Source organism: Streptomyces sp. PKA51, from assembly GCF_057552455.1.
In genome coordinates this window covers 226961-457646 of record NZ_BAAJPZ010000004.1, presented here as the reverse complement: position 1 = coordinate 457646, position 230686 = coordinate 226961, and the positions used below count along the sequence as shown (strand labels likewise).

At 73.2% G+C, this 230686-nt stretch carries 188 protein-coding genes, 6 tRNA genes, 1 other RNA gene and 4 pseudogenes (1 of these 199 only partly in view); 98 read left to right on the top strand and 101 right to left on the bottom strand.

The genetic code is table 11. The features are described from left to right. The 7 genes from AC27L3_RS09275 to AC27L3_RS09245 form a co-directional block, all read right to left on the bottom strand. Nucleotides 1-77, bottom strand: partial view of an SURF1 family protein gene (locus tag AC27L3_RS09275; RefSeq protein ID WP_365965142.1) — the start only. 775 nt of this gene lie to the left of the window's left edge; 77 of the gene's 852 nt are visible here — the first part of the coding sequence; its start codon is at nucleotides 75-77; its stop codon lies off the left edge, out of view. Nucleotides 78-165: 88 nt separating this feature from the next. Next, complete coding sequence (locus AC27L3_RS09270; RefSeq protein WP_487233490.1) at nucleotides 166-1521, bottom strand: hypothetical protein; 1356 nt, start codon at nucleotides 1519-1521, stop codon at nucleotides 166-168. Continuing rightward, entirely contained in the window at nucleotides 1518-2165 is a 648-nt protein-coding gene (locus AC27L3_RS09265) for a SigE family RNA polymerase sigma factor (RefSeq protein ID WP_487233517.1), read from the bottom strand. The genes AC27L3_RS09270 and AC27L3_RS09265 overlap by 4 nt, the downstream gene beginning before the upstream one ends. A gap of 486 nt (nucleotides 2166-2651) precedes the next feature. Further along, on the bottom strand, nucleotides 2652-3770 hold the full coding sequence (locus tag AC27L3_RS09260) for an aspartate-semialdehyde dehydrogenase (RefSeq protein ID WP_487233489.1): 1119 nt from the start codon (nucleotides 3768-3770) through the stop codon (nucleotides 2652-2654). Further along, the gene (locus tag AC27L3_RS09255) at nucleotides 3767-5038 is read right to left on the bottom strand and encodes an aspartate kinase (RefSeq protein ID WP_365965137.1); all 1272 of its coding nucleotides are present in this window, start codon (nucleotides 5036-5038) and stop codon (nucleotides 3767-3769) included. Before AC27L3_RS09255 ends, AC27L3_RS09260 begins: the two co-directional genes overlap by 4 nt. 106 nt (nucleotides 5039-5144) lie before the next feature. Then, entirely contained in the window at nucleotides 5145-5957 is an 813-nt protein-coding gene (locus AC27L3_RS09250) for an alpha/beta fold hydrolase (RefSeq protein ID WP_487233488.1), read from the bottom strand. A 79-nt stretch (nucleotides 5958-6036) separates the two neighbouring features. Continuing rightward, nucleotides 6037-6702 (bottom strand): DUF4097 family beta strand repeat-containing protein, encoded by a 666-nt coding sequence (locus tag AC27L3_RS09245; RefSeq protein ID WP_487233487.1) that lies wholly within the window; start codon nucleotides 6700-6702, stop codon nucleotides 6037-6039. Between the two features lie 239 nt (nucleotides 6703-6941). Between AC27L3_RS09245 and AC27L3_RS09240 the strand changes: the two genes are divergently transcribed. After that, nucleotides 6942-7664, top strand: a complete 723-nt coding sequence (locus AC27L3_RS09240) for a helix-turn-helix domain-containing protein (RefSeq protein WP_487233486.1) — start codon at nucleotides 6942-6944, stop codon at nucleotides 7662-7664. A 3-nt stretch (nucleotides 7665-7667) separates the two neighbouring features. Continuing rightward, entirely contained in the window at nucleotides 7668-8123 is a 456-nt protein-coding gene (locus AC27L3_RS09235) for a hypothetical protein (protein WP_487233485.1), read from the top strand. A 92-nt stretch (nucleotides 8124-8215) separates the two neighbouring features. Here AC27L3_RS09235 and AC27L3_RS09230 read toward each other — a convergent pair whose 3' ends face one another. From AC27L3_RS09230 to AC27L3_RS09215, 4 genes are all read right to left on the bottom strand, one after another. Next, nucleotides 8216-8794, bottom strand: a complete 579-nt coding sequence (locus tag AC27L3_RS09230) for a Uma2 family endonuclease (RefSeq protein WP_487233484.1) — start codon at nucleotides 8792-8794, stop codon at nucleotides 8216-8218. A 47-nt stretch (nucleotides 8795-8841) separates the two neighbouring features. Beyond that, the gene (locus tag AC27L3_RS09225; RefSeq protein ID WP_487233483.1) at nucleotides 8842-9612 is read right to left on the bottom strand and encodes a hypothetical protein; all 771 of its coding nucleotides are present in this window, start codon (nucleotides 9610-9612) and stop codon (nucleotides 8842-8844) included. 377 nt (nucleotides 9613-9989) lie between these two features. Continuing rightward, a complete protein-coding gene (locus tag AC27L3_RS09220; protein ID WP_487233482.1) occupies nucleotides 9990-10259 on the bottom strand; it encodes a DUF397 domain-containing protein in 270 nt (89 codons plus the stop codon). Continuing rightward, nucleotides 10256-11032: a helix-turn-helix domain-containing protein gene (locus AC27L3_RS09215; protein ID WP_487233481.1), complete on the bottom strand. Its 777-nt coding sequence runs from the start codon at nucleotides 11030-11032 to the stop codon at nucleotides 10256-10258. The genes AC27L3_RS09220 and AC27L3_RS09215 overlap by 4 nt, the downstream gene beginning before the upstream one ends. A 183-nt stretch (nucleotides 11033-11215) precedes the next feature. On the opposite strand from AC27L3_RS09215, the gene AC27L3_RS09210 reads away from it, so the two are divergent. Then, nucleotides 11216-11704: a hypothetical protein gene (locus AC27L3_RS09210; protein WP_487233480.1), complete on the top strand. Its 489-nt coding sequence runs from the start codon at nucleotides 11216-11218 to the stop codon at nucleotides 11702-11704. On the opposite strand, the gene AC27L3_RS09205 is transcribed toward AC27L3_RS09210, so the two are convergent. The 5 genes from AC27L3_RS09205 to ffs all read right to left on the bottom strand — a co-directional run bounded on the left by AC27L3_RS09205 (nucleotide 11646) and on the right by ffs (nucleotide 16026). Continuing rightward, the gene (locus AC27L3_RS09205) at nucleotides 11646-12314 is read right to left on the bottom strand and encodes a DUF5063 domain-containing protein (RefSeq protein WP_487233479.1); all 669 of its coding nucleotides are present in this window, start codon (nucleotides 12312-12314) and stop codon (nucleotides 11646-11648) included. The genes AC27L3_RS09210 and AC27L3_RS09205 overlap by 59 nt on opposite strands. Continuing rightward, nucleotides 12307-12906 carry a recombination mediator RecR gene (gene recR, locus AC27L3_RS09200; protein WP_365965126.1) on the bottom strand — a complete coding sequence of 200 codons (600 nt, stop codon included), beginning with the start codon at nucleotides 12904-12906 and terminating at the stop codon, nucleotides 12307-12309. Before recR ends, AC27L3_RS09205 begins: the two co-directional genes overlap by 8 nt. Before the next feature lie 37 nt (nucleotides 12907-12943). Continuing rightward, entirely contained in the window at nucleotides 12944-13279 is a 336-nt protein-coding gene (locus AC27L3_RS09195) for a YbaB/EbfC family nucleoid-associated protein (RefSeq protein WP_344433284.1), read from the bottom strand. 136 nt (nucleotides 13280-13415) lie between these two features. Continuing rightward, a complete protein-coding gene (locus AC27L3_RS09190) occupies nucleotides 13416-15833 on the bottom strand; it encodes a DNA polymerase III subunit gamma and tau (RefSeq protein WP_487233478.1) in 2418 nt (805 codons plus the stop codon). 98 nt (nucleotides 15834-15931) lie between these two features. Next, an RNA gene (ffs, locus tag AC27L3_RS09185) (signal recognition particle sRNA small type) lies at nucleotides 15932-16026 on the bottom strand. 122 nt (nucleotides 16027-16148) lie between these two features. Here ffs and AC27L3_RS09180 point away from each other — a divergent pair. Further along, nucleotides 16149-16236 (top strand) — tRNA-Ser (locus tag AC27L3_RS09180). A 109-nt stretch (nucleotides 16237-16345) separates the two neighbouring features. Then, nucleotides 16346-17215 carry a phosphorothioated DNA-binding restriction endonuclease gene (locus tag AC27L3_RS09175; RefSeq protein ID WP_487233477.1) on the top strand — a complete coding sequence of 290 codons (870 nt, stop codon included), beginning with the start codon at nucleotides 16346-16348 and terminating at the stop codon, nucleotides 17213-17215. 63 nt (nucleotides 17216-17278) lie between these two features. On the opposite strand, the gene AC27L3_RS09170 is transcribed toward AC27L3_RS09175, so the two are convergent. Together AC27L3_RS09170 and AC27L3_RS09165 are read right to left on the bottom strand one after the other, a co-directional pair. Further along, the gene (locus AC27L3_RS09170; RefSeq protein ID WP_487233516.1) at nucleotides 17279-19294 is read right to left on the bottom strand and encodes a M6 family metalloprotease domain-containing protein; all 2016 of its coding nucleotides are present in this window, start codon (nucleotides 19292-19294) and stop codon (nucleotides 17279-17281) included. Between the two features lie 89 nt (nucleotides 19295-19383). Beyond that, nucleotides 19384-20244: a helix-turn-helix transcriptional regulator gene (locus tag AC27L3_RS09165; protein ID WP_487233476.1), complete on the bottom strand. Its 861-nt coding sequence runs from the start codon at nucleotides 20242-20244 to the stop codon at nucleotides 19384-19386. Nucleotides 20245-20396: 152 nt separating this feature from the next. Between AC27L3_RS09165 and AC27L3_RS09160 the strand changes: the two genes are divergently transcribed. The 3 genes from AC27L3_RS09160 (at nucleotide 20397) to AC27L3_RS09150 (ending at nucleotide 22115) form a co-directional block, all read left to right on the top strand. Continuing rightward, nucleotides 20397-21203 carry an alpha/beta fold hydrolase gene (locus AC27L3_RS09160; RefSeq protein ID WP_487233475.1) on the top strand — a complete coding sequence of 269 codons (807 nt, stop codon included), beginning with the start codon at nucleotides 20397-20399 and terminating at the stop codon, nucleotides 21201-21203. Between the two features lie 48 nt (nucleotides 21204-21251). Next, a complete protein-coding gene (locus AC27L3_RS09155) occupies nucleotides 21252-21845 on the top strand; it encodes an HhH-GPD-type base excision DNA repair protein (RefSeq protein WP_487233474.1) in 594 nt (197 codons plus the stop codon). Between the two features lie 66 nt (nucleotides 21846-21911). Beyond that, a complete protein-coding gene (locus AC27L3_RS09150) occupies nucleotides 21912-22115 on the top strand; it encodes a DUF5988 family protein (protein WP_487233473.1) in 204 nt (67 codons plus the stop codon). Nucleotides 22116-22126: 11 nt separating this feature from the next. On the opposite strand, the gene AC27L3_RS09145 is transcribed toward AC27L3_RS09150, so the two are convergent. Further along, a complete protein-coding gene (locus AC27L3_RS09145; protein ID WP_487233472.1) occupies nucleotides 22127-23650 on the bottom strand; it encodes a helicase HerA-like domain-containing protein in 1524 nt (507 codons plus the stop codon). A gap of 88 nt (nucleotides 23651-23738) precedes the next feature. Between AC27L3_RS09145 and AC27L3_RS09140 the strand changes: the two genes are divergently transcribed. After that, the gene (locus AC27L3_RS09140; protein ID WP_004929488.1) at nucleotides 23739-24035 is read left to right on the top strand and encodes a type II toxin-antitoxin system VapB family antitoxin; all 297 of its coding nucleotides are present in this window, start codon (nucleotides 23739-23741) and stop codon (nucleotides 24033-24035) included. Between the two features lie 96 nt (nucleotides 24036-24131). Next, a complete protein-coding gene (locus AC27L3_RS09135; protein WP_487233471.1) occupies nucleotides 24132-24857 on the top strand; it encodes a LytR C-terminal domain-containing protein in 726 nt (241 codons plus the stop codon). Between the two features lie 123 nt (nucleotides 24858-24980). Here AC27L3_RS09135 and upp read toward each other — a convergent pair whose 3' ends face one another. Then, nucleotides 24981-25616, bottom strand: a complete 636-nt coding sequence (gene upp / locus AC27L3_RS09130) for a uracil phosphoribosyltransferase (protein WP_344433161.1) — start codon at nucleotides 25614-25616, stop codon at nucleotides 24981-24983. Between the two features lie 305 nt (nucleotides 25617-25921). Between upp and AC27L3_RS09125 the strand changes: the two genes are divergently transcribed. From AC27L3_RS09125 to AC27L3_RS09105, 5 genes are all read left to right on the top strand, one after another. After that, on the top strand, nucleotides 25922-26173 hold the full coding sequence (locus tag AC27L3_RS09125) for a hypothetical protein (RefSeq protein ID WP_487233515.1): 252 nt from the start codon (nucleotides 25922-25924) through the stop codon (nucleotides 26171-26173). 198 nt (nucleotides 26174-26371) lie between these two features. Next, nucleotides 26372-26899, top strand: coding sequence for a tRNA adenosine deaminase-associated protein (locus tag AC27L3_RS09120; RefSeq protein WP_487233470.1), 528 nt, complete (start codon nucleotides 26372-26374; stop codon nucleotides 26897-26899). A gap of 83 nt (nucleotides 26900-26982) precedes the next feature. Continuing rightward, entirely contained in the window at nucleotides 26983-27567 is a 585-nt protein-coding gene (gene tadA, locus AC27L3_RS09115; RefSeq protein ID WP_487233469.1) for a tRNA adenosine(34) deaminase TadA, read from the top strand. 10 nt (nucleotides 27568-27577) lie between these two features. Next, nucleotides 27578-27667: transfer RNA gene (locus tag AC27L3_RS09110), tRNA-Ser, on the top strand. Between the two features lie 166 nt (nucleotides 27668-27833). After that, on the top strand, nucleotides 27834-30815 hold the full coding sequence (locus AC27L3_RS09105; RefSeq protein WP_487233468.1) for an AfsR/SARP family transcriptional regulator: 2982 nt from the start codon (nucleotides 27834-27836) through the stop codon (nucleotides 30813-30815). Between the two features lie 189 nt (nucleotides 30816-31004). Here the strand turns inward: AC27L3_RS09105 and AC27L3_RS09100 are convergent, their stop codons facing one another. After that, nucleotides 31005-31376 carry an STAS domain-containing protein gene (locus AC27L3_RS09100; protein ID WP_487233467.1) on the bottom strand — a complete coding sequence of 124 codons (372 nt, stop codon included), beginning with the start codon at nucleotides 31374-31376 and terminating at the stop codon, nucleotides 31005-31007. Nucleotides 31377-31887: 511 nt separating this feature from the next. Between AC27L3_RS09100 and AC27L3_RS09095 the strand changes: the two genes are divergently transcribed. The 5 genes from AC27L3_RS09095 to AC27L3_RS09075 all read left to right on the top strand — a co-directional run bounded on the left by AC27L3_RS09095 (nucleotide 31888) and on the right by AC27L3_RS09075 (nucleotide 35272). Then, nucleotides 31888-32049: a hypothetical protein gene (locus tag AC27L3_RS09095; protein WP_365965113.1), complete on the top strand. Its 162-nt coding sequence runs from the start codon at nucleotides 31888-31890 to the stop codon at nucleotides 32047-32049. Nucleotides 32050-32070: 21 nt separating this feature from the next. Further along, nucleotides 32071-32364, top strand: a complete 294-nt coding sequence (locus AC27L3_RS09090) for a Dabb family protein (RefSeq protein WP_344433155.1) — start codon at nucleotides 32071-32073, stop codon at nucleotides 32362-32364. A gap of 209 nt (nucleotides 32365-32573) precedes the next feature. Next, nucleotides 32574-33488, top strand: coding sequence for an RNA polymerase sigma factor SigF (locus AC27L3_RS09085; RefSeq protein WP_487233466.1), 915 nt, complete (start codon nucleotides 32574-32576; stop codon nucleotides 33486-33488). Nucleotides 33489-33676: 188 nt separating this feature from the next. Then, nucleotides 33677-34522, top strand: a complete 846-nt coding sequence (locus AC27L3_RS09080) for an RNA polymerase sigma factor SigF (protein ID WP_365965112.1) — start codon at nucleotides 33677-33679, stop codon at nucleotides 34520-34522. A gap of 39 nt (nucleotides 34523-34561) precedes the next feature. After that, the gene (locus AC27L3_RS09075; RefSeq protein WP_487233465.1) at nucleotides 34562-35272 is read left to right on the top strand and encodes a hypothetical protein; all 711 of its coding nucleotides are present in this window, start codon (nucleotides 34562-34564) and stop codon (nucleotides 35270-35272) included. A 219-nt stretch (nucleotides 35273-35491) separates the two neighbouring features. Here AC27L3_RS09075 and AC27L3_RS09070 read toward each other — a convergent pair whose 3' ends face one another. Continuing rightward, nucleotides 35492-35734: a hypothetical protein gene (locus AC27L3_RS09070; protein ID WP_487233464.1), complete on the bottom strand. Its 243-nt coding sequence runs from the start codon at nucleotides 35732-35734 to the stop codon at nucleotides 35492-35494. A gap of 174 nt (nucleotides 35735-35908) precedes the next feature. On the opposite strand from AC27L3_RS09070, the gene AC27L3_RS09065 reads away from it, so the two are divergent. Continuing rightward, the gene (locus tag AC27L3_RS09065) at nucleotides 35909-36376 is read left to right on the top strand and encodes a MarR family winged helix-turn-helix transcriptional regulator (protein ID WP_487233463.1); all 468 of its coding nucleotides are present in this window, start codon (nucleotides 35909-35911) and stop codon (nucleotides 36374-36376) included. Nucleotides 36377-36472: 96 nt separating this feature from the next. After that, nucleotides 36473-37981: an MDR family MFS transporter gene (locus AC27L3_RS09060; protein WP_487233514.1), complete on the top strand. Its 1509-nt coding sequence runs from the start codon at nucleotides 36473-36475 to the stop codon at nucleotides 37979-37981. A gap of 131 nt (nucleotides 37982-38112) precedes the next feature. Here AC27L3_RS09060 and AC27L3_RS09055 read toward each other — a convergent pair whose 3' ends face one another. From AC27L3_RS09055 to AC27L3_RS09030, 6 genes are all read right to left on the bottom strand, one after another. Further along, nucleotides 38113-38919 (bottom strand): TetR/AcrR family transcriptional regulator, encoded by an 807-nt coding sequence (locus AC27L3_RS09055; protein ID WP_487233462.1) that lies wholly within the window; start codon nucleotides 38917-38919, stop codon nucleotides 38113-38115. A gap of 93 nt (nucleotides 38920-39012) precedes the next feature. Beyond that, nucleotides 39013-40536 (bottom strand): MFS transporter, encoded by a 1524-nt coding sequence (locus tag AC27L3_RS09050; RefSeq protein ID WP_487233461.1) that lies wholly within the window; start codon nucleotides 40534-40536, stop codon nucleotides 39013-39015. Nucleotides 40537-40595: 59 nt separating this feature from the next. After that, the gene (locus tag AC27L3_RS09045; RefSeq protein ID WP_487233460.1) at nucleotides 40596-41435 is read right to left on the bottom strand and encodes a response regulator transcription factor; all 840 of its coding nucleotides are present in this window, start codon (nucleotides 41433-41435) and stop codon (nucleotides 40596-40598) included. 141 nt (nucleotides 41436-41576) lie between these two features. Further along, nucleotides 41577-41650 (bottom strand) — tRNA-Met (locus tag AC27L3_RS09040). 47 nt (nucleotides 41651-41697) lie between these two features. After that, a tRNA-Arg gene (locus AC27L3_RS09035) sits at nucleotides 41698-41770 on the bottom strand. Between the two features lie 173 nt (nucleotides 41771-41943). Further along, a tRNA-Ser gene (locus AC27L3_RS09030) sits at nucleotides 41944-42034 on the bottom strand. A gap of 218 nt (nucleotides 42035-42252) precedes the next feature. Here AC27L3_RS09030 and AC27L3_RS09025 point away from each other — a divergent pair. Together AC27L3_RS09025 and AC27L3_RS09020 are read left to right on the top strand one after the other, a co-directional pair. Continuing rightward, entirely contained in the window at nucleotides 42253-42735 is a 483-nt protein-coding gene (locus AC27L3_RS09025; RefSeq protein WP_487233459.1) for an SSI family serine proteinase inhibitor, read from the top strand. Nucleotides 42736-42970: 235 nt separating this feature from the next. Continuing rightward, on the top strand, nucleotides 42971-47941 hold the full coding sequence (locus tag AC27L3_RS09020) for a PAS domain-containing protein (protein WP_487233458.1): 4971 nt from the start codon (nucleotides 42971-42973) through the stop codon (nucleotides 47939-47941). Between the two features lie 49 nt (nucleotides 47942-47990). Here AC27L3_RS09020 and AC27L3_RS09015 read toward each other — a convergent pair whose 3' ends face one another. Next, nucleotides 47991-48581, bottom strand: coding sequence for a TetR/AcrR family transcriptional regulator (locus AC27L3_RS09015; protein ID WP_487233457.1), 591 nt, complete (start codon nucleotides 48579-48581; stop codon nucleotides 47991-47993). 111 nt (nucleotides 48582-48692) lie between these two features. On the opposite strand from AC27L3_RS09015, the gene AC27L3_RS09010 reads away from it, so the two are divergent. Then, nucleotides 48693-49928, top strand: coding sequence for an MFS transporter (locus AC27L3_RS09010; protein ID WP_487233456.1), 1236 nt, complete (start codon nucleotides 48693-48695; stop codon nucleotides 49926-49928). 74 nt (nucleotides 49929-50002) lie between these two features. Here the strand turns inward: AC27L3_RS09010 and AC27L3_RS09005 are convergent, their stop codons facing one another. The 7 genes from AC27L3_RS09005 to AC27L3_RS08975 all read right to left on the bottom strand — a co-directional run bounded on the left by AC27L3_RS09005 (nucleotide 50003) and on the right by AC27L3_RS08975 (nucleotide 56560). Continuing rightward, nucleotides 50003-51667: a long-chain fatty acid--CoA ligase gene (locus AC27L3_RS09005; RefSeq protein ID WP_487233455.1), complete on the bottom strand. Its 1665-nt coding sequence runs from the start codon at nucleotides 51665-51667 to the stop codon at nucleotides 50003-50005. A gap of 143 nt (nucleotides 51668-51810) precedes the next feature. Beyond that, a complete protein-coding gene (locus AC27L3_RS09000) occupies nucleotides 51811-52353 on the bottom strand; it encodes a SigE family RNA polymerase sigma factor (protein ID WP_344433140.1) in 543 nt (180 codons plus the stop codon). A gap of 231 nt (nucleotides 52354-52584) precedes the next feature. Continuing rightward, on the bottom strand, nucleotides 52585-53409 hold the full coding sequence (locus AC27L3_RS08995) for a DUF1906 domain-containing protein (RefSeq protein WP_487233454.1): 825 nt from the start codon (nucleotides 53407-53409) through the stop codon (nucleotides 52585-52587). Nucleotides 53410-53463: 54 nt separating this feature from the next. Further along, nucleotides 53464-54606, bottom strand: a complete 1143-nt coding sequence (locus tag AC27L3_RS08990; protein WP_487233453.1) for a lipid-transfer protein — start codon at nucleotides 54604-54606, stop codon at nucleotides 53464-53466. After that, entirely contained in the window at nucleotides 54603-55052 is a 450-nt protein-coding gene (locus AC27L3_RS08985) for a hotdog family protein (protein ID WP_487233452.1), read from the bottom strand. Before AC27L3_RS08985 ends, AC27L3_RS08990 begins: the two co-directional genes overlap by 4 nt. Then, nucleotides 55049-56065 carry a bifunctional MaoC family dehydratase N-terminal/OB-fold nucleic acid binding domain-containing protein gene (locus tag AC27L3_RS08980; protein ID WP_487233451.1) on the bottom strand — a complete coding sequence of 339 codons (1017 nt, stop codon included), beginning with the start codon at nucleotides 56063-56065 and terminating at the stop codon, nucleotides 55049-55051. The genes AC27L3_RS08985 and AC27L3_RS08980 overlap by 4 nt, the downstream gene beginning before the upstream one ends. A 174-nt stretch (nucleotides 56066-56239) precedes the next feature. Next, entirely contained in the window at nucleotides 56240-56560 is a 321-nt protein-coding gene (locus tag AC27L3_RS08975) for a hypothetical protein (protein ID WP_365965094.1), read from the bottom strand. 664 nt (nucleotides 56561-57224) lie between these two features. Between AC27L3_RS08975 and AC27L3_RS08970 the strand changes: the two genes are divergently transcribed. Further along, on the top strand, nucleotides 57225-57875 hold the full coding sequence (locus AC27L3_RS08970; protein ID WP_487233450.1) for a GGDEF domain-containing protein: 651 nt from the start codon (nucleotides 57225-57227) through the stop codon (nucleotides 57873-57875). 81 nt (nucleotides 57876-57956) lie between these two features. Here the strand turns inward: AC27L3_RS08970 and AC27L3_RS08965 are convergent, their stop codons facing one another. Continuing rightward, nucleotides 57957-58373, bottom strand: a complete 417-nt coding sequence (locus AC27L3_RS08965) for a peptidoglycan-binding domain-containing protein (protein WP_487233449.1) — start codon at nucleotides 58371-58373, stop codon at nucleotides 57957-57959. A gap of 301 nt (nucleotides 58374-58674) precedes the next feature. Between AC27L3_RS08965 and AC27L3_RS08960 the strand changes: the two genes are divergently transcribed. The 3 genes and pseudogenes from AC27L3_RS08960 to AC27L3_RS08950 all read left to right on the top strand — a co-directional run bounded on the left by AC27L3_RS08960 (nucleotide 58675) and on the right by AC27L3_RS08950 (nucleotide 62792). Next, complete coding sequence (locus AC27L3_RS08960; protein WP_487233448.1) at nucleotides 58675-59586, top strand: SGNH/GDSL hydrolase family protein; 912 nt, start codon at nucleotides 58675-58677, stop codon at nucleotides 59584-59586. Nucleotides 59587-59691: 105 nt separating this feature from the next. Further along, nucleotides 59692-59966, top strand: a pseudogene (locus tag AC27L3_RS08955) (transposase); the annotation flags it as partial. Nucleotides 59967-60803: 837 nt separating this feature from the next. Then, on the top strand, nucleotides 60804-62792 hold the full coding sequence (locus AC27L3_RS08950; protein WP_487233447.1) for a tetratricopeptide repeat protein: 1989 nt from the start codon (nucleotides 60804-60806) through the stop codon (nucleotides 62790-62792). 104 nt (nucleotides 62793-62896) lie between these two features. On the opposite strand, the gene AC27L3_RS08945 is transcribed toward AC27L3_RS08950, so the two are convergent. Together AC27L3_RS08945 and AC27L3_RS08940 are read right to left on the bottom strand one after the other, a co-directional pair. Then, a tRNA-Ser gene (locus AC27L3_RS08945) sits at nucleotides 62897-62983 on the bottom strand. 49 nt (nucleotides 62984-63032) lie between these two features. Continuing rightward, complete coding sequence (locus AC27L3_RS08940; protein WP_487233446.1) at nucleotides 63033-64481, bottom strand: S1C family serine protease; 1449 nt, start codon at nucleotides 64479-64481, stop codon at nucleotides 63033-63035. Between the two features lie 206 nt (nucleotides 64482-64687). Here AC27L3_RS08940 and AC27L3_RS08935 point away from each other — a divergent pair, with 206 nt between their 5' ends. The 3 genes and pseudogenes from AC27L3_RS08935 (at nucleotide 64688) to AC27L3_RS08925 (ending at nucleotide 67495) form a co-directional block, all read left to right on the top strand. Then, nucleotides 64688-65509 carry a glycerophosphodiester phosphodiesterase gene (locus AC27L3_RS08935; RefSeq protein WP_487233445.1) on the top strand — a complete coding sequence of 274 codons (822 nt, stop codon included), beginning with the start codon at nucleotides 64688-64690 and terminating at the stop codon, nucleotides 65507-65509. A gap of 12 nt (nucleotides 65510-65521) precedes the next feature. Beyond that, nucleotides 65522-66079: pseudogene (locus AC27L3_RS08930) on the top strand (ATP-binding protein); the annotation flags it as partial. 447 nt (nucleotides 66080-66526) lie between these two features. Next, on the top strand, nucleotides 66527-67495 hold the full coding sequence (locus tag AC27L3_RS08925) for a DUF5926 family protein (RefSeq protein WP_487233444.1): 969 nt from the start codon (nucleotides 66527-66529) through the stop codon (nucleotides 67493-67495). 1177 nt (nucleotides 67496-68672) lie between these two features. Here AC27L3_RS08925 and AC27L3_RS08920 read toward each other — a convergent pair. Together AC27L3_RS08920 and AC27L3_RS08915 are read right to left on the bottom strand one after the other, a co-directional pair. Continuing rightward, nucleotides 68673-69392, bottom strand: a complete 720-nt coding sequence (locus AC27L3_RS08920) for a hypothetical protein (protein ID WP_487233443.1) — start codon at nucleotides 69390-69392, stop codon at nucleotides 68673-68675. Nucleotides 69393-69679: 287 nt separating this feature from the next. Next, nucleotides 69680-70402, bottom strand: coding sequence for a bifunctional DNA primase/polymerase (locus AC27L3_RS08915; protein WP_487233442.1), 723 nt, complete (start codon nucleotides 70400-70402; stop codon nucleotides 69680-69682). Nucleotides 70403-71298: 896 nt separating this feature from the next. On the opposite strand from AC27L3_RS08915, the gene AC27L3_RS08910 reads away from it, so the two are divergent. From AC27L3_RS08910 to AC27L3_RS08900, 3 genes are all read left to right on the top strand, one after another. After that, nucleotides 71299-72807, top strand: coding sequence for a PP2C family protein-serine/threonine phosphatase (locus AC27L3_RS08910; protein ID WP_487233441.1), 1509 nt, complete (start codon nucleotides 71299-71301; stop codon nucleotides 72805-72807). A gap of 113 nt (nucleotides 72808-72920) precedes the next feature. Next, nucleotides 72921-74384 carry an aminopeptidase P family protein gene (locus tag AC27L3_RS08905; protein WP_487233440.1) on the top strand — a complete coding sequence of 488 codons (1464 nt, stop codon included), beginning with the start codon at nucleotides 72921-72923 and terminating at the stop codon, nucleotides 74382-74384. Between the two features lie 352 nt (nucleotides 74385-74736). Further along, nucleotides 74737-76950, top strand: coding sequence for a BTAD domain-containing putative transcriptional regulator (locus AC27L3_RS08900; protein ID WP_487233439.1), 2214 nt, complete (start codon nucleotides 74737-74739; stop codon nucleotides 76948-76950). Between the two features lie 24 nt (nucleotides 76951-76974). On the opposite strand, the gene AC27L3_RS08895 is transcribed toward AC27L3_RS08900, so the two are convergent. From AC27L3_RS08895 to AC27L3_RS08855, 9 genes are all read right to left on the bottom strand, one after another. Beyond that, nucleotides 76975-77583 carry a LysE family translocator gene (locus AC27L3_RS08895; RefSeq protein WP_487233438.1) on the bottom strand — a complete coding sequence of 203 codons (609 nt, stop codon included), beginning with the start codon at nucleotides 77581-77583 and terminating at the stop codon, nucleotides 76975-76977. Further along, complete coding sequence (locus tag AC27L3_RS08890; protein WP_487233437.1) at nucleotides 77580-78875, bottom strand: ATP-grasp domain-containing protein; 1296 nt, start codon at nucleotides 78873-78875, stop codon at nucleotides 77580-77582. Before AC27L3_RS08890 ends, AC27L3_RS08895 begins: the two co-directional genes overlap by 4 nt. Beyond that, nucleotides 78862-79818 (bottom strand): alpha/beta hydrolase, encoded by a 957-nt coding sequence (locus tag AC27L3_RS08885; protein WP_487233436.1) that lies wholly within the window; start codon nucleotides 79816-79818, stop codon nucleotides 78862-78864. The genes AC27L3_RS08890 and AC27L3_RS08885 overlap by 14 nt, the downstream gene beginning before the upstream one ends. A gap of 4 nt (nucleotides 79819-79822) precedes the next feature. Then, the gene (locus AC27L3_RS08880; RefSeq protein WP_487233435.1) at nucleotides 79823-81106 is read right to left on the bottom strand and encodes an MDR family MFS transporter; all 1284 of its coding nucleotides are present in this window, start codon (nucleotides 81104-81106) and stop codon (nucleotides 79823-79825) included. After that, the gene (locus AC27L3_RS08875; protein WP_487233434.1) at nucleotides 81103-82368 is read right to left on the bottom strand and encodes an ATP-grasp domain-containing protein; all 1266 of its coding nucleotides are present in this window, start codon (nucleotides 82366-82368) and stop codon (nucleotides 81103-81105) included. Before AC27L3_RS08875 ends, AC27L3_RS08880 begins: the two co-directional genes overlap by 4 nt. A 130-nt stretch (nucleotides 82369-82498) precedes the next feature. Next, a complete protein-coding gene (locus AC27L3_RS08870; RefSeq protein WP_487233433.1) occupies nucleotides 82499-82873 on the bottom strand; it encodes a Rieske 2Fe-2S domain-containing protein in 375 nt (124 codons plus the stop codon). Then, nucleotides 82861-84279, bottom strand: a complete 1419-nt coding sequence (locus AC27L3_RS08865) for an iron-containing redox enzyme family protein (protein ID WP_487233432.1) — start codon at nucleotides 84277-84279, stop codon at nucleotides 82861-82863. Before AC27L3_RS08865 ends, AC27L3_RS08870 begins: the two co-directional genes overlap by 13 nt. 17 nt (nucleotides 84280-84296) lie before the next feature. Further along, the gene (locus AC27L3_RS08860) at nucleotides 84297-85400 is read right to left on the bottom strand and encodes a 50S ribosomal protein L11 methyltransferase (protein ID WP_487233431.1); all 1104 of its coding nucleotides are present in this window, start codon (nucleotides 85398-85400) and stop codon (nucleotides 84297-84299) included. Between the two features lie 480 nt (nucleotides 85401-85880). Beyond that, on the bottom strand, nucleotides 85881-86360 hold the full coding sequence (locus AC27L3_RS08855) for an ATP-binding protein (protein ID WP_365965072.1): 480 nt from the start codon (nucleotides 86358-86360) through the stop codon (nucleotides 85881-85883). Nucleotides 86361-86574: 214 nt separating this feature from the next. On the opposite strand from AC27L3_RS08855, the gene AC27L3_RS08850 reads away from it, so the two are divergent. From AC27L3_RS08850 to AC27L3_RS08810, 9 genes are all read left to right on the top strand, one after another. Beyond that, nucleotides 86575-87378 (top strand): hypothetical protein, encoded by an 804-nt coding sequence (locus AC27L3_RS08850; protein ID WP_487233430.1) that lies wholly within the window; start codon nucleotides 86575-86577, stop codon nucleotides 87376-87378. A gap of 105 nt (nucleotides 87379-87483) precedes the next feature. Continuing rightward, nucleotides 87484-88236 carry a YcnI family copper-binding membrane protein gene (locus AC27L3_RS08845; protein WP_487233429.1) on the top strand — a complete coding sequence of 251 codons (753 nt, stop codon included), beginning with the start codon at nucleotides 87484-87486 and terminating at the stop codon, nucleotides 88234-88236. A 32-nt stretch (nucleotides 88237-88268) separates the two neighbouring features. Next, nucleotides 88269-88925, top strand: a complete 657-nt coding sequence (locus AC27L3_RS08840; RefSeq protein ID WP_487233428.1) for an SCO family protein — start codon at nucleotides 88269-88271, stop codon at nucleotides 88923-88925. After that, nucleotides 88925-89401, top strand: coding sequence for a copper chaperone PCu(A)C (locus AC27L3_RS08835; RefSeq protein ID WP_487233427.1), 477 nt, complete (start codon nucleotides 88925-88927; stop codon nucleotides 89399-89401). Before AC27L3_RS08840 ends, AC27L3_RS08835 begins: the two co-directional genes overlap by 1 nt. 7 nt (nucleotides 89402-89408) lie before the next feature. Then, the gene (locus tag AC27L3_RS08830) at nucleotides 89409-91274 is read left to right on the top strand and encodes a copper resistance CopC/CopD family protein (protein ID WP_487233426.1); all 1866 of its coding nucleotides are present in this window, start codon (nucleotides 89409-89411) and stop codon (nucleotides 91272-91274) included. Continuing rightward, the gene (gene efeB, locus AC27L3_RS08825; protein WP_487233425.1) at nucleotides 91274-92587 is read left to right on the top strand and encodes an iron uptake transporter deferrochelatase/peroxidase subunit; all 1314 of its coding nucleotides are present in this window, start codon (nucleotides 91274-91276) and stop codon (nucleotides 92585-92587) included. The genes AC27L3_RS08830 and efeB overlap by 1 nt, the downstream gene beginning before the upstream one ends. Before the next feature lie 357 nt (nucleotides 92588-92944). Then, entirely contained in the window at nucleotides 92945-93892 is a 948-nt protein-coding gene (gene pheA / locus AC27L3_RS08820) for a prephenate dehydratase (protein WP_344433101.1), read from the top strand. Between the two features lie 566 nt (nucleotides 93893-94458). Further along, on the top strand, nucleotides 94459-95736 hold the full coding sequence (serS, locus tag AC27L3_RS08815) for a serine--tRNA ligase (RefSeq protein WP_344433100.1): 1278 nt from the start codon (nucleotides 94459-94461) through the stop codon (nucleotides 95734-95736). Continuing rightward, nucleotides 95733-96539 carry an HAD family hydrolase gene (locus AC27L3_RS08810; protein ID WP_487233424.1) on the top strand — a complete coding sequence of 269 codons (807 nt, stop codon included), beginning with the start codon at nucleotides 95733-95735 and terminating at the stop codon, nucleotides 96537-96539. Before serS ends, AC27L3_RS08810 begins: the two co-directional genes overlap by 4 nt. On the opposite strand, the gene AC27L3_RS08805 is transcribed toward AC27L3_RS08810, so the two are convergent. Then, nucleotides 96481-97206, bottom strand: a complete 726-nt coding sequence (locus tag AC27L3_RS08805) for a rhomboid-like protein (protein ID WP_487233423.1) — start codon at nucleotides 97204-97206, stop codon at nucleotides 96481-96483. The two genes, AC27L3_RS08810 and AC27L3_RS08805, sit on opposite strands and share 59 nt — an antisense overlap. Before the next feature lie 89 nt (nucleotides 97207-97295). Between AC27L3_RS08805 and AC27L3_RS08800 the strand changes: the two genes are divergently transcribed. Continuing rightward, entirely contained in the window at nucleotides 97296-98006 is a 711-nt protein-coding gene (locus AC27L3_RS08800; protein ID WP_487233422.1) for a FadR/GntR family transcriptional regulator, read from the top strand. A gap of 49 nt (nucleotides 98007-98055) precedes the next feature. Continuing rightward, nucleotides 98056-99321: a CynX/NimT family MFS transporter gene (locus AC27L3_RS08795; protein WP_487233421.1), complete on the top strand. Its 1266-nt coding sequence runs from the start codon at nucleotides 98056-98058 to the stop codon at nucleotides 99319-99321. Nucleotides 99322-99328: 7 nt separating this feature from the next. Here AC27L3_RS08795 and AC27L3_RS08790 read toward each other — a convergent pair whose 3' ends face one another. Genes AC27L3_RS08790 through AC27L3_RS08775 form a run of 4 tightly spaced genes read right to left on the bottom strand, consistent with a single transcriptional unit; the run spans nucleotide 99329 to nucleotide 102849 of the window. Then, complete coding sequence (locus tag AC27L3_RS08790; protein ID WP_487233420.1) at nucleotides 99329-100063, bottom strand: ABC transporter permease; 735 nt, start codon at nucleotides 100061-100063, stop codon at nucleotides 99329-99331. Between the two features lie 14 nt (nucleotides 100064-100077). Beyond that, nucleotides 100078-100989: an ABC transporter ATP-binding protein gene (locus tag AC27L3_RS08785; RefSeq protein ID WP_487233419.1), complete on the bottom strand. Its 912-nt coding sequence runs from the start codon at nucleotides 100987-100989 to the stop codon at nucleotides 100078-100080. Next, nucleotides 100986-101903, bottom strand: coding sequence for an ABC transporter permease (locus AC27L3_RS08780; RefSeq protein WP_487233418.1), 918 nt, complete (start codon nucleotides 101901-101903; stop codon nucleotides 100986-100988). The genes AC27L3_RS08785 and AC27L3_RS08780 overlap by 4 nt, the downstream gene beginning before the upstream one ends. Beyond that, nucleotides 101893-102849 carry an ABC transporter ATP-binding protein gene (locus AC27L3_RS08775; RefSeq protein WP_487233513.1) on the bottom strand — a complete coding sequence of 319 codons (957 nt, stop codon included), beginning with the start codon at nucleotides 102847-102849 and terminating at the stop codon, nucleotides 101893-101895. The genes AC27L3_RS08780 and AC27L3_RS08775 overlap by 11 nt, the downstream gene beginning before the upstream one ends. A 240-nt stretch (nucleotides 102850-103089) precedes the next feature. Between AC27L3_RS08775 and AC27L3_RS08770 the strand changes: the two genes are divergently transcribed. The 4 genes from AC27L3_RS08770 to AC27L3_RS08755 are packed head-to-tail and all read left to right on the top strand — an operon-like array spanning nucleotide 103090 to nucleotide 107654. Beyond that, complete coding sequence (locus tag AC27L3_RS08770; protein WP_487233417.1) at nucleotides 103090-103932, top strand: M24 family metallopeptidase; 843 nt, start codon at nucleotides 103090-103092, stop codon at nucleotides 103930-103932. Beyond that, on the top strand, nucleotides 103929-105737 hold the full coding sequence (locus AC27L3_RS08765; RefSeq protein ID WP_487233416.1) for an SDR family oxidoreductase: 1809 nt from the start codon (nucleotides 103929-103931) through the stop codon (nucleotides 105735-105737). The genes AC27L3_RS08770 and AC27L3_RS08765 overlap by 4 nt, the downstream gene beginning before the upstream one ends. Before the next feature lie 33 nt (nucleotides 105738-105770). Further along, nucleotides 105771-106676 carry a metal-dependent hydrolase gene (locus AC27L3_RS08760; protein ID WP_487233415.1) on the top strand — a complete coding sequence of 302 codons (906 nt, stop codon included), beginning with the start codon at nucleotides 105771-105773 and terminating at the stop codon, nucleotides 106674-106676. A 9-nt stretch (nucleotides 106677-106685) separates the two neighbouring features. Beyond that, nucleotides 106686-107654: a MerR family transcriptional regulator gene (locus AC27L3_RS08755; RefSeq protein WP_487233414.1), complete on the top strand. Its 969-nt coding sequence runs from the start codon at nucleotides 106686-106688 to the stop codon at nucleotides 107652-107654. Between the two features lie 215 nt (nucleotides 107655-107869). Here the strand turns inward: AC27L3_RS08755 and AC27L3_RS08750 are convergent, their stop codons facing one another. After that, complete coding sequence (locus AC27L3_RS08750) at nucleotides 107870-108424, bottom strand: hypothetical protein (RefSeq protein ID WP_487233413.1); 555 nt, start codon at nucleotides 108422-108424, stop codon at nucleotides 107870-107872. A gap of 98 nt (nucleotides 108425-108522) precedes the next feature. Between AC27L3_RS08750 and AC27L3_RS08745 the strand changes: the two genes are divergently transcribed. Continuing rightward, a complete protein-coding gene (locus tag AC27L3_RS08745) occupies nucleotides 108523-109086 on the top strand; it encodes a PadR family transcriptional regulator (RefSeq protein WP_487233412.1) in 564 nt (187 codons plus the stop codon). Nucleotides 109087-109101: 15 nt separating this feature from the next. Here the strand turns inward: AC27L3_RS08745 and pspAB are convergent, their stop codons facing one another. The 3 genes from pspAB to AC27L3_RS08730 form a co-directional block, all read right to left on the bottom strand. Next, nucleotides 109102-109686 carry a PspA-associated protein PspAB gene (gene pspAB, locus AC27L3_RS08740; RefSeq protein ID WP_487233411.1) on the bottom strand — a complete coding sequence of 195 codons (585 nt, stop codon included), beginning with the start codon at nucleotides 109684-109686 and terminating at the stop codon, nucleotides 109102-109104. 13 nt (nucleotides 109687-109699) lie between these two features. Beyond that, entirely contained in the window at nucleotides 109700-110602 is a 903-nt protein-coding gene (gene htpX, locus AC27L3_RS08735) for a zinc metalloprotease HtpX (protein ID WP_487233410.1), read from the bottom strand. Nucleotides 110603-110663: 61 nt separating this feature from the next. Further along, complete coding sequence (locus AC27L3_RS08730; protein ID WP_487233409.1) at nucleotides 110664-111563, bottom strand: LLM class flavin-dependent oxidoreductase; 900 nt, start codon at nucleotides 111561-111563, stop codon at nucleotides 110664-110666. Nucleotides 111564-111671: 108 nt separating this feature from the next. Here AC27L3_RS08730 and AC27L3_RS08725 point away from each other — a divergent pair, with 108 nt between their 5' ends. Continuing rightward, entirely contained in the window at nucleotides 111672-112535 is an 864-nt protein-coding gene (locus AC27L3_RS08725; protein ID WP_487233408.1) for a Cof-type HAD-IIB family hydrolase, read from the top strand. A gap of 103 nt (nucleotides 112536-112638) precedes the next feature. Here the strand turns inward: AC27L3_RS08725 and AC27L3_RS08720 are convergent, their stop codons facing one another. The 6 genes from AC27L3_RS08720 to hisC all read right to left on the bottom strand — a co-directional run bounded on the left by AC27L3_RS08720 (nucleotide 112639) and on the right by hisC (nucleotide 123097). Then, nucleotides 112639-113796 carry a M23 family metallopeptidase gene (locus tag AC27L3_RS08720; RefSeq protein WP_487233407.1) on the bottom strand — a complete coding sequence of 386 codons (1158 nt, stop codon included), beginning with the start codon at nucleotides 113794-113796 and terminating at the stop codon, nucleotides 112639-112641. Between the two features lie 112 nt (nucleotides 113797-113908). Beyond that, complete coding sequence (locus AC27L3_RS08715; RefSeq protein ID WP_487233512.1) at nucleotides 113909-115492, bottom strand: GAF domain-containing protein; 1584 nt, start codon at nucleotides 115490-115492, stop codon at nucleotides 113909-113911. Nucleotides 115493-115613: 121 nt separating this feature from the next. Next, entirely contained in the window at nucleotides 115614-119141 is a 3528-nt protein-coding gene (gene cydD, locus AC27L3_RS08710) for a thiol reductant ABC exporter subunit CydD (protein ID WP_487233406.1), read from the bottom strand. A gap of 10 nt (nucleotides 119142-119151) precedes the next feature. Then, complete coding sequence (cydB, locus tag AC27L3_RS08705) at nucleotides 119152-120153, bottom strand: cytochrome d ubiquinol oxidase subunit II (RefSeq protein ID WP_487233405.1); 1002 nt, start codon at nucleotides 120151-120153, stop codon at nucleotides 119152-119154. A 40-nt stretch (nucleotides 120154-120193) separates the two neighbouring features. Next, entirely contained in the window at nucleotides 120194-121777 is a 1584-nt protein-coding gene (locus tag AC27L3_RS08700; RefSeq protein WP_487233404.1) for a cytochrome ubiquinol oxidase subunit I, read from the bottom strand. 240 nt (nucleotides 121778-122017) lie between these two features. Then, on the bottom strand, nucleotides 122018-123097 hold the full coding sequence (gene hisC, locus AC27L3_RS08695; protein ID WP_487233403.1) for a histidinol-phosphate transaminase: 1080 nt from the start codon (nucleotides 123095-123097) through the stop codon (nucleotides 122018-122020). Nucleotides 123098-123430: 333 nt separating this feature from the next. Between hisC and AC27L3_RS08690 the strand changes: the two genes are divergently transcribed. From AC27L3_RS08690 to AC27L3_RS08680, 3 genes are all read left to right on the top strand, one after another. After that, nucleotides 123431-124543 (top strand): LacI family DNA-binding transcriptional regulator, encoded by a 1113-nt coding sequence (locus AC27L3_RS08690; RefSeq protein WP_344433077.1) that lies wholly within the window; start codon nucleotides 123431-123433, stop codon nucleotides 124541-124543. Between the two features lie 431 nt (nucleotides 124544-124974). Then, nucleotides 124975-126132 (top strand): metallophosphoesterase family protein, encoded by a 1158-nt coding sequence (locus AC27L3_RS08685; protein WP_487233402.1) that lies wholly within the window; start codon nucleotides 124975-124977, stop codon nucleotides 126130-126132. A 187-nt stretch (nucleotides 126133-126319) separates the two neighbouring features. After that, nucleotides 126320-127171 carry a hypothetical protein gene (locus AC27L3_RS08680; protein ID WP_487233401.1) on the top strand — a complete coding sequence of 284 codons (852 nt, stop codon included), beginning with the start codon at nucleotides 126320-126322 and terminating at the stop codon, nucleotides 127169-127171. 154 nt (nucleotides 127172-127325) lie between these two features. On the opposite strand, the gene thiC is transcribed toward AC27L3_RS08680, so the two are convergent. Beyond that, the gene (gene thiC, locus AC27L3_RS08675) at nucleotides 127326-129086 is read right to left on the bottom strand and encodes a phosphomethylpyrimidine synthase ThiC (RefSeq protein ID WP_487233400.1); all 1761 of its coding nucleotides are present in this window, start codon (nucleotides 129084-129086) and stop codon (nucleotides 127326-127328) included. Between the two features lie 209 nt (nucleotides 129087-129295). On the opposite strand from thiC, the gene AC27L3_RS08670 reads away from it, so the two are divergent. Beyond that, nucleotides 129296-130729, top strand: coding sequence for a YibE/F family protein (locus AC27L3_RS08670; RefSeq protein ID WP_487233399.1), 1434 nt, complete (start codon nucleotides 129296-129298; stop codon nucleotides 130727-130729). A gap of 8 nt (nucleotides 130730-130737) precedes the next feature. Here the strand turns inward: AC27L3_RS08670 and AC27L3_RS08665 are convergent, their stop codons facing one another. From AC27L3_RS08665 to AC27L3_RS08655, 3 genes are all read right to left on the bottom strand, one after another. Next, nucleotides 130738-131184, bottom strand: a complete 447-nt coding sequence (locus AC27L3_RS08665) for an SsgA family sporulation/cell division regulator (RefSeq protein WP_344433072.1) — start codon at nucleotides 131182-131184, stop codon at nucleotides 130738-130740. A gap of 427 nt (nucleotides 131185-131611) precedes the next feature. Then, nucleotides 131612-131830 carry a DUF5326 family protein gene (locus tag AC27L3_RS08660; protein WP_487233398.1) on the bottom strand — a complete coding sequence of 73 codons (219 nt, stop codon included), beginning with the start codon at nucleotides 131828-131830 and terminating at the stop codon, nucleotides 131612-131614. Between the two features lie 232 nt (nucleotides 131831-132062). After that, the gene (locus tag AC27L3_RS08655) at nucleotides 132063-132380 is read right to left on the bottom strand and encodes a cupin domain-containing protein (RefSeq protein ID WP_365965035.1); all 318 of its coding nucleotides are present in this window, start codon (nucleotides 132378-132380) and stop codon (nucleotides 132063-132065) included. A gap of 81 nt (nucleotides 132381-132461) precedes the next feature. Between AC27L3_RS08655 and AC27L3_RS08650 the strand changes: the two genes are divergently transcribed. Next, nucleotides 132462-132842, top strand: coding sequence for a phage holin family protein (locus AC27L3_RS08650; RefSeq protein WP_487233397.1), 381 nt, complete (start codon nucleotides 132462-132464; stop codon nucleotides 132840-132842). Nucleotides 132843-132922: 80 nt separating this feature from the next. Here the strand turns inward: AC27L3_RS08650 and AC27L3_RS08645 are convergent, their stop codons facing one another. The 3 genes from AC27L3_RS08645 to AC27L3_RS08635 all read right to left on the bottom strand — a co-directional run bounded on the left by AC27L3_RS08645 (nucleotide 132923) and on the right by AC27L3_RS08635 (nucleotide 135718). Further along, a complete protein-coding gene (locus AC27L3_RS08645; protein WP_487233396.1) occupies nucleotides 132923-133498 on the bottom strand; it encodes a hypothetical protein in 576 nt (191 codons plus the stop codon). Between the two features lie 29 nt (nucleotides 133499-133527). Next, a complete protein-coding gene (locus tag AC27L3_RS08640) occupies nucleotides 133528-134865 on the bottom strand; it encodes an amino acid permease (protein WP_487233511.1) in 1338 nt (445 codons plus the stop codon). A 175-nt stretch (nucleotides 134866-135040) separates the two neighbouring features. Beyond that, entirely contained in the window at nucleotides 135041-135718 is a 678-nt protein-coding gene (locus AC27L3_RS08635) for a ScbR family autoregulator-binding transcription factor (protein ID WP_487233395.1), read from the bottom strand. Between the two features lie 283 nt (nucleotides 135719-136001). Here AC27L3_RS08635 and AC27L3_RS08630 point away from each other — a divergent pair, with 283 nt between their 5' ends. After that, nucleotides 136002-138215 carry an AfsR/SARP family transcriptional regulator gene (locus AC27L3_RS08630; RefSeq protein WP_487233394.1) on the top strand — a complete coding sequence of 738 codons (2214 nt, stop codon included), beginning with the start codon at nucleotides 136002-136004 and terminating at the stop codon, nucleotides 138213-138215. A gap of 27 nt (nucleotides 138216-138242) precedes the next feature. After that, nucleotides 138243-138410, top strand: coding sequence for a hypothetical protein (locus AC27L3_RS08625; protein WP_365965030.1), 168 nt, complete (start codon nucleotides 138243-138245; stop codon nucleotides 138408-138410). Between the two features lie 67 nt (nucleotides 138411-138477). On the opposite strand, the gene AC27L3_RS08620 is transcribed toward AC27L3_RS08625, so the two are convergent. From AC27L3_RS08620 to AC27L3_RS08605, 4 genes are read right to left on the bottom strand one after another with little or no spacing between them, the layout of a single operon-like run. Then, a complete protein-coding gene (locus AC27L3_RS08620) occupies nucleotides 138478-139239 on the bottom strand; it encodes a GNAT family N-acetyltransferase (RefSeq protein WP_487233393.1) in 762 nt (253 codons plus the stop codon). After that, the gene (locus tag AC27L3_RS08615; RefSeq protein ID WP_487233392.1) at nucleotides 139233-139991 is read right to left on the bottom strand and encodes a thioesterase II family protein; all 759 of its coding nucleotides are present in this window, start codon (nucleotides 139989-139991) and stop codon (nucleotides 139233-139235) included. The genes AC27L3_RS08620 and AC27L3_RS08615 overlap by 7 nt, the downstream gene beginning before the upstream one ends. Next, nucleotides 139988-140734 (bottom strand): ABC transporter permease, encoded by a 747-nt coding sequence (locus AC27L3_RS08610; RefSeq protein ID WP_365965027.1) that lies wholly within the window; start codon nucleotides 140732-140734, stop codon nucleotides 139988-139990. Before AC27L3_RS08610 ends, AC27L3_RS08615 begins: the two co-directional genes overlap by 4 nt. 47 nt (nucleotides 140735-140781) lie before the next feature. Continuing rightward, complete coding sequence (locus tag AC27L3_RS08605) at nucleotides 140782-141753, bottom strand: ATP-binding cassette domain-containing protein (RefSeq protein WP_487233391.1); 972 nt, start codon at nucleotides 141751-141753, stop codon at nucleotides 140782-140784. 163 nt (nucleotides 141754-141916) lie between these two features. Between AC27L3_RS08605 and AC27L3_RS08600 the strand changes: the two are divergent. The 12 genes and pseudogenes from AC27L3_RS08600 to AC27L3_RS08545 all read left to right on the top strand — a co-directional run. Continuing rightward, nucleotides 141917-149983: pseudogene (locus AC27L3_RS08600) on the top strand (amino acid adenylation domain-containing protein); the annotation flags it as partial. Between the two features lie 83 nt (nucleotides 149984-150066). After that, a complete protein-coding gene (locus AC27L3_RS08595) occupies nucleotides 150067-157791 on the top strand; it encodes an amino acid adenylation domain-containing protein (protein ID WP_487233390.1) in 7725 nt (2574 codons plus the stop codon). Next, the gene (locus AC27L3_RS08590) at nucleotides 157788-163379 is read left to right on the top strand and encodes an amino acid adenylation domain-containing protein (RefSeq protein WP_487233389.1); all 5592 of its coding nucleotides are present in this window, start codon (nucleotides 157788-157790) and stop codon (nucleotides 163377-163379) included. Before AC27L3_RS08595 ends, AC27L3_RS08590 begins: the two co-directional genes overlap by 4 nt. A gap of 224 nt (nucleotides 163380-163603) precedes the next feature. Then, complete coding sequence (locus AC27L3_RS08585) at nucleotides 163604-164662, top strand: alpha/beta hydrolase (RefSeq protein ID WP_487233388.1); 1059 nt, start codon at nucleotides 163604-163606, stop codon at nucleotides 164660-164662. After that, a complete protein-coding gene (locus AC27L3_RS08580) occupies nucleotides 164655-165848 on the top strand; it encodes an acyltransferase family protein (RefSeq protein WP_487233387.1) in 1194 nt (397 codons plus the stop codon). Before AC27L3_RS08585 ends, AC27L3_RS08580 begins: the two co-directional genes overlap by 8 nt. A 67-nt stretch (nucleotides 165849-165915) precedes the next feature. After that, the gene (locus AC27L3_RS08575) at nucleotides 165916-168435 is read left to right on the top strand and encodes a non-ribosomal peptide synthetase (protein WP_487233510.1); all 2520 of its coding nucleotides are present in this window, start codon (nucleotides 165916-165918) and stop codon (nucleotides 168433-168435) included. Nucleotides 168436-168609: 174 nt separating this feature from the next. Beyond that, nucleotides 168610-169572, top strand: a complete 963-nt coding sequence (locus AC27L3_RS08570) for a TauD/TfdA family dioxygenase (protein WP_487233386.1) — start codon at nucleotides 168610-168612, stop codon at nucleotides 169570-169572. 38 nt (nucleotides 169573-169610) lie between these two features. Then, nucleotides 169611-170651: a 2,3-diaminopropionate biosynthesis protein SbnB gene (gene sbnB, locus AC27L3_RS08565; RefSeq protein WP_487233385.1), complete on the top strand. Its 1041-nt coding sequence runs from the start codon at nucleotides 169611-169613 to the stop codon at nucleotides 170649-170651. Nucleotides 170652-170684: 33 nt separating this feature from the next. After that, nucleotides 170685-171692 carry a 2,3-diaminopropionate biosynthesis protein SbnA gene (gene sbnA / locus AC27L3_RS08560; protein WP_487233384.1) on the top strand — a complete coding sequence of 336 codons (1008 nt, stop codon included), beginning with the start codon at nucleotides 170685-170687 and terminating at the stop codon, nucleotides 171690-171692. A gap of 26 nt (nucleotides 171693-171718) precedes the next feature. After that, nucleotides 171719-171928 carry an MbtH family protein gene (locus AC27L3_RS08555; protein WP_487233383.1) on the top strand — a complete coding sequence of 70 codons (210 nt, stop codon included), beginning with the start codon at nucleotides 171719-171721 and terminating at the stop codon, nucleotides 171926-171928. Nucleotides 171929-171977: 49 nt separating this feature from the next. Further along, nucleotides 171978-172958, top strand: coding sequence for a TauD/TfdA family dioxygenase (locus AC27L3_RS08550; RefSeq protein ID WP_487233382.1), 981 nt, complete (start codon nucleotides 171978-171980; stop codon nucleotides 172956-172958). A 107-nt stretch (nucleotides 172959-173065) separates the two neighbouring features. Further along, nucleotides 173066-173845, top strand: a complete 780-nt coding sequence (locus AC27L3_RS08545) for a response regulator transcription factor (protein ID WP_487233381.1) — start codon at nucleotides 173066-173068, stop codon at nucleotides 173843-173845. On the opposite strand, the gene AC27L3_RS08540 is transcribed toward AC27L3_RS08545, so the two are convergent. Next, complete coding sequence (locus AC27L3_RS08540; RefSeq protein ID WP_487233380.1) at nucleotides 173728-174531, bottom strand: 4'-phosphopantetheinyl transferase family protein; 804 nt, start codon at nucleotides 174529-174531, stop codon at nucleotides 173728-173730. The genes AC27L3_RS08545 and AC27L3_RS08540 overlap by 118 nt on opposite strands. A gap of 140 nt (nucleotides 174532-174671) precedes the next feature. Next, nucleotides 174672-175316 carry a ScbR family autoregulator-binding transcription factor gene (locus tag AC27L3_RS08535; protein WP_487233379.1) on the bottom strand — a complete coding sequence of 215 codons (645 nt, stop codon included), beginning with the start codon at nucleotides 175314-175316 and terminating at the stop codon, nucleotides 174672-174674. 255 nt (nucleotides 175317-175571) lie between these two features. On the opposite strand from AC27L3_RS08535, the gene AC27L3_RS08530 reads away from it, so the two are divergent. The 4 genes from AC27L3_RS08530 (at nucleotide 175572) to AC27L3_RS08515 (ending at nucleotide 179164) form a co-directional block, all read left to right on the top strand. Beyond that, nucleotides 175572-176528 (top strand): ScbA/BarX family gamma-butyrolactone biosynthesis protein, encoded by a 957-nt coding sequence (locus tag AC27L3_RS08530; RefSeq protein ID WP_487233378.1) that lies wholly within the window; start codon nucleotides 175572-175574, stop codon nucleotides 176526-176528. Further along, nucleotides 176525-177484, top strand: a complete 960-nt coding sequence (locus AC27L3_RS08525; protein WP_487233377.1) for an NAD-dependent epimerase/dehydratase family protein — start codon at nucleotides 176525-176527, stop codon at nucleotides 177482-177484. Before AC27L3_RS08530 ends, AC27L3_RS08525 begins: the two co-directional genes overlap by 4 nt. A 208-nt stretch (nucleotides 177485-177692) precedes the next feature. Next, on the top strand, nucleotides 177693-178589 hold the full coding sequence (locus AC27L3_RS08520; protein ID WP_487233376.1) for a LysR family transcriptional regulator: 897 nt from the start codon (nucleotides 177693-177695) through the stop codon (nucleotides 178587-178589). 59 nt (nucleotides 178590-178648) lie between these two features. Continuing rightward, nucleotides 178649-179164: an NUDIX domain-containing protein gene (locus tag AC27L3_RS08515; protein ID WP_487233375.1), complete on the top strand. Its 516-nt coding sequence runs from the start codon at nucleotides 178649-178651 to the stop codon at nucleotides 179162-179164. A 115-nt stretch (nucleotides 179165-179279) separates the two neighbouring features. Here AC27L3_RS08515 and AC27L3_RS08510 read toward each other — a convergent pair whose 3' ends face one another. From AC27L3_RS08510 to AC27L3_RS08500, 3 genes are all read right to left on the bottom strand, one after another. Further along, complete coding sequence (locus AC27L3_RS08510) at nucleotides 179280-180554, bottom strand: globin domain-containing protein (RefSeq protein WP_487233374.1); 1275 nt, start codon at nucleotides 180552-180554, stop codon at nucleotides 179280-179282. A gap of 160 nt (nucleotides 180555-180714) precedes the next feature. Next, entirely contained in the window at nucleotides 180715-181344 is a 630-nt protein-coding gene (locus AC27L3_RS08505) for an HAD family hydrolase (protein WP_487233373.1), read from the bottom strand. Between the two features lie 168 nt (nucleotides 181345-181512). Continuing rightward, nucleotides 181513-182727, bottom strand: a complete 1215-nt coding sequence (locus AC27L3_RS08500) for an MFS transporter (protein ID WP_487233372.1) — start codon at nucleotides 182725-182727, stop codon at nucleotides 181513-181515. 139 nt (nucleotides 182728-182866) lie between these two features. On the opposite strand from AC27L3_RS08500, the gene AC27L3_RS08495 reads away from it, so the two are divergent. Together AC27L3_RS08495 and AC27L3_RS08490 are read left to right on the top strand one after the other, a co-directional pair. Continuing rightward, nucleotides 182867-183325 carry a MarR family winged helix-turn-helix transcriptional regulator gene (locus AC27L3_RS08495; RefSeq protein ID WP_487233371.1) on the top strand — a complete coding sequence of 153 codons (459 nt, stop codon included), beginning with the start codon at nucleotides 182867-182869 and terminating at the stop codon, nucleotides 183323-183325. A 56-nt stretch (nucleotides 183326-183381) separates the two neighbouring features. Continuing rightward, entirely contained in the window at nucleotides 183382-183843 is a 462-nt protein-coding gene (locus AC27L3_RS08490) for a GNAT family N-acetyltransferase (protein WP_487233370.1), read from the top strand. Here the strand turns inward: AC27L3_RS08490 and AC27L3_RS08485 are convergent. The 3 genes from AC27L3_RS08485 to AC27L3_RS08475 all read right to left on the bottom strand — a co-directional run bounded on the left by AC27L3_RS08485 (nucleotide 183814) and on the right by AC27L3_RS08475 (nucleotide 187520). Further along, entirely contained in the window at nucleotides 183814-184581 is a 768-nt protein-coding gene (locus tag AC27L3_RS08485; protein ID WP_487233369.1) for a TetR/AcrR family transcriptional regulator, read from the bottom strand. The genes AC27L3_RS08490 and AC27L3_RS08485 overlap by 30 nt on opposite strands. Nucleotides 184582-184911: 330 nt before the next feature. Next, nucleotides 184912-186039, bottom strand: coding sequence for a pyridoxal-phosphate-dependent aminotransferase family protein (locus tag AC27L3_RS08480; protein ID WP_487233368.1), 1128 nt, complete (start codon nucleotides 186037-186039; stop codon nucleotides 184912-184914). A 95-nt stretch (nucleotides 186040-186134) separates the two neighbouring features. After that, on the bottom strand, nucleotides 186135-187520 hold the full coding sequence (locus AC27L3_RS08475) for a serine hydrolase domain-containing protein (protein ID WP_487233367.1): 1386 nt from the start codon (nucleotides 187518-187520) through the stop codon (nucleotides 186135-186137). Nucleotides 187521-187614: 94 nt separating this feature from the next. Between AC27L3_RS08475 and AC27L3_RS08470 the strand changes: the two genes are divergently transcribed. Continuing rightward, the gene (locus tag AC27L3_RS08470) at nucleotides 187615-188853 is read left to right on the top strand and encodes an MFS transporter (protein WP_487233366.1); all 1239 of its coding nucleotides are present in this window, start codon (nucleotides 187615-187617) and stop codon (nucleotides 188851-188853) included. On the opposite strand, the gene dnaB is transcribed toward AC27L3_RS08470, so the two are convergent. Continuing rightward, nucleotides 188820-190298: a replicative DNA helicase gene (gene dnaB / locus AC27L3_RS08465; protein ID WP_487233365.1), complete on the bottom strand. Its 1479-nt coding sequence runs from the start codon at nucleotides 190296-190298 to the stop codon at nucleotides 188820-188822. The two genes, AC27L3_RS08470 and dnaB, sit on opposite strands and share 34 nt — an antisense overlap. 380 nt (nucleotides 190299-190678) lie before the next feature. Between dnaB and AC27L3_RS08460 the strand changes: the two genes are divergently transcribed. Beyond that, nucleotides 190679-192031 carry an MATE family efflux transporter gene (locus tag AC27L3_RS08460; protein ID WP_487233364.1) on the top strand — a complete coding sequence of 451 codons (1353 nt, stop codon included), beginning with the start codon at nucleotides 190679-190681 and terminating at the stop codon, nucleotides 192029-192031. Between the two features lie 253 nt (nucleotides 192032-192284). Here AC27L3_RS08460 and rplI read toward each other — a convergent pair whose 3' ends face one another. The 4 genes from rplI to rpsF all read right to left on the bottom strand — a co-directional run bounded on the left by rplI (nucleotide 192285) and on the right by rpsF (nucleotide 194020). Further along, a complete protein-coding gene (rplI, locus tag AC27L3_RS08455; protein ID WP_344433031.1) occupies nucleotides 192285-192731 on the bottom strand; it encodes a 50S ribosomal protein L9 in 447 nt (148 codons plus the stop codon). An 18-nt stretch (nucleotides 192732-192749) separates the two neighbouring features. Next, a complete protein-coding gene (rpsR, locus tag AC27L3_RS08450) occupies nucleotides 192750-192986 on the bottom strand; it encodes a 30S ribosomal protein S18 (RefSeq protein ID WP_004950692.1) in 237 nt (78 codons plus the stop codon). Nucleotides 192987-193061: 75 nt separating this feature from the next. Beyond that, nucleotides 193062-193646 (bottom strand): single-stranded DNA-binding protein, encoded by a 585-nt coding sequence (locus AC27L3_RS08445; protein ID WP_365964994.1) that lies wholly within the window; start codon nucleotides 193644-193646, stop codon nucleotides 193062-193064. 83 nt (nucleotides 193647-193729) lie between these two features. After that, nucleotides 193730-194020 carry a 30S ribosomal protein S6 gene (gene rpsF / locus AC27L3_RS08440; RefSeq protein WP_049719052.1) on the bottom strand — a complete coding sequence of 97 codons (291 nt, stop codon included), beginning with the start codon at nucleotides 194018-194020 and terminating at the stop codon, nucleotides 193730-193732. 276 nt (nucleotides 194021-194296) lie between these two features. Here rpsF and AC27L3_RS08435 point away from each other — a divergent pair, with 276 nt between their 5' ends. The 3 genes from AC27L3_RS08435 to AC27L3_RS08425 all read left to right on the top strand — a co-directional run bounded on the left by AC27L3_RS08435 (nucleotide 194297) and on the right by AC27L3_RS08425 (nucleotide 196923). Further along, complete coding sequence (locus AC27L3_RS08435; RefSeq protein WP_365964993.1) at nucleotides 194297-194626, top strand: hypothetical protein; 330 nt, start codon at nucleotides 194297-194299, stop codon at nucleotides 194624-194626. A 101-nt stretch (nucleotides 194627-194727) separates the two neighbouring features. Then, nucleotides 194728-195846, top strand: coding sequence for a lipid II:glycine glycyltransferase FemX (locus AC27L3_RS08430; RefSeq protein WP_344433028.1), 1119 nt, complete (start codon nucleotides 194728-194730; stop codon nucleotides 195844-195846). A gap of 45 nt (nucleotides 195847-195891) precedes the next feature. Continuing rightward, the gene (locus AC27L3_RS08425) at nucleotides 195892-196923 is read left to right on the top strand and encodes an alanine racemase (RefSeq protein ID WP_365964992.1); all 1032 of its coding nucleotides are present in this window, start codon (nucleotides 195892-195894) and stop codon (nucleotides 196921-196923) included. A gap of 63 nt (nucleotides 196924-196986) precedes the next feature. On the opposite strand, the gene AC27L3_RS08420 is transcribed toward AC27L3_RS08425, so the two are convergent. Together AC27L3_RS08420 and AC27L3_RS08415 are read right to left on the bottom strand one after the other, a co-directional pair. Then, on the bottom strand, nucleotides 196987-198480 hold the full coding sequence (locus AC27L3_RS08420) for a glycosyltransferase family 87 protein (RefSeq protein WP_487233363.1): 1494 nt from the start codon (nucleotides 198478-198480) through the stop codon (nucleotides 196987-196989). A 130-nt stretch (nucleotides 198481-198610) separates the two neighbouring features. Further along, nucleotides 198611-201241, bottom strand: a complete 2631-nt coding sequence (locus AC27L3_RS08415; protein WP_487233362.1) for a transglycosylase domain-containing protein — start codon at nucleotides 201239-201241, stop codon at nucleotides 198611-198613. 394 nt (nucleotides 201242-201635) lie between these two features. Between AC27L3_RS08415 and AC27L3_RS08410 the strand changes: the two genes are divergently transcribed. From AC27L3_RS08410 to AC27L3_RS08395, 4 genes are all read left to right on the top strand, one after another. After that, nucleotides 201636-202223 (top strand): PadR family transcriptional regulator, encoded by a 588-nt coding sequence (locus AC27L3_RS08410; protein ID WP_365964989.1) that lies wholly within the window; start codon nucleotides 201636-201638, stop codon nucleotides 202221-202223. Between the two features lie 50 nt (nucleotides 202224-202273). Further along, nucleotides 202274-203356 (top strand): inositol-3-phosphate synthase, encoded by a 1083-nt coding sequence (locus tag AC27L3_RS08405; RefSeq protein WP_344433023.1) that lies wholly within the window; start codon nucleotides 202274-202276, stop codon nucleotides 203354-203356. Between the two features lie 81 nt (nucleotides 203357-203437). Then, nucleotides 203438-204706, top strand: a complete 1269-nt coding sequence (locus tag AC27L3_RS08400) for an MFS transporter (RefSeq protein WP_487233361.1) — start codon at nucleotides 203438-203440, stop codon at nucleotides 204704-204706. 106 nt (nucleotides 204707-204812) lie between these two features. Continuing rightward, nucleotides 204813-205349 (top strand): LppU/SCO3897 family protein, encoded by a 537-nt coding sequence (locus AC27L3_RS08395; protein WP_487233360.1) that lies wholly within the window; start codon nucleotides 204813-204815, stop codon nucleotides 205347-205349. Between the two features lie 78 nt (nucleotides 205350-205427). Here the strand turns inward: AC27L3_RS08395 and AC27L3_RS08390 are convergent, their stop codons facing one another. Then, nucleotides 205428-206891, bottom strand: coding sequence for a CCA tRNA nucleotidyltransferase (locus AC27L3_RS08390; protein ID WP_487233359.1), 1464 nt, complete (start codon nucleotides 206889-206891; stop codon nucleotides 205428-205430). 208 nt (nucleotides 206892-207099) lie between these two features. Here AC27L3_RS08390 and AC27L3_RS08385 point away from each other — a divergent pair, with 208 nt between their 5' ends. The 7 genes from AC27L3_RS08385 (at nucleotide 207100) to trxA (ending at nucleotide 216602) form a co-directional block, all read left to right on the top strand. Then, a complete protein-coding gene (locus AC27L3_RS08385; protein WP_487233358.1) occupies nucleotides 207100-209475 on the top strand; it encodes a DUF6049 family protein in 2376 nt (791 codons plus the stop codon). Between the two features lie 46 nt (nucleotides 209476-209521). Further along, entirely contained in the window at nucleotides 209522-211708 is a 2187-nt protein-coding gene (gene murJ, locus AC27L3_RS08380; protein ID WP_487233357.1) for a murein biosynthesis integral membrane protein MurJ, read from the top strand. Nucleotides 211709-211817: 109 nt separating this feature from the next. Beyond that, entirely contained in the window at nucleotides 211818-213500 is a 1683-nt protein-coding gene (locus tag AC27L3_RS08375) for a protein kinase family protein (RefSeq protein ID WP_487233356.1), read from the top strand. A gap of 36 nt (nucleotides 213501-213536) precedes the next feature. Beyond that, the gene (sigM, locus tag AC27L3_RS08370; protein WP_365964981.1) at nucleotides 213537-214226 is read left to right on the top strand and encodes an RNA polymerase sigma factor SigM; all 690 of its coding nucleotides are present in this window, start codon (nucleotides 213537-213539) and stop codon (nucleotides 214224-214226) included. Next, complete coding sequence (locus AC27L3_RS08365; protein WP_487233355.1) at nucleotides 214223-215146, top strand: anti-sigma factor; 924 nt, start codon at nucleotides 214223-214225, stop codon at nucleotides 215144-215146. Before sigM ends, AC27L3_RS08365 begins: the two co-directional genes overlap by 4 nt. A gap of 114 nt (nucleotides 215147-215260) precedes the next feature. Beyond that, a complete protein-coding gene (gene trxB, locus AC27L3_RS08360) occupies nucleotides 215261-216229 on the top strand; it encodes a thioredoxin-disulfide reductase (RefSeq protein WP_344433012.1) in 969 nt (322 codons plus the stop codon). 46 nt (nucleotides 216230-216275) lie between these two features. Then, complete coding sequence (trxA, locus tag AC27L3_RS08355; protein WP_487233354.1) at nucleotides 216276-216602, top strand: thioredoxin; 327 nt, start codon at nucleotides 216276-216278, stop codon at nucleotides 216600-216602. 70 nt (nucleotides 216603-216672) lie between these two features. Here the strand turns inward: trxA and AC27L3_RS08350 are convergent, their stop codons facing one another. The 9 genes and pseudogenes from AC27L3_RS08350 to rpmH form a co-directional block, all read right to left on the bottom strand. Further along, on the bottom strand, nucleotides 216673-217290 hold the full coding sequence (locus AC27L3_RS08350) for a GNAT family N-acetyltransferase (RefSeq protein WP_487233353.1): 618 nt from the start codon (nucleotides 217288-217290) through the stop codon (nucleotides 216673-216675). Between the two features lie 315 nt (nucleotides 217291-217605). After that, complete coding sequence (locus tag AC27L3_RS08345; RefSeq protein ID WP_487233352.1) at nucleotides 217606-218730, bottom strand: ParB/RepB/Spo0J family partition protein; 1125 nt, start codon at nucleotides 218728-218730, stop codon at nucleotides 217606-217608. Beyond that, nucleotides 218727-219779: a ParA family protein gene (locus AC27L3_RS08340; protein WP_487233351.1), complete on the bottom strand. Its 1053-nt coding sequence runs from the start codon at nucleotides 219777-219779 to the stop codon at nucleotides 218727-218729. The genes AC27L3_RS08345 and AC27L3_RS08340 overlap by 4 nt, the downstream gene beginning before the upstream one ends. Before the next feature lie 316 nt (nucleotides 219780-220095). Continuing rightward, a complete protein-coding gene (gene rsmG, locus AC27L3_RS08335; RefSeq protein WP_344433007.1) occupies nucleotides 220096-220836 on the bottom strand; it encodes a 16S rRNA (guanine(527)-N(7))-methyltransferase RsmG in 741 nt (246 codons plus the stop codon). A gap of 86 nt (nucleotides 220837-220922) precedes the next feature. After that, entirely contained in the window at nucleotides 220923-221453 is a 531-nt protein-coding gene (locus tag AC27L3_RS08330; protein WP_487233350.1) for a Jag family protein, read from the bottom strand. Then, nucleotides 221453-222589: a membrane protein insertase YidC gene (yidC, locus tag AC27L3_RS08325; protein ID WP_487233349.1), complete on the bottom strand. Its 1137-nt coding sequence runs from the start codon at nucleotides 222587-222589 to the stop codon at nucleotides 221453-221455. The genes AC27L3_RS08330 and yidC overlap by 1 nt, the downstream gene beginning before the upstream one ends. A 3-nt stretch (nucleotides 222590-222592) precedes the next feature. Beyond that, nucleotides 222593-222910 (bottom strand): membrane protein insertion efficiency factor YidD, encoded by a 318-nt coding sequence (gene yidD / locus AC27L3_RS08320; RefSeq protein ID WP_344433004.1) that lies wholly within the window; start codon nucleotides 222908-222910, stop codon nucleotides 222593-222595. Between the two features lie 89 nt (nucleotides 222911-222999). Beyond that, nucleotides 223000-223362: pseudogene (rnpA, locus tag AC27L3_RS08315) on the bottom strand (ribonuclease P protein component); the annotation flags it as partial. A gap of 26 nt (nucleotides 223363-223388) precedes the next feature. Then, nucleotides 223389-223526 carry a 50S ribosomal protein L34 gene (rpmH, locus tag AC27L3_RS08310; protein WP_003956500.1) on the bottom strand — a complete coding sequence of 46 codons (138 nt, stop codon included), beginning with the start codon at nucleotides 223524-223526 and terminating at the stop codon, nucleotides 223389-223391. A 462-nt stretch (nucleotides 223527-223988) separates the two neighbouring features. Between rpmH and dnaA the strand changes: the two genes are divergently transcribed. The 5 genes from dnaA (at nucleotide 223989) to AC27L3_RS08285 (ending at nucleotide 230680) form a co-directional block, all read left to right on the top strand. Next, the gene (gene dnaA, locus AC27L3_RS08305; protein WP_487233348.1) at nucleotides 223989-225839 is read left to right on the top strand and encodes a chromosomal replication initiator protein DnaA; all 1851 of its coding nucleotides are present in this window, start codon (nucleotides 223989-223991) and stop codon (nucleotides 225837-225839) included. A gap of 907 nt (nucleotides 225840-226746) precedes the next feature. Beyond that, nucleotides 226747-227877, top strand: a complete 1131-nt coding sequence (dnaN, locus tag AC27L3_RS08300; RefSeq protein ID WP_344433002.1) for a DNA polymerase III subunit beta — start codon at nucleotides 226747-226749, stop codon at nucleotides 227875-227877. A 197-nt stretch (nucleotides 227878-228074) separates the two neighbouring features. After that, nucleotides 228075-228950 (top strand): phosphogluconate dehydrogenase (NAD(+)-dependent, decarboxylating), encoded by an 876-nt coding sequence (gene gnd, locus AC27L3_RS08295; RefSeq protein WP_365964969.1) that lies wholly within the window; start codon nucleotides 228075-228077, stop codon nucleotides 228948-228950. A gap of 51 nt (nucleotides 228951-229001) precedes the next feature. After that, entirely contained in the window at nucleotides 229002-230126 is a 1125-nt protein-coding gene (recF, locus tag AC27L3_RS08290) for a DNA replication/repair protein RecF (protein ID WP_487233347.1), read from the top strand. Next, a complete protein-coding gene (locus AC27L3_RS08285; protein WP_487233346.1) occupies nucleotides 230123-230680 on the top strand; it encodes a DciA family protein in 558 nt (185 codons plus the stop codon). The genes recF and AC27L3_RS08285 overlap by 4 nt, the downstream gene beginning before the upstream one ends. The last annotated feature ends 6 nt before the right edge of the window (nucleotides 230681-230686 follow it).

Sequence of the window (230686 nt, the reverse complement as noted above, 5' to 3'; positions counted from 1 at the left end):
AACAGGCACAGCGGGATGGCCAGCACGGTGAAGACGTTGATCGCCCACCAGCGAGGAGTCAGCAGGAACCGATACACACCACCACGGTACGGGCACGGGGGCGGTTGCCGTCCGCCGGGGCGGTCTCCCCGCCCGACCGCCCTGCCTCCCGCGGGCTCCCGTCGATCAGGGCTTCGCCGGAGTCGTCGCCAGGGGGCCCGTCCGGTAGACCGTGCCCGCGCAGGCGTCCGGGATGGTGGCATCGGCCGCCTTCGGCTCACCCGCGTCCGGGACATGGGAGAGGACGACGCTGCCGGGTGCGCCGGCGCTCCGGTCGGCAACCTGCTGGGCGGTCTGCGGTTTCTGTTCCGCCGCGGCCGCCGACGGGGCGGAGGAGGCGCCGGCCGCAGCGGTGGGCGAGGGCTCCGGCCGGTTGCAGCCGTTCTGCCCACCGTCCGCCGCCGGCACCCAGGCGAACCGGATCTCGTACGCCTGGCCCGGCTGGAGGATCACCTGGCTGGGCACGGTGCCGGGGTCCGGCAGCCCGGGGGCCGCGTCGCCGGAGGTGTGGTCGACGACGGAGACCCGCGAACCGTCGGCGCCGCCCTGGGCGTGTGCGGCGACGACGCCGGAGCCGGCGACGGCGCAGACGGTGCGGGAGACATTGACGACGCGGAAGGCGCCGTAGACCTTGCCGTCCTTGTCCGCGTTGTCGACGCTGCTGCTGCCCCGGCCGAGCTGGTCCCGGTCGCAGGTCGGCGAGGACGCGACCAGGGTCGGCCCGGGGGCCGGGGCGGTGGCGCCCGTGCTGCCGCCGGGGCCGGGGGTGGCGGTGCCGTCGCCGTTGCCCGGGCGGTCCGTGCCCTTCTCCTCGCCCTTGCGGGCGGCGTCGGGGCCGGCGGAGGTGCCCTCGTCGGCCCCGTCGTCCGCGTGACCGTCGTCGTGCCGGCCGTCGGCGAGCTGGTGGGTGCGCTGCCGGCTGCTGGCGGCGCTGGCGGCGCGGTCGTCGCCGGTGGCGGCGGTCGTGGCGACGTGGATCAGCGCGGGCAGCGCCGTGGCCGCGAGGATCACGGCGGCCGCGGCGCCGACGACGGCCTGACGGCGCCGGGTACGCCGGGCCGGCACGGCGCTGCGCAGCCGCTCGAGCGCGTCGGAGCGCGGTTCGAGATCACCGACCGCACCCTGCAGCATCCGCCGCAGCGCGTCCTCGTCGAGGGAGCCGGTGCCGAGGGGGCTGTCGCCGAGGGAGCCGCCACCGGGGAGGCCCTTGTCGGGACGGCTGCCGCCGAGAGGTCCGTTGTCGAGACGGCCCGTGTCGAGACGGCCCGTGTCGAGACGGCCTGTGTCGAGACGGCTGCCGTCGCGTCGGTCGTCGCCGGAACGGCCGCCGTCGCGGCCACCGCCGAGGCCGGTGCCGCCGTGACCGCCGTCGTGCGGGCCACCCTCGTGCGCGCCGTCGCGCCCCGCGCCGGCGGGGCCGGTGCTCGGGGTGGTCGGCTCCGGGTCCTTCCCCGGCGGGTTGGGCGGGAAGTGGTGGCTCATACCGGCGCCTCCATCGCGACGCGGAGGGCGGCGATGCCGCGGGAGCCGTACGCCTTGACCGAGCCGAGGGAGAGGCCGAGGGTCTCGGCGACCTGGGCCTCGGTCATGTCGGCGAAGTAGCGCAGGACGAGAACCTCGCGCTGTCGGCGCTGCAGTCCACGCATGGCTTTGATCAATTGGTCCCGCTCCAGCTGTTCGTACGCTCCCTCCTCGGCACTCGCCATGTCGGGCATCGGCTTCGAGAGCAGTTTCAGCCCGAGGATGCGGCGACGGAGCGCGGAGCGGGAAAGATTGACGACAGTCTGCCGCAGATAGGCGAGGGTCTTCTCCGGGTCGCGGACGCGGCCGCGGGCGGAGTGGACCCGGATGAACGCCTCCTGCACCACGTCCTCGCAGGAGGCCGTGTCGTCGAGGAGCAGGGCGGCGAGACCGAGCAGCGACCGGTAGTGGGCGCGGTAGGTCTCGGTGAGGTGGTCGACGGTGGTGCCCGCAGCCATTGCCTCGTCAGCGTCCCCGGTTCGGGGTGTCGCCGACGCGGGCGTCCGTACGGCGGCCGGTGTGGCGGGCCGGTCCTGGGCGGGTACGGGGGCGGGTGCCGGGGACTGTCCGGGGCGGGCGGCCGGCCAGGGCGCGATCACCGGCATACCGCCCGGTGTGCCGGCACGCGGGCGCACCGCGGCGCTGCCGCGCCGTGGGACGGTTGCGATGCTGATGACCTCTGCCACGCCTGTTGGACACGCTTCCCCCCGTCAGGGTTGTACGCGGGGGGCAGCGCCCTCCTGCGCGCGCCGTGCGCCACACCGCATGACGCGGCGTCAGGTGCCCTCATGCGTACCAGCTCTTCCCTCAATGCCCCGGTTCGTCCGCCGTGGCCCCAGCGCCACCGCGATCCCACCCGCCATCCCACCCGCGATCCCCTTCACGACACCGCCCGCGGGTGTCGTGCGTCACCGCCGTGGGAGACGTAGACGCGCCCCGCCGACGTCGCGGTTGCGGCGGTTCCCGGGCTCCGCGCGCGCCGGCCGGCATACCGGAGCGCATGGTCGAACGGATCCGGCCACCGTTCAAGAGGTCTGGACCAACGAGTTGATCACAGCACCTTCACACGTTCGGTGGACGGTCAGCAAGTATTACCGAGCGGTCAGCCCGGCCGCCACGAGTTCCGCGATCTGTGCGGCGTTGAGCGCGGAGCCTTTGCGGAGATTGTCCCCGCAGGCGAAGAGTTCCAGGACGTACGGGTCGTCCAGGGAACGCCGCACCCGCCCGACCCACGTCGGATCGGTGCCCACCGCGTCGACCGGAGTGGGGAACTCCGCCTCCTCCGGGCTGTCGCACAGCACCACGCCCGGCGCGTTGGCCAGGACCTCGTGCGCCCGCTCGACGTCCACCTCGTGCTCGAAGCGCGCGTGCACGCTCACCGAGTGCGTGGCGACCACCGGTACGCGCACGCACGTCGCGCTCACCGGCAGCTCCGGCAGCCCCAGGATCCTGCGGGTCTCCTCGCGGATCGCGAGTTCCCGCGACGACCAGCCGCCCTCGGCCGGCTCCCCGGCCCACGGCACGACGTTCAGCGCCACCGGCGCCTGGAAGGGGCCCATCCGGTCGCCGACCGCGCGTCGTACGTCGCCCGGGTGCGTCCCCAGTTCCCGGCCGCCGCCCGCCACCACGGCGAGCTGCGCGCGCAGCGCGTCGACGCCGGCCCGGCCGGCGCCGGAGACGGCCTCGTAGGAGGAGACGACCAGTTCGCGCAGCCCGAAGGCCGCGTGCAGCGCGCCCACCGCGACGATCATCGACAGCGTGGTGCACCCGGGGCTGGCGATGATGCCGCGGGGACGCAGGCGCGCGGCGCCGGCGTTCACCTCGGGCACCACCAGCGGTACGTCGGGCTGCGCCCGGAAGGCGCCCGAGCCGTCGACGACGACCGCACCCTGGGCGACCGCGACGGGCGCCCAGCGCGCCGCCACCCGCTCGGGTACGGCGAACAGCGCGACGTCGACGCCCTCGAACGCCGCCTCGTCCAGCGCGACGACCTCGGTCTCCGCGCCCCGGACGATCAGCTTCCGCCCGTGCGAGCGGGGCGAGGCGACCAGCCGGATCTCGCCCCAGATGTCCGCGTGCTGGGACAGGATCTCCAGCAGCACCGCTCCCACGCCGCCCGTCGCACCGACGACGGCCAGCGTGGGAGCGGCAGCAACGACCGAGGGACCACCCGTCGGGCCCGGACGGCCCTCCGGGTGGGCGGCGGTCATCGGCCGGTGCCGCCGTAGACGACAGCCTCGTCGTTCTCGCTGTCCAGGCCGAAGGCCGTGTGGACGGCGCGGACGGCCTCGTTCACGTCGTCGGCACGGGTGACCACCGAGATGCGGATCTCGGAGGTCGAGATCAGCTCGATGTTCACGCCGGCGTTGGACAGCGCCTCGAAGAAGGTCGCCGTGACGCCCGGGTTGGTCTTCATCCCCGCGCCGACCAGCGAGATCTTCGCGATCTGGTCGTCGTAGCGCAGCGAGTCGAAGCCCACGCGGGACTTCGTCTTCTCCAGCGCCTCGACCGCCTTGGCGCCCTCGGTCTTGGGGAGGGTGAAGGAGATGTCGGTCAGACCGGTCGACGCCGCGGAGACGTTCTGGACGACCATGTCGATGTTGATGTCGGCGTCCGCGATCGCGCGGAAGATCGTCGCGGCCTCGCCCGGCTTGTCCGGCACCCCGACGACCGTGATCTTCGCCTCGGAGGTGTCGTGCGCGACGCCCGAGATGATCGCCTGCTCCATCGGCTCGTCCCCTTGCGGTTCGTTGCTGACCCAGGTGCCGCGCAGCCCGGAGAAGGACGAGCGGACGTGGATCGGGATGTTGTAACGGCGCGCGTACTCCACGCAGCGGTGCAGCAGCACCTTCGAACCGGAGCTGGCCAGCTCCAGCATGTCCTCGAACGAGATCCAGTCGATCTTCCGGGCCTTCTTCACCACCCGCGGATCGGCGGTGAAGACGCCGTCGACGTCCGTGTAGATCTCGCACACCTCGGCGTCCAGCGCCGCCGCCAGCGCGACGGCGGTGGTGTCGCTGCCGCCACGGCCCAGGGTGGTGATGTCCTTCTTGTCCTGGGACACACCCTGGAAGCCGGCCACGATCGCGATGTTGCCCGCATCGAGCGACTGCTGGATCCGGCCCGGCGTGACGTCGATGATCCGCGCTTTGTTGTGGGCCGAGTCGGTGATGACCCCGGCCTGGCTGCCCGTGAACGACTGCGCCTCGTGACCGAGGTTTTTGATCGCCATCGCCAGCAGCGCCATGGAGATCCGCTCTCCGGCGGTCAGCAGCATGTCGAACTCGCGGCCGGCCGGCATCGGCGAGACCTGCCCGGCGAGATCGATCAACTCGTCCGTCGTGTCACCCATCGCGGAAACCACGACAACGACCTGGTGGCCGTTCTTCTTGGCTTCGACGATTCGCTTGGCAACCCGCTTGATGCCCTCGGCATCGGCAACGGAGGAGCCTCCGTACTTCTGCACGACAAGGCCCACGTGCGCTCCTCGCAGCTATACGTAATGCGGTCCGCCTCAGTCTAACGAGGGGGCGGAATGGGCCCTGCCGGTGTCACATCGTGAGACGTCACGGGAAACATCGCCGTCACTCGCCGCCGAGGCCGCCGACTTCGCGTACGGACTCGGCGACGGCCCGGAAGTCCTTGCGCAGGATCGCGCCGTGGTTGCTCGCGACCTTCGCGCCGATGCGGATGTTCGCGTTGCGGGCGGTCGCCGCGCCGAGGCCGGCGCGGATGCGTTCCTGCTCGTCGCCGCGGCTGCCGAGGGACGTCCCCGACGCCACCACGTAGCGCACCGGCACGGTGATGTCGTCCAGTACGGGCCCCAGCTCGCGCTCGCGCGAGAGCCTGCCGAGCTCGATGTTGCTGTCCGCCTGCTGTGCGGCGGTCATCCGCGGGACCAGGCCCGTCGGGCGCAGCAGCGGCGCGAACCAGGCCAGGCGCCGGAAGAGCGTGCGGATCCGCTCCTCCATCGCCTCGTCCAGCCAGTCGTACGGGAACGCGCCGTCGACCAGGACCGCGCCCACGGTGCGGTCCGGATTCCGGGCGGCCCAGTGGGCCGCGACGACCGCGCCGTAGGACCAGCCCACCAGCACCGCCCGCTCCACGCCCCTGGCCGCGAGAACGGCATCCACATCCCGGACGGCGGCCTCGAAGGAGTAGTCCGCCGAGGTCTTCGACTTCCTTCCGCGGGCCCGCTCGTCGTAGGTGATGTGCCGCCACCCCGGCCCCAGTTCGGCGATGGTCCGCCGCCAGTAGCCCTGCGTGGCGAACTGGCCGTTGAGGTAGACCACGGGGATGCCGGGGCCTCCGGTGTCGGTGACGGCCAGGGCCGTGTCGTCGACCGGCACCATGCCGGTCCAGGGCACGGCGGCCGGGACAGTGCTGTTCTTCGTCATGCGTTCCCCCTGTACGGATGCGGATTCGGCTGCGGGTTCGGGTGCGGATGCGGGCGCGGGTTCGGGTTCGGGCGCGGGCTCAGAGGCTGCGGGCGGTGATGTCGCCGTAGGGGGTGGTGGCGCGAATGGCGAGTTCGGCGGTGCCGTCGCTCTTGAGGGAGTTGCTGATGCGCCCGTAACCGGTTTCGGCGTCCAGGGAGGCGGAGACGCCGGCGGCCGCGGTCACCGCGATGTCGCCGGACTGGGTACGGAGCTCGAGCGCGCCGCGTACGGCCTCGGCGATCCGGATGTCGCCCCGTGCGGTGCCGATCTCCGCGGGGCCGCCCAGCCGGCCGATCTCGACGTCGCCGTCGACCGCGGTGAGGCGCAGGCTCGCGGCCTCGTCGACCTTGATCTGGCGGTACGCGCCGTCGAAGACGACGTCACCGAGGCGGCCGACGCCGCGCAGTTCGCAGGCGGCGGTCTTCGCCTCGACGCGGGAGCCCGCGGGCAACTGGACGGTGATTTCCACGGATCCCGAGGCGCCGAAGAGCTGGTTCCTGGGCTCGGGGGTGCGGATCCGCAGGACGCCGTCGGCGTAGGCAACGGTGGTCCGCTCGGCGGTCTGGACGTCGCGGCTCTTGCCGGGGTCGGCGGGCAGGACCTCGACAGTGGTGTCGGTGCGGTCGGCGGCGATGAGCTGGATGCGTCCGGCGGGGACGTCGAGGATGGCGGAGACGGGGGCGGGGGTGGCGAACTTCTGCATCGTGCGCTCCTTCGAGGCGGGTCGTGGTCGTCGTTTCCGACACCAGAAACGCTACGTTGCGTTCGCAGATCCGGCAATCTATTCATTGCATGTATGCATAGTTTCTGCAGCTCAGCGCCCATAAATCATTGCAATGTGCTGAGCGGCAACGCAACGCCCCGCCCTTCCCGTCGTTGCAATGAAGTGACTGTGAACGCTATCCTGGCCACCCACGACGAGGACGACGAAGGAGAACCGCGATGCCGGGAGGCAGGCTCACCCAGCAGGAACGCCAGAAGATCGCGCTGGGACTGGCCGACGGCCTCGCCTACGCCGAGATCGCCCGCCGCCTCGACCGCCCCACCTCGACCATCACGCGCGAAGTGATGCGCAACGGCGGCCCCACCGCCTACCGCGCCGACATCGCCCACCGCGCGACCGAACGCCGCGCCCAACGGCGCACACAGGCCGCGCCCCGGCCGACGGACGCGCCCCCTCAGGCCCACGGACGCGATGCCGGGGCGGTGCGCGAGTACGAAGAGACGTTCACCACGATGCTCATGCAGTCGGGCACGCCCAAGATGATGGCCCGCGTGCTGGCCTGCCTGTGCATCAGCGACACGGGCAGCCTCACCGCGGCCGAACTCGTACGGCACCTGCAGGTCAGCCCGGCATCCGTGTCCAAGGCGGTCGCGTTCCTCGAAAGCCAGGGCCTCGTCCGCCGGGAACGCGACGAACGCCGCCGCGAGCGCTACATCGTCGACGACGACGTCTGGTACCAGTCGATGATGGCCGCCGCCCGCGGCACCGCCGCCATCGCCGAGACCGCACGCCAGGGCGTCGGCGTCCTCGTCCCCGGCACCCCGGCCGCCGTCCGTATGGAAAACATCGCGCGCTTCCTCGACTTCGTCTCCGAGAGCACCACCCGCGCCGCCAACCAGGCCCGCGAAATCCTCCGCACGCCTCAGCCGGACGGGCGGTAGCCCGTGGCGCACGAGATGGTCACCGTCTGCCTGCCGCCGGACGCGCATCACGACCTGCACTCCGCCGTCGAAGCGGCCCTGGCGCCCTTCGACATGAACGGTGACCACGAGCCGTACCAAGGCGAATGGGACCTGTGGTGGCTCGGCCGGCCGGGGGAGGAGTTCGCCGTACTCCCCGGCCACGAGGACGACCCGCGTCTCGTCCGTGCGCCCCTCGACGCGTACGGCCATCCCCGCCACTGGACGCCCGGGAAGTGCGACGGCGGCCCGCGCGGCCTGCTCGACCTCGACGCCGCCGGGAATCAGCTCGCCACGGAGTACTTGCTCACCCTGGAGGGGGAGTGGGTATACGACAACGCCATGCCCCGGCCCGACATCAGCTACCCCGACTTCGTCGACAAGTACTTGCGCGCCTTGGCGCCGGACGTCATGGTCGTCCGCCTGCGCATCCACTGCTGACGGGGCGGGACGGGACCCGCCGGCCCCGCCGACCGAAGCGGCACACGAGGCACTGCTCGGGGCCGCAGGCTTCGGTCTGCGGCCCCTGCTTGCTAGTCGGCGTACTTCTTGAGCTTCTCGGTCTCCAGGACGATGCCCACCGGATCGGGAAGCTCGATGCGTGCACCGAAGGAGCGGGCAACACTGCTGCGGTACGCGCCTTCTTCGAGATCCGAGTAGACGGTGACCACACAGCTCTCGCGGTCGATCAGGAGGTACACCGGGATTCCCGCCCGGGCGTAGCCTTCGGGCTTCTCGACACGGTCGCGGCTATCGGCATCCGGGTCCCACGAGGTGATCTCCACCGCCATGAGCACGCCATCGGGGTCGGCCCACTCGCCCTGCCCGACGAAGTGGTCCTCCGGCACGAGGCAGCAGTCGGGGCGCGCCCGCCCCTTCCGGTATGCCTCGATCTTGAGCCCCTGCTCGATGTAGAGCGAGAGATCCGGCCGGTGCTGCATGCACTGCTTCATCAGCCATACGGCGATCGCACCGTGACTCCCATCCGGCACCGGCTTGACCTGGACCTTTCCGTTGACGAACTCGAGCCGTACGTTCTCCGGCGCCTGGCGGGCGAGCTCCTCGAACTCTTCCACGAGCATCTGCGGCCGGGGGGTGGTGCTGGGGGTCATGGCGTCGCCTCCTCCCCTCCATGGTGCCCTCGTCAGGACGGGGGCGCTCATGCCGGGCTCTTTCGGGCGTTGCGAGCCGCTACACGACAGATGTCGACCCAGCGCGTGAACTGCTCCGGCGGCACGGCCTCCCCCTTCGACGGCCGGTCCTCGAACGCCGTCGCGTTGAGGAAGGTGTCCGGAACATCGGGGTGCTCCGCGCACTCCTTGCAGAGGCCCTCCCCCAGCACGGTGCTGACATCCACCTCACCGCAGCCGACGCACGCCTGGACGCTTCTCGTCACGGTCTCGCCCGCCGCGACCAGAAACCTTGAGGGAATCGGGGGCATCTTCTTCTCCAATCGGTTGCGTACGAGCCCGGCCGGGTGGTGCACGTGCTGCGGCAGGCCGGCCGTCACCGCCGCCGTCAGCTGGTCGGGGGTCGCGTCGTGGGCCAGCCATTGCGCGGCGAGCGGTTCGAGGGCCTCGCACTCGGCGGCGGAGAGCGTCAGACGGGGGTCGGCGTGACGCAGCCGCGCCAGCACCTGGTACGCGCGCGACGGCAGCGCCTGCTGCTGCGGCGGCTCCGGCCGTACGGGTTCCGGCTCGGCAGCAGGGCGGGCCTTGGGGCCGTCGTCCCCCACCTGCTCCTCCCACCACGCCTGCGAACGCGCCGTCCGCGAGAAGAACGTCAACGTCACCCACCGAACGCCCGCCTCTGTCGTTGCGGCCATCCGGCGAAGGAACACGTGCCCGGCCTCGCGCAGCCGCCGGATCGCCGTCCGGCACGCCTGCTGCCCGTAGTCCGGCAGCACCTTGGCCAGCGTCTTCACGTCCATCGCCGCCCCCTCGGGCAACCGGTCGATGAACGCGGCAATCGCCGCCTCACGCTTGGGCAGATGTACGAAGTCGCGGGCACCCGGCGGCGCTTGGTCCGGTGCGTTGCGCTTCCCGAACCCAGGGTTCGCCATGGGGTGTGCACTAGAGTTGGCAGTAGCCACGGATCGACCTCTATCTCGATCTCGTTGGTCAGACCCCGGTTCGGTGTTGGTAGCACCGGCCGGGGTTGTTTGTTGCTGCGCACGCTAGGGCGTCCGTACGGCGTGTCGCAAGCGGATCACGGAAAGTTACTTGGGCGGGTGGGTGGGAGAGAACTCCCCACCACCCATTCCTTGCAAGCAGCGCTCGGATCTCGGAGCTCGGGTCCCCCCGGAGCTCAAGCGCCGACGACGAAGCGTACGAATGCCGCCCAGGCGGCGGCCGGTACGTCGACCCTCGGCGCTTGAGCCCCGAGCTTCGAGTCCCGGACGTGGACGGTGCGGGGGGAGGCGGCGACTTCGACGCACTCTCCGCCCTCGTCACCGCTGTAGCTGGACTTGCGCCAGGAGCAGGCGACTTCGACACACGCGCCGCCTTCATCGCTGCTGTAGCTGGACTTGAACCACTCCAGCCGATGGCGTCTGGCTATGCCGTACTCGCTGTTCATAGCTCCCCTAGCGTCTTCTCCAGCAGGCCCACCGTGTCCTCGGGGGTGAGGGCCTGCGAGCGCAGGATGGCATAGCGCATGTTCAGCGCAGAGACCTCTCGGACCCCGGAAAGCAGCACGCTGCCCTTCTGGCCTTCGAAATAGGCAAACCGCTGCTGCTGTCGGGTTTCCAGCACGTACATCGGCCCCGCCAGTCCCGCATGCGTCTCGCGCCGTGTCGGCATCACCTGGATGTCGACGTTCCGGAGCGCGGCCACCCGCAGCAAGTGCCTCAACTGACCGCGCATGACCTCCCTACCACCGATCCACCGCTCCAACGTGACCTGCTCGATCACTGCGCTGACGAGCGCAGACGGCGTGCGGCTCAGCAGCTTCTGGCGGTCCAAGCGCGCGGCCACGCGCTCCTCCACTACGTCGTCGTCGAGCAACGGCCGACTGCTGTGGAACACAGCCCGCGCGTACTCCTCCGTCTGAAACAGGCCCGGCAGCACGTGCGTCTCGTAGATCCCCAGCGCCGCGCACTCCGCCTCGTACTCCGCGTACTCCTGAAACCAGTCGGGGAACTTCTGCTGCACAATGTGCTGCGCCGCATCCCGCAGCAACCCGCCCGCATCGAGGAGATCCTCCGCCGCCTCGATGAGCTGGGCCGACGGCCTGCGCCGGCCCTGCTCGACCGAACAGATCAGGTCCACCGAGTACTGCGCCGCCTCCGCCAGCTGCTCGCGGCTGACGCCTGCGCGTCTGCGCAGGCCCTGCAGCAGTACGCCGAACATCCGCATCGTCGCCGACCTGGACTGCGCTTGCCTGTCGCCCGACTTGTCTTCTCCTCCGGCTTTCCCCGGCAGCCGCGGTTCGACACCCGTCCTCGTACCGGTCCGCCGGGCGCGTCGTACACCCCGGATCCGTACGGCGGTTGTCACTGATCAGGCTAGGCGCCATCACCCAAGGTGGCGGGCGTGACAGAAGAAATTCCCCCCACGGGCACCGTGCCCGCGTACCGCCCCGACTGGGTGCCCGTCCGCGGCCACCACCTGTGGCGTTGCGGAGTGCATTTCGACGTCGTCCGCGTGTCCGGCCCGTACGGGCGGGCCGTCGCCGCGCGGTTGCGCGAGCTGGTCGCGCCCGGGGACGCCGGAGCGATCGTGTACGAGGAGAAGGGCGGCGGCTGGACGTACTTCCTCCTGCCGCCCGGCAGCGCCGACGACTACGTGTGGCCCGCGGACGTGGAGCGGCTGAGCGGGCCGCGCACGATCGCGTACATCGGCGTACCGGCCCTGCCGGGCGCGGGCAACACGTGGCCGCTGAGCTGGTGCTCGCCGCCCACGCGGGTGGCACCGTTCGTCGAGCCGGAGGTGCTGCTCGACGTCCTGCTGCTCGGCGAGCCGCTCAGCCCTCCTGAGCCGCCCGCCGGGACAGGTGCGGGCCGCCGATCTCGGCGGCCATGACGCGGCCGGCCTCCTCGGCGAGCTGCTCCTCCGGGTCGATGGCGTCGGTGTCGAGGCCGTCGAGCTCGGCGAGGGGCTGGTCGAGGCGGACGTGGGCGACGAGGGACTGCAGGGCGCGCAGGCAGGCGGAGGCGGTGGGGCCCCAGTTGGAGAGGTAGGAGAACTGCCACCACCACAGGGCCTCGTTGACGCGGCCGTCGCGGTAGTGGGCCATGCCGTGGCGCAGGTCGGTGATGATGTCGGCGAGGTCGTCGGAGATGCGGGAGGCGACGGGCGCGCTGCGCGGCACGTACGGGTCGAAGACCTCGGAGTAGACGTCGATGGGGTCGAGCATGGTCGCGAAGCGCTCGCGCAGCTCGTCGACGTCCGGCTCGGGGCCGACGTCGGGCTCGTAGCGCTCGTCGGGGACGAAGTCCTCGTGGGCGCCGAGCCGGCCGCCGGTCAGCAGGAGCTGGGAGAGCTCCAGGAGGAGGAAGGGCACGGCGCTGTCGGGTTCGTCACCGCGGGAGACCTCGGTGACGGCCACGATGAAGCTCTCGACCGAGTCGGCGATGTGGACGACGAAGTCGTCGGGGTCGCGCTTCGCGTCGTGCAGCGTTGCGTCAGACATCGAGAAGTCTTCTCCCTTCGAAGGCACGCCCCAGCGTGACCTCGTCGGCGTATTCAAGGTCCCCACCCACGGGAAGACCGCTGGCCAGCCGGGTGACCTTCAGTCCCATGGGCTTCACCATGCGCGCGAGGTACGTGGCCGTCGCCTCGCCCTCGAGGTTGGGGTCGGTGGCCAGGATCAGCTCGGTGACCGTGCCGTCCGCGAGCCGTGCGAGCAGCTCGCGGATGCGCAGGTCGTCCGGGCCGACGCCCTCGATGGGGCTGATGGCCCCGCCGAGGACGTGGTACCGGCCGCGGAACTCTCGGGTCCGCTCGATCGCGACGACGTCCTTGGGCTCCTCCACCACACAGATCACCGCCGGGTCGCGGCGCGGGTCCTGGCAGATGCGGCAGCGCTCCTCCTGCGCCACGTTGCCGCACACCGCGCAGAACCGCACCTTCGCCTTGACCTCGGTCAGAGCGTGCGCGAGCCGGCGGACGTCGGCCGGCTCGGCCTGGAGGATGTGGAAGGCGATCCGCTGCGCGCTCTTGGGACCGACGCCGGGCAGCCTGCCCAGCTCGTCGATGAGGTCCTGGACCACGCCTTCGTACACGGATCGGTGCTCCTTCTCGGGATGTGGTGGGGGGTTGTCAGAAGGGGAGGCCGGGGATGCCGCCCAGGCCCTGGGTCAGCGGGCCCAGCTTCTGCTCCTGCATCTCCTGGGCGCTCGCCGTGGCGTCACGCACGGCGGCGAGGACGAGATCGGCGAGGGTCTCGGTGTCCTCCGGGTCCACGGCCTTCGGGTCGATGACCAGGCCCTGGAGCTCACCGGCACCGGTGACGGTGGCCTTGACCAGCCCGCCGCCCGCCGTGCCCTCGACCAGGGTGCGGGCCAGCTCCTCCTGGGCCGCGGCAAGGTTCTGCTGCATCTTCTGGGCCTGCTGGAGCAGCTGCTGCATGTTGGGCTGACCACCACCGGGGAACACGATTGGCTCCTGCACTGTCGACGACTACGGCGTACTGCCACTGCGTAGCCGAGCCTACGTGCTCACCGCGCGGCGCGCCCCACGCCGTGCGAACCGGGTGCCGGGACCGGCCCCGGCACCCCGCTGACCTGCGGCGTCACTCGTGAGGGATTTCCTCGATGACGGTCGCGCCCAGCTCGCGGACGATCAGGTCGTGCCCGGTGAGGGCGGTGTCGTCGAGGTCCGGATCGTCCTCGGCGGGCATGTCCTCCTCGATCGGCACGGGCGGCGGAGCCGCCTCCGCCTCCCGGTACGGCTGCGCGGCCGGGGCCGCAGGCGCCGGGGCGGCCTGCGGCCGCACGGGGGCCGCCGGGGCGGGGGCCGGGGCCGGCTGCTGCGGTGCGGGGGCGGCCGGGGGCCGGGCGTACGACGCCGACGGTACGGGCGCGGGGGCGCCGCCCCCGGCACCGGCTCCGGCGCCGCCGGAGGGGTCGACCAGCAGCTCGGGGCGCCACTGCAGGCCCAGGTCGCCGAGGGCCTGGCGCAGGACGTCCTCGCTGCCGCTGTTGGCGAAGCTGTCCCGGGCACCGGCGGTGGCGAAGCCGACCTGCAGGGTGCTGCCGTCGAAGCCGGAGACGTGGGCGTTCTGGCTCAGCAGGATCCACGTGAAACGGCGACGGTTCTTGACCGCCTCCAGGATGTTCGGCCACAGCTGGCGGGCCTGGGTGGCGTCGCCCTGCACGGGTGCGGCACCGCCTGCGGCGGGTGGGGCGGGCGTCGCGGGCGCGGGCACCGCGGCCGGCGCCCCGCCGCCTGCGGCGGGGCCGGAACCGGGTGCGGCCGCGGTCGGCCACGAGCCCGCGGGGGCCTGAGCAGAGCCCTGGGCAGGGCCCTGGGCAGGGCCCTGGGCAGGGCCCGAACCCGGGGCGGCCGCGGTCGGCCACGCGCCGGGGCGCGAGCCGCCGCCTTCGGCGGGCGGCTGGGCCTGGCCGGCAGGCGCGGAGGCCGCCGTGGGCCAGGCACCGGCGCGGGGACCGCCCTCGGCGGGCGGCTGGGCGGGGGCGCCCGAAGGGGCCGGTGCGGCCCCGGTGGGCCAGGCCCCGGCCGGCTGGCCGCCTCCGGCAGGGGACGGCGCCGGCTGCTGCGGCGCCGCCGCGGCGCCCTGGCCCGAGGCCGCACCGGCCGTCGGCCAGGCGCCGGAGGGCGCGGGCGCAGCGGCCTGGCCCGCAGGGCCACCCGCACCCGCCGCCTGCGGAGCGCTCTGCGCGCTCTGCGCGCCGTTCGCGCCCGCCACGGCCGCGCGGGCCGCTGCCGGGCCCGAGAGGCCGGTGGGGGCGGGGGCGTGGGCCTCCGGGCCGGGGACGTACCCGACCGGCGGCATCGCGGTGGCCGGGCCGGCCGCCGCCACGGCGGAGCCGATGCCCCGCTCCAGGCGGTCGAGCCGCGCCCGTACCGACCGCTCGTCGTCGAAGGCGGCCGGCAGCAGCACGCGGGCGCAGATCAGCTCCAGCTGCAGGCGGGGCGAGGTGGCGCCGCGCATCTCCGTCAGGCCCTGGTTGACGAGGTCGGCGGCGCGGCTGAGCTCGGCGGCGCCGAAGACGGATGCCTGGGCCTGCATGCGCTCGACGACGTCGACGGGGGCGTCGATGAGGCCCTTCTCGACGGCGTCCGGCACGGCGGCGATGATCACGAGGTCGCGCAGGCGCTCCAGCAGGTCGGCGACGAAGCGGCGGGGGTCGTTGCCGCCCTCGACGACGCGGTCGACGACCTCGAAGGCCGCGGCGCCGTCGCCGGCGGCGAAGGCGTCGACGACGGCGTCCAGCAGGGAACCGTCGGTGTAGCCGAGGAGGGAGGTGGCCATGGCGTATGTCACACCGGCCTCGTCGGCTCCGGCGAGCAGCTGGTCCATGACGGACATGGAGTCACGCACGGAACCGGCGCCGGCCCGCACGACCAGCGGCAGCACGCCGTCCTCGACGGGGATCTTCTCCTGCTCGCAGACCTGCCCCAGGTACTCGCGCAGGGTGCCCGGCGGCACCAGCCGGAACGGGTAGTGGTGGGTGCGCGAGCGGATCGTGCCGATGACCTTCTCGGGCTCGGTGGTCGCGAAGATGAACTTCAGGTGCTCCGGCGGCTCCTCGACGACCTTCAGCAGGGCGTTGAAGCCCGCCGAGGTGACCATGTGGGCCTCGTCGATGATGTAGATCTTGTAGCGGCTGGAGGCGGGGCCGAAGAACGCCTTCTCGCGCAGCTCACGGGCGTCGTCGACGCCACCGTGGGAGGCGGCGTCGATCTCGATCACGTCGATGGAGCCCCGGCCGTTGCGCGCCAGGTCACGGCAGGACTGGCACTCGCCGCAGGGCGTGGGCGTCGGGCCGTTCTCGCAGTTCAGGCAGCGGGCGAGGATGCGGGCACTGGTCGTCTTGCCGCAACCGCGCGGCCCACTGAACAGGTACGCGTGGTTGACCCGGTTGTTCCGCAGCGCCTGCTGCAACGGGGTGGTGACATGCTCCTGCCCGATGACCTCTGCGAAGGACTCGGGGCGGTAGCGGCGGTAGAGCGCGAGGGACGACACACCTACGACGATATCGGGCCCCACTGACAAGTGGCTTCCGTCACAGATTTCGCTCACCGGCACACGGGGCGCAGCGGCCCCGGACGACCCCGGGAAACACAAGGGCCCCCCACGCACCCGCCAGAGCCCACTTACCCTTGCTGCCTTCCGGCCCTGGGGGAGTTGGGTGAGATAGCGCCACGTGAGGGGCTTGGCCCCAAGCCTAGCGGATGCCGGGGCATGCTCGGCCACCCCCACCCTCCCGAGGACCCCTCCGGACCCCCTCGCCGGGAACAGGTTCGCGAGCACTGCCCGGAGTCTTGTATTGTTTGCGGCGGAGGATTCGCCTAGAGGCCTAGGGCGCACGCTTGGAAAGCGTGTTGGGGGCAACCCCTCACGAGTTCGAATCTCGTATCCTCCGCCATTGCCTTCACCGGGCAAGAGACGAGGGCCCCGACCGGTTCACCGGTCGGGGCCCTCGTCTTTTCGGCCTCCGGTCCGGCCCCGCCGGGCCGTCGCTACGATCACGCGGCATGGACTGGCTCGAGCGCACCGCCAAGCTGAAGCAGTGGTCCCGGAGTGGGGTGCGGGCGCCGCACAAGCCGTTGCTGTTGCTGTACGCCCTTGGGCGGTATCAGCAGGATGCGGACGGGGAGCTGCGGTACAGCGTCGTCGAGGGGGATCTGAAGCGGCTGCTGGTCGAATACGGGCCGGGCAATCCGACCACGCCCGCGTATCCCTTCCATCACCTGGTCGGCGATGGCGTGTGGGAGGTGCGGACCGATCACGGGCCGGGCAGCCCCGGCAGTGGGGTCGGGGCGTTGCGGGCGGCGGGCGCCGCCGGGCGGTTGGTGCCGGAGTTGCGGGCGGCGTTGCGGCGGGAGCCGGCGTTGCTCGGGCGGATGGTGCGGGTGCTCCTCGACCAGAATTTTCCGCCCTCCCTCCACGAGGAGTTGTGCGAGGCCGTCGGAATCACGCTGGAACCGGCCGTCGCACGGCGGCAGCGTGATCGTCGGATGCGGGAGCTGGTGCTGACCGCCTACGAGTACCGGTGCGCCTTCTGCGGTTACGACGGCAGGATCGGTGCCGTACCCGTCGGGCTGGAGGCCGCGCACGTGCGGTGGTGGGCGTTCGGGGGGCCGGACGACGTCGGCAACGGGGTGTGCCTGTGCTCGCTGCACCACAAGCTCTTCGACAAGGGCGTCCTCGGCATAGGCGACGGCCACCGCATCCTGGTCTCGCAGCGGTTCGTCGGTCACAGCCCCGCCGCTCGCGAGCACGTACTGGCGCTCGCAGGGCGGCCGCTCATCGGGCCGCAGGCGGGGACCCCGCCCGTGGAGGCGGCGCACCGCGACTGGCACATCGGCCAGGTCTTCCACGGTTCCGCGCGGCCCGCCGCCTGATCGGCGGCCGAGGAGGCCGAGCCCGTACACCAGTGGCCGGTGTACGGGCCGTGGGCGCCGTTCCTACTTGCGCACCGCGCACGTGGCGGTGGCCGTGCGGGACGGGTCGCTCTCGGAGCGGGCCGTCAGGGTGATCGTGGCCGCGCGGGCGGCATCGGGGCGGGCCTGGACCGCGACGTCGACGGGGACGGTCGCTCCGGGCCGGGCCGTGGCCAGGCGGTTGGGGAGCCAGGCGGACCAGCCGCGGCCGGCCGTGGTGGCCGACAGGCGGTAGATGTCGTCCGCCGCCGGGCCGCCGGTGTTGGCGAGGGCGAAGGTGCACAGGGCCCGGCCGCCGGCCGGGCGGCCGCGGACGGCGCCCCTGGCCAGGGCGACGCCGCGGGCCTGCGGGCCGGCGCCGTCGAGGGACTTCACGCCGATGTCGTAGGAGAGCACGCCGCTCGCGTCCCGCTGGATGTTCAGCACGTAGAAGTGCAGGCGGTTGGCCGCGTCCACGTACTCGTACGAGCTGCCGGAGTCGGCGCCCGCGTGGAAGAGGGCGTCGCTGAGCTGCCGGTAGTCCCCCATGGTGATCTTCTGGGGGGTGCCGTCGGGGCGGATGAAGTCGAGCATGCCGATGTCCTCCGGGTGGGCGTCGATCACCCAGGCGAAGGGGGCGCGGTCGGCGTTCTTGGTCTTGCTGATCAGCACGCCGTTGTCGGGGGTGAAGGAGTCCATGCCCATGCGGTCGACGACCTCGACGGTGTAGTTGTCGAAGCCGCCGCCGTCGCACAGCGGGTCGGTGGTGCGGTCGCAGGACGGTGAGAGGTCGCGGCCCATGGTGACGTTGATGCCGGTCAGGCCCTTCTCGCCGGGCGGGGCGGAGCGGGCGGTGACGCGGGCGACGACGAGGCCGGAGTCCTTGAGGGCGTCGCGGTCCAGGTGCAGCACGTTCTTCGCGTCGACGATGCCGAGCTTCATCTTGTCCCGCAGCACGTGCTGGGCGCCCATCGAGCCGCCCGCGGTGGCCGGGATCCGCCACCGTGTGTGCGGGCCGCCGGGCCCGTTGAAGGAGCCGCGCGAGAGCATGCCCCAGATGCCGGTGTACGAGCGGCTCAGCGGGGTGCCGTAGGGGTTGTTGTAGTTGTCGCCGATGCCCAGGATGTGGCTGAGCTCGTGGGCGAAGGTGGCCATGCCGGAGCTCTCGGCCTGCGTCGAGGAGCCGTTCGCGGCGTTGGGCCAGATGCGGGCCGCGGCCTGCCAGGACGTCCACGGCACGTACCGGGTGGCGGCCGCGTTGAGGCCGGAGGCGAGCGGCGAGGGCGGTCCCCAGGCGGCCGGCACGCCCTGCGCGCTGCCGAAGCGCATCGGCCCGAACTCCTGCCAGGCGGAGGATTCGTCGACGCCGGCGGTGAGGTAGAAGACGAAGTCGAAGGAGCCGGCCTTCTCCGCGCCCACGTCCGCGACCCAGGCGCGTTTGCCGTCGGCGCGGATGTCCTTGCCGCAGGTGTCGCCGACCGGGCAGGCGCCGGGATTCATGCCGGGCTCGATGCCGTACTGGTACGACTTCCACGGCATGCGGTAGACGCCGAAGGACGTCAGCTGGACGCCGAGGCGCCCGCCGGAATCCTCCATCCAGTACTCGTTGATGGTGTGGCCGTGGTTGAGCGCGCCCGGCTTGTTCAGGAAGTCCTCGTAGAACTTCGGCACTTGTGCGCGCGGAATGCCGGACGCGCTCGGCAGCGGATTGCCGAACTTCGCGGCGCCCGCCGCCTTGGTGACGGAGAAGTCCTCGTCGGGGTAGTCGAGCAGCACGAGCGCGCCCCGGAAGGTGCGCTGCGTGGGCTTGTTGGCGGGGTTCGCCCAGTCGGTGCCGGGCACCGCGCGGTACTCGGACCAGGTCATGGCGTCCGGGTTGCGCCAGTGCTGCGGGTCGACCGGCTGGACGAGCGGCGGCCGGCCGCGCCCCTGGTCGGCGGGCGCGGCCCCGGCGGGCCCGGCGGCGACGGCGGCCGCCAGAAGGCCGAGGAGCGCGGCGAGGAAGGCCGGGCGGCCTAATCGGAGGATGCGGGTGGGGGTGCGTCTGCTTCGGGGGTGCATGGTCACCTCTCGGCTCGTCAACGCGGCTGGTGCACACACCAGTTGCTCGCGCCGACGGTAGAGCCGGGGGTGAAGTGATGCCAGAGCTCCTACGGGACATTCGTGAACTGCGGGGTCCCCACGACCTCCAGCAGCGCCAGGCGGCTCGCCGTGTCGCTGCCCGGCGGCGGCGTGTACAGCACCAGGCGCTGGTCGCCCTCCGGCGCCAGCAGGACCTGGCAGTCCAGCTCGACCGGCCCGATCAGGTCGTGCAGCACCCGGACGCGGCTGTGCCGGCGCACGGCCACCTCGTGCAGCTCCCACAGCTCGCGGAACTCCCCACTCGCCTGCCGCAGCCGTTCCACCAGGCGTACGGCGGCGGGGTCGCCGGCACGGCGGGCGGTGGCCGCGCGCAGGTCGGCGACGTGCATCCGGCTGTAGCGGTCGTGGTCCTCCGCCGGGTACGCGGCGCGTACGGCGGGGTCGGCGAACCAGCGCCAGACCACGTTGCGCCCGTGCTCGGAGACCGTGCACACCCCGCCCAGCAGCGCCTGCGCCACGGCGTTCTGCGCCAGGACGTCGCCGAGGTCGCTCAGCACCTGGGCGGGGGTGGTGGCCAGCCGGTCCAGCAGGTGCAGCAGCCCCGGGGCGACGTGGTCGCCGGCCGCGGCGCCGGCGGGCGGCCGGTGACCGGCCAGCAGGTACAGGTGGTCGCGCTCGTCCGCGGTCAGCCGCAGCGCCCGCGCGAGGGCGTCGAGCATCTGCGGCGACGGCTGCGGGCCGCGGGCCTGCTCCAGCCGCACGTAGTAGTCGGCGGACATCCCGGCGAGCTGGGCGACCTCCTCGCGGCGCAGCCCCGGCGCACGGCGGCGGGGCCCGGCGGCCAGGCCGACGTCCTGCGGGCGGACCCGGTCACGGCAGCGGCGCAGAAAGCCGGAGAGCTGGGGGCGGTCGATCGTCATGGTGATCATCCTGCACGCCGGGCCCGCGGCGAACCAGGGACCGCCGGTCCCAGGTTCCGCAGTGCTCTTACGGCCCCCTTCCGCGGACGGCAGGGTCGGTGGTGCCGCAGCGACCACCGCCCGGCAGCACCACCTCCCGCCACGGCCCTAGGAGCAGCGCCATGCCCGTCGTCCCCGTCGCCGACGCCCTCGTCCACTACGAGCGCACCCCCGCCGCCACCACCGGCGCACACCGCCCCGCCCTCGTCCTCGTCCACGGCACCGGCTCCGCCGGGGCCGCGCTGACCTGGGGGCAGCTCGCCCCGCGCCTCGCCGCCGACCGCACCGTGATCACCCCGGACCTCTCCGGGGCCGGCGCCACGACGGACGAGGGGGCCCCGCTGACCGTCGACGGCCTCGCCCGGCAGGTCCTCGCCGTCATCGAGGACGCCGGCGAGGGCCCGGTGGACCTGCTCGGCTTCTCGATGGGCGCCCCCGTCGTCGCGGCCGCCGCGGCCCTGCGCCCCGACCTCGTGCGCCGGCTGATCCTGGTCGCCGGGTGGGCGCACACCGAGGGCGACGAGTACCTGCGCAACTTCTTCGCGGTGTGGCAGCGCCTGGGCGACGCGGACCCCGAGGCGTTCGGGCGGTACGTGACGATGACCGGGTTCAGCCGCGGATTCCTCAACGCCATGGGCCGCGAGCAGGTCGAGCAGATGGTGCCCAACCTGCCGCCCACCCCCGGCACCCTGCGCCACGTCGACCTCGACACCCGCATCGACGTCCGCGTACACCTGCCCCGCATCCAGGCCCCCACCCTCGTCGTGGCCGGCACCCAGGACGCCACCGTGCCGGCCGAGCACGGCCGCGCGCTGCACGCCGCCATCGCCGGCAGCACGTACGCCGAGATCGACGCCGGGCACGTGATGTTCTTCGAGCAGCCGGACGCGTTCGTCAAGCTCGTGCAGGACTTCACCCTGGGCGAGTGAGCCGCGCGGTGACGTGCGGCCAGGGCCCGCAAGGGCGATCATCGGGGCATGGACCGTGCGCTGCACCTCGCCCAGCAGGACGAGGCCGACGAGCTGCTCTCGCGCAGCCCGCTGGCCGCGCTGGTGGGCATGCTGCTGGACCAGCAGATCCCCATGGAGTGGGCCTTCACCGGGCCGTACACCCTCGCGCAGCGGCTCGGGCGCGACGACCTCGACGCGCACGAGATCGCGGCGTACGACCCCGAGGCCCTCGTCGAGCTGTTCTCGCGCAAGCCCGCCGTGCACCGCTACCCCGGGTCGATGGCCCGGCGCGTGCAGCAGTTGTGCACGTACTTGGTCGAGCATTACGACGGCGAGGCGAGCGCCGTGTGGCAGGACGCGGCGAGCGGGTCGGAGCTGCTGGGACGGCTGGTGGACCTGCCGGGCTTCGGCAAACAGAAGGCACAGATCTTCCTCGCACTGCTGGGCAAGCAGTTCGGGGTACGGCCGCAGGGCTGGCGCGAGGCCGCCGGGGCGTACGGCGAGGAGGGCTCGTACCGGTCGGTCGCCGACATCACCGGACCGGAGACGCTGGAGAAGGTCCGTGCCTACAAGCAGGAAGTGAAAAGAGCCGCCAAGAAGGCAGGGGTCAAGAAGGCGTGAGCGGCCGGCCGCGGCCGACGGCGCGTCGCGCCGCGGTCGGCACCGGCCGCCGGGAGACTGGGCCCCATGAGCAGCCCCAAAGCATTCCTCGAAGGCGGCCCGGACGACCTCCCGTCGCGGACCGTCCCCATCGTTCCCCCGGGCATCGAGCTGAAGATCCCGCACCGCGGGGGGTACGAGCACTTCAAGGTCACGCCCCGGCACACGGACACCGCCGAAGGCCGGCTGCCGGTCTTCGAGTGGTTCGAGCGGACGGAGATCGCCGAGTAGCCGGCGGCCCGTCAGCGACGGCGGCGTGTTGTTCCGAAGACCGATCGGGTGATCTCCCGGCCCAGCTGCGTACCGACGGAGCGCGCGAGGGACTTGAACATGCCGCTGCCGACGACCTGTTCGAGAAGGGAGGGTTCCGCGCGCTGCGCGGGGCCCTCCGAGGGTCGCTCCGGCGCGGGCACCGGCGCCTGCGGCTGCGGTTGCGCGGCGGTGAGCTTCTCGTACGCCGATTCCCTGTCCACAGCCTGTGCGTAACGTTCGTACAGCGGCGACATCCGCACCGCCCCCGCCAGGGCCGTCGCATCCACCGGGCCCATCAGCGAGCAGGGGGCGCGCAGCCGGGTGGCCGCCACCGGCGTGGGGGCGCCCTGCTCGCCCAGCACGGTGACCACGGCCTCGCCCGTACCGAGCCCGGTCAGCACCTCTTCGAGGTCGTACGGGGAGACGGGGAACGTCCGCACCGTCGCCTTCAGGGCCTTCGCGTCGTCCGGGGTGAAGGCGCGCAGCGCGTGCTGCACACGGTTGCCGAGCTGCCCGAGGACGTCACCGGGCACGTCCTTGGGCGACTGCGTCACGAAGAAGACCCCCACGCCCTTGGAACGGATCAGCCGGACGGTCTGCGTGACCGACTCCAGGAACTCCTTCGAGGCGTCGTCGAAGAGCAGATGGGCCTCGTCGAAGAAGAACACCAGCTTCGGCTTGTCGAGGTCGCCGACCTCCGGCAGGCCGTGGAAGAGGTCGGCGAGCAGCCACATCAGGAACGTGGAGAACAGCCGCGGCCGGTCCTGGACGGCGGGCAGTTCCAGTACGGACACCATCCCCCGCCCGTCGGCCGCCGTGCGCAGCAGGCCGGCGCTGTCGAACTCGGGCTCGCCGAAGAACGCGCCCGCGCCCTCCTGTTCGAAGGCCGTGAGCGACCGCAGGATCACCCCCGCGGTCTGCGTGGACAGCCCGCCGATGTCCCGCAGCTCCGGGCGGCCCTCGTCGGAGGTGAGGAAGGCGACGACGGCCCGCAGGTCCTTCAGGTCGACCAGCTCCAGCCCCTTGGCGTCGGCGTAGTGGAAGATCAGGCCGAGGGACTGCTCCTGCGTGCGGTTCAGCCCCAGCACCTTGGCCAGCAGGACGGGCCCGAAGTCGGTGACCGTCGCCCGTACCGGAATCCCCGCGCCGAGGCCGCCGAGCGCGTAGAACTCGGCCGGACAGGCCGCCGGGGCCCACTCCTGGCCCACCTCCGCGGCCCGCTGCCGCACCTTCTCTCCCTCGGCGCCCGGCGCGGAGACGCCGGAGAGGTCGCCCTTCATGTCGGCGAGGAAGACCGGCACCCCGTGGGCGGAGAGCTGCTCGGCCATCAGCTGCAGCGTCTTCGTCTTGCCCGTGCCGGTGGCGCCGGCGACCAGACCGTGCCGGTTGAGCACGGACAGCGGCACCCGGACGGGGGCCTCGGGGTGGCAGACGCCGTCCCAGAGCACGGCGCCCAGCTCCAGGGCCGGGCCGGAGAAGGCGTATCCCGCGGCGATTTCGCTCAGGGGTTCCATCCATCACTCCCGGTATGCGGCTGATTGTCACCATCGCACTCCCGCGCCGTGGCTGCGCTCGGAGCCGCTCGCCCGGTAGGCTTTCCGTGTGATCTTCAAGCGCATCGGAAACGGGCGGCCGTACCCCGACCACGGCCGGGAAAGCACCCGCCAGTGGGCGGATGTTGCCCCTCGCCCGGTACGCCTTGACCAGCTGGTGACCACCAAGCAGCAGCTCGACCTGGAGACGTTGCTCGCCGAGGACTCGACGTTCTACGGGGACCTCTTCGCCCACGTCGTGAAGTGGCGGGGCGACCTCTACCTGGAGGACGGGCTGCACCGCGCCGTGCGCGCCGCGCTCCAGCAGCGCCAGGTGCTGCACGCGCGCGTCCTCGAACTGGACTGACGCACGCGCCGCCCCGTTGGCCCTTTCGGGTAGGGGTCCGCGCAACCCATTGATCATCTAGTAGGCAGCGACCGCACCCCGCACTACGCTGCGTCCATGAGCATGCTCACGCCCCCCGGCATGGGGGGCAAGTACCGCATCACGGGCAACAGGTTTCCCCACATGCGCCGGCCGCCCAACCGCCGCCGGATCGTGCTCGTCAGCGCCGCCGCGGCCGTGGTGCTGGGGCTCACCGGATGGGGAACGCTCCAGCTCGTCGGCGTCTACGGCGGCTTCTCCGGCAGCAGCCAGGACACGGCCGCCGCCCGGACGGCCGCGCAGGAGAAGAAGAGCGGCGACTGCAAACCCGGTGCCGGCGCACCACCGGTCAAACGGGCCGACCCCAGGCCGCTGCCCAAGCCCGGCGACATCACCGTCAACGTCTACAACGCCACTCCGCGCGGCGGCCTCGCCAAAATCACGGCGGACGAACTCGAACGCCGCGGCTTCCGCATCGGCCAGGTGGGCAACGCCCAGGCCGACTACGACAAGAAGGTGCCCGGCACCGGAGTACTGCTGGGCAACCAGGCCGCCGTCGAGGGGGCGCTGAAGGTCCTGGGCACGCAGCTCGCCGGCACCGAGGTGCGCACGGACGAACGCGAGGGCCAGGACGTCGACCTCGTCCTCGGGGCGGGCTACCAGGCGCTGGCGCCGAAGGAGGAGGCGGACAAGGCGCTGACGGCGCTGGAGGAGGGGCAGCCGGTGCCCTCGCCGTCGGCGGCTCCCTCGTCCCCCGCGGCCGGGAAGGCCGAACGCAAGGCGAGCCCCGCCGCGAAGTGCTGACGCGGGGGGCTCGTGCAGTCGCCCGGGTGCGGGCCGGTGGCCGGTTTGTGCCCACCCGTTCCTCCCCCGGCTACCGCCGGGGGGACCCCCAGCGGAACGCCTGCCCACAAACCGGCGGCTCGGTCAGCCTGCCGTGCCGTACATGCGGTCGCCCGCGTCGCCCAGGCCCGGGACGATGTAGCCGTTCTCGTTGAGGCGCTCGTCGACGGAGGCGGTGACCACGGTCACCGGCGCACCGGCGAGCTCGCGCTCCATGACCTCGACGCCCTCCGGGGCGGCCAGCAGGCACAGCGCGGTGACGTCGTCGGCGCCGCGGTCGATCAGCTCGCGGATGGCCGCGACGAGGGTGCCGCCGGTGGCCAGCATCGGGTCCAGGACGTAGACCTGGCGGCCGGAGAGGTCGTCCGGCATGCGGGTGGCGTAGGTCTCCGCCTTGAGGGTCTCCTCGTTGCGGATCATGCCGAGGAAGCCGACCTCGGCCGTCGGCAGCAGCCGGACCATGCCGTCGAGCATGCCCAGGCCGGCCCGCAGGATCGGCACCACCAGCGGCCGCGGGTGCGACAGACGCACACCGGTGGTCGCGGTGACCGGGGACTCGATGTTGACCTGCTCGGTCCGCACGTCGCGCGTGGCCTCGTAGGCGAGCAGGGTGACCAGCTCGTCGGCGAGGCGCCGGAAGGTGGGGGAATCGGTGCGCTTGTCGCGCAGGGTGGTGAGCTTGTGCGCCACCAGGGGGTGGTCGACGACGTGGATCCGCATGACATCGACATTAACCGAGCTTCACGGCCCGGGCGCCCGCCCGGACCCCGTCGGTGCTCTGCCGGCCCGGAGGCATCAAACCACCACTAAGGGGGAAAGTGGGCACGTACGCCCGGTCTGTCGCCGGGCGAGGACCTCGGCACGAGGTGGTGCTGTCCATGGCTGGGCGTGAGAAACGGGAGTCCATAGAGCCCGGGCCCGGGCCGCGACGCGGCGCGGGCGAACGACGGGAACGGCGCGAGAGCGGGGCGCGCGCGGGGCGCGCGGCGCGCGGGGAGGGCGCGGGCGAACCGCGCCGCGAGGAGATCCTCGAGCGGCGGCGGGCGCCGCGCGGGCTGCCGGAGGGGCGAAGAGAGCCCCGGGCGGGCGCCGCGGACGGCGACGACCCGGGCGGGGCGGACGCCGGCCCGGAGAGCGCCGAGGACCGCCGGCGGCGCCGGGCGCAGTTCCTCCGAGAGCTGAACGAGGCCAGGGAGCTGCGCGACCGGGTGCAGCCGCGCCGGGCCCGGGCGGCCCGGATGCGCCAGCAGATGCGGATGCGGACCTTCCGGTGGTGAGCCGGCCGCCGGACCGCCGCGCCCAGGTCACGCCCGTACGGCGCCCTCCCGGGCCCCACGTGAGCGACATCTCTCGGACTGCTGCACGACGCAGCGCGGAAGACCTCTCGCAACGCCCCGGTTTCTGCCACGATTCCGAGTGGGCGGGGTGGTTCCCCGTCCGGCCCGGCACCGCCTATGACCAGTGGGAGAGTCACGGTGTACTTCGCCGCATTGCTCGCGCGCACCGAAGACGGTTGGGAAGCGAGCGACACAGAACTCGACGATGTGGAGACCCTGGCCGACCTCGTCGACCTCGCCCGGGAGAACGCGGTCGAGGACGACACCGTCGTCGCCCTCATCGAGCAGGAGGACGCCTGGTTCGCCGTCGTGCGGGTGGACGGTGAGGACGACCCGCGCGTCTACGTCTCCAACGCCTCCGTCGCCGCCCGCAGCTCGTACGGGGCGATGCTCGTCGACGAGCTGACCGGCCGCGAGGAGGACGGCTCCGACGACCTCGACGCCCTCGACCTGGACGGCACCGAGGAGGGCGAGCCCGAGCCGGAGGAGGACGACGAGGACGGCGAGGCCGCCGGCGAGGTCGTCCCCCACGGGCCGCTGGGCGACGCCGAGCTCCTGGCCGACCTCGGGGTGGGCGCGAAGGAACTGCTGGCCATGGAGGGCGACGCGCTCAACGACATCGCCGCCCTCCTGGGCTGCAGCGAGATCCTGGAGGCCGTGCGCTGACGACCCGGCCCCGCCGGGCCGGTGGACCGCCGCCCCGGCGGCCCCCCGGCCGGGCCCGGGCCGCGTTCGCCCACACTGGTGCCATGAACGAAGCCGCCGACCGGAGTGCCGGCCCGGGTGCGCCCACCGCGCCGGAGCCCGCCCACGACCCCGTACGCGACCCGTGGCTCGCCCCCATGCGGGCCGCGCTCGCCGAGGCCGAGCGGGCCCCGGACACCGGCGACGTGCCGGTCGGCGCGGTCGTGCTCGGCCCCGACGGATCCGTGATCGGCCGGGGTCGCAACGAGCGCGAGGCCACCGGCGACCCCACCGGCCACGCCGAGGTGCTGGCCCTCCGCGAGGCCGCCCGCGCCGTCGGCGAGTGGCGGCTGTCGGGCTGCACGCTGGTCGTCACGCTCGAACCGTGCACGATGTGCGCGGGTGCGATCGTCCTCTCCCGCCTGGACCGCGTCGTCTACGGCGCGGCCGACGAGAAGGCGGGCGCGGCCGGCTCCCTGTGGGACGTCGTCCGCGACCGCCGCCTCAACCACCGCCCCGAAGTGATCTCCGGGGTGCTCGACGAGGAGTGCGCCGGACTCCTCACGCGCTTCTTCCGGGGAGGCGATCGGGGAGGCGATCGGGGAGGCGATCGGGGAACCGATTTCGGAAGACGGCACCCCGTCCGCTAAGCTTCCTCTCGGTAGCGTGTCCGAGCGGCCGAAGGAGCACGCCTCGAAAGCGTGTGAGGGGGCAACTCCTCCGTGGGTTCAAATCCCACCGCTACCGCCAGGGATCACCCCCGGACCGCGCGAGCGGACCGGGGGTGATCTGCGTTTGCGCGGCGTTCACGCGGCTGCGTCGGCGCCTGCGTTTGCCTGACGGCGTGTCGGGTTATGTACGAGTACGTGCATTTCAGATCATTTGCACCACTGCGGGTAGCGAAAGCGGTCGGCTCATGACCCTGCGCTTCCACGTCCTCGGCCACGTACGGGCCGACCGGGACGGCCAGCCCCTGAAGCTGGGCTCCCCCCAGGAGCGGGCCGCCCTCGCCCTCCTGCTGCTGCGCCGCGGGCGCACCATGAGCACCCCCGAGCTGATCGACGCCCTGTGGGGCCAGGACCCGCCGCACCGGGCCACCGACACCCTGCGCACCTACATCACGCGCCTGCGCGCCGTCATCGAACCCGAACGGGCACCACGGGCCCGCGCCAGGATCCTCGTCTCCACCGGCACCGGCTACGCCCTGCACGTCCCCGACGACGCACTCGACGCGGCCCTCTTCGACCGGCGCCTGGCCACCGCCGCCCGGGCCCGCGCCGCCGGCGACCTCACCGCGGCCCACGAACACCTGACCGCCGCGCTGGCCGCCTGGGAGAGCGGCACCGCCCTGACCGGACTGCCCGGACCCGGCATCGACCGCGAACGCGAACGCCTGCGCGCCCTGCACACAGGCGCCCGCGAGGACCTCCACGACTGCGCCATCGCCCTCGGCCGGCACGCCGACGCCATCACCGGGCTGCGCGCCCTCGCCACCGAACACCCCCTGCGCGAACGCACCCGCGCCCTGCTCATGCTCGCCCTGCACCGCGCCGGCCGGCAGGCCGAGGCCCTGGCCGTCTTCACCGAGACCGCCCGCCTGCTCACCGAAGGCGGCGGCCCCGGGCCCGGACCGGAACTCGTCCGCCTCCACGAGCAGGTCCTGGCCGGCGACCCGGCCCTCGCCCCGCCCCGGCCGGGCCCGGTCGGCCGGTCGGCCCCCACGACCCCGCGGCACCGCGCGGACCGGCTGCCGCCCGAGCCGCCCTACGGCTTCACCGGCCGCGACGAACTCGCCGCCACCATCCGCGCCGCCCTCACCGGCGACGGCGCCCACGTCGTCGTCCTCACCGGCCCCGGCGGGGCCGGGAAGAGCGCCCTCGCCGTCCACGTCGCCCGGGCACTGCGCGCCCGCCACCCCGACGGACCGCTGTGGGCCGACCTGCGCGGCACGCGCGCACTGCCGCCGGACGCGGGCACGGTCCTCGCCGGCCTGCTGCACGACCTCGGCACCACCGACGCCGCCCTGCCGCACGGCACCGACCGCAGGGCCGCCCTGCTGCGCTCGCTGCTCGCCGAACGCCGCACCGTGCTCCTGCTCGACGACGCCCACGACGAACAGCAGGTCCTCCCCCTGCTCCCCGGCGCCGCCGGCTGCGCCGTCCTCGTCACGAGCCGGACGCCCCTGCAGCTGCCCGGGGCGCGGACGGTCGAGGTGGGCCCCCTGGAGGAGAAGGACGCACTCCGCCTCCTGGCCGCGGTGAGCGGCAGCGACACGACGGGCCCGACCGCCCCCGCGGCCGCCGTGGTGGCGGCCTGCGAGGCCCTCCCCCTGGCCGTACGCCTCGCCGGCGGACGCCTGGCGGAACGTTCCGCCTGGACGCTGGCCGACGTGGCCGCCCGCCTCCACGAGGAACGGACCCGCCTGGAGCACCACGGTGCGGGCACCGACACGGCGGTCGAGGCGGCACTGCGCGTCGGCTACGAGGCCCTGGACCGGGCGACGGCCGCGGCCCTGCGCCTCCTGTGCCTCCCGGACGCGGACCACGCGGACGCGGCAGCGGCCGCGGCGCTGCTCGGGACGGGGGAGGCGGGGGCGACGGCGGGGGCCGGGGACCTCGGCGGTGAGGACGCGGTCGATGACTCGGTCGAGGACGCCGCCCGGGTGATCGCCTCGCTCGTCGACGCGGGGCTGTTGGAGCCGTTGCCCTCCGGGCGGTACCGGCGGCATGCCCTCGTCGAGGACTTCGTGCGCCGGGAGAGCGACCGCAGTGACAGTGCCGCCGTGCGCGAAGCCGCCCTGATGCGGCTCGCCGCGCATCGGCTCGCCACCGCCGTCGGCGCCCTGCAGCACCTGCGCCCCGGCAACGTCGTACCCCGCCATCTGCTGCACGGCGCCGCCGGAGGCGGGCTGCCGCTGCCGGGGGCCGCGGCCGCGCGGCGGTGGGTGCACGAGGCGCAGCCGCAGGTGCTCGCCACCATGCGGCAGGTGTTGTACGCGGGCGCCGACGCCGCGCTGCCCCTCGCCGTCGACCTGCTGACCGTATGGGGCGAACTCGCTCCCGCCGCGGACCTGACGGCCCTCGCCCGGCAGGCCCTGGACCGGGCCCGCCGCGGCGGCGACGACGCGTGCGCGGCCCGCGCCCTGCGGCTCGTCGCCGCGCCCCGGCCCGGCGCCGACACCTACGAGCGCGCCGAACGCGAACTGCGGGCGGCCCTGCGGTGGGGCGAGGCGGCCGGCGACGCCCTCGCGCCCCTGCTCACGGGCCGCCAACTCGCCCTCGTCCTCCTGGAGCTGGGCCGCCCCGAGGACGCGCTGCCCCTGCTGGTGCGCGCCGAGGAACGCCTGCGGGAGGACGGTGCGCAGGCCGACGCCGCCGAGGCACTGGCCGAGGCGGCCGGGGCGTACGTGGCGGTGGGGCGCACCGAGGAGGCACTGCGCGCCGTCGACCGGGCCACGGCCCTGGCGCGGGAGGCCGGCGGGCCGACCGCCCTGGCGCGGGTGCTCGCCGAGTCGGGCCGCGTCCACCTGCGGGCCGGCCGCTCGGCCGCCGCGGCGGACCGGATGCGCGAAGCGCTGGAGACGGCCGGCCCGGACGGGACCGACCCGCGCTGGGAGGCGCTCGTACGGGCCCGGCTGGCCCAGTGCCGGCTGGCGCAGCTGCGGCACCGGGAGGCGATCGCGGCCGCCGACGCGGCGCTGGCGGCGGAAGCGGTGCTGGGGGACGCGCACATCCGTGCGCTGGCGCTGGCGGCGCGCGGGCGGGCGCAACTTGCCCTGGGCGAGCCGCGGCTGGCGTGGGGAGCGTTGCGGGAGGCGCACGAGTTGCTGACGCGGCGGGGGGCGGCGGAGGCGGCGGAGGTGGCGGTGGTGCTGGCGGAGGAGTTCGCGACGGGGTGACGGCGCGGCTCCTCGCGCAGTTCCCCGCGCCCCCACCGGGCACCACGGCGCCCCGCAGGGGCGCGGGGAACTGCGCGATCGGCCACCGACGGCCCGCAGCCGAGGCACTTCCCGACCTGCGAGCGCATCGTGGCTCGCCGCGCAGTTCCCCGCGCCCCTGCGGGGCGCCGTGGTGCCGGCGGGCAGGGGCTACGCCGGCACGCTGCCGGCTATTGGGGACGGGAAGTCGTCGATCCAGCGGAACGCCGGTTCCGCGCCGGAGATGCGGATCACCTTCGAGACCATCGCCCCGCCCCGCACCACCCGCAGGCACCCTCCGCCCCGCAGCGCCCGTGCCCGGACGCGCAGGAGCAGGCGGACGCCGCTCGCGTCCAGGAACGTCACTGCGCGCAGGTCGACGACCAGGTCGCGGCAGCGTGCCGCGAGTGCTTCCATGCGCGGGCCGAGCACCTGCTCGGCCAGGATGTCGATCTCTCCCACCAGTTCCATGACGACCGCTCCTCCGACCACGCGTTCCCGCATGGTGAAGGCGAGCTCGTGCACGCCCATGGCGAACCTCACCGCCCTCCCTCATCGGGCACATCGTGTGCCCTTGTGGTGCCCCGGGAGTGGGCGGTTTTCACCTGTCCGGCGGCACCGGGAAAAGCGCGGAAGCCCCGGCTCCGGACCCGTGCGCGAAATGGTCCGGAGCCGGGGCTTCCGGCGGTTGGTGCACGGGGGAGGCGGCGCAAGGGGCGAGCCGCCTCCCCCGACGAGGACACGGTCTCCGGCACGGGCCGCGGTCGGGGGGGATTCGCGCGGCCCGGCCCCGCAGTGAGGCCGTATCCCGAGGCCCGGGGGATTCCTGCCAGATCCCCGGACCGGCCTCCATCCTCCGCCTGCGCCCGCGTCGCGGAGCCCGGCGAAGGGCCCGGCCCATAGGGCCGAAGGTCCTTAAATGCCGCGTAAGGGAGTGAAGCGCGACACGACGGTCCGACACGCCGCCAGTTTTCGGCCATCCGTTCCCTCGCACGGATGCACGGATAGACTCACGCGACCGCACAGGGGACGGCAACAGGGGAGGCAGTGCGCGGTGCAGACGAAGAAGGTCGTGCTCTGGGGCCTGGGCATCTTCGTGGCGTACACGATCATCCACTCCCCCGCCCGCTCGGCCGAGCTGGTGCAGATAGGGTTCGAGGGCATTTCGGACGCCGCCAAGAACATCGGCGAGTTCATGACCCAGCTGATCAGCTGAGCCGAGAGGACGAGGACGCCTGTGATCCGCCACCTGGTGCTGTTCAAGCTCGATGAGGGCGTGGAGCGCGACGACCCGCGCGTCGTCGCCGGCGTACGCGCCTTCGAGGGGTTGGGCGAGGCCATCGAGGACCTGCGCTCCTGGGAGTGCGGCTGGAACGTCTCGGACCGGCCGATCGCCTACGACTACGCCATCAACTGCTCCGTCGAGGACACCGACGCGCTGCAGCGCTACCTGGACCACCCGGCCCACCAGGCGGGCGTCGCCCAGTGGCGCGAATTCGCGACCTGGGTGATCGCCGACTACGTGTTCTGACCCGGCCCGGTATCCGGCGCCCGCCCGGTCCCCGCACCGGAGCACGCCGGTCCGCCGCTCTTCGCCGCCCCTCACCGCCTCGGTGGGGGGCGGCTTTTGACGTCAACACGGCTTTATGCGGTGCTTGCACACAACGGACATGTCTTGTGATGCTATGACCGCTTTTGCCGGATGAGTTGATCGAATTTGACCGCGAAGGGGTGGTGACCGTGCCGGCCCGTACAGCGCCTGAAGCCCCCCTCCGGCGCGATGAGCCCACCGGCGAAAGGGACGCCGAGCAGCCGCACGCCGACGGGGTGCCGGACGAGCGCGGGGAGGACTCCGCGCAGCCGGCCCCGCCCGCCGGCCGGACCCGCGAGGGCCGCGGCGCCGACGCGCGCGCCCTGACGCAGGTGCTCTTCAAGGAGTTCGTGAAGCTCCAGCCCGGCACGCCGGAGCACGCCCGCGTGCGCGCCGCCCTGATCGAAGCCAACCTCCCGCTCGTGCGGTACGCCGCGGCGCGCTTTCGCAGCCGCAACGAACCCATGGAGGACGTGGTGCAGGTGGGCACCATCGGGCTCATCAACGCGATCGACCGCTTCGACCCCGACCGGGGCGTGCAGTTCCCGACGTTCGCCATGCCCACCGTGGTCGGGGAGATCAAGCGCTACTTCCGCGACAACGTGCGCACCGTGCACGTGCCGCGGCGCCTGCACGAGCTGTGGGTGCAGGTCAACGGCGCCACCGAGGACCTGACGGTGCTGCACGGCCGCTCACCGACCACCGCCGAGATCGCCGAACGGCTCAACATCGCCGAGGAGGAGGTGCTGGCCTGCATCGAGGCCGGCCGCTCCTATCACGCCACCTCCCTGGAGGCCGCGCAGGAGGGCGACGGCCTGCCCGGACTGCTCGACCGGCTCGGCTACGAGGACCCCGCGCTGGCGGGGGTCGAGCACCGTGATCTGGTGCGCCACCTGCTCGTACAGCTTCCGGAGCGGGAACAGCGCATCCTTCTGCTGCGCTACTACAGCAATTTGACGCAGTCGCAGATCAGCGCGGAGCTGGGGGTGTCGCAGATGCATGTGTCCCGGCTACTCTCACGGAGCTTCGCCCGTCTGCGCTCCGCAAATCGAATCGATGCCTAACCCCTGCGGGTGACAGCCCCCCGGTGACATGGGGAAGATATATCGACTTGGCGCTACAGCGTGTTGCCGACATGTGACATTCTGCAGGAACTGCGTTTGCCACAGCGCAGCCTCCGGTATTCAGGTGGAGGCTGAATCCCTCGTGCGAGGGCGCCGCTGTGACCCGTCCGCGACCTCAAGGGGGTGGCATGTCCGTAGACCTGGGCAGCGCGAAGGTGCTCGCCAACGACGCACCGCAGGCGGCTCCGCAGACCGTGCTCGACAACTGCGAAGCCATCGACACCCGCACCCTCTCCCGCTCGTTGTTCCTGCGGCTGGCCACCCTGGAGCCCGGCAGCGCCGAGCGGGCGTACGTGCGCGACACCCTCATCGAGCTCAACCTCCCCCTCGTGCGCTACGCCGCCGCCCGTTTCCGCAGCCGCAACGAGCCCATGGAGGACATCGTCCAGGTCGGGACGATCGGGCTGATCAAGGCGATCGACCGGTTCGACTGCGAACGCGGGGTCGAATTCCCGACGTTCGCCATGCCCACGGTCGTCGGCGAGATCAAACGCTTCTTCCGCGACACCAGCTGGTCCGTGCGCGTGCCGCGCCGCCTGCAGGAGCTGCGCCTGGCCCTGACCAAGGCCAGCGACGAGCTCGCACAGAAGCTCGACCGCTCCCCCACCGTGCCGGAACTGGCCGTGTGCCTCGGCGTCTCCGAGGAGGACGTCGTCGACGGCCTCGCCGTCGGCAACGCCTACACCGCCAGCTCCCTGGACTCCCCCTCCCCCGAGGACGACGGCGGCGAGGGCTCGCTGGCCGACCGCCTGGGCTACGAGGACACGGCGCTGGAGGGCGTGGAGTACCGCGAGTCGCTCAAGCCGCTGCTGGCCAAGCTGCCCGCGCGCGAACGGCAGATCATCATGCTGCGGTTCTTCGCCAACATGACGCAGTCGCAGATCGGCGAGGAGGTCGGCATCTCCCAGATGCACGTCTCCCGGCTGCTGACCCGCACGCTGGCGCAGCTGCGCGAGGGCCTCATCTCCGACTGAGACATGTACAGCTGACGTACCGTCAGCGAAACTGGGCCGATGCGACGGAAGACGCTCGTCTCCGCTTCGGCCGCCGCGCTCTGGCTGGGTACGGCGGGCGCCCTGGGCGCCCTCGCCGCCGGCTGCGACAGCGCTGCCCGTGACGGCTACGTCGCCGCAGGGGACGCCGGCCCCGGCGGCAACGTGCCGCCGCAGGACGGCGTACGGTACGTGCCGCTGCCGTCGCCTTCGCCGTCACCTTCGCCCTCGCGCGTCACGGCAACGCCGAGGCCCACGCCGACACCGACGCCCGCGGTGCGCCGCCCCGTACCGGCTCCGCGCTCCGCACCGCCCGCGCACCGGCCCGTTCCGGCTCCCGCCACGAGCGGGGGCGCGAGCCCCACGAGGAGCAGCGGCAGCCGCACACCCACGGCTGCGCCGCAGCCCTCGCCGTCCCCCTCCCCGCCTGCATTGCAGGTGAGCGCCCCGCGCCGGGAACCCGCCGACGAGCGCTGGTGCGAGCAGGTCGCGCTGACCTTCACGAACACGGGCGGCGGCCCGATCGCGGAGGGCACGGTCACCCTGGGGACGCACGTCCTGGGCCTGTGGGGCGACACAGACTGGACGACCGTCACCACGACCCGCCCCCTGCCCGCCCCGCTCGCCGCGGGCGAGGCGGCGGAGGCGAAGTGGACGGTGTGCGTGGACGCGTGGCGCGTCCTGCCGGGGATGTGGATCGAGACGCGGGACGTCGCCGTCGACTGGCGGTAGTGCGGGCGCGGCGGATCTTCGTCACGCGCCACCGCGGCGCCCCGTCAGGGGCGCGGGGAACGACGCGATCGGCCGGCGACGCCCGGAACCGACTCGCCACCTCGGGGCCCGACTGCAGGCACGTCGTGGCTTGTCGCGCCCACGCGGCGGCAGCCGCAGATCGACAACGCCCCGCGCCCCTTGGGGGCGCACCCTGCCGCAGGCGCGGCCGGTAAGGGACTACGCCAGTGCGAGCCAGGCCGCGGCCGCCACGAGGGCGATCGCGGCGATCACGCCGAGGAGCACGCCCACGCGCCCCCCTCCGCCGTCGCGGCGGCGTCCGTGGGTCGCGGGCGCCGCGGCGCGCGGCGCGCCCGGCGCCGCCGGTGCGGCCTCGTCGACGAAGGCGCGGAACATCTGCGTGCTGCCCGCCGGGTCGTAGGGGCCGTCCTGGTGGGCTTGGGGATGCTGCGGGTTGGCCATGGGCCAGGACCCTAGCGAAGCCGGGGCGGCGCCGGGCCGCGGGGCTGCTGCTTTACGGCCACTCGGGCAAGCCTTGGGGTTTCTTTTACCCGATTTTCCTACTTTTCGTTTGCCTTCAGCAACCAATCTTTCTTACAGTTGCCTGAAGCAACCTAAAGTCCGAGGAGCAGGCCCATGGCCGCACAGGAGCAGTACGAAGAGCTGGCCCGCCAACTCAGTGCCATCGGTGCCGTCAAGCGCGGCCTGAGCCGGAGCCTGCCCCAGGACTGCCACCCGGCCACCGCGATCATGCTCGCCCTGCTCAAGCAGGACGGCGACATGCGCATGAGCCGCCTCGGCGAGCTGATGGCCATCGACGCGTCGGTGACCAGCCGGCACGTCGCCCACGCCGCCGAGCGCGGCTGGCTCGACCGGCGGGCGGACCCCCTCGACCGGCGGTCCCGGCTGCTGAGCCTCACGCCCAGCGGAGAGGCGTTGCTGGAGGAGGTGAGCCGGCGCTACACGCAGGCGCTGGCCACCGCTCTGGAGGACTGGTCCGACGACGACGTCGGCCACCTCATCGGCCTGATGAAGCGGCTGCGCACCAGCTTCGGGGACTGCCGTCCCCGTACCCCCGCAGCCGCCACCCGTACGCCCGTCTGACACCCCCACCGAGAAAGGAAGTCCATGGCCAAGTCCACACCAGCCGGTGTACGGGACGCCACCGGAGCACCTTCCCCCACCGCCGACGCCGCGCCCATGACGCACCGCCAGATAATGGAGGCGCTGTCCGGACTGCTGCTCGGCATGTTCGTGGCGATCCTCTCCTCGACGATCGTCTCGAACGCGCTGCCGGAGATCATCCACGACCTGCACGGCAGCCAGTCGTCGTACACCTGGGTCGTCACCGCGTCCCTGCTGGCGATGACCGCCTCGACCCCGCTGTGGGGCAAGCTCTCCGACCTGTTCAGCAAGAAGCTGCTGGTGCAGCTGGCGCTGGTCGTCTACGTGGCGGGCTCGGTCGTGGCCGGCCTGTCGCAGAACACCGGCACCCTGATCGCCTGCCGCGTCGTGCAGGGCATCGGCGTCGGCGGTCTGTCCGCCCTGGCGCAGATCGTCATGGCCGCGATGATCTCCCCGCGCGAGCGCGGCCGTTACTCCGGCTACCTCGGCGCGACCTTCGCCGTCGCCACCGTCGGCGGCCCGCTGCTGGGCGGCGTCATCACCGACACCGACTGGCTGGGCTGGCGCTGGTGCTTCTACGTCGGCGTGCCCTTCGCGATCATCGCGCTGATCGTGCTGCAGAAGACCCTCAAGCTGCCCGTGGTCAAGCGCGACGTGAAGGTCGACTGGCTGGGCGCCTTCTTCATCACCGCCTCCGTCACCCTGCTGCTGATCTGGGTCACCCGCGCCGGCAAGGGCAAGGACTACGACTGGATCTCGTGGCAGACCGGCGTCATGGTCGGCGGCTCGCTGCTGCTCGCCCTGCTCTTCCTCCTGGCCGAGACGCGCGCCGCGGAACCGATCATCCCGCTGCGGCTGTTCCGCAACCCGACGATCGCGCTGTCCTCGCTCGCGAGCCTCTTCGTGGGTGTGGCGATGTTCGCCGGCACCGTCTTCTTCTCCCAGTACTTCCAGCTGGCGCGCGGTGAGTCGCCGACGATGTCCGGCGTGCTGACCATCCCGATGATCGGCGGCCTGTTCGTCTCCTCGACCGTCTCCGGCCAGATCATCACCAAGACCGGCCGCTGGAAGGCGTGGCTGCTCAGCGGCGGTGTGCTGCTGACCGCGGGCCTGGGCCTGCTGGGCACGATGCGCTACGACACCCCGTACTGGCACCTGGCGATCTACATGGCGCTCACCGGTCTGGGCATCGGCATGATGATGCAGAACCTGGTCCTCGCCTCGCAGAACCAGGTCGAGCCCAAGGACCTCGGCGCCGCCAGCTCCGTCGTCACCTTCTTCCGCTCCCTCGGCGGTGCGGTGGGCGTCTCCGTGCTGGGCGCGGTGCTCGCCAACCGGGTGCCGGACTACGTCCGCGACGGGCTGGTCAAGCTCGGCCCGAAGGCCACGGCGGCCATGGGCCACGGCGGTACGTCCGGCGGCGGCATCCCCGACCTGAAGGCGCTGCCCGCCCCGCTGCGGACGGTCATGGAGAGCGCGTACGGCCACGGCATCGGCGACGTGTTCCTCTACGCGGCGCCGTGCGCGCTGATCGCGTTCATCGTGACGCTGTTCATCAAGGAGGTCGCGCTCAAGCGCGGCTGACGAGCTCCCGGTGCGGGGGCGGGCACAAGGGCAGGGGACGGCCTGCTCGCACCCGCACCGGGCATGCGAAGTGCCGGGTACGCCACGGACGTACCCGGCACTTCGCGGTTTTCGCGCCAAGCTCTGCGCCCCTACGGGGTGCGGTCGCGCAGGACCTCTATGCCGGCGATCACCGTCTCCAGGCCCATGCCGAAGTCGTGCTCCCACATCTGGGCGACGGTCTGCTCGCCGCGCTTCTCGGCGATCTCGGCGGCCTCCCGGTACTGCTCGGTGAAGTCCGTCCGCTCCGTGACGACCTGCATCACGTGGGCGTAGTACTCGTCCTCGCCGACCCCCGCCGCCCGGCAGCGCTCCATGTACAGCCCCTGCGTGGCGGCGAAGCCGTACGCGAACTGGAACACCGCCGAGATCGCGCCGGTCAGCGCGTGGGGCGCCACCCCGCTGCGCCGGATGACGGCCAGCGAGGTGTTCGCGAAGGTCATGGCCCGCGGCCCGATGTTGAGGTACTGGCCGAGCAGCTGCGGCAGCCAGGTGTGGGCCACCAGGGTGCGGCGGTACTGGCTCACCAGGTCGCGCAGCTGGTCGCGCCAGTCGGCCGTCTCCTCGGCGGGGTCGGGCAGGGCGATCTCGCCCCACACCTCGTCGATCGCGAGCTCGAGCAGGTCGTCCTTGGTGTCGACGTACCAGTAGACCGACATCGCGGTCACGCCGAGCTCCGCCGCCAGGCGGCGCATGGAGAACTTCGCGAGGCCCTCGGCGTCCAGCAGCCGCACCGTGGCGGCCACGATCCGCTCCCGGTCGAGGGCGCCCTCGCCGCTCTGCCCGCCCGACCGGCGCTTGGGGGCACCGTCCTGCTTGTCGGCCAGCCACACACTGGTCCGCATGCTGCCCGCGTCCGCGCGGCTGCCGCCCGCCATGCCGGCCCTCTTCCTCTTCACTGACACGCTCCCCGTACCGAAATGCTACGGCCCGCTCCGGGCGGGCCGAAGGGCCCGCCCGGAGCGGGCGTCGTCATGCCGTGCCCACCGCTGTCACGCTCCGGCCTGCTGCTGCCGCTCGGCCCGGTAGAGCAGGACGGCCGCGAGGGCACCGCCCGCGAGGACGGCGGCGGCCCCCACCAGCTGGCTGGTCTGCACGCCCGTGGCGAAGGCGTCGGCGATCGCGGCGCGATCGGCCGGCGTACGGGCGTGGGAGAGGGCGGCCGGCAGCGAGCCCGCGCCGGCGGCGACGGCCGGGACGAGGGCGGCGAAGCGGGAGTTCAGCACGGCACCCAGCACCGCGACGCCCAGGCCGTTGCCGCATTCCTGCAGCGTGCCGTTGACGCCGGCGCCGACGCCGGCCTTCTCCGGCGGGATCGCCGACATGATGGCGTTGGCCATGGCCGGCATGGACAGCGCGATGCCGCAGCCCATCAGGATCAGGCCCAGCAGCATGCCGCCGTAGCCGTGCGCCCCGAGGGTCGCTATGGCCGCGAGGCCGCCGGCCAGCAGGCCCATGCCGCCGGCGATGGCGAGCGGGGTGCCCACCTTGGGCAGCAGCCGGGCGCCCACGCCGGTGAGGTTGAGGACGACGATGACCAGGGCGAGCGGCGTCATGCGCAGGCCCGTCTGCAGCGGGTCGTAGCCCAGGACGAGCTGCAGGTGCTGGGTGAGCAGGAAGAACGAACCGCCCATGCCGAAGGCGACCAGGATGCCGCCGGAGACCGCGCCGACGAAGCGGCTGTTGCGGAAGAAGTGCATGTCCAGCATCGGGTACGGGCAGCGGCGCTCCCACAGGGCGAACGCGGCGAGCGTGACCAGGCCGATCGCGCCGGAGACCAGCACCCGGCCGGAGGTCCAGCCGTACCCGGGCCCGGAGATGATCGCGAAGACGACACCGGTCATGCCGATGGTGGACAGGATCGCACCGGGCACGTCCGGCCGGTCGCCGGAGGGGTTCTTGGACTCGGGCACCCACTTGAGCACCGCCAGCAGGCCGACGACGGCCACCGGCAGGTTGATCAGGAAGATCGAGCCCCACCAGAAGTGGTTGAGCAGCGCGCCGCCGATGAGCGGGCCGGCCGCGAAGCCGAGCGAGCTGACCGCGCCCCACAGGCCGATGGCCTTGGGCCGCTCCTCGTCGTCGAAGACCTGCACGATCACGGCGAGGGTGGTGGTCATCAGCAGCGCCCCGCCGACGCCCATACCGGCGCGGGCGGCGATCAGCTGCCCCGTGCTCTGCGCGAGGCCGGCGGCCAGCGACCCGAGCCCGAACAGGGCGAGCCCCGTGACCAGCATCTTCTTGCGCCCGTAGCGGTCGGCGGCGTTGCCCGCGGTGAGCAGCAGGCCGGCCTGGACCAGCGAGTAGGCGTTGATCATCCACTGGACGTCGGCCGTCGAGGCCCCCATCTCGCCGGTGAGGGAGGGGATGGCGACGGTGAGCACGGTGTTGTCCAGCAGCACGGTGAGCTGCGCGAGACAGATGACGGCGAGCACGGCCCATCGGGTGGGGTTCCGGTGCGGCGCAGCGGTGGGTTGCGGTGTCCGTTCGGTCTGGCTGGCGGTGTGCGCCGGCATGCGGGGTCCCCCTTGTACGGTGTACGAGCGCGATTGCTCGTACACCGTACAAGACGACGCTATACGCTGTACAGCGCTTTTTTGACGGGTCCCGCCACGGGCCTGGCCATGGGCCTCGTCGGGGCGGCGGACACAGCGGACCCGGCGGGCTCCGCGGGCTCGGCGGGCTCCGCGGGCTTGATGAGGTAGCCCGCGCCGCGGCGGGTGTGGATCATCGGCGGGGCATCGGCCTCGATCTTGCGGCGCAGGTAGGAGATGTAGAGCTCGACGACGTTGGCCCGGCCGCCGAACTCGTACGACCACACCCGGTCGAGGATCTGCGGCTTGCTCAGCACCCGCCGCGGATTGCGCATCAGGAAGCGCAGCAGCTCGAACTCGGTCGCGGTCAGGCGGATCTCCCGGCCGCCGCGGAAGACCTCGCGACTGTCCTCGTCCAGCACCAGATCCCCCACCACCAGCACCGCCCGGCCACGGGGGGCCGGCGAGGGCGAACGGCGCAGCAGCCCGCGCAGCCGGGCCATGACCTCCTCCATGCCGAACGGCTTGGCCACCCGGTCGTCGCCGCCCGCGGTCAACCCGGCGAAGCGCTCGCCACCCGGATCCTTCGGCGTCAGGAACAGCACCGGCAGACCGGGCCGTTCACGGCGCAGCCGGGCCGGCAGCTCCTGCGCGTCCGCGCCGGCGAGGGCCACGTCCAGGACGACGGCGTCCGGCCGGAACTCCGCCGCCGCCCCGGCCGCCGCGCCGGCAGGGGCCGACCGCACGCGCCAGCCCTCGTAGCGCAGGGCGAGGCAGAGCAGTTCGGTGAGCGCCGGCTCGTCGACGACGACCAGGACGCGCACGGGGGATCCGTCGTGGTGCAGCAACTGGGTGCGCCCGGTGGGCGAGGCGGTGGTCATACCGCCGATGGTCGGAGCGCCGGGTGAGAGGGGCCTTGCGGCACTCTGTGAATCTTCTGAGAATCGGCCGGCGCGGCAGCCGTGGCTCCTGTGAAAACGCCACAGGGCCGGTACGAGAACGTACCGGCCCTGTGGTCACAGTAGCGGGGACAGGATTTGAACCTGCGACCTCTGGGTTATGAGCCCAGCGAGCTACCGAGCTGCTCCACCCCGCGACGGTCGAGAAGACGGACCCGGAAACCGGGGACCGACTACTCGGCTGTGCGCTCGGCAGGATTCGAACCTGCAACCTCTTGATCCGTAGTCAAGTGCTCTATCCGTTAAGCTACGAGCGCTTGGCTTCCCGGCGGTTTTCCCGGCCGGTCGGCGTTGCGGGAACAACATTACATGAACCTCGCCGCCAGACGAAATCCATTGCCCGCACCCCACCTGACCTGCGAAAACACGCCCCAGGTGATCGAAAAAGCCCCGGCCGTCGAATCGACGACCGGGGCTTTCCCGTGTGCTGCGGAGGCGGAGGGATTTGAACCCTCGATGGGCTTTAAGGCCCAAACCGCATTAGCAGTGCGGCGCCATAGACCGGACTAGGCGACGCCTCCAGCTCACCCGCGCGTACACGGATGTCGCGTGCAGATGATGACACAGCCTTGCGGCCCGCCACCAATCGCACCCCTACGGTACCGGGCGACGGGTGTCCTGGGCAAAGGCGTTCGCGGCGCGCAACGCGGGGCGCTCCGGGGCGTTAGTGCGGGTGAGGGGTCCGACCGGGGTTCCGGCCGCCCGGCCCCGCCGTCGCCCGCACCCCAGGAGTACGCCCATGTCGCTCCGCCCCCTCCGCCGCCTGGTCCGCACCGCCGCGCTCCTCCCGGCCCTGGCCCCCGCCCTCCTCGCCGCCCCCGGCGCCACCGCCGCCCCGCTCCCGCCGGCCGGACTCGACCGCGAGGACCACCTGACGATCACCGTCGCCGACGGCGTCCGGCACGGCGCGCGCTACGAGCTGTACTGCCACCCCGCCGGCGGCACCCACCCGCACGCCCGCGAGGCCTGCGACCAGCTCGACGGCCAGACGACCTGGGGCAAGGACCCCTTCGCCCCCGTACCCGCGGGCGAGATGTGCACGATGATGTACGGCGGCACGGAGCACGCCCGCGTCACCGGCACCTGGGCCGGGCGGCCGGTCGACACCGAGTTCAAGCGCACCAACGGCTGCGAGATCGCCCGCTGGAACCGGTTCTCCCTTCTGTTCGGGGACTCGAAGGGCTTGCCGAAGAAAACCTCCGCGCAAACATTCCGGAAGTGACCCCGACGTCCCCCCGAAGGCGGACACGAGGGGCATGTCCGGCCTGCCCGCAACGCTCCTGAGGGGTCCCCCGGACCCCCTCGGCACACCCGTCATCACACCCGTCATCCGCAGTAGCGCCCGCCACGGCAGCCCGTAGACTTCCCCTCGATGACATGCCCGGGCGCGGTACGAAGCGGTACGAACCCGCCCCGAGCGGTCGGCAAGCAGCGGTAACCAGGGAGGAAGCGTCGTCGTGAGCAGCAGGCCATCCCGAGGCGCTGCTCGCCTCGCAGCCATACTCGACGCGCTGCCGGACGCCCTGCTGCTCGTCAACTGCAACGGCACGGTCGTCAACGCCAACCACATCGCCCTCGAGACCTTCGAGGTGCCCGGCACCGGACTCGTCGGACGCGGCCTGCTCGACCTCCTCCCCGAGTTCGACTCCCGGCGCATCCCCGGCGGCCTGCGCCCCCCGCGCGCCGAAGCCGACGGCGGACGCACCAAGCCCACCCGCATGATCGCCCGGCGCACCGACGGCACCCAGTTCCCCGTCGAGGTCACCAGCGCCAACCTCGAGGACGGCCGCACCCCCTACGCCGAACCCAACGGCTCCTACGACGACGAACTCCTCATGCTCGTCGTCCGCGACCTCACCGGCACCCTCGACACCGAAGCCGAACTCGCCCGCCAGCAGCGCCAGACCGAGATGATCCTGCGCGCCGCCGCCGAAGGCGTCGTCGGCGTCGACACCGCCGGCAAGGTCGTCCTCGTCAACCCCTCCGCCGCCCAGATCCTCGGCTACCGCGCCAGCGACCTCGGCGGCCGCGAACTGCACCCCCTCATCCACCACTCCCGCCCCGACGGCACGCCCTTCCCCTACGAGGAATCGCCCATCGCCGACACCCTGCGCTCCGGGCGCAAGCACCGGGTGCGCGGCCAGGTCCTGTGGGCCAAGGACGGCCGGGCCGTCCCCGTCGACCTCACCACCGCACCCGTGCGCGACGGCGAACAGCTCGTCGGCGCCGTCATGACCTTCACCGACCGGCGCCCCTACGACGCCCTCGCCGCCCGCCACCAGCAGCTGCTCGGCCTCGTCGAATCCTCCCTGCGCGGCCCCCTCGACCAACTCCGCGCCGAACTCGGCACCCTCGCCGACGACCCCGCCGGCCAGCTGTGGCCCGAGGCCAACCAGATCCTCCACCACCTCGCCGCCGGCTACGGCCGCATGGCCACCCTCGTCGACAACGTCCTCGCCTACCAGCGACTCGACGCCGGTCAGGACGACCTCGACCGCGAAAAGGTCTCCCTCGACGACGTCGTCTCCGCCGGCGTCGAAGGCGCCGTCGACCTCATCGGCCCCGGCCGCGCACAGTTCGCGGTGCACGCGCCCGCCATCGAGGCCGAGATCGACCCCACGCGGTTCGCCCAGGCACTCGCCCACCTCATCGCCGACGTCGCCGGCGTCGACGCCACCGGCGCGGCCGCACCCGGCGCCGTCCGCACCGGCGACTCCACGATCGTCGTCGCCGCCGCCCAGCGCGGCGACGTCGTCCGCATCGAGGTCCGCGGCCCGCACCCCGGCGGCGACCCCGTCCACGGCCCCCTCGTCCGCGGCATCGTCCGCCGGCACGGCGGCGTCCTGCAGACCCACGACGTACCGGGCGCGGCGGGCGGCCGCGCCTACGTCCTCGAAGTACCGCTGTCCGCCGAGGCGGGCCCCGTCCCGCCCCCGGCGGACCGGCGCGGCCCCGACACGGAGAATCTGACGACGGTCATGCCGCTGCCGACGCAGCGGGGCCGCGGCACGGCGCCGTCGGCGCCGGAGGCGCCGGACCCGGCGCCCGGGGGCACCGCGAAGGGGGCGGCGCCGGAGGCGCCGAGTGCGGGTGGCTTCCCGAGCCCGGCGGGCGGCGACGGCACGGCGCCGGGTGCCGGCGCGGCCGGCGGCACGGCGCCCCGCCCGGCGGGCGGCGGTGCGGCCCACGGCCGCGGCGCGGCGGGGGGGCCGGGCGGCTTCCCCGTGCCGGCGGGACCGGCGGGCGATGGCACGGCGGGCACGAACGGTTTCCCGGCTCCGGCGGGACCGGCGGGCGGCGGTGCGGGCCATGGCCGGGGGGAAGCGGGGGGCCCGGGCGGCTTCCCGGCCCCGGCGGGCGACAGCGCGGGCCACGGCCGTGGTGCGGCGGGTGACCCGAACGGTTTCCCCGTTCCCGCGGGCGACGGCGCACGGTCGGGTGCCGGCGCGGCCGGTGGGCCCAACGGCTTCCCCGTTCCGGCGGGCGACGGCGCTTCGGGCGCGAACGGTTTCCCGGCTCCCGCAGGGCCTGCGGGTAGCGACGCGGGCCAAGGCCGCGGGGCGACGGGGGGCCCGGACGGCTTCCCGGCCCCGGCAGGCGACGGCGCAGGGCCGGGTGCCGGCGCGGCCGGCGGCGGGAACGGCTTCCCCATGCCGGCGGGGCCGGTGGGCGATGGCGCGGGCCAGGGCCGCGGGGCGGCGGGGGGCCCGGACGGCTTCCCGGCCCCGGCAGGCGACGGCACGGGGCCGGGTGCCGGCGCGGCCGGCGGCGGGAACGGCTTCCCCATGCCGGCGGGGCCGGCGGGTGACGGCAAGGGCCAGGGCCGCGGTGCGGCCGGTGGCCCCAACGGCTTCCCCGTTCCGGCGGGCAACGACGCGGCGGGCACGAACGGTTTCCCCGTTCCCGCAGGGCCTGCGGGTAGCGACGCGGGCCAAGGCCGCGGGGCGACGGGGGGCCCGGACGGCTTCCCGGTTCCGGCGGGCGACGGCGCGGGGCCGGGTGCCGGTGTGGCCGGCGGACCCAACGGCTTCCCCGTGCCGGCGAGTGACGACGCAGGCCCGAGCCGCCGCGCGGCGGGAAACCCGAACGGCTTCCCCATGCCCGGCCCCACCCCCGGCGAGGGCGCGGGCGCACCGAACGGCGGCCCGGCCCCGGGCGCCGGCCGGCACGGCAACGGCTTCCCCGTTCCCGCGGACCCCGCGGGTGGCAACGCCGGCCCGGCGGGTCCCACGGCCGGCGGTCCGAACGGCTTCCCCGTTCCCGCGGGTAATGACGCGGGCCAGGGCCGCGGTGCGGCGGGCAACCCGAACGGCTTCCCCATGCCGGCGGGCGACAGCGCGCGGCCGGGTGCCGGCGCGGTCGGCGGCCCCCATGGCTTCCCCGTGCCGGCCGGTGACGGCGCAGGCCCGGCATCCCGCGCGGCGGGCAACCCGAACGGCTTCCCCGTGCCGGCGGACGACGGCGCGGGCCAGGGTCCCGGCGCGGCCGGTGGACCGAACGGCTTCCCGGTCCCGGCCGGTGACGGCGCAGGCCCGGCACCCCGCGCGGCGGGCAACCCCAACGGCTTCCCCGTGCCCGGCCCCACCCCCGGCGAGGGCGCGGGCGCGCCGGGCGGCGGCCCGGCCCCGGGTGCCGGCCGGCACGGCAACGGCCCCGCGGACGGCGGCCCGGTGGGCAACCCCAACGGCTTCCCCGTTCCCGGGAACCCCGCGGGCGACGGCATCGGTCCGGCCGGCGAGGCGACCGCGCCCGCGCCCGGTCGCGGTCGGCGGCGCAGCGGGGGCGACGCCCCGGGCGGGGACGACCGGCACGGCGGCTTCGAGGGCCCCATTGCGCTGCCCGGCGCCGCGGCGGGCGACCCGCCCGCCGCCGACGACACGGCCGCGCCGGCCGATCAGGGCAACGGCCCTGCCGACCAGGGCGCCTTCGGCGCCGACGGCGCGCCCGGCCCGGAGAGCGGTCCCACGGACCACGAGGCATTCGGCGCCACCGGCGCACGGCCCACGGGGCGGCGGCGGGGGCCGGCGCGGGCCGAGGTGGAGGACGAGCAGGGCGGCAGCGGTCTCGTGCCGGCGCAGTCCGCGCCCACCGGGCGGCGGGCGCGGCGGGATGCGGCGCCGGAGGCCGTGGAGGCGGCGGAGGCGCCGACGGGTCGGCGGGCGCGGCGGGCGCTGGCCGAGGCCGTGCCGGAGGCGCAGATTCCCGGGCAGGCGACGGCCGAAACCGCGGTGGAGCGCACCGCGTTCGCCATGCCGCCGGCCGACGGCGACCCGGCGGAGTTGTACGACCTCGCGGGGGCGTCCGTGCCGCCGGCGCAGCCCACGGGGCGGCGCCGGGCGCGGCGGGCGCTCGCGGAGGAGCCCGGTGCGCCGGCACCGGCGGCGGCGCCCGCGGCGCGGCCGATCAGTGTGCGGACGCTGGGTCAGGGCCCGGGTGCGGGTGACACGCCGGCGGCGGGGACGCCCACGGCCGGTTCGGGCCGGCGTCGCCGGCTGGCGAACCCGGCCGAGGGCGACCGTGAGGCGCAGGCCCAGGCGGCTGTCGCGGCGGCGCCGGTGCGGCCGCAGCCGCTGGGTTCGCCGGAGGGCAAGGCGTTCGCGGTCGGGGCGCCGGACGAGGGCGCCGAGGGCCCGGAGCCGTTGGACGGTCCGGACGGTGCGGTCGAGGTCGTGGAGGCGGTGCGGCCGCCGATGGACGACGAGCTGCCGCCGGAGCCGCTGGACAACCCGCGCCGCCTGCTGGTGTGGCCGGCGCCGGACGAGGCGACGGAGAAGGCGCTGACGGAGCGCGGCTACCGTCCGGTGATCGTGCATTCGCGCGAGGAGGTGGAGGAGCAGAAGGCCGCGTATCCGGCTGCGCTGTTCGTCGATCCGCTGACCGGTCCGATCACCCGGACGGCGCTGCAGTCGCTGCGGGAGGCGGCGACGGCGGCGGAGGTGCCGGTGCTGGTGACGGCGGGTCTGGGGCATGCGACGCGGGAGGCCGCCTACGGTGCCGATCCGGCCGTTCTGCTGAAGGCGCTGGCGCCGCGGGACAGCGAGATGCATCCGCCGCGGGTGCTGCTGATCGAGGAGCACGAGCCGATCGCGAATGCGTTGACGGCGACGCTGGAGCGGCGCGGCATGCACGTGGTGTGCGGGGCGACGGATTCGGAGGCCGTACAGCTCGCGGGGCAGACCCGGCCGAACCTGGTGGTGATGGACCTGATGCAGGTGCGCCGCCGGCGCGCCGGCATCGTGGACTGGCTGCGCGGCAACGGCGTCCTGGGCCGTACGCCGCTGGTGGTGTACACCTCGGCCGACATCGATCCTTCGCAGTTGCCGCGGCTGGCGTCGGGCGAGACGGTGCTGTTCCTGGCCGAGCGCTCGACGAGTGCGGACGTGCAGGGACGGATCGTCGACCTGCTGGCGAAGATCGGCACCAACTGACCGCCGGCGGGTGCAGCGCCCCGTCAGGGGCGCGGGGCGCCGGACGCGTCTAGCCGCTCGTACCGCTCGTGATGCGGCGGGCCGCCGTCCGGACGGAGGCGCGCAGGCGCTCGACGTCCTCGTCGCGTTCGCCGACGATGATGCGGCGCATCTGCGGTTGCACGGTCGGCCAGGAGGCGAGGGCGATCATCATGAACAGCAGGTCGGCGGGCGGGATCCGGTCGTCGATGACGCCCTTGGCCTGGGCCTCGGCGAAGGCGGCGATCTTGCCGTCGTAGTGGCGGCGGCGCTCGGCCTCGTGCGGGATGCCGCCGGTGCCGTACTCCAGGCCCTCCCAGAAGACGAGCCTGATGAGCTCGGGGTGGGCGGCGTGGTACTCCATGAGCCGGTCGATCCAGCCCTCGGGGTCCTCGGCGTCGACGGGGTTGGCGGCGGCGAGTTCGATCAGGCGCTTTTCGAGTACCTGGGCGAAGAGTTCGGCCTTGTTGCCGAAGTAGGCGTAGATCAGCTGCTTGTTCGCCCGCGCCTCGCGGGCGATGCGGTCGATGCGGGCGCCGGCGATGCCGAAAGCGGCGAACTCGGCGGTGGCCGCTTCGAAGATGCGGGCCTTGGTGGCCTCGGGATCCCTGACTCCTGCCATGGGAACAGAGTAACCAACTATTTGGTTGACAGCCCTCGTACGTGCCTGCCACATTCATGTCGACCGTCACAACCAACCAGTTGGTTAAGTCTCAGGGGGAGCGCCCGCCCAATGCCGACCACCACCCCGGTCACCGCCACGCCGAGGGGGACGACGCCGTCCGCGCCCGTCCGCCCGGACCGCCGCTCCGGCACGCTGCTCGCCGTCATCGCGCTGTGCACGGCCGTCACCGCGGCGAACATCTACCTCGCCGCACCGCTGCTGCGCCTCATCGCCACCGACTTCGGCACCACCCCGGAGGCGGCCGGCTGGATCGCCTCCGTGGCCCAGCTCGGCTACGCCGTCGGCCTGCTGCTCTTCGCCCCGCTGGGCGACACGGCCGACCGGCGGCGGCTCGTCGGCGGGCTGTCCGCCGTGGCCGGCGCGGCCCTGGTCGCCGCCGCCCTCGCGCCCGGGCTGCCGGCGCTCGCCGCCGCGATCCTCGTCTCCTGCGCCGCGACGGTCGTGCCGCAGCTGCTCGTCCCGCTCGTCGCCGAGCGCGCCCCCGCCGAGCGGCGCGCGCGGCACGTGGCCGCCGTGGTGGCCGGCCTGTTCACGGGCATCGTCGCGGCCCGGGTGGTCGGCGGCCTGGCGGGCCAGGCGTTCGGCTGGCGGGCGGTGTTCTGGGGGGCCGCGGCGCTGACCGTGGCGGTCGGCCTGCTCACCGCCCTCATGCTGCCGGCGGAGACCCGCCCGCGCCGCTCCGGCAACCCCTTCCGGGGCATCGCCGCGCTGCCCGGTCTCGTCCTCTCCTCGCCGCAGCTGCGTGCCGCGTGCCTGCGCCAGGCCGGGCTGTTCGGGTCCTGGAGCGCCCTGTGGACCTCGCTGACGCTGCTGCTGACCGACGCGTCCGGCCCGTACCGCGTCTCGCTCGGCACGGCCGGCCTCTTCGGCCTCTTCGGTCTCGTCTCCACCGCCGTCGCGCCCGTCTCCGGCACCCTCGTCGACCGCTTCGGGCCGCGCCGGGTCGTCGCGGTCGCGTACGGGGCGAGCGCGCTGGCCGTGCCGCTGTTCCTCCTCGGCGCGCACATGATGGCCGCGCTGTGCGCGGGGGCGGTGCTCATCCACGCCGGGCTGATGGCAGGTCAGGTCGCCAACCAGACCCGGGCGCTGGGCGCCACGGAACGGCCGGCGGTGGCCAACACCGCGTACGTCGTCGCCGCGTTCATCGGTGGCGCGGCGGCGTCGGCGCTGGCCGGGCCGGCCTTCGGCCGGTGGGGCTGGGCGGGCGTGTGCGCGATCGCGGCGGTGTGGGTGACCGTCGGCTGGGTCGGCGGCGCGCTGGCGGAACGGCGCGTACGGGGCTGACGGCCGCGCGCCGTCCGCGAACGCCGGACGGGCTCCTCGGGCCCGTCCGGCGTTCGCGCATCGAGTGATCGATGTCAGCTGCGGGCAGCGCCCAGGACCGTCACCACCAGCTCCCCGTCCGCGTACTGCTTGCGCAGTACCTTCTTGTCGAACTTGCCCACCGACGTCTTCGGCACCGCCGCCACCGTCGTCCACCGCTCCGGCAGCTGCCAGCGGGCGACGCGGTCGCCGAGGAAGGCGCGCAGGCCCTCGAAGTCGGCGGGGGTGCCGTCGCGCAGGACGACGGCGGCCAGGGGCCGCTCGCCCCACTTCTCGTCCGGCACGCCGATGACGGCGGCCTCCGCGATCCCGGGGTGGGCCATCAGGTGGTTCTCCAGCTCGACGGAGGAGATCCACTCGCCGCCGGACTTGATCACGTCCTTGGCGCGGTCGGTGAGCGTGAGGAAGCCGTCGGGGGTGATCGTGCCGACGTCGCCGGTGCGCAGCCAGCCGTCGGGGCTGAACTTGTCCTCGGGGCGCTGCGGTTCGCCGTCCGCTCCCCCGTGGTACGCGCCCGCGATCCAGGGGCCGCGGACCTCCAGCTCACCGGCCGACCGGCCGTCCCAGGGCAGCACCTCGCCGCTCGGTCCCACCAGCCGTGCCTCCACGGAGGCCGGCACCCGGCCCTGGGTGATCCGGTAGGGCCAGGCCGCCTCGGCGTCCAGCCCGGCGGGCGGGTAGGCGACGGTGCCGAGCGGGGAGGTCTCGGTCATGCCCCAGGCCTGCACGAGCGTGAGGCCGAGCTTGTCCTCGAAGTCCTTCATCAGCGAGGGCGGGCACGCCGAACCGCCGCTGATCACGGTGCGCAGCGAGGAGACGTCCCGCGGCTTGGCCACGAGCTCGGCCAGCAGGCCCTGCCAGATGGTGGGCACGCCCGCCGTCACGGTCGGCCGCTCGGCCTCGATCATCTCCGCGAGCGGGGCCGGCTGCAGGAAGCGGTCCGGCATCAGCAGCGACGACCCGGCCATGAAGGCCGCGTGCGGCAGTCCCCAGGCGTTGACGTGGAACATCGGGACCACGGGAAGACACACCTCGGCGGGCGTCAGACCGAAGGACGCCGCCGCGTTGACCTCCATCGCGTGCAGGTAGACCGAGCGGTGGCTGTAGACCACGCCCTTCGGCTCGCCGGTCGTGCCGGAGGTGTAGCACAGCGCCGCGGCCTGCCGTTCGTCCAGCTCGGGCCACGGGTAGGCGTCGTCCGCGGGCCCGGCGATCAGCTCCTCGTACGCGTGCACCTGGGGCCGGCAGCCGGCCAGGAGGGAGATGTCGCCGGGGCCGGAGACGACGACGTGCTCGACGCACTCCAGGTGCGGCAGCAGGGGGGCGAGCAGCGGCAGCAGCGAACCGCTGACGATGACGACGCGATCGGCGGCGTGCCGGACGATCCAGGCGAGCTGCTCGGCGGGCAGCCGCAGGTTGAGGGTGTGCAGGACCGCGCCCATGGAGGGGATGGCGAGGTACGCCTCCAGGTGGTCCGCGTTGTTCCACATGAGCGTGCCCACCGGTTCGCCCTCGCGCACGCCGAGGCCGTGCAGGGCGTGGGCCAGGCGCGTGGCGCGGCGTCCGACCTCGGCGAACGTGCGCCGCTCCGGTGCGCCGTCACCCGTCCAGGTCGTGACCTTCGCGCCGGCGTGGACCGTCGACCCGTGGGCCAGGATCCGCGTGACCGTGAGCGGTACGTCCTGCATCGTGCTCTGCACCGGGGCCTCCCGACTGGTGCGCGCGTCGTCGCGCGAGGGGCAGTTCCCGGTGATTCTGCTGGGGTGTCCGGCGGTAAGTCACTAGCCGGAAGCAACGACTCCGACACATTCCGTTGACAAGGCCCGCGTCGCGGTCGTCCGGCCTAGGCGGCGTACGCCAGCTCCGGGTCCTCGCGGAGCTTGCCCAGCGCCCGCGAGACCGCGCTCTTGACCGTGCCCACCGAGACCCCGAGCAGCTCGGCGGTCTGCACCTCGGTCATGTCCTCGTAATACCTGAGGACGACCATGGCCCGCTGCCGGTCCGGCAGCCGGTGCACCGCGCGCCACATCGCGTCGCGCAGCGCCTGCTGCTCGGCGGGGTCCGCGGCCGCGGTCGCCTCGCGCTCGGGCAGCTCCTCGCAGGGGTACTCGTCGATGCGCCGCTTGCGCCACTGCGAGGTGCGGGTGTTCACCAGCGCCCGGCGGACGTAGCCGTCGAGGGCGCGGTGGTCGGCTATGCGGTCCCAGGCCAGGTAGGTCTTGGTGAGCGCCGTCTGCAGCAGGTCCTCGGCGTCGCACGGGTTCGAGGTCAGCGAACGGGCGGTGCGCTGCAGCACCGGGCCGCGGGCCCGGACGTAGGAGGAGAACGACGGGTACACGGCGGCGGTGGAGGCGCTGGTGCACACGGACGTCGAGGTCACTGTCATGCCCTCAACGCTAGGAGCGCGGGCGCCTCCGGCGTATCGGCCGGAGGTGCCGAAGCTCGGTCACCCTCAGGTCGTAGCGGTGGGGGTGTCCCCACCTCCTGGAGGGGGAGGAGACAGCGACGTAAGGCGCGGTCGGAAGGAGCTCGCACGAGCATCGGAGGGAGCTCGGGGGACTCGTACGAGAGTACGAGGAACCGATTCGGCTGATGAACGCTTCAGCGATTGAACGTTTCAGTGGATGATCGCCACGGGAGCGTCGATCGCGTTGCGGTCGATGGTCAGCTTCCGGCCACCGTACGTCTCGCTCACGTTCCCGGCGTACTGGTGGATGCGGCGGTGCGGCTGCCAGGCCCCCGAGGGCAGGACGCGCTCGTGATCGGTGGACGCCGGCACCTTCCAGCGCGCGAACCACAGCACCTCCGGCAGGTCGTCCAGCCCGTCCCGGCGCGCCAGCACCATGTGCCGCACGCCCGACTCGGCGCTGCTGTAGAGGCCGGGGATGTAGCCGTGGCGGTCGACCGTGGCGCTCCAGGCGCGGATGAAGTCCAAGGTGGCGCCGCCGCAGTCCTCGTCCTTGTAGTCGTACGCCTCCATGTCCAGGTAGAGCGCGCTGCCGGGGGCGATGCCCAGGTCGGCCGCGGTGTCCACGGCGTCGCGGCCCTCGTCGACGCCCTGGTCCTCGGGGTAGTCGCCGATGGGGTAGTACCGCTTGCTGGTCGCCCGCGCGCACGGCGACTGCGAGCCGACGTACACCGGCAGCACCCGCCAGCCCAGGTCGCGGGCGCCGGTGAGCCAGCGGTGGCTGAGGTAGTGCTGGTTCGGGCAGGCGCGGGCCCGCCCGGCGTAGTAGACGCCGACGGCCCCGTACGGGGAGGTCTCCCCCCAGGCGCTGAGCGTGGTCAGCGGCGGCGCCTGGCAGGTGTCGAAGCCCTTGCCCCGGTAGACGACGGGCCGGGTGTCCGGGACGACGTCGCCCGGCGCGGCCGCGGCCGGCACCTGGGCGACTGCCGCCAACAGGGCGACGAGATATCCGATGATCTTTCTCCGTCGGTACATAACGGCGAGCCTGGGCGCCGTGCGGGGCGGGCCCGCGCTGACACGCCCGGCCGTTCATCCGTCTGCGCCGAGAATGAGCCCCGACGTGGGAACACCGCTTCCTGCGGTGACGAGCACGCGTCCGGCACCCGGCACCTGGTTCGCCGACGTGCCGCGCAACAGCCGTACGCCCTCGGCAATGCCGTTCATCCCGTGCAGGTACGCCTCGCCGAGCTGGCCGCCGTGTGTGTTGACCGGCAGCGCGTCCGCCGCCAGGAACGCACCGCCCTCGCCCGGGCCGCAGAACCCGAACTCCTCCAGCTGCATGAGGACATGGGGCGTGAAGTGGTCGTACAGCACGGCGGCGTCGACGTCCGCCGGCCGCAACCCGCTCGTGCGCCACAACCGCTCGGCCACCCCGCGCGACTCGGGCAGGCCGGTGATGTCCGCGCGGTAGAAGTTCGTCATCTGCTCCTGCCCGCGGGCCGCGCCCTGCGCGGCGGCGAGCACGACGGCGGGCGGATGCCGCAGCGCACGCGCCCGTTCGAGACCGGTGACGACGAGCGCCTGCCCGCCGTCGGTCTCCTGGCAGCAGTCCAGCAGCCGCAGCGGCTCCACGATCCAGCGGGACGCGGCGTGCTCGGCGAGGGTCAGGGGCCGACCGTGGAAGTACGCCGCCGGATTGCGGGCCGCGTGCCGGCGGGCGGTGACGGCGGCGTGCCCGAACACCTCCGGTTCCAGCCCGTGGACATGCAGGTAGCGGCGCGCCTGCACGGCCGCCCAGGACGCCGGCGTCAGCAGCCCGTACGGCATCCCCCAGCCCAGCGCCACGCCCTCGGTGGAGGGCGCACGCTGCGTGAGACCGGCGCCGAAACGGCGGCCGGACCGCTCGTTGAACGCCCGGTAGCAGACGACCACTTCCGCCGTGCCCGAGGCGACGGCCAGGGCCGCCTGCAGCACGGTCGCGCAGGCGGCGCCGCCGCCGTAGTGGACGCGGGAGAAGAAGGACAGCTCCCCCATGCCGGTGGCCTGGGCGACGGCGATCTCGGGGCTGGTGTCCATGGTGAACGTCACCAGGCCGTCGACGTCGGACGCCGCGAGGCCGGCGTCGGCGAGGGCGGCGCGCACGGCCTCGGCGGCCAGGGCCAGTTCGCTGCGGCCGGAGTCCTTGGTGAAGGCGGTGGCGCCGATCCCGGCGATGGCGACGCGGCGGCTCACGGGGCGCCCCCGGGGGCGGGCAGGACGACGGTGGGCAGGGCGAGGGTGGGCAGGACGAGGGTGGCGGTGCCGGTGACGTGACGGCCGAGGCTGTTGGTGCCCGTGAAGGTCACGTCGGCGGTGCGTTCGTCGGCAGTGGGTTCGTCGGCACATCCGGAGGTGATTATTCCGGTCAAGGTGAGGGTGTCACCGGGATAGTTGGGCACGCCCAGGCGCACCGCGAGGCGGCGCAGGACGGCGCCGGGGCCGAGGCGCTCGGCGAGATAGCGGCCCACCAGGCCCTGGGTGGTCAGGATGTTCATGAAGATGTCCGGCGCCCCCGCGGCGCGGGCGGCCTCGGCGTCGTGGTGCACGTCCTTGAAGTCCCGGCCGGCGAGCGCACCCGCGACGATCAGGGTGCGGGTGACGGGGACGACGAGGGGCGGCAGCTCGTCACCGGGCCTCACGGGGCACCCTCCTGCCGGCGGACGCGGAAGAACGGCAGCTGCTGGGGGTCCCCGGGCCCGTACGCCCGCGCGAACTCCAGCTCGACCGGCATGCCGATGCGCAGGTCGGCGGGCCCGGCGCCGGTGATGTCGGCGATCATCCGTACCCCTTCGGCGAGTTCCACCAGGCCAACGGCGTACGGCAGCGCGAAGGCCGGGTGCGGGGGATGGTGCACGACGACGTACGAATGCACCGTGCCGGCGCCGGACGCCTCCGTCGCCTCCCACCGGTCCGAGCCGCAGTCCGGGCACCCGGGACCCCAGGGGAAGCGCAGGCGACCGCAGGCCGTGCAGCGCTGGATGAGCAGCCGGTTTTCGGCCACGCCCTCCCAGAAGCCGGCGTTGTCGCGGTTGACGACGGGGCGGGGGCGCCGGGAGGCGTCGGGGGCGTCCGCGGTCGCTTGCGGGTGTTGTGAGGGTTGCGCGGGTGGCTGGTGTTGTGGGGGTGGCTGGCGTTGCCGGCGGGGTTGCTGGCGTTGCGGGCGGTACTTCAGGATGCGGAAGCGGTGGGTGGCGGCCGGTTCGCCGTTCGCGCGGACCTCGGTGCGGGTGGTGACGAAGTGGCCGGCGCCGAGGCTCGTGGTCTTGCGGGGCGAGATCTGTTCGATCACGGAGTCGAAGGTGATCACGTCGCCGGGGCGCAGTGGCCGCAGGTACTCCTGCTCGCAGTCGGTGGCCACGACGGCCGTGCACCCGGCGGCGTCGAGGAGGGCGAGCAGCTCGTCGTACGCGGCCGAGCGCTGCGGGCCCCCGCCGGGGGCGCCGGCGGGGCCCGGCATGATCCACGCCTGGAGCATGGCGGGCGGGGCGACGGGGGGCTCGTGGGGGCCGGTGCCGTGGGCCGGGTCGGGGTCGCCCATGACCTCGCACCAGTGTCCGATCATGGTGGTGTTCACCGGGTACCGGCCGGTGCCGGAGCCGGCAGGACACCCTTCGTAGGACCGCAGGCGCGCGAACAGGTCGTCGTCGCTCACGGCTTCTGACTGTCCGTCAGGTCTTGGGGACTGTCAAGGCATGGCGTGAGGGCTGGACGGCGGGCACAACGCCGCGCGGCGGCACCGGAGTGCCGCCGCGCGGTTCGTACCGACCCAGTCCTCTCTCACCACGTCACCCTGCTGTCACCCCCGGGGCGCGGGGGGCCGCAGGGCTCACCACATTCTGGTGAAGGTGATCCTGATGTTCTCCTGCTGGATCACGTTGTGCCCGTGCTGGCCGGGACTGAGAATGCTGGCGGTGTTCGCCTGTGCCGTGGCGCCCGCACCGGTCGCGAGCTGCTGCGTCGTGGTGCTGTTGCCGTGGTTGCTCCCCCCGACGCCGCTGCCCACGATGTCGGCGGCGGCCGCGTTCGCACCGCGGTTGGCCAGCTGGCCGTGGTCGTCGGCCGTGGCGACGCCGGCGAAGAGCAGGGCGGCCATCGGCAGGGCGGTCAGGGCGGCGAAGATGCGGGCGGCAGTGCGGGTGCTTGCCATGTCACTTCCTCCAGAAGGAACTGCTCGAACGAACTACTCGATTCGAACGAACTACTCGATCGTGCCCAGCGGTTGGCCGGCCGCTGCGGCGATTTGTCGACGTCGCGACTCCAGACTTGCCCACCGAATACACACCGAACCCACCGACTCTCCGCATTCCCTCGCAAGCATGAGATTCCCGACCTAAACACTGACCCCATGGAAACGCCTCGCACCGACGCCCTCTCGGCCCGCTCTCGTCCCATGCGCACCAAGAGGTGAACCGTTTCGGCAGCGCCGGCCCGCGGTCGGCGGAACTCCCCCGGATCGCCCACAGGTTTCGGCCCAACTGCCCCCGAAAAACGTCTTTTCGCTTCACTTCGACGGTGACGGACCGGCTCCGCGCCGCCGGAAACGGGGACCTCCAGCAATGACGGCCCGGTCCACCGCCCGCCCCTGTCGGCCGCTCACGGCCGAAGGCCCCGCGACGGCGCGACCGGGCCGCCGCTCGGCCGCGCCGTCACCTGCGACCCGGCTGCCATCGGGACCGCAGGTACCCCAACTGACACTGCAGTCCCTCGACTTAATTCACCCATCACTCGCAACACCCCTCCCTCACACCGCCGCGCGGCCGTGCCCACCGGTCCCGTACCGACCGACCGACGACCGCACAGGAAGGTGTCCGATGAACCTCATAACCCAGGCCCTGCCCGTCGCTCTCCCCACCCTCGGCTGGGCCGCCCACGCGCTCGTCCTCCTGCGCCGGCTGCGGGCCGCCCGCACCGACCGGCTCACCGGGCTGATGCGGCGCGAGGAGTTCACCCCCCGCGCCCTGCGGGCGCTGCGGCATCCGCACGCCGCCGTGCTGCTGCTCGACCTCAACGGCTTCAAGCAGATCAACGACACGCACGGCCACGAGGCCGGCGACCGGGTCATCGCCGCCGTCGGCCGGCGCCTGGCCGCCTGGAGCAAGGAGCGCGGCGGCTTCGCCGCCCGCCTGGGCGGCGACGAGTTCACCGCCCTGGTACGGCTGGCACCGGAGGCCGACCCCGACGCCGAGATGCGCTGTCTGTCCGCCCGGCTGTCGGCTCCGCTCGACGCCGGCACCGTCACCCTCGCGCCCCGCGCCTCCATCGGCCTGTCCCGCACGGCCGACCACCCCGGCGCCGGCCTCTCCGACCTGCTGCGCGGCGCGGACGAGGCCATGTACGCGGCCAAGCGCCGCGGCATCCCGTGGCAGCCGGCCCGCCCCGCCGCCACCCGCACCCGGCGCCCGAGCCGCCCGGGCCCGGCGCACCTGACGCTGCTCACGCCGGTGTGGCGGAAGGCGTCGTGACGGTCGTGACGGCGGTGTTCCGGCACGCCGACGACCCGGCCGTCCCCAACCGGCCGGGTCGTCGCTCTGTCCCTCGCTTTGTCAGTCCAGGCGGGTGTGGACGTAGAAGCCGCCGAGGCTGGAGTCACTCGGGATGAGGGAGGTGCAGTAACCGTTCAGGCCGCCGTAGTACTGGTCACCGTAGGCGAGCAGGTAGTCGCCGGTCCGCGGACCGACGATGCCGTCGCTGTCGAGGCCGACCCAGCTCTGGTACCAGCGCACCTGGGCATCCGTCCGCGGGCCCCACTTGCCGTCCTCGGCGACCTGCGCCCGGCCCACCTTGGCCGCGATGCTGTTGACCTGGTGCTGCACGCACCAGACGGCGGAGCCGGAGGTGGTGTAGCCGTATCCGACATAGTTGGCACCCTCGGCGGCGTTGGCCGTGCCGCCCAGTCCGCCGGCGACCAGGGCGGCGGCGCCGACCACGAGACCGGCCTTGGCCGCGTACTTCTTCAACACTTTCGTGTTCCCCCGTTCATGGAGTGGATCTTCGCCGGGGACGCTACGTCCTGATCTGCCCATGCCAGAAGCGGAAACGGCCTGCCGGACACCTCTGATGCACCGCCGGGCCCGTCCGGTGACAGCCGTGACCGGACCGGGACGTTCCAGGGCCCTTTCGTCAAGCCCGGCGTCCCGGCCGTCCTGCGTCCGATATCCGGTCACAAGCGTCCGCCACGCCGGACGCGCGATTGACGCCCACCCCACCGGCCCCGAGTCTGTCGCCCGCGACGGACGACCCCGTCCCTGCCGAGGAGGACCCATGCTCCGCACCGCACGCAGCAGACTGCGATTAACCCTGGCCGCCCTGGGCACCGCCGCCGCCCTGGCCGCCGGCTTCCTCACCCCCGCAACCGCCACCGCCGCCCCCGGGCCCGGCCTCCGGAGCGCCCACTACGTCGCCCTGGGCGACTCCTTCACCTCGGGCCCCTCCATCCCCACCCAGGTGAACGTGACCTGCGGCCGCTCGAACGCCAACTACCCCTCCGTCCTCAAGGAATGGCTGGGTGTCACCCGCTTCACGGACGCCAGCTGCGGCGGCGCCGTCACCCAGGACATGTGGCGGCCGCAACCGGGACGCCCCGGAACGACACCCCAGCTCGACGCGATCGACTCCTCCACCACCCTGGTCACCCTGGGCATCGGCGGCAACGACATCGGCTTCGGCGAGATCATCCTCCGCTGCTCCCACGCCTGGCCCAAGCCCGTCCCCACCGACAACCCCTGCCAGCGCTACTTCACCCGCAACGGCACGGACGAGCTGGAACAGCGCATCGAGCACACCGCGCCGAAGGTCGCCGACATCCTCAAGGCCATCCACCAGCGCGCCCCGCACGCCCGAATCGCCGTCGTCGGCTACCCCGCGGTGATCGGCGACGACATCGCCGGCTGCCGCACCTCCCTGCGCATCGCCGACGGCGACATCCCCTACCTGCGCGGCGTGATCCGCCACCTGAACGCCATGCTCCGCCGCCAGGCCGTCGCCCACGACGCCCTCTACGTCAACACCAACGCCACCACGGCCGACCACGACGCCTGCCGCCCCTTCGAGGAACGCTACATCGAGGGCCTCTACGTCCGCCCCGAACGCCCCGCCGTCCCCCTCCACCCCAACGCCGACGGCGAACGCGCGATGGCCCTGGCAGTCGTCAAAACCCTGATCTTCGGCTCCTGACCCACCCACCCCGGGCCGCTACGGCGGCGGCCCGGGACGCTCCACTTGGGTAAAGGACAGGCGTTCAATGCCATAGCCTCCTGAAGAGCGGGCGTGGACTTCACCGCGGTGCGAAAGAGGAGGCTCTGGCCGGGTGAGGCACTCGGCCGGTCCTGCGGCGGGCTGCCCATCGAGATCCACCTGGCCTGCGACGGCGGTGGCCGCCCTCTGGCGTTCCTCACCGGAGGGAACACCAACGACTGCACACAGTTCGAGCCAGCCATGGACCGGACCAGAATCGTGCGGCGAGGCCGCGCCCAGTCCTGCACCGCCCGGCGCGGGTCGTGGTGAACAAAGGCTACTCGTCCCGCAAGATTCGCAGCTGGACACGCCCTGGTGGTGGTGCGGTCATTCGGTGTGGATGCATGCATGCTTCCACGCGCCCGTGTGGGTGTGCCCGCGCGGGGCTATGTTTTCGCCAACGTCCGCGATGGGGAGGCCTGGGTGTTGGAAGAGGGGCTGATCGCATTGGCCTCGGCTGGTGGCACCGCAGTAGTGACAGCGGCGGGTACCGAGGCGTGGGCCGGACTGCGGCAAGCGGTGGCCGGCTGGTTCGGGCGAGGTGACACCCGCCGCGAGGGCGAGGAGCTGGAAGAGCTGGATCGGAGCTGTACTGCCCTTCAGGCCACCTCATCCGGCCAGGCCGAGAGGGTACGGCTTCGCGAAGCGGGGTTCTGGCAGGCCCGGATCGAGCGTCACTTGGAAGTCATGGGGACAGCCGCACAACTGCGGGCCGCCGAGGAATTGCGCGCCCTACTGGGTGACCCGAAACCGACGGTAGGCATGTCTGCGCCTGGTGGGCTGAACGTCGGCAGAGATGTTTCCATCCGTGCCAGCGGGGGCTCGATCGCAGGTGGGGTGTTCCACGGTGGTGTTCGGACGACATCGGACCCTCATCAGCCGGGACCGAAAGGGGGCTGACCGGCCCGGCGCCCGCCTCTCTAGGCCCCACAGTTGCGCCTCACCCATCGTCGGTCTTGCACACGCGTGCCGTACACGTCAGCGCCACCAAAGGAAGCCAGGCGTTCGGCTTGTACGTCGCTGCTCCTCGGCCTCCTGTGGTCTGGCCCCTGCGGATCGGTCGTCCGCCGCCAGTGGCCGGCTGTTTCCAACCGCGTGAGGAGGGCCGTCTGCTCGAGGAAGCGGGCAGGCAGAGCGGCACAGGCGGGCTGTGCCACGTGCTGGTAGGGCTCGGCGGGATCGGCAAGACCCAGGTCGCCGCCCAATACGCCGACGCCATGTGGCAGCAGGGTGGGATCGACCTGCTGATCTGGATTACCGCGGCCACCCGGGACGCAGTCGAAACCGCTTACTTGGACGCCGCCCAGGACATCCTCGGCATGCAGCGGGACGATCCGCGGGCGGTCGAACGGCTGCTCGGCTGGCTCGCCGCGACCAACAGACGGTGGCTTGTCGTCCTGGACGACCTCGCCACGCCCGAGAGCAGCACCGTCGGCCCTGCTGCCACGGAGCTGATGAACGGACTGTGGCCGCCCGAGAGCTCCCACGGTCGCACCTTGGTCACCACTCGCCTGCGTGAAGCCGCCCTCACCAACAGCCGCAGCCTTGTCGAGGTCGGAGCCTTCACTCCAGCGCAGGCCCGCGCCTATCTCATCGAAGCCCTAGGGGCCCATGCTCGTCACGACCCCGGCCCCGACCTGGATGCTTTGGCCGAGGATCTGGGCCGCCTGCCGCTGGCCCTCGCCCAGGCCGCCGCCTACCTGGTCGACACCCACATACCAGCTGCCGCCTACCGCAACCTGCTGGCCGACCGCGCCATCGCCGAACTCGCCCCCGACGCCCTGCCCGACGACCAGACCCGCACCGTGGCCGCTACCTGGCAGCTGTCCATCGAACGCGCTGATCACCACACTGCTGGTCTCGCTCGACCCCTCCTGCAGCTGGCCGCGTTCCTTGACCCCGCCGGCATCCCGAACAGGGTCCTGACAACCCGCACAGCGCGCACCCACCTCGCCGCCCACCGCGCCCGCCGTTCACCACAGTCATCGTTGCGATTCCGCCGGCCGTTGGCCCGACTGCGCCGCAAGCGAGAAGCCGCAGTCGATTCCGAGCACGTGTACCAGACCCTGCGGATCCTGCACCGGCTCGGCCTCGCAACCCACGTACCCGACACGCCGCACCAGGCCTTGCGCATCCACCAGCTGGTCCAGCGCACCACACACGACACGCTCGCTCCAGCCGACCGCGGTCAGATTGCGCGTATCGGCGCGGATGCACTGCTCGAAGCATGGCCCGAGATCGAACGCGACACGTCCCTCATGCAAGCGCTGCGTGCTAACACCACTATCCTCACTCGACGCATCGGGCGGGCCCTCTACCAGCCACACGCCCATTTCGTTCTCTCCCGGGCCGGTGAGAGTCTCGGCCGCGGCGGACAACCTCACGCCGCAGCCGAGTACTTCATGCACCTGGCGGACACATGCCGTGAATACCTGGGCCCGAGCCACCCCGACACACTGGTCGCCCGCCACAATCTCGCCCACTGGCGCGCGAAATCCGGAGACGCCGCGGGGGCGGTGGAAGCTCTGGAGGCGCTCTTGGAGGACAAGGTGCGGGTGCTGGGCCCAGACCACCGCGACACCCTGGCCACCCGCCACAGCCTCGCTCGCTGGCGGGGAAGAACCGGAGACGCCGCCGGAGCCGTGGAAGCTCTGGAGGCGCTCTTGGAGGACAAGGTGCGGGTGCTGGGCCCAGACCACCGCGACACCCTGGCCACCCGCCACAATCTCGCCCACTGGCGGGGAAGAACCGGAGACGCCGCCGGAGCCGTGGAAGCACTCAAGGAACTGCTGGTCGACGAGCTTCGGCTGCTCGGCCCCGACCACCCTGACGCTCTGGCCACTCGTCACGGCCTCGCCCATGGTCGGGGTATGACAGGAGACGCCATAGGCGCGGTGGAAGCTCTGGAGGAACTGCTGGAGGACAAGGTGCGGGTGCTGGGCCCCGACCACCCCCACACCTTGGCTGCTCGCCACGACCTCGCCCACTGGCGCGGGGTAGCGGGAGACGCCGCGGGAGCCGCGAAAGCCCTCAAGGACCTCTTGGAGGACATGCTGCGGGTATTGAGCCCTGAGAACCCTCATGCCTTGGCCGCCCGCCACGCCCTCACCTACTGGCGCGGTGAGGGACCCTCTTCTGAAAGCTGAGTGCACCAGCGCAACACTCTGCGCCCGGCGCATGGACAGTCCGCAGGCAAAAGGGGTGCACCGAAACCGGGGCACCCCTTCTGGCTGCGCTGGTGCGCATGCGGCGGAGGCTGAGGGATTTGAACCCTCGGTGACATCGCTGCCACGACGGTTTTCAAGACCGTTCCCTTAGGCCGCTCGGGCAAGCCTCCCCGCGTCGGCCGGCCTGCGGCGACGCGGGAGTAGCCTACCGGGTGCGGGTCAGTTGTCGCCGCGGCGTTCGCCCAGGACGATCTGGGTCGTGGCCGTCTTGCCGTCGCGGACGTAAGTGACGGTGACCTTGTCGCCGGGCTTGTGGGTCCAGATCTCGCTGATCAGGGTGGGGCCGCTGTCGATCTGGGTGTCGTCCAGCTTGGTGATCACGTCGCCCGGCTTGAGGCCGGCCTTGTCGGCCGGGCCGCCCGGGGTGACGGAGGGGGCGCCGCCGCCGGCGTTGGGGGCGATGCGGGCGCCGCCGCCGGAGTCCTTCATGTTCACGGTCGCCGAGATGACCGGGTAGATCGGGGTGCGCTCCTTGATGAGCTGCTCGGCGACGCCCTTGGCCTGGTTGATCGGGATGGCGAAGCCGAGGCCGATGCTGCCGGCCTGGCCCTGGCCGCCGAAGCCGCCGGTGTTGGCGGACTGGATGGCGGAGTTGATGCCGATGACGGCGCCCTGGGCGTTGAGCAGGGGGCCGCCGGAGTTGCCGGGGTTGATGGAGGCGTCGGTCTGCAGGGCGCTCATGTACGAGGCCTGGCCGCTGCCGCCGCCGTCGCTGGAGGCGACGGGGCGCTTCTTGGCGCTGACGATGCCGGTGGTGACCGTGCCGGAGAGCCCGAAGGGGGCGCCGATGGCGACGGTGGCGTCGCCGACGGCGGTCTTGTCGGAGTCGCCGAGCGGGAGGGGGTTGAGCTTGGCGCCGGAGGGGTTCTTCAGCTTGATGACGGCGACGTCGTAGCCCTGGGCGCGGCCGAGCACCTCGGCGTCGTAGGACTTGCCGTCGGAGAAGGTCACGGACAGCTTGCCGCTGTCGGCGGCCGAGGCGACGACGTGGTTGTTGGTGAGGATGTGGCCCTGCTTGTCGTAGACGAAGCCGGTGCCGGTGCCGCCCTCGCCGTTGTTGCCCTGTGCCTCGATGGTGACGACGCTGGGCAGGGCCTTGCTGGCGATGTCGGCGACGGAACCGGGCGTACGGCTCTCGGTCTTGGGGTCGCCGGAGGAGGAGACGGTGGTGGAGTTGTCGCCGCTGTGCTGCGCCGCCCAGTAGCCGATGCCGCCGCCGATGCCGCCCGCGACGAGGGCCGCGGCGAGCACGGCGGCCACGAGGCCGCCGGCGCGGCCGCGCTTGGGCGGCGGGACGGGGGCGCCCCAGGGGGCGTTCGCCTGGTAGGGGGGCGGCGCGTCGGCACCGCCGTACCAACCGCCGCCGGCGGCCGGGGCTGCGTCGAGGGGGACGCCGGTGGCGGTGTGCGTGGCGGCGGCGTCCGGCTGGCCGGCCGGGGCCGAGGTCGGGGTCGGGGCCTGGGCCGGGGCCGGGGGCGTCTGCGGTACCGGCGGGAGCTCGGTCGTACCCTCGCCGGCGGGCGGGGCGGCCGGGGGCGGGGACGTCGGAGACTCCGGCCGCGGCTGGGCCGCGGGCGGAACGGCGGCGCCCTCGTTCTCGGTGCTCACAGTCGTCTCCTCCATCGGTGATCGTCGGACGGACCGCCGGATGGTCCCACCCATCAGGTGCACGTCAGTACAGCGTGTCCGGTAACAGCCTTTCCCATCGCACGTCAGACCGCCGTAAACGGAGCCTGTGACGTCCGTGGAGGTCCTTACCTGCCGACAAATGGGACCCCATGCGCGATTGTGCCAGGCAGTGGCACCATAACGCGGTGACCCCTGCGCGCCACCCCCTCGACGTCGTCGCCCACCGCGGAGCGTCCGACGACGCGCCGGAACACACCCTCGCCGCCTACCGCAAGGCCATCGAGGACGGCGCGGACGCCTTGGAGTGCGACGTACGCCTGACGGCCGACGGGCACCTGGTGTGCGTGCACGACCGCCGGGTCAACCGCACCTCCAACGGCCGCGGCGCCGTCTCGACGCTGGAGCTGGCCGATCTCGCCACCCTGGACTTCGGCTCCTGGAAGGCGCCGGCCGGCGAGACCGAGGCGCCCGACCGCAACCCGGAGGACGGGGCCGACCACGACCGCACCTCCGTGCTCACCCTGGAACGGCTGCTGGAGCTGGTCGTCGACTCGGGCCGCCGCATCGAGCTGGCCATCGAGACCAAGCACCCCACACGCTGGGCGGGCCGGGTGGAGGAGGCGCTCCTGACCCTCCTCACCCGCTTCGGCCTGACCGAGCCGCCGCCGGACGAACCCTCCGCCGTGCGGGTGATGAGCTTCTCGGCCCGCTCCCTGCACCGGGTGCAGGCGGCCGCACCGCTGCTGCCCACCGTCTACCTGATGCAGTTCCTCTCGCCGCGCCTGCGCGACGGACGGCTCCCCCAGGGCGTGCGCATCGCCGGTCCGAGCATCCGGATCGTCCGCAACCACCCCGAGTACGTCGCCCGGCTGCACCGCGCGGGCAACGCGGTCCACGTGTGGACGGTGGACGAGCCCGAGGACGTCGAGCTGTGCGCCCGCCTGGGCGTGGAGGCCCTCATCACCAACCGGCCCCGCGCCGTACTGACCCAGCTGGGCCGACGCTAGGCATTACGGGGTGTGCACCGGCGCGTTCGGTGCGTAAGAAGGCCGCGCGAGTGCTCCCTTCGGCCGGAGGTTGGCCGGTTTCCGGTCCAGTCCATTGGGGCATTCATCCCCTGACGTGGGGCAAAGGAGGTCTCGGGGGTGGCGTTGGTGGTGGCACAGGAGGTGCCCACGTCGTCGATCATGGCCGTACCCCATGGTCCAGCCGGTGTGGGTCGGGCGAGACACCGGATGCGCAGCGAACTGCGCACCAGCGGGGTACCGGAAACGGTCATCGACGACGCGGTACTGATCCTTTCCGAGCTGCTCAGCAACGCGTACCGGCACGGGCGCCCGCTGAGCCGGGTGAACGGCTCCGAGGAGGCGGACGGCGGCGTCCTCGCCGCCTGGCGCGTCGACGCCCGCGGCCGGCTCACCGTCGAGGTGACCGACGGCGGCGGCCCGACCCGCCCCTTTCCGGCCACGCCCTCGGTGACTGCGCGGGGCGGCCGGGGCCTGAACATCATCAGCGCCCTCTCCCAGGACTGGGGCGTGCGCGACGCCCTCGGCGAGGTGACGGTGTGGGCCGCGCTCTCCGCACAGGCGGCACTGTCCTCGCACCCGGGTCGTGCTACGCGCGTCGACCCTGTGCCGCCGACCCCTTTCGCCGACCCGCTGACGGACTCCCTGAACGGCTCCCTGAACGGCTCCCTGAACGGCTCGCTGAACGGCTCGCTGAACGGCTCCGTGACCGGTCCCCTTGCCGATCCGCTCACCGATTCGCTCACCGACTCCCTCGTCGACGCCTACGCCGATCTGGACGAGCCGGCCTGACGCCGGTGCCCGACGCCCTGCGCCCGTACCCGCCCGACGCCCGTACCGCCCGGCGCGCCGCCCCTCCCGCGCGTGCCCGGCGGCCGCGGCCGCGCCTGGCGCTAGGCTCGCGCCGCAAGGCGGAAACGCCGCGGGGCACGACGACGCCCCGGGGCACGACCGCACCGCGCGCCCACGCCGGACGCACCGATCGGGAGACACGCACGCATGGCCAAGAAGCGCCGCCCCCAGACCCAGGCCGCCCAGCCTCGGACCGGCAACACCCCGGTCCCCGTCGTCGGCGCCCGTGAGCCCTGCCCCTGCGGCTCGGGCCGGCGCTACAAGGCCTGCCACGGCCGCGAGGCCTCGCACGCCGCCGTCGAGCTGGTGCAGCGACCGTTCGAGGGACTGCCGGGCGAGGCCGACTGGGTGGCCCTGCGCGAGCTGGTCCCGGCCGCGACCGTGGAACTCCGCCTGAAGGGCGGGCTGCCCGAGGGCGTGCCGTCGGTGACGCTGGCCACCGTGCTGCCGATGGCCTGGCCCGCGCTGCGCCGCGACAACGGCGCCGTGCTGCTCGGCCTGCAGAACGACACCGCCACCGGCGACCTCAGCCGCGACCTCGCCGACACCCTGCAGCGGGCGCTGACGGCCGAGCCCGGCACGCCCGTCGCCGCCGGCCGGGCCGCCGCCGACGGGCCGCGCCTGCAGGACCTGCTGGACACCGAGGCGCCGTTCGAGCCGCAGGTGCACACGGGCTTCGAGTTCTGGGTCGAGAACGCCGAGAACGCCACCGGCGAGGTCGCCGCCTCTCTCGAGCGGGCCAACGCCGCCGCGATCCCCACCGTCCGCCTGGCCGGCCTGGACGCCGCGTACTGGTGCGAGACGCCGGAGAAGAACCACCTGCGCTGGGTCATGACCGCGCCCGAGGAGCGGCTGCTCGACGCCCTGGCCCGGCTGCACGCCGCCGGCACGAGCTCGCTGGGCGAGGGCACCCGCCTGGTCGGCTCGTTCCGGGCGCACGGGCTGACCGTGCCGGTGTGGGACCTGCCGAGCACGATGGGTGCGGCGGAGACCGAGAAGCCGGCGGCGGCCCTCGCGGAGCGGCTCGCCGCCGCGCTCGCCGACGACAGCCCGCTGACCGCCGACGAGCGCCGCGCCCGCGGCGGCCTCACGAGCCGTCAGGTCACGCTCAACTGACAGCCGGTCGGGCGTCCCCGCCAGCCGATCGCCAGAGCCTGTCCGGCGGATCATGCGGCGCCCCACGGGGGCGCGGGGCGGTGTCGATCCGCGGCTGCCACCACGCGCCCGCCGACGGGGTGCCGTGCTACGCCCGGGCGTCGGGGTGGCGCGTCGGCTGCGGGCCGTCGGTGGCCGATCGCGCAGTTCCCCGCGCCCCTGACGGGGCACTGCACCAGCCCACGGCGACCCCATAGGGGTGCCGTGCTGCGCCCGGGCCCCGGGGTGGCGCGTCGGCTGCGGGCCGTCAGTGGCCGATCGCGCAGTTCCCCGCGCCCCTGACGGGGCGCCCGTACGGGCGCGGGGAACTGCGCGACAAGCCACCACGCGCCCGCAGACGGGGCGCTGCATGATCCGCCGGGCACGGCCTAGGTCTGCGGCAGCCGGCCCGGGCGTCCTGGGCGCCCTCGGCGATCCCGCCGCGCGGCCGGTGACGGGTGATCACGTAGTCCGTGACAGTCGATCAAGCGGCCGTGCCACGGCCGCCGATCATGGAATTCGGGACTCCGGGCGGCCTTCCGGGTGATCGCTCGAAGGGCCATCCGAAGGGTCATCCGAAGGGCCTCCCGGAGGCATTCGGACACCCGTCGGCCCCCCGCCCCTCACCGGCCGCTTCCTCGAAGGCGGGCGGATGGGGCGCTTTCCGGCGTCCGGAGCGGGCGGTTCCGTGGCCGGAAGGCGTGACTCCTGTCACAACTCCCGCCGCTGACCGGCAAATCGGCGTCCGGAAATCCACGATCGAATTTGCGAACCGCGGATCTCTTGTTACCGTTCTAGGAGCCCGGTCGCTGGTGCATCCCCCGTCGCCAGCGACCGGGCGTTTCCATGCCCGGCGCCGGTTCGGCGCCTTCGGCCGCAGTCCGGCCGCGGTACCGGCGCCCTGGACATCCGTTCCCCGCCCGGCCGTGCCGCCGAGGGATGCGGCCCCTGTGCCCCCCGGCCCCTCCGTCCAGCTCATCGCCCTGCCGAAGCCGCAGGTCATGCGCGGGAGCCCCGCTCGGGGGCGGCGCCGCCGGCGGCGCGTACGGCCGGTCCCACGCCCCCTGCGCGGGCCTCGCGACGGGGCGCGGACTCGCCGGAACGGCACCGACAATGCCCCCGCGCGCCCCTCCCCGCGGCCCGCCGGGCCGCCCGGTGATCAACCCGCATCGTCCTCCGGAGAGTTGCTGCCGGAGCGGAGCAGGAGCTTCCCTTCGGTCGAGGCGATCTCCGCAACCGCTGCATACGAGCCATGTCCCCGCACGGTCGCCCGGTGGGGGGTCTCGCACATGTCCGGATCATCGGTTGCGGTCAGGCGGCAGTTCACCTGCACGGTCCGGCCGTCGGGGGACATCAGGCTGAGCACGCCCGTCAGCGGGGCGCCGGTGGCGTTGCGGTAGTACGTGCGTCCCCACGTCTCCCGATCCTGCCCGAGGACGCAGGTCTGCGCCTCCACCCCCTCGGGGGAGGTGAGTTCGGGGCCGCACCGCGCCACTCCGGCGGCTCCGGCCGCCGGGCCCGCGAGGCCGGGCATCGCCGACAGGCCGAGGGCCGGGTCGTCCCAGCCGTCCGCACCGCCGGGGTGTTCCGCGCCCGCACCCCGTGCCCCGCCCATCGGCCGCAGGGCGGCAGCGCGGGCCGCCGGGCCGGTGCCGGAGCCGGGGCGGCCCTGCGGGGCCCGCCCGGCGCGCTCCTTCGCCCGTCCCGCCGGCCCGGCCGTGGCGACTGCCAGCGGCAGCACCACGGCCAGTACCACCGCGCTCGCCAGCGCGATCATCCGGAAATTCGCCGCGCGCTGCCCGGAGGGGCCGGGAAGGCTGGAGGCACGCACCATGAGGATCACCTGCAACTCGCCGCGGGGCACGCGCTCGCGCGCCACCGCGGGGAACGGAACGTAAGGAGGGGTGGGGGCCGAGCGGCCCCGCCGGCCCGGCGGCGCCCTCGCTGTCGCGGCGCCCGGATCCGGTCCGGAACCCCGAACATACGGGCAGGAAGGGGCTCTTCGCCGCGCCGCGCGCCCGTTTCCCGCGTTTCTCCGGGTGGCTTACACCCAAAAGAGTGAGCGCCGGTTCGCGGCCCGTCCCGGGTGGGTGGGGCAGCGCGTGCGTCTCCCGTCCGTACGCGCTCCTCCGCTCCCGCCCGCGCCGGGCAGCGGCCCGGCGCCCGTCAGTGGGCGAGCCGGGTGCTGTCCCCGCCGGTGCCGGCGCACTGTTCGACCAGCACGTCGACGAGCGTGGCCACGTCGGGCAGCCAGGGCCGGGCCGGTTCCGCCGGGCGGCGCCGCCCGCCGCCGCGGCCCGCACGGGCCGGGGCCGGTGCCGCCGGGCGCGGGGCGCGCTCCCAGCGGACCTGGCCCGCGCCCGTCGGCGAGGGCGGCAGCACGGTGTAGCCGCCCTCGCCGTGGAAGCGCAGCGAGCCGGGCACCCAGTCCTGGCGGTGCAGCAGCTCGCCGAGCGCCTCCAGGGAGTACGGGGCGACCAGCAGCACCCAGCGGGTGGGGGTGGCGACGACCGGGCCGACCCGTACGCCCGCCCGGTCCAGGGCGGCCAGTGCCCGGGCGCCGGCGACGGCCGGCAGGCTCACCGCGCAGGGGGCCCGGCCCCCGGTGGCCAGCACGACGGGGGCCTCCGGGCGGTTGGTCCACCACCAGCGGACCATCCGGGCGTCGGTGGTCGCGGCCAGCAGCCCGGGGTCGAAGGGGTGGGCGCCGGGGTGGGCGCACTCGGGGTCGGGGCAGCCGCACTCGCGCAGGCGGCCGGGCCGCAGCCCGACGCCGGGCACCACCGGCCACTGCCACTCCGTGGCATAGGTCAGGGCCGCGGTCAGCACCGCGGACCGGCCGGCCCGGCGCAGGGAGAGCTTGCGTCGCCTTCCGAGGATCTCGCGCATGAGCGCTCGTTCCTTTCCGTGAACGTCCGTGAACGCCGAAGGTCGGTCCGCGGCCGGGGCACGGCCGGGACCGTGGGGCACATGCACATGCACCTGAGTGAACGGCATGCACCGCAGGGACTGCAGGAATCGCAAGACTGCAAAGGCACTGCGTGAACTGCGGGGAACTGCATTGCAGGGACTGCGGGGGACTGCATGGGACTGCAACAGCTTCCTGGGACTGCTATAGCCCCCTGGAGCCCATGGGGACTACATATGGCACTACGGGCACTGCTCGGCGCGGTACTCAACGCGCCGCGACCCCTCGGCCGGCACACCACGTGGATCACGGGTCACTGCGTACAACGCAGCGCATCACACCGCGGGCCAAGCGGAAAACCTGGCGGGGGGTGGCGCGCGCATGGCGCTTCGTGCTGAGCCGGTGCGCCCCTCGCCCGCGGCGCGGGTCGCCCCGTGCCGCCCGGGGACGGGCGTGGCCGTCGACCGATAAGACGCTCGGGCCCGCCACCGGGTTGCGGGGCGGTCCCGACTGCCGCTTGCCCTTCTTTCGAGTACGTACCCACCGGGGTGGGTGCGACGCGCCGTCGGAGCGGGATCAGTCGACCGCAATGGACGGGCCCCGGCCACATTTTCCGGCCAAACTCCCTGTGTCCCCGACCGGCCGCGAAACCTCATCAGACACCACCAATCCCACTGGTCCAATGCTGGACATGCCCTTGCCCGGGCGTGTACATGTGGAGCACCCACAGCGCGCGACACGTCAGGGGGTGTGCGGTGCCGTTGCCCCGAAAGCACAGGCCAACCCGCTGGTCGAGCGGGGCCGCCGGGGTGCCCGCGAGCCCCGCGCCGGCCGGGGACCGAGCGGGCCCGCGACGGCCCGGCCGAGGCGGGCCGCCATGACCACGCCCCACCCGCCGAAAGTGGCCGGAATCAATCCACCGGCCCCTGCCCCCGCGCACACTTCCTCCCCCGCGGTGCCCGGTCCCCCCGCCGCCCCCGAGCCGGGCGCGCCGCCCGCCCAGGGGCCCCCGGCGGACGGCCCCGCCGGCCCCTCGCCCGCCCGCGCGGTCCAGGACCGCCTCGCCGGCTGGGTCTCCGACCTGACCACGCTGCAGGAGCTGACCGAACGCCTGAGCCGCACGGCCGGTGTCGAGGACGCCCTCGGCGAACTGCTGCGCGCGGGCGCCTCGCTCGTCGGCGCCGGCCGCGGCCTGGTCACCCTCCACCCCGCCGCCGCCCACGGCCACCCGGTCACCGTGGGCCTGGGCCTCGGCCACGCCGACCTCGGCCACATCGAGACCCTCCCCGCCGGCGGACCGCAGGGCTCCGGCGAACCGGAAGGCTCCGGCGGGCCGTACGCCGGCCTCCTCGACGACCTGCCGCCCCTCGGCGACCGGAGCGGCACCGCCCACCCCGACATCCCGCACGACAGCGGCCTCGACCCCCGCCACCGCGAGGTCGCGGCCCGGCTCGGCTACGCCGCCAGCTACGCCCTGCCGCTGGAGTCCGCCGCGGGCCGCAGCGGGCCCGCGGCCGCCGGCGCGGGCCGCATCGGCGGCGCCGTGTGGCTGTACGACGAACCGGCCGAGCCCGACGAGCGCCAGCGGCACCTGGCCGGCCTGTACTGCGGCTACGCCACCGAGCACCTGGCGCGGCTCATCGAGCTCGACCACGCCCGGCAGACCCTGGCCGCCCTGCGCGAGGAGCTGCTCCCGCGCCGGCTGCCGCGGGTGCCCGGGGTCCGGCTCGCCGTCCGGCACCACCCCGGGGCGGACGGCGGCGGCGCCTGGTACGACGCGCTGCCGCTGCCCGAGGGCGCGCTGGGCCTGGCCATCGGTGCGGTCACCGACTCCGGGCCCGGCGCGATCGCCGCGATGGGCCGGTTGCGGGCCTCCCTGCGCGCGTACGCCGTCATGGAGGGCGAGGACCCGGTCGCCGTGCTCTCCGACCTCGAACTGCTGCTGCGCCTGACCGAGCCGCACCGCACGGCCACGGCCCTGTTCGCGTACTGCGAGCCCGCCGAGCGCAAGGTCGTGGTCGCCGGGGCCGGGCACTGCGCCCCGCTGATCGTCGGCGACGGGCGGGTGGAGTACGTGGACACGACGCTGTCGGCACCGCTGGGCATGCTCGCCTGCTGGGAGGCGCCCAGCGTGGAGATCGAACCGGCGCCCGGAGAAACGCTCCTCTTCTACAGCGACGGGCTGCTGCGCCGCGCCGGCGGCAGCGCCGACCGGGCCTTCGCCCGGCTGCACCGGGCGGCCGCCAGTGTGCCCCGCGCGGCCCGGCACGACCCGGAGGCCGTGGCCGACCACGTCCTGCGGGCGGTCCTGCCGAAGGACGCGGCCGGCCCGGCGGGGGGCGCAGCGGCCGACGACACGGTCCTGCTGGTGGCCCACTTCGACTGAGCGGAGCCGGACGGCAGCGCTGCGTACCGGGTCCTCGGTCCCTTCTCCGGCACATTCCTGCGCACATACGATGTGAACGGTCGAGGTGAGCGCCCCGCCGAGGAGGAATTGCAGTGACCGAGCAGCCCGCGCCCGAGAACCCCGAGGGCGATGAGCAGCCCATCAAGCAGCGGAAGAACGGCCTCTACCCGGCCGTCTCCGACGAGCTTGCCGCCAACATGACGTCCGGCTGGGCCGACACCGAGCTGCACGACCTGCAGCCGATCCCCCAGGCCGCCGAGACCGCCCGCCGCCGCGCGGAGCTGTCCGCCCGCTTCCCGGGCGAGCGCCTGGTGATCCCGGCCGGCAACCTGCTGACCCGCTCGAACGACACCGAGTACCCGTTCCGCGCCGCGACGGAGTACGTGTACCTCACCGGTGACCAGACCCACGACGGCGTCCTCGTCCTGGAGCCGGCCGGTGAGCAGGGCCACACCGCCACCGTCTACCTGCTGCCCCGCTCCGACCGCGGGAACGGCGAGTTCTGGCTGGACGGCCGCGACGGCGAGCTGTGGGTCGGCCGCCGCCACAGCCTCACCGAGGCCGAGCGGCTGCTGGGCCTGCCCGCGGCGGACGTGCGCGAGCTGCCCGACGCGCTGCGCGCCGGCACCGGCCCGGTCCGTGTCGTGCGCGGCCACGACGCCGGCATCGAGGCGGCCCTCGACGGCCTGGCCGACGCCGAGCGCGACGAGGAGCTGCGCGTCTTCGTCAGCGAGCAGCGCCTGGTGAAGGACGCCTTCGAGATCGGCGAGCTGCAGAAGGCCGTCGACTCCACCGTCCGCGGCTTCGAGGACGTCGTGAAGGTGCTCGACAAGGCCGAGGCGACCAGCGAGCGCTACATCGAGGGAACGTTCTTCCTGCGCGCCCGCGTCGAGGGCAACGACGTCGGCTACGGCTCCATATGCGCCGCCGGCCCGCACGCGACCACCCTGCACTGGGTGCGCAACGACGGCCCCGTCCGCTCCGGCGACCTGCTCCTGCTCGACGCCGGCGTGGAGACCCACACCCTCTACACCGCCGACGTCACCCGCACGCTGCCGATCAGCGGCACGTACACCGACCTGCAGCGGAAGATCTACGACGCGGTGTACGAGGCCCAGGAGGCCGGTATCGCGGCGGTCCGGCCCGGCGCGAAGTACCGCGACTTCCACGACGCCGCCCAGCACGTCCTCGCGACGAAGCTCGTCGAGTGGGGCCTGGTCGAGGGCCCGGTCGAGCGCGTCCTGGAGCTCGGCCTGCAGCGCCGCTGGACCCTGCACGGCACCGGCCACATGCTCGGCCTGGACGTCCACGACTGCGCGGTCGCCCGCACCGAGACCTACGTCGACGGCGTGCTGGAGCCCGGCATGGTGCTCACCGTCGAGCCCGGCCTGTACTTCCAGGCCGACGACCTGAGCGTGCCCGCGGAGTACCGCGGCATCGGCGTGCGCATCGAGGACGACATCCTGGTCACCGAGGACGGCAACCGGAATCTCTCGGCCGGCCTGCCGCGCACCTCCGCCGACGTCGAGGCGTGGATGGCCGCCCTCAAGGGCTGACCCGGCACAGCGCCGCGACCTGCGGCGACAACCCGGCGGACCGGGGGACCCACCGTACGGTGGCCCCCGGTCCGCGGCGTTCGGCGGGTGCTGCAATCCCGAAGGAATCGTTGCATGTTGATTGCCAAGCAAATCGCACGACCGTACCGTTAATCGAAAGCTCGGGGGGAATGGGGGCTGTCATTCTGCGCGGAACCACGGCACAGTTCGCCCCACTCACTCGCTTCCTCCCTCGAAGCACCGCACGGCCACGCCCCGCGTGACCGGCGCGGCGGGCCCGGTCGAACCCGCCCCTTCTCCCGCGCGTTCAACCCGTACGGCACGACTGCGACTTCCGCTCCTAGGGGGGACGATGCCGATCCATCGGAATGGGACGACAGCCACCAGCCGCCACCGGCCCGGCGGAACCGGAACCTTCGGGGACCAGCTGCGCTGGTACCGGGGGCGCGCCGGGCTCACCCAGCGCGAACTCGCCGAGAAGTCCGGCCTGAGCGTGCGGGCCCTGCGCGACATCGAGCAGGGCCGCGTGCAGCAACCGCAGACCAGGACCCTGCAGCGCCTGATGGAATGCCTCGGCCTCGACCCGGAGGAGGTCCGCCGGGCGGGCACGGGCACGGACCCCGGCACGGACGCGGACCCCGAGGCCCATCCGCCGGACGACCGGCTGCGCATCGGCATCCTCGGCCCGCTGCGCATCAGCCTCGGCGGCACCGAACTGGACGTCAGCGCCGCCAAACCCCGGCGATTACTGGCCCTGCTGGCCCTGCACCACCCGCAACCGGTCGGCCTCGGCGAGATCACCCGGGCCCTGTGGCCCACCGACCCGCCCCCCTCGTACCAGGGCCTGATCCACACCTACGTCGGCCAGGTGCGCCGGCTCCTGCTGCCGCCCGGCGCCGGGCCCGCCGCCCCGGCCGCCTCCTACCTGGCACGCACCCACACCGGCTACGCGCTGTGCGTCGAGCGGGACCAGGTCGACCTCACCCGCTTCGAGGACCTCTCCGCCCGGGCCCGGCAGGCCCGCGCTGCCGGGGACACCGCAGCCGCCCACGACCTGGCCGGCCGCGCCTACCGCTGCTGGCGCGGCCCCCTGCTGTCGGACGAACCCCTGCTGACCCAGGACCCGGCCGCCACGGCCGCCGCCAAGCGGCGCATCGACAGCCTCCTGCTGTACGCCGACCTCGCCATGGAACTGCGGCGCCCCGAACAGGTGGTGCACCCGCTGCGCCTGGTCGCCGAGCAGGAACCCCTGCACGAAGGGCTGCAGGCCCGCCTCATGGTGGCCCTGGCCAGCTGCGGCGAGCAATCCGCGGCGCTGAAGGTCTTCACCGAGGTCACCCACCGGCTCGACCGGGAGCTCGGCATCGCCCCCGGCGACGAGATCCGCCGCGCCCACCTGCAGGTGCTGCGCCAGGAGCTGCCCTGGCCGCGCGGCGAGTGGCTGGCCCGCCTGTCCGGACGCGGCGAACGGCCCGCCCCCGTGCCGCCGCGCCACCCTCCCTCGGCGCCGCCGGCCTGCAAACCCTCCCAACTGCCCGGCGAGGCCCGCATCCACGTGGGTCGCGCCGCGGAGACCCGGCAGCTGGACCGGCTGCTCCTCTCCCCCGGCGAGTGGCACGGACAGGTGCCGGTCGCCCTCCTCACCGGGCTCCCCGGCGTGGGCAAGACGGCGCTGGCCCTGCGCTGGGCCCACCGCGTCCGCGAGCGCTTCCCGGACGGCCAGCTGTACGTCGACCTGCACGGCCACTCCGTCCGGCCGCCGCTGCCGGCCGCCGCGGCCCTGACGCTGTTCCTGCGGGCCCTCGGCGTCGCGGACCATCGCCTGCCCACCGCCCCCGACGAGGCGGCGAACACCTACCGCACCCTGCTCTCCGGCCGGCGGGTGCTGATCGTCCTCGACAACGCCGGCACGGCCGAGCAGGTACGCCCCCTGATCCCCGGCAACGCCGAGTGCGCCGTCCTCGTCACGAGCCGCAACACGCTCTCCGGGCTCGTGGCCCGGGAGGGGATCCGCCGCATCGGCCTGGACGCGCTCGGCCCGGACGAGGCCCTGGTGCTGCTCACCCGGCTGCTGGGGCGGGCGCGCACCGAGGCCGAGCCGCAGGCCGCCGCGGAGCTCGTGCAGTACTGCGGGGGGCTGCCGCTGGCGATCCGCATCGTCGCCGCCCACCTCGCCGAGAACCCCGGCGTCGGTCTCGCCGCGTACTGCTCGGAGCTCGGCGACGGCCCGGTGCGGGGCCTGCGGGTCGAGGGGGACCGGCTCTCCTCGATCGAGGCGACCTTCGAACTGTCGTACAGGGCACTGCCGGAGCCGGTGCGGCGCTTCTTCCGCCTGGTGGCCACGACCGACAGCGGAAACGTCACTGCACTCACCATGGCCGAGCGGGCGCGGATGACGCCGTGCGAGGCGATCCGCATGCTGCGCGCCCTCGTCGACGCGAGCCTGGTGCAGGAGTACGCCCACGGCTGCTTCCGCATGCCCGACCTGCTGCGGCGCTATGCGCGGGTCCTGGTGAAGAACGACGATGCCGGTCACCTCCGGGTGGTCCGGTCCTCGACCATGTGATGCGGACGGTCGGAGATCCTCGGGTCAGCCGCCGAGCGCCAGGCGCACGGCGAACGTCCCGAAGACGGCGGCGGTGACCCCATGCGTGAACCGGGCCGCCCGCGGGGAGTGCAGGAAGCGGGCCAGCCGGTGCACCAGCCGCATCCACACCAGGAGCCAGCACAGCCCCATGGCCAGATAGCAGGCGGCCAGCACCGCCACCCCGGCCGCGGGGTCCGCCCCCGCGGGCACGAACTGCGGAAGGAAGGCCATCAGGAACAGGCCCACCTTGGGGTTGGAGCCCGTGCACACCAACCCCTGGGCGAACGCCAGTCGCACCCCGGGCCCCCGCCCGGCGGCCGGCCCGGGCGCCGCTGCCGCCGGCGCGGGCGGGCGCAGCGCCGACCGCAGGGCGAGGACGGCCCAGGCCACCAGCACGAGCGCCCCCGCCCAGCGGAACGCCGTGAACAGCTGCGGCCGTGTGGTCAGCAGCGCGGCCAGACCGGCCGCGCCCAGGGCCGCCTGGGCGGCCCCCGCCGCGATCATGCCGATCGCGGCGGCGGCCGCCGCCCGGCGGGTGCCGCCCAGCACCAGGCGGGTGATCAGGGCGAGGTCGGGCCCCGGCGTCATGATCACCAGCAGGGAGCTGGTCACGAAGGCGACCGCGTCGACGACTCCTCCTCGACGACCAGGCGCTCCTCGAGCGCACGGACCGTGGCGTAGTCCTCCAGCAGTTGCTCCTCCTCGGGATGGGAGAGGATCACGAAGCCGAAGTTCAGGCTGTCGACCAGGTCCTTGGTGAGGGAAATCCGGTCGCCGTCGGAGAGGTTGAGCACCGAGAAGTGGTGGCTGGGCAGGGTGCGTATCGCCTCCAGCGGCGCCGTGCTGCGCACCGTCCCGGCCCGGCGGGCCATGTGGAAGACGCACATCTGGTGGGCGCGCAGGGTGTACCCCCGGGGCGGCTCCTCCCCGGCCAGCCAGCGCACCGTACGGTCGATCTGACTGTCACCGGTGGCGTTGCGGTTGAACCGGGGCTGGCCGCCGCCGTGCGGGCGGGCCCCGAGCTCGATGAGCACCGGCCCCTCCGCCGTGCCCATGACCTCCACATGGGCCGCACCGACCCGCATGCCCACGGCGTCCAGGACGCCGAAGACGTACTCGGTGAGGCCCGCGACCGCCGCGTCGTCCGGAGGCAGCCAGCGCATCGTGTCGTAGACGGCCATGTGCGGGCCGTTGTCGACCTTTCGATAGGCGCATACGTCGACAAGGGAATGCCGACCGTCGTGGCTGAAGGTGTCCACCACGTACTCGGTGCCCGTGACGAACTTCTGCACGATCAGGCGGTCGTCGACCTCGCCGAACTGATTGACGCGACCGAGCTGCCGCTCGAAGACCGCCCGCCAGTCGGCGCCGCCCGGCAACTTGACCACACCGTCCGTGCTGGCGCTCTTGGGCGGCTTGAGCACCAGATCCGCGCCCTGGAGGCGCTCCTTCTCCAGCCATTCCTGCACCTCGCCGGCATCGGCGGTGCAGATCTGCGGGATGACCGGCAGCCCGGCCGCGGCGACGGCCTCGGCCATGCGGCTCTTGTCGCGGCGCGCCTCGGCCAGGTGCGGCACGTTGCAGCGGCCGGGCACCAGGAGCGGGGCCAGCCGCTCGGCCAGCTCCACGCCCGACTCGCAGCCCGCGACGACGGCCCGCGGCGCGCGGCCGGCCAACTGCCGGACGACCGCATCAAGATCACCCTCGTACACCACGGTGTCGGGGAAATCCTGCGGGCGGAAGGAGGAGGCATAGGCCTCCGGGGGCTGCGGGCCGGTGAGCACGGCCACGGCCGGAATGCCGTGCCGGGCGAGGGCCTCGGCGAACAGCGCACCCGAGGAGTAGGGGTCGACGACGACGCAGGGGCCCTGTCCCCACCCCGTGCGGTGCTCAGGCGTGGTCACGGCCGGCACCTCCCGCCGCCAGGGCGGACACCGCCGCGCAGTAGCGGGCGAAGAACTCCCCCGCGGGTCGGCTGACCCGGCGGGCGCGCACCGGTGCGTGCACCATGCCCTCCTCCATCACGTACTCCACAGGGGTGCCGTGCTCGCGCAGCAGACCTGCGTACTTCTCGGCGTCCACGCGCAGCGAGTCCATCTCGCAGCCCACGACGTAGGCCGGGGGCAGCTCGTGGAACGCGCCGCCCAGGAGCGGGGAGACGTACGGATCCTCGGCCTGGCCGGGCCGCGGGCAGTAGCAGCCGGTGTAGAACTCCATCTCGCCCCCGGACAGCAGCGGCGCGTCCTCGCCGCCCTGCCGCCAGCGGGTGAAGTCGAGCACCGGGCTGATCACCGCCTGGCCGCGCAGGCGCGGGCCGCCGCGGTCGCGGGTCATCATCGACAGCACCACCGCCATGTTCGCCCCGGAGCTCTCCCCGCAGATCACCGCCGCAGCGGGGTCGAGCCCGCCGAGGCCGAGCGCGGGCAGACCGGCGAGCGTGCCGCACAGCCCCGCATAACAGTCCTCGACGGGACCCGGGAAGGGGTGCTCGGGCGCGGTGCCGAAGTCGAGGGCGACGGTCACCAGGCCGGTGCGGGCGGCCAGTTCGGCGACGAGGCTGTGGTGGCTGTGCAGCGAGCCGATGACGAACCCGCCGCCGCGTATGTAGAACAGCACAGCGCTGCCGGTGCGTTCGACCGGCTCGTAGACCCGGACCCGGGCCGTGCGCCCCTCGTGGGAGACCGTCGCATCGCGGTGCCGGACGCCCTCGGGCACGGGGACGGGCAGCACCTCGGTGAGCCCGTCGTACAGCGCGCGCTGCCGCTCCACGGGATAGGTGTAGAAGTCGGGAGGCAGCGCGCGGTCGACCGTCGCCACGAACTCCTCGATGCCCTCTGCGTAGGCCATGCGCCTAGCTCGCTTTCGCGTCGTGACGGCCCGGCTCGGCGCCGGCGTCGGTCTCCTCGTCCGCGCCGGCGCGCGGCCCGGTCATGCCGGTCAGGGTGGCGGCCACGGCCACCGCCGTCAGCGCGCCGCACATCCACCAGGTGGCCGCGGGCGACGCCGACCACACCGCGACGCCCGCCACCGGGCCGATCGCGTAGCCGATCTGGAACGGGAAGGCCGCTGCCGCTATGTACCGGCCGCGCAGGTGCGGCGGGGCGACGTGCCCCGGGTACGCGGACGCGCTCGGGGTGCCGATCATCTCGCCCACCGTCCACACCACGGTGGCCACGACGAACATCGCCATCCCGGTGCCCGCCACGTACAGGTTCATCCCGACGCCGACCAGCCCGATGCCCAGCGCCACCGCGATCCTGGCGGGCAGGTGCTGCACGTACTTGGTGATGAGCAGCTCCAGCGCGATCACCATGATCGCGTTGAGCGACAGCAGCGTCGAGTAGAACGTCGTGCCGTACCCGTCGGACTTCAGCTGCAGCGGCAGCGCGGAGGTGTGCTGGATGTACACCAGCGCGTTGAGGAAGAGGGCCAGCAGGAAGAGCATGTACCGCCGGTCGCGCACCACTGCCGCATACGACCGGACAGGGGCGTCCTCCTCCGCCGTGACGGCCCCGGTGCGGTCCCCGGAGCGGGTGAGCACCAGGGCGCACAGGGCGAAGCCGATCTGTGCCGCCGCCTCGATGTAGAAGATGAGGTCGTAGGAGTAGCTGATGAGGAGCGCGCCGAGCAACGGGCCTATGGTCGTACCCAGGTTGAACGCCATGCGGTAGATGGCGAACACCATGACGTGGTGCTCCTTGGGCGTGCGCTCCACCAGCAGCGCCGAGGAGGCCGGGCGGTACGCCTGGGCCACCACGCCGATCAGGGCCGCCACCACGACGATCAGCGGCAGGCTGGTGAGATAGACCAGGCTGAGCGTGAGCGCTCCGGCGAGCGCCATCGAGCCCGCGATCGTCCGGGCGTAGCCGAGCCGGTCGGAGAGCGAGCCGCCCAGCAGGACGCCCACCACCGTGCCGACACCGTAGGCACCGAGCGCGAAGGCCGCGTCGGTGGCGGAGATGCCCTTGTCGGTGAGGTAGAGCACCAGGTAGATCTGCAGGAAGTTGCCCAGCCGGTTGATGAGCATGCCGCCGAGCACGAGCCAGATGGGCCCGGGGATGCCCCGCAGCGTCTGCATGACCGAGGGCTTGGCGGCCTTCGGCGCGGGAGCGGGTGGCTGTCCGGTCGTGGTCATCTGGCCGGGCCCTCCAGGGGCCGGCCCTTGAGCTCGACGATCCGCGGGGCGTCGGCGAGCGCGGCCCGCGCCTGCTCCACCGAGTCGGCGAGCGCGACAACGCGACCGTAGCGGGAGATGTACCCGCGGGGCGGCAGGCGCAGCACGGCCCCGGCATCCGCCATTTCCGTGGCGCTGTGGATCGACGGCGTGAACCGCTCCTCGTGGACGGTCACCGCCTCCACCTCGACGTCCTGCTCGGGGTAGAGGAAGCGGACGGCCGCCGCCTTGCGGTGCCGGACCGTGGTGTCGGGACGCCGGCCCGCGGCCGCGTCCGCCGCCGCGAGGGCGACGTCGACGCCGGTGGTCAGGTGCCCGAGGTAGGGGATCATGTCGCCGCCGAGGCGGGCGTTGACCTCCATCAGCTTCGGACCGTCGGGCGTCAGGCGGAACTCGGTGTGGCTGACGCCGGTGGTGAGGCCCAGCGCGGCGTGGCTGCGCCGCAGGGCGTCGAGGAGCACCGGGTCGGACAGCAGCGGGTCGGCGCCGTCCACCTCGTGGCCGATCTCCTCGAAGTAGGGCGCCATGCCGACCTCCTTGTGCGCGACGACGAGCGGGGTGCACTCGCCCTCGAAGCAGACGGAGTCGACGCTGATCTCCGGCCCGTCGACGAACTCCTCGACCAGCACGGAGACGTCGTAGACGGGAACGCCGGGGTAGGAGGCGCCCGCGGCGGCCGCGTAGGCGTCGGCCAGCTCCCCGGCGCTGCCGGCCTTGCGCACGCCCAGGCTGCCCGCGAGACCGCGCGGCTTGAGCACGACGGGATAGCCGATCTTCTCCGCGGCGGCCTCGGCCTCGGCCTGCGACCGCACGCCGATCGAGACCGGCTGGGCCACACCGGCCCGCTCCAGCGCCGTTCTGCCCGCGAGCTTGTCCCGGCAGGCGGTGACGGCCTCGGGGCTGTTGCCCGGCAGCCCGAGGGCCTGCACGATGTGCGCGGCCGGGGCGATCAGCCCCTCGTCGTAGCAGAACATGCCCGCCACCGGGTGCTCGGCGGCCACGCGGCGGGCGGCTTCGACGAGCGGCTCCGGGCGCGTGTTGTCGACGATCGTGCTGCCGACGACGTACGGCCGCTCCCACGTCACCTCCGCGGGCTGCAGGAGCCACAGCGCATACCGCCGGGCGACCGCTTGGAGAATGAACTCCCTGCTGCGCCGGCTGCTGCTGCCCACCAGAAGCAACAGCGGCTTCTCGCCGTCCCACCCCATGTTCCGCTCCCTCACGTCTCGAATCGCTCCTGCGGCCGGTGCGGCCGCGGGAGGTGCCCCCACTGCGCGCATTCGGCGGTCACCGGTTGAAACACCGGATCGGCCGCTGCCGTTGCACGGGCCCCCTCCCGTGGTGCGGCGGGGGTCAAAGGGGGCACCGGGCCGCCAGTTCCGGTGCCAGGGTCCGGTGTTCCCGCCTCACCCCGGCCTCCCCCTCCGCCGCCGGGTCCGTGCCCCAGGCGGCGGGCCGGTCGGGGAAGACGGCGGTCACCGTGCCGCCCACCCGGACCGCGGGGATCTCCGCGCGCAGCCGCGCGACCGACGTCTTCATCTCGTGCCACGGGCACACCAGCCGCACGGCGTCCGCGGTGGGGGCGGCCAGGTGCAGGGGGCCGCCGCGGTGCGGGCACCGGGCCCGCATCACGAACCCCCGGCCCGCCACCGTCGCGTAGACGTACGGGGTGCCGGCGACGACGACGCAGTTGTCCCGTCCGGCGACGGGGAAGGTCACGACAGGCACGCGCGGTAGTCCCCCACGGAGTGGATCTCGTAGACGCATTCCTCGGACAGGATGTCGGCGCCGTGCAGCCGGTTGCGCCTGATCACGACGCCCTCGCCCGCCTGCAGGGTCAGCGACGAGCCGAGCCCGCTCTCGAAGCGCATGGTGCCGGAGACGATGTGGCACAGCTCGTCGCCGTCGTGGCAGTGGGTGTTGGACAACTCGCCGCGCGGCTCGACCAAGTGGGCGACCGGCGCCTGCACCCGGCCCTGCCGGATGCCCTCGAAGACCGGACCGTGGAGCTTCTTGAGCTCCGGCTGGTCGTCCATCCACCGGATCTGCTCGGCGAAGTCGTGGTCGCCGATCTCCAGCAGCAGGCGGTACTCCTCGATGCCGCGGACGAGCTCCGGGATGATCCCCTCGCCGTGCGCCTCCAGCAGCGGCTTGATGATCTTCTCGCGGGCCATGCGGCCGTGGTGCTGGTCGATGTGGACGTGCTCGGTGAAGTACTCGGTGTCCACCGTGTCGCCGAACACGCCGCGCAGCAGCCGGTCGGCCCGGCGGCAGAAGTCGACCAGCGAGCTCTCGGTGTAGTAGAGGGCGCCCACGTAGCGGAAGAAGAGTTCGTGGTTCTTGCCCAGGTAATGGAAGTAATTGTTCAACAGGAGGCTGCTGTTGAGGTAGTACTGCCAGTACCGGTGGACATCCGACTCCAGGCCGACCGACTCCAGAGTCCGCTCGTACAGGGTGCTGTGCTTCGTCTCGTGCACCCCGTAGCCGTACTCGTCGATGACGACCTTGAACCACTCCGACTGGGCCCTGCCGTAGTAGCCGAGCACATTGCGCATCATCGGGGACGCCTCGGAGAGGAAGTCCGGTGCGAACTGCACCAGCCACATCCGCGCGGCGCGCTCCGGATCGGCGGAGCCGGTGATGGTGCGCTCGAACGGCGACTGCTCCTCCTCGCTCTCCATGACCAGCGAGTCCAGGTAGCTGTCGAGGCTCTCCGTCGTCCAGGTGCCGGAGGTCTCCACCTCCTCGTCGAGGAAGCCGAAGGCGTAGCGCTCCAGGGCCGGGCGGATCCGCTCGCCCAGCGCCCGGTTGCCCGGGCTGTAGAAGGCGCGGAAGTCCTCCTCCTTGCCCTTGAGGCCGGACTTGGGGAAGAAGACGAGATCGGCCTCGTAGATGCTGGTCAGCAGGCGGTTCACGGCCAGGCTGGTGTAGTCGAGGACGTTCGCCCGGCCCGGCACCGCGTCGAAGTCGAGGTGCGGGAGCACCTGCGGGCGCAGCTGGCGGCGGTAGGGGTTGTCGTGGTTCAGCCAGTCCTCGTTGTCGAGGTAGATGGGGTTGGTGGCGTACTGCACCACGGCGTCGCGCAGTTCCTTGCCACTGAGTTCGAACGGTATGTGCTGCGGGACGTGACTCATTACTCGCTCCCTTGTCCTCAGAGGTGCACGCTCAGCTGGAAGTCGCTCCACCGCAGGCGGAAGGGGACCTGCTCCCCCGCCTTGACCGGCACCGGCTTCTCGAAGGGGACCCACCCCTGCATCCAGTGCGACGTGGTGTTGCGGGGCGAATTGCTCAGCGTGATGCCGTCGTCCAGGTCGAGCTCGAACCAGACCACCAGGGCGTGGACCTCGCCGTCGTCCGTCGCGGTCAGCGACACCGGGCGCTCGCCCGCCTCCAGCGGGTCGTGCACGAGGTCGAACTCCAGGACGCGGTCGGCGTGCGACATCAGCCGGTGCGGCCAGGTGCCCAGCCGTACGGGGAAGTGCCCGCGGGTGGCCAGCGTGTTCATCAGCGAGACGTCGAAGGAGTCGGCCATGGCGACCTGGTTGAGCTTCACGGCGGCCTCGCTGTGCACCAGCTGCCCGATCAGCCGCGCGCTCGTGGGCAGCATGACGGCGTCCGGGGCCAGCAGGTGCTCGCGGGCGTGCCGCACGGAGGGCAGCAGGCCCTCGCCGATCAGGCCGCAGTCGACGATCTCGGAGACCAGGACGTCCACCGGGCCGTCGAGGTCCTTGCCGACCTCCAGCTCGTGCGACGGCTTACCGATCACCGTGATCGTCCCCGACAGGTCGTGCGCGTCGACGACCTGCCGGGCGACCTCGGCCAGCAGCGGGTTCATCTCGCACGTGACGACCTTGCGGGCGCCGGCCCGGGCCGCGGCCATGGCGAGCAGCCCGCTGCCGGAGCCGATGTCCAGCACGCTCGCCCCCGGTGGGATCACCCGCTCCATGGCGGTGACCAGGGCGTCGTTGCGCTCGGCGTCGTTGAGCATGGGGAAGTGCCAGCGCGGCACCGTCCGGCGGGCGATGCGCGCGAAGGCGTCCGAATCGGTGGACAGCCCGTCCGCCGGGCCCCGCAGGAGCGAGGACGCCTGTTCGGCGATCTCGCTCATCTCCTGGGCCAGCGACTGCAGCGAGGCCACCAGCAGGCGGTGCTGCGGACTGTTCGGCGAGGTGTTCGCGCCGCCCGGTCCGGCACCCGCCCAGGACGCCGCGATCTCTCCGATCTCTTCGATCTCTCCGACATGTGCCTGCTGCATGTGCACCACTGCTCCTCACGCCTTCTCGCCGGGTCGACCGTGGTGCGAGGCCGGCCTTGTCGACCTTCAAGATCTCGGCGCCCCCGCACTGCGACCGTACGGAGGAAAGGGGGAAGCCGATCTGCAGCGCGTCTTCACCGCGAACGGCAGTTCCTACCGCGCGGTTGACATGGACACAGTGCGGTGACCTGGGCGGACGCGAGCAGGGCGTACCGGCGGTCACAAGGCGGCAGATTCCGCCGCGCCGCGCCGGTTGATTGCGGCGCCGGCGACCGCCGCGCGCGGCGCGGCCGGCGGTGTGACGTCGGCCACCATGGCGCCCCGTAGGGGCGCGGGGCAGTGCCATCTGCGGCTGCCGCCGCGGGGGCGCGACAAGCCACGGGCGGCCTGCGGCCGACGCGCCGGGGCGAAGCTCGGCACCCCGTCTGCGGGCACGTCGTGGCTTGTCGCGCAGTTCCCCGCGCCCCTACGGGGCTCGCCCTACGAGGCCTGGAGGAGGGCGCCCGCCGGCGGGGCGCCGTCCCGCCACTTGAGGATCTTGTCGAAGCTCACCACCGCACCGGCTCTGCCGGGCCGGTTGCGCACCCGCACGTGATCCGTGAGGGAGGCGATCAAATAAAGACCCCGGCCGTGTTCCTCGTGAACGCCGGCCGGGGCCTTGGTGTACGTGGCGCGGGCCGTGCGGGCGGCGCGCCTGCGGGGATCGGTGAACCCTGGTCCCGAATCGGTCACCTCGATACGACAGGTGTCGCCGTCGATCACGGCGGTGACCCGGTAGCCGGACGATGCGTCACCCCCGTGCTCGACGGCGTTCGCACACGCCTCGCTCAAGGCGATGGCCAGGTCGTACGAGGTCTCGGGGTCGACGCCGGCCGTCTCCATGGCACCGATCAGCAGCCGCCTTGCGAGCGGAACGCTCGCGGCCTCGCGCCGCAAGTGGAGTGACCACCAAATGCTCATGCTCAGCCTCCTGGCTGCGGCTCGACATACCGATACCTATAGCCGCACCACGCGCCCGGTAAGCCTGTCGGCCCTGTGAGTCCCCTCATTCGGCCGACGCGCCGAGTGGGTGAAATCGTGTAAGGGAGTGGTCGTGGAAGCGCGCGGGACCCGTGCGCAGGCCGGGCACCCTGCTTCCTAGATCGCCCGGAGGCGGTGGGATGATGGCGCAGCCATGCCTCAACCCGTCGCGCGCGCCGGCGCCGATCTGCGACTGACCCGGGCCGCGGTGTTCACCGCGGTCTGTGTCGTGCTGTCCGCGGGCGGGCACGTGCTGGCGTCCTGCGCCGGGGTACCGCTGTGGACCCTGGCCGCGGGTTGCGCGCTGGTCTTCGCGGTGGCCGTGCCACTGGCCGGGCGGGAACGCTCGCTGCCGGGCATCGCGGCCGCACTGGCCGTCGGCCAGCTCGCGCTGCACGCCCTCTTCGGGCTCGGCCAGGCCCGCGCGGGCGCGATGCCCGCCCCCGGGCGGGGCGGCCACGAGGGCCGTCTCATCGACTTCGCCGGCCAGCTGCTGTGCGACCAGCGGCCGCTGTCCGCGGCCGAGGCGCGGCGCGTCGTGACCGACGCCGGTCTCGACCCCGCGGTGCACCCGGCCCTGGCCGCACCCGCCACCGGCGCGGCCGCGCCCGGCACCGGTCACACCTCGCTCGCGCACGCCCTGCTGCCCTCGCTGCCGATGGTCCTGGGCCACCTGCTGGCCGCCGTCGCCCTGGGCTGGCTGCTGCGGCGCGGCGAAGCGGCACTGTGGCGGCTGGTGCGCCTGTCCGCCGGCCCCGCCCGACAGCTGGCCGGGGCCGCGCTGCTCGGCGCCCTGCGCGCCGCCCTCGCGCTGGTGCGCGTGCGCGTACGGGCCCTGCAGGCCCCCGTCGTCGTACGGCGCCGCAGCGCGGCCGACGACGAGCGCCCGGCCCGGGAACCGGAGCTCCAGCACTTCGTGATCAGGCGGGGACCTCCGGCCTGCGCCCTCGCGGCCTGACCGACGCGACGCACCGCCGCCCGCAGGGCGGGAAAGGGGCCGTTCGCGCCGTCGCCGCACGCGCGCCACCCCTTTTTCCCTCCTGCCATCGATCGGAGTCCTCCCATGACCGCGTCCCGTCGTCCGCTCGCCGCCCGCACCTCCCTCGTCGCCGGCCTGGCCGCGGGCAGCCTGCTGCTGCTCTCCGGCCCCGCCTTCGCCCACGTCGGCGTGCAGCCGGGTACCGCCGAGAAGGGCGGCTACAGCACCATCAACATCAAGGTGCCCAACGAGAAGGACAACGCCTCCACGGTCAAGCTCGAGCTCAGCCTCGACCCCAAGCACCCGCTGGCCTCCGTGATGCCGCAGGCCGTGCCGGGCTGGGAGGTGAAGGTGGAGAAGACCAAGCTCGACAAGCCGCTGCAGATGCACGGCAAGACCATCGACGAGGCCGTCAGCAAGGTCACCTGGACCGGCGGCAAGATCGAGCCGGGGCAGTTCCAGCAGTTCCCGCTGTCGGTCGGCCAGCTGCCCACCGACGCCGACGAGCTGGTCTTCAAGGCGCTGCAGACCTACTCCGACGACGAGGTCGTGCGCTGGATCGACCCGTCCAAGCCGGGCGGCGAGGAGCCCGAGCACCCGGCCCCGGTCCTCAAGCTCGTGGCCAAGGGCACGGCCGGCGCGGCGGGCGGCCACTCGCACGACGACAAGGCCGACAAGAAGGACGAGGCGAAGGGCGGCGTCACCGCCGAGGCGGCCGACGGCGACAAGGACGCGAGCGACGGCACCGCCCGTGCCCTGGGCATCGCCGGCATCGTCGTCGGCGCGGCCGGCGTGGCCTTCGGCGTGCTGGCCGGTCGCCGCCGCACCGCCGCCTGACCGAGCAGCACCGACTTCCTGGAGAAGCACCCATGCGCACCAAGCTCCTGGGCGCGGCCCTCGCCGTGGCGGCCGCGCTCACCCTCACCGCCTGCGGCGGCGGATCCGGCGACGGCGGCGACAAGCCCGCCGCGGACGTCTCCGCCGAGCCGCAGAAGACCGGGGCGATCACCCTGGACACGCCGAAGGCCAAGCCCGACCTCGTGCTGAGCGACACCTCCGGCAAGAAGTACGAGCTGGTCAAGGAGACCAAGGGCCGCCCGGTCCTGCTCTACTTCGGCTACACCTACTGCCCCGACGTCTGCTCGACGGTGATCTCCGACGTCGCGGCCGCCGAGAAGAAGCTGCCCAAGGCCGATCAGGACCGGCTGCAGGTCGTCTTCGTCACCACCGACCCCGAGCGCGACACCCCCGAGCGGATGCGCACGTGGCTCGACGCCCAGGGCGGGCAGGACATCGTCGGCCTGACCGGCGACTTTGACACGATCCAGGCGGCGGCCAAGCCGCTGGGCATCCTCGTGGAGAAGCCGAAGAAGGAGAAGGACGGCTCGGTGACCGTCAGCCACGGCGCCGAGGTCGTCGGCTTCTCGCCGAAGGACGACGCCGGCCACTGGATCTACACCACGTCCACCACGTCCGAGCAGTACGCCAAGGATCTCCCGAAGATCGTCAAGGGGGAGAACCCGTGATGCGCAAGAGCACCGTCCTCACCGCCGCCGCCCTGCCGCTCGTCGTCGCCGGCGCCCTGCTGATGGTCACCGGCTGCCAGTCGGAGAAGGACGCGCTGTCCTCGAACAAGCCGGAGCTGTCCGTCAGCGGCGCCTACATGCCGCAGCCGGCGATGGACGACATGGCCGCCGCCTACTTCACCGTCGAGAACGACGGCGGCAAGGCCGACACGCTGACCAAGGTCACCAGCCCGCTCTCCTCCGACGTCACCCTGCACACCACCGAGGGCTCGCAGATGAAGCACGCCCCGCAGCTGCAGGTGCCCGCCAACGGCAAGCTCGCGCTCTCGCGCGGCGGCACCCACCTGATGCTCGGCAAGCTCGGCCACAAGCCGCAGGTGGGCGAGAAGGTGGAGTTCACGCTGCACTTCGCGGACTCCGCGCCGATCACCGTCAAGGTGCCGGTGCAGAGCGCGTCGTACCGTCCGGCGGGCTGACGCGACGATGAGCAGGACGGGTACGGCCCGGCGGGCCGGGGCGCTGTTCGGCGCCCTGCTCGCCGCGCTGCTGTGCACCCTCACGCTCGGCGCGACCCCCGCCTCGGCGCACGCCGCGCTGACCGCCACCGACCCGGCCGACGGGTCGGTGGCGGCCACCGCGCCCCGCCAGGTCACGCTCACCTTCTCGGAGGGCGTGCTGCTGGGCGCGGACTCGGTACGGGTCCTCGACCCGCGGGGCGGGCGCGTCGACGAAGGAGCGCCCCACCACGCGGACGGCCGCTCCGAGACGGCGGTCGTCGCCCTGCGCGGGCAGCTCGCCGACGGCACGTACACCGTGGCGTGGCAGGCCGTCTCGGCGGACAGCCACCCGGTGGCCGGCGCCTTCACCTTCTCGATCGGCGCGCCGTCGGCGACCACGGTGTCGGTGGACTCGGTGGCACAGCACACCGACGCGGCGGTCTCCGCCTTCTACGGCATCGGCCGCTATGCGGCGTACGGCGGCTTCGTGCTGCTCGTGGGCGGCTGCCTGTTCGCGGGACTGTGCGGTGCCTCGCGGGCCGTGCAGCGCGTCGCGGTCGGCGGCTGGGTCGCGCTGTTCGCCTCGACGACCGCGCTGTTGCTGCTGCGGGGCGCGTACACCGGCGGCAAGGGACTGGGGGCGGTCGCCGACCTGTCGCTGCTGACCGGCGTCCTGGCGACGAAGCCGGGCGTGGCGCTGCTGTCGCGCCTGCTGCTGCTGAGTGCAGCGGCGGTCTTCCTCGCCGTGCTGTTCGGCAGCTTCGCGCGCGAGGACGGCCCCGTCGAGCGCGGCCGGGCCGTCGCGTACGGGCTGGGCGCCGGCGGTGCCGTCGTGGCCTCGGGCCTCGCGGCGACGTGGGCCCTGGCCGAGCACGCCTCCGCGGGCGTGCAGGCGTGGCTGGCCATGCCGGTCGACGTGGTGCACCTGCTGGGCGTGGCCGTGTGGCTGGGCGGGCTCGCCGCCCTGCTGGCCGCGCTGTGGTCGGGAGCGGCGGTCGGGCGGGCGGCGGTACTGCGCTTCTCACGGGCCGCCTTCATCTCGGTGTGCGTCCTGGTGGCGACCGGCGTCTACCAGTCGTGGCGGCAGCTCGGCTCCTTCGACGCGCTGACCGGCACCTCCTACGGACGGACCCTGCTGGTCAAAGTTGGACTAGTGGTCCTCATGGTGGCCCTGGCCGCCGTGTCGCGCCGCTGGACCGGACGCCTGACGGACGGCGCCGCCACCGCACGGCGGACGCCGGCCCGGCCGGCCGCCACGGCACCGGCCGCCGATCCGGTACGGGCCGCCCAGCTCGCCCGGCAGCGGGCGGCACAGGAGAAGGCCGCCGGACGGCGGGCGCGCGACGCCGACACCTCGCGCACCGGGCTGCGGCGCGCGGTGCTGGCCGAGGCCGCCGTCGCCGCCGTCCTGCTGGCCGTCACCACCCTCCTGACGAGCACTCAGCCCGGGCGGGCCGAGGCCGAGACCCGGCAGGCCGGCGGCCGGCCGGCATCCGGACAGGCGGCCGCCGCGCCGGCCGAGGTGCGCATCCCCTACGACACCGGCGGCAAGGGCGGCCGCGGCACGGCCCTGGTCACCCTGGACCCGGCCCGCGCCGGGGCCACCACGGTGACCGTCACCCTGACGGACGACTCCGGCCGCCGTGCGGACGTCCCCGAGCTGACACTGTCCTTGACCGAGAAGGCGAAACGGATCGGTCCCCTGCACGCCACGCTCGAACGTCAGTCCACCGGACAGTGGCGGGCCACCGGATTCCGGGTGCCCATGGCCGGCGACTGGCAGCTGTCCCTGACCGTACGGACCTCGGACATCGACCAGGTCACCGAGATCGAGAACGTGAAGATCACCTGATGGCTGACACGACTGGTACCAAGACCGCCGGCTCCCCCTCCGGTCCGTCCTCCGAGCCCCCCGCCGCCGGGCCTGCCGCCGTCTCGCGGCGCCGGCTGCTGGGCACCGCCGGAGCCGTCGGCGCCGGCGCCCTCGTCGTGGGCGCCGGAGCCGGCGCCGCCGGCGCCCAGGCGGTCGGAGGCAGACCCGACCCCCTCACCTCGATCGGGTCGACCAAGTACCCCTTCCACGGCCCCCGCCAGAGCGGCATCGTCCAGCCGGCCCAGGCCCACGCCCACCTGGTCGCCTTCGACCTCGCCCCCGGCAGCGGCCGCAAGGCCGCCGCGGCCCTGCTGCGCCGCTGGTCCACCACGGCCGCCGACCTCATGTCCGGCGAGACCCCCCGCGACGACGACCTGGGCATCGCCCTCGACGCCGGCCCCGCGGCCCTGACCGTCACCTTCGGCTTCGGCCACAGCTTCTTCGACCGCACCGGGCTCACCGACCGCCGCCCCGCGGCACTCGAACCGCTGCCGTCCTTCAGCGCCGACGCGCTCGACCCCAAGCGCAGCGACGGCGACCTGTGGATCCAGATCGGCTCCGACGACGCCCTCGTCGCCTTCCACGCCCTGCGGCTCCTGCAGCGCAAGGCCGGCGAGACCGCGCGCCTGCGCTGGCAGATGAACGGCTTCAACCGCACACCGGGCGCCACGTCCCACCCCATGACCGGGCGCAACCTCATGGGCCAGATCGACGGCACCAACAACCCCAAGCCGTCGGACGCCGCCTTCGACAAGCACGTCTTCGTACCGGACGGCCGCGACGCGGGCGCCGGCGCGGCGGAGGCATGGATGGCCGGCGGCTCCTACGCCGTCATCCGGCGCATCCGCATGCTGCTCGACAGCTGGGACCATCTCTCGCTGGAACGCCAGGAACGGATCATCGGCCGCCGCAAGTCCGACGGCGCGCCGCTGTCCGGCGGCTCCGAGACCACACCGGCCGACCTCCAGAAGGTCGGACCCGACGGGGCCCTCGCCATCGCCGGCGACGCCCACATCCGCGTGGCCTCCCCGGCCTCGAACCGCGGCGCGGCCATGCTGCGCCGGCCCTTCTCCTACCACGACGGCTTCCGCGACGACGGGGCGCCGGACGCGGGCCTGCTGTTCGTCGCATGGCAGGCGGACCCGATGAAGGGGTTCGTGCCGGTGCAGCGGAAGCTGGACCGCGGGGACGGGCTGTCCCGCTTCCTCAGCCACGAGGCGAGTGCGCTGTTCGCGGTGCCGGGTGGGTGTGCGGAGGGGGAGTACGTGGGGCAGCGCCTGCTGGAGGGTTAGAGCCTGTCCGGCGGATCTTCGTCACGCGGCCGCCGCGGCGCCCCGTAGGGGCGCGGGGAACTGCGCGACAAGCCACGACGTGCCCGCAGGTCGCCCGGACCCCGGGGTGGTGTGTCAGCTGCAGGCCGTCGCCGGCTGATCGCGCAGTTCCCCGCGCCCCTACGGGGCACGCCGGACACGGCCTGGGCCCGGCCCTCCGTCTGCGGGCGCGTCGTGGTTTGTCGCGCCCACGCGGCGGCAGCCGCAGATCGGCACAGCCCCGCGCCCCTGACGGGGCACGCCCCCGGGCGCGGGGGTGGCCCCGGCTATCGTGGGCAGCCCGCAATTGGGCGCACCCCTCCGGAGGAGAACCGCGTGATGCCGGCCACTCGCTATACGTACCTCGGGCCCGAGGGGACCTTCACCGAGGCCGCTCTGCGCACGCTGCCCGAGGCCGCGACCCGTGAGCTCGTGCCCATGGTCTCCGTGCCCGCCGCGCTCGACGCCGTCCGCGGCGGGGACGCGGCCGCCGCGCTGGTGCCGATCGAGAACTCCGTCGAGGGCGGCGTCACCGCCACCCTCGACGAACTCGCCACCGGCGAACCGCTGATGATCTACCGCGAGGTGCTGCTGGAGATCGCCTTCGCGCTGCTGGTGCGCCCCGGCACCCGTATGGAGGACATCAAGACGGTCACCGGTCACCCGGTCGCGCAGCCGCAGGTGCGCAAGTGGCTGGCGGCGCACCTGCCGGACGCGGTGTGGGAGTCCTCTGCGTCCAACGCGGACGGTGCGCGGCTGGTGCGCGAGGGCCGCTACGACGCCGCGTTCGCGGGGGAGTTCGCGGCGGCGACGTACGCACTGCAGCCGCTGGTGACCGGCATCCACGACGCGCAGAACGCGCAGACCCGCTTCGTGCTGGTGGGCCGCCCGGCGCGGCCGGCGGCGCGGACGGGGGCGGACCGCACGTCGCTGGTGATGTGGCAGCGCGACGACCATCCGGGCGCCCTGCTGGAGTACTTGCAGGAGTTCGCGGTGCGCGGGGTGAACCTCATGCGGATCGAGTCGCGTCCGACGGGCGAGGGCATGGGCCGCTACTGCTTCTCCGTCGACTGCGAGGGCCACATCACCGACCGCCGGGTAGCGGAGGCCCTGATGGGGTTGAAGCGGACGTGCGCGAAGGTACGCTTCCTGGGTTCGTACCCGCGTGCGGGTGTCGACCCGGACGAGCTGTCGGGTGCCGTGGTGCCGCCCCGGGCGGGCACCTCGGACGGTGACTTCGTGGCGGCGGCCGAGTGGCTGGCGCGCTGCCAGGACGGGCGTACCTGAGCCGCCGGGCCCGCCGGGACCCGGGTCGCGGTTACCCACAGAGTTATCCACAGGCACTTCTCGACCTGGGGATAAGTCGACAGATCGAGAGCCCGGGAAATCCGCACGAAACGGTCACCGCTCGACAAATCACTCCGAGGGGTCACGCCGTCCGTCCACAGCCCCTCTTTCCGGTGATCCCCAGCCCCCGGTCCACCGAAATGCCTCGAACAACCCTTTAGAGGGAGGGAACGCCACCCCAAAGAGTGGCGCGCAGAGGTTTACACGAGGAAACCCTGATGAATGACGGAAGAGCCGGAAGGCTTGATTCCGACATCCACAGATTTCCCGCACACCCTGTGGACAATGAAGTGGAAGCCCATGCTCCTGTGGACAACGCAGCGGCGGCCCACCGTGGGCATCTTTCCGGGAATTCCGGCGTGTACCGTCACCATGCCGCACACAAGCCACAGGCGTTTTTCCGCCTCCCCCGAATACCGTTCATTCACGCGGCTTGATTCGGGCAAATCGCCATCAAAAGGAATATCGCGTCGAGCGGCGGCGGCCCACGACGGTAGCCTGGAGGGGTGATTGACCTTCGCCTGCTCCGTGAGGACCCCGACCGAGTGCGCGCCTCCCAGCGCGCCCGTGGAGAGGACGTCGACCTCGTCGACGCACTGCTCTCCGCCGACGAGCGGCGCAGGTCGTCCGGCGTCCGCTTCGACGAGCTGCGCTCCGAGCAGAAGGCGCTCGGCAAGCAGATCCCCAAGGCCACCGGCGACGAGAAGGCCGCCCTGCTGCAGAAGGCCGCCGAGCTGTCCGCCGCCGTCAAGGCCGCCGACGCCGAGCAGGACGAGGCCGCGGCCGAGGCCCAGCGCCTGCTGCTGCAGATCGGCAACCTCGTCCACCCCGACGTGCCGCGCGGCGGCGAGGACGACTTCGTCGTCCTGGAGACCGTCGGCACCCCCCGCGACTTCGCCGCCGAGGGCTTCGAGCCCAAGGACCACCTGGAGCTCGGCCAGGCGCTGGGTGCCATCGACGTCGAGCGCGGCGCCAAGGTCTCCGGCTCGCGCTTCTACTACCTGACGGGCGTCGGCGCGCTCCTGGAGCTCGCCCTCGTCAACGCCGCCATCGCGCAGGCCACCGCCGCCGGCTTCACCCCGATGCTCACCCCGGCGCTGGTCAAGCCGCGCGCCATGGAGGGCACGGGCTTCCTCGGCCAGGCCGCGCAGGACGTCTACCACCTGGAGAAGGACGACTTCTACCTGGTCGGCACGTCCGAGGTGCCGCTCGCCGCGTACCACATGGACGAGATCATCGAGGCCGACAAGCTGCCGCTGCGGTACGCGGGCTTCTCGCCCTGCTTCCGCCGCGAGGCCGGCACCTACGGCAAGGACACCCGCGGCATCTTCCGCGTCCACCAGTTCGACAAGGTCGAGATGTTCTCGTACATCGCGCCGGAGGACGCCGAGGCGGAGCACGCGCGCCTGCTGGAGTGGGAGAAGCAGTGGCTGACGAGCCTGGAGCTGCCGTTCCAGGTCATCGACACCGCCACCGGCGACCTGGGCGCCTCCGCCTCGCGCAAGTTCGACTGCGAGGCCTGGATCCCGACCCAGGGCAAGTACCGCGAGCTGACCTCGACCTCCAACTGCGACGAGTTCCAGGCACGCCGCCTGTCCGTCCGTATGCGCGAGGGCAAGAACGTGCGCCCGCTGGCCACGCTCAACGGCACGCTGTGCGCCGTGCCGCGCACCATCGTGGCGATCCTGGAGAACCACCAGCAGGCCGACGGCTCGGTGCGCGTGCCCGAGGTCCTGCGCCCGTACCTGGGCGGCCGGGAGCTCCTGGAGCCGGTCGGTAAGTGAGCCACGAGCTTCCGTACCGACTCATTGCGACCGATCTCGACGGGACGCTGCTGCGCTCCGACGAGACCGTCTCGGAGCGCACCCGCGCCGCCCTGGCGCGGGCCACGGCGGCCGGTGCGGCGCACCTCGTCGTCACCGGCCGGTCCGTCGCCTGGACCCGGCACATCCTCGACGCGCTGGACTACCGGGGCCTGGCCGTCTGCGGCCAGGGCGCGCAGGTCTACCACGCCGGTGAGCACCGGCTGCTGACCTCGGTGACCCTCGACCGGCAGCTGGCCGCGCTGGCCGTGGCCAAGATCGAGGCGGAGACCGGTCCGCTGTACCTGGCGGCCAGCCGCGAGGGCCTGGAGGGCGACCTCCTGGTCGCCCCCGGCTACCGCGTCCAGGAGGGCCCGCTGCCGACCGTGCCGATCACCGACGCGGCCGAGCTGTGGGCGGCGCCGCTGAACAAGCTCTACCTCCAGCACCCCGACCTGGACGACGACGCCCTCGCCGAGACCGCCCGCGGCGTCGCGGGCGGCCTGGTGGGCGTGACGATGGCGGGCTCCGGCATCGTCGAGCTGCTGCCGCTGGGCCTGAGCAAGGCCACCGGCCTGTCCCTGGCCGCACGCCGCCTGGGCGTACCGGCCGCGGCGACGATCGCCTTCGGCGACATGCCCAACGACGTGCCGATGTTCGGCTGGGCCGCGCACGGCGTGGCCATGGCGGGCGCCCACCCGGAGCTGCTGGCCGTGGCCGACGAGGTCACCGCCGGGAACGACGAGGACGGGATCGCCGTCGTCCTGGAGCGCCTGTTCGGCTGAGCACCGCCCGTACGGCCGCCGTGGGCCCCTCCCAGGACCACGGCGGCCGTCCGCGCGTCAGCGGCCGGCACCCCAGCCCGATGGCCAGCGCGATCGCGTGCCCGACGTCCGTGAACGTCCCGCCGGTCACCAGTGGTACGCCGAAGAACGCGACCGCCCCCACGAGGTAGCCCCAGCGCCAGGGCCGCGGGACGCGGTAGGCGAGGACGCCCACGGCACCGGCGAGGCCGTACGAGACGCCTATGTCGACAACGTGCTTCATCGAGCGCGGCGCCGAATGGCTCTGAATCGCCAGCAGCAGCACCTCCTGGCTGATCAGCGTGGCCGCGATGTGCGCGGCGGCGACCGTGAGCAGCCAGCGCAGGCTGCCGATCCAGCGCTCGACGTTGGCGTGGACGATCTCGAAGAGGGCGGCGTAGAGCAGGAACGACGACGGGCTCTCGATCCAGAAGCCGCTGATCAGCAGGGACTGCAGCGGGTGCTTGTTCAGCTCGTGGATGTTGCTGCTGGTGCGGTGCAGCAGGAACGTCTCCAGGCCCTCGCTGGCCGACGCGACGACCAGGCTGGTGATGCCGATGATCAGCAGCCAGATGTGGGTGCCCGGCGAGGTGCGGATCCAGGTGCGGATCCCGGCGCGGAGCGCGTCGGGGTTCGCGTGGAGGTTCACCCTTCGACGGTAGCGGCGCCACCTGTGGGACGCAGTTGTAGGATGACTGGGCAACCGGTTGACTGCTCACCCCCTGCGGAAGGACACCGATGGCCCTGCGAGCGGCGGGACGCCAGTCCCTCGTGGACACCGTCGTGGAACAGCTGCGCGCCCAGGTCGCCGCCGGCGAATGGCGCGTCGGCGAGCGCATCCCCACCGAGCACGCCCTCGCCGAACAGCTGCAGGTCGGGCGCAACACCGTCCGCGAGGCCGTACGCGTCCTCGTCCACGCCGGCATGCTCCGCTCACGCCAGGGCGAGGGGACCTTCGTCGTCTCCACCGCCGACCCCGCCGACATCGTCCGCGGCCTGCAGCGCGCCGGCATCCGCGACGTCCTCGAACTGCGCATCGCCCTGGAGACCGAGGCCGCCCGCCTCGCCGCCCTGCGGCACGAGAGCACCGACATCGAACGGATGCGCGCCGCCCTCGACGCCCAGACCGCCTACGAGGACCCCGAGGGGCAGCCCGACTCCGGCCGCCTGGAGCTGTACGCCGACCACGACGTCGCCTTCCACCGGGCCGTGGTCGAAGCCGCGCACAACCCCGCGCTGACCGCGACGTACGCCTGGTTCAGCAGCTCCGTGCGCGAAGCCCTCGTCACCGCCCTCGGCGACCGCGACATGCCGCGCATCGTCCACGGCGACCACCACGCCCTGATGGAGGCCATCGCCTCCGGCGACCCCGAGGCCGCCGGGCAGGCCGCCCGCACGCTCCTCGAACGCCCCAAACAGGCCGTCGAGTCCCTGCTCGCCGAGGACTGAGCCGCCCCCTTCCGCACGTCCTCATCGCACCACCCCTGGAGGCACCCCCATGCCCGAGCCGAGGCCCGGCACCCCCCTGATCGACGCCGAGGAACAGGCCGCCCCCGCGCCCCCCGTGGCCGCCGCGCGGCGCCGGCTGCTCGCCCACCCCGCGTTCGTCCTCACCGGCATCGTCCTGGCCTCGCTGAACATGCGCGCCGCCCTCGCCGGCGTCTCCCCGCTCATGAGCGAGATCGGCGACCACTTCCACCTCACCGCCGCCACCTCCAGCCTGGTCACCACCATCCCGCTGGTCTTCATGGGCCTCGGCTCCATCGCCGCCCCCCGCCTCGCCCGGCGCTGGGGCACCGAGACCGTCCTGTGCGCGGCCCTCGCCCTGCTGTGCGGCGGCATCCTGCTGCGCGTCACCCCGCCGGTCGTCGCGCTCTTCGTCGGCTGCGCCCTCGTCGGCACCGCCATCGCCCTGCTCAACGTCCTGATGCCCGGCCTGGTCAAGCGGGACTTCCCCGACCGCGCGGCAGGCATGACCGCCCTGTACTCCACCACGCTGATCCTCGGTGCCACCGGAGCGGCCGCCTCCGCCGTACCGCTGGAGGACGCCCTCGGCGGCTGGCAGGGCTCCCTCGCCTCCTGGGCCGTCCTCGCCGCCGTGGCCGCCGTGCTCTGGCTGCCGCAGGCCGTGCTCGTACGCCGCGCCGGCCGCGGGAACGGGCCGCACACCGCCCCGGCCCCCGCGGCGGCCGGACCCCGCCTGAGCCGCTCACCGCTGGCCTGGCAGGTCACGCTGATGATGGGCACGCAGTCGCTGGTGGCCTACGTGTGCATCGCCTGGATGCCGACGATCTTCACCGACCACGGCATGAGCAAGAGCCAGGCCGGCATCGTCTACGCCTTCTACACCCTCACCCAGATGGCCGGCTCCTTCTTCGTGCCCCTGCTCGCCGGACGCATGCGCGACCAGCGCCTGCTCGCCGTCGGCGTCGTCGCGCTGCTGGCCGCGGGCCTGACGGGTCTGCTGACCGCCCCGGTCGCCGGGGCATGGGTCTGGGCCACGCTCATGGGCGTGGCCCAGGGCGGACTGCTCGGACTCGCCCTCACCTTCATGGTGCTGCGGACGCGCGACGCCCACACGGCGGCACGGCTGTCGGGCATGGCCCAGACGTGGGGCTACCTGCTGGCGTCAGTCGGGCCGTTCGCGATCGGGTGGGTGTACGGGGCGACCGGCGGCTGGGCGCTGCCGGTCGCGCTTCTCCTGGGCGCCTGCGCGGCCCTGCTCTTCCTCGGCCTGGGAGCCGGGCGGAACCGGAAGATCTGAGTGCCTGTCACTCCTCGCCCGCCAGCGTCAGGGACTTCATGCGGCGCACCGCGTACGCCGTTGCCGCCACCGTCACGACCGCCAGCAGGGTCACCGCCACCGGGAGGCGGACGTCCGAGGTGATGACGCCGTCCGCAGCCGTGCGCTGGGCCAGGGACAGGGCCCACTGCTGGACGCTGAGCGTGCGCGCCCCGGGGATGAGGTTGCCGAACAGCGACTCCCACACCAGCGCGTACACCAGTCCGGCGACGACCGCGTGCCGGGTCACGATGCCCAGCAGCAGGAACAGGGCGCTGTAGGCCACCGACGCGGCCGCGGCGGCGGCCGCGTAGGCCACGGCGATCTGCTGGCTGTTGCCGTTGAGCAGGAAGCCGGCCAGCAGCGTGGGCAGCGCCGTGAAGGCGACGCTCACGCCGATCGCCACGAGGAGTTTGGTCAGGACGACGGTCGTGCGCGGCACCGGCTTGGCCAGGAGGTAGACGACGGAGCCGTCGTCGATCTCCGGGCCGATCGCGCCGGTGCCGGCGACGACGCCGACGAGCGGCACCATCGTGGCGAGCGCGAAGCCGCCGAGGACGTTGACGGCCGTGTCGTCGTCGGCGCCGGTGAAGGCGCGGACGGCGGCGGAGAGCACGAGCAGCAGGGCGGGCAGGGCGAAGAGCACGACCGCCCGGCGGCGGCCCAGGAGACCCCGGTAGGTGAGCCGGGCGACGGTCGGGTGGTAGAGCGACACGGTGGACATCGAGGCGCCTCCTTTCAGGCCGCGACGAGGTAGGAGAAGACCGATTCCAGGGACTCGTCGGAGGGCGTGACGGTCAGGAGCCGGATGCCGTGGGCCCGGGCGAGCTGCGGCAGGATCTCGGTGAACCGGCCGAAGTCGGCGGCCTGGACGCGCAGGGCGCCCTCCTGGACGTCGACGTCGATGCCGGTGGTCGAGGGATCGGCGATGAGCGCCGCGGCCAGGGCCCGGTCGTCGCTGGAGCGCACGAGATAGCGGTGGGGGCGGTCGGTCATCAGGCGGCGGATCTTGCGGAAGTCGCCGGAGGCGGCGTGCCGGCCGGCGACGACGACCTCGATGTGCGCGGCCAGTTGCTCGACCTCCTCCAGGATGTGGGAGGAGAACAGCACGGTGCGGCCTTCGGAGCCCATGGCGCGCAGCAGGTCCATCAGCTGCATGCGCTGGCGCGGGTCCATGCCGTTGAACGGCTCGTCCAGCAGCAGCACGGACGGCTCGTGCACAAGGGCGGAGGCCATCTTCACGCGCTGGCGCATGCCCTTGCTGTACGTGGCGATCTTGCGGTCCTGGGCGTACTCCATCTCGACCGTGGCCAGGGCCCGCTGGGCCTGCGCGGCGCCCAGACCGTGCAGCTCGGCGTTGGCCAGGACGAATTCGCGCCCGGTGAGGAAGTCGTACATCGCCTCGCGCTCGGGGACGACCCCGATGTGGCGGTAGACCTGCTCGTTGCGCCAGATGACGTCGCCGTCGAGGGTGACGGTGCCGGTGGAGGGGGCGAGGAAGCCGCCCATCATGTTGATGAGGGTGGACTTGCCGGCGCCGTTGGGGCCCAGCAGGCCGGTGACGCCGGGGCCGACGGTCATGGTGATGTCGTTGACGGCCACCACGTTGCCGAACCAGCGGGAGACGTTGTCGAGGCGGATCGTGGTCACAGCCCGGCCCTCCGGTATCGGCGCATCAGGAGTGCGTAGCAGCCGGCGACGACGGCCAGCAGGACGCCCAGGTAGACGACGCCGGCGCCGGTGCCCGGCCCGTGGCCGCCGGGGAAGGTGCTGGTGGCCGACAGGAACGCCGTCTGAACGCCGTCGACCAGGGTGATCGGCGAGAGCAGCCCGAGCCAGGGGATCACGTCGGTGTGGTCGGTGGTGAGCGCGATGCCCTGGACGGTGCTGACCGCGCCGTAGGAGATCGTCAGGACGGCGATGACGGCGGCCACTCCGAACCCGCGGCGGGGCGTGAGGGCGGCGACCACCAGGCCGATGCCGGCGAAGAGGAGCGAGAGCAGAGCCACGGAGACCAGTCCTTGTGCGAAGCCCTTCGTCTGGTCGGCGAAGTCCATCTTGGCCAGCAGGGCGCCGGCGTAGAGGATCACCAGGGGCACCGCGGTGAGGACGAACAGCGCCGACGCCATCGCCGCGAACTTCGCGACGACGTAGTCCACGCGCTCGATCGGGCGGGAGAAGTACAGCGGAACCGTCTTGAAGCGCAGGTCGCGGGAGACCGCCTGGGGCGCCTGCGCGGCCAGGAACAGCCCGATGACGGCCTGCACGTAGAGCGCGTAGCGCGTGTACTGCATGGGCAGGCTGTGCATCTTGGTGCTGACGGCCACGGCCACCACGATGGCGGCGGGCAGGCACATCACACCGAAGAGGATCATCGGCAGGACCTTGGAGCGCGCCGAGCGGCCCAGGCCGTAGGCGCCGCGCAGGCTCTGCGAGAACAGCGAGCGGCGGGCGTAGGCCCGGCCGAGGCGGGCGCCCTCGTAGGGGCGGTAGCCGATGTTGTGGATGACGTCCGGGTGGGCGCCGCGCGCGGGCCCGCCGGTGGTCGGGGCGTCATGCGGCATGGCCGGCGCCTCCCTTGTGCAGCTCGTGCGGTTGCTCGTCGCGGAAGACCTCCGCGATGCGGTGGCGGCGCTGCTCCATGCGGACCAGGCCCACGCCCAGCCCGGCGACGGCGTCGCGCACCACGTCGTACGTCTCCTCGCCCGCCACGTCGACCAGCAGCACCCGGCCGGACGCCGGGGAGCCGTCGGCCGCCCGGCCGGCGGGCCGGGCCGTCAGGCCCGCGCCGGTCAGCGCCGCGAGCAGGGCCGCGGTGCCGTCGGGGCACGCGTCGGTGTCGGTGACCTCGACGGCGAGGGAGCCGGTGTCCTGGGTGAAGTCCTCGGTGGAGGAGGAGCGCAGCAGCCGGCCGCCGTCGATGACGACGACGTGGTCGCAGGTGCGCTCCAGCTCGCCGAGCAGGTGCGAGGTGACCAGCACCGAGATGCCGAAGTCGGTGTGGACGCGGCGGATCAGGGCCAGCATCTCGTCCCGGCCGACCGGGTCGAGGCCGTTGGTGGGCTCGTCGAGCAGCACCAGGCGCGGGTCGTGCACGAGCGCCTGGGCCAGCTTGACCCGCTGCTTCATGCCCGTCGAGTAGCCGCCCATGGGGCGGTAGCGCTCCTCGTACAGGCCGACGTGGCGCAGGGTGTCCGCGGTGCGCTCGCGCGCGGCGGTGGGCGGCAGCCCGGACATCCTGGCCATGTGCACGACGAACTCGGTGGCCGAGACGTCGGGCGGCAGGCAGTCGTGCTCGGGCATGTACCCCACGCGCTCGCGGATGCTGCCGCCCTGGGTGGCGACGTCCAGGCCCAGCACCTCGGCCCGGCCCTCGGTGGCCGGCATCAGCCCGAGCAGGATCTTGATGAGCGTGGACTTGCCGGCTCCGTTGGCACCCACCAGACCGGTGACACCGGGGGTGATGTCGAGGGAGAGCCGGTCCAGGGCGGTCACCCGTGGGTACCGCATGGTGAGGCTTTCGGTGGCGATCACAGTCACACCTTCGACGGTAGTGCCGCGTCCCGCGCCGGGCGTCAGACCAGACGGCTGGATCCGCCTACTCCTCCGGTCTGACATTCCCGTACGGGTGACGGGGGTCGGTGCGGGCGCCCGGTCGGTGCACGGCCCTTGACGTGGCCGCCGGTCATTGTCACATTCATCGGTGTCAACGTGCGTGCACGGCTTCGGTCTTGGGCGGAGGACGAGGGCATGACGGATGCGATGGGCACGGCGGAGCTGGAGGGCTTCCGCCGGGTGCAGCGCCTGGCGTACGCATGTGCGGAGGCGGTGGCCGCCCGGCTGCGGCCGGGGGTGACCGAGCGCGAGGCCGCCCGGATGCAGCGGGAGTGGCTGTACGGGCGCGGGGTGCGGGACTGGTTCCACCTGCCCTTCGCGTGGTTCGGCGACCGGACGGCCTTCACCGGCTTCCGGATACCGCTGCAGTTCTTCCCCACGGACCGCCGGCTGGAGCCGGGGATGCCGTTCATCCTCGACATGGCACCGGTGCTCGACGGCTTCACCGCGGACATCGGCTACTCGGGCTGCCTGGGCGCGAACCCCCTGCACGACCGGCTCCTGGACGACCTGGCCGAGCACCGGGAGCTGATCCTGCGCGAGGTGCGCGAACGCCGCCCGCTGCGGGAGATCTACGAGGACGTCGAGCGGCTCATGGTCCGCCAGGGCCACGTCAACCGGCACCGCGCCTACCCCTTCGGCGTGATCGCCCACAAGGTGGGCCGGGTGCCGCAGCGCCGCTTCTCGCCGCACGTCCTCGGCTTCGGCACGCAGGCGCTCAAGGGGCTGGCGGCGGACGCCCTGCGCGGCCACCGGGAGGGCTGGTCGCCGCTGTGGAGCCCGCGCCGCTCCTCCGGCCACCCGCCGCGGCCCGGCCTGTGGGCGGTGGAGCCTCATCTCGGCTTCCGGGGGACGGGCGCGAAGTTCGAGGAGCTCCTGGTGGTCACCGACTCCCGGGACCCCGAGGAGAGCGCTTTCTGGCTGGACGACGACCTGCCGCACGTACGGCGGGGGAAGAGGGAGGGAGCAGCCGCATGAGCGGGGACGGCACAGGGGACGGCAGGCGGATCGAGGGGGCGCGCGAGCGCACCGTGCGCACGGGCGGAATCGAGCTGTGCGTCGCCGAGCTCGGCGAGGCGGACCGCCCCACGGTGGTACTGCTGCACGGCTACCCCGACTCCAAGGAGGTCTGGGCCGAGGTGGCCGCCCGGCTGCGGGACCGCTTCCACGTCGTGCTGTACGACGTGCGCGGCCACGGCCGCTCCAGCGCCCCCGCCCCGCTGCGCGGCGGCTTCACCCTGGAGAAGCTCACCGACGACTTCCTGGCCGTCGCCGACGCGGTCAGCCCCGGCCGGCCGGTGCACCTGGTCGGGCACGACTGGGGATCGGTGCAGGGCTGGGAGTTCGCCACCGTGGCGGCGACCGAGGGCCGCCTGGCCTCCTTCACCTCGATCTCGGGCCCGTCCCTGGACCACTTCGGGCACTGGATCAAGGAACGGCTCGCCCGGCCCACCCCGCGCCGCCTCGCCCACCTCCTCGGCCAGAGCCGCCGCTCCTGGTACGTGGGGGCGCTGCACCTGCCCGCCCTGCCCGAAGCCGCCTGGCGCGGGCCGCTGGGCCGGCGCTGGCCACGGATGCTGGGCCGGCTGGAGACGCTGCCGCCGGACGCCGACCCCGGCTACCCCACGGCCTCCGTGCGGAGCGACGGCGCCCACGGCGCCTGGCTGTACCGGGACAACGTACGGGCCAGGATGCTGCACCCCCGCCCGGACGCCCACGCCCACGTGCCCGTCCAGCTGATCGTGCCCACCGGCGACATCTACCTCTCCGAACGGCTCTACGACGACCTGGAGCGGTGGGCGCCCCGCCTGGTGCGCCGCACGGTGGCGGCCCGGCACTGGGTGCCGCGCACCCGGCCCGACCTCCTGGCCTCCTGGATCACCGACTTCGTCACCGCCCAGGAGGACGCCCCGGCCGGCGGCGTGCCCGCCCGGGTGCCGGCGGGCACCGGCCCGTACGCCGACCGCTTCGGCGGGCAGCTCGTGCTGGTCACGGGCGCGGCGAGCGGTATCGGGCGGGCCACCGCGCTGGCCTTCGCCGAGGCCGGCGCCCGCGTGATCACGGTCGACCGGGACGCCGCCGGGGCCGCCCGCACCGCCGAGCTGGCGCGACTGACCGGGGCACGCGGCGCCTGGGCCGAGTGCTGCGACGTCTCCGACGAGCAGGCCATGGAGAAACTGGCGGCCAAGGTCGCGGACGAGCACGGCGTGGTGGACGTGCTGGTCAACAACGCCGGCATCGGCCTGGCCGGCACCTTCCTGGACACCACCGCCGAGGAATGGCGCCGGGTCTGGGACGTCAACGTCGGCGGCGTCGTCCACGGATGCCGCGTCTTCGGCCGGCAGATGGCCGAGCGGGGCCAGGGCGGGCACATCGTCAACACCGCGTCCGCAGCGGCCTTCCAGCCCTCGCGCGGCCTGCCGGCCTACAGCGCCTCCAAGGCGGCGGTGCTGATGCTCAGCGAGTGCCTGCGCGCCGAGCTCGCCGGCAAGGGCATCGGGGTCACCGCCGTGTGCCCCGGCATCGTCAACACGCCGATCACCGGCAGCACCTCCTTCGTGGGCGTGGACGAGGAGGAACAGCGCCGCCGCAGGGAGCGGACCGCACGGCTGTACGCCCGGCGCAACTACCCGCCCGAGAAGGTGGCCGCTGCCATCCTGCGGGCGGTGGCCGGCAACGCCGCCGTGGTGCCGGTGGCCCCCGAGGCACACGTCCTGCGGCTGCTCTCCCGCTTCACCCCGCGGCTGCGGCGAGCCCTCGCGCGGATCGATCCCCCGCTGTAGCCGGACCGGAAGAGGACCTGGAGGAACCCCCGCATGAAGCACGGCCACCGCATAGCCCCGCGCCGCGTGTCCTTCGACTGGCGCGAGACCCCGCTGCACTGGATACCGGACGAACCCACGGCCACCCACGTGGTCAACGTGCTGCACCTGCTGCTGCCCGCCGGCGAGCGGTGGTTCGTCAAGGTCTTCAAGGAAGCCCTGCCGCTGGTCACGGACGAGGCGCTACGCAAGGACGTCAAGGGCTTCATGGGCCAGGAGTCCACCCACAGCGTCCAGCACTCCTACGTGCTGCAGCACCTCGCCGAACAGGGCCTGGACACCACGCCCTACACCCGGCACGTGGACTACCTCTTCGACGTGCTGCTCGGCGAGAAGCCCCCCTTCGGCCTGCCCCTCACCGCCCGCGAATGGCTGCGCTTCCGGCTCTCGGTGATCGCGGCGATCGAGCAGTTCACGGCGGTGCTGGGCGACTGGGTGCTGCGCGCGGACACCGTGGACGCGGCCGAGCCGGACCCGGTGATGCTGGACCTGCTGCGCTGGCACGGCGCGGAAGAGGTCGAACACCGCTCCGTGGCCTTCGACATGTACGAACACTGCGGCGGCGAGGACCCCGGCCGCTACGCCCGGCGGATGCTCGGCATGGCCGTCACCGCGCCCACACTGTTCTACCTGTGGGGCCGGGGCGCGGCCTACCTCATCCGCAACGACCCCTGGCTCACCGGCCGGCTGCGCTACACCCTCGGCCATCACAACCGGGCCATCTCCAAGGGCCTGCTGCCCTCCTGGCGCGAGCTGGGCGCGGCCGTGCCCCGCTACCTGCGGCGCTCCTACCACCCCTCCCAGGAGGGCTCGATGCAACGGGCCGTCGCCTACCTCGTCTCCTCCCCCGCCGCCCGGGCCGCCGCGGGCGCGGTGGGCCGCGCCGCAGCCGCCTCGTAAGGAGTCGCCGTGCCGGAAGCGGAATACCGCATCGAGGACCTGGCCCACCGCAGCGGCACCACGGTCCGCACCATCCGCGCCTACCAGGACCGCGGCCTGCTGCCCAGGCCCCGGCGCGACGGCCGCGCCAACGTCTACGGCGAGGCCCACCTCACCCGGCTGCACCAGATCGCGGAACTGCTGGAGCGCGGCTACACCCTGGCCAGCATCAAGGAACTGCTGGACGCCTGGGACACCGGGCGGGGCCTGGGCGGGGTGCTGGGCCTCGTCACCGAGACCGAGGGGCCCTGGAGCGACGAGGAGCCGGGCCGGATCGGCCGCGCCGAGCTCGCCGCGGCCTTCGGCGGGGAGTCGGACGACGACGCCGTCCGGGAGGCGGTGGACCTCGGCGTCCTCGTCCGGCTGCCGCCCTCGGGCGAGGAGCCCGGTGAGGAGCGTGGCGAGGAGTTCCTGGTGCCCAGCCCCCGGCAACTCGCCGTCGCCGTCGAGCTGCACGCCGCCGGGGTGCCCCTTTCCGCGATCTCCGGCCACCTGCGCGAACTGCGGACCCAGGTCGAACACATCGCCTCCCGCTTCCTGGAGTTCACCACCGAACACGTCTTCCGCCCCTACCTCGACGGGCCGCTCGCCGACGAGAAGGCCGCCGAGGCCGCCGACCTGGTGCGCCGGCTGCGCCCGCTGGCCCAGCAGACCGTGGACGCCGAACTGGCCCGCGCCATGCGGGAGCTGGCCGTCAGCCACCTGCGCCGCCACCTGGCCCCGCCGCCCTGCACGCCCCCCGCGGACGATCCCCCCGAACCGGTGCCGCTGCCGGCCGCGACCGTGCGCGCCGTGCGGGCCCTGGCCGGACCCGCGAACACCGCCGCCTTCATCGCCGCCGCGGCCGAGCGGGAGGTCCGGGCCCGCACGCTGGACGCGCTCGTCCTACCCCCGTTGGAGGACGAGAGCATCCGGCATGCGGGCCCGGAGGCGGGTTAGGCCGTGGCCGGCGGGTCCTGGTCATGCACGGTGCCCCATCTGCGGGCGCGTCGTGGCTTGTCGCGCAGTTCCCCGCGCCCCTACGGGGCGCCCCCGTCAGGGGCACGGGGCGGTGCCGATCTGCGGCTGCCGCCGCGTGGGCGCGATCGGCCACCGACGGCCCGCAGTCGACGCGCAACCCCCTGCGGGGCGCTGCCTGATCCGCCGGGCAGGCGCTACGCGCCCTGTTCCATGCGGGACCTGACGCGCTCCGGGTAGCGGGCCGTGAACATGGCCGGCGCCATGAAGCCGGCCACCTGCACCGGTATCGAGACGGCGCTGCCAAGCCCCGCGGCGGCGACCCCCGCCAGCGCCGCCGCGGTGACGGTGAACGAGGCCGCCCAGGCCGCCGTGAGGACCATGTTGATCCGGCGGAAGCCGGGGTGCTCCCACACCTCGCGCGGCGCCTGGCGCTTGGCTATGCCGGTGGTGAAGGGCCGGCCCACCAGGAGCGTCGCCCAGGCGGTGACGGCGAGCCAGCCGAGCGACAGGCCCCCGCCGTAATGCCGCAGCCCGCTGTGCGGCAGGGCGAAGGCCAGGGCCGTCAGGGCCGCGAAGAAGACGGCGGTGCTGCCCTCCAGCACCAGCGCCTCGCGCTCCGTGCCCGCCCGGCGCTCCGAGGCCAGCAGTGCCAGCGCCGCCACCAGGCCGGTGACCGCACCCCACTGCCAACCGGCCGACGAGACGACCGCGAAGGCGATCCAGGGAATGAAGCCGCGCAGGTAGTTCACCGGATCTCCTCGATCCCTCACTGACATTCCAATGTTGACAGGTCGAAGTTAGAAGATCCATCCCCCACATGTCAACTGTGGAAGGTAAGGTGGGGACCATGAGCCTGAGACACGCCATGCTCGGCCTCCTGGCCGAGCAGCCGGCCAGCGGATACGACCTGATGAAGCGGTTCGAGACCACGCTCGGCAACGCCTGGCCGGCCACGCAGAGCCAGGTCTACGGCGAGCTGGGCAAGCTCGCCAAGGCCGACCTGCTCGAAGTGGTGTCCGAGGGCCCGCGCGGCCGCAAGGAGTACGCCATCACCGAGGCCGGCCGCGCCGAGCTGCGCCGCTGGCTGACCGAGACGGCCCCCGAGCGGAGCCGCCGCAGCGAAGCGATGCTGCGGGTCTTCTTCCTCGACCTCCTCACCCCCCTGGAGGCCGTCGCCTACCTCACCGGCGAGGCCGAGCGCGTCGCCCGGCAGCACGCGGGCATGCGGGAGCTGGAACGTTCCGTCGACTGGAGCGACGGCTCGCTGGCGGTCAACGGCCGCCTGGCCCTGGAGTACGGCCTGCGCTTCACCGCGATGTACGAGGAGTGGGCCCGCTGGGCGGCCGCGCAGGTCGAGGAGCGCATGCGGCAGGAGAGAGCCGCCCGGCCGGAAGAGGAGGACGCCTCCTGACGGAGGACCGGCTGCTCACAGCCCCGGCGCCCCCCACACCGGGAACCAGCGCCCCAGGTCCTCCTCGATCCGTAGATCGTCCGCCAGCAGCGCCCTGACCTGCAGTTCCAGGGCGTTGTCCCGCTTGTCGTGCGCCGCGGGCAGCGGCGCGAAGGGGTAGAACGTCCCGCGCTTGTAGAGGTAGACGAGGGCGAGCGGCCGCCGGTCGCCGTCCGCGAACGCCATGAGCGAGCACAGCAGTTGGGGTCCGAATCCGCCGTCCTGCAGCAGGGTGTTCACCGCGTGCAGGTCGCTCACCAGGGCGGCGGTGTCCTCGGGGGGCTGCCGGGCGAGCAGCCAGGTGTAGCCGTAGGCGTCCCTGCTGAACTCGACGGGCGCGCCGCCGCGTGCCACGTCGGTGTCCAGCAGCTCCCCCACCTCGCGCCGGATCCGGTCGAACGCCCCGCCTTCGACGCTGGCGAAGCACACCGACGCCAGTCCCGTCGGTGTGAACCCGGCCCCCGCCTGCAGGGTGACGGCGGCGGAGGGCAGGGCGAACAGCCGGTCGAGATCCGGCCCCACCTGCCGGCTGCGGCCGAGGATCGCGTCCCACCAGCCCATCAGGCGCCTCCCATCAGGCGCCTCCGAGCTGTGCCGTGATGCGTCCGAGCTGGTCCAGCCGCTGTTCCAGGGAGGGGTGGGAGTCCAGCAGCCGGGTCAGGCTCTCCTTGGAGAAGGCGGGGACGAAGTAGAAGGCGTTGAAGGGCTCCGCCTGGCGCAAGTCGCGGGTGGGGATGCGGGCCATCTGCCCGGTCACCTTGGTCAGCGCGGACGCCAGTGCCGAGGGACGGCCGGTGAGCAGGGCGGCGGCGCGGTCGGCGGACAGTTCGCGGTAGCGGGAGAGCATGCGGGTCAGCAGGAAGCTGATCGCGTAGACGGCCGCGCTGATCAGCGGGACGAGCACCAGGAGCACGGCGGTGTTATGGTCGCGGCCGCCGGCCCGGCGCAGCCCGCCCCACAGCCCGATGCGGGTGACGATCCCCGCCAGGACGCCGAGGAAGGAGGCGACGGTCATGACCGCCACGTCGCGGTGGGCGACGTGGGAGAGCTCGTGCGCGAGCACGCCTTCGAGCTCCTCGGGTTCCAGCCGGCGCAGCAGCCCGGTCGTCGCGCAGACGACGGCGTTGCGCTGGTTGCGGCCGGTGGCGAAGGCGTTGGGCACGTCGCTGTCGGCGATCGCCACGCGAGGTTTGGGCATGTCGGCGAGCGCGCACAGCCGGTCGACGGCGCCGTGCAGCTCGGGCGCCTGTTCGCGGGTGACCTCGCGGGCGCCCATGCCGAAGGCCGCGATCCGGTCGCTGAACCAGAACTGGGCGACGAACACCGCGCCCGCGAGCACCAGGACCACCGGCCAGGACCCGCGCAGCAACGCCACCAGCACACCGACGAAGACGACGTACAGCAGGCCGATGAGGAACATCGTGCCGACCATGCGGGTGGTCAGCCCCCGGTCGGGGGCGAATCGGGATCCACGCACCGCGCACCTCCAGGGCCCGGCGGAGCCTTCGTCCCGATTCTCCCTCTCCGGGGCCCGCGGGTCAGCCCAGCTGGGCGAGCGCGTCCGTGGCGATCTTCTCGAAGATCGCCACGTCCGCCGCGAAGATCGAGTCGGCGATCGGGAAGTGCACCACGATCTCGTCGATCCCCAGCTCGGCATGGGCGCCCGCGAAGTCGACGAACGCGTCGAAGGACTCCAGCGGCCGGTCCGGGGTGAAGCCGGTGAGCAGCACCTTCGGCAGCTCGGCGACGTCACGGCCGGCCTTGGCGCAGACCTCCCCGAGCCGCTCGATCTGCCCGGCGATGGCCGCCCGGGACTGCTCCGGCGTGCCCGTCTCGTACAGCTTCGGGTCGCCCGTGGTCACCCACGCCTGGCCGTGCCGGGCCGCCAGCCGCATCCCGCGCGGGCCGGTGGCCGCGACGGCGAAGGGCAGCCGGGGCCGCTGCACGCAGCCGGGGATGTTGCGCACCTCGTGGGCCGCGTAGTGCTCGCCCTCGTGGGTGACGACGGGCTCGGTGAGCAGCCGGTCCAGCAGGGGCACGAACTCGGCGAAACGGTCGGCGCGCTCGCGCGGCGTCCACGGCTCCCGGCCGGGCCCGAGCAGGGCGGTGGCGTCGAAGCCCGAGCCGCCGGCGCCGATGCCGAGCGTGATGCGCCCGCCGGAGATGTCGTCCAGCGAGATGAGCTCCTTGGCGAGCGTCACCGGGTGGCGGAAGTTCGGGGAGGTGACCAGCGTGCCCAGGCGCATCCGGGACGTCACGCCGGCGGCCGCCGTCAGGGTCGGCACCGCGCCGAACCACGGGCCGTCGCGGAAGGTGCGCCACGAGAGGTGGTCGTAGGTGTACGCGGTGTGGAAGCCCAGCGCCTCGGCGCGCTCCCAGGACGCCCGGCCGCCCTCGTGCCAGCGGCGGTCGGGAAGGATCACGGTGCTCAGTCGCATGCCCCGAGCGTAACCGCCGCCCCGGAAATCCGTACGCACGCACATGCGTACGCAAACGAGTACGCACGCTTGTGCGCACGCCCCACCGCGGTACCGGAGAATGGGCCCGTGACTTCCGCTACCGAGCAGCCCGGTCCGCCGCCGCCCCGCCGGAGCCCCGCCGTGCCCCGGCTGATCGCCACCGACCTGGACGGCACCCTGCTGCGGGACGACAAGACCGTCTCCCCCCGGACCGTGGCCGCCCTGGCGGCCGCCGAGGCCGCCGGCATCGAGGTCTTCTTCGTCACCGGCCGCCCGGCCCGCTGGATGGACGTCGTGGCCGACCACGTGCACGGGCACGGCCTGGCCATCTGCGCCAACGGCGCCGTCGTGGCCGACCTGCGCGACGGCGCCCGCTTCGTGAAGGTGCGCCCGCTGCGGGCGGCCGCCGCCCTGGAGATCGTCCACGCGGTGCGCGCCGCGGCCCCCGGCGCCTCCTTCGCGGTCGAACGCACCGGAGGCGTGCGCTACGAGCCGCAGTACCCGCCCTTCCCGCTCGACCCGACCAAGGAGACCGCCCCGGCCGAGGAGCTGCTGGGCGACGGCGAATGCGCCGACGACCCGGTCGTCAAGCTGCTGGCGTACCACCCGGAGCTGGAACCGGACGCGTTCTTGCACCTGGCCCGGGCCGCCGCCGGCGAACACGGCGTCTTCACCCGGTCCAGCCCCACCGCGCTGCTGGAGATCAGCGGCCCCGGCGTGAGCAAGGCCAGCACGCTCGCCGAGTGCTGCGCGGAGCGCGGCATCTCCCCCGACCAGGTGGTCGCCTTCGGCGACATGCCCAACGACCTGGAGATGCTCGACTGGGCGGGCACCGCGTACGCCATGGCCAACGCCCATCCCGAAGTGCTGGCCGCGACGGTGCTGCACACCGCCGCCAACACGGAGGACGGCGTGGCCGCCGTCATCGAGGAGATCCTGCAGCGCCTGTAGCTGCGCATGTGCGGCAAGCACGGCACCTCGCCTGCGGGCGCGTCGTGGCTTGTCGCGCAGTTCCCCGCGCCCCTTACGGGGCGCAGCACCGCTGCACGCGCCGCTAAAGCACCACCCCGCGGGCGCGGAGCCAGGGGACGGGGTCGACGGCGCTGCCGAAGTCGGCGGTCGTGCGGACCTCGAAGTGCAGGTGCGGCCCGGTGGAGTTGCCGGTGGTGCCCGACAGGGCGATCCACTCGCCCGGGCGCACCCGGTGGCCCGGGGCCAGCAGCGGCGCCGCCAGGTGGGCGTACTGCGAGTACCAGCCGCCCTGGTGGCGCACGACCATGCTGATCCCGAACGGCCCGCCACAGCCGATGGACAGCACCGTCCCCGCGCCCACCGAGCGCACCGGCGTGCCCGTGGGCACCGCGAAGTCCTGCCCGCTGTGGCCGCTCGCCCAGTGCGCGCCGGTGCCGCCGAAGCCGGCGCTCAGCTCGTAGCTCAGCAGCGGCCGGGTCCAGCCGGAGCGGGAGACGCCCGCGCCCCGGTTGGCGTCGTCCTGCGGCTGCGCGGCGCCCTGCAGCTCCTCCTGCAGCCCGTCGAGGTCCACCGGGGTGCAGCGGCCGTCGCGGACGGTCTGCTCGGCCAGGGCGTTGAGCTCGCTGCGCGAGGTCGCGAGGCGCTCCTCCAGGGCGGCCTTCTCCGCCCGCAGCCGTGCGGTGTCGGCGGCCAGGGCCTGGGCCGTGACGGAGGCCGAGAGCCGGCCGGCGGCCAGCGTCCGGCTTCTGTTGTCGTTCTCGATGAGCATCCGGGCCAGCCGCTCGCGCCGGTCGAATTCCATCATCTGCATCGCGATCAGCTCCAAGGGCTCCTCCGCCACGTCCGGGGAGCCCGCCGCGGTGAAGCCGCCGGTGCGGTACTGCTCGCGCGCCGCGGCCCCCGCGTCCCGGCGCAGCAGGGAGGCGGCCGACCGCTGTCCCTGGAGCTGGTGGGCCAGCCGCGCGGCCCGCGTCCGCTCCTCCTTGGCCGCCCGCACGTCCCGCTCGTACCGCAGGGCGATCCGGCCGGCCTCGTGGGCCAGGCGCAGGACCTCCGAGCCGACGCGCACCAGGCGCTGCGGCCGCCCGGCGGTCGACGGTTCCGCGGCCGAGACGGGCACCAGCAGGATGCCCAGCGCGCACAGCGCGGCGACGCCGCGCAGGCGCCTGTGCCCGGCGCGCGCGGCCCGGCGCGTCCGCCACGGCCGGCGGTGGGGAGCGTACGGATGCAATCGCCGCATGCCGCGATCCTGCGCGGGCACCCGGCGGACCGCGCCCGCGGGCGACCGTTCGGAGGAAGGAATGCGGCCGGAAGGACCCGCCCGTACGCCCACCGGGCCCACGGGCGGCGCGCTACAGCGGCGCCTGCCACACCACCGTCGTCCCGCCGCCGTCCTCGCCGATGCCGGGGCCGTATCCACTGGAGCCGCCGAGGGACTCGGCGCGCTTGGCGAGGTTGCGCAGCCCGCTGCGCCGGCCGCCCTGCGGGATGCCCACTCCGTCGTCGGCGACCGTCAGGCGCACCGCCTCCCGGCCGTCCGGCAGGGTGACGGTGGCGTCGACGGCGACCTCGATGCGGGAGGCCCGCGCGTGCCGGTAGGCGTTGGAGAGCGCCTCCCGCAGGGCGGCGATCAAGTTCTTGCCGGTGAGTTCGCCGACCTTGGCGTCCACCGGGCCGGTGAACGTCGCCGACGGCCGGAAGCCCAGCGGCACCGCCGCCGTGCCCAGCTCCCGCAGCACCCGGGTGCGCAGCCCGGCGGGGCTCTCCGTGGGCTCCTGCTGCAGCGCGAAGATGGCGGTGCGGATCTCCTGGATCGTCACGTCCAGCTCGTCGACGGCCTGTCCCACCTTCTCGCGCACCTCGGGCAGGTCGGCCATCCGGTGGGCGCTCTCCAGCAGCAGCCCGGTGGCGAAGAGCCGCTGGATGACCAGGTCGTGCAGGTCGCGGGCGATGCGGTCGCGGTCCTCGAAGACCGCGAGGCGCTCGCGGTCGCGCCGGGCCTGGGCCAGGACGAGCGCGAGGGCGGCCTGCGCGGCGAACTGGACGGCGAGGGTCCGCTCGGTGTCGCTGTACGGTCTCGCCCCGCGCCGCCGCGGGATGGCGAGCGTGCCCAGCACCCGCTCGCCGCTCTTGAGCGGCAGCAGCATGCTCGGGCCGAAGCGCGGCGCCACCTCCGTGATCATGCGGGGGTCGGTGGCCGAGTCGTCGACGAACACCGGCTCCCCCGCCATCAGCTGCGAGACCACCGGGCTGTGCGGCGGCATCACCGTGCCCAGCAGTTCCTCCGGCTCGTCGGCCGCGACCGCCACCATCTCCAGGCCGCCCTCGCCGTCCGGCACCAGCACGATGCCGGCGTCGGCACCGGCGAGCCGGCGCGCCTGCTCGGCGACGACGGTCAGCGCGTCCTCGCCCTCCCCGCCCGAGAGCAGGGCGGTGGTCACCGCCACCGAACCGTCGATCCAGCGCATGCGCTGCCCCCGCTCCTCGTGCACCCGCGCATTGCCGATCGCGATGCCCGCCTCGGTCGCGAGGATCTTCACCATGTGCAGGTCCGCGATGCCGAACTCGCCGCCGTCCCGCTTCTCCGTCAGGTACAGGTGGCCGAAGATCTCGCCGCCCACCCGGATCGGCACCCCCAGCGCATGCCGCCCGTCGGGGAAGGCCGCGATCCCGCCTCCGTTCCCCTCCGCCGTGCCGTAGGTGACGAAGTCCGACAGCTCCTCCCCGCCGGCCGCGCCGACCACCCCGATGGCGGCGTACCGGGCGCCGGCCAGCTCGGCGGCCGTGCGGCAGATGCGGTCCAAGGTGGTGTGCAGCTCCATGCCGGTGCCGACCGAGCGCATCGCCTCCAGCAGCTGCGGCACCCGCCCGGTGAGCTCCGTGGACAGCCCCCACAGGCTGCGCGTGGCCTCGGTGGCCGCGTCCAGGGAATCCATGGGCCGGGCGGCGGATCCGCCCGACGACTCGCCGGCGGACTCGCCGGAGGGCCTGTCGGGGGACTCGTCCGGGGGGTCCGCGGGCCCGGTGGGCCCCGCCGTGGCTGCCATGCCGCCGAGCCTAATGAGCCCCATTTGCCAGGGAAAGCGCCTTTCGGTGAGTGTCCGGCGCGTCGTTGCCCGCTTCCCGGTCGAGCATGCGGCGGAACGGCCCCGGCGCGCCCGCGAGCTCCTCGTACGTCCCGCGCTGCACCACGCGCCCGTGGTCCAGGACGACGACCTCGTCGACATCCGACAGCCGCGCGAGCCGGTGCGTGATGATCACCGTCGTACGGCCCCGGGTCGCCGCCAGCAGATCCGCCGTCAGCGCGTCCGCGGTGGCCGGGTCCAGGTGCTCGGCTGGCTCGTCCAGCACCAGGACGGGGAAGCCCGCCAGCAGCACCCGGGCCAGCGCCAGGCGCTGCCGCTGGCCGCCCGACAGCCGGGCGCCGTGCTCGCCGACCATCGTCTCCAGCCCCTGCGGCAGGCCGTCCACCCACTCCAGCAGCCGCGCCCCCGCCAGCGCCGCGCGCAGCTCCTCCTCGCCGGCCCCCGGCCGCGCCAGCCGCAGGTTCTCCCGCAGCGAGCTGTCGAAGACGTGCGCGTCCTGGGCGCACAGCCCCACCAGGCGGCGCACCGCGTCGCCGTCCATCGCCGCGGCCTCGCGGCCCGCCAGCGTGTACGAACCGGACTCGGCGTCCAGGAAGCGCAGCAGCACCTGGGCCAGCGTGGTCTTGCCCGCACCCGACGCCCCCACCACCGCGATGCGGCGGCCGGCCGTCAGCTCCATCCCGAAGTCCTCCAGCGCCGGCGCCTGCTGCCCCGGATACCGTGCCGTCAGGCCCTGCACCCGCAGCGGGAAGGGGGACTCCGGTGCCGGCTGCGTCCCCTCCCGTACGGGCTCGGGCGCGTCCAGCACCTCGTACACCCGCTCGGCCGAGCGCCGTACGCGCTGCCGGTGCTGCACGGCCGACGGCAGGCCGGCCACCGCCTCGAAGGCGGCCAGCGGCAGAAGCACCACCACCGCCAGCCACACCCCGCCCAGCCGGCCCTCGTGCACCGCGGCCGCCCCCGCCCACGCCGCACCCGCCACGGTCAGACCGCAGGCCAGCGCCGACAGCCCGGCCCCCAGCGCGGTGGCCGCCGACGCCCGGCGGGCGATACGCGTGAGCGCCCCGTCGGTCGCCCGCAGCCGCGCCAGCCGGGCCGGCACCGCACCGGCGACGGTCAGCTCGGCGAGCCCCGTCATCAGCTCGACCACCTGCTCCGTCAACTGCCCTCGCGCCGGCGCCAGCCGCCGCTCGGCCCGCCGGGCGACGGCACCGGACAGCACCGGCACGACGACCCCGGCCAGCAGCAGCCCGGCGGCCAGCACGGCACCGGCCTCCGGCAGCAGCCACGCGGCGAAGGCCACCGAGGCGGTGCCCACGACCAGGGCCGAGACCAGGGGCAGCAGCCAGCGCAGGAAATAGTCCTGCAGCGCGTCCACGTCGGCGACCAGGCGGGAGAGCAGGTCGCCCCGGCGGCTCTCCCGCAACCCCGCCGGCGCCAGCCGCTCCAGCCGCCGGTAGACCGCGACCCGCAGATCCGCCAGCACGCGCAGGGCCGCGTCGTGGGACACGAGGCGCTCGGCGTACCGGAAGACGGAACGGCCGATGCCGGACGCCCTGGTCGCGGTGACCGCCACCATCAGGTACAGCACGGGCGGCTGTTGGGAGGCGCGGGAGATCAGCCAGCCGGAGGTGGCCATCAGGGCCAGGGTGCTGGCGAGGGCCAGCGTGCCGAGCGCTGCCGCGAGGACGAGCCTTTTGCGTACGGGGTGTGCCGCTGCCCGCACCCGGGCCAGGGCCCCGGCCCTTCGGGCCGGGGAGTCCACCCACCCGCCCGCCCGATGCCCCGGCACCGCATCCGGCTGGGTGGGAACGTGCGGTTCCCGGTGGACCGGCTGGTGCGTGGGCGATGCCCCCGGCCCCGCCGGTCGGGCAGGACCCAGGTGCACCACCCGGTCCGCCACCGCCAGCAGGGCCGGGCGGTGGACGACCATGATCACCGTGCGGCCCGCCGCCAGTCTGCGGACCGCCTCGACGACGGCCGCCTCCGTCGTGCCGTCCAGGGCCGCCGTCGGCTCGTCCAGCAGCAGGACCGGGCGGTCGGCGAGGAACGCGCGGGCCAGGGCGAGGCGTTGGCGCTGCCCGGCGGACAGCCCCGCGCCGTCCTCGCCGAGGCGGGTGTCAGTGCCCTGCGGCAGCATGGAGACGAACTCGAGCGCACCGGCGTCGCGCAGTGCGGCGTGCAGCTGTGCGTCCGTGGCACCGGGCCGGGCCAGCGTCACGTTCTCGGCGACGGTGCCGGCGAAGAAGTGGGGGCGCTGCGGGACCCAGGCCACCTGGTCCCGCCAGCCGGAGGGGGTCAGCGATGTCAGGTCCGTCCCGCCGATCAGCACGCGTCCGCTCGTGGGGCGCTGCAGCCCGAGCAGGACGTTCAGCAGGGTGGTCTTGCCCGATCCGCTGGGGCCGGTCAGGGCGACCGTCTCGCCCGGGGAGACGGTCAAGGTGGTGGCGGCCAGGGCCGGTTCGGTGCGGCCCGGGTGGCGCACCTCGACGTCCTGCAGGCGCAGCGCGGCACCGCGCGCGTCCGGGGCCGACTGCGTGCCGGCCGGGGCGGGCGCGGTCTGCAGGAGGGTGAGCGCCTCGTCCGCGGCCGCCAGGCCCTCGGCCGCGGCGTGGTACTGCGCGCCGACCTGGCGCAGCGGGAGGTACGCCTCGGGGGCGAGGACGAGCACCATCAGCCCGGTGGCCAGGTCGAGTTCACCGTGCACGAGCCGCATGCCGATGCCGACGGCGACCAGGGCCACCGAGACGGTGGACAGCAGTTCCAGGGCGAAGGAGGACAGGAAGGCCAGCCGCAGGGTGCGCAGGGTGGCCCGCCGGTAGTCGGCGGTGATCGTGCGGATGGAGGCGGCCTGGGCCTTGGCGCGGCCGAAGACCTTGAGCGTGGGCAGGCCCGCGACGACGTCGAGGAAGTGGCCCGACAGGCGGGAGAGCAGCCGCCACTGCCGGTCCATCCGGCTCTGGGTGGCCCAGCCGATGAGGGCCATGAACAGGGGGATGAGGGGCAGGGTGAGGACGATGATCAGGGCCGAGAGCCAGTCGGCGGTGCCGATGCGGGCGAGCACGGCGACGGGGACGACGACGGCGAGGCCGAGCTGGGGCAGGTAGCGGGCGAAGTAGTCGTCGAGCGCGTCCATGCCGCGCGTGGCCAGGGTGGCCAGGGCACCGGTCGGGGCGGCGCCGGGTCCCAGCAGGGCGGCGTGGGCGAGGAGCCGGGTGCGCAGGGTGGACTTCACCGCGGCGCTCGCACGGTGCGCGGCCCGTTCGGTGAGCCAGGCCACCGCCGCCCGGCCGAGGGCGGCGGCGGCCAGCAGGGTCAGCGGCCGCAGCAGGTCCGCGGGCGTCCGGCCGTGCTGGAAGGCGCCGGTGACCACCTCGGCGATCAGCATCGCCTGGGCGATCACCAGCCCGGCGCCCGCCAGGCCGAGGGCGACGGTGGCGGCGACGAAGCGGCGGGCCGCTGCGGCGTGGCGCAGGAGCCGGGGGTCGACGGGCTTCATGGCGCCGGGCTCAGTGGGCGGCCGGGATGTGCCGGGTGGAGATCCGCTTGCGGAAGACCCAGTACGTCCATGCCTGGTAGCCGATGATGACGGGGGTCGCGAAGGCCGCGACCCAGGTCATGATCTTCAACGTGTAGGCGGCGGAGGCGGCGTTGGTGACGGTCAGGCTCCACGCGGGGTCGGAGGTGGAGGGCAGCACGTTCGGGAAGAGCGCGAGGAAGACCGTGGCGAAGGCGGCCGCCACCGCCAGTCCGGACAGCGCGAACGCCCAGCCCTCGCGGCCCGCCCGGTTCAGCAGCTGGGCCAGCGGCAGGGCGCCGAGGGCCAGGACGACCGCGGGCAGGCTGCGCCCGTTGCCGTACGCCGCCTGCGTCCAGATCAGGAAGGCGGCGGCGAGCAGCAGGGCCGCGATGCCGTAGCGGCCGGCGTGGGCGCGGGCCCGGTGGCGGATGTCGCCGTCGGTCTTCAGGGCGGCGAAGACCGCGCCGTGGAAGGTGAAGAGCACGAGCGTGAACAGGCCGCCGAGCAGGGCGTAGGGGCTGATCAGGTCGAGCACGTCACCGGTGAAGTTCTTGTCGGGCCCGATCGGCACCCCGCGCACGATGTCGGCGAAGGCGACGCCCCACAGGAAGGCGGGCAGCAGCGAGCACCAGAAGATGGCGGCCTCCCAGGTGCGCTGCCAGCGCTCCTCGGGGCGCTTGTGGCGGTACTCGAAGGCCACGCCGCGCACGATCAGGCACACCAGGATCGCCAGCAGCGGCAGGTAGAAACCGCTGAAGAGGGTGGCGTACCAGTCGGGGAAGGCGGCGAAGGTGGCGCCGGCGGCGGTGATGAGCCAGACCTCGTTGCCGTCCCAGACGGGCCCGATGGTGTTGATCAGAACCCGGCGTTCGGTGCGGTCCTTCGCCAGGGTGCGGGTGAGCACACCGATGCCGAAGTCGAAGCCTTCGAGGAAGAAGTAGCCGGTCCACAGGACCGCGATGAGCAGGAACCAGAAGTCGTGGAGGTGCATGGCCCTCTCTCCCTTGTCTGTTGACGCTCCGCCGCGCCGGTCAGTACGCGAACGTCATCGGCTTGTCGGCGTCCTCGGGCCGCTCGCCGGCGGCGTCGCGGCCGCCGGGCAGCCGCAGCCGGGGGTCCTTCGCCGGCGGCTGCTCGTCGGTGTCGGGTCCGGCCTTGCCGTACTTCAGCAGCAGCCGGACCTCGACCACGGCGAGCACCGCGTACAGGCCGGTGAAGACGGCCAGCGAGGTGATGACCTCGCCGCGGCCCACGCCCGGCGAGACCGCGTCGGAGGTCTTCATCAGGCCGTAGACGGCCCAGGGCTGACGGCCCATCTCGGTGAAGATCCAGCCGAAGGAGTTGGCCAGGAGCGGGAAGCCCATGGTCAGGATGCCGATGCGCCAGGACCACGCGGTCAGGAAGGGGTTCATCTCCCGGGTGCGGGTGAGCATCAGGCGCGGGATCTCGTCCTCCCCGACGCGCTTGTCCGGTGCCACCCACAGCTTGCGGCGGGTGGTCCACAGGCCGATCAGGCCGGCCACGAAGGAGGTCATCCCGAAGCCGATCATGAGGCGGAAGCCCCAGAAGGTCATGAAGATGCTCGGGATGTAGTCCTCGGCCTTCCCGCCGTAGCGGGCGGCCTCCTGGGCCGCGACGTCCTTGATGCCGGGGACGGACTCGGTGAAGTTGTTGTGGGCGAGGAAGGACAGCAGGCCGGGTATCTCGATCTCGACGCTGTTGTGCCCCTGGGAGACGTCGCCGACCGCGAAGACCGAGAACGGCGCCGGCGACTGCGTCTCCCACAGGGCCTCGGCGGCGGCCATCTTCATCGGCTGCTGCTCGAACATCACCTTGCCCAGCTCGTCGCCGCTGACGGCCGTGCCCAGGCCGGCGATCACGGCGACGACCAGGCCCACGCGCAGCGAGGCGAGCATGGCCGGCAGCTGCCGGCGCTGCTTGGCGCCGAGCTCCTCGCCCCGGATCTGCTTGCGCTTGGCGCGCCAGAGGTGGAAGGAGGAGACGCCCACGATGAAGGCCGCGCCGGTGAGGAAGGCGGCGGTCAGGGTGTGCAGGACGACGACCATGGTCGTGTTCTGGGTGAACACCGCCCAGATGTCGGTCAGCTGCGCCCGGCCGGTGGCCTTGTCGACGGTGTAGCCGACGGGGTGCTGCATCCAGGAGTTGGCGGCCAGGATGAAGTAGGAGGAGAGGATCGTGCCGAGGGCCACGATCCAGATGCAGGCGCAGTGGATCTTCTTGGGCAGCTTGTCCCAGCCGAAGATCCACAGTCCGATGAAGGTGGACTCGAAGAAGAAGGCGAGCAGCGCCTCCATCGCGAGCGGGGCGCCGAAGACGTCGCCGACGAAGCGCGAGTAGTCCGACCAGTTCATGCCGAACTGGAACTCCTGCACGATGCCGGTGACCACGCCCATGGCGATGTTGATCAGGAAGAGCTTCCCCCAGAACTTCGTGGCGTGGAAGTACTTCTCCTTGCCCGTGCGGACCCAGGCCGTCTCCAGGCCGGCCGTGATCGCCGCGAGGCTGATGGTGAGGGGGACGAAGAGGAAGTGGTAGACGGTCGTGATGCCGAATTGCCAGCGGGCGAGCGTCTCAGGAGCCAGGGCCAGATTCACCGGGGTCTCTCCTTGCCTCTTGCCTCACCGGTGACGCCTGCCACCGGTGGTTTCGCCCCTGTATGCCCCGCATAAATGCGGGCATCCAAGCGCGCTTGTGAACGCGTTCACATTCACAAGCATCATGGCACACCCGTTTTTCGGACAAGCAGCCGGGGTGCCCCGACCGGCCCTAGCGCACAACGGAACGGGCCCCCACCCCGCAGGGGGTGAGGGCCCGTACGCCCGACGGCGGCGCCGTCACAGCTCCTTGCGGAACTCCTCCGCCGCCCGCAGCACCAGGTCGTTCGCCTCGGTCTCGCCGATCGTCACCCGCACGCCCTCGCCCGGGAACGGCCGGACGACCACGCCCGCCCGCTCGCAGGCGGCGGCGAAGTCCGCGGCGCGCTCCCCCAGCGGCAGCCAGACGAAGTTGGCCTGCGACTCCGGGACCGTCCAGCCCTGGCCGACCAGCCCCTCGACCACCCGGGTGCGCTCGGCCACCAGCGCGTCCACCCGCTCGCGCAGCGCGTCCTCGCTGCGCAGCGAGGCGACGGCCGCGTCCTGGGCCATCTGGCTCACGCCGAACGGCACCGCGGTCTTGCGCAGCGCCGCGGCCACCGGCTCGTGGGCGACGGCGAAGCCGATCCGCATGCCGGCCAGGCCGTACGCCTTGGAGAAGGTGCGCAGCACGCAGACGTTGGGCCGGTCGCGGTACAGGTCGATACCGTCGGGCACCTCCTCGTCCCGGATGAACTCGCGGTAGGCCTCGTCGAGCACGATCAGCACGTCCGAGGGCACACGGTCCAGGAAGGACTCCAGCTCGGCCCGGCGCACCACCGTGCCGGTGGGGTTGTTGGGGTTGCAGACGAAGATCAGACGCGTCCGCTCGGTGATCGCGGCCAGCATCGCGTCCAGATCGTGGACCGCGCCCTCGGTCAGCGGCACCTGCACCGGGGTCGCGCCGGAGACCTGGGTGATGATCGGGTACGCCTCGAAGGACCGCCAGGCGTAGATCACCTCGTCACCGGGGCCCGCCGTCGCCTGCACCAGCTGCTGGGCGACGCCGACCGAACCGGTGCCGGTGGCCAGGTGGGTCAGCGGCACGTCGAAGCGCTCGGCGAGCTCGGCCATCAGGCCGGCGCAGGCCATGTCGGGGTAGCGGTTGAGGGAGGCGGCGGCCTTGAGGGCGCTCTCCAGCACCCCGGGCAGCGGCGGGTACGGGTTCTCGTTGGAGGAGAGCTTGTACGCCACGGGGCCGCCGGCGGCCGCGGGCCGGCCGGGCTTGTAGGTCGGTACGCCCTCGAGCGCGGCGCGCAGCTTCGGGGTCTTCTCGGTCACCGCGGGTCCTCCTCCACCTCTGACTGAATACACCACACCTTATGAGGATTGCCCGGGGCGGCGTCCAGAGTTTCGGGAGCGCTCCTCGCAGGTCCGCGCGCCGTGGCGGGCGCCCTGGCGCGCGTCCCTCGTGAAGGTGAGTTGAGACCTCTTCGAGACCTGGACCATTCCGCGGGCGTGGATATGCCAGAGGCCCACGGCACCCCGCAAGCTCCCTCAACTACCTGCGATTCCATGATCATTGAGGGAACCGGTCACAGCAGAAACGTGCCTGTCAACAGTCAAATGAGGCACCCTGCCAAAGGACCACCCGAGCCCTACTATCGGCCTGCCATGACAGCAGCAGGGAAGCATCAGGTGAGCCGGGCTGAGACCTCCCGCCGGGGCAGCAGGCAGGGGCGCGCGGGCATCCGCGACGTGGCCGCCGCCGCCGGGGTGTCGATCACGACCGTCTCCGACGCGCTCAACGGCAAGGGCCGGCTACCGGACGCGACCCGCCGCCACGTCCGCGAGGTCGCCGACCGGCTGGGCTACCGCCCGTCGGCCGCGGCCCGCACGCTCCGTACGGGCAAGTCCGGGCTCATCGGACTGACCGTGACCACATACGGGGATGAACCTTTCACCTTCACCGAGTTCGCCTACTTCGCCGAGATGGCCCGGGCCGCCACCTCCGCCGCGCTCGCCCGCGGCTACGCCCTGGTCATCCTGCCCGCGACCTCCCGTCACGACGTGTGGTCCAACGTCGCCCTCGACGGCACGGTCGTCATCGACCCCTCCGACCACGACCCGGTCGTCTCCGACCTGGTCCGCCAGGGCATCCCGGTGGTCTCCGACGGGCGCCCGGCCGGCTCCCTGCCGGTGACCGCCTGGGTGGACAACGACCACGAGGCCGCGGTGCTCGACATCCTCGACCACCTCGCCGCCGCCGGGGCCCGCCGGATCGGCCTGCTCACCGGCACCACCACCGACACCTACACCCGGCTGTCGACCACCGCCTACCTGCGCTGGTGCGAGCGCGTGGGCCAGGACCCGGTCTACGAGGAGTACCCCGCGCACGACCCCTGCGCCGGCGCCGTCGCCGCCGACCGGCTGCTGGCCCGGCCCGACCGGCCGGACGCGGTGTACGGGCTGTTCGACCCCAACGGCACCGACCTGCTCGCCGCCGCCCGCCGCTACGGCCTGCGCGTCCCCGACGACCTGCTGCTGGTGTGCTGCAGCGAATCCACCGTCTACGCCACCACCGAACCGCCGATCACCACGCTCTCGCTCAAGCCGCGGCGCATCGGCACCGCGGTCGTCCAGCTGCTCATCGACGCGATCGAGGGCCTGGGCAGCGGCCGCCCGGTCGAGCAGGTGATACCGACGGAGCTGATCGTGCGGACGTCCTCCGAACGGCGCCCGCCGCGCACCACCGTGAGCCCCCCGCGCGGGCCCGCATCCGGCTGACACCTCGCGACCACCCGTACGCCCGGACAGCCGCGCACCACCACCCGCACCACCCCGCACGTCCCCCCACTGCCACCGCAGCCACCTCCCGCCCGCCGCGCCGATCCGCGGCGGACCGCCGGCCGACCGGCCCACGCACCCACCCGCCCGCCACGCCCGGACGTCGCCCGGGCGCGGGACGTCAACCGGAAGCACCCCCGCTCCCGGGGGAGCGGGTCACCGGGCCCGGGGACGGCGCACGGGGCCGCTCGACCGGCCCGAACGGCTCATTTAACGGCGCATTTGGGGAGAAATGACCGGCGATCCCGGTCACCCGCCCCGATTCACAGCCCCTGGTGCGTCACAAGGCGCGACGGTCATTCCTATGATGGGCGCACGACACCGCGGACCGCCGTCGACCAGGCAAGGTCCACAAGGTGCACGGCGGCGCGATGGTGGAGGGGTCGATGACTCAGGGGGCCGGGCAGGGACCTGCGGCACGGGCCACGGCGGCGATGCCGCCCATCTCCGGGTACGCCGCAGCGCAGCCTCCCGCGCCCGGCTACGGCCACCCCGCCCCGCCCCCCGTGCCGCCCGCACCGGCCCAGCCGCCGCTGCCCGGCGGCGGGGAGTACGGCGAGTACCCCGAGGGCTACACCCCCACCGCCCGCGACCTGCCCGTCATCCACCGCGGCGCCCCGCAGGACGTGCCCACCGTCGAGCTCACCCCGCTCGCCGCGCCGCAGCCCCAGCCGCAGCCCCAGCAGGACCCCCTGCCGGCCGGCCCCGGCCCGCTGTACGTCGTCGGCGACGTCCACGGCTACCTGGACGAGCTGTACGAGGCACTGGCCGCCGAGGGCCTGATCGACGCGCACGGCAACTGGGCCGCCGGCAACGCCCGGCTGTGGTTCCTCGGCGACTTCACCGACCGGGGCCCCGACGGCGTCGGCGTGATCGACCTGGTGATGCGGCTGTCCGCGGAGGCCGCCGCCGCCGGGGGCTACTGCAAGGCCCTCATGGGCAACCACGAGCTGCTGCTCATCGGCGCCCGCCGGTTCGCCGACACCCCCGTGAACTCCGGCGCCGGCACCGCCTCCTTCCAGGCCGCCTGGCTGCTCAACGGCGGGCAGCGCAGCGACATGGAGCGGCTGCAGGACCACCACCTGCAGTGGATGTCGCGCCTGGACGCGATCGCGGAGGAGGACGGCCACCTGCTGCTGCACTCCGACACCACCGCCTACCTCGAGTTCGGCGACTCCATCGAGGCCGTCAACGACGCCATCACCGAGGCCCTGCAGCGCAACGACCCCGACGAATGCTGGGAGCTGTTCCGCAAATTCACCAAGCGCTTCGCCTTCCGCGACGAGGAGGCGGGGCCCCTCGCCGTACGGGAGCTGCTGCAGACGTACGGCGGCAGCCGTATCGTCCACGGCCACAGCCCCATCCCCTATCTGCTGGGCGAGGTGCCCGCGGAGGACGCGGACGGCGAGGACGGCGCGCCCCTCGTGGACGGCCCGCACCTGTACGCCGACGGGCTCGCGGTCGCCATGGACGGCGGGGTCACCATGGCCGGAAAACTGCTGGTGGCGCAACTTCCGCTGGCCGACTGAGGATTCAGCGGGGCGTTCCCCGGGCAGATCGAGGGTTCCACCGGCGCGGGGCAATTCGGGAAACCGGCTGTCACCGCGCGCCGGTAGCGCTCTACCATCGGCTTGTCCGTCGCAGGCTCGCTCTCCTCCGTTTCCGCCCACTGCCCGGTACAAGCCGACACCACGGCGCCATACGGAGCATCGGGGGATGCACATGAACAGCGCTCCGCACCTGCTTGCCGAGGACCGCCCGGAATTCGAGCGGCTTCTCGACCAGGCGCTGCGTACCGCGAACCAGGACCCGGAACTGTCCGCACTCATAGGACAGCGGCTCGGCACCGAGCAGCTGCGCAGCATGGCACGAGGGGCCATGGCCGCCATCGTCTCGTGCGCGGCGACGGAATATCAGGAGCTCATCGCCGTCCGTGAGGAACTGCGCGCCCGCTCCGCCGCCGCCCGGCCCCAGCCGGTCGGCGGCGGTTCCGCTTCCGCTTCCGGCGGCGGGAGCGAGGCGGGGGACGACCACGCGGTCGCCTCCGCGAGCACGACCCCGGAGGGGCCGGACGCCCCGGGCGCCGGCGCACTCGCGGTGGTCGCGGTGCTGGCGCCCGTGCTGGCCGGAATCGCGGCCTTCCTGTTCCTGCTCATCGGCTATGTGATGCGCACGGTGGGCACGGGCGGGTCGGCGGCCGGCCAGATGGTCACCATCGGCTGGTGGTTCGGCGGCCTGACCGTCGCCGCGGTGCTGGTGGCCTCCTCCGGCCTGCTGGTCACCGCCCTGCGCACCGGCCGGGAGGCCCAGGACGGCACGCCGCACGACCCCCTCGCCGAGGAGGCCGAGCGGGCCCGCGAGGCCTGGCGGCAGGCCCTGCTGCACCGCGGCCTGCTGCCGTTCCTGAGAGAGGCGCTGATCAACACGGGCGCCCCGGCGCGCCGTTCGTACGCGAACGGCGGCGGGCCGCCGCCGCCCGGCGGCGCGGGCCGCACGCCGCGGCTGGGCTACTCCCCGCCGGGCTTCACGAGCCCTGAGCAGGGCGGCAACGGCAGAGCTCCGCAGTGACCGGCGCCCCATAGGGGCGCGGGGCAGTGTCGACCTGCGGCTGCCGCCGCGTGGGCGCTATCGGCCACCGACGGCCCGCAGCCGACGTGGCACCTCGCCTGCGGGCGCGTCGTGGCTTGTCGCGCAGTTCCCCGCGCCCCTTCGGGGCGCTGCCTCAGTCGGCGATGGGGAGGTAGACGCGGTTGCCGGAGGCGGCGAATTCGCGCGACTTCTGGGCCATGCCCTCGTCGGGGTCGACGGCCAGGTCGCCGCCGTGCTCGCGGCGAATGTCCTGGGAGATCTTCATCGAACAGAACTTCGGCCCGCACATCGAGCAGAAGTGCGCCGTCTTCGCGGGTTCGGCCGGCAGCGTCTCGTCGTGGAAGGCGCGGGCGGTGTCCGGGTCGAGGGCCAGGTTGAACTGGTCCTCCCAGCGGAATTCGAAACGCGCGTCCGACAGCGCGTCGTCCCATTCCTGGGCGCCCGGGTGGCCCTTGGCGAGGTCCGCCGCATGGGCCGCGATCTTGTACGTGATGACGCCGGTCTTCACGTCGTCGCGGTCCGGCAGGCCGAGGTGCTCCTTGGGCGTGACGTAGCAGAGCATCGCCGTGCCCCACCAGGCGATCATCGCCGCGCCGATGCCGGAGGTGATGTGGTCGTACGCCGGTGCGACGTCGGTCGTCAGCGGACCGAGGGTGTAGAACGGGGCCTCCTCGCAGATCTCCTGCTGGAGGTCGATGTTCTCCTTGATCTTGTGCATCGGGACGTGGCCCGGGCCCTCGATCATCGTCTGGACGTTGTGCCGCTTGGCGATCCGGTTGAGCTCGCCGAGCGTCTTCAGCTCCGCGAACTGCGCCTCGTCGTTGGCGTCCGCGATCGAGCCCGGGCGCAGGCCGTCGCCCAGCGAGTACGTCACGTCGTAGGAGGCGAGGATCTCGCAGAGCTCCTCGAAGTTCTCGTAGAGGAACGACTCCTTGTGGTGCGCCAGGCACCAGGCCGCCATGATCGAGCCGCCGCGCGAGACGATGCCGGTCTTGCGGCGGGCGGTCAGCGGGACGTAGCGCAGCAGCACGCCGGCGTGGACGGTCATGTAGTCGACGCCCTGCTCGGCCTGCTCGATGACGGTGTCCTTGTAGATCTCCCAGGTGAGCTCCTCGGCCTTGCCGTCCACCTTCTCCAGCGCCTGGTAGAGCGGGACGGTGCCGATCGGCACGGGGGAGTTGCGCAGCACCCACTCGCGGGTGGTGTGGATGTTGCGGCCGGTGGAGAGGTCCATGACCGTGTCGGCGCCCCAGCGGGTGGCCCAGGTCATCTTCTCCACCTCCTCCTCGATGGAGGAGGTGACGGCGGAGTTGCCGATGTTGGCGTTCACCTTCACCAGGAACTTCTTGCCGATGATCATCGGCTCGATCTCCGGGTGGTTGACGTTGGCCGGCAGCACGGCGCGGCCCGCGGCGATCTCCTCGCGGACGGTCTCCGGGGAGACGCCCTCGCGCAGTGCCACGTACTCCATCTCGGCGGTGATCTCACCGCGCCGGGCGTACGCGAGCTGGGTGACCGCCGCTCCGTCGCGGCCCCGGCGGGGCTGGCGGGGGCGGCCGGGGAAGACGGCGTCGAGGTTGCGCAGGCCCCCGCGCGGGGCGGTGTGCCTGATGCCGTCGTCCTCGGGGCGCACCGGCCGCCCGGCGTACTCCTCGGTGTCGCCGCGGGCGATGATCCAGTTCTCCCGGAGCGGGGCCAGGCCCCGTCGTACGTCCGTTTCGACGGACGGATCGGTGTACGGGCCGGACGTGTCGTAGAGGCGGACGTCCTGGCCGTTGGTGAGGTGCACCCGTCGCACCGGAACACGGATGTCCGGACGCGAGCCCGTCACATAATCCTTGTGCCAGCCGATCTCGCGGCCGGTTGCGGACGTGCGTGCATCCTGCGAGGTCATATGACCGTAACTCCCTACGCCGGCATTACCCGGTAACAGGTTCGGCGGTCGGCGCAGCGGCTTTCGCACCCATGTCCGGTTCGGACATGTCCAGTGCGAAGGTCAGCGCCCTCTCAGCCCGGTGCTCCGAGCTCCCGCGATTGCAAAGGTGGCACCACGCTAGCGCCTCCCGCGCCCGGAGGGCCAGGGGGGCTTGTCATCATCGACGGGTGACCCCCACGCACCCTTCCCCCCACTCGCACGCCCCCCACGACCCCGACCACGCCCGTGCGCCCGCCCCCGGCGGTCCCGCGCACGAACACGGACCGGGACACCGGCAGGGCCATGGGCACGGACGAGGACACGGCCACGGGCACGGCCACAGCCATGCCCATGCGCACGGTCCGGCGACGCCCGTCTCCGGTCATCTGCGCAAGGTCATCGCGGCCGTGCTCATCCCCTTCGCCGCCGCGGTGGCCGCCGGGCTGATCGTGCTGTGGCCCGGCGGCACCCCGCCGCACCAGCACACCGGGGTCGGCATGGACCAGCAGACCCAGTCGGGGCGGGTGACGGCCGTCCAGGAGTACTCCTGTCCGGCCTCCGGCGGGTTCGGCGGCCCGCAGCAGCAACCGCAGCAGGGCACCGCCCCGCCGCCGCCGGCGCAGGGCACCTGCCAGAAGGCCACCGTCGAGGTGACCTCGGGGCCGGACAAGGGCACCACGTTCACCGAGCAGGTGCAGCCCGGCTCCTCGCGCCACTACTCCTCCGGGCAGAAGGTGGTCCTCGCCTACGCCCCGAAGGCCCCGGAGAACCTGCGCTATTCGGTCACGGACGTCGACCGCGACCTGCCGATGGGGCTGCTCGCGGGCGTCTTCGCGGTCGCCGTCGTGGCCGTCGGCCGGTTGCGCGGCGTCTTCGCGCTCGTCGCGCTGGTGATCAGTTTCGGCGTGCTGACGCTGTTCATCCTGCCGGCGATCCTGCAGGGCTCGGACCCGTTGGTCGTCGCGGTGGTCGGCGGCGGCGCGATCATGCTGATCGCGCTCTACATGTGCCACGGGCTCAACGCCCGCACATCCGTAGCGGTTCTGGGCACGCTCACCTCCCTGCTGGTCATCGGCCTGCTGGGGTCGCTGTTCACCTCGTGGGCCCATCTGACGGGCAACACCGACGACCAGACCGGGCTCGTGCACGGCCTCTACCCGCAGATCGAGATACGGGGTCTGCTGCTCGCCGGGATCATCATCGGTTCGCTGGGCGTGCTCGACGACGTCACGGTCACCCAGACGTCGGCGGTGTGGGAGCTCAAGGAAGCGGACCCGGCGGCCACTTGGCGCCGGTTGTACGGACAGGCGATGCGCATCGGACGCGATCACATCGCCTCGGTGGTCAACACGCTCGTGCTGGCCTACGCGGGTGCGTCGCTGCCGCTGATGCTGTTGTTCACCATCGCGGACCGGGGGGTGGGCACGGTGGCGACGAGCGAGGTCGTCGCGGAGGAGATCGTACGGACGCTGGTGGGCAGCATCGGCCTGGTGGCCTCGGTGCCGGTGACCACGCTGCTGGCCGCGCTCGTGGTGAGCGCCGACCGGCCCGGCGCCGCGGGGGGCGGCAGGGGGACGGGGCGGCCCAGGTCGCGCGGTGGCAGGCGCCGCCGGGCGAAGTGAGGCCCCGGCTAACCGGCGTTCTGCCCCTCGGGGTTGCCGGCGAGGATGCTGTCGAGGGCCGCGGCGAGCTCGTAGTCGAAGTCGGCGACCGTGTGCTCCTCGCCGAGGGGGGCGATGCGGTCGGTCCGGTCGAGGAAGGCCACCAGCGGGGCGGCCCCGGCCCGGAACAGCGCGCCCTCGCCGCCCACTTGCAGCCGGATGAAGACGTCGGACAGGTGCTGCGAGGAGGCGGGGGCGATGTGCACGTCGCCCTCGCCGGAGGGCTGGCTGAGCCCGTCCAGCAGCAGCTCCCGGGCGAAGGCCCAGGTCACCGGCGCGTCGCCGGGGAGGTGGAAGGTGAACTTCACCGCGTAGGGGTCGCTGCTGTCGTAGCCCAGCTCCACCGGGATCCGGAACGACAGCTCCTCGGACACGAGGAACGTCATGACCACTTCTGCCTGAACTGTGTCGCGCATCGCCCAATGCCCCGTCTTCGTCGGTTTGGCAGGGATTGGAGCCTAGTGGCCCCAATGACGCCATAGTCTGACAAGAACGCCCAGTGGATCACAAGGAGTGATTTTCCAGTTACTCATGGAGACCGAGGGTGAGCATACGAGCTCTCCGACTCTGGAGCGTAGCGACTCGACTACTCCGCGGAGTCGTAACGTGGGATTTGATGGCACGGACCGGCCGAGAACTGGCCAAAGTGGCGCGAGAGGGCACGGATTTCCGTGCGGGCGGCCCGCGGGGCGTTCAGGTTGACGGAGGAAAGTTGACGGCGGAGATAACTCCCCGCCGTCCGTTTCGTTGAGCCGGTGGAGCGGACACCGGGCGGTGGCGTGGGCGACGTCCCCTGCCCGGTGGGCGTTCCGAGCGCCCCCCGCGCGCCCGGAACCCCCGGCCCTACCAGTCGCCCCTCGACGACGAGGACGACGTGAACTTCTTGACCAGGAAGATCAGACCGCCGACCAGGGCCACCAGCAGCAGGACCTTGAAGAGCAGGTTGATGACAAAACCGAGCAGGCTCAGGATCAGGCTGCCGAAGACCAGCACCACGAGAGCCGGCAGCACGACCAGCGTCACCCACCACGGCAGTCCCGCGAAAAATCCCTTCTCCGACATCTCAACCCCTGCTCTCGACTTCGTGCGCGTATTCCCGCGCTCTTGTTGATGTCCGGTCGCCGAACGCGCCGCCGCACAATTGCGTCCGCGCATTCCTGGCCGTCCGGAGCGAATGCCCCGTCCTGTCCACGATGCTAGGCGTGCCGAGTGCGCCGCAGGGGCCCGCGCATCCCTCGTCCACCCCTGAACCGCCCCCTACGGGATGCCGGGGTCCGACCCCGGGGGCGGGAGATCAGCTCTCGGGCGGCGAGAAGACGACGAGCACCCGCAGGTCCTCGCTGATGTGGTGGAAGCGGTGCGTCACCCCGGCCGGTACGTACACGACGCTGCCGCGCCCGACGTGGGTGGTCTCCTCCCCCACCGTGATCGACGCGCGGCCGCTCATGACGACGTAGATCTCGTCCTGGGCGTGCGGGCCCTGGGGGTCGGGGGCGCCGGCGTCCAGCGCGTACAGCCCCACCGACATGTTCCGCTCGCGCAGGAACTGCAGGTACGCACCCTCGTTCGCGACCCGCTCGGCCTCGAGTTCGTCCAGCCGGAACGCCTTCATGTCCTGACCCGCTTCCTGCCGCACCGATCATGGTTGATGTGCGGCTCCCCGTGGGCCGCGCCCGTCTGCAACGATCTCACCATGAAGAATTTCGTAGTCAAGACGGTCGCCAACGCCGCGGCCCTGGCGGTGGCCATCTGGCTGCTCAAGGGCATCACGCTCTCCGGCGAGAACACCGCCCGCAAGGTGATCACGCTGTTCCTCGTCGCCCTGGTCTTCGGCGCGGTGAACTATCTGGTCAAGCCGGTCGTCAAGCTGCTGTCCCTGCCGCTGTTCATCCTGACCCTCGGCCTGTTCACGCTGGTGGTCAACGCGCTGATGCTGCTGCTGACCTCGTGGCTCGCGGGCAAGCTGGATCTGGCCTTCCACGTCGCGGGCTTCGGGGCCGCGCTCGTCGGCGGTGTGATCGTCTCCATCGTCGCCTGGGCGATGCACGTGATCCTGCCCGACGAGCAGGACTGACGAGCAGGGCCGACGATCTGGACTGACGGCGGCGGGGCGCGGCGGCCGTGGTGCCGCCGCACCGCCCGCCCGCGCGGGGCCTACGACCCCGCACCCACCAGGCGCCGGGTCAGCCGCAGCTGGGCCCGTGAGAGGGCGACGACCAGCCGGGGACCGGCGAAGAGCGCGAGGACGCCCGCCGCGAAGTGCAGGGCCACCGCGCCTTCCGGGGTGGGACCGCCCCAGGCCGGGTCCGGATAGGGCGCCCAGCCCCACACGGGATAGGTCAGGTTGCGGGCGCAGACGATGACCACGCCCACCGCCAGCGCGCAGGCCACCCCGCTGAGCAGCAGGTCGGCCAGGAAGTAGGCGAGTGCACCGCCGAGCCGGCCCTCCCCCGCACGCGGCGCGATCCGCGCCCCGAGGAACCAGCGCGCCCGCGCCCGGCCGAACCCGCCGGCACACGCCAGGGCGACCGCGGTGAGCACCACCGCCCCCACCACACCGACCACCGGAACGCCCCTCTCCCGGGTGATTCTCAGGCCGTTGACCACGGCCAGGAACCAGGCCAGCCCCAGCGGCGCGAGCAGCGCATGCAGCATGTGCCGCCAGGTGACGGCCCTGAAGGGCACCCGCAGCAGATCGGCGAGCACGGCTCGGGGCGGTGTGCGTGACATGAAGAATCGTCTCCTCGGGGGGTCGGAGGTCATGCAGGTGACGACACCGCAAGAGCGGTGCGGCGCCTGCGTCGTACGACGTCGCGCGCCCAGGCGATGCCCGCCAGCACGGCACTGGCCACCGCCGAACACAGGACCTGCACCCTGGCGTCCGCATCGGTCAGCATCAGCACGAGCACGGCCGCGACACCGGCCAGGGTCAGCCAGGTGACGTAGGGGAAACCCCACATCCGTACCGCGGGTCGCTCGGCACCCGCCTGCTCCATGCGGCGGCGCAGCCGCAGTTGGGACGCGGCGACCAGCAGCCAGACCACCAGCAGCACGGCACCGACGGTGTTGAGCAGGTAGAGGAAGACCGTGTCCGGCCACAGCAGGTTCAGCACCACGGAGGCGAAGCCGAAGCCCACGGAGGCCAGGACGGCGCGGTGCGGCACGCCCTCGCGGTTGACGGCCAGCAGCGCCCGCGGGGCCTCGCCGCGCTCGGCGAGGGAGAAGACCATGCGCGAGGCGCCGTAGAGGTTGGCGTTGATGGCCGACAGCAGGGCCACCACGACCACCACGTTCATGATCTGCCCGGCGGCGGGGATGCCGAGGTGCTCCAGGACCGCGACGTAGGGGCTGCGGCCGATCTCGGAGTCGTTCCAGGGCAGCAGGGTGACGACGACCGCGAGCGAGCCGATGTAGAAGACCAGGATGCGCCAGACCGCGCTGCGCACCGCCCGGCCCACGGCCCGGGCCGGGTCCTCGGACTCGGCGGCGGCGATGGTGAGCACCTCCAGGCCGCCGAAGGAGAACGTCACCGCGAGCACGCCCGCGACCACCCCGCCCCAGCCGTGCGGCAGGAAGCCGCCGTGGCCGGTGAGGTTGGCCGTACCCGGCGAGGACGAGCCGGGCAGCAGGCCGAGGACGGCGAGCAGGCCGAGGCCGAGGAAGCAGACGATGGCGCCCACCTTCAAGGCGGCGGCCCAGAACTCGAGTTCGCCGAAGTTCTTCACCGAGGCCAGGTTGGCGGCGGTGAAGAAGGTGATGAACATCAGCACCCAGGCCCACTGCGGCACCGCCGGCAGCCAGCCGGAGGCGATGGCCGCGGCGCCGGTGGCCTCGACGGACAGCACGACCACGAGCATCAGCCAGTACAGCCAGCCCACGGTGAATCCGGCCCAGCGCCCGAAGGCCCGCTCGGCGTGCACCGAGAAGGACCCGGGGGTCGGGTCGGCCGCGGACATCTCGCCGAGCATGCGCATCACCAGCAGCGCGAGGGTGCCGGCGATGGCGTACGAGATCAGGATGCCCGGGCCCGCGAGGGCCACGCCGGCGCCCGAGCCGACGAACAGCCCGGCGCCGATCACCCCGCCCAGGCCGAGCATGGTCAGGTGGCGCTGTTTGAGGGCGGCGGGCAGGGCCCTGCCGGTGTCGGTCGTCACATGGGTCTCCTGCGGGTCGACGGGACCGCCGGCCGTGCGCCGGCGGGCACGGGGACCCTAGGCAGGAGGCTTTTTGCCTCGTTATCGAAGCGTTTTGGGCTCCCGCCCCCTCGGGTTCCTACGCGCTCTCCGAGCCGACCTCGATGCCGGCGGGGCGCAGCAGCGGCAGCCGGTCGTGCGGCACCAGCCGCGGCAGGACCAGGGCCCACACCCGGGCGATCCACTCCGCATCCGCGCCGACGCCGTTCCCCTCGCCGTTGCCGTTGCCGTCACCGTTGCCGTCGCCGTCGCGGGAGAAGAGTTCGGCGCCCGCGACGAGGGAGAGGGCGAGGGCGGCCACCGAGTCCTCGTCGGCGTCCGGCAGCAGGCTGCCGTCGGCCTTGGCCCGCTGCAGCAGCGACCGCACGGCCGCACCCCACTCCTCGTAGCAGTCCGGCCGGGAGCGCTCGGGGAACTCGGCGTCGCGGGAGAGCCGTACGTCGGCCCGGGTCAGGGGGTCGGTGCGCAGGGCCCGGGACAGGTGGTGGGTGAGGTCGACCACGGTCTGCAGGGCGAGCACCGGCCGCCGGGCGAGGGCGTCGACGGCGGCCGTGGAGGCCGTGCGGGCCTCGTCGCGCACGGCCTGGGCCAGGTCGGCCTTGGTGGAGAAGTGGAAGTACAGCGCTCCCTTGGTGGCCCCGGCGGCCGCGCTGATGCGCGACAGCGTGGCGCGCTCGTACCCGATGCGGTCGAAGACGTCCGCGGCTCCTCGAATGAGGGCCCGGCGGGTGCGCTCCGCCCTCTCCTGCTGCTCCACGTGCCACCTCGGCGTCCGCTGGGTCAACAACATGCGAAGAATAAACATACCGCGTGGTTTCTTCCAACCCCATCGGCCCGATTCCTGGGGCTCCGTCCGGCACATCCCACCTGGACAGGGCAGGGATCCCGCTTTGACAAACCGGCTGGCTGGTTTTTAACTGGCATCTGCCCACACCCCGGGCAGCGCCCGGCGCCGTCGATCACGGCGCCCCACACGGGACGTGGCGACACGGCCCGCGCGGCAACCACAGCACGACCGGCACGGAACAACGGGGGCGGATATGACAGAGGTGGCGTACGAGCAGCAGGCCGGGACGGAGCCGGCCACGGCGGGAATGGAATTCGGGATCCTCGGCCCGCTGCAGGTGACCGCGGGCGGCCGCCAGGTGCCCGTCGGCGGGCCCAGACAACGCACGATCCTCGCGATGATGCTGCTCGCCCAGGGCCAGGTGGTCTCCGTCGACCGCCTGGTGGACGTGGTGTGGGACGGCCGTCCCCCCGCCACCGCGCGCACCCAGGTCGCCATCTGCATCGCCGGGCTGCGCAAGACCTTCAAGGCCGCGGGCTGCGCCGAGGACGCCATCGTTACCGTCCACCCCGGCTACCTGCTGCGCATGAACGGGCACCGCGTCGACGCCGGGGACTTCTCCGCCCTGGTCGCCGAGGGCCGGCAGGCCGCCCGCGAGGGCCGCACCACCCGCGCGGAGGCCCTGTACCGGCGGGCACTCGGCCTGTGGCGCGGCCCGGCCCTGGCCGGCGTGGCCGGCAGACCCGTGGAGGGGGAGGCCGCCCACCTGGAGGAGCACCGCCTCGCCGCGTACGAGGAGTGGTCCGACCTGCGCCTGGAGCTCGGCCAGTACCAGGCCCTCATCCCCGAACTCGCCGACCTCACCCGCGAGCACCCGCTGCGCGAGCGGCCGCGCGTCCAGCTGATGCTCGCCCAGTACCGGGCCGGCCGGCGGGCCGAGGCGCTGGAGGTCTTCCGCGAGGCCCGCAGCCGCTTCATCGAGGAGCTCGGCCTCGAACCGGGCCCCGCGCTCACCGAGCTGCACGACGCGATCCTGCGCGACGACCCCGCCCTGACGCCCGCCCGCACCCCCGAACCCCCGCCCGCCGTCGCCGAACCCGCCGTCACCCCGGCCCATCTGCCCACCCCCCTGCCCGTCTTCGTCGGCCGGCAGGCCGAACTCGCCGCGCTGGACGCCCTGCTGGACGAGGACAACGGCCCCCGCACCGACGCCCAGCCGCCCACGATCGCCCTGGTCAGCGGCGTCCCCGGGGCCGGCAAGACCGGCCTCGCGCTGCGCTGGGCGCACCGGTGGGCCGACGCCTTCCCCGACGGACAGCTCTACGCCGACCTCGGCGGCCGCGGCGGCCAGGAGACGGTCACCGCCGCCGACGTCCTCGCCCGCTTCCTGCGCGCCCTCGGCGTGCCCGGCGAGCGGGTGCCGGCCGACCTCGGCGAGCGCGAGGCCCTCTACCGCAGCGTCCTGGCCACCCGGCGCATCCTCCTCGTCCTCGACGACGCCCAGTCCGGCGCCCAGCTGCGCCCCCTGCTGCCCGGCACCGGCCGCTGCCGCGTCGTGGTCACCAGCCGCGCCCCGCTCGACAGCGCGGCCACCGCGGGCGGCGCCGTGCGCATCGGCCTGGGCATGCTGCCCGAGGCGGAGGCCGTCGACCTGATCGGCCGAATCGCCGGCCGCGACCGCGTCGCCGCCGAACCCGCCCACGCGGACCGGCTGGCCGCCCAGTGCGACCGGCTGCCGCTCGCCCTGCGCATCGCCGCGACCCGGCTCGCGGCCAAGCCGCACTGGACCCTGCGCCACCTGACCGCCCGGCTGGCCGACGAGCGCCGCCGGTTCGCCGAGCTGAGCGAGGCCGACCCGGCACTGCGCGCCGGCCTCGACCTCAGCTACCGCCGGCTGACCGCGGACGCCGCCGCCATGTACCGGCGGCTCGCCCTGCTGGAGGCGCCCGACTTCGCCGTCTGGGCCGGCGCCGCCGTCCTCGACACCGGCGTGCTGGAGGCCGAGCGGCTCATGGAGCAGCTCGTCGACGCCCAGCTGCTGGGCACCACCGGCACCGACGCCACCGGCAGCCTGCGCTACCGCTTCCCCGACCTCATGCGGCTGCACGCCCGCGAGTGCGCCGAGGCCGAGGAGCCGGCGGACGAGCGGGAGCGGGCGGTGGACCGGGCGCTGCGCGCCTGGCTGACCATCGCCGAGGAGGCCCACCGCCGCGAGCACGGCGTGCGCCGGGTCTCCCTGCAGCGCAGCACGCTGCGGCGCCGGATCGACCCCGACTACCTCGACGAGCTGCTCGCCTCACCGCACGACTGGCTGGAGGCGGAGCAGCGCTGCCTGACGTCCGTCATCGCGCAGTCCGTGGCGCTCGGCCGGGACGAACTCGCCTTCGAGCTCGCCCTCTCGGCGGGATTGCGGGAGCAGGAGACCTCCGCGGCACCGGCACAGGTGCTGGCCGCGGGTTGCCGATGAAGCAGGAGTCAAGGAAAGAGAGGACGAGTGAGGGAGACATCGCATGCGGTCATCGCCGGTTCCCTGATGATCAGTTGCGCCATGCTGGCCGGAGCGGCCGTCGTCTGGCGGGCCGCCACCGAGCAGCGCACCGCGTTCGCCGACACGGCGGAACGGGTGCGGGCGATGCAGCGGCTGCTGGAGGACGCCGAATAGGGGCATGACGAAGGGGGCCGGGCCGGCGCTGCAGGACAGCGCCGGCCCGGCCCCCTTCCGCACGCGCTCAGAAGTCCTCCTCCAGCTGCACGCTGGTGAACTCCTGGACGGTGGTGTAGCCGAGGCGCCGGTACAGCCGCACCGCGGAGTCGTTGCCGGAGTGCACCGACAGCGTGCACACCGCCTCCCCGGCCGCGAGGACGTCCCGCGTGAGCCGGCCCGTGACGGCCGCGGCCAGCCCGCGGCCGCGCAGCGCGGGCGCGGTGGCGATCGAGGCGAGGTGGGCCGTGCCCGTCCCCGGGCGCCGCTGCAGGGCGCCGACGGCGGCCAGTTCGCCGTCCTCCGTCCGCAGCGTGGCCCACGTCTGCACGGTCGGGTCCCCGGGGCGTACGGCGTAGCCGGGGCTGGCCGCCGTCAGCAGGGCGGTGATCTCCGGCATCCCCGCGTCGTCGGTGCGCACCCGCTCCTGCAGCGGATGCGGCTGCGGGGCACGGGTCGCCGTCATCAGCTCCCAGTGCTCGTACGTCTCCTCCGCCACGGCCGTCCCGGGCAGCCCGGTCAGCTCGGTGCCGCGCGGCACCGTCAGCCCGTAGGGCGGTGCCGGCAGGTCCGGCAGGACGGCCCGCAGCAGGTCGGCGGCGGGCCCCGGGGCGCCGACGACGGTGAGCCACTCGGTGGGCTCCGCGCCCGGCGCGGTGCCGTAGGCCGCGGCGCCCGGCAGGGACCAGGCCACCAGGTCGCGGCCGGGGGCGATCAGAGCGGCGGTCCACGCGTCGCCGGCCGCGGCGAGCAGGCAGGCACCGGTGCGGTGGGTGGTGAGCGTCAGCACGTGGCCTCCAGGGCGGTGCCGGCCAGCCGCCGGGCGACGTCGTCGAGCAGCGCGGCCTCGTGCGGCACGAGGTAGAAGTGCCCGCCGGCGAAGCCGCGGGCGGCGAAGCCCGCGCCCGCGACGGCGGCCCAGGCCAGCGCCTCGGGCTCGGCGGCGCCCGTGTCCTGCTCGCCGTAGTACGCGGTCAGCGGCACGGGCAGCGCACGGGTGGTGGCCTCGCCGGCGTACGCGTCCAGCATCCGGTAGTCGGCGCGCAGCACGGGCAGGAACAGCTCGCGCAGCTCCGGGTGGTCGAGGGCGGCCGACGAGGGCGCGCCCCGGCCCTGCACGTGCGCGACCAGGGCGTCGTCGTCCAGGTCGCCGGTGCCCGAGCGCCGGAGCCGGTGCGGCGCGCGCCGCGCCGAGACCAGCAGGGCCACGGGCGGGCGCCCGTGCTCCCCGGCCAGCCGGTGCGCCACCTCGTAGGCGACGGAGGCGCCCATGCTGTGCCCGAACAGGGCCAGCGGCCGCTCGTCCAGGGCCAGCAGGGCAGCGGTGACGGCGTCGGTGATCTCGCCCATCCGCGTCGTGCACGGCTCGGCGATGCGGTCCTCGCGGCCCGGGTAGCGCACCGCCAGCACCTCGACGTCGTCCGGCAGACCGGCCGGCCAGGTGCGGAAGGCGCTCGCCGTGCCGCCGGCGTGCGGGAAGCACACCAGCCGTACACGCGGCTGCGCCACCGCGCGCAGGACCCGCAACCAGTTCGTGCTCATGCCCGCCTCCTGTACTGCCGCACCGCCAGGCCCGCGAAGAGCGCGATGAGACCCGCGCTCCAGGCGAGCGCGCCCGTCGCGCTGCCGGCCACCGGGCCGCCGTTCATCAGGTTCCGGGCGGCGTCGACGACCAGCGTCATCGGGTTGTTGGCCACGACCACGCGCAGCCAGCCCGGCATCGTACCCGGGTCGACGAAAATCGAACTGCCGAACTGGAACGGCACCATGGCCAGCATGCCGATGCTCTGCACCGTCTCCGGCGTGCGAGCCGCCAGGCCGATGTAGGCGTGCATCCAGCACAACGCCACGCCGTACAGCAGGATCAGCCCGATCGCGCCCAGCACTCCGAGGACGTCGGTGTGCACGCGGAAGCCGATCAGCAGCGCGAACGCCAGGATCACCAGCAGGCTCACCAGCATGCGGACCGTGTCCGCGAGGATGCGCCCGCCCAGGACCGCCGAACCCGCCATCGGCAGGGAACGGAAGCGGTCCATGATGCCGTTGCCGAAGTCGCCGTTGATGCTGATGCCCGAGGTACGGGAGGCGATGGTGATGCTCAGCGCCATGATGCCCGGCATCAGGTACTGCCGGTACTCCGCCGCACTGCCCGAGATCGCGCCGCCGAAGCCGAACACGAAGATCACGGCGAAGATCAGCGGCATCAGCGTGGCATCCAGGACCTGCCCCGGACTCGCCAGCACCTTGCGCAGATTGCGGCGGGCGATCGCCAGCGTGTGCTGCACCGCCTCCGCCGCTCCGGGCACCCGGGCCCCCGTGGCAGTCGTCGCGCTCATGCCGCGCTCCTCGTGGTCTCGTCGTCGTGCGCACCGGCCCCGGTGAGCGTCAGGAACACCTCGTCCAGGCTCGGCACGTGCGTGTTGACCCCGGCCACCGGGATCCCGGCCGCGCCCAGCGCCCGTACGGCCGCCGTCAGCGCACCGCCGCCCTCGCCGGACAACGGCACCTGGACATGGCCCGCGGCCTCGTCCAGCTGCGCCTCCCCCGCCCCGCAGCCCGCCAGGGCGCGGCGCACCTCGGGCAGTTGCGCCGGATCCTCCGGCACCACCCGCAGCACCTGACCGCCCACCCGGGCGCGCAGCTCGGCCGTGCCACCGGAGGCGATGACCCGGCCGCGGTCGATGACGACCAGCGAGTCGGCGAGGGCCTCGGCCTCCTCCATGTACTGGGTCGTGAGCAGCACCGTCGTACCGGCGGACGCCAACGCCCGCACCTCGTCCCACAGTTCGTTGCGGCTGCGGGGGTCCAGGCCGGTGGTCGGCTCGTCCAGGAACAGCACCCGCGGCTCGCCGACCAGGCTCACCGCGATGTCCAGCCGGCGGCGCATGCCGCCGGAGTAGCCGCCCGCGGCCCGGCCGCCGGCCTCCGTCAGCCGGAACCGCTCCAGCATCTCGTCGGCCCTCGCCCGCGCACCGCGCCGGCCCAGGCCCGTCAGCCGGCCGACCAGGTAGAGGTTCTCCCAGCCGGAGATGTCCTGGTCCACCGCCGCGTACTGGCCGGTCAGACCGATCAGCGAACGCACCGCGCGCGCCTCGCGCACCACGTCGTGGCCGAGGATCTCCGCCCGCCCGCCGTCCGGGCGCAGCAGCGTGGAGAGCATCCTCACCGTCGTCGTCTTGCCCGCGCCGTTGGGGCCCAGCACGCCCAGCACGCTGCCCGCCGGCACCTCCAGGCTCACCCCGCGCACCGCGGGGGTGCCCGCGAAACTCTTGACCAGATCCTCGGTCCGGATCGCCGTCGTCATCGGGTCCTCTCGATTTCTCCCGGGGTACCACCGGGGTCCGGAAACTAGGCGGCCCGCGTATTGGCGGCATATCGCTTGCTTATCCCGAGCGGCACTCCTCGGTATGAAAAGCCGTCAATAACACGTCGAAAACCCGGCTCACTAACTTCCCCGCAAGATCGCAATGAGCGAACGAGGAGTCGGATTGATGGAAGGTGTCCCGATGCCGTACGAGTCCCTGCGGGACCGGCTCGCCGCGCACGCGACCCGTACACCGGAGCGCACCGCGCTCACCGGCGCGGGACGGCGGTGGAGCTACCGCGAACTGGACCGGGACACCGAGGTGCTGGCGCAGCGGCTTTACGACGTCGGCGTGGGTGCCGGTGACGTGGTCGCCGTGTACGGCGAGCGGGACCCGCATCTGCTGATCGCGCTGGTGGCCGTGCTCAAGGCCGGGGCCGCCTTCACCGTGCTGGATGCGGGGCATCCGGCTGCTCGGGTTGCCGCCTGTGCGGGTGCGGCTGCGCCGCGGGCTTGGCTGACCTGCGGTACGGGGGCCGTGCCGGCCGAAGCGGGAGTGCCGGTGATCGGCGTACCGGGGGTGCTTGCTGGCGGTGGGCCGGTTTGTGCCCACCCGTTCCGCCCTGCGGAACGCCTGCCCACAAACCGGCAGGCGTACGTTGCGTTCACCTCTGGGACCACTGGGCGGCCTCGGGGGGTTGTGGGCTCTTGGGAGCCTGTTGCTCATTTTCTTGAGTGGTACAGCCGGGCCTTCTCGCTCGGGTCCGGGGATCGGTTCGCTGCGCTTGCCGGGCTCGGGCACGATCCCTTGTTGCGGGATCTGTTCACCCCGCTGTGGGTCGGTGCCGAAGTGCACTTCCCCGACGTGCCGTTGCGCGACGCCGCCGCGCTGGGCCGGTGGCTGGCGGAGACCGGCGTCACCGTCGTCCACCTCACGCCCGGTCTCGCCGACGCCCTCGCCGACGCCGCCCCCGCCACCGGCTGGCCGGCGCTGCGGCAGGCCGGCTTCGGCGGGGAGGCGCTGGGCTGGGGGACCGCCCGTACCTGGGCGCGGCTCGCGCCCGGCGCGCGCCTGCTGAACCTCTACGGCGCCACCGAGACCCCGCAGGCCGTCTCCGTCCTCGTCGTGCGCGAGCCCGGCGGTCCGCTGCGGGCCGAGTCCGGGGCCCGCGTGCCGCTGGGGCCGGGCATCGACGGCGTGACGCTGCTGGTGCGCGCCGAGGACGGCACCCTCGTGGACGCCGGCACCGCCGGGGCCACCGGTGAACTGGTCGTGCGCACCCGGCACCTGGCCCGGTACGCCGACGCCGCCGAGGTGCCCGACGAGTACGCCACCGGCGACCTCGTGCGCGCGGCCGGCGACGGCACGCTCACCTACCTGGGGCGCGCCGACGACCAGGTCAAGATCCGCGGCTTCCGCGTCGAGCCCGGCGAGGTCGAGGCCGTGCTGCGTGCCCACCCCGGTGTCTCGGGCGCGGCCGTGACCGTCACCGAGGACGCCTCCGGCGACCGCGCCCTCGTCGCGTACGTCGTCGGCGACACCGACGGCCTGCGCGAACACGCCGCGGCCCTTCTGCCCGCGTACATGGTCCCCTCGGTCCTCGTGGCGCTCGACGCCCTCCCGCTCACCCCCAACGGCAAGGTGGACCGCGCCGCGCTGCCCGCCCCGGGCGCCGTGCCGGCCGCGGCGCGCGGCCGGGCGCCGCGCACGCCGCGCGAGGAGGTGCTGTGCGGGCTGTTCGCCGAGGTGCTCGGCGTCGCGCAGGTCGGCATCGACGACGACTTCTTCGTGCTGGGCGGCCACTCGCTCAAGGCCAACCGCCTGATCAACCGGGTGCGCAAGGTCTTCGGCGCGGCCCTGTCCGTGCACACCCTCTTCGACGCGCCGACGGTCGCCGCCCTGGCCGCCCGCCTGGACGCGGAGGCCGGCTCGTCCCGCCCGGCCCTTCGCCCCGCCGAGCGCCCCGCGCGCGTACCGCTGTCGGCCGCCCAGCAGCGCCTGTGGTTCCTGCACCACATGGACGACCTGGAGGACGGCGCCGCCGCGTACAACGTGGCGCTGCGCGTGCGTCTGCGCGGCCGGCTGGACCGCGACGCGCTCGCCGCGGCCCTGGCCGACCTCACCGACCGGCACGAGTCGCTGCGCACCCGCTACCCGGCGGTGGACGGGGAGCCGTACCAGGACGTGCTGCCCGCCGGCGGCGCCCGCCCGCAGCTGGCCGTCGTCGACGCGGGCGAGGGCCTGGAAGAGGCCGTCACCGAGGCGGCCCGCCACCGCTTCGACCTCGCCGCCGAACCGCCCTTCCGCCCCACGCTGTTCACCGTCTCCGACGACGAGCACGTGCTCCTCCTGCTGCTGCACCACATCGTCACCGACGGCGGCTCCCTGGCGCCGCTCAGCCGCGACCTGTCCACCGCGTACGCCGCCCGTCGGGGCGGTCGCGCGCCGCAGTGGGCGCCACTGCCCGTGCAGTACGCCGACTACGCCCTGTGGCAGCAGGGCCACCTCGGCGACGAGCAGGCCGCGTACTGGAAGGAGCGCCTCGCCGGCCTGCCCGAGGTGCTCGAACTGCCCACCGACCGGCCTCGGCCGGCGGTGGCCAGCAACAAGGGCGGTCTCGTCCCGCTGAGCGTGGACGCCGCCCTGCACCAGGACCTCACCAGGCTCGCCCGCCGCACCGGCACCACGGTCTTCATGACCGTGCACGCCGCCCTGGCCGCGCTGCTCACCCGCCTCGGCGCCGGCACCGACATCCCCCTCGGCACGCCGGTGGCCGGCCGCGGCGACGAGGCTCTCGACGACCTCGTCGGCTTCTTCGCCAACACGCTCGTCCTGCGCACCGACACCTCCGGCGACCCCACCTTCCGCCAGCTGCTGGGCCGCGTGCGCGAGGGCGACCTGGCCGCCTTCGACCACCAGGACGTGCCCTTCGAGCGCGTCGTCGAGACCGTCAACCCGGCCCGTTCGCTGGCGCACACCCCGCTGTTCCAGACGATGCTGACGTTCGCCGGCTCCACCGGCGCACAGTTCGCGCTGCCGGGCCTGACCGCCGACCTGACCACCGTCGACAAGCGCGTGGCCAAGTTCGACCTGTCGTTCGTCCTGCAGGAGGAGCACACCGCCGACGGCGCCCCGCAGGGCATCACCGGCAGCCTGGAGTACGCCACCGACCTCTTCGACGAGGACGGCGCCCGCGCCGTCGCCGACCGCCTGGTGCGGCTGCTGGCCGCCGCTGCGGCCGAGCCCGACCGGGCCATCGGCGAGCTGGAGATCCTCTCCCCCGAGGAGCGCCACCAGCTGCTCACCGCCTGGCACGGCGAGAAGCGCGAGGTCGACGCCACGACGCTCACCGCCCTCTTCGAGGCCCAGGCCGCCCGGACCCCGCACGCCGTCGCCGTCGAGCACGCCGGCACCACGCTCACCTACGCCGAGCTCGACGCCCGCGCCAACCGGCTGGCCCGGCTGCTCGTGCGCCGCGGCGTCGGCCCCGAGCGGTACGCGGCCGTCGCGCTGCCCCGCTCGGTCGACCTGGTCACCGCCCTGCTCGCCGTGCTCAAGGCCGGCGGCGCCTACCTGCCGCTCGACCTCGCCTACCCGGCCGAGCGCACCGGCTTCATGCTGGCCGACGTCCGGCCCGTCACCGTCATCGGCCACGGCGCGCAACTGCCCGCGCTGCGCGAGGCCATCGCCCTGGCCGGCCCGGCCGACGAGGCCCCGGACGTCCTGCTCCTCGACGAGGACGCGACGCACGCCGCCCTCGCCGCCGAGGCCGACGGCGCCCTGACCGACGCCGAGCGCACGGCGCCGCTGCGGCCGTCCCACGCCGCCTTCACCATCTTCACCTCCGGCTCCACCGGCCGCCCCAAGGGCGTCATGGTCGAGCACCGCTCCCTGGTGCAGTACCTGTCGTGGGTCCGCGAGGCGTACGACTCCGTCGACGGCCGTGCGCTGGTGCACTCGCCGGTCTCCTTCGACCTCACCGTCACCGGCCTGTTCGCCCCGCTCGTCACCGGCGGCTGCGCCCACCTGGTCCGCCTGGACGGGCGCACCGGCCCCGACGAGGTCACCGAGGCGACCCGGCCGACGTTCGTGAAGGCCACCCCCAGCCACCTGCCGCTGCTGCTGGAGCTCGACGACCGCTTCTCCCCCTCCCGCCAGCTGGTGCTGGGCGGCGAGTCGCTGATGGGCGAGGTGCTGGACCTGTGGCGGGCCCGCCACCCGCAGGCCACCGTCATCAACGAGTACGGCCCGACCGAGACCACCGTCGGCTGCACCGAGTACCGCATCGAGCCCGGCGACAGCGTGCCCTCGGGCGTGGTCACCATCGGCCGCCCCATCTGGAACACCCAGATGTACGTGCTGGACGCCGCGCTGCGCCCGGTGCCGGCCGGGGTGCCCGGCGAGCTGTACATCGCCGGTGACCTGGTCACCCGCGGCTACCTGGGCCGCCCGGCGCTGACCGCCGGCCGCTTCGTCGCCAACCCGTACGGGCCGCCCGGCAGCCGCATGTACCGCAGCGGTGACATCGTGCGCTGGGCGCGCGACGGCCAGCTGCAGTTCGTCAGCCGCGTCGACAACCAGGTCAAGCTGCGCGGTTTCCGCATCGAACTCGGCGAGATCGAGACCGTCCTGGGCGCCCACCCGAACGTCACCCGGGCCGCGGTGATCGTCCGCGAGGACCGGCCGGGCGACCGGCGCCTGGTCGCCTACGTCGTGGGCGACACCGAGGGCCTGCGCGAGCACGCGGCGGCCGAACTGCCCGAGTACATGGTGCCGTCGGCCTTCGTCGCCCTGGACGTGCTGCCGCTGACCCCCAACGGCAAGCTCGACCACCGCGCCCTCCCCGTGCCCGCCTCCTCCCGTGCCGGCAGCGGCCGGGCGGCGCGCACGCCGCGCGAGGAGATCCTGTGCGGCCTGTTCGCCGAGGTCCTCGGCCTGGACGCGGTCGGCGCCGACGACAACTTCTTCGCGCTGGGCGGCCACTCCCTGATGGCCACCCGCCTCATCAGCCGCATCCGCACCGCCTTCGGCGCCGAGCTGCCGATCCGGGCCCTCTTCGAGGCCCCGACCGCCGAGCGCCTCGCCGAACGGCTCGCGGAGGCCGGCGAGGCCCGGCCCGCCCTCGTGGCCGCACAGCGCCCCGAGGTGCTGCCGCTGTCCTTCGCCCAGCACCGGCTGTGGTTCCTCGGCCGCCTCGAAGGCCCGAGCGCCACCTACAACGTGCCGCTGGCCGTACGCCTGACGGGCACCGTCGACACCGACGCCCTCGAAGCGGCGCTCGGTGACGTGGTCGCCCGCCACGAGAGCCTGCGCACCGTCTACCCCGAGGTCGACGGCACGCCCGTCCAGCGCATCCTGCCCGCGGACGAGGCCGCGGTACGGCTGACGGTCACCGACACCACCGACGCCGGCGCCGCACTGCGGGAAGCGGTCGGCCACACCTTCGCGCTCGACGCCGAACTGCCGCTGCGCGCCACGTACTTCCGCGAGAGTGCCGAGCAGGGCGTCCTCCTCGTCCTCATGCACCACATCGCCGCCGACGGCTGGTCGACCGCGCCCCTGCTGGCCGACCTCACCACCGCCTACACCGCCCGCCTGGCGGGCGAGGCGCCCGCGTGGCAGCCGCCGGCCGTGCAGTACGCCGACTACGCGCTGTGGCAGCACGACGTCCTCGGCGACGAGAACGACCCCGCCAGCCTCGCCGCCCAGCAGGCCGCGTACTGGAAGGAGCGCCTGGCCGGGCTGCCCGAGCTGCTCGACCTGCCCACCGACCACGCCCGCCCCGCCGTCGCCTCGCACCGCGGCGAGCAGGTGGACTTCGCCCTGCCGGCCGACGCCCACCGGGCCGTCACCGAGCTCGCGCGCCGCACGGGCACCACGGTCTTCATGACCGTGCAGGCCGCCCTCGCGGCCCTGCTCACCCGCCTCGGCGCGGGCACCGACATCCCGCTCGGCACCGCCGTGGCGGGCCGCACGGACGAGGCGCTCGACGACCTGGTCGGCTTCTTCGTCAACACCCTCGTCCTGCGCACCGACACCTCCGGCGACCCCACGTTCGAGGAGCTCCTGGCGCGCGTCCGCGAGACCGACCTGGCCGCATACGCCCATCAGGACCTCCCCTTCGAGCGCCTCGTGGAGATCGCCAACCCGGCGCGCTCCCTGGCCCACCACCCGCTCTTCCAGGTCATGCTCGTCCTGCAGAACAACGCCGAGGGCACCCTCGACCTGCCGGGCCTGGCCGCCACGACGCTGGAACTGCAGGCGGCTGCCGCCAAGTTCGACCTGTCCTTCAACCTGCACGAGCGGTTCGCCCCCGACGGGACGCCGGCCGGTATCGGCGGCGGCCTCGTCTACGCCACCGACCTGTTCGCACGGCACACCGCCGAGGACATCGCCGGCGGCCTGGCCCGCCTGCTGACCGCCGCGGCCGCCGACCCGGCGCGCACCGTCGGCGAGCTCGACGTCCTGGCCGCCGAGGACCGCGCCCGGCTGCTGGGCGGCGACTGGAGCGGGCAGCCGCGCACCTTCCGCACCGCCTCGGTGCCGCAGCTGTTCGCCGAGCAGGCGGCCCGCACGCCGGACGCCGTCGCGCTGGTCGCCGGCGGGAGCACCGTCACGTACGCCGCCCTCGACGCCCTCGGCAACCGCGTCGCCCACCGCCTGCTGGCGCAGGGCGTCACCGCCGAGACCCGCGTGGCCCTGCTCCACGACCGCTCCGTCGAGGCCGTGGCCTGCCTGCTGGGCGTGCTCAAGGCCGGCGGCGCGTACGTGCCGCTCGACGCCCGCCACCCGGCCGCGCGCATCCGGGCGATCCTGGCGGCGTCCGGCGCGCAGGTGCTGCTCACCGACCGGCCGGCCGCCGAACTCGGCGACCTGCCCGAGCAGATCACCGTCGTGCCCGTCGCCGAGGCCGTCGGCGGCAGCGCCGACCACGACCCGGGCATCGCCGTCCACCCCGGACAGCTGGCGTACTCGATGTTCACGTCGGGCTCCACCGGCACCCCCAAGGGCGTCGCGACCACCCACGCCAACATCGTCGCCTTCTGCGCCGAGGCCACCTTCCACACCGGCCGGCACCGCAGACTGCTGCTGCACTCACCGCTCGCCTTCGACGCCTCGACGTACGAGATGTGGGTGCCGCTGCTCTCCGGCGGCCAGGTCGTCCTCGCCCCGCCCGGCGACCTCGACCTGCCCGCCCTCGCCCGCACCATCGCCGAGGAGGGCATCACCAGCGTCTTCCTCACCGCCGGCCTCTTCCGGCTGATCGCCGAGGAGCACGTGGGGTGCCTGCGCGGCGTCCACGAGGTGTGGACCGGCGGCGAGGTCGTCTCCACCGCCGCCCTGCGGCGCGTCGTCGAGGAGTGCCCCGACACCACGGTCATCGACGTCTACGGACCGACGGAGACCACCACCTTCGCCACCTTCCACCCGCTGCGCCGCCCCTACGACTACCCGGGCACCGTCCCGATCGGCGCGCCGATGGACAACACCGCGGCCTACGTCCTGGACGCCGCGCTGCGCCCGGTGCCGGTGGGCGTGCCCGGCGAGCTGTACCTGGCCGGCGCGGGCCTGGCCCGCGGCTACCTCGGCCGCCCCGACCTGACCGCCGGCCGCTTCGTGGCCGATCCGTACGGACCGCCGGGCAGCCGGATGTACCGCACGGGCGACCTCGTGCGCTGGGACCGCGACGGGCAGCTGCACTTCGTCGGCCGCGCCGACGACCAGGTCAAGCTGCGCGGCTTCCGCATCGAGCTCGGCGAGATCGAGAGCGTGCTGCTCACGCACGCCGCGGTCGCCCAGGCGGCCGTGGTCGTCCGCGAGGACCGGCCCGGCGACAAGCGCCTGGTCGCCTACGTCGTCGGTGACGCCGAGGGCCTGCGCGAGCACACCGCCGAGCGCCTGCCCGAGTACATGGTCCCGTCCGTCTTCGTGACGCTTCAGGCCCTGCCGCTCAACCCCAACGGCAAGCTCGACCACAAGGCGCTGCCCGTCCCGGACCCGGCCGACCGGCCCGCCGGGCGCGCGCCGCGCACCCCGCGCGAGGAGGTCCTCTGCGGCCTGTTCGCCGAGGTGCTGGGGCTGGAGGGCGTCGGCATCGACGACGACTTCTTCGCGCTGGGCGGCCACTCCCTGATGGCCACCCGCCTCATCAGCCGCATCCGCACCGTCTTCGGCGTGGAGCTGGCCATCAGGGCCCTGTTCGAAGCACCGACCGTCGCGACGCTCGCCGGTCACCTGGACACCGCCGAGAAGGCGCGTCCGACACTCCGGCCGAAGCTGCGGCCGATGAAGAGGTCTGTTGAGGAGATGTCATGATTCCGCTCTCTTACGCGCAGCACCGGCTGTGGTTCCTGAACCGCCTCGAAGGTCCGAGCGCCACCTACAACGTCCCCCTCGCCCTGCGCCTGACGGGCACCGTCGACACCGACGCCCTGGAAGCGGCTCTCGGTGACGTGGTCGCCCGCCACGAGAGCCTGCGCACGGTCTTCCCGGAGACCGACGGCGTGCCGCGGCAGCACATCCTGCCCGCGGAGACCGGCTTCACCGGCCTGACCGTCACCGACACCACCGACGTCGAGGCCGCCCTGCAGGAGGCGGTCGGCCACGCCTTCGCGCTGGAGACCGAACCGCCCCTGCGCGCCACGCTCCTGCGCACCGACGCGACGCACAGCGTGCTCCTCGTGCTGATGCACCACATCGCCGCCGACGGCTGGTCGGTCGGCAACCTGCTGCGCGACCTGCAGGCGGCCTACACCGCCCGCCTGCAGGGCGCCGCCCCCGGCTGGGAGCCGCTGGAGATCCAGTACGCGGACTACGCACTGTGGCAGCGCGAGGTGCTCGGCGAGGAGGACGACCCCGACAGCGTCGCCTCCCGCCAGGCCGCCTACTGGGCCGAGCAGCTGGCGGGCGCGCCCGAGCTGCTGGACCTGCCGGCCGACCGGCCGCGCCAGGCCGTCGCCGGGCACGCGGGCGACACCGTCCCGCTGACGGTGGACGCCACCACGCACGCCCGCCTGGCGGAGCTGGCCCGCGCCCACCGGTGCAGCCTGTTCATGGTCGCCCAGGCCGGTCTCGCCGCCCTGCTCACCCGCCTCGGCGCCGGTACCGACATCCCGCTCGGCACCGCCGTCGCGGGCCGCACGGACGAGGCGCTCGACGAGCTCGTGGGCTTCTTCGTCAACACCCTCGTCCTGCGCACCGACACCTCCGGCGACCCCACCTTCGCCGAACTCGTCGAGCGCGTACGGGAGACCGACCTGGCGGCGTACGCCCACCAGGACATCCCCTTCGAGCGGGTCGTCGAGGCGGCCAACCCGGTGCGCACCCTTGCGCACCACCCGCTGTTCCAGGTCATGCTCGTCCTGCAGAACAACGCCTCCGGCACGGTGCAGCTGCCGGGCCTGGCCACCGAGGTGGAGGACCTCAACGCCAGGACGGCGAAGTTCGACCTGTCGTTCACCCTGCACGAGCACCACGACGCCACCGGCGCGCCGGCCGGCCTGACCGGCGGCCTGACCTACGCCACCGAGCTGTACGACCAGGAGACGGCCCGCCACCTGGCGGCGTGCCTGTCCCGGCTGCTGGCGAGCGCCGCCGCCGACCCGGCGCGGCCGGTGAGCGGGCTCGACGTCCTCTCGGCCGCCCAGCGCGAGCAGCTGCTCGTGGAGTGGAACGACTCCGCCCGCGACGTCGCCGAGGGCACGCTGCCCGAGCTGTTCGCGGCCCGCGTCGCCGAGACCCCCGACGCCGTCGCGGCCGTGTACGGCACGACCGAGCTCACGTACGCCGAGCTGGACGCGCGCGCCAACCGGCTCGCCCACCACCTCGCCGGACTCGGCGCCGGCCCCGAGCGGATCGTCGCCGTCGCCCTGCCGCGCTCGGTGGAGTGGCTCGTCACGCTCCTGGCCGTGGTCAAGGCGGGTGCCGCCTACCTCCCGGTCGACCCGGAGTACCCGGCCGAGCGCATCGCCTACATGCTCGACGACGCGGAACCGCTGTGCGTCGTCACCGACGCCGCCACCCGCGACCGCCTCCCGGCCTCGGCGCACGCGCTGGTGCCGGACGAGGCGGAGCTCGCCGGGCAGCCGTCCCACGCCCCGCAGCCGCGCCTGACGCCGGCGAACGCGGCGTACGTCATCTACACGTCCGGCTCCACGGGCCGCCCCAAGGGCGTCGTCGTCACCCACACCGGCATCTCCAGCCTCGTCGCCGAGCAGACGGCGGCCTTCGGCGTCGGCACCGGCAGCCGCGTGCTGCAGTTCGCCTCGCCGAGCTTCGACGCCGCGACGTGGGAAGTGTGCATGGCCCTGCTCTCGGGCGCCACGCTCGTGCTGGCCCCGCGCGAGGAGTTGCTGCCGGGCGACGCGCTGGCCGCGACCCTGCACCGGCACGCCGTCACCCACGCCACGCTCCCGCCGGCGGCACTCGCCGTCCTGCCGGACGGCGCCCTGCCCGAGGGCATGACGCTGGTGGTCGCGGGCGAGGCGTGCGCGCCGGACCAGGTGGCGCGCTGGTCCGCCGACCGCCGCATGATCAACGCCTACGGGCCGACCGAGACCACCGTCTGCGCCACCATGAGCGGCCCCGTCTCCGGCAGCGCCGTGCCCCCCATCGGCCGGCCCATCGCCAACGCGCAGGTGTACGTGCTCGACGCGGCGCTGCGCCCGGTGCCCGTCGGCGTCGCCGGCGAGCTGTACGTCGCCGGTGCCGGCCTGGCCCGCGGCTACCACGGCCGCCCCGACCTGACCGCCGGGCGCTTCGTCGCCGACCCCTACGGCCCGGCGGGCTCCCGGATGTACCGCACCGGCGACCTCGCCCGCTGGGACCGCGACGGACAGCTGCACTTCGTCGGCCGCGCCGACAACCAGGTCAAGCTGCGCGGCTTCCGCATCGAGCTCGGCGAGGTCGAGTCGGTGCTGGCCGCCCACGAGCGCGTGGTCCAGGCCGCGGTCGTGGTCCGCGAGGACCGGCCGGGCGACCGGCGCCTGGTCGCCTACGTCGTGGGCGACACCGAGGGCCTGCGCGAGCACGCCACCGCCGAACTCCCCGAGTACATGGTGCCGTCGGCCTTCGTCGCCCTCGACACCCTGCCGCTCACCCCCAACGGCAAACTCGACCACAAGGCCCTGCCCGCCCCGGACCCCGCCGAGCGGCCCGCGGGACGCGCCCCGCGCACGCCGCGCGAGGAGATCCTGTGCGGCCTGTTCGCCGAGGTGCTGGGGCTGGAGGGCGTCGGCATCGACGACAGCTTCTTCCAGCTGGGCGGCCACTCCCTGATGGCCACCCGCCTCATCAGCCGCATCCGCACCACGCTCGGTGCCGAACTGGCCATCCGTGACCTCTTCGAGGCCCCCACCGTGGCCGCCCTCGCCCCCCGCCTGGACGACGCCGGCTCCGCCCGCAACCGGCCCGGCGCCGACCGCGAGCGCCCCGCCGTGCTGCCGCTGTCCTTCGCCCAGCGCCGGCTGTGGGTGCTCGACCACGTCGAGGGCCCCAGCGCCACCTACAACGTGCCGCTCGCCCTGCACCTGACCGGCACGGTCGACACCGACGCCCTTCAGGCGGCGATCGGCGACGTGGTGGCCCGCCACGAGAGCCTGCGCACGGTCTTCCCCGAGACCGACGGCGTGCCCCGGCAGCAGATCCTGCCCGCGGAGACCGGCTTCGCCGGCCTGACCGTCACCGACGTCGACACCACCGGTCTCGACGCCGCCCTGCGGGATGCGGCCGGCCACGCCTTCGCGCTGGGCACCGAAACCCCGCTGCGCGCCACGCTGTTCCGGGTGGACGAGCAGCACAGCGTGCTGCTCCTGCTGATGCACCACATCGCCGCCGACGGCTGGTCCGCCGGCCCGCTGCTGGCCGACCTCACCACCGCGTACACCGCCCGCCTGGCGGGCGCGGCACCGCAGTGGCAGCCGCTGCCGGTGCAGTACGCGGACTACGCGCTGTGGCAGCACGACGTCCTCGGCGACGAGACCGACGCCGCCAGCACCGCCGCCCGCCAGGCCGCGTACTGGACGGAGCGCCTCGCCGGGCTGCCCGAGCTGCTCGACCTGCCCACCGACCACGCCCGCCCCGCCGTCGCCTCCTACCGGGGCGACCAGGTCGCCTTCTCGATCGGGCAGGAGACCCACCAGGCGCTGACCGCGCTGGCGCGCCGGACGGGGGCGACGACCTTCATGGTCGTCCAGGCGGCGCTCGCCGCCCTGCTCACCCGCCTCGGCGCGGGCACCGACATCCCGCTCGGCACCGCCGTCGCGGGCCGCACGGACGAGGCGCTGGACGGTCTGGTCGGCTTCTTCGTCAACACGCTCGTCCTGCGCACGGACGTCTCCGGCGACCCCACCTTCGCCGAACTCGTCGAGCGCGTACGGGAGACCGACCTGGCGGCCTACGCCCACCAGGACCTGCCCTTCGAGCGCCTGGTCGAGATCGCCAACCCCGTGCGCTCCCTCGCCCACCACCCGCTCTTCCAGGTCATGCTGACCCTGCAGAGCCAGGCCGAGGCCGCCGTCGACCTGCCCGGTCTGACCACGCGGGTGCAGGGGCTGGACGCCGGTGCGGCGAAGTTCGACCTCTCCTTCAGCCTCCGCGACCGCCACGCCGCCGACGGGACGCCCGCCGGCATCGACGGCAGCGTCGTCTTCGCCACCGACCTCTTCACGGCCGGCACCGCCCGCACCATCGCCGACCGGCTCGTGCGCCTGCTGCAGGCCGCGGTGGCCGCGCCGGACGCCCCGGTCGGGCAGCTGGAGATCCTCGCGCCGCAGGAGCGCGAGCGGCTGCTGGTCGAGTGGAACGACTCCGCCCGCGACGTCGCCCGGGGCACCCTGCCCGAGCTGTTCGAGGCGCAGGTCGCCCGTACCCCGCAGGCCGTCGCCGTCGTCCACGGCGAGACGACGCTGACGTACGCCGAGCTGGACGCGCGCGCCAACCGGCTCGCCCACCACCTCGCCGGACTCGGCGTGGGCCCGGAGCGGATCGTCGCCGTCGCACTGCCGAAGTCCGCCGCTCTGGTGGTGGCCCAGCTCGCCGTGGTGAAGGCGGGCGGCGCCTATCTGCCGGTCGACCCCGAGTACCCGGCCGAGCGCATCGCCTACATGCTCGACGACGCCGCACCCCTGTGCGTCGTCACCGATGCCGCCACCCGCGACCGCCTGCCGCAGGCCGTGCCCGTCGTCGACCTCGACGGCACCGACCTCACCGCCTACCCGGTCCACGCGCCGCAGCGCACGGCGGTGCCGGCGAACCCGGCGTACGTCATCTACACGTCCGGCTCGACGGGCCGCCCCAAGGGTGTCGTCGTCACCCACACCGGCATCTCCAGCCTCGCCGCGGGCCAGATCGAGGTCTTCGGCGTGACGCCGGACAGCCGCGTGCTGCAGTTCGCCTCGCCGAGCTTCGACGCGGCCACGTCCGAGATGTGCATGGCCCTGCTGGCGGGCGCCACGCTCGTGCTCGCCTCCCGCGACGAGCTGCTGCCGGGCGAGGACCTCGTCCGCACGCTCGCCCACCACCGCATCACGCACGCCACGCTCCCGCCGGCGGCACTCGCCGTCCTGCCCGACGGCGCGCTGCCCGACGGCATGACGCTGGTGGTCGCGGGCGAGGCGTGCGCGCCGGACCAGGTGGCGCGCTGGTCCGCCGACCGCCGCATGATCAACGCCTACGGGCCGACCGAGACGACGGTCTGCGCCACGATGAGCGGCCCGGTCTCCGGCGCCGTCACCCCGCCGATCGGCCGGCCCATCGCCAACGCGCAGGTGTACGTGCTCGACGCCGCGCTGCGTCCCGTGCCCGCCGGGGTGCCCGGCGAGCTGTACGTCGCCGGTGCGGGCCTGGCCCGCGGCTACCACGGCCGCCCGGACCTGACCGCCGGGCGCTTCGTCGCCGACCCCTACGGGCCCGCCGGCTCGCGCATGTACCGCACCGGCGACCTGGCGCGCTGGGACGAGGACGGGCAGCTGCACTTCGTCGGCCGCGCCGACAACCAGGTCAAGGTCCGCGGCTTCCGCATCGAGCTCGGCGAGATCGAGGCCGTCCTCGTCGCCCACGACGGCGTGGCCCGGGCTGCCGTGATCGTGCGCGAGGACCGGCCGGGCGACCGGCGCCTGGTCGCCTACGTCGTCGGCGACACCGACGGCCTGCGCGAGCACGCCGCCGCCGAACTCCCCGAATACATGGTCCCCTCGGCCTTCGTCGCCCTCGACACCCTGCCGCTCACCCCCAACGGCAAGCTCGACCACAAGGCCCTGCCCGCCCCCGGCCAGGGCGAACGCCCCGCCGGACGCGCCCCGCGCACCCCGCGCGAAGAGCTCCTGTGCGGCCTGTTCGCCGAGGTGCTCGGCCTGGACGGCATCGGCGCCGACGACAACTTCTTCGAGCTCGGTGGCGACAGCATCCTGTCCATCCAGCTGGTGAGCCGCGCCCGCAAGGCCGGGCTCGTCCTCACCGCCCGGGACGTCTTCAAGCACCAGTCCCCGGCCGCCCTCGCGCTGATCGCCGCGGACAGCGGCGCCGCCACGGCCCAGGAGGCACCGGACGCGGGCGTGGGCACCCTGCCGCCGACGCCGATCATGCACTGGCTGCGCGAACTCGGCGGCGCCTGGGAGGGCTTCAACCAGTCGATGGTGGTCCAGGTGCCGGCGGGCGCCGACGAGGACCGGCTGCTGCGGGCCGTCCAGGCCCTGCTGGACCGGCACGACGCGCTGCGCCTGCGCCTGACCGGCACCGACGGCTGGACCCCCGAGATCGCCCCCGCCGGCACGGTCACCGCCGCGAGCTGCCTGCAGCGCGTGGACGTCGGCGGTCTGAGCGGCGAGGCGCTCGCCGAGGCCGTGGCCGTCCACGGCGAGGCCGCCCGGCAGCGGCTCGCCCCCGCGGACGGCGCGGTGCTGCGGCTGGTGTGGTTCGACGCCGGATCCGAGCGGCCCGGCATGCTGCTGATCGTCGCCCATCACCTGGTGGTCGACGGCGTCTCCTGGCGCATCCTGCTCCCGGACCTCGCCGCCGCCTGGGAGGGCGCGGCCGACGGCGCCACCCCCGCCCTGGACCCCGTACCGACCTCCTTCCGCCGCTGGTCGCAGCGGCTGACCGAGGCCGCGGCCGACCCGGCGCGCACGGCCGAACTGCCCGTGTGGCAGCGGGTGCTGGACACCCCCGACCCGCAGCTGGGCACCGTCGCCCCCGATCCCGCGCGGGACGTGGCGGCGACCACCGTCTCCCTCTCCCTGCGGCTGCCCGCCGAGGTGACCGAGCCCCTGCTGACGTCCGTCCCGGCCGCCTTCCACGCGGGCGTGAACGACGTCCTGCTGACCGGCCTCGCCCTGGCGGTGCGCGAGTACCGCACGCGGCGCGGCCACGGCACCGGCGCCGTGCTGCTGGACCTGGAGGGCCACGGGCGCGAGGAGATCCTGGAGGGCGCCGAACTCTCCCGCACCGTCGGGTGGTTCACCTCGCTCTTCCCCGTGCGCCTGGACCCCGGACCGGTCACCGACGCCGACGTGCGCACGGCCGGCCCCGAGCTGGGCCGCGCCCTGAAGCGGATCAAGGAGCAGCTGCGCGAACTGCCCGACAACGGCATCGGCCACGGCATGCTCCGGCACCTGAACCCCGACACCGCGCCCCAGCTGGCCGGGCGGACCGCGCCGCAGATCGGCTTCAACTACCTGGGCCGCTTCCCCGCCTCCGGCGGCGGCGCCCCCACCGCCGACTGGGCCGTGGTGCCCGGCGTGAAGGGGCCCGCGCCCCGCGACGGCGCCATGCCCGTCGGGCACCCCCTGGAGATCAACGCGATCACCGAGGACCGGCCCGGCGGCCCCGAGCTGAGCGCCGTGTGGACCTGGCCGGCGGCGCTGCTGACCGAGTCCGAGGTCCGCGAGCTGGCCGAGGGCTGGTTCCGCGCGCTGCGGGCCCTGGCCGACAGCACCGCCACCACCGACGTGGGCGGCTACACCCCGTCCGACCTCTCGCTGGTCGAGCTGAGCCAGGACGAAATCGACGATCTTGAAGCTGAATTGAGGGAAATCGCATGAAGACTTCGGGTCTTGAGGATGTCCTGCCGCTGTCTCCCCTGCAGGAGGGCCTCCTCTTCCACGCGCTCGCCGGCGAGGCGGGCGGGACGGACGTCTACAACACCCAGCTCTTCCTCGACCTGGAGGGCCCCCTCGACGTCGAGCGGCTGAAGACCTCGGCGCGCGCCCTGCTGCGCCGCCACGCCAACCTGCGCGCCGGCTTCCGCCAGCGCAAGAACGGCCAGGCCATCCAGGTCGTCCACCGCGAGGTGCCGCTGCCCTGGCAGGACGTGGACCTCTCCGCCCTGCCGGAGGCCGTACGGGAGGCGGAGCTGACCGCGCTGCTGGAGGCCGACCGCGTCCGCCGCTTCGACCTCGCCGTCCCGCCGGCGCTGCGCTTCACCCTCGTCCGCCTGGGCTCAGGGCTGCACCGCCTGGTGATGAGCAACCACCACATCCTCATCGACGGCTGGTCCGCGCCCGTGCTGCTGCGCGAGCTGCTCACGCTGTACAAGGAGAACGGCTCGGACGCGACGCTGCCGCCGGTCACCCCCTACCGCGCCTACCTCGCGTGGCTGGCCCGCCAGGACGCCGGGGCGGCCAAGGACGCCTGGCGCCGCGCCCTGAGCGGTCTGCAGGGCCCCACCCTCGTCGTACCGGCCGACCCCGACCGGCCCGGCATCCTGCCCGCCTACCGCTCCACCGACCTGCCCGAGGAGCTCACCGCCTCCCTGGAGGCCATGGCCCGCACCCGCAACCTGACCGTCAACACCCTCCTGCAGGGCGTGTGGGCGCTGGTGCTGGCCGAGCTGACCGGCCGCGACGACGTCGTCTTCGGCTCGGTGGTCTCCGGCCGCCCGCCGGAGATCCCCGGCATCGAGACGATGGTCGGGCTGTTCATCAACACCGTCCCCGTGCGGGTGCGCCTGGACCGCGGCGCCTCGCTGGCCGCCAACCTCACCCGGCTGCAGGAGGAGCAGGCCGACCTGCTCGACCACCAGCAGCTGCGCCTGGGCGAGGTGCAGCGCCTGGCCGGGCACGGCGACCTGTTCGACACCGCGCTCACCGTCGAGAACTACCCCTCCGACGGCTCCGGCAGCCAGGAGGTCGCCGGCCTGCGCGTCGCCCGCGTCTCCGGCAAGGACGCCGCCCACTACCCGCTGCGCCTGATCGCCGGCATGGCCGGCCGGCGCCTGCACGTCCGCCTGGAGTACCGCCCCGACCTCTTCGACGAGGCCGCGGCCGACGTCCTGCTCGCCCGTGCCGAACACCTGCTGCGCACGGCCGTCGAGCAGCCGGAGCTGCTCCTCGGCGACGTCGAGCCGCTCACCGCCGCCCAGCGCGCCCTGCTGCCCGTGGCGGCCGCCGCCGAGGAGTCCGCGCCGGTTGCCGTCCGGCCGCGCCGGGAGCGCGAGCGCAGCCCGCAGGAGGAGATCCTGTGCGGCCTGTTCGCCGAGGTGCTCGGCAAGCCGGCCGTCGCCCCGCACGAGGACTTCTTCGAGCTCGGCGGCCACTCCCTGTCGGCGATCAAGCTGCTGGGCCGGGTCCGCGCGACGTTCGCCGTCGAACTGCCGGTGCGCGCCCTCTTCGAGGCCCCCACCGCCGCCCTGCTGGCCCGGCGCCTGGACCAGGGCGTCGCCGCCCGCGAGCCGATCCGCCCGGCCGTGCGCCCCGAGCGCATCCCGGTCTCCTTCGCCCAGCGGCGCCTGTGGTTCCTCGACCGCCTGGAGGGCCCGAGCGCCACCTACAACATCCCCATGCCGCTGCGCCTGACCGGCCGCCTCGACGAGGAGGCCCTGCGCGCCGCGCTGGGCGACGTCGTGGCCCGCCACGAGAGCCTGCGCACCCTCTTCGGCGAGCACGAGGGCGTGCCGTACCAGCGCATCCTCGACGCCGGCGAGCACCGGGCCGAGCTGGCCGTCGTCCCCACCGACGCGGCCGGCCTGCCGGCCGCCCTGGCCGAGGCCGCGCGCCGGCCCTTCGACCTGGCGCTGGAGACGCCGCTGCGCGCCACCCTGTTCCGGGTGGGCGAGGAGGAGCACGTGCTGCTCCTGCTGCTGCACCACATCGCGGGCGACGGCTGGTCGGCCGCCCCGCTGGTGCGCGACCTCGGCGCGGCCTACACCGCCCGCACCGCGGGCTCCGCCCCGGCCTGGGAGCCGCTGCCGGTGCAGTACGCCGACTACACGCTCTGGCAGCACGCGCTGCTGGGCGACGACGGCGACGCCGACAGCGTGCTCGGCCGCCAGCTGGCCCACTGGACCCAGGCGCTGGCCGGCGCGCCCGAGCTGCTGGCCCTGCCCACCGACCGGCCGCGCCCGGCGGTCGCCGACCACCGCGGCGACTACGTGCACCTGTCGGTCGACGCCGCCACCCACCGGGCCCTGGTATCCCTGGCCCGCGCCCACCGCTGCAGCCTGTTCATGGTGGTGCAGGCGGGCCTGGCCGCCCTGCTCACCCGCATGGGGGCGGGCACCGACATCCCCATCGGCACGGCCGTGGCCGGCCGCGGCGACGAGGCCCTCGACGACCTGGTGGGCTTCTTCGTCAACACCCTGGTGCTGCGCACCGACACCGCGGGCGACCCGGGCTTCGGCGAGCTGCTGGAGCGCGTGCGCGAGACCGACCTGGCCGCCTACGCCCACCAGGACATCCCCTTCGAGCGCCTGGTCGAGGCCGTCAACCCGGTGCGCTCGGCGGCCGCGCACCCGCTGTTCCAGGTGATGCTGGCCTTCCAGAACAACACCGGCCCCGCCCTCGAACTCCCGGGCCTGACGGTCGGCTTCGAGGCCACGGGCGCGGGCGTCGCCAAGTTCGACCTGTCCTTCAGCGTCGCCGAGAGCCACGGCGCCGACGGCGAGCCGGCCGGGCTGCGTGGCATCGTCGAATACGCCACGGCCCTGTTCGACCGCGAGAGCGCCCAGGAGCTCGCCGACCGCCTCGCCCGGCTGCTGGCCGCCGCGGCGGCCGACCCGAAGGCCCCGCTCAGCCGCCTGGAGGTGCTGGCCGGCGCCGAGCGCGAGCAGCTGCTGCAGGGCTGGCACGGCCCCGTCCTCGACCTCGACAAGGCCCCGCTGCCCGCGCTGTTCGCCGCCCAGGTCGCACGCACCCCCGACGCACAGGCGCTGACCGCGCACGACGGCACCTCGCTGACGTACCGCGAGCTCGACGCGCGCGCCAACCGCCTGGCCCACCGCCTGATCGAACTGGGCGCCGGCCCCGAGCGGTTCGTGGCCCTCGCGCTGCCGAAGTCCGCCGACCTGGTCACCGCCCTGCTGGCGGTGGTGAAGACCGGCGCCGCCTGGGTGCCGCTGGACCCCGCCTACCCGGCCGAGCGCCTGGCCCTGATGCTGGCCGACGCCGACCCGGTGTGCGTGCTCACCGGCTCCTCGGTGACCGCCGCCCTCCCCGCGGACGCGCCCGTCGTCCTGCTGGACGACCCGCGGTTCGCCGCCGAGGTCGCCGCACGGCCGGCCACCGCCCCGGCCGTGGCCGTGGGAGTCGACCACCCCGCGTACGTCATCTCCACCTCCGGCTCGACCGGCACCCCCAAGGGCGTCGTCGTCACCCACCGCGGCCTGGCCGGGCTCGCCCACCACCACCGCACCCGGCACGGGGCCGGACCGGGCAGCCGGGTGATCCAGTTCGTCTCGCCGAGCTTCGACGTGTCGGTCTCCGAGCTGTGCATGGCCCTGCTGACCGGCGGCACCCTCGTGGTGCCGGACGGCACGCCGATCGGCGAGGAGCTGGCCCGCTTCCTGGCCGAGCAGCGCATCACCCACGCCCACATGCCGCCCTCGGTCCTGGCCGGCCTGCCCGCCGTGGACCTGCCCGACCTGCGCACCCTGATCGTCGGCGGCGAGGTCTGCGCCCCCGAGCTGGTGGCCCGCTGGGCCCCCGGGCGCCGCCTGGTCAACGGCTACGGCCCGACCGAGGCCACCGTCGAGGTCACCTCCGCGGTGTGCGACCCGCAGGCCGGGCCCGTGCAGCCCATCGGCCGGCCGGTGGCGAACGCCCGCGCGTACGTGCTGGACGCGGCCCTGCGGCCGGTGGCCGCCGGCGTCGTCGGCGAGCTGTACCTGGCGGGCGACGGGCTGGCCCGCGGCTATCTGCGCCGCCCCGCCGTCACCGCCGCCCGCTTCGTCGCCGACCCCTACGGTCCGGCCGGCACCCGCATGTACCGCACCGGCGACCTGGTGCGCAGGCGCCGCGACGGGCAGCTGGAGTTCGTCGGCCGCGCCGACGACCAGGTCAAGCTGCGCGGCTTCCGCATCGAGCTCGGCGAGGTCGAGTCGGCCGTCGCCGAACAGCCGGCGGTCGCCCGCGCGGTGGCCATGGTCCGCGAGGACCGGCCCGGCGTGCGGCGCCTGGTCGCCTACGTCGTCCCGGCCCCCGGCGCCGGCGCCGCGGACGTCGCGGCCCTGCGCTCGCGGCTGCTGGGCCGGCTGCCGGAGTACATGGTGCCCTCGGCCTTCGTGCCGGTGGCGCAGATCCCGCTGACCCCCAACGGCAAGGCCGACCACCGGGCGCTGCCCGAGCCGCCGGCCGCCCCCGCGGGCCGCGCCCCGCGCTCGGGCCGCGAGGAGGTGCTGTGCGGCCTGTTCGCCGAGGTGCTGGGCGCCCCGGGCATGGGCATCGACGACAACTTCTTCGAGTTCGGCGGGCATTCGCTGCTGGCGTCCAAGCTGGCCGGCCTCATCGGCGCGGTGCTCGGCGCGGAGGTCTCCGTCCGTACGATCTTCGCCGCGCCCACCCCGGCGGCGCTGCTGGAGCGCATCGACGGCGGCGACGCGGCCGGCGGCTTCGACGTCCTGCTGCCGCTGCGCACCACCGGCACCCGGCCGCCGCTGTTCGCCGTCCACCCGGTGGGCGGGCTGAGCTGGTGCTACGCGGGCCTGCTGCGCGCCCTGGACGCCGACCAGCCGCTGTACGGCCTGCAGTCGCGCGGCGTCGACGGCACCGAGCCGCCGGCGGCGACGCTCGCCGAGATGGTCGCCGACTACGTGGCGCAGATGCGCTCCGTGCAGCCGGCAGGCCCCTACCACCTGGTGGGCTGGTCGCTGGGCGGCGCCCTGGCCCAGGCGGTGGCCGCCGAACTGCGCCGCCAGGGCGAGGAGGTGGGCCTGCTGGCCCTGCTCGACTCCTACCCGGTGGAGGCCGACCGCAAGGAGCCGCTGGAGACCGAGCGCATCCTCACCGACATGTTCCAGGCGTACGCGCGCATCCACGGCGAGTCCGACGTGGTGCCCGGCGACCTCGCCGAGATGCGCCGCGCCGTCGTCGGCTACATGGGCCGCGGCTCCAGCGAGTCGCGGCACCTGGACGAGGCGCAGCGCGCGGCGGTGCTGGACGTGCTGGTGAACAACGTGCGCCTGGTGACGCCGGCCGAACCGGCCCCGTACGACGGCGACATGCTGCTGGTCGTCGCCACCGAGAACCGCCGCGAGTGGGCGGACCCGGCCGCGTGGGAGCCGTACGTCTCCGGCGTGGTGGAGCTGGAGGAGGTCGCCACCACGCACGAGCGGATGACCGAGTCGGCCCCGCTGGCCGAGATCGGCCGCCTGCTGGCGCAGCGCCTGGACCGGGCGCCGGCCGCGGCGCTGGTCTGAGGCGCCGGTCCAAGACGCCGGTCCGAGGCGCCTTTTCGCCGGGGCGGTTCCTCTCATTCGGGGAACCGCCCCGGCGGTGTTCCCAGCCGGATTTAGCAGGCGGGAATTGCCGCGATAGTCCGCCGATAATTCGGCTTTTTAGGCTCCCGGCCACCAGTTCCCGGCCGGGAGGCGGAATGAATCACTCCGCTCACCCGGCACAGCAACGCGGAGGTCGTGAAATCGTGCCGGACGAAGCGGAGGACACCATCGTCGAGGGCCGCAGGCCCCCCGGGATACCCCGGCCCCTGCGGCGCGGCCTGCTCGCCGCCGTCGTCGCCGCCGCGGTGGCCGTCCCGGTGACCGGCGCCCCCTCGCAGGCGCGCGACGTGCAGACACCCGCCCCACCGGCCCTGCCGGCCCTGGCGGCGGACACCCTCGACGCGCGCTACCGCCTCACCCGGCAGGCCGCCGAGGACGCGGCCGCCGCCGCCGAGCGCGCCGACGACACCGACCGCGCCGCCGCCCTGCGCGCCCTGGCCGCGCCCGGCCGGCACTTCCTGTCCTTCGACGGGCGCGGCCGCGGCCGGGCCGTGGAGGTCGTCGGCGACGACCTCGCCACCGCCTCCACCGTCACCGTCCTCGTTCCCGGCGCGGACACCACCGTGCGCCACTTCGACAGCCACGGCTCGTCCTGGGCCGCACCCGGCGGCGGCGCCCGCGCCCTCGCCCACCGCCTGCATGCCGACGACCCCGGCGGCCGCCACGCGGTCGTCGCCTGGCTCGGCTACGACAGCCCGGAGACCATCAGCGGCGCGGTCATCACCCCCGGCCGCGCCCGGGAGGGCGCCCGCAGCCTGCTGACCTTCCTGACCGGGCTGCGCGCCGCCGCCCCGCACGCCCGCCTGACCCTGCTGTGCCACTCCTACGGCTCGGTCGTGTGCGGCAGCGCCGGCCCCGGCCTCGACGCCGCACACGTCGCCGACGTCGCCCTCTACGGCAGCCCCGGCAGCGGCGCCACCACGGCGGCCGGCCTCGGCACCGCGGCCCGCGTCTGGGCCGGCCGGGCGAGCGGCGACGGCATCGCGCGCGTCCCGCACGTCTCCCTGCGCCTGCCGCTCGACATCACCCTGGGCCTGGGCACCGACCCGGTCTCCGGCGCGTTCGGCGCCCGCCGCTTCGCCGCCGGCAGCGGCGGCCACGGCGACTACCTGCGCCCCGGCGGCACCGCCCTGCGCAACCTCGCCCTGATCGCGCTCGGCCGCACCGCGGACGTCACCACCACGGGAGGCGAGCGTGCGTGAGACCGTGACGGCGCTCGCCCACCGCGTGGACAGCGCCACCCCCGCCCGCCGCGACCGGGCCGTGGACGCCCTGCGCGCCTTCGGCATCTGCGGCGTCGTCCTGGGGCACTGGCTGGTGACGGCCGTCGTCCAGGACGGCGACGGACACCTGTACACCGACAGCCCGCTCAAGCACCTGCCCGCCCTGACGCCCCTGTCCTGGCTGCTGCAGACACTGGCCGTCTTCTTCCTCGTCGGCGGCTACTCGGCCGCCCGCAGCTGGGAGTCGGCCCGCGCCCGCGGCGAGTCGTACGGGCGCTGGACCGCCCGCCGGCTGGGCCGGCTGAGCCGCCCCGTGCCCGCCGTCCTGGGCGTGTGGATACCGGCCGCGCTCTGGCTGACGGCCGGCGACGCCGGCTGGGGCACGGTGCGCACGCTGATCGCGCTCGTCGTCTCCCCCCTGTGGTTCCTGTGCGTCTTCGCCGCCCTGACCGCGGCCACCGCCCCCGTCCTGGCGCTCGTACGGCGCCTGGGTCCCTGGGCGGCGCTGCTGCCGGCCGCCACGGTGGCCGTGGTGGACGCGGCCCGGTTCGGCTGGAGCACCCCGGAGCAGCTGGGCTGGCTGAACGTGCCGGCCGGCTGGCTCGTCCCGTACGTCCTCGGCACCGCCTGGGCCGCAGGTCACCTGCGCGGCGTCCGCGCCCCGCTCGCCCTGCTGGCCGGCGGCGCGGCGGCCGCGGTCGCCCTCGTCGTGGGCTGCGGCTACCCGGCGAGCATGGTCGGCGTGCCCGGGCAGCACGTCTCCAACCTCAGCCCGCCCACCCTCGCCGCCGTCTGCTTCGGCCTCGCCCAGACGGGCCTCGCCCTGGCCCTGCGCGGACCGCTGCGCCGCCTGATGCGCCGCCCCCTGCCCTGGATGCTCGTCGCCGGGCTCAACCTGAGCGCGATGACGGTCTTCCTGTGGCACCAGACGGCCATGCTGCTGACCACCTGCCTGGGCCTGACCGCCGGCCCGCTGCCCGGCCTGCACACCGCCCCGCTCACCTTCGGATGGGCGCTGGAACGGCTCGCCTGGCTGCCGGTGTTCGCCGTCGTCCTGGGCCTGCTGATGCCCTCCTTCCGGCACCGCGAGCACGCCCCCGCGGGCACCCGCAAACGCCGGGGCGCATTTATCCGCGGGAGAGCTGAATTGATATTCCACCGATAAACCCCCCGCCTAGTGTCGCTGAGGAAAGTAATCCGATGAATTATCCGGGTGGAGGGTTGCGCTCGTGGTGAGTTGGGCTGACGGGCACGGGCCGGAGGCGGCCGGTGCCGCGGAGGGCGAGAACCACTGGCGGGAGGTGCTCACCGCCGGCGGCTTCACCGCCCTGCCGCGCTGGACGCAGGACCCCGGCGCGGGGGCGGACGAGCCGTCCGCGGAACACCGCACCCGCGCCCCCGGGGCGCTCGCGGAACTCGCCGCCCGCACGGCCGGCGAACTCGGCGTCCCCGTCGGCGCGGTGCTGCTCGCCGCGCACGTGAAGGTGCTCGCGGCGCTCACCGGCGACCGCGACGTCGTGACCGGCTACCTGCGCGACGGCTGGGCCGCCCCGCTGCCCTGCCGCGTCACCGCCGAGGACGGCACCTGGCGCGAGCTCGTCGCCCGCGCCGTCGGCGCCGAGGCCGCCACCGAGCGCCACCACGGCCACCCCCTCGACGCCCTGCGCGCCGAACTGCGCCGCGCCGAGGCGCTGTTCGACACCGTCCTGGTCACCGACCGGGCCCCGGAGGGGAACGACCTCGCCCCCACCACCCTGCTCGCCGTCGGCTTCGACGTCACCGGCACCGCCTCCGGCGACACCGAAGTCGTCGTACGCCACCGCCCCCACACCCACGACGCCGGCTTCGCCGCACGCGTCGCCGGCTACCTGCTCACCGCCCTGCGTGCCATGGCCGCCGACCCCGACGCCCCGCACCACGAGCTGTGCCTGATCGGCGACGACGAGCTCGCCCACCAGCTGCAGGACCTGGCCGGGCCCGAGCGCCCCCTGCCCGACCTGCGCTTCCACGAGCTCTTCGAGGAACGGGTGCGCCTGCACCCCGACCGCGTCGCCGCCGTCCACGGCACCGAACGCTGGACGTACGCCGAACTCAACGCCCGCGCCAACCGCATCGCCCGCGCCCTGCGCGCCCGCGGCCTCGCCGACGAGGACGTCGTCGCCGTCGTCGCCGAACGCAACCTGCACTGGCTGGCCGGCGTCCTCGCCGTCCTCAAGGCCGGCGGCGCCTACCTGCCGGTCGAGCCCCACTTCCCCGCCGGCCGCATCGCCACCGTCCTCACCCGCGCCGACTGCCGCTGGGCCCTGGCCCAGCGCGAGACCGCCGCCCACCTGGACGAGGCCACCGCCGCCCTCGGCACCGTCACCACCGGCTACCTCGACACCCTGCCCGCCGAGACCGACGACGACAGCGACCTCGGCCTGCCCGTCGGCCCCACCCAACTCGCCTACATCTACTTCACCTCCGGCTCCACCGGCCTGCCCAAGGGCGCCATGTGCGAGCACGAGGGCTTCCTCAACCACCTGCTGGCGAAGATCGAGGACCTCGGCGTGCGCGAGGGCGGCACCGTCGCCCAGACCGCGCCCCAGAGCTTCGACATCTCCCTGTGGCAGCTCGTCGCCGCCCTCCTCGTCGGCGGCACCACGCTCGTCGTCGAACAGGACGTCGTCCTCGACGTACGCCGCTTCGTCGACAAGCTCGCCGCCGAACGCGTCGAGGTCGCCCAGCTCGTGCCCTCCTACCTGGAGGTCATCCTCTCCCACCTGGAGGACAGCCCCCGCGAACTGCCCCACCTGACCTGCGTCTCCGCCACCGGGGAGGCCCTGAAGAAGGAACTCGTCGAACGCTGGTTCGCCGCCTTCCCGCAGGTCCGGCTCGTCAACGCGTACGGCCTGACCGAAACCTGCGACGACACCAACCACGAGGTCATGGACCGCGTCCCCGACCACCCCTCGGTGCCGCTCGGACCCCCCGTCCGCAACGTCCTCGTCCTCGTCGTCGACGAACGCCTCAACCCCGTGCCCCTCGGCGCCCCCGGCGAGATCGTCTTCTCCGGCGTGTGCGTCGGCCGCGGCTACGTCAACGACGAGGAACGCACCCGCGCCGCCTTCGTCCCCGACCCCTTCCGCGCCGGCCGCGGCCGCCTCTACCGCTCCGGCGACTTCGGCCGCTGGCTGCCCGACGGCAAACTCGAATACCTCGGCCGACGCGACTCCCAGATCAAGATCCGCGGCTTCCGCATCGAGATCGGCGAGATCGAGAACCGCCTCCTGCGCGTCCCCGGCGTCCGCGACGGCGCCGTCGTCGTCGCCGGCGAGGGCGACGGCCGCCACCTCGTCGCCTTCTACGCGGCCGACGAGGACCGCGCCGTCCGCGAGACCCTCGCGGCCGACCTGCCGCCGTTCATGGTCCCCGACCACGCCCACCGGCGCGAGGCGCTGCCGCTCACGCCCAACGGAAAGATCGACAAGAAGGCCCTGACGGCCCTCGCCGCCGAACTCGCCGCGGGCGACACTCCGTTGCGCACCGCACCCGAAACCCCCACCGAACGCAAACTGGCCGCGCTGTGGGCAGCCGCCCTGAAGGTCCCCGAGGACCGCATCGGCCGCCACGACCACTTCTTCGAGACGGGCGGCACGTCACTGTCGGCCCTCCGCCTCGTGATCGCCCTCGACCGCCGCATCACGGTGACGGAACTGGCCCGCACGCCGGTCCTGGCGGACCTGGCGGCAACGCTCGACGAGCGGAGCTGACCCCAACCCCGCCCTTCCACCGTTCCCGGGGGCTGCGCCCCCGCCCCCACCGACCGCGCTCCACGCGGTGGCCGGCAACCGCCGGTTTGTGGGCAATCGTGCCGCAGGGCGGCACGGGTGGGCACAAACCGGCCCACCGGGCAGCAACCACCACCACGCACCCACAGGACGCACATGACCACCCTCCTCGACCCGCCCCTCCCCATCGTGGCGGAGCCCGGCCGTACCCCCATCGCCACCGTCACCACCTCCACCCTCGACCGCGAAGCGATCCGCACCGCCCTCGCCACCCACGGCGCCCTCCTCCTGCGCGGTCTCGACGTGGCGACGGCCGCCGACGTCGCGGCCGTCGCCGACGCCCTCGGCGTCGTCCCGGTGCGCGAGCGCGAACGCTTCGCGTCGCGCCGCGACCTGGGCGGCGGCGTGCACTCCGGTTCGGAGTGGCCGCACGACGAGCCGATGTGCATGCATCACGAGTTGAGCTACGCGGCCGAGGTCCCGGCGACCGCCGTGTTCGGCTGTCTGACGGCCCCGGCGGACGGCGGCGCGACCGCCGTGGCCGACTCCCGCGAGGTGCTGCGGGCGCTGCCCGCGGACGTCGTGGAGCCGTTCCGCCGCCTGGGCTGGCTGCTCAAGCGCGCGTACCACGAGGTCGGCGTGGCGTGGACGGAGGCGTTCGGCACGGACGACCCGGCAGCCGTCGACGCCTACTGCGCGGCGAACGCCGTGGACGCCGCGTGGCTGCCGGACGGCCGCCTGCACACCCGCCAGCGCCGGGCGGCGATCGTCACGCATCCCGTCACCGGTGAGGAGGTCTGGTTCAACCAGGCCGCGTTCCTCAACGGCCGCACCCTCGACCCGATGATCCGCGAGTACCTCGTGGCGATGTACGGGGAGGACGGCCTGCCGTTCGACACGGCGTACGGCGACGGCACCCCCGTCCCGGAGGACGTCGTCGAGACCATCAACGCCGCCTACCGCGCGGCGACCCGCCGCGAGCCGTGGCAGCGCGGCGACGTGCTGCTGGTGGACAACCTGCGCACGGCGCACAGCCGCGAGCCCTACACGGGCGACCGCGAGATCGCGGTGGTGCTCGGCGACCCGGTCCGCCTGCCGGGCCACGTCCTCGGGCACTGAAAAGCCCCTACCGCCACCACCCGGAGACCGACAGACGCATGTCGCAGAACCACGCACCTACTTTCGCCGTCATCCCCGGCGCCCAGGTCCACCGCATCCTGCAGGGCCGTGAGCGGGAGGTGACCGACCTGGTCGAGGCCGCCTACCGGCTGCACGGCGAGGGCGCCACCGTCAATCCGCCCTCGTACTTCCTGCGCTTCCCGGACCGGCCGTCGTCGCGCATCATCGCCCTGCCCGCCTCCCTGGGCGGCGGCAACCGCGTCGACGGGCTGAAGTGGATCTCCAGCTTCCCGGAGAACGTCGCGGCCGGCATTCCGCGCGCCTCGGCGGTGCTGATCCTCAACGATCACGCGACCGGCTATCCGCTGGCCTGCCTGGAGAGCTCCATCATCAGTGCCGCCCGCACCGCCGCCTCGGCGGCGCTGGCCGCCCGTGCGCTGGCCGACGGCCGGGCCGGCACCCCGCGGCCGCGCCGGGTCGGTTTCATCGGCACCGGCCTGATCGCCCGCTACCTGCACACCTATCTGGTGGGCACGGGATGGGAGTTCGACGAGGTCGCGGTGCACGATCTGTCCGCGGAGCACGCGCAGGGCTTCAGCGCGTACGTGCGCGGCACGGGTACGGCGGCGCAGGTGAGCGTGCGCGAGAGCGCCGAGGACCTGATCCGCTCCTGCGACCTGGTGGTGTTCGCCACCGTCGCGGGCACGCCGCACGTCGACGACCCGGCGTGGTTCGCGCACAACCCGCTCGTCCTGCACGTCTCGCTGCGCGACCTCGCGCCGGAGGTGGTGCTGGGCGCCACCAACATCGTCGACGACGTCGAGCACTGCCTGAAGGCGAACACCTCGCTGCACCTGGCCGAGCAGGCCACGGGGAACCGCGACTTCGTGCACGGCACCCTGTACGACGTCCTGACCGGGGGCGTGGAGCTGCCCGCGGACCGGCCGCTGGTCTTCTCGCCGTTCGGCCTGGGCGTGCTGGACCTGGCGCTCGGCAAGCACGTCTACGACGCCGCGCTCGCCGGCGACGAACTGGCGGTCGTCGACGACTTCTTCCACGAGATGCGGCGCTACGGCTGACGCCTCGCCGGACCGCAAGAACCGGAGGACAACGTGCCGATCATCTCGGTACCCCAGGAATTCAACGAAAACGATCTCTACGTCGATCTGCGCACCACCCTCGGCCTGCCGCTCTACCTCAAGTGCGAGGGCCTGAACTTCGCCGGCTCCGTCAAGCAGAAGGCCGCGGCCGAGATGATCGAGGCCGCGGAGCGGGAGGGCCGGCTGCGGCCCGGCTCCGTCCTGGTGGAGTCCTCGTCGGGCAACCTCGGCGTCGCGCTCAGCATGATCGCGGCCAGCAAGGGCTACGGCTTCCTGTGCGTGACCGACTCCCGCTGCAACCTCGCCACCCGCCGGCTGATGGAGACCTTCGGCGCCCGGGTGCACACCATCACCGAGCCCGACCCGGAGACCGGTTTCCTGGGCGCCCGCATCGCGTACGTGAGCCGGTTGTGCGAGAGCGACGACCGGTACGTGTGGCTCAACCAGTACTCCAATCCCAACAACTGGCGTGCCCACCACCGGCACACCGCGCCGGTGATCTCCCACCGCTTCCCCGACCTCGACACGCTCTTCGTCGGGGCGGGCACCACGGGCACGCTGATGGGCTGCGCCCGCTGGTTCAAGGAGCACCGCCCGGACGTACGGATCGTCGCCGTCGACAGCGTCGGCTCGGTCACCTTCGGCACCCCGCCCGCCCCGCGGATGATCCCGGGCCTGGGCGCGGGCGTCCGCCCGCCGCTGCTGGACGAGACCTACGTGGACGACGTGGTGCTCGTCCCGGAGCGCGACACCGTGCGCGCCTGCCACCGGCTGGCCTCGCGCGGCTTCCTCTTCGGCGGCTCCACGGGGACGGTCGTCGCCGGCGCCGCCGCCTGGCTGGCCGACCGGGCCCCGGTGGGCACCGCCGTCGCGCTCTCCCCGGACCTGGGGGAGCGCTACCTGGACACGATCTACCAGACCAACTGGCTGCACGGGGTCTACGGCCCCGACGTGCTCGACGCCCTGGACGCCGCGGACGCCGCCGGCGACAGCGCGCCGCTGGCCACCGCGACCGCCTGACCACCGACAACGAAGGATCGCTTGCCATGACCAACCCGTTCGAGAACACCGACGGCCGCTACCTCGTGCTCGTCAACGACGAGCTCCAGTACTCGCTGTGGCCCGCCTTCGCCGAGGTGCCGGCCGGCTGGCAGGTCGCCCGGGGCGAGTCCGGCCACCAGGAGGCCCTCGACTTCATCACCGCCACCTGGACCGACATGCGCCCCCGCTCGGTCGCCGAGGCGATGGCGGCCTGACGCGCCCGCGCGCAGCCCTTCCCTCCCTACCTCAGACGGTGATCAATCCATGACCGCAATACTCGAATCCCGGGTCTCCGTGCCGACCGTGACGGTCGACCCCTACAGCGCGCTGGCCGTCGAGCGGACGGTCCGCGACCTGCGCACCGCGGCCGGGGGCCGGGTGGACAGCCCCGAGTGGGTGGCCGCGGCCCGCGACGCCTGGTCGGAGTTCCCCGCCGCCCTGCGCCGCGCCCTGGCCGACTACCGGCGCGACTCCGGCCGTACCGGCGCCCTGCTCGTGCGCGGCCTGCCGGTCGGCGAGGAGGAGCTGCCCGACACGCCGTCGGCCCCCGACTCGGTGCAGCGCACCGCCACCGTCGCCGCCGGGGTGCTGACCGCCGTCGCCTGCGGCCTGGGCGACCCGGCCGCGTTCCGCCCGGAGAAGACCGGTGCGCTGGTGCAGGACGTCATTCCGCGCCGCGGCCAGGAGGACTTCCAGGGCAACGCCGGCTCGGTGCTGCTGACCTTCCACACCGAGAACGCCTTCCACCCGCACCGCCCCGACTTCGTGATGCTGATGTGCCTGCGCGCCGACCACGAGAAGGTGGCCGGGCTGCGGACCGCGTGCGTGCGCGAGGTGCTGCCGCTGCTGTCGGACGAGGGCCGTGCGGCGCTGTCCGCGCACGAGTTCGTGACGACCGCCCCGCCGTCCTTCGGCACCGGCGGCACCGACGCCCCGCACCCGGTGCTCTCGGGCGCGCCCGAGGACCCGGACCTGCGCGTGGACATGGCGGCGACGACGCCGCTGACCGACCGGGCCCGCCGGGCCATGGACGAGCTGCGGGAGCTGTTCGAGCTGACCGCGCAGACGGCCCGGCTGCTGCCGGGCGACCTGGCGATCGTCGACAACCGGGTGACGGTGCATGGCCGGACCGCCTTCCGGCCGCGCTACGACGGCCGGGACCGCTGGCTGCAGCGCACCTTCATCCTGTCGGACCTGCGGCGTTCGCGCGTCCACCGGGCCGGCGACGGCTACGTCCTGGACTGAGCCGGGCGCACGGCGACCGCACGGACGGGGCCGGTCACGGGCGCGGCGCGAGGAGCGCGCGCCGGTGCCGGCCCCGCCGCGGTCGTGCACGACCAAGGAGGAGAACCGTGCCACCCATCGCACTGACCGGCCGCCCGGCCGGTCCCACTGCCGTCGGCGCGCTGCGCGTGGTGGTGGACGAGCCCTTCGCCCTGCTGCGCACGGGCCTGTTGCGCACCCTGGCCGACGCCGGCCACACCCCCCTCGCCACCGGCGACGACCCCGGCGGCGCGCTCGCCGCGACCGTCGCCGCCCACCGCCCGGACGTGGTCGTCGCCTCCGCCGGGCGCCTGCAGGAGGTCGCCGCGCTGCGCCGCGAGCGGCCCGCGACACCCGTCCTGGTCCTGTCGCGGCAGGCCGAGGCGCACCACGTGCCGCAGCTGCTGGCGGCGGGCGGCCGGGGCACGGGCTATCTGCTGCACCGGCGGATCGGGGACGAGGGGGAGTTCCTGGACGCGCTGCTGCGGGTCGCCCGCGGCGGCACGGTGCTCGACCCGGACGCGGTCACCCTCGCTCTGCGGGCGCACGAGGCGCACGACGACCTGGCGCAGCTCAGCCCCCGCGAGCGCGAGGTGCTGGCGCTGATGGCCGAGGGGCTGAGCAACGCCGGCATCGCCCGGTCGCTGGTGCTGTCGACGGCGACGGTGGAGAAGCGGGTCGCGGGTGTGTTCGCCAAGCTGGGGCTGGAGCCGGACGGCGTGGCCAACCGCCGGGTGCTGGCGGTGCTGCGCTACCTGCGGGCGGCGGACGAGAGCGGCTCGTCCAGCACGTGCGCGATCCGTTCGGCGCCCCGGTGCGCCCTGACCTCCACGGGTGCGGTGCCGAGCACGGCGAGGGTGGCCAGGTAGCCCTCGCCCAGGGCGAGTTCGGGATGGCTGCGGTCGCTCAGGTCGGTGAGCTGCGCGCGGACGCCGGCGCCGCCGGGGCCGTGCCAGGCCAGCAGGGCCGGCGGCTCGGCGGGCGCCGAGACGGTGAAGTCGGTCATGGGCACGGCCAGGCCGTCGCCGGTGGCCTTGAGGACGGCTTCCTTGCGGGTCCAGTACGTCAGGAAGCCGCGCGGCCGGGCGGCGGGCGGCAGCGCGCGCAGTGCCTCGCGCTCGGCCGGGGTGAGGGTCAACGACGCCTCGACGGGCTCCTCCTCGTCCGTGTCGGCCGGTGCGGTGAGCTCCTCGACGTCCAGGCCGAGGGGCCGGCCGTGGGCGAGGGCCACCAGGACGCGGTCGCCCGAGTGCGAGACGGACAGCTCCCAGCCCGCCGCGGCGCCGTCGGGGCGCGGCTTGCCGTGCGGTCCGCCGCAGTCGGGGCAGCGCACGGGCAGGCGGACGGCGTCGATGCCGGTGCCCACCTGCTCGGCGAGGGCGGCCTTGGCGAGCACGCGGCCGGTGACGAAGCGGGCCCGGTCGCCCTCGTGCGCGTAACTGCCGAAGCGGGACCGCTCGGCGGCGTCGAGCAGCGGCAGGTAGCGGTGCGGCTCGGGCAGCGGCGCCGCGCCCCAGACGTGGCAGACGGCGTGCGGCATTGCGCTCGGCTGCAAGGCACCTCCAACCAACGGACCGTACGGCGGAGGGTCCTCCGCCGGTCCTGCCATGGTGGCCCGGGCGGGCCGGCCGGCGATATCCGGCTGACCTCCGCGTTCGTTACGGAAAACCCGCCCCGGTGGGGCGGGCCGTGTCCTCAGGAGGCGGCCGGCAGGTCCTTCGCCGCGGCCTCCGCGTACCCGCCGGTGCCGCGCGGGTCCATGTGCGCGAGGGCGCCGGGGAAGGCGATGCCCGGCAGGACGTGCTGCCAGAACTTCGTGATCCGCCCCGGCAGGTCGGCCCGGCCCGTGAGGATCTCCGACATCACCTGGATGCCGGTGAAGGAGCCGACGATCATCATCGCGGTCTCGTGCGGCACCACCTGCGGCAGCACCTCGCCGCGGTCCTGCGCCTCTGTGAGCAGCCGCTCGATCACGCTCACCCACGCCTCGTAGGGCGCGGGCGCCGGGGAGTCGAAGGTGGTCTCCAGGGTGAGCCGGATGCTGGCCCGGAGCATCACGTCGTGCTGCAGGGCGCGGGCGGTCTCGTGGGTGAGGTCGATCGCCCCCTGCAGGCCCTCGCCGGTGGTGGCGCCGGCGGCGACGCCGAGCTGCTCCTCGATGACGGCCTGGGCGAGGGCCTCCTTGGAGGCGAAGTGGAAGTACAGCGCGCCCTTGGTCACCCCGGCCCGCTTGAGGATGTCGGAGATACCGGCCCGCTCGTATCCGTACTCGCCGAAGACCTCGGCCGCCGCCTCCAGAACAACACGACGGGTCCGGACCGCTCGTTCTTGTCTTGCCACGTGATCTCTACCCTTCGTACCCCCCGTGGACATCTGCGCAGCCCACAGCATAAGAGAAACGCCAAAAGGGACCGAGGATCGACCTGAAACCGCCTTGACGCGGGCACGATCATGGCAGGGGGATCAGTGCGGCATCGGCGTACGAAATCACGCGATCTTGGACCTTGAAAAAAACCGGCTGACCGGTATCGTGGCCTGCGTCGTCGCCAGAAGCGCCCTCACCAGGCGCCACCGCACACATCTCAGGGGGACATGATGACCGCGACGCTCGTCCGGGGAGCAACGACCACCGCCGGGTACGACCGGGCCGCCTACGACCAGACCGTGCCGCGGCAGTTCGTCCACCGTTCCGCGCTGTCCGAGGTCTTCCTGACCGGCTCCACCGGCCTCGGCGAGGGCACGTACCTGGTCTCCGCCCAGTGGCCGCGCGCCCACTCCTTCTTCACCCTCGAACGCAATCGCCGCCACGACCCCATGCTGGTCGCGGAAACGGTGCGGCAGACCGGCCTGCTGATCGCCCACACCGCGTACGGCGTCCCCCTCGGGCACAACTTCCTCATGTGGGACCTCTCCTACGACATCGAGGAGGAAGGACTGCGCATCGACGGCGCCCCCTCCGAGGTCACCGCCGTCGCCACCAGCCACGACGTGCGCATGCGCGGCACGCAGCTGGCCGGCATGCGGCTGCGGATCGAGCTCTTCCGCGACGGCAGACGCATAGGCGGGGGCGGGACGTCCTTCCACGTCACCTCGCCCACCGCCTACCGCCGGCTTCGCCCCATCGACCTGCTCAGCGCCTGGGCGGACGCCGCCGAGGCACCGCTGCCCGCCCCCGTCGCCCCGCACCTCGTCGGCCGCGACCGGGAGGAGGACGTGGCCCTCGCCCCCGCCGCCGGGCCGAACACCTGGGACCTGCGCGCCGACTGCCGCCACCCCGTCCTCTTCGACCACCCCGTCGACCACGTGCCCGGCATGGCCGTCATGGAGGCCATGCGCCAGGCCGCCCACCTGGTCGCCGGCCCCGGGCCGGTGACGCCGGCCTCCTACACCACCGAATTCGCGCACTACGTGGAGTTCGGCACGCCCTGCACCGTCCACGCCGAGATCACCGGCCGCACCGAGCAGGGCACGCAAATCACCACCCGGGCCGTCCAGGACGGCCGCACCGCCGTCACCGGCCGCCTCGTCATGCGCCCGGGAGCCGGCGCATGACCACCGGACGCATCCTGCTCACCGGCGCCACCGGCTTCATCGGCTCCACCGTCCTGCAGGAGCTGACCCGCACCACCGACGCCCCCGTGCGGGCCCTGGTCCGGCGCCCCGTCGCCACCACCCCCGGCCCGGGCCCGGCACCGGAGTTCGTCCGCGGCGACCTCACCGCACCGCAGTCGCTGCAGGGCATCTGCACCGGCGTCGACACCGTGCTCCACCTCGCCTCGTACGTCGGCAGCGACGAGGAGACCTGCGAGGCGGTCAACGCCGCCGGCACCCGCGCCCTGCTCGCCGAGGCCCGCCGGGCCGGCGTGCGCACCATCGTGTACGTCAGTACGACCGCCGTCCTCGGCGCCGGTCCGCACCGGGGCCTGGCCGAGGACGCCCCCGCCCGCCCCGTCTCGCCCGCCAGCCGCACCCGGCTCGCCGCCGAGGAGGCCGTGCTCGCGGCGGGCGGCACGGTCCTGCGGCCGCCCCTGGTCTACGGGCGCGGCGACAGGTGGGTGGTCCCCGCGATCGCCGAACTCACCGAGCGCGTGCCCGCGCTGATCGACGGCGGCCGCGCCCTGCTGTCCCTGGTCGCCGTGGACGACCTGGCCCGGCTGGTGGTGGCGGTCGCCGGCACCGACGCCGTACCCGCCGGCGTCCACCACGCCGCCCACCCCGAACCGGTCGCCTTCCGCGACCTGCTGGACGCCCTCGTCACCCACGCCGGGCTGCGCGCGCCCGAGGAGGACCTGAGCCGGGAGGAGTACCTTGCGCGGCTGCGCCGCACCTCCGGGCGCGTCTCCGAGCACCAGGTCTCGCTCGTCGCCGCCGACCGCTGGTACGCGAGCCGCCGCATCTGGGAGCTGGCCGGCTGCGCCCCCGGCCCCGGGCTGCGCATCGCCGAGCACGCCGACTGGTACCGCGCCCACCTCGCCGGACGGGCCCGCCGCTACGACAACGCCGCCTGACGGCGCCGCCCACGGCACGGCCCACGACACGGCAAAGGGCGGCTCGAGCCTCCCCCCTCTTGGCTCGAGCCGCCCGGCTCCACGAGGAAGAGCCGCGCGAACCAGGCTAGTTGACTCAGCGTCAGTGTCCAATCACGCCGGCGACACCGCCCTATCGACTTATTTATAGTTCCCCCACAATCAGTGGCGACAAGCCAAGGGGAGACACATGGACCTGGCCCTCTTACGCACGTTCGTCACGGTGCACCGGGCCGGCTCCCTCACCCGCGCCGCCGCCCTCCTCGGCCTCTCCCAGCCCGCCGTCACCAGCCAGATCCGGGCCCTCGAACGCCAGGTCGGCCGCCCGCTCTTCCTGCGCGTCGCCCGCGGCGTACGCCCCACCACCACCGGCGACGAACTGGCCCACCGCATCGCCCCGCACGTGGACGCCCTGCTGGAGATCACCGAATCCGGCTTCGCCGGCCAGGGCCCCGCCCGCACCCTGCACCTGGCCGGGCCGCCCGAGTTCACCGCCCTGCGCGTCCTGCCCGCCCTCGCCCCCCTCATCGGCCGCGGCCTGACCGTGCGCGCCGCCCACGGCATGGCCGAGGAGCTCTTCGAGGGCCTGGCCGCCGGCCACCACGACCTCGCCGTCACCACCACCCGCCCCCGCGGCCCCCTGCTGACCGCCACCCCGCTGTGCGACGAGGAACACGTCCTGGTCGCCGCCCCCCGCTGGGCCGCCCGGCTCGGCGGCCCGGCCGTCCTGCGCGACAAGGGCGCGAGCGCCCTGGAGGGGCTGCCCGTCGTCGAGGTCCACGAGAGCCTGCCGCTCCTGGCCCGCTACTGGGCCACCGTCTTCGACGCCGCACCCGTCACCGCCGGCACCGTCGTCGTCCCCGACCTGCGCGCCGTCCTGGCCTGCGTCGCCGCCGGGGCCGGCATCGGCGTCCTGCCCCGCTACCTGTGCGGCGACGCCCTCGACGCCGGGGAGGTGGTGGCCCTGCTCGACCCGCCGGTGCCGCCGCTGCGCACGTACTTCCTCGTCGTCCGCGCCGGCACGCTCGGCAACCCGCAGCTGGCACGGGCGCACGAATGGCTGCTGCGCGCAGCGGTGTCGTGGTGAGCCGCCCTTTCACCCGCCGTCCGCGTTTCGCCCGCCGGTCCGCGCGGCAGATCTTCCCCATGACCGAACGCCCCGTGGTCAAACGCACCGCCCGCGCCATCCTGCTCGACATCCCCGACGCGCCGGAGGGCGGCTCCCGCCCGGCCGGCCACGAATTGATCCTGATCAAACGCACCAAGCCCGGCGAGCCGCCCTACTGGATCACCCCCGGCGGCGGCGTCGAGCCGCAGGACCCCACCGTCGTCGCCGCCCTGCACCGCGAGGTCGACGAGGAACTCGGCGCCAAGGTCACCGACGTCGTCCCCGCCTTCGTCGACACCGTCCGCCACTCCCTGCACCACGCCGCCCACGGCGTGAAGGTGCAGCACTTCTTCGTCTGCCGGCTCGCCTCCATGGACCTCTCCCGGCGGCACGGCCCGGAGATCGACGAGCCCCACGGCACGTACGAGGTGGTGCGCATCCCCTTCACGCCGGACGGCCTGGAGTCGGTGGAGGTCGTCCCACCCTCGCTGCGCACGTACCTGCGTGAGAACGTCGAGGGCATCCTGGCCCTGCTCGCTCCTGATCTGGGGTGACACCGGGCGCCCCGTAGGGGCGCGGGGAACTGCGCGATCGGCCACGACGCGCCCGCAGGTCGACAAGCACCTCGGCTGCGCGGCGGCAGCCGCACATAGGCACGGCCCCGCGCCCCTACGGGGCGCCCGGTGCCGAGGCCAGCAGCTCGTCCAGCGAGTCGTGCCGGATGCGGTGCGCAGGGATGCCGATGCCCAGCAGGGCGTCCACCCCGCTGCGGACCATGCCCGGCGGCCCGGAGAGGAACGCCTCGTACGCCGTCCACGGCCCGTACTTGCGCACGACCTGCGGCAGCCGCCCGCTCAGCCCCAGCGTGGGGCCGTCGGAGACCACCGGGCGCACCGACAGCCAGCGGTGCACCTTCTGCAGCCGCAGCAGGGTGTCGAGGTCGTAGAGGTCGTCGTCGTGCCGGGCGCCGTAGAAGACCTCGACGGGGCGGCTGCGGCCGTGCTGGGCGACGTCCTCGACCAGCGCCTTGATGGGGGCGATGCCGGTGCCGCCGCCCAGGCAGAGCATGCCGTCGTCGGTGCTGTGGTCGGCCACCATCGACCCTGCCGGGGGCCCGAGGCGGACGACGTCGCCGGGCCGGGCCCGGTGCACCAGGGCCCCGGACACCCAGCCCGCGGGCACGGCCCGCACGTGGAAGGTGAGCAGGCCGTCGGAGCGGGGGGCGCAGGCGAAGGAGTAGTGCCGCCACACCCGGGGCCACCAGGGCGTCTCCACGCTCGCATGCTGCCCGGCGCGGAAGGGGTAGGGCGCGTCGGGCCGGACGGTGATCACGGCGACGTCGTGGTTGCGGGGTTCGTGGGCGACGATCTCCGCCTGCCACCAGGGCGGGGAGGTGCGCTCGTCCGCGGCGGCCGCGTCGATCATGATCTGCGAGACGGTGGTGTACAGCCGCGCCCACGCCGCCTCGGCCGCCGCGTCCCAGGTCTGCGTGGCGTGCCGGGCGAGCGCGCCGAGGAGCGCCTCGCCGACGGCGGGGTAGTGGGCGGCGACCGTGCCGTACTTGCGGTGCCCACGGCCCAGGTCCGACAGGTACGTGGTGAGCACCGGCACGTCGTCGGCGTACCGGGCGGCGGTCAGCAGCGCCTTGAACAGCCGGTCGCGCTGGACGTCCATGGCCGCGGGGAACAGGGCGCGCAGGTCCGGGTCGCGCAGGAAGAGCAGGGCGTAGAAGTAAGAGGTGACCTTGTCCGCCACGGGCTCGATCTCGGCGAGCGTGCGGCGCACGAGCACCACGTCGGCGGACGGCTGCGCCGCGGCCTTCTCCGGTCGGTGCGCCCGCTCCTGGTAGGCGAGCGGCTGCCAGCGGCCGCCGAGGCCGGGGGGTGGCGCGGTCGCGCAGGCCGGTATGCCTCCGCCGGTCGCCGGGGTGCCGGGAGCGTCCATCGTTCCCTCGCTCGGACGTCATCGTCTGCTGATGGAGCGCAGCCTGCCACCGGCAAATCGGGTGGCAGAACGATTCAGCAGAAGTCCGAACGGGCGCGGGGACGTTGCTCTAGGGTGGCCCCGGCCCGGCGGCCCCGCCCCGGGGTTCCCGGCCCCCGGCTCAGGCGCCGGCGACGAGGGCGTGGGCCTCGCGCAGGTCCGTGCCACGGTAGGCGTGCGTGGCGACGTCCCGCACGTGGTGGTCGGCGTTGACCGCGACCGACACCGGCACGACCTTGAACAGTTCGGCGTCCGACATCGAGTCGCCGTACGCCACGCAGTCGGCGCGCCCGAGCCCGTACCGTGCGCACAGCGCATCGGTGATGCGCACCTTCGCCGAGGCGTCGAGGATGCCCGCCGGGTCCACCCGCTCGCGGAAGGGCACCGACGGCCACCGCGAGCCGTGGGCGGCGTCGGCACCCCAGTCCAGCAGGCGCCGGACGAAGAACGCGGGCGACAGCGAGATCACCGCGATCCGCTCGCCGCGGGCCCGGATCGCCGCCCACACCTCCTCGATGCCGGCCAGCCACGGCGCGCCGGCGAAGGCCGCGGCCACCTGGGCCTCGGTCAGCTCCGTCCACAGCGCGACCGCGCGCTCGGCGAACTGCGACGGCGTCAGCCGCCCGGCGGCGAACTCCCGCTCCAGCTCGCCCGTTTCCGCCTCCAGCCCCAGCTGCCGGGCTATCTCCACCGCGGCGGCCGAGCCGTGGATCAGCGTTCCGTCGAGATCGAACACGTGCAGTCTGCTCATGCCCGGGAGCCTAGGCCGTGCGTGGCGCCCCGTAGGGGCGCGAGTCCGTGCCGATCTGCGGCTGCCGCCGCGGGGGCGCGATAAGCCAGAGACGGCCCGCAGTCGACGGCCCGCCCCGGCACCCCCTCTGCGAGCGCATCGTGGCTTGTCGCGCAGTTCCCCGCGCCCCTACGGGGCGGCCGTCTCGGTCACCGGCGCCGCCGGCGTCCCCACCGCCACGATCCGGCCGCCGCCGGAGCCCGTACGGCGCTCCAGGGCCGCCGCGACCAGGGCCAGCAGCAGTGCCGACGCGGCCATCGCGGCGCCCACCCAGGCGGGCGAGGTGTAGCCGTGACCGGCGGCGATCACCAGGCCGCCGAGCCAGGCGGCGATCGCGTTGCCCAGGTTGAACGCGCCGATGTTGACGGCCGAGGCGAGGGTGGGCGCCTCGGCGGAGTGGTCCAGCACCCGCTTCTGCAGCGGCGGCACGGTCGCGAAGCCGAAGGCGCCGACGAGCATGACGGCCACCGCGGCCGCCGCCTTGTCGTGGGCGGCCAGCGGGAAGAGGGCGAGCAGCACCGCCAGTCCGGCGAGGGCGGTGTACAGCATGGGCATCAGCGCACGGTCGGCGTACCGCCCGCCGACGAGGTTGCCGGCGAGCATGCCGACGCCGAAGAGCACCAGCAGCCAGGTCACCGACTGCGGGGCGTAGCCGGCGACCTCGGTCATCATCGGCGCCACGTACGTGCTCATGGTGAACACGCCGCCGAAGCCCAGGACGGTCATCGCCATGGCCAGCAGCACCTGCGGATTGCGGAAGGCGGCCAGTTCGCCGGCGACCGGCCGGCGCTCCGGGCGTCCCTGGTGGGGGACGAGTGCGGCGATGCCGAGGACGGCGAGGACGCCGAGCCCGGCGACGACGAAGAAGGTGGCGCGCCAGCCGGCGTGCTGGCCGAGCAGCGTGCCCAGCGGCACTCCGGCCACCGTGGCCACGGTCAGGCCGGTGAACATCATCGCGATGGCGCCCGCCTTCTTCTGCGGGGCGACCAGGCCGGCGGCCACGATCGCGCCGATGCCGAAGAACGCGCCGTGCGCGAGCGAGGCGACGACGCGCCCGGCGAGCATGACGGAGAAGACGGGGGCGGCCGCGGAGAGCGCGTTGCCGGCCACGAACAGCCCCATCAGGGCCATCAGCATCGTCTTGCGCGGGACGCGGCTGCCGAGCACCGCGAGGACGGGGGCACCGGCGACGACGCCGAGGGCGTAGCCGGTGGTCAGGAAGCCCGCGGTGGGGATGGAGACGCCGTAGTCGGCCGCGATCTCGGGCAGCAGGCCGGAGACGACGAATTCCGTGGTGCCGATGCCGAAGGCACCGACGGCGAGCGCCAGCAGGGCGAGGGGCATGGGAGGCAGCTTTCGTTGCAAACGGTCTCTACGGGCTTCGACAATAATTGCAGACGCATTTGCTTGCAAGCGCCTGCTATTGCATCGGAGAGATATCCTGGGGGCGACCGGCACGGACGCGGCAAAGGAGGCCCACCCCATGTCCCGCACGACGGACCCCGCACCGGTGGGGCTGGCCCAGGGCTGGTGCGCGCTCTCCGCGCTGCACGGCCGCATCGAGGCCCACGTGGAGCGCGCTCTGCAGGAGCACCACGACCTGAGCGTGCGCGAGTTCTCCGTGCTCGACGTCCTCAGCCGGCAGCACGACGGCGAGGGCGGCCACCTGCGCATGAACGAGGTCGCCGACGCCGTCGTCCTCAGCCAGAGCGCGACGACCCGCCTGGTCAACCGCCTGGAGGAGCGCGGCCTGCTGACCCGCTACCTGTGCCTGACGGACCGGCGCGGCATCTACACCGACGTCACACCCGCCGGCCTCACCCTCCTGGAAGAAGCCCGCCCCACCAACACCCGCGCCCTGCGCGAAGCCCTGGACGAGGCCGCCACCCGCCCGGAACTCGCCCCCCTGGTGGCGGCGGTGGAGTCGCTGACGAGCGCCTGACCCGGCAGCCGCCGCCCCCTGGGCACCGCGGTTTCCCGCGCATAAGGTCACCGATCATGAGTGACCTGGCGATAGCGATCCGGCGGGCGACCGCCGACGACGTACCGGCCGTCGTGGCGCTGCTGGCCGACGACCCCCTCGGCGCGGCGCGCGAGTCCCCCGACGACCTGACCCCCTACCGCGCCGCCTTCGCGCGCCTGGCCGGTGACCCCAACCAGCACCTGGTCGTCGCCGTCCGCGAGGACGGCCGCGTCGTGGGCACCCTGCAGCTGACCGTGATCCCGGGTCTCTCCCGGCGCGGTGCCACGCGCGCGACCGTCGAGGGGGTGCGGGTCCATGCGGACGAGCGCGGCAGCGGCCTGGGCAGCCGGCTCGTCGAGTGGGCCGTGGACACCGCGCGACGCGAGGGCTGTCACCTCGTGCAGCTGACGTCCGACGCGACCCGGGTGGACGCGCACCGCTTCTACGAGCGGCTCGGCTTCGAGGCGTCACACCTCGGCTTCAAGTACCACCTTTGAACCCGCCCGGGAGCGGGCCCGCTCCCGGTGGGCCCGCTGGCGGCAGGCCGCCGTGCAGTACCGGGCGGGCCGGCCCGTGCGCGCCGGCGTCACCGGGCCGCCGCACGCGGCGCACTGCGTTTCGTTACGCGCGAGTGCCGGGTTCGGCGGGAGTTTCGTCACGCGCCGCCCGGGCCGGAGGCTGTCGCATGCCAGGGCCGTCATCCGGCCCGGCGCCACCTGGGGCCCGCGCCGCTGCTCCATCGACAGGCAGCCGACGAGCAGGGCGCGTACGTCGTCGACGGTGACGTCGGACCGTACGGCGCCCGCCTGTTGGGCCCGTTCGAGGAGTACCGCGAGGGCGGCGCGGAAGTCCTCCTCCACGCCCGGCGAGGGCTGGAACGTGCCCTCCAGCGCGTCGCAGAGCCCCTTGTTGCGCACGGACAGCCGGACGACCGCCGCCACGTAGCGGAAGAAGACCGGCCCGGCGTCGTCGACGCCCGCCAACTCCCGTGCCGTATCGGTGAAGAGCCGCACCCGGTCGGCCACCGTTGCCCTGAACAGGGCGTCCTTGGAGGGGAAATGGCGGTAGACCGTACCCGTGCCCACCCCCGCACGGCGGGCGATCTCCCCCAACGGCACGGCCAGCCCGGCCTCTTCGAAGGCGGAGCGGGCTGCACGCAGCACCAGCGCCCGGTTGCGCCGGGCGTCCGCGCGCAGCTCCGCGGGGGCCCGTACGGGGGTGCTGCGGCGTGCCATGGGGTCCTTCCGCGGCCGGAAAACGAAACGGGATCAGGGTTCCGATTCTATCCGCGGGTGTGAACGAGCCGGAGCGGCGCCATACCGGGGCAAATAAGCCCAAAGACGAAAAGAGCAGCAAAAAGCCGCCCCCGGCGCGGTAAGCGCCGGGGGCGGCTAGGCCGTCAAGCACCGCGTGGGCGCGATCAGCCACCGACGGCCCGCAGCTGACCTGCCGTCCCGGACCCTGCGGGTGCGTCGTGGCTTGTCGCGCAGTTCCCCGCGCCCCTACGGGGCGCCGTGGTGCCCCGCAGGGGCGCCGGACACGTCCTGCGCCCCTGCGGGGCACCGTCAGGCCGTGGACGCCGCGTCCCAGGCCTTGGCCGCCGCGGCCAGGGCCTCGTCCGGCTCGGCGACCGGCACTTCCAGGGCCCGCAGGCCCGCGGCCAGCGCCTCCAGGGTCGCGAGGACGACCTCGCGGTCGGCGTCGAGCCCGTAGTGGTTGACGCGGATCATCTCGGTGGCCAGCGCGCCGCCGGCCGCCTGCAGCGGCACCGACGCGTCGGCGGCCAGGGCCGCGGCCACCACGTCCCGGGCGTCACGGTCCTGCGGGGCGCGCAGCGTCGTCGCCGCGGGCGCGGCGTCCTCGTCCCGTACGATGTAGGGGGCGAGCGCGCCCAGCAGGCGCACGCCGGCCCGGGTGGCCGCGGAGGCGGCCCGGTGGCGGGTGATGACGGCGTCCAGCCCCTCCTCCTGGATGCGGTCGACGGCCTGTTCCAGGGCGAGCATCTCCAGCTGGGCCGGTGCGTGCGGCAGGGCGGAGCGCCCGGCGTCGACCCAGCGCTCCTTCCAGTCCAGCAGGGACAGGTAGGAGCGGCGCGGGGCCTGCGGGTTGGCCGCGATGCGCTCCCAGGCCCGCTCGCTGACGGAGACGGCCGAGACGCCGGCCGGGCCGGCCATGGCCTTCTGGCCGCCGATGACGCACAGGTCGACGCCCCACTCGTCGGTGAGCAGCGGTTCGGCGGCCACCGAGGCGACGGCGTCGAGCATCAGGAGCGCGCTGTGCTCGCGCACGACGGCGGCGATGTCGGCGACGGGGTTGGTGTTGCCCGTGGCCGCCTCCGCGTGCACCAGGCTCACGAAGTCGATGGCGGGGTGGGCGCGCAGCGCCTCGGCGATCTGCTCGGCGCTCACCGCGCCGGTGAACGGCGCCGTCACCGTCACCACGTCGGCACCGCACGAGCGCAGCCAGCCGCCGAAGGTCTCCCCGTAGGGGCCGGTGACGACGTTCAGCGCGGTGCTGCCGGGGCGTACGGCCGAGCGGATGGCGGCCTCCAGCGGCAGCAGCGCCTCGCCCTGCATGGCGACGACGGTCCGGCGGGTGCGCATCAGCGCCGCGACCTTGTCCTCGATGCGGGCGAAGTGGCCGGCCTCCAAAGGCGGGAAGTCGAGCAGGTCCGGTGCGATGTGGGCAGTCACAATGCCTTCCAGGTGGGTGTCGCGCCGCGTGGTCGGGCGCCGCCGTTCTCCCGGTCGACTCTACGTCCGTGGTCCACCGCGTGACGACGATCCGACTATCGCCAGCCGCCCGTGTCGACTCCTCCGGGCACGGCGTCCCGGGGCTCGTAGGGGTGGCGGGTGAAGACGAAGGTGCCGATGTCGAGGTGGCTCACGGCGTTGTCGGCGGTGCGCACCACGCGCAGGGTCTCCCCCGCGTAGTAGCCGTCGAGCCCGGTCCAGGTGCCGTCGGCCTCGGGGCGGAAGCGGGCTGCGCGCCCGGGGCCGCCCACCGGCGCGAGGGACAGGGCGCGGTCGGCGCCGAGCCGCAGGGCGAAGGGGCTCGCACCCCAGTACCAGGGCCCGGTCAGCTCCAGCAGCTGCGGGTCCGCGTCCTTCAGGGGCCGCCAGGGCGCGGGCAGGCCGGGTTCGAGCTCGGCCACGGTGGTGATCAGGTCGGTCGCGACGGCGCCGGCGGTGGGCAGGGAGGTGAGGTTGCCCAGGACGACGGAGGCGATGCCCTCGCGCGGGTCCGTCCACAGCTGGGCCACGAAGCCCGGCATCGTGCCGGTGTGGCCGGCGAGGACCGTGCCGTCCTTGCGCACGAGCTGGACGCCCAGGCCGTAGCCGCCCGTCCAGTCCGCGCCCTGCGGCTCGGCCAGCGGCGTGCGCATCTCCTCGACGGTGGCCGCCGGCAGCACCCGGTCGTCGCCGGCCATGAGGAACGCGGCGAAGCGGCCCAGGTCGGCCGCCGTCGACCACAGCTGCCCGGCGGGCGCCATCCGCCCGGTGTCGGCGGCCGGTTCGGGCAGCAGGACGTCGGCCCACGGGTGCACCGCCCAGCCGTCGGCGTGCGGAGCCACCGGGTGCAACGTGGTGCGCTCCAGCCCCAGCGGCAGCAGCACCTCGCGGCGCAGCACCTCGTACCAGTGCTCCCCGCGCAGCTTCTCCACCAGCGCGCCCAGCAGGGCGAAGCCGAGGTTGGAGTAGTGGTGGAGGCGTCCGGCCGGGTGGCGCTGCGGGTGCTCGCCGAAGAGGTCCTCCAGGCCGGGGCGCAGGCTGCCGTCCGTGCGCTCCCACCAGGGCCCGCGCGGCTCGGCGGACAGACCGGAGGTGTGCGACAGCAGCTGGGCGATCGTCGCCTCCGCCCCCTCGGAGACCTCCAGGTGCCGCCCCAGCCGGTCGCCGAGGCCGAGCAGGCCCTCGTCGCGCAGCCGCATGACCAGCACGGCGAGGAAGGTCTTGGTGATCGAACCTATGCGGTACTGCGTGTCCGCGTCCGGCTCGCGGCCGCCGACGTCCCCGCGCCCCGCGGCCCACACCAGGTGCCCGTCGCGCACGACGGCTCCCACCATCGAGGGCGTACGGCCCTCGGCCTGCCCCTGCGCCACCCGCCGCAGGAGGGCCCGCCGCGTCCCCGGCAGCAGCCCGTCCCCGCCCTGCACCCCACTCGTGTCGATCATGTCCGCACCCTAACCAGGGCCACCCGGTGCGGCAGCCCGGTTTTCCCGGGCGTGCCGCGGGGAAGGCGGAGGGCCTCCTTGATAGGCAGGCGCCGTGACGCACGATCAGCCCGCCGGACCGGACGGGCCCACCTGGCCCTTCGCCACGGCCGCGTACGCCTTCGCCGTCGTGATGTGCGGCACCACCCTGCCCACCCCGCTGTACGCGCTCTACCAGCGGCAATTGGGCTTCTCCGCACTGATGATCACCGTGATCTTCGCGGTCTACGCCGTCGGCGTCATCACCGCCCTGCTCCTGATGGGGCAGCTGTCGGACGTCGTCGGCAGACGGCCGGTCCTGCTGGCAGGGCTCGTGCTGTCGGCGGGGAGCGCCGCCTGCTTCCTCTTCGAGCATGGCCTCGCCGAGCTCTTCGCCGGACGGGTGCTCTCCGGCCTGTCCGCCGGGCTCTTCACGGGTACGGCCACGGCCGCCGTCGTCGAACTCGCCCCCCGGCGCCTGGCCGGGACGGCCGTCCTCGTCGCCACCGCCGCCAACATGGGCGGCCTCGGCAGCGGCCCCCTGCTCGCCGGCCTGCTGGCCCGGTACGCCCCCGACCCGCTGCACGTGGTGTACGTCGTCGACCTGGCGCTGATCGCCGTGGCCCTCGCCGGGGTGCTGCTGATCCCCGAGACCGTGGGCGGCCGGCGCCGGGCCTCCTTCGTCCCGCGCCGGCTGCGGGTGCCGCGGCAGGTGCGCCCCGCCTTCGTCCCCGGCGCCATGGCCGGCTTCGCCGGTTTCGCCACGCTCGGGCTGTTCACGTCCGTGGCCCCCAGCTTCCTCGCCGAGGTGCTCGGCGTGCACGACCCCGCGGTCGCCGGCGCGGTCGTCTGCGCGGTCTTCGCGGCGTCGACCGCCGGCCAGCTCGCCATGGGCCGCGTCGGTGTCCACCGGGCCCTGCCGTGGGGGTGCACGGTGCTGGTGGCGGGCATGGCCCTGATCTTCGCCGCGCTGCTCGCCGCCTCGCTGCCGCTGCTGGTCACCGGCGCCCTCGTCGCGGGCTGCGGGCAGGGCCTGTCGTTCCGCGCCGCGGTCACGGCGGTGGGGGACCTCGCCCCGGCCGAGCGGCGGGGCGAGGTGACCTCCGCGCTGTTCGTGGTGCTCTACGTGGCCATCTCGATCCCCGTGGTCGGCGTCGGCGCCATGGCCACGGCCTTCGGCCTGCTCCGCTCGGGGCTGGTCTTCAGCGCCTGCGTCGCCCTCCTCGCGGCCACGACCGCCGTCCTGCTCGTCCTGCGCCCGCTGGAGGGCGGGCGGCGGGATCAGGTCTGGGCCATGTCCACGAAGCGCGAGTAGTGGCCCTGGAAGGCGACCGTGATGGTGGCCGTCGGACCGTTACGGTGCTTGGCCACGATCAGGTCGGCCTCGCCCGCGCGGGGCGACTCCTTCTCGTACGCGTCCTCGCGGTGCAGCAGGATGACCATGTCCGCGTCCTGCTCGATGGAGCCGGACTCGCGCAGGTCGGAGACCATCGGCTTCTTGTCGGTGCGCTGCTCGGGACCACGGTTCAGCTGCGAGAGGGCGATGACCGGCACCTCCAGCTCCTTGGCGAGGAGCTTGAGGTTACGGGACATGTCCGAGACCTCCTGCTGGCGGCTCTCCGGGCGCCGGGCGCCGCCGGACTGCATCAGCTGCAGGTAGTCGATGACGACGAGCTTGAGGTCGTTGCGCTGCTTGAGCCGGCGGCACTTGGCGCGGATCTCCATCATCGACAGGTTCGGGGAGTCGTCGATGTACAGCGGCGCGGCCGAGACGTCCGGCATCCGGCGCGCGAGGCGCGTCCAGTCGTCGTCCGTCATCGACCCCGAGCGCATGTGGTGCAGCGCGACACGGGCCTCGGCGGACAGCAGACGCATCGCGATCTCGTTGCGGCCCATTTCGAGGGAGAAGATGACGCTGGGCAGCTGGTTCTTGATCGAGGCGGCGCGGGCGAAGTCGAGGGCGAGGGTGGACTTACCCATGGCGGGGCGCGCCGCGATGACGATCATCTGGCCGGGGTGGAGGCCGTTGGTCAGGGCGTCGAGGTCGGTGAAGCCCGTGGGCACGCCGGACATCTGGCCGCTGCGCGAACCGATCGCCTCGATCTCGTCGAGGGCGCCCTCCATGATGTCGCCGAGCGGGAGGTAGTCCTCGCTGGTGCGCTGTTCGGTGACCGCGTAGACCTCGGCCTGGGCCTTGTTGACGATGTCGTCGACGTCGCCGTCGGCCGCGTATCCCATCTGCGTGATGCGCGTGCCGGCCTCGACCAGGCGGCGCAGGACCGCCCGCTCGTGGACGATCTCCGCGTAGTACTCCGCGTTGGCCGCCGTGGGGACCGACTGGACGAGGGTGTGCAGATAGGCCGCGCCGCCGACCCGGGTGATCTCGCCGCGCTTGGTCAGCTCCGCCGCGACCGTGATGGGGTCGGCCGGCTCGCCCTTGGCGTACAGGTCGAGGACGGCCTGGTAGATCGTGGCGTGGGCGGGACGGTAGAAGTCGTTGCCCTTGAGGACCTCGACGACGTCGGCGATGGCGTCCTTGGACAGCAGCATGCCGCCGAGCACGGACTGCTCGGCGTCCAGGTCCTGCGGGGGGACGCGCTCGAAGCCGGTCTCCCGGCCGCTCCAGGCGCCGTCCTCGGCGCCGCGGTCGTGCTGCTCGCCCCGGCCCTTGCCCTCGCCGCGGCGGGCGCGGGGGAAGGGGAGCCGGTCGCTGGGGCCGCCGTCGTCCCAAGGGTCGTCCATGGGCTCGGGGATACTCACCCGGGGACCTCCTACGGCACGGGGAAAACGGACGACGAACAGCGCGCCCGACTCCGGCGGCCGCCGGTCCACGGTAGGGCCGCGGGCACCGTCAGCCAATCTGGTTATCCACAGGGGGTGTGGATGAGCGGCCCCAGTCTGTGGAGAAGTCCCCGTAACCTGTGCACAGCACGGGGGACAGCGCTGTGGACAAACACACAATCCCCCCGACCCAACCCGCCTGACCTGCACTTTTGCCATCCACCGGCTGTTGAGGAGAAAAAGTTTCGCCCGTGGCCGGAGATCACGACAAACGGCACAGAGAAGATCACACAACACCCCGCTTGGTAAGGGGCGTAAGCTAAGAGGACTGATTACCTGTGGAAGATGGGAGGGCATCCGTGGCCCAGGCGCCCACAACCGCCCGGCAGGCCGCCCGGCGCACCGCCCGCCGGCACGACCGCGAGATCCTCGCACTGGCCGTCCCCGCCTTCGGCGCACTCGTCGCCGAACCCCTCTTCCTCATGGCCGACAGCGCCATCGTCGGCCACCTCGGCACCCCCCAGCTCGCCGGCCTCGGCATCGCCGCCGCCCTCCTGACCACCGCCGTCAGCGTCTTCGTCTTCCTCGCCTACGCCACCACCGCCGCCGTCGCCCGCCGCGTCGGCGCCGGCGACCTGCGGGCCGCCATCCGCCAGGGCATGGACGGCATCTGGCTCGCCCTCCTCCTCGGCGCCGCCGTCACCCTGGGCGTCCTCGCCACCGCCCCCCTCCTCGTCGAGGTCTTCGGCGCCTCCCCGACCGCCGCGCCCCACGCCACCACCTACCTGCGGATCAGCTCGCTCGGCATACCCGCCATGCTCGCCGTCCTCGCCGCCACCGGCGTCCTGCGCGGGCTGCAGGACACCCGCACCCCGCTCTACGTCGCCATCGGCGGCTTCGCCGCCAACGCCGCCCTCAACCTCGGCCTCGTCCACGGCGCCGGCCTCGGCATCGCCGGCTCCGCCTGGGGCACCGTCATCGCCCAGTGCGCCATGGCCGCCGCCTACCTCGCCGTCGTGGTCCGCGGCGCCCGCCGGCACGGCGCCTCGCTGCGCCCGGACGCCGCCGGCATACGCGCCTGCGCCCGGGCCGGCGCGCCCCTGCTCGTGCGCACCCTGTCCCTGCGCGCCGTCCTGATGATCGCCACGGCCGTCGCGGCCCGGCTCGGCGACACCGACATCGCCGCCCACCAGGTCGTGCTGTCCCTGTGGAACCTGCTGGCCTTCGCCCTGGACGCCATCGCCATCGCCGGTCAGGCCATCATCGGGCGCCACCTGGGCGCCGGGGACGCCGCCGGGGCCCGCGCGGCCTGCCGGCGGATGGTCCAGTGGGGCATCGGCTCCGGCGTGGTGCTGGGCGCCCTGGTGGTGCTGGGCCGGCCGGTGTTCATCCCACTGTTCACCTCCGACCCCGCAGTACGGGACGCCATGCTGCCCGCCCTGCTCCTGGTGGCCCTCGGCCAGCCGATCGCCGGAGTCGTCTTCGTCCTGGACGGCGTGCTCATGGGCGCCGGCGACGGGACGTACCTGGCCGGGGCCATGCTCCTCGTCCTGGCCGTCTTCGCGCCCGTCGCCCTGCTCGTGCCCGCCCTCGGCGGCGGACTGACCGCCCTGTGGTGGGCGATGACGCTGATGATGGCGGTCCGGATGGCCACCCTCTGGCTGCGAGCCCGCTCAGGCCACTGGCTCGTCACCGGAGCGGTACGGCCCTAGGGCCCGTCCGGGCGCCCCGTAGGGGCGCGGGGAACTGCGCGACAAGCCACGACGCACCCGCAGTGCGGTGCAGCGCTGCGCCCGGCCTCTCGGGTGGTGCGTCGGCTGCGTGCCGTCGGTGGCCGATCGCGCAGTTCCCCGCGCCCCTACAGGGCGCCCGGGCACGGCAAAGGGCCGCCCCCCGAAAGGGGCATGGCAAAGGGCCGCACCCCGAAAGGGGTGCGGCCCTCGTACAGTCTGCCGAGCGCAGCGATTACGCGGCGACGACCTCGATGCCGAGCTTGGCAACGACGTCGGCGTGCAGGCGCACGGACACCTGGTGGGCGCCGAGGGTCTTGATGGGCGCGCCCAGCTCGACACGACGCTTGTCCACGTCCGGGCCACCGGCAGCCTTGATCGCGGAAGCGACGTCGGCCTGGGTCACGGAACCGAACAGACGGCCGGCCTCGCCGGCACGGACGGCAAGGCTGACCTTGACGCCCTCGAGCTTGCCCTTGACCTCGTTGGCCTGCTCGATCGTGGCGATCTCGCGGATCTTGCGACCACGACGGATCTGCGCGACGTCCTGCTCGCCACCCTTGGTCCAGCGGATCGCGAAACCGCGCGGGACCAGGTAGTTGCGGGCGTAGCCGTCCTTGACGTCCACGACGTCGCCGGCGGTGCCGAGGCCGGAGACCTCGTGGGTGAGGATGATCTTCATGTTTTGGTCACCCTTCCCTTATCGCGCGGACGAGGTGTAGGGCAGCAGCGCCATCTCACGGCTGTTCTTGACGGCCGTGGCGACGTCACGCTGGTGCTGCGTGCAGTTGCCGGTCACGCGACGGGCACGGATCTTGCCGCGGTCGGAAATGAACTTCCGCAGCATGTTCGTGTCCTTGTAGTCCACGTAAGCGGTCTTGTCCTTGCAGAACGCGCAGACCTTCTTCTTGGGCTTGCGCGGGGGCGGCTTCGCCATTGTCTCTCTCCTGTGAATCAAGAAGTTTTGTGCTGTCGCCCTCGGGCCCTTTCGGGCCCGGGTCCCCGGGGGGACCTAGAAGGGCGGCTCGTCGGAGTAGCCGCCGCCGGAGTTGCCGGAGCCGCCGCCCCAGCCACCTCCGCCGCCGCCCTGCTGGCCGCCGGACGGAGCGCTGGACGCCCAGGGGTCGTCGGCGGGAGCCCCGCCGCCCTGCTGACCGCCGGGACCGGAGCCCCAGCCGCCACCACCCTGCTGGCCGCCACCGCCGCCGCCAAAGCCACCCTGGCCACCGCGACCCGTGGTCTTGGTGACCTTCGCCGTGGCGTTCTTCAGGCTGGGGCCGACCTCGTCGACCTCGAGCTCGAAGACCGTGCGCTTGACGCCCTCGCGGTCCTCGTAGGACCGCTGCTTCAGACGGCCCTGCACGACGACGCGCATGCCGCGCTGAAGCGACTCGGCGACGTTCTCCGCCGCCTGACGCCACACCGAGCACGTGAGGAAGAGGCTCTCGCCGTCCTTCCACTCGTTGGTCTGGCGGTCGAAGGTGCGGGGGGTGGACGCGATACGGAACTTCGCGACCGCCGCACCGGACGGGGTGAAGCGCAGCTCGGGGTCGTCGACGAGATTGCCGACGACCGTGATGACGGTCTCGCCTGCCATGGATGAACCTCTCGGCGGGTGTGCTGCTGGCTGCTTGCTACTCGTTGGAGATGCAGCCCGATGACCTCTCTAAGCCGTCAGGCTCAGTGGGTCTCGGGACGGAGGACCTTGGTCCGGAGGACCGACTCGTTCAGGTTCATCTGGCGGTCGAGCTCCTTGACGACCTCAGGCGTGGCCTGCAGGTCGATGACCGAGTAGATGCCCTCGGGCTTCTTCTTGATCTCGTAAGCGAGACGACGACGGCCCCAGGTGTCGACCTTCTCGACCTTTCCGTTGCCCTCACGGACGACGGAGAGGAAGTTCTCGATCAGCGGGGAGACAGCTCGCTCCTCGAGATCGGGGTCGAGGATGACCATCACCTCGTAGTGACGCATGTGGAACCCACCTCCTTTGGACTCAGCGGCCACGGTCGATCCGTGGCAGGAGGGTCGTGATGCGTGAACAACGGTATCGGCGGACACTGACAATCAGCGGAGAGTCCCTGGGTTGCCCCCGGGACCGAAGCTGGGTCCGGGCAGACACCGGTGCAGACCGTACAGAGTACCCCCACCGTGGCGTGCGGTTGAAATCCGGCAGTCCGGGCCCTCAGTCTGGACGGAACGGGTGTGACCGGCGCCATACGGCGCCCCCTGCCTTCTGGAGGTGCCCCCATGACACAGGCAGCACGACAGCCCCGCCGCCCCGGGTCCCTGCTCGGCGGTCTGCTCAACAGCGACGGAAAGCCCCACCCGGTCGAGAACACCTTCGTCGCCGTGACGGTCGTGCTCGGCCTGGTGGCCTTCATCTCCTCGGCCTTCGACAACCTGCACCTGCTCAGCTCCTGGAGCGGACTCCTCGGCATCCTCAGCGGGGCCTGGGGACAGTTCATCTCGGCCACCACCGGCGAGCGCTTCCTGCTGATCATCGGTCTCGGGGCGGCCGCCATCGGCTTCTTCCTGGGGATGGCGCACGGCGGGCTCTTCGGGGGTGTGATCGGATAGCGGGGCGTACGCCCAAACGGGGCGCTCCCCGGTCGCAGTAGGCTTCGGCGCGAGAGCCGGAGCCCCGACCATGGGGACACACCTGCCGAGGAGCGCCCCGCATGAGCCTGACCCTGAGGACAATCAGCCGAGAGCAGCATCTGGCATTCATCCAGAGCCTGCCCGCGGCCAGTCACATGCAGGTGCCGGGGTGGGCGGATGTCAAGGCCGAGTGGCGCTCGGAGAACCTGGGCTGGTTCGACAAGACCGGCCAGCTCGTCGGCGTGGGCCTGGTGCTCTACCGCCAGCTGCCCAAGGTCAAGCGCTACCTGGCCTACCTGCCCGAGGGCCCGGTGATCAACTGGTACGCCCCGAACCTCGCCGACTGGCTGGAGCCGATGCTGGCCCACCTCAAGCGCCAGGGCGCCTTCTCGGTGAAGATGGGCCCGCCCGTCGTCATCCGGCGCTGGGACGCCGGTGCCATCAAGAACGGCATCTCCGACCCGGACGCCAAGCGCCTGCGCGACGTCCAGCCGACCTTCATCGAGCCGCGCGCCTTCGAGGTCGCCGACCAGCTGCGCCGCATGGGCTGGCAGCAGGGCGAGGACGGCGGCGCCGGCTTCGGTGACGTCCAGCCCCGCTACGTCTTCCAGGTGCCGCTGGAGGGCCGCTCGCTGGAGGACGTCCACAAGGGCTTCAACCAGCTGTGGCGGCGCAACATCAAGAAGGCCGAGAAGGCCGGCGTCGAGGTCGTCCAGGGCGGCTACGAGGACCTGCCGACCTGGCAGCACCTGTACGAGATCACGGCGGAGCGCGACAAGTTCCGCCCGCGGCCGCTGAGCTACTTCCAGCGCATGTGGACGGCCCTCAACAACGAGGACCCCAACCGCATGCGGCTGTACTTCGCCGTCCACGAGGGCGAGGCCGTCGCCGCGGCGACGATGCTGATCGTCGGCGGGCACGTGTGGTACTCCTACGGCGCCTCCGCCAACCACAAGCGCGAAGTCCGTCCGTCGAACGCCATGCAGTGGCGGATGCTGCGCGACGCCTACGCGCTGGGCGCGAGCGTCTACGACCTGCGCGGCATCGGCGACTCGCTCGACGAGAACGACCACCTCTTCGGCCTGATCCAGTTCAAGGTCGGCACCGGCGGACAGGCGGCCGAGTACCTCGGCGAGTGGGACTTCCCGCTGAACAAGCTGCTCCACAAGGCGCTCGACATGTACATGTCTCGACGCTGATCCAACGGCTCCAACGACACTCAGGGAAAGGTTCCGGGACCGGCCATGGCGCTCACGCTCTACGTCGACACCGCGCGCTGGCGGGCACACCAGCAGTCCGTCATCCAGCAGTTCCCCGGGATCATCCCGGTCTGCAAGGGCAACGGCTACGGCTTCGGCCACGAGCGGCTGGCCGAGGAGGTCACCCGCATGGGGGCCGACACCCTCGCCGTCGGCACCACCTACGAAGCGGCCCGCATCAAGGACTGGTTCAGCGGTGACCTGCTGGTGCTGACCCCCTTCCGGCTCGGCGAGGAGCCGGTGCCGCTGCCCGACCGGGCCATTCGCTCGGTCTCCTCGGTCGAGGGCGTGCGCGGGCTGGTCGGCGCGCGCGTCGTCATCGAGGTCATGAGCAGCATGAAGCGGCACGGCATCAGCGAGGAGGACCTGCCGAAGCTGCACGCGGCCATCGAGGACGTGCGCCTGGAGGGCTTCGCGATACACCTCCCGCTCGACCACGCCGACGGCACCAGCGGGGTCGACGAGGTCGCCGCATGGATGGAGCGGCTGCGCGCCGCCCACCTGCCGCTGCACACGATGTTCGTCAGCCACCTCAAGGCCGAGGAGCTCGCCCAGCTGCAGCAGCAGTTCCCGCACACCCGCTTCCGGGCCCGCATCGGCACCCGGCTGTGGCTGGGCGACCACGACGCGACCCACTACCGGGGCGCGGTGCTGGACGTCACGCCGGTGGCCAAGGGCGACCGCTTCGGCTACCGCCAGCAGAAGGCCACCGGGGACGGCTACCTCGTGGTGGTGGCCGGCGGCACCTCGCACGGCGTCGGCCTGGAGGCGCCCAAGGCGCTCCACGGCATGATGCCGCGCGCCAAGGGCGTGGCCCGGGCGGGCCTGGCCACCATGAACCGCAACCTGTCGCCCTTCGTGTGGGCCGGCAAGCAGCGCTGGTTCGCCGAGCCCCCGCACATGCAGGTCTCGATCCTGTTCGTGCCCTCCGACGCCCCCGCCCCGCAGGTCGGCGACGAGCTGGTGGCCCACCTGCGGCACACCACCACGCAGTTCGACCGCGTGGTCGATCACTGATCCCGCTGTTCCTGCCGATCCCACTGTTCCCACCCCCGTGATCCGGGGCCGGGGGCCGTCACCTCACGGGTTACGGCTCCCGGTGCCCCACTCGACGCGTGCGACCGAGGCGGGCTCCGTCCGCGGCTCGCGGCGCACGGAACCCGGGACCCATATGTCCGGGGCCCCGTCCAGCACGCCTCCGGAGGGGTCGTCGGATCCGTCGCGGCGCACCACGTCCCGCTCGGGGAACCAGATGTCGCGCACGACCAGCGCACAGAGGTAGAGCGTGCCCAGCAGGTGGGCGACGATGGCCAGTTGGTAGCCCTCGGTGGGCAGGCCCTGGTGCTTGTCCCCGCTGCCGGTGTAGGCCAGGTAGAACCAGATGCCCAGGTAGTACAGGACCTCGCAGGCCTGCCAGATCAGGAAGTCCCGCCACTTGGGCCGGGCCAGCGCCGCCAGCGGCACCAGCCACAGCACGTACTGCGGCGAGTAGACCTTGTTGACCAGGATGAACAGGGCCACCACCAGGAAGGCCAGCTGGGCGAAGCGCGGGCGCCGGGGCGCGCACAGGGCGAGGACGCCGATGCCCAGGCAGCCCAGGATCATCAGCGCGGACGCGTAGGTGTTGGCGTCCTCCAGGGGGTTCCCGGTGCGCTGGGAGAGGAAGAGCCACACCGAGCCGAAGTCGATCGGCCGCTCCTGGCTGAAGGTGTAGAACTTCGCCCAGCCCGGCCGGATGTGGAAGCCGCTCGCGTCGTGCGTGAGCATCACCGGCAGGTTCACCACGAGCCAGGACGCGACGGCCGCGGCCGCCGCCGAGCCGAAGGCCCGCAGCCGCCCGGCCCGCAGGCACAGCACGAACAGCGGCCCCAGCAGCAGGGCCGGATAGAGCTTGGCCGCGGCCGCCAGGCCGATCAGCACGCCCGCCACCACCGTCCGCCCGCGTGACCAGGCCGCCATCGCCCCGGCCGTCAGGGCGACCGCGAACAGGTCCCAGTTGATGGTGGCCGTCAGCGCGAAGGCCGGTGCCAGGGCGAACAGCAGGGCGTCCCAGGGCCGGCGGCGGTGGGTGCGGGCCACGCACACGGCGATGACGGCGGTGCAGGCCATCAGCATCCCGGCGTTGACGAACCAGTACATCTGCTCGCGGTGCTGCAGCGTGCCGCCACCGGGTGTCAGCAGCGCCGCCACCTCCATGAACAGGCCCGTGAGCACCGGGTACTCCAAGTAGTCCATGCCCCCGGAGACGGTCTGCGGAATGCGCTCGAAGTAGGGGATGAGCCCCTGGTCGAAGCCGCGCCCGTAGTAGAGGTGGGGGATGTCGGAGTAGCAGGCGTGGGTGTACTGCGTGGTGGCGCCGAAGAACCAGCCGTAGTTGTAGCAGGGCAGCTTCTGCACCATGCCCAGCGCGAACAGGCCGATCGCCACGAGGGCGATCACCCGCACCGGCGACCACCATCCCGCGCCGAGCAGGGCCCGCCGCCCCATCGGCCCCCCGATGAGTTCGCTGCCGGCGGCGGCCACCTCGTCCTCGACGGTGGGCCGTACTGGCTGATCGTCCCGCGCGCTCCTCATGCGCCCATCCTGCCGTACGGGCCAGGAGCGGCGCGGAGCCTGTGGACAACCGCACGGGCCGCCCCGCGACAGTGCGGAGCGGCCCGTGAAACGACCTGCTCAGGCGCATCGCGCCTGCTTTGTATGACAATCAGCCGCCGGGGCCGCCGAAGAGGCCGCCACCGCCCTGCTGACCGCGGCGGCTCGGGGTGGGCGACGGGGTGTCGCCCATGTCACCGCCGATGTCGCCCGTGCTGCCGCCGGGGCCGCCGGTCGTGCCGCCGTTGCCCTTGCCACCGCCGCCCGGCTTGCACTTGGGCTCGAAGAGCCCGCCGCAGGACGCGCTCGGCGAGGGGGACGCCGACGGGGACTTCGAGGGCGAGGGGGACGCCGACGGGGACGGCGAGGCCGCCGAGGGCACGGGGCTGGGGGCGGGGCTCGCCCCGTCGCCGTAGACCTTCTGGCCGATCGGCTGCGGCGGGTCGAACTGCATCACGGGCTGGCCCTTGAGCGCCTGGCCCATGTAGTCGGCCCAGATCTCGGCGGGGAACGACGCACCGTGGATCGTGGGCTGGCCGCCCACACCGCGCATCGAGAGGAACTCCTGCTTCTTGGCGTTCGGGTCCACGCGGTACATGCCGATCGCCGTCGACAGCTGCGGGGTGTAGCCGGCGAACCAGGCCGAGCGGTTGCCGTCGGTCGTACCGGTCTTGCCCGCCACCGGGCGGTCGCCGAGCTTCGCCTTGGTGCCGGTACCCGACTCCACGACCGTCTTCAGCACGTCGGTGACGTTGTTGGCGACGTTGGCGTCGAAGGCCTGGGCGCTCTTGAGCTCGTGCTCGTAGACCGGCTTGCCGTCCTTCTCCACCTTCTCCACCGAGTAGGGGTCGACCTGCTTGCCGGAGGCCGCGAACGTCGCGTACGCCCCGGCGAGCCGGATGGCGCTGGGGGCGGAGGTGCCCAGCGAGAAGGTGGGCGTGATCGAGGCCAGCTGGTCCTTGTCCAGGCCCGCCTTGAGCGCCGCCTCCTTCACCAGGTCCGTGCCGACGTCCATGCCGAGCTGGATGTAGGGGGTGTTCACCGAGAACTGCATGGCGGTGCGCAGCGTGATGAGGCCCCTGTCCTCGTCACCGTCGTTCGGCTGGTGCCATTCCTTGCCGTCCTGGTCGTGCCAGACGGTGCCGTTGTACGTCCGCAGAGTCAGCTTGTTGTTGCCGTTGTAGATGCTCTCCGGCGAGACGACGGTGCGCTGGCTGTCGCTCTGGTTGGGGCCGAGGCCGGGGTTGCGCTTGCCGTGGGTCATCGCGGCCGCCAGCACGAACGGCTTGAAGGTCGAGCCGACCTGGACGCCGGTGTAGTCGGCGTTGTTGGTGTAGTGCTCCAGCGCGTTCTCGCCGCCGTAGATCGCGACGATCTTGCCGGTCTTGGGCTCCACCGACGCGCCGCCGAACTGCACGAACTGGTCGACGTCGCGCACCTTCGGCTTGATGTTGGCCTTGCGGACCTCCTCGACGGACTGCGACAGCGCATTGATCTTGTCGCGGTCGAACGTCGTGTAGATCTGGTAGCCGCCCTTGTCCAGCTCGGCCTTGCTGATCTTGGAGTGGGCGACGATGTAGTTGTCGGCGAGGTCGGTGAGGTAGCCGATCTGGCCCGCCCGGTTGGTCGCCGGCTTGGGCTTCTGCGGCTGCGGGAAGCCCTTGGCCACCCACTTGTCGTGCTCGGCCTTGTCCATGCGGCCGACCTGGACCTCGCGGTCCAGCGTCCACTTCCAGCGGTCGGTGGCGCGCTTGGTGTTCTTCTCCGGCGTCGCCGCCGGCCCCTGGCCGCCGTACGGGTCGTAGAGGTTCGGACCGTTCAGCGTCGCCGCCAGGAACGCGCTCTCGCTGGGCGTGAGGTCCGCGCAGTCCTTGTCGAAGTACGCGCGGGCCGCCGCCTGGATGCCGTACGCACCGCGGCCGTAGTAGGCGGTGTTGAGGTAGCCGGCCAGGATGAACGGCTTGTCCTTGGTGGCACCGACCTTCACCGAGATCAGCAGCTCGGTGGCCTTGCGCTTGAGCGTCTGCTCCTGGCTCAGGTAGGTGTTCTTCACGAACTGCTGGGTGATGGTCGAGCCGGACTGGGTCTCACCGCCCTGCGCCATCTTCACGACGGCGCGCAGGATGCCCATCGGGTCGACGCCCCAGTCCTTCTCGAAGCTGGCGTTCTCGGCGGAGATCACCGCATTCTGCATGGACGTGGGGATCTGGCTGATCGGCACGATCTGCCGGTTGAGGCTGCCGCCGCCGGCGACCACCATCTGCTTGCCGTCGGACCAGTAGTAGACGTTCTTCTGGACCTTCGACGCCTTCTGCGCGTCGGGCACCTGCACCACCGCCAGGGCGACGCCCACGATGCCCACGATCAGGCCGGCGAAGGTGACGATCATGCCGGTGATCAGCTTCCAGGACGGGATCCAGCGGCGTACGCCCGTCTTCCCCGCGCGCGGGTAGTCGATGAAGCGCTTCGCCGCGGGCCGGCCGTCCCTCCTGCCGCCGCGGCCCCCGCCGGCCGCTCCCGCGGCCGGCGGGCGTCTGCGCCCGCCGGGGGCGCTCGATCGCCGGTCGCTCCGGCGGGCGTCGGCCCGGCCGACGGACCGGGCCCCGTCACGGCCGTGACCCGGCGCGCCCGGATTGCTGTGTGGTGCGGCGCGACGGCCGGACGCCGGCTGCGGGGCCGCGCGACGGGCCGCGGCGCGTCCGCCGCCCTGAGGCTGCGGCGGCTTGCGGCGGTGCTCGCTCATCGAACGATTACTCCTCGGGCAGGCACTGTGCGCCTGACAGCTGCAGGTGGCTTGCGTTCCCCCCGGTGTGCGAGCCGGCTGTCCCCCCGAGCTACGGTCCGCACTGCTGCATACGGGTCGAGGACGCGTGTCGGCGTCACCCGGTTCCCGCTGGTCTGCATGCCGCACAGACTACGCACGGCCAAATCACGCCCTCTGTGGACCTTCACTCCAAATCAGGCCCGTTGTGTCCCACGAATCAGTGATGTGACCTCGTTCACCGTGCCCGCTCTTGTCCGCTCGGGGCGCCGGCCCTATCGTCTGGATGTATCGAGTCGATACATCAGCTCGGCATAAGGGACCAATAAGGATCGGATCATCAAGGACTAGGCTGTGGGGGACAAGGAGGCGAAATATGAGCAGACGCTCCGGCATCCTCGAGTTCGCCGTCCTCGGCCTGCTCCGCGAGTCCCCGATGCACGGCTACGAGCTGCGGAAACGCTTGAACACCTCGCTCGGGGTGTTCCGCGCGTTCAGCTACGGCTCCCTCTACCCCTGCCTGAAGTCCCTCGTGGCGAACGGCTGGCTGGTCGAGGAGCCCGGGAGCGCTCCGGAAACCGCCTCCACGGCGGCCCTGGCCGGACGGCGGGCCAAAATCGTCTACCGGCTGACGGCCGCGGGCAAGGACCACTTCGAGGAGCTCCTGACCCACACCGGCCCGGACGCCTGGGAGGACGAGCACTTCGCCGCCCGGTTCGCGTTCTTCGGACAGACCTCGCGGGACGTACGGATGCGGGTGCTGGAAGGCCGCCGCAGCCGGCTGGAGGAGCGCCTGGAGAAGATGCGCGCCTCCTTGGCCCGCACCCGGGAACGGCTGGACGACTACACCCTCGAACTCCAACGGCACGGTATGGAGTCCGTGGAGCGCGAAGTCCGCTGGCTGAACGAGCTGATCGAGAGCGAGCGGGCCGGGCGTGACACACGCAACGGCCCGGACAAGTGAGTCCTGCACCCCGCAGGGCTTCGTCGAGTACAAACAGGGAGCAACCGCCAATGGGTTCGGTTCGCGTAGCGATCGTGGGTGTGGGCAACTGCGCCGCCTCGCTGGTGCAGGGCGTCGAGTACTACAAGGACGCCGACCCGAACGGCCGCGTGCCGGGTCTGATGCACGTGCAGTTCGGCGACTACCACGTCGGTGACGTGGAGTTCGTGGCCGCGTTCGACGTCGACGCGAAGAAGGTCGGCCTCGACCTCGCCGACGCCATCGGCGCGAGCGAGAACAACACCATCAAGATCTGCGACGTGCCCGCCACCGGCGTGACCGTCCAGCGCGGCCACACCCTCGACGGCCTCGGCAAGTACTACCGCGAGACCATCGAGGAGTCCGCCGAGGCCCCGGTCGACGTCGTCCAGGTCCTCAAGGACAAGCAGGTCGACGTCCTGGTCTGCTACCTGCCGGTCGGCTCCGAGGACGCCGCCAAGTTCTACGCGCAGTGCGCTATCGACGCCAAGGTCGCCTTCGTCAACGCCCTCCCGGTCTTCATCGCCGGCACCAAGGAGTGGGCGGACAAGTTCACCGAGGCCGGCGTGCCGATCGTCGGTGACGACATCAAGTCGCAGGTCGGCGCCACCATCACGCACCGCGTGATGGCCAAGCTCTTCGAGGACCGCGGCGTCGTCCTCGACCGCACGATGCAGCTGAACGTCGGCGGCAACATGGACTTCAAGAACATGCTCGAGCGCGAGCGCCTGGAGTCCAAGAAGATCTCCAAGACGCAGGCCGTCACCTCCCAGATCCCCGACCGCGACCTGGGCGAGAAGAACGTCCACATCGGTCCCTCGGACTACGTGGCCTGGCTCGACGACCGCAAGTGGGCCTACGTCCGCCTCGAGGGCCGCGCCTTCGGCGACGTCCCGCTGAACCTTGAGTACAAGCTCGAGGTCTGGGACTCCCCGAACTCCGCCGGCGTCATCATCGACGCCCTGCGCGCCGCGAAGATCGCCAAGGACCGGGGCATCGGCGGCCCGATCCTCTCCGCCTCCTCGTACTTCATGAAGTCCCCGCCGGTGCAGTACTTCGACGACGAGGCCCGCGAGAACGTCGAGAAGTTCATCAAGGGCGAGGTCGAGCGCTAAAGCGCCCTCGGCTGCTCGTCACTCACAGGGGTCCCCGGGTTGTCCGCCCGGGGACCCCTGTGGTGTGTGAGGCTGTGCGCCATGCCTGTCGTGCGGGATCTCCACGTTCTGCTCCGGCTGCGCCCCGTCCGCCGCCTGCTGACGGTCCGGCTGCTGTCCCAGGCCGCCGACGGCGTCTACCAGGTGGCCCTCGCCTCGTACGTCGTCTTCTCCCCCGAGAAGCAGGCGTCCGCCGCGGCCATCGCCTCCGCCATGGCCGTCCTGCTCCTGCCCTACTCCCTGCTGGGCCCCTTCGCCGGAGTGCTCCTCGACCGCTGGCGCCGCCGCCAAGTGCTGCTCCACGGCAACCTGCTGCGCGGCGCGCTGGCCGCGGTGACCGCGCTGCTCATCGTCGCCCGCGTCCCCGACGGCCTCTTCTACGCCTCCGCGCTCTCGGTCACCGCCGTCAACCGCTTCGTCCTCGCCGGGCTCTCGGCGTCGCTCCCCCGCGTCGTCGACTCCCCCGAGGGCCTGGTCATCGCCAACTCCCTCTTCCCCACCGCGGGCACCCTCGCCGCCACGGCCGGCGGCGGCCTGGCCCTCGCCGCACGGCTCGGCACCTCGGGGGGCGGCGTCTCGGACGCCGGCGTGGTGCTCCTGGGCGGCCTCCTCTACCTGGTCGCCGGGCTGAGCGCCCTGCGGCTGCCCGTCGACCTGCTCGGCCCGGACGTCCCGGCACCGGACACCCGGCTGCGGACGGCCGTGGCGGTCACCGCCCGCGGGCTCGCCGAGGGACTGCGCCACCTCGCGCAACGCCCCGCCGCGGCCCGGGCGCTGGCTGCCATGACACTCATGCGTTTTTGCTACGGGGCGCTGACGGTCACGGTGCTGGTGCTCTGCCGGCACGCCTGGGCCGGCAGCGGCTCGACCGGGCTGGCCCTGCTCGGCTACGCCGTCGCCGCGTCGGGCGCGGGGTTCTTCACCGCCGCCCTCGTCACGCCCTGGGCGGTTCAGCGGCTGGGGCGCCGCGGCTGGATGCTCGCCTGCGCCGGGGCGTCGGCGGTCCTGGAACCCGCGCTCGGCCTGCCCTTCGAGCCCGCTCCCATGCTGATCGCGGCGTTCGCCCTGGGGATCGCCACGCAGGGCGCCAAAATCACGACCGACACCGTGGTGCAGGCGTCCATCGACGACGCCTTCCGCGGGCGGATCTTCTCCGTGTACGACGTCCTGTTCAACGTCGCCTTCGTCGGCGCGGCAGCCGTGGCCGCCCTCATGCTGCCGCCTGACGGCCGTTCATCCGCCCTGATCCTCATGACGGCTTTTCTCTATGCGGCGATTACCGCCGCATTGGCAGGATTTCGCCGCCGATAAGTGTTACATCAAGGCCACAGGACCGCTCGAAAACCCTGGAATGTCATGGACACGGGGTACCTTACGCTGCACCGTCTGTCTGATTTTCAACGTTCCAGAGGAAGCCGTGACCACTCCGCCGCCCAACCAGCACCCGTACGCCCCCCAGGGCGGCACCCCCTACGGCCAGCAGCCGCCCGCACCGTACGGCCAGCAGCCGGGCCCGTACCCGCAGCAGCCGGGGCCGTACCCCCAGCAGCCCGGCCCCTACGGCCAGCAGCCCCCCGCCCCGTACGGCCAGCCCGGCGCCTTCCCCGGGAACCCGGTGCAGCCGCCCAAGCGCTCGAAGCTGAAGTTCATCCGCAAGGTCGTCGTCCCGATCATTGCGATCATCGTGGCCGCCTGCGGCTGGTTCTTCAGCAAGAGCGACGACACCCAGAAGCTCGCGGTCGGCGACTGCCTGCGGAACTCCGGCACCGAGAACAAGCCGGAGATCCACAAGGTGGACTGCACCGACGCCAAGGCCACCCACAAGGTGCTGAAGAAGGTCAGCGGCACCTACTCCGACACGGTGTGCAACGGCGTCGAGGGCACCGTCGCGGCCCTGACCTGGGAAGAGCGCCGGAACAACTTCGTGCTCTGCCTGGCGGACAACAAGAAGTAGGGGAAAAGCAGCGGGGGCGGTGTTTCACGTGAAACACCGCCCCCGCTGACGTTTCACGTGAAACATCGGCCCTGAACGTCAGCCCTGGTTCTGGGCCGCCCACCACTCCTTGAGGGCGGCGACCGCCGCCTCGTGGCCCATCGGCCCGTGCTCCAGACGCAGCTCCAGCATGTGCTGGTACGCCTTGCCGACCGCCGGACCGGGCTTGATGCCGAGGATCGTCATGATCTCGTTGCCGTCCAGGTCCGGGCGGATCGCATCCAGCTCCTCCTGCTCCTGCAGGCGGGCGATGCGCTCCTCCAGGCCGTCGTAGGCCCGGGAGAGGGCGTTGGCCTTGCGCTTGTTGCGGGTCGTGCAGTCCGAGCGGGTGAGCTTGTGCAGCCGCTCCAGCAGCGGGCCGGCGTCGCGCACGTACCGGCGCACGGCCGAGTCGGTCCACTCACCGGTGCCGTAGCCGTGGAAGCGCAGGTGCAGCTCGACCAGCTTGGAGACGTCCTTGACCATCTCGTTGGAGTACTTGAGCTTGGTCAGTCGCGCCTTGGTCATCTTCGCGCCCACCACCTCGTGGTGATGGAAGGAGACCCGGCCGTCCTTCTCGAAGCGGCGCGTCCGGGGCTTGCCGATGTCGTGCAGCAGCGCCGCCAGGCGCAGCACCAGGTCGGGGCCCTCGGTCTCCAGGTCGATGGCCTGCTCCAGGACGGTGAGCGTGTGCTCGTAGACGTCCTTGTGGCGGTGGTGCTCGTCGCGCTCCAGCCGCAGGGCCGGCAGCTCGGGCAGGACCCGCTTGGCCAGGCCGGTGTCGACGAGCAGGGCGAGGCCCTTGCGGGGGTGGTCGGAGAGGATCAGCTTGTTCAGCTCGTCCCGGATCCGCTCGGCGGAGACGATCTCCAGCCGCTCGGCCATCCCGGTCATGGCGGCCACGACCTCGGGGGCGACCTCGAAGTCGAGCTGGGCCGCGAACCGCGCGGCCCGCATCATGCGCAGCGGGTCGTCCGAGAAGGACTCCTCCGGTGTCCCCGGGGTGCGCAGCACCCGCGCGGCCAGGTCCTGCAGACCGTTGTGCGGGTCGACGAACTCCTTCTCCGGCAGCTTCACGGCCATCGCATTGACGGTGAAGTCGCGACGGACGAGGTCCTCCTCGATGGAGTCGCCGTAGGAGACCTCCGGCTTGCGGGAGGTCCGGTCGTACGCCTCCGACCTATATGTCGTGACCTCGATGTCGAAGTCCGACTTGCGGCAGCCCACGGTCCCGAAGGCGATGCCGACCTCCCAGACGGCGTCCGCCCACGGCCGCACGATCTTCAGCACGTCCTCCGGGCGGGCATCGGTGGTGAAGTCGAGATCGTTGCCGAGCCTGCCGAGCAGCGCGTCGCGCACGGATCCGCCGACCAGGGCGAGCGTGAAGCCGGCGTCCCGGAAGCGGCGGGCGAGGTCGTCGGCCACGGGGGAGACCCGCAGGAGCTCGCTCACGGCACGGCGCTGCGCCTGGCTGAGCTCGTTGGTCGACGGCAGGGTGGGGCTGTCATGGTTGGCGTTCGGCACAACAGAAGAGGGTACGTGTCCGCGCGCGCCACGGCCTCCTCGTTATGGGGCGGTTTCCGGCAGCTCCGGCAAAGCAGGCGCAGCCCGGACAACGGGCCCGGTGGCGATCTTGTGATGCGGTCCGCGGCACTTCGCCACAGCGGGCCTCGTTACCATTCGTGGACGCACCATCCGACGACCACTGACACGACGAGGGACGGGCGAGCGCGTGGCCGAGGCGGCAGAGGTCCAGGAGGCCTTGTACGGGACACGGCCCGCTCCTGCCTTCCGGCGGTCACGCTGGGCCGTCCTGGTGCTGACCGGCCTGCTGGTGGTCCTGGGGCTGGGCCAGCTGCCCGCCGCCTCCGCGGCCCGGGCGGCGGAGTCCGGCGGCACCTCCGCGGTCGACGTCTCCGTGGACTCCCTGGCCCCCGTCGCGCCCAAGCAGGACGACACGCTCGTCGTCTCGGGCCACGTCACGAACAACAGCCGCTCGACGATCACCGGCGCCCACGTGGGGCTGCGGGTGGGCCCGCAGGTCACGACGCGCAGTGACATCGACGCCATCGGCGACCAGGCCCCCTACTCGTCCTCCGACGGCTCCGAGGTCGGCGGCAACCACACCCAGAAGATCGACAGCCTGCCGCCGGGCACGAGCCGCGACTTCACCCTGAACGTCCCCGCCAAGGACCTCGACCTGGGCAAGGACGGCGTCTACCAGCTGGGCGTCACGCTCTCCGGGCAGTCCGGCGGGCAGTCCTACGAGCGCGTCCTGGGCATCCAGCGCACGCTCCTGCCCTGGCAGCCCTCCGCGACCGACGGCAGGAAGACCCGGCTGACCTTCCTGTGGCCGCTGATCTCGGCGACCCACCTGACGGCCCGCACCGAGTCCGACCAGCAGCAGACGCCCGTCTTCCCCAACGACGACCTCGCGGCCGAGCTCGCGCCCGGCGGGCGCCTGCAGCAGCTCGTGGCGCTCGGCAAGAACCTGCCGGTCACCTGGGTGATCGACCCGGACCTGCTGGCCACCGTCGAGGCCATGACGAAGAGCTACCACGTCAGCGGCCGCAACGGGCAGGAGAACACCCCCGGCCACGGCCAGGCGGTCGCCAAGCAGTGGCTCAACCAGCTGCAGCAGGCCGTCGCCGACCACCAGGTGGTGGCCCTGCCCTTCGGCGACCCTGACCTCGCCTCCCTCGCCCACCGCGGCAAGGACGTCTCCGGTGCCCTCAGCCACCTGCAGTCCGCCACCGAGCTGGCCTCGACCACCGTGGACACGATCCTCGGCGTGAAGCCGCGCACGGACTTCGCCTGGCCCGTCGACGGCGCCGTCGACTCCTCCATCGTGGACGTGGCCACCTCGGCCGGCGCCCACAACGTCATCGCCCGCAGCGACAGCCTCCGCGAGCCCGTCCCCTACGCCCCGACGGCGGCCCGGCAGATCGGCGGCGGCAACACCGCGATCGTGGCCGACGCCCGGCTCTCCACCGCCTTCCAGGGCGACATGATCCGGGCCGAGGACGCCTCCCTCGCCGTGCAGCGCTTCCTGGCCCAGAGCCTCATGGTCACCAAGCAGGCCCCGGACAACGAGCGCAGCATCGTCGTCGCCCCGCAGCGCATGCCCACGGCGAGCCAGGCCCAGGCGATGGCGACCGCGCTGGCCGGGCTGGCGGACGGCCGCTGGAGCCAGGCCGCCGATCTGGGTGCGGCGGCCGCCTTCCAGCCCGACCCGGCGGCCGGCCGGCACGTGCCCGGCCCGGGGTCCTACCCGGAGGCGCTGCGGGCCCAGGAGCTGCCCACCGAGGCGTTCGAGGCGATCCAGCGGACGCAGACCACCCTGGACAGCTTCAAGGTCATCCTCACCGCCCAGGACCGCGTGGTCACCCCCTTCGGCAGCGCGATCATGCGGGAGATGTCCACGTCCTGGCGCGGCGACCCGCAGGGTGCGGCCGCCTTCCGGGACGCCGTGCAGTCCTACCTCGACCAGCTCACCCGCCAGGTGCAGCTGATCAAGAAGTCCGACGCCACGCTCTCCGGCCGCAGCGCGACCATCCCCGTGACCGTGCACAACGGCCTGCTGCAGGGCGTCCGCGGGCTCCGGCTCGTCCTCACCTCCAGCCAGCCCAACCGCCTCAAGATCGACGCCTCCCAGCCGGTCGAGGTCGGCGGCGGACGGCAGCAGACGGTGAAGTTCGAGACCCGGGCCAATGCCAACGGACCGGTACAGGTGACGGCCCGGCTCTACGCCGAGGACGGCCAGCCGTACGGCGAACCGATCCGCTTCACTGTGCATGTCACCTCCATCACCCCTATGGTTCTGCTGGTCATCGCCGGTGGGGTGCTCCTCCTCGTCCTCGCGGGCCTGCGGATCTACCTCCAGCGACGCAAGCGGGCGGCCGCCCGTGGTGCCGCCGGTGACGGTCCCGGCCAGGACGGCGGACCGGACGCGGGCGGCGAAGGGCCCGGTGGCGACCGGCCCGGCGACGGCGAGAACGGTGAGGGCGGACCCGGCGAGGACGAGCCCGAGCAGCCGGGTGATCCGGCAGCCGAAACCGGGGCGCGGCACGGTGACCCGTCCGGCCCGGGTGAGAAAGTGGAACGTTGAGCGTGCGGTGGGGCCAGCCCGCCGCCGACGATGAGGTGGGGTAGCGATGAGCGCGCCGTACGACGGTGACCGCGGTCAGGGCACCGGCGGTGGGCAGCGGGGTCCGTACCCGCCGATCCCGCCTGCCCACATTCCGCCCGGCCAGACGCCTCCCCCCGTGATGGACCAGGGCGCCATGGGCGCGCCGGGCGGGATGGACCAGGGACAGCAGGGCGGCCCGTACGCACGGGACCCCTACCTGCGCGACACCTACGCCTCGGACCCCTACCCCCGCCAGCAGGCGTGGCCGCCGGCCCAGGGCCAGTACGGTGCACCTCAGGCGCAGCAGCCCCAGTCGTACGGGGACGCCGAGGAGACCCAGCTCATGGGCGTGGGCGGCTTCGACGAGCAGCCCTCCGACGGCCGGCCCCGCGACGCCTTCGCCCACCTCTACCGCGACCAGCAGCAGCCGTACGAGCCCCAGCAGCCGGTGGGCCGCCAGGTGCCCCCGCCGGGCGCCTACGTGCCCCCGCCCGTCGCCCCGCAGCCGGCCGAGCCGGCCACCGAACCGGAACCCGAGCAGATGGCCGAGGCACCGGCCGCCGCCGGCAAGGGCGGCAAGGCCGCGAGCCTGCTGAAGTCCAGCGCGCTCATGGCCGCCGGCACGATGGTCTCCCGTCTGCTGGGCTTCGGCCGCAACCTGGTGATGGCCGCCGCCATCGGTGTCGGCACGCTCAACGACGACTACCAGGTCGCCAACGTCCTGCCGACGATGATCTACATCCTCGTCGCCGGTGGCGCGCTGAACTCGGTGTTCATCCCGCAGCTGGTGCGCGCCATGAAGAACGACGAGGACGGCGGCGAGGCCTACGCCAACCGCCTCCTGACCCTGGTGGTCGTGCTGCTGGCCGGCGTCACCACCCTCTGTGTGCTGGGCGCTCCGCTCTTCATCCGGATGATGTCGCCGACGATCGCCGACGACCCGGCCCGGATGGACGTGGCGGTCGCCTTCGCCCGCTACTGCGTGCCGACCCTGTTCTTCATGGGCGTGCACGTCGTCCTCGGCCAGATCCTCAACGCCCGGGGCCGGTTCGGCGCGATGATGTGGACCCCGGTCCTGAACAACATCATCATCATCGCCACCTTCGGCGCCTTCATCTGGGCCTTCGGCCCGTTCACCAGCACCGATGTCAGCGCCGCGACCATCACGCCGGAAGGCGTCCGCCTGATCGGCATCGGCACGCTCCTGGGCCTGGCGGTCCAGGCCCTGGCGATGTTCCCCTACCTGCGGGACGCCGGTTTCCGCATCCGACCGCGCTTCGACTGGCGCGGCCAGGGACTGGGCAAGGCCGCGGGCCTGGCCAAGTGGACCCTCTTCTTCGTCCTCGCCAACCAGCTCGGCATGGTCGTGGTCACCCAGCTGGCCACCAAGGCCGGCGCCCTGGCCGAGAAGGTCGGCCACAAGGGCACGGGCATCACCGCCTACAACTTCGCCCTGCAGCTGTGGCAGATGCCGCAGGCCATCATCACCGTCTCGGTCATGACCGCCGTCCTGCCGCGGATCTCCCGCGCCGCCCACGACGGGGACGCGATCGCCGTCCGCGACGACCTCTCCCACGGCCTGCGCACCTCGGCCGTCGCGATCGTGCCCTGCGCCTTCGCCTTCCTGGCGCTCGGCGTCCCGATGACGACCCTGATGTTCGGCGGCTCGGGAGTCTCGGCCGCCACCAACATCGGCTACATCCTGATGGCCTTCGGCCTCGGCCTGATCCCGTTCTCCGCGCAGTACGTCATCCTCCGTGGCTTCTACGCCTACGAGGACACGCGCACGCCGTTCTACAACACGGTGATCGTCGCCGCGGTCAACGCCGCCGCCTCCTTCGTGAGCTACCTCGTCCTGCCCGCGCGCTGGGCGGTCGCCGGCATGGCCGCCTCGTACGGCCTCGCCTACGCCGTCGGCGTGGGCGTCGCCTGGCGCCGGCTGGCAGCGCGGCTGGGCACCGATCTGGACGGCGCGCGCGTCGTGCGCACCTACGCCCGCCTCATCGGCGCCTGCGTCCCCGCCTCGCTCGTCGGCGGCGCGGCGGCCTACGGCATCGGTCAGGTCCTGGGCAACGGCGTCCTCGGGTCGCTCGCGTCCCTGGTCGGCGGTGGACTGCTTCTGATCGTCGTCTTCTTCCTCACCGCGAAGCGCATGCGGGTGGAAGAGTTGAACGCCATGGTCGGTATGGTGCGCGGGCGCCTCGGTCGCTGACCGGAGCACAACCATCGCCCGCCGCCGCGTGTCGTGCATAGCGCCGGACTGTGGGCACAATTGTCTTGGCTGTGGACAGCGTGCAACGGATGGGGAGGCAGGAACGACGGTGGCGGAACGGAGCACGGCTGCCGTCGACGTGGCTGGCAACAGCGGCGACCAGCCGCTGACCGCCCAGGCGGGCCCGGCCACGGCCGACGAGGCGAAGGCCCAGAAGAAGGCCAGCACCCACCAGGACCCCACGCGCGCGGAGAGCAAAAGCCCCGCGCGCGACGCACAGCAGCCCGAGCTGCACAGCGGTCACAAGCTCGCCAGAAGGTACCGCCTGGAGGAGTGCGTCACCCGTCTGGAGGGATTCAGCAGCTGGCGTGCCGTCGACGAGAAGCTGCGCCGCGCCGTCGGGGTCCACCTCCTGCCCGCCGACCACCCCCGGGCCCGGCCCGTCCTCGCCGCCGCCCGCTCCGCAGCCCTGCTCGGCGACCCCCGCTTCGTCCAGGTCCTCGACGCCGTCGAGGAGAACGACCTCGTCTACGTGGTTCACGAGTGGCTCCCCGACGCCACCGAGCTGACTCCCGTCCTCGCCTCCGGCCCGCTCGAACCGCACGAGGCGTACCAGCTCGTCAGCCAGGTGTCCCAGGCCATGGCCGCCGCCCACCGCGAGGGCCTCGCCCACCTGCGTCTCAACCCCGGGTCCGTGCTGCGTACGGCGACCGGGCAGTACCGCATCCGCGGCCTGGCCGTCATGGCCGCCCTGCGCGGCATCACCTCCGAACACCCGCAGCGCACCGACACCGAGGCCATCGGCGCCCTGCTGTACGCGGCGCTCACCCAGCGCTGGCCCTACGAGGGCAACGCCCACGGGCTGCCCGGCCTGCCCAAGGGCGTCGGCCTCATCGCCCCCGACCAGGTCCGCGCCGGCGTCCACCGCGGGCTGTCGGAGCTCGCCATGCGGGCTCTGGTCAACGACGGCGCCACCGCCTCCCGGCAGGAGCCGCCGTGCACCACGCCGGAGGAGCTGGCCAAGGCGGTCGCCGCGATGCCGCGCATCCGGCCGCCGGAGCCCGACTTCACGACCCCGCCCCCCTACCCGCGCGCCCACGCCGCGGCGCGCGGCGCCGTACCGGCCCCGCCGGTGCCCGTGCCCCCGCCCCCGCTGGAGGGCCGCACCGGGCGGGCCCTGAAGTGGACGGTCTCCGCCCTGCTCATCGCCGCCCTCGGCCTGGGCAGCTGGCAGCTGGCGGACACCCTGCTCAAGGACGGCGAGGAGGACACCCCGCGCTCGCAGTCGTCGGGCGACGACACCCCGGAGAAGACACCGCGGCCTCTCCAGATCCAGGGAGCCAAGGAGTACGCACCGGACGGGCTGCCCCAGCAGAGCGACCATGTGCGGCAGACGTACGACAACGACCCGAGCACGTACTGGCGCACCAGGACCTTCAACGACGGGCCGAAGCTCGCTCCGTTCAAGGAAGGCGTCGGCATCGTCTACGACCTGGGGGACAACCAGGACCTCAACGGCGCGACGGTCCAGTTCCGCTACGGCGGGAACCACACGAAGCTGTCGCTCTACGCCGTCGATTCCCTGAGCCCCGCCAAGAAGCCGCGCGCCATGAAACCGGTGGCCACGGGACAGACGTCGGAGAAGACGGTGACGGTCTCGCTCAAGGAGCCCGTCAAGACCCGGTACGTCCTGGTCTGGGTCACGGACGTGCCCCTGGCCCCGGCCGACTCGGAGACCTTCACCGACCCCGGCTACAAACAGGCCATCACCGAAGTGCGATTCACCGGCTGACCGTCAGGTCGCGTCGGTCAGGGGGAGGGCTCGACGGTGGACGACGTCGCTCGGGACGGCGCAAGCGATGCCGAGCTCCTGGCCCTGCACGTCGACGGGGACCCCGATGCCTTCGCCGAGATCGTGCGCCGGCACCGCGACCGGCTCTGGGCCATCGCGCTGCGCACCCTCGGGGACAGGGAAGAGGCCGCCGACGCCGTGCAGGATGCCCTGGTCTCCGCCTACCGCGCCGCCCACACCTTCCGCGGCCAGTCCGCGGTGACCACCTGGCTCCACCGGATCACGGTCAACGCCTGCCTGGACCGCGCCCGCAAGGCCGCCTCCCGGCGCACCGCGCCGCTCGCCGAGACCGAGCGCCTGGAGCAGCTCCTCGAACCGCACGAGTCGGCCGCCGCGCCGGCCGAGCGCGGGGATCTGCATCGTGAGCTGATCCGGGCCCTGGCGAAGCTGCCGCCGGACCAGCGCGCCGCCCTGGTCCTCGTCGACATGCAGGGGTATCCCGTGGCGGAGGCGGCCGCCGTCCTGGGGGTGCCGCCCGGAACCGTGAAGAGCAGATGCGCCCGGGGCCGGGCGCGGCTGCTGCCGATGCTCACCCATCTGCGCCACGACGGCATGGGTAGCGCCTCCGCCGGGAGGGAAAGGAACCGGTCGCAGGGCGCATCCGTCCCACCACCGGCGGGGCAGAACGACTCGGATCCAGTGAAGGGCGGAGGTGGGCGAGCGTGACCAGGACCGGCACGGATGGGCACCCGGAGGTCGCGGAGATCTCCGCGCTCACCGAGGGAATCCTGTCCCCGTCCCGTACGGCGGACGTCCGGGAGCACCTGGCCGACTGCGCCGTCTGCGAGGACGTCCACAGCTCCCTGACGGAGATCAAGGACCTGCTGGGCACGCTGCCCGGCCCGACCCGGATGCCCGTGGACGTCGCCGAACGGATCGATGCGGCGCTGGCCGCCGAGGCCCTGCTCGATGCCACCACGCCGGGAGCGGTCTCCGTCGTTTCACGTGAAACAGCGGAGGACATCGACAGCCCCGCACCCGTTTCACGTGAAACGGCCGAGCACCGCTCCCGTCCACGCCCCCGAACCGTCACCGGACCGGGTCGCCAGGCACCCGCTGCCTCCGGCCCCGGCACGCGGCGCCCCCGGCGCTGGTCCCGGGCCCTGCTGGGGGCGGCCTGCGCCGCGGCCGTGATCGGTGTGGGCAGCTTCTTCCTGCAGTCCGGACAGGACGCCGATCAGCACGCCGACGGACCGGCCTCCGGCAGCAGCCAGGCCACCCTGTCGCCGCTTGCCGCGGACGACCTCTCCGCCAGGGTGGCGAGCCTGCTCCACCAGCCCTTCAAGGCTCCGGACGGCCAGAGTGCCGGTGCCCAGGGAATCAGCCCCCGGACCTCCACCGACGGCGCCCCGACCACATCGGCGACCGTGGAGCCGCCGTGCGTCCGCCAGGGCATCGGCCGCTCCGAGCCGGCGCTCGCCGCGCACCGGGAGACGTACCACGGGCAGGACGCGTACCTGGTCGTGCTGCCGCACCCGGGCGACGCACAGCTCGTCGATGCCTATGTGGTGGCGGCCTCGTGCGAGACCGCGTCCGCCCCGGCTCCGGGGGACGTCCTGCGGAAGGTGACCCTGCCGCGCAGCTGAGGGTGGCGTGCCGCGCTGTCGTCCACGCCGGGAATGCTCGCCCCGTAGGATCCGTTGGGTGGGGTGAGACCCAGCAAGGACCCATACAGCTGTCGGCAGACAAGGAAGACACCCGTGAGCGACGTCCGCAACGTGATCATCATTGGCTCCGGGCCTGCGGGCTACACGGCCGCGCTCTACACCGCCCGCGCCTCCCTGAAGCCTCTGGTCTTCGAGGGCGCCGTCACCGCCGGTGGTGCGCTGATGAACACCACCGACGTGGAGAACTTCCCGGGATTCCGTGAGGGGATCATGGGCCCGGACCTCATGGACAACATGCGGGCCCAGGCCGAGCGCTTCGGCGCCGAGCTGATCCCGGACGATGTCGTCGCCGTCGACCTCAGCGACGAGATCAAGACCGTGACGGACTCGGCGGGCACCGTCCACCGCGCCAAGGCCGTGATCGTGACGACCGGCTCCCAGCACCGCAAGCTGGGCCTGCCTCGCGAGGACGAGCTCTCCGGCCGCGGTGTCTCCTGGTGTGCCACCTGCGACGGCTTCTTCTTCAAGGACCAGGACATCGTCGTCGTCGGCGGTGGCGACACCGCGATGGAGGAGGCCACCTTCCTCTCGCGCTTCGCCAAGTCGGTCACCATCGTGCACCGCCGGGACACCCTGCGGGCCAGCAAGGCGATGCAGGAGCGCGCCTTCGCCGACCCGAAGATCCGCTTCATCTGGGACAGCGAGGTCGCCGAGATCCACGGCGAGAGCAAGCTGTCCGGGCTGACGCTGCGCAACCTCAAGACCGGCGAGACCTCCGAGCTGCCGGTGACGGGCCTGTTCATCGCCATCGGCCACGACCCGCGCACCGAGCTGTTCAAGGGCCAGCTGGAGCTGGACGACGAGGGCTACCTCAAGGTGGAAGCCCCCTCGACCCGCACCAACCTCACGGGTGTGTTCGCCGCGGGTGACGTGGTCGACCACACCTACCGTCAGGCGATCACCGCCGCCGGCACCGGGTGCTCCGCGGCACTCGACGCCGAGCGTTTCCTCGCTTCCCTCACGGACAGCGAGAAGGTCCGGGAGCCCGAGAAGACCCCCTGATCCACCCCACCCCCCACCCCACGCAGAAAGACCCAAGGAGACCTCAGTGGCTCTCAAGAACGTGACCGACGCTTCCTTCGACGAGGACGTCCTCAAGAGCGACAAGCCCGTCCTGGTGGACTTCTGGGCCGCGTGGTGCGGCCCGTGCCGCCAGATCGCCCCGTCGCTGGAGGCCATCGCCTCCGAGTACGGCGAGAAGATCGAGATCGTCAAGCTGAACATCGACGAGAACCCCCAGACCGCCGCCAAGTACGGCGTCATGTCGATCCCCACCCTGAACGTCTACAAGGGTGGCGAGGTCGTGCAGACCATCGTCGGTGCCAAGCCGAAGGCGGCGCTGGAGCGCGAGCTCTCCAGCTTCATCCACGCGTAAGCTGCGCGCTGTTTCACGTGAAACGGGACCGCCCCTGAGGGGGCGGTCCCGTTCTCGTATGACCTCGTACTTACAGGGGTCGCAGTGCGGGCTCCTTCTGCACGGCGCCCAGCAGCCGGTCCAGCGCCAGCTCGACGTCCTCCCGCCACGACAGAGCGGTGCGCAGCTCCAGCCGGAGCCGGGGATAGCGCAGATGCGGCCGTACGGTCTTGAAGCCCACCGCCAGCAGGTGGTCGGCGGGCAGGACACAGGCCGGGTCCTTCCACTGGGCATCACCGAACGCCTCGATCGCCTTGAAGCCCCGCCTGAGCACATCCTTGGCGACGGTCTGCACCATGACCCGGCCCAGGCCCTGGCCCTGGTAGGCGGGCATCAGCCAGGCGGTCATCAGCTGCACCGCATCCGCGGCGACAGGGCTGGTGGGAAAGGCGGTCGAGCGCGGCACATAGGCCGGGGGAGCGTAGAGCACAAAGCCGACGGGCACGTCGTCCACATAGACCACCCGGCCGCAGGAACCCCATTCCAGGAGCACGGCGGAGATCCAGGCTTCCTTCTCCAGCTCGGGGCGACCGGCTCTCAGCGCGGCTTCGCCGCTGACGGGGTCCAACTCCCAGAAGACGCAGGCGCGGCAGCGCTGGGGCAGGTCCGGGAGGTTGTCCAGCGTGAGCGGTACGAGCCGACGCCCCATGCAGCCAGTTCCTCACTTCCGTCGTCTGCCACGCTCCGGGCGGCGCTCAGTGCGCTGCGTTCCCTCAGGAAGCTGCCGACGAAACCGCCGACTGCCCCCAGGCCCAAGCCTGCCGCCACCAGCCCGGTCCGGCTCACCGATCGCATGGCCCCGCCCCTCCGTGAACCGTGTCCAACGTGGATGTGCCATACCTCAACGCATCGTAGCTCCAGCCCGATTGAGCGGACAGCGCGACAAGGCAAAGGGCGGGTGTGTTGCACGCAAACGTTCCACGTGAAACACACCCGCCCATCAGCGAGCGTCGGTCGGGGCGCCCTACTCGGCAGCCTCGTCCTCGCCGGTGGAGAGCCGCTGCTCCAGGACGCGGCCCTCGCCGGGCGCGAGCGTTCCCAGGATGCGCTCCAGGTCCTCCATCGAGGCGAACTCGACGACGATCTTCCCCTTCTTCTGACCGAGGTCGACCTTCACCCGGGTCTCGAAGCGGTCGGACAGCCGGGAGGCGAGATCGCTCAGCGCGGGGGACACCCGGCCGCCGGCCCGGGGCCCCTTGGCCCGTGCGTTCTTGGGCCGTGAGCCCATCAGGGTCACGATCTCCTCGACCGACCGCACCGACAGCCCTTCGGCGACGATGCGCCGGGCCAGCTCGTCCTGCGCCTCGGGGTCGTCCACCGAGAGCAGCGCCCGGGCGTGGCCGGCGGAGAGCACGCCCGCGGCCACCCGCTTCTGGACGGCCGGCGAGAGCTTCAGCAGACGCAGGGTGTTGGACACCTGGGGACGGGAGCGCCCGATGCGGTCCGCGAGCTCGTCATGCGTGCAGTTGAAGTCCTTGAGCAGCTGGTCGTAGGCGGCCGCCTCTTCCAGCGGGTTCAGCTGGGCCCGGTGGAGGTTCTCCAGCAGCGCGTCCAGCAGCAGCTTCTCGTCCTCGGTGGCCCGGACGATGGCGGGGATCCGCTCCAGGCCGGCCTCCCGGCAGGCCCGCCAGCGGCGCTCCCCCATGATGAGCTCGTACCGACCCGCACCCAGCTGCCGGACGACCACCGGCTGGAGCAGACCGACCTCGCGAATCGATGCGACCAGCTCGGCCAGGGCGTCCGGGTCGAAGACCTCGCGCGGCTGGCGCGGGTTGGGCGTGATGGAGTCCAGCGGCAGCTCGGCGAAGTGGGCACCGGCCGGGCTCACGCCATCCGTTTCACGTGAAACGGCGTCCGCATCGGCGTCGTAGCCCCCCGGCTCGCGCAGAGTGTCCTGGGAGGGGGCGTCCTCCACCGCAAGCGTGGCAACCTTCGCCGCGGCAACCCCCCGCTCGGGAGTCAGCACCGGCACCGCGGTCGGGGACGTGACCCCGGCCCCCACGATCGGTCCCCCCGTCTCCCCTCCCTTCGGCGCCGGCGGGATCAGCGCACCGAGCCCCCGGCCCAGTCCTCTACGTCGCTCACTCACTGAAGCCCCTCCGACATGCTGTGCTGTTCGTGCTGTTGCTGGCGGCCCACCATGTGGGCCCTGCTGCCGTCGTAGTGCACCCCGACCCCCCGCAGTGCGATCTCCCGGGCAGCCTCCAGGTAGGACAGCGCACCGCTCGAGCTCGGGTCGTAGGTCAGAACCGTCTGCCCATAGCTGGGCGCCTCGGAGATGCGCACCGAACGCGGGATGCTGGTGCGCAGGACCTCGTGCCCGAAGTGGCTGCGCACCTCCTCGGCCACCTGGGAAGCGAGCCTCGTCCGGCCGTCGTACATCGTCAGCAGGATCGTGGAGACATGGAGCTTGGGGTTCAGGTGCCCCCGCACCAGCTCGACGTTGCGCAGCAGCTGCCCCAGGCCCTCCAGCGCGTAGTACTCGCACTGGATGGGGATCAGCACCTCTGCGCCGGCCACCAGGGCGTTCACCGTGAGCAGGCCGAGCGAGGGCGGGCAGTCGATGAGGATGTAGTCCAGCGGCTGCTCGTACGCCTTGATGGCCCGGTCCAGCCGGCTCTCCCGCGCCACGAGCGAGACCAGCTCGATCTCCGCGCCGGCCAGGTCGATGGTGGCGGGGGCACAGAAGAGGCCCTCCACGTCGCGCACGGGCTGCACCACGTCGGACAGCTGCTTGCTGTCCACGAGGACGTCATAGATCGACGGCACCTCGGCATGGTGGTCGATGCCCAGCGCGGTGGAGGCATTGCCCTGCGGGTCGAGGTCGATGACCAGCACCCGGTTGCCGTGCAGCGCCAAGGAGGCGGCCAGATTCACGGTGGTCGTGGTCTTGCCGACGCCGCCCTTCTGGTTGGCGACGACCATCACCCGGGTGCGCTCCGGCCGGGGCATGGGGGGCGGCGGCGTTTCACGTGAAACGAGCTCGCCCATGGGCATGGCTCCATGAGCGGCCGTCGATGGGGAGTCGGAGGGGCGGGGACCGGGGACCGGGTCGGTCATCGGTCCCCCACGATTGGCGTCGGACCGCAAGGATTCACTCTCCTCGACTTCAGGCTCGCGATGCACAGAGCCTGCCATGCTTTCGGGGTCATGAACCAGCGAGGCCCGTTCTCCTGTGGATGAATCCCCCGGGCCTGTGGATGAAGCCCTGCCCTCACAGTCCACAGCCTCGACCGCGTGGCGGTCACGCGTTGCCGCGGCGGCACGACCTCGACCGATGATTCCCTGCAGCAGCGAGCGATGTTTCACGTGAAACACGATGCATGGCACACGTCGCTACACCGGCGCGACACTCCGTGACGAGTCGTCTTGCCAGCTTGTATGGAGCATTCGCCGCCCCGCAGGGCGGCGGCACCGGAAAAGCACGTGCGCCGGAAAATCAGCGCTCCGGGGCTCAGCGGCGGCGGCGTGCCCGGGTGGACCGGGCGGCCTTCGCCCTCTTGGCGGCGAAGCGCACCCCACCGGGGCTCTCTCCCACCTCGACCCGCACCAGCGTGGACAGGGGGTCGACGACGCCCTCGCCGACGTGCAGCACCGAGGTCCGTACGACCCCCAGCTTGCTGAGCGCGGCCCGTGCGGCCTTGAGCTCCTCCTCGGCCGTGTCCCCCTTGAGGGCCAGCATCTCGCCGTACGGCCGCAGCAGAGGGACGCCCCAGCCCGCCAGCCGGTCCAGGGGTGCCACGGCACGGGCGGTGACCACGTGCACGGGGTCGATCTTGCCCAGCATCTCCTCCGCCCGGCCACGGACCACGGTCACATGGTCCAGGCCCAGCAGCTCGACGACCTCCTGCAGGAACGTCGTCCGCCGCAGCAGCGGCTCCAGCAGGGTGATCTGCAGGTCGGGACGGACGAGGGCCAGCGGGATGCCCGGCAGCCCGGCCCCGGAGCCCACGTCGCACACGGACACGCCGTCCGGCACGGCCTCGGCGAGGACCGCGCAGTTCAGCAGGTGCCGCTCCCACAGCCGGGGCACCTCACGGGGACCGATCAGGCCCCGCTTGACGCCCGCGTCCGCGAGCAGCTCCGCGTAACGGACGGCCTCCGGAAAGCGGTCACCGAAAACCGCCCGCGCCGCCTCGGGCGCCGGGGGGAGCTCCGCTGCCTCTTCCACGGGGACCGTCCTTCCGTACAACATCGTTCGTCTGGGGATACGGGCTGGGATTCAGGCCGGCCCCGCCTGCCGGGCAGACGGGGCCGTGCACACCTGAGGGCGTGAGTGGGTCAGGCGGGCAGGACGACCACTCGGCGCTGGGGCTCCTCGCCCTCCGACTCGCTGCGCAGCCCCGCCGCGGCCACCGCGTCGTGGACGACCTTGCGCTCGAAGGGGGTCATCGGGTCCAGCTTGACCGGCTGACCGGTGCTCCGGGCCTCCTGGGCGGCCTTGGCGCCCAGCCCGGCCAGCTCCTCGCGCTTGCGCGCGCGGTAGCCGGCGATGTCGAGCATCAGGCGGCTGCGGTCCCCGGTCTCCCGGTTCACCGCGAGACGGGTGAGCTCCTGGAGGGCTTCGAGCACCTCGCCGTCCCGGCCGACGAGCTTCTGCAGGTCACGGCTGGTGGTGTCGCTGATGATCGACACCGAGGCGCGGTCGGCCTCGACGTCCATGTCGATGTCGCCGTCGAGGTCGGCGATGTCCAGCAGGCCCTCGAGGTAGTCGGCCGCGATCTCGCCCTCCTGCTCCAGGCGGGAGAGGGTGTCGGTGGTGCCCTCAGCGGCGGTCTGGGGCTGCGTCTCCGTCACGGTGGACTCCTTCATCACTTCTTCGAGGGGTGCTTGGGCCGCTGCGGGCCGCCCTTGCGCTGACCGGACTTGCCGCGGGCCGAGCCGCCGGCCTGCTTGCCCTTGCCGGCACCGGGCTCCTCGGGCTTCTCGAGGGAGGTCTGCTCGCCGTTGCCCGCGGTGGCCCGGGCGTGACCGGTGGTGCCGGCCGTGCCGGCCGTGCCGGTCGCGCCGGTGGCACCGGCGCCCTGGCGCTTGGCCTTGGTCTGCCGCTTGGGCTGCTGGCGGGACGCACGCGCCGCCTCGGCGGCCTGGCGGGCCTCGACCTCGGCCGGGTCCTCCTTGAGCTTGCCCTTGGCGCGCAGGCGCTCCTGGCGCTGCTTGAAGGCGAGGCTGCCGGGGGTGGGGTTGCGGCGGATCACGAACATCTGCTGGCCGAGCGTCCACACGTTGGTGGTCAGCCAGTAGACCAGGACACCGACCGGGAAGTTGATGCCGAAGACGGCGAACATGATCGGGAAGACGTACATCAGCATCTTCTGCTGCTGCATGAACGGCGTCTTCACCGTGAGGTCGACGTTCTTCGTCATCAGCTGGCGCTGCGTGTAGAACTGCGACAGCGACATCAGCACGATCATGATGACCGTGACGACGCGAACGTCGGTGAGCGTGGCGCCCAGGGACTCGACCTTGCCGGCGCTGTCCATGAACTTGGACGCGATCGGAGCACCGAAGATGTGCGCCTTACGGGCGCTGTCCACCAGGGCCTGGTCCATCACGCCGACGGTCCGGCCGCCGGCGATGTGGTTCAGCACCTGGTACAGAGAGATGAAGAACGGCGACTGGGCCAGGATGGGGAAGCAGCTGGAGAGCGGGTTGGTGCCCGACTCCTTGTAGAGCTTCATCATCTCTTCGGACTGGCGCTGCCGGTCGCTCTTGTAGCGCTCCTGGATCGCCTTCATCTTCGGCTGGAGCGCCTGCATGTTCCGCGTGGCCTTGATCTGCTTCACGAAGAGCGGGATCAGGCAGATGCGGATCAGCACCACCAGCGAGACGATGGACAGACCCCACGCCGCTCCACTGTCCTTGTTGAAGATCAGGCTGTAGAACGAGTGGAACTGGACGATGATCCAGGAAACTGCGTCATAGAGAGGACCGAGGATCGTGTCCACGAATCAGGCTCCTTGGGCGTTGGGCTGAGTCTCGGGCTGTGCGGCGGCCACCGTGGCGGGGTGTCCGCCCAGTCGGCTCCTCAGCCGCTGGTGCCAGACCGGACGCTTCCGGGGAGGAACGTGGTCGACGCCACCGAGCGACCACGGGTTGCAGCGCACGATGCGCCAGGCGGTCAGTACCGATCCCTTGATCGCGCCGTGCACGTCGATGGCCGTGTAGCCGTAGTGCGAGCACGAGGGGTAGTACTTGCAGACCGGGCCCAACAAGGGGCTGATGGTCCACTGGTAGATCTTGATCAGCCAGAGCAGCGGGTACTTCACCGTGCGCTCCCTCCCGGGTGACCGGGGTTCCGGGGGTCACCCCCCGGGGGATTGCTTCGCGGCGCCCTCCCCTTGGCTCCGCCGGGGGTGCCCCCGCCCAGAAGCCGCTGCAGCGCTGCGTCGAGGTCGCCGGCCAGCTGTCCGTAGTCGGCCTCGCCCGCGCCGGGCAGGGCTCTCACCACCACCAGGCTACCGGCGGGCAGCCGATCCAGCCGTTCGCGCACCAGGTGGCGCAGCCTGCGTTTGACCAGGTTGCGCACCACGGCGCCGCCGACGGCCTTGCTCACGACGAAACCCGCACGCACCGGGGGGACGATTCCCCCAGGTGGGTGCGGGTCCGTGGTACCGCTGCGGAAGTGGACGACGAGGAGCGGGCGGCCGGCCCTGCGTCCCCGGCGAACCGCGGTCGCGAAGTCCTCGCGCCGCCTCAGCCGGGACTCGGAAGGCAGCACGTCATGGACCTTGACGTCGTGGCTGCTCAGGCCGACAGGCGGGCGCGACCCTTGCTACGGCGGGACGCGAGGATCGCGCGGCCGGCGCGGGTGCGCATGCGCAGGCGGAAGCCGTGGGTCTTCGCGCGACGGCGGTTGTTCGGCTGGAAGGTGCGCTTGCTCACTCGGGGACTCCAGAAATGAATCGTGTGATGGCGGTACATCGCCTGGCTGTCACCGTGCGCCCACGAGTAGCTCGCAAGTGCGCCCAAGTGCACCGCTTCATGACCACGAACTCGGCAAGAATCCCGGGGAGAGAACCCGACGAGATCGCGACCTTTGCCCATCGGAGGCAGGCGGCAGCAGCCATCGACAACTCGACCTGGTCACGGTACGCGTGGTTACGCCATCCGGTCAAACCGGCAGCGCATCACCTGTTTCGTCGCCCACCACCGTAGCCTCCGGACGACCGGGAGGACGGCAGGCGCCACCGCATGGCACATTTGTACACACCCTGTGGACAACGACTTGAACCACGTACCTCGCCCTGACTACCGTGACTGAACTCCGAATCCTTCCCGCCCGTCCCGAGAACCACACATTCGTGGGACTCCAGGGCACCCCCTGTGACTGAGAGAGCGTGCCCTGTGGCTGACCTGCCCGCCGATCTTGCCGCAGTGTGGCCGCGCGTGCTCGAACAGCTCCTCGGTGAGGGGCGCGGCCAAGGCGTGGAGACCAAGGACGAGCACTGGATCAGGCGCTGCCAGCCCCTGGCGCTGGTGGCGGACACCGCCCTGCTCGCGGTGCCCAACGAATTCGCCAAGGGCGTCCTGGAGGGCCGGCTCGCGCCGATCGTCAGCGAGACCCTCAGCCGCGAGTGCGGCCGCCCCATCCGGATCGCGATCACCGTCGACGACTCCGCCGGCGAGCCCCCGGCCCCCCAGCCCCAGGAGCGCCCGCAGCCGCGTCCGCACGCGCCGGGCCCCGCCCAGGAGGGCTACGAGGGCTACCCGGGCCGGCCCGGCGACGACCTGCCGAGCGTGCGCCCCGCCTACCCGGACTACCAGCACCGCTCCGCCGACCAGCCGGGGGCCTGGCCGCGCCACTCGGCGCCCTCCGGCCCGGTCGGCGGCGAGCGCGGCGAGCGCCCGGGCGGCCGGTCCGAGCGCGGCGACCGCGACGACCGGGGCGACTACGGCTGGCAGCAGCCGCGCCTGGGCGCCTTCGGCGAGACGGAGCGCGATCCCTACGCCTCGCCCTACGAACAGCAGTCGGAGTACCGCTCCCCGGCGCAGAACGGCCGCTCGTCGTACGAGCGCCCGCGCCACGACCTGCCCGAGGGGCCGCCGTCCCGCGGCGGTGCCGGGGGCCACACGGAGCGGCCCTCCTCCTCGGTGCCGCCGCTGCCGTCCGCCGGAGGCGGATCGTCCACCGGTACGGGATCGGGCCCCGGTGCGGGCGAGCCGACGGCCCGGCTGAACCCGAAGTACCTCTTCGACACCTTCGTCATCGGTGCGTCCAACCGCTTCGCCCACGCCGCCGCGGTCGCGGTGGCCGAGGCGCCGGCCAAGGCGTACAACCCGCTGTTCATCTACGGCGAGTCCGGGCTCGGCAAGACGCACCTGCTGCACGCCATCGGGCACTACGCCCGCAGCCTCTACCCGGGCACGCGGGTGCGCTACGTGAGCTCCGAGGAGTTCACCAACGAGTTCATCAACTCCATCCGCGACGGCAAGGCGGACGCGTTCCGCAAGCGCTACCGCGACATGGACATCCTGCTGGTCGACGACATCCAGTTCCTGGCGAGCAAGGAGTCGACGCAGGAGGAGTTCTTCCACACCTTCAACACCCTGCACAACGCGAACAAGCAGATCGTGCTGTCCTCCGACCGGCCGCCCAAGCAGCTGGTCACCCTGGAGGACCGGCTGCGCAACCGCTTCGAGTGGGGCCTGATCACCGACGTGCAGCCGCCGGAGCTGGAGACGCGTATCGCGATCCTGCGCAAGAAGGCGGTCCAGGAGCAGCTGAACGCTCCGCCGGAGGTGCTCGAGTTCATCGCCTCCCGCATCTCGCGCAACATCCGCGAGCTGGAGGGCGCGCTGATCCGCGTGACGGCCTTCGCCAGCCTGAACCGGCAGCCGGTGGACCTGGGCCTGACCGAGATCGTCCTGAAGGATCTGATCCCGGGCGGCGAGGACGCCTCCCCGGAGATCACCGCGACCGCGATCATGGCAGCCACCGCGGACTACTTCGGACACACCGTGGAGGACCTGTGCGGGGCCTCCCGCAGCCGGGTGCTGGTCACGGCCCGGCAGATCGCGATGTACCTGTGCCGGGAGCTCACCGACCTGTCGCTGCCCAAGATCGGCGCACAGTTCGGCGGCCGCGACCACACCACGGTGATGCACGCCGACCGCAAGATCCGCGCGCTGATGGCCGAGCGGCGCTCGATCTACAACCAGGTGACCGAGCTGACCAACCGCATCAAGAACGGCTGACGGACGCGGCCGGCGGCCGCCGTACGGACCCCTCCGAAGGGCGCTCCGGGCTTCCCGGGGCGCCCTTCGGCGTACCCGGCGCGGCTCCCGGTACGGCTCCCGGCGCGGCTGCCGGCACCCGGGACGGGCCGTCCACGGGGCCCCGTCGTCCCCAAGTGATCCCCAACCTGTTCGAATAGTGGCCCTGATCTGCGGGTTCTCCACAGATCGGCCCTCCGGCGGCCGTCCACACCCTGGGGAGGGCGAAGTTATCCAGACCCTGTCCACAGACCGGGCTGTTGATATGCCATCAGCAGCAGGTCAGCGGCGTGTGGATTTGTGGCAAAGCCCGCTCCACAGCCTGTGGACGACGAAGGGCGCCGCGACACGCCGGAACGTTGTCCACCGCCCGCCCACAGGAGGCGCGATGTTATACACAGCCTTTCCACACGGCTGTCCACTGTTCGGCAACGAAACGCCCGAGGTCACCGCCCCGAGTGAAAGGCATCACACCAACGAGGCGGGTTGGGCTGTGGGCAACATGGGTAAAGCTGGGGACAGTGCTGGGGAGAAGTGCGCCCTGCCTGTGCACCGGGTGTGCAGAACTTTCCCCGGTCCACAGCACCCCCCGGTTTTCCACCGCCCCCACCCACAGGCCCGGTGGACAAAAAATCCGGCCTGAGCTGGGCAAAGAAGGTTTTCCACGGTTTCCACAGGGCCTACTACTACGACCACAGAGATCTAGCGGGGAACTCGTTTCGAAGTGGGTCCTGTGCACAACTTCGCCTCGGGCCGCGCCACGCCCCGGGCCTCGACTTGACCGCCAGCCGCACCGACTGTCGGCGGCGTGCGTCAGACTGGTCTCCGGCAACTCGTGCCGACGAAGAAGCCAGCAGGGCGAGCCAGCGACTAGCAGGAGGCGGTTCCGGTGAAGATCCGGGTGGAGCGCGATGTACTCGCGGAGGCAGTGGCCTGGGCGGCCCGCAGCCTCCCGGCCCGTCCGCCGGTACCGGTGCTCGCGGGCCTGCTGCTGAAGGCCGAGGACGGCTCCCTGAGCCTGTCCGGCTTCGACTACGAGGTCTCGGCCCGCGTCTCCGTGGAAGCGGATGTGGAGGAGGACGGCACCGTCCTCGTCTCCGGCCGCCTGCTCGCCGACATCTGCCGCGCACTTCCCAACAGGCCTGTGGAGATCTCCACCGACGGTGTGCGCGTCACCGTGGTCTGCGGCTCCTCGCGATTCACACTCCACACCCTGCCTGTGGAGGAATACCCCGCCCTGCCCCAGATGCCGACCGCCACCGGCACCGTCCCCGGCGAGGTCTTCGCCTCCGCCGTCGCCCAGGTGGCCATCGCCGCCGGCCGTGACGACACCCTGCCGGTGCTCACCGGTGTGCGCATCGAGATCGAGGGCGAGACCGTCACCCTGGCCTCCACCGACCGCTACCGCTTCGCGGTGCGCGAGTTCCTGTGGAAGCCGGAGACCCCCGACATCTCCGCGGTCGCCCTGGTGCCCGCCAAGACGCTGCTGGACACCGCCAAGTCGCTCAGCGGCGGCGAGACGGTGTCGCTGGCGCTGTCCGGCGAGGGCAAGGGCGAGGGCCTGATCGGCTTCGAGGGCGCCGGCCGCCGTACGACCACCCGTCTGCTCGAGGGCGACCTGCCGAAGTACCGCACGCTCTTCCCGACCGAGTTCAACTCCGTCGCCGTGATCGAGACCGCGCCCTTCGTGGAGGCCGTCAAGCGTGTCTCCCTCGTGGCCGAGCGCAACACCCCCGTGCGGCTGAGCTTCGAGCAGGGCGTGCTGATCCTGGAGGCCGGCTCCAGCGACGACGCACAGGCTGTGGAAAGGGTCGACGCCCAGCTCGACGGCGACGACATCTCGATCGCGTTCAACCCCGGCTTCCTGCTGGAGGGCCTGTCCGCCATCGACTCCCCGGTCGCCCAGCTGTCCTTCACCACGTCGACGAAGCCGGCGCTGCTCAGCGGCAAGCCGGCGATCGACGCGGAGGCGGACGACGCGTACAAGTACCTGATCATGCCGGTGCGCCTGTCCGGCTGACGCCGGCTTCCGCCGGGAGCGGGGACACTGCGGGCCCGTCGTGGCCGATCGCGCAGTTCCCCGCGCCCCTGCGGGGCGCCCCCTGGGGCGTGACCCGTTTGAGCGGTGCGACCCCACAGGTGTGCGTGCGGGCCCGGGCGTAGGCTCGGACCGTACCCCTGGTACGTATCGCACGACTACGGCAAAGAGGATCACCCATGGAGCTCGGTCTCGTCGGTCTCGGCAAGATGGGCGGCAACATGCGCGAGCGCATCCGTCGCGCAGGCCACACCGTCATCGGATACGACCGCAACCCGGACCTCGCGGATGTCCACAGCCTGCGTGAGCTTGTGGATTCCCTCCAGGGTCCGCGCGTGGTGTGGGTCATGGTGCCGGCCGGTGCCGCGACGCAGTCCACGATCGACGAGCTCGCCGAGCTGCTGTCCCCCGGCGACGTCGTGGTCGACGGCGGCAACTCCCGCTGGACCGACGACGAGAAGCACGCCGAGGAGCTGGCGGCCAAGGGCATCGGCTTCGTCGACTGCGGTGTCTCCGGCGGCGTGTGGGGCCTGGAGAACGGCTATGCGCTGATGTACGGCGGCGACGCCGAGCACGTGGCCAAGGTGCAGCCGGTCTTCGACGCGCTCAAGCCCGAGGGCGACTTCGGTTCCGTCCACGCCGGCAAGGTCGGTGCGGGCCACTTCGCGAAGATGGTCCACAACGGCATCGAGTACGCGATGATGCAGGCCTTCGCCGAGGGCTGGGAGCTGCTGGAGGCCGTGGACTCGGTGACCGACGTCCGCGAGGTCTTCCGCTCCTGGCAGGAGGGCACGGTCATCCGTTCCTGGCTGCTCGACCTGGCCGTGCGGGCCCTGGACGACGACGAGCACCTGGAGAAGCTGCGCGGCTTCGCGGCCGACTCCGGCGAGGGTCGCTGGACGGTCGAGGCCGCGATCGACAACGCGGTCCCGCTGCCGGCGATCACCGCGTCGCTGTTCGCGCGGTTCGCCTCCCGCCAGGACGACTCGCCGCAGATGAAGATGATCGCGGCGCTGCGCAACCAGTTCGGCGGCCACGCGGTCGAGTCGAAGTAACACCGAGCACTACAGCAACACCCAGCAGCCGGGGGAGGTCGGCGCGCACCCATGCACGTCACGCATCTGTCGCTGGCCGACTTCCGCTCGTACGCCCGGGCCGAGGTCCCGCTCGACCCGGGCGTCACCGCCTTCGTGGGCCCCAACGGGCAGGGCAAGACCAACCTCGTCGAGGCCGTCGGCTATCTGGCCACCCTCGGCAGCCACCGGGTCTCCTCCGACGCCCCGCTGGTGCGCATGGGCGCGGACCGGGCGGTGATCCGGGCCGCCGTCGTGCAGGACGAGCGCCAGCAGCTGATCGAGCTGGAGCTCAACCCGGGCCGCGCCAACCGCGCCCGGATCAACCGTTCCTCCCAGGTCCGGCCGCGCGACGTGCTGGGCATCGTGCGCACGGTGCTCTTCGCCCCGGAGGACCTGGCCCTGGTCAAGGGCGACCCCGGCGAGCGGCGCCGGTTCCTCGACGAGCTGATCACCGCGCGCTCGCCACGCATGGCCGGCGTGCGCGCCGACTACGACCGGGTGCTCAAGCAGCGCAACACCCTGCTGAAGTCGGCCGCCATGGCCCGCCGGCACGGCGGCCGCTCCATGGACCTGTCCACCCTGGACGTGTGGGACCAGCACCTGGCCCGGGCCGGCGCCGAGCTGCTGGCCCGCCGCCTGGACCTGATATCCGCGCTGCGCCCGCTGGCCGACGCGGCCTACGAGCAGCTGGCGCCCGGCGGCGGCCCGGTCTCCTTCGACTACCGCGGCCCCGAGGGCCTCGCGGACGCCCACGACCGCGACGCGCTGTACGAGGTGCTGCTCGCCGCGCTCGGCGAGGTCCGCAAGCAGGAGATCGAGCGCGGGGTGACGCTGGTCGGCCCGCACCGCGACGAGCTGGTGCTGCGCCTGGGCCGGCTGCCGGCGAAGGGGTACGCGAGCCACGGCGAGTCCTGGTCGTACGCGCTGGCGCTGCGCCTGGCCTCGTACGAGCTGCTGCGCTCGGAGGGCAACGAGCCGGTGCTGGTGCTGGACGACGTCTTCGCCGAGCTGGACGCCCGCCGCCGGGAGCGGCTGGCGCAGATGGTCGCGCCCGGCGAGCAGGTGCTGGTGACCGCGGCGGTGGACGACGACGTGCCGGGCGTGCTGACCGGTGCCCGGTACGCGGTCTCGGAAGGCAGGGTCGAGCGCGCATGACCACTCCGGCCGAACAGCCCCGCAGGGGCACGGTGCCGCAGCCCGCCGGTGTGCCGCAGCCTTCCGGCGTGGATCTGGCGCGCGTGGCGTTGCGCGCGGCGAAGGAGCAGGCGCGGGCGCGGGGCAACGCCGTGCAGCAGAAGAAGCAGGCGCGCCGCGGCGGCCTGCGCTCCGGCGCGCGTGCCGACGGGCGTGACCCGCTGCCGCTGGGTGCCGCCATCAACCGGCTGATCACCGAGCGCGGCTGGGAGACGCCGGCCGCGGTGGGCGGGGTGATGGGCCGGTGGCCGCAGATGGTGGGCCCGGAGGTGGCGCTGCACTGCGAGCCGCTGAAGTACGACGAGGACGCCCGGGTGCTGACCGTCGGCTGCGACTCCACGGCCTGGGCGACGCAGCTGCGGCTGCTGGCGCCGACCCTGGTGGCCCGGCTGAACGCCGATCTGGGGCAGGGCACCGTGAAGCTGATCAAGGTCGTGGGGCCGGGCGGTCCCGGTCGCCGTTTCGGCCCGCTGCGCGCCCCCGGCAGCACCGGTCCGGGCGACACCTACGGCTGATCACCG

Bases quoted from the DNA above. Each gene is read 5' to 3' on its own strand.
- AC27L3_RS09270 (WP_487233490.1), bottom strand. From the start codon at position 1,521: ATGAGCCACCACTTCCCGCCCAACCCGCCGGGGAAGGACCCGGAGCCG.
- AC27L3_RS09265 (WP_487233517.1), bottom strand. From the start codon at position 2,165: ATGCCGGTGATCGCGCCCTGGCCGGCCGCCCGCCCCGGACAGTCCCCG.
- AC27L3_RS09260 (WP_487233489.1), bottom strand. From the start codon at position 3,770: ATGACCGCCGCCCACCCGGAGGGCCGTCCGGGCCCGACGGGTGGTCCC.
- AC27L3_RS09250 (WP_487233488.1), bottom strand. From the start codon at position 5,957: ATGACGAAGAACAGCACTGTCCCGGCCGCCGTGCCCTGGACCGGCATG.
- AC27L3_RS09245 (WP_487233487.1), bottom strand. From the start codon at position 6,702: ATGCAGAAGTTCGCCACCCCCGCCCCCGTCTCCGCCATCCTCGACGTC.
- AC27L3_RS09240 (WP_487233486.1), top strand. From the start codon at position 6,942: ATGCCGGGAGGCAGGCTCACCCAGCAGGAACGCCAGAAGATCGCGCTG.
- AC27L3_RS09230 (WP_487233484.1), bottom strand. From the start codon at position 8,794: ATGACCCCCAGCACCACCCCCCGGCCGCAGATGCTCGTGGAAGAGTTC.
- AC27L3_RS09225 (WP_487233483.1), bottom strand. From the start codon at position 9,612: ATGGACGTGAAGACGCTGGCCAAGGTGCTGCCGGACTACGGGCAGCAG.
- AC27L3_RS09220 (WP_487233482.1), bottom strand. From the start codon at position 10,259: ATGAACAGCGAGTACGGCATAGCCAGACGCCATCGGCTGGAGTGGTTC.
- AC27L3_RS09215 (WP_487233481.1), bottom strand. From the start codon at position 11,032: ATGTTCGGCGTACTGCTGCAGGGCCTGCGCAGACGCGCAGGCGTCAGC.
- AC27L3_RS09205 (WP_487233479.1), bottom strand. From the start codon at position 12,314: ATGTCTGACGCAACGCTGCACGACGCGAAGCGCGACCCCGACGACTTC.
- AC27L3_RS09175 (WP_487233477.1), top strand. From the start codon at position 16,346: ATGGACTGGCTCGAGCGCACCGCCAAGCTGAAGCAGTGGTCCCGGAGT.
- AC27L3_RS09170 (WP_487233516.1), bottom strand. From the start codon at position 19,294: ATGCACCCCCGAAGCAGACGCACCCCCACCCGCATCCTCCGATTAGGC.
- AC27L3_RS09165 (WP_487233476.1), bottom strand. From the start codon at position 20,244: ATGATCACCATGACGATCGACCGCCCCCAGCTCTCCGGCTTTCTGCGC.
- AC27L3_RS09160 (WP_487233475.1), top strand. From the start codon at position 20,397: ATGCCCGTCGTCCCCGTCGCCGACGCCCTCGTCCACTACGAGCGCACC.
- AC27L3_RS09155 (WP_487233474.1), top strand. From the start codon at position 21,252: ATGGACCGTGCGCTGCACCTCGCCCAGCAGGACGAGGCCGACGAGCTG.
- AC27L3_RS09150 (WP_487233473.1), top strand. From the start codon at position 21,912: ATGAGCAGCCCCAAAGCATTCCTCGAAGGCGGCCCGGACGACCTCCCG.
- AC27L3_RS09145 (WP_487233472.1), bottom strand. From the start codon at position 23,650: ATGGAACCCCTGAGCGAAATCGCCGCGGGATACGCCTTCTCCGGCCCG.
- AC27L3_RS09135 (WP_487233471.1), top strand. From the start codon at position 24,132: ATGAGCATGCTCACGCCCCCCGGCATGGGGGGCAAGTACCGCATCACG.
- upp (WP_344433161.1), bottom strand. From the start codon at position 25,616: ATGCGGATCCACGTCGTCGACCACCCCCTGGTGGCGCACAAGCTCACC.
- tadA (WP_487233469.1), top strand. From the start codon at position 26,983: ATGAACGAAGCCGCCGACCGGAGTGCCGGCCCGGGTGCGCCCACCGCG.
- AC27L3_RS09105 (WP_487233468.1), top strand. From the start codon at position 27,834: ATGACCCTGCGCTTCCACGTCCTCGGCCACGTACGGGCCGACCGGGAC.
- AC27L3_RS09080 (WP_365965112.1), top strand. From the start codon at position 33,677: ATGTCCGTAGACCTGGGCAGCGCGAAGGTGCTCGCCAACGACGCACCG.
- AC27L3_RS09075 (WP_487233465.1), top strand. From the start codon at position 34,562: ATGCGACGGAAGACGCTCGTCTCCGCTTCGGCCGCCGCGCTCTGGCTG.
- AC27L3_RS09070 (WP_487233464.1), bottom strand. From the start codon at position 35,734: ATGGCCAACCCGCAGCATCCCCAAGCCCACCAGGACGGCCCCTACGAC.
- AC27L3_RS09065 (WP_487233463.1), top strand. From the start codon at position 35,909: ATGGCCGCACAGGAGCAGTACGAAGAGCTGGCCCGCCAACTCAGTGCC.
- AC27L3_RS09060 (WP_487233514.1), top strand. From the start codon at position 36,473: ATGACGCACCGCCAGATAATGGAGGCGCTGTCCGGACTGCTGCTCGGC.
- AC27L3_RS09050 (WP_487233461.1), bottom strand. From the start codon at position 40,536: ATGCCGGCGCACACCGCCAGCCAGACCGAACGGACACCGCAACCCACC.
- AC27L3_RS09045 (WP_487233460.1), bottom strand. From the start codon at position 41,435: ATGACCACCGCCTCGCCCACCGGGCGCACCCAGTTGCTGCACCACGAC.
- AC27L3_RS09025 (WP_487233459.1), top strand. From the start codon at position 42,253: ATGTCGCTCCGCCCCCTCCGCCGCCTGGTCCGCACCGCCGCGCTCCTC.
- AC27L3_RS09015 (WP_487233457.1), bottom strand. From the start codon at position 48,581: ATGGCAGGAGTCAGGGATCCCGAGGCCACCAAGGCCCGCATCTTCGAA.
- AC27L3_RS09010 (WP_487233456.1), top strand. From the start codon at position 48,693: ATGCCGACCACCACCCCGGTCACCGCCACGCCGAGGGGGACGACGCCG.
- AC27L3_RS09000 (WP_344433140.1), bottom strand. From the start codon at position 52,353: ATGACAGTGACCTCGACGTCCGTGTGCACCAGCGCCTCCACCGCCGCC.
- AC27L3_RS08995 (WP_487233454.1), bottom strand. From the start codon at position 53,409: ATGTACCGACGGAGAAAGATCATCGGATATCTCGTCGCCCTGTTGGCG.
- AC27L3_RS08975 (WP_365965094.1), bottom strand. From the start codon at position 56,560: ATGGCAAGCACCCGCACTGCCGCCCGCATCTTCGCCGCCCTGACCGCC.
- AC27L3_RS08970 (WP_487233450.1), top strand. From the start codon at position 57,225: ATGAACCTCATAACCCAGGCCCTGCCCGTCGCTCTCCCCACCCTCGGC.
- AC27L3_RS08960 (WP_487233448.1), top strand. From the start codon at position 58,675: ATGCTCCGCACCGCACGCAGCAGACTGCGATTAACCCTGGCCGCCCTG.
- AC27L3_RS08925 (WP_487233444.1), top strand. From the start codon at position 66,527: ATGGCCAAGAAGCGCCGCCCCCAGACCCAGGCCGCCCAGCCTCGGACC.
- AC27L3_RS08915 (WP_487233442.1), bottom strand. From the start codon at position 70,402: ATGCGCGAGATCCTCGGAAGGCGACGCAAGCTCTCCCTGCGCCGGGCC.
- AC27L3_RS08910 (WP_487233441.1), top strand. From the start codon at position 71,299: ATGACCACGCCCCACCCGCCGAAAGTGGCCGGAATCAATCCACCGGCC.
- AC27L3_RS08900 (WP_487233439.1), top strand. From the start codon at position 74,737: ATGCCGATCCATCGGAATGGGACGACAGCCACCAGCCGCCACCGGCCC.
- AC27L3_RS08885 (WP_487233436.1), bottom strand. From the start codon at position 79,818: ATGGCCTACGCAGAGGGCATCGAGGAGTTCGTGGCGACGGTCGACCGC.
- AC27L3_RS08880 (WP_487233435.1), bottom strand. From the start codon at position 81,106: ATGACCACGACCGGACAGCCACCCGCTCCCGCGCCGAAGGCCGCCAAG.
- AC27L3_RS08865 (WP_487233432.1), bottom strand. From the start codon at position 84,279: ATGAGTCACGTCCCGCAGCACATACCGTTCGAACTCAGTGGCAAGGAA.
- AC27L3_RS08860 (WP_487233431.1), bottom strand. From the start codon at position 85,400: ATGCAGCAGGCACATGTCGGAGAGATCGAAGAGATCGGAGAGATCGCG.
- AC27L3_RS08855 (WP_365965072.1), bottom strand. From the start codon at position 86,360: ATGAGCATTTGGTGGTCACTCCACTTGCGGCGCGAGGCCGCGAGCGTT.
- AC27L3_RS08850 (WP_487233430.1), top strand. From the start codon at position 86,575: ATGCCTCAACCCGTCGCGCGCGCCGGCGCCGATCTGCGACTGACCCGG.
- AC27L3_RS08845 (WP_487233429.1), top strand. From the start codon at position 87,484: ATGACCGCGTCCCGTCGTCCGCTCGCCGCCCGCACCTCCCTCGTCGCC.
- AC27L3_RS08840 (WP_487233428.1), top strand. From the start codon at position 88,269: ATGCGCACCAAGCTCCTGGGCGCGGCCCTCGCCGTGGCGGCCGCGCTC.
- AC27L3_RS08835 (WP_487233427.1), top strand. From the start codon at position 88,925: ATGCGCAAGAGCACCGTCCTCACCGCCGCCGCCCTGCCGCTCGTCGTC.
- AC27L3_RS08830 (WP_487233426.1), top strand. From the start codon at position 89,409: ATGAGCAGGACGGGTACGGCCCGGCGGGCCGGGGCGCTGTTCGGCGCC.
- efeB (WP_487233425.1), top strand. From the start codon at position 91,274: ATGGCTGACACGACTGGTACCAAGACCGCCGGCTCCCCCTCCGGTCCG.
- pheA (WP_344433101.1), top strand. From the start codon at position 92,945: ATGCCGGCCACTCGCTATACGTACCTCGGGCCCGAGGGGACCTTCACC.
- AC27L3_RS08800 (WP_487233422.1), top strand. From the start codon at position 97,296: ATGGCCCTGCGAGCGGCGGGACGCCAGTCCCTCGTGGACACCGTCGTG.
- AC27L3_RS08795 (WP_487233421.1), top strand. From the start codon at position 98,056: ATGCCCGAGCCGAGGCCCGGCACCCCCCTGATCGACGCCGAGGAACAG.
- AC27L3_RS08790 (WP_487233420.1), bottom strand. From the start codon at position 100,063: ATGTCCACCGTGTCGCTCTACCACCCGACCGTCGCCCGGCTCACCTAC.
- AC27L3_RS08780 (WP_487233418.1), bottom strand. From the start codon at position 101,903: ATGCCGCATGACGCCCCGACCACCGGCGGGCCCGCGCGCGGCGCCCAC.
- AC27L3_RS08775 (WP_487233513.1), bottom strand. From the start codon at position 102,849: ATGCGGTACCCACGGGTGACCGCCCTGGACCGGCTCTCCCTCGACATC.
- AC27L3_RS08770 (WP_487233417.1), top strand. From the start codon at position 103,090: ATGACGGATGCGATGGGCACGGCGGAGCTGGAGGGCTTCCGCCGGGTG.
- AC27L3_RS08765 (WP_487233416.1), top strand. From the start codon at position 103,929: ATGAGCGGGGACGGCACAGGGGACGGCAGGCGGATCGAGGGGGCGCGC.
- AC27L3_RS08760 (WP_487233415.1), top strand. From the start codon at position 105,771: ATGAAGCACGGCCACCGCATAGCCCCGCGCCGCGTGTCCTTCGACTGG.
- AC27L3_RS08745 (WP_487233412.1), top strand. From the start codon at position 108,523: ATGAGCCTGAGACACGCCATGCTCGGCCTCCTGGCCGAGCAGCCGGCC.
- pspAB (WP_487233411.1), bottom strand. From the start codon at position 109,686: ATGGGCTGGTGGGACGCGATCCTCGGCCGCAGCCGGCAGGTGGGGCCG.
- AC27L3_RS08730 (WP_487233409.1), bottom strand. From the start codon at position 111,563: ATGCGACTGAGCACCGTGATCCTTCCCGACCGCCGCTGGCACGAGGGC.
- AC27L3_RS08720 (WP_487233407.1), bottom strand. From the start codon at position 113,796: ATGCGGCGATTGCATCCGTACGCTCCCCACCGCCGGCCGTGGCGGACG.
- AC27L3_RS08715 (WP_487233512.1), bottom strand. From the start codon at position 115,492: ATGGATTCCCTGGACGCGGCCACCGAGGCCACGCGCAGCCTGTGGGGG.
- cydD (WP_487233406.1), bottom strand. From the start codon at position 119,141: ATGAAGCCCGTCGACCCCCGGCTCCTGCGCCACGCCGCAGCGGCCCGC.
- cydB (WP_487233405.1), bottom strand. From the start codon at position 120,153: ATGCACCTCCACGACTTCTGGTTCCTGCTCATCGCGGTCCTGTGGACC.
- AC27L3_RS08690 (WP_344433077.1), top strand. From the start codon at position 123,431: ATGACAGCAGCAGGGAAGCATCAGGTGAGCCGGGCTGAGACCTCCCGC.
- AC27L3_RS08685 (WP_487233402.1), top strand. From the start codon at position 124,975: ATGGTGGAGGGGTCGATGACTCAGGGGGCCGGGCAGGGACCTGCGGCA.
- AC27L3_RS08680 (WP_487233401.1), top strand. From the start codon at position 126,320: ATGCACATGAACAGCGCTCCGCACCTGCTTGCCGAGGACCGCCCGGAA.
- thiC (WP_487233400.1), bottom strand. From the start codon at position 129,086: ATGACCTCGCAGGATGCACGCACGTCCGCAACCGGCCGCGAGATCGGC.
- AC27L3_RS08665 (WP_344433072.1), bottom strand. From the start codon at position 131,184: ATGCGCGACACAGTTCAGGCAGAAGTGGTCATGACGTTCCTCGTGTCC.
- AC27L3_RS08660 (WP_487233398.1), bottom strand. From the start codon at position 131,830: ATGTCGGAGAAGGGATTTTTCGCGGGACTGCCGTGGTGGGTGACGCTG.
- AC27L3_RS08655 (WP_365965035.1), bottom strand. From the start codon at position 132,380: ATGAAGGCGTTCCGGCTGGACGAACTCGAGGCCGAGCGGGTCGCGAAC.
- AC27L3_RS08650 (WP_487233397.1), top strand. From the start codon at position 132,462: ATGAAGAATTTCGTAGTCAAGACGGTCGCCAACGCCGCGGCCCTGGCG.
- AC27L3_RS08645 (WP_487233396.1), bottom strand. From the start codon at position 133,498: ATGTCACGCACACCGCCCCGAGCCGTGCTCGCCGATCTGCTGCGGGTG.
- AC27L3_RS08640 (WP_487233511.1), bottom strand. From the start codon at position 134,865: ATGCTCGGCCTGGGCGGGGTGATCGGCGCCGGGCTGTTCGTCGGCTCG.
- AC27L3_RS08630 (WP_487233394.1), top strand. From the start codon at position 136,002: ATGACAGAGGTGGCGTACGAGCAGCAGGCCGGGACGGAGCCGGCCACG.
- AC27L3_RS08615 (WP_487233392.1), bottom strand. From the start codon at position 139,991: ATGAGCACGAACTGGTTGCGGGTCCTGCGCGCGGTGGCGCAGCCGCGT.
- AC27L3_RS08605 (WP_487233391.1), bottom strand. From the start codon at position 141,753: ATGACGACGGCGATCCGGACCGAGGATCTGGTCAAGAGTTTCGCGGGC.
- AC27L3_RS08595 (WP_487233390.1), top strand. From the start codon at position 150,067: ATGATTCCGCTCTCTTACGCGCAGCACCGGCTGTGGTTCCTGAACCGC.
- AC27L3_RS08590 (WP_487233389.1), top strand. From the start codon at position 157,788: ATGAAGACTTCGGGTCTTGAGGATGTCCTGCCGCTGTCTCCCCTGCAG.
- AC27L3_RS08570 (WP_487233386.1), top strand. From the start codon at position 168,610: ATGACCACCCTCCTCGACCCGCCCCTCCCCATCGTGGCGGAGCCCGGC.
- sbnB (WP_487233385.1), top strand. From the start codon at position 169,611: ATGTCGCAGAACCACGCACCTACTTTCGCCGTCATCCCCGGCGCCCAG.
- AC27L3_RS08555 (WP_487233383.1), top strand. From the start codon at position 171,719: ATGACCAACCCGTTCGAGAACACCGACGGCCGCTACCTCGTGCTCGTC.
- AC27L3_RS08550 (WP_487233382.1), top strand. From the start codon at position 171,978: ATGACCGCAATACTCGAATCCCGGGTCTCCGTGCCGACCGTGACGGTC.
- AC27L3_RS08530 (WP_487233378.1), top strand. From the start codon at position 175,572: ATGACCGCGACGCTCGTCCGGGGAGCAACGACCACCGCCGGGTACGAC.
- AC27L3_RS08525 (WP_487233377.1), top strand. From the start codon at position 176,525: ATGACCACCGGACGCATCCTGCTCACCGGCGCCACCGGCTTCATCGGC.
- AC27L3_RS08520 (WP_487233376.1), top strand. From the start codon at position 177,693: ATGGACCTGGCCCTCTTACGCACGTTCGTCACGGTGCACCGGGCCGGC.
- AC27L3_RS08515 (WP_487233375.1), top strand. From the start codon at position 178,649: ATGACCGAACGCCCCGTGGTCAAACGCACCGCCCGCGCCATCCTGCTC.
- AC27L3_RS08510 (WP_487233374.1), bottom strand. From the start codon at position 180,554: ATGGACGCTCCCGGCACCCCGGCGACCGGCGGAGGCATACCGGCCTGC.
- AC27L3_RS08505 (WP_487233373.1), bottom strand. From the start codon at position 181,344: ATGAGCAGACTGCACGTGTTCGATCTCGACGGAACGCTGATCCACGGC.
- AC27L3_RS08500 (WP_487233372.1), bottom strand. From the start codon at position 182,727: ATGCCCCTCGCCCTGCTGGCGCTCGCCGTCGGTGCCTTCGGCATCGGC.
- AC27L3_RS08495 (WP_487233371.1), top strand. From the start codon at position 182,867: ATGTCCCGCACGACGGACCCCGCACCGGTGGGGCTGGCCCAGGGCTGG.
- AC27L3_RS08490 (WP_487233370.1), top strand. From the start codon at position 183,382: ATGAGTGACCTGGCGATAGCGATCCGGCGGGCGACCGCCGACGACGTA.
- AC27L3_RS08485 (WP_487233369.1), bottom strand. From the start codon at position 184,581: ATGGCACGCCGCAGCACCCCCGTACGGGCCCCCGCGGAGCTGCGCGCG.
- AC27L3_RS08475 (WP_487233367.1), bottom strand. From the start codon at position 187,520: ATGATCGACACGAGTGGGGTGCAGGGCGGGGACGGGCTGCTGCCGGGG.
- rplI (WP_344433031.1), bottom strand. From the start codon at position 192,731: ATGAAGATCATCCTCACCCACGAGGTCTCCGGCCTCGGCACCGCCGGC.
- rpsR (WP_004950692.1), bottom strand. From the start codon at position 192,986: ATGGCGAAGCCGCCCCCGCGCAAGCCCAAGAAGAAGGTCTGCGCGTTC.
- AC27L3_RS08445 (WP_365964994.1), bottom strand. From the start codon at position 193,646: ATGGCAGGCGAGACCGTCATCACGGTCGTCGGCAATCTCGTCGACGAC.
- rpsF (WP_049719052.1), bottom strand. From the start codon at position 194,020: ATGCGTCACTACGAGGTGATGGTCATCCTCGACCCCGATCTCGAGGAG.
- AC27L3_RS08435 (WP_365964993.1), top strand. From the start codon at position 194,297: ATGACACAGGCAGCACGACAGCCCCGCCGCCCCGGGTCCCTGCTCGGC.
- AC27L3_RS08430 (WP_344433028.1), top strand. From the start codon at position 194,728: ATGAGCCTGACCCTGAGGACAATCAGCCGAGAGCAGCATCTGGCATTC.
- AC27L3_RS08425 (WP_365964992.1), top strand. From the start codon at position 195,892: ATGGCGCTCACGCTCTACGTCGACACCGCGCGCTGGCGGGCACACCAG.
- AC27L3_RS08420 (WP_487233363.1), bottom strand. From the start codon at position 198,480: ATGAGGAGCGCGCGGGACGATCAGCCAGTACGGCCCACCGTCGAGGAC.
- AC27L3_RS08415 (WP_487233362.1), bottom strand. From the start codon at position 201,241: ATGAGCGAGCACCGCCGCAAGCCGCCGCAGCCTCAGGGCGGCGGACGC.
- AC27L3_RS08410 (WP_365964989.1), top strand. From the start codon at position 201,636: ATGAGCAGACGCTCCGGCATCCTCGAGTTCGCCGTCCTCGGCCTGCTC.
- AC27L3_RS08405 (WP_344433023.1), top strand. From the start codon at position 202,274: ATGGGTTCGGTTCGCGTAGCGATCGTGGGTGTGGGCAACTGCGCCGCC.
- AC27L3_RS08400 (WP_487233361.1), top strand. From the start codon at position 203,438: ATGCCTGTCGTGCGGGATCTCCACGTTCTGCTCCGGCTGCGCCCCGTC.
- murJ (WP_487233357.1), top strand. From the start codon at position 209,522: ATGAGCGCGCCGTACGACGGTGACCGCGGTCAGGGCACCGGCGGTGGG.
- AC27L3_RS08350 (WP_487233353.1), bottom strand. From the start codon at position 217,290: ATGGGGCGTCGGCTCGTACCGCTCACGCTGGACAACCTCCCGGACCTG.
- AC27L3_RS08340 (WP_487233351.1), bottom strand. From the start codon at position 219,779: ATGGCAGGCTCTGTGCATCGCGAGCCTGAAGTCGAGGAGAGTGAATCC.
- rsmG (WP_344433007.1), bottom strand. From the start codon at position 220,836: ATGTTGTACGGAAGGACGGTCCCCGTGGAAGAGGCAGCGGAGCTCCCC.
- AC27L3_RS08330 (WP_487233350.1), bottom strand. From the start codon at position 221,453: ATGAAGGAGTCCACCGTGACGGAGACGCAGCCCCAGACCGCCGCTGAG.
- gnd (WP_365964969.1), top strand. From the start codon at position 228,075: ATGGAGCTCGGTCTCGTCGGTCTCGGCAAGATGGGCGGCAACATGCGC.
- recF (WP_487233347.1), top strand. From the start codon at position 229,002: ATGCACGTCACGCATCTGTCGCTGGCCGACTTCCGCTCGTACGCCCGG.
- AC27L3_RS08285 (WP_487233346.1), top strand. From the start codon at position 230,123: ATGACCACTCCGGCCGAACAGCCCCGCAGGGGCACGGTGCCGCAGCCC.